We start from the raw sequence: 224,746 nt of genomic DNA, 5'->3' as shown, positions 1-224,746 counted from the left end.
CGCCAGCGTGCCGAGGCCGAAAGCCAGTACCGCCAGGTCCAGTCCATGCGCAGCCAAGGCTGGGAGCGTCTGGCCAGCGTACCGGCTGTTCTGGGTCATCCGTTGATCCAGCAGTTCAAGGCTGACCAGGCCCATGCCCGTTCGCGCGTCGAAGATCTTTCGCGTCGCTACGGCAATCGTCACCCGGCGATGGTTTCGGCTCGGTCGGATTTGAACGCCGCTACTGCCAGCTTGAAGCAGCAGGTCGAGCAAGTCGTCGCCAGCATCGAGCGCAACTATCAGTTGGCCGTCGCCAACGAAAGCTCGTTGAAGGCGTCTTTCGACGAGAACAAGGACCGAATCCAGGACATCTCCCGCAAAGAGTTCAAAGTGCGTGATCTTCAGCGTGAGGTCGAAAGCGACCGAGCGCTCTACGACACCTTCATGACTCGCCTGCAGGAAACCACCGCGACCTCCGATCTGAGTTCGACCAATGCTCGCGTGGTCGATGCGGCCATCCCGCCAACCGAACCCAGCGCGCCGAACAAGAAGCTAATTCTGGTGGTGGCGTTGTTCCTGGCGCTGGTGCTGGGTATTGCTCAGGCGATCATCCGCGAAATTCTCGACAACACCTTCAAGAGCTCCGAAGAGGTCGAGTCCAAGCTGGGTCTGCCTGTCATGGGTATCGTCCCGCAGGTGCCGCGCAAGTTGCGTAAGGAAGTCAGCCATCTGTTCGAGCGTAGCGGCGACAAGCGTTTCTGCGAAGCGGTACGGACCATCCGGACCAACTTGCTGTTGACCGAGGCCAGCCAGCCTCGTCAGGTCCTGGTCATCACCTCGACCGCGCCGGGGGAAGGTAAGAGTTCGGTCTCTGCCAACCTCGCGTTTGCCATGGGGCAGTTGCATCGTGTCCTGCTGATCGACGCCGACCTGCGCCGCGCAACCCTCGACAAAGCGTTCGATTTCAAGCCGGGCACGCCTGGCCTGGTCAACCTGATCGGTGGCAATGCCAAGCTCGAAGATTGCATCCATACGGTCGGCAATGTGGACATGATCGCCGCCGGTGCGGTGCCATCCAATCCGCTGGAACTGCTGTCTTCGCCGCGCTTCGCCAAACTGCTTGAAGTGGTCAAAGGCCGTTACGACCGCATCATCATCGATTCGCCGCCGAGCCAGGCGGTCAGCGATGCCGCGGTTCTGTCGACGCTCGCCGACGCGGTGATCTACGTCGTCAAGTCCGACAGCACGCTGATACCTCACGTGCAGAAAGGCGTGAGCCAGCTGCAGAACAGCAACGCGCCGGTCACTGGCGTGGTGCTCAACCACGTCGATATCGAGAAAGCCAAGAAGAACGGTCAGTTCCGTGGCTACTACGACCATTACGGATACAGCGAGCCACAAACGGTGTGATCCGGCTCGTTTAATCCTTTACCGGGGCGTGTCCAGCCATGCAATTGGCCCGCCCCGGATTGACTGTCTGCCCAAGCAAGAAAATTGCGCCAACGGCCACCAAAAAGGGTCGCGCCGAGGCACGCCTGTATCAATGTCTGAATCGAGGATCCTGCTATGAATATCACCGTCGTTGGAAGCGGCTACGTCGGGTTGGTTACCGGAGCCTGTATCGCGGAGATGGGTAACACGGTCTACTGCGTCGACGTCGACAAGACCAAGATCGATAACCTGAAGCAGGGCATTCTGCCGATCTACGAGCCGGGCCTCGAAGAGATCGTCACCGAAAACCATCAGTCTGGCCGTTTGCATTTCACCACCTCGCTGTCCGAGGCGGTCGAGCAATCCGAGGTGTTCTTCATTGCGGTAGGCACTCCGCCGGGCGAGGATGGTTCCGCCGATTTGCGCTACGTGCTGGAAGTCGCCAAGCAGATTGGTGACATGTTGACTGGCCCGGCGATCGTGGTGAACAAATCGACCGTCCCGGTGGGCACGGCGGACCTGGTGCGTGCAGCGATCACCGAGCGGCTTGAGGCGCGTGGCGTCGAGATCGAATTTTCAGTCGTCTCGAATCCTGAGTTCCTCAAGGAAGGTGCCGCGGTCAATGACTTCATGCACCCGGACCGCATCGTTATCGGTGCTGACAACGAGCACGCTCGCCAGGTTATGAGCGCGCTCTATGCACCCTTTATCCGCAATCGTCCGCGCACCATGTTCATGGGGATTCGCGACGCGGAGATGACCAAATACGCCGCTAACGCAATGCTCGCCACCAAGATCTCCTTCATGAACGAGATCGCCAGCCTGTGCGAGCGTCTCGACGTGGACGTCGAGAACGTGCGCCTGGGCATCGGCTCGGATGAGCGCATCGGCTACCACTTTATTTATGCCGGCTGCGGCTATGGCGGCTCCTGCTTCCCGAAAGACGTCAAGGCGCTGATCAACATTGCCCATCAGAACGACTTCGAGCCCAAGCTGCTGCAGGCGGTTGAATCGCGCAACGACCAGCAGAAACATTCGCTGTTCAACAAGCTGTCCAGCCACTTCAAAGGCGACCTGAGCGGCCGCACCATCGCGGTCTGGGGACTGGCGTTCAAACCTGGTACCGACGACATGCGCGAGGCGCCAAGCGTCGTACTGATCAACAGCCTGATCAATGCCGGCGCCAAGGTCCGCGCGTTCGACCCGGTCGCCCGCGAAACGGCCCGTCGCGAATTCCCCGAGAGCTGGTTCACCGACGGCCTTTTGCAGATCGTCGAAGGCCAATACGAAGCGGCCATCGATGCTGACGCGCTGTGCCTGGTCACCGAATGGAAGCCGTTCCGCCGCCCCGATTTCCGTGCGCTCAAGAAGCTGTTGAAGACGCCGCTGATCATCGACGGGCGTAACCAGTACGACCGCGAGCAGGTCAAGCGTGAAGGCTTCAGCTATTACGGCATTGGCCGTCAGCCGGTTCACGCCTGAGCGAGGGGCTGCGAGTGAGCGCCATCGATCAGTCCAGCATGCGGCGCGGTTCGTCTCCGGTGAGAGAACGTCTGGCCGCACTGCTGCACACGAGCATGCGCAGCAAGCTGCTGCGCAATATCTTGACCGTGGTGACCGGCACTGCCGGTGCGCAGGCGATCACCCTGGCCTTCATGCCGGTGATCACGCGCATTTACGGTCCGGAAGCGTACGGGGTTCTCGGCACCTTTCTCAGCGTCACGATGATGTTGATCCCGGTCGCTGCGCTTACCTATCCCATCGCGATCGTGCTGCCCAAGCGCGATGGCGATGCGCGGGGGTTGGTGCGATTGGCGCTGGCGATAGCTTTGTCGCTGGCGACGGTGGTTGCGCTGGCGTTGCAGTTCTTTGGCGATCAGCTTGCTCGGACACTCGAGATCGAGATCATCCAGCCGTACCTGATGCTCATCCCGTTCGTGATGTTCTGTGGCGCTGCGCTCGAGATCTGTCAGCAGTGGCTTTTTCGCACCCAGCGGTTCCGTATCACGGCGAGCGTGGCGGTGGGGCACTCGTTGCTGTTCAATTCGATGCGGACCGTGGCTGGTCTGGTGCAGTCGTCTGCGCTGGTGCTGGTCTGCACCACTGCTCTGCAACAAGCGCTGCACGCAGCGATGTTGGGGCTGGCGATGCTGCGGGCCAAGCCTCATACGGACAATCATGCAGATGAAGTCGAGCAGGGCGGCCCCGGCATGCTCGAACTGGCTCGCAGGCACAGCGATTTCCCCCGGTTTCGCGCGCCGGTGATGTTGATCAATGCCGTGTCGCAGCATTTGCCGACGTTGGTGCTCGCCGCCTACTTCGGTCCGGCGGCTGCCGGTTTCTTCGCCCTGTGCAAGCAGGCGCTGACGATGCCGACCAACTTGATTGGCAAATCAGTGGCCGACGTCTATTACCCACGCATCAGCCGCGCCATCCATGACCGCGAGCCGGTCGCGGCGATGCTGCTGAAGGCGACCGCCGCACTGGGGCTGGTCGGCTTGGTGCCGTTTTCCCTGGTGGCCGTGTTCGGCCCATGGCTGTTTGCACTGGTATTCGGTGAACAGTGGCATGTGGCCGGCGAATACGCCCGCTGGCTGGCCCTGGCCGAGTACGTGATCTTCGTCTCGCGCCCTTGCGTGGTCGCGGTTCCGGCACTGTCGCTGCAAGCCCGTTTCCTGCTGTTCGAGATCTTCAGCACCAGCTTGCGTGTGCTCTCGCTGTTTGGCGGTGCGCTGTTGATCGGCACCGCGCTGGCCACCGTTCAGGCCTTCGCCGTTGCCAGCATCGTCATCTATTCGTCGCTGATGGTGATCGTGTTGATTGCGTCGCGCAGGTGGTATGCGGCTCAGCAGAACGCGCAGCATCCAGAAGAGAGTTTCGATTGATATGAAAGTAATACATTTGGTCGCTGGCGAATTGACCGGTGGCGCCGCGCGTGGTGCGTACTGGCTGCATCAGGGATTGCGATCGCTGGGTGTGGATTCCCTCGTCTACACCAATAGTCAGGAAACCCACGGCGACACCTCTGTGGTATCCGTCAGCCGCAGCAAAAAAGACAAAATCATCAGCATCGCCAGAAGCCAGGCCGATCAAGCGTTCGCCAGCGTCTATCGCAAGCGCCAGTCGGGCATGTTCAGCGCAGGCGTCATGGGCGCCGATTTCACTGACAGCGCCGAGTGTCGCGAGGCCGACGTAGTGCATTTGCACTGGGTCAATGGTGGCTTCGTCGACATGAAGCATCTCGCCAAACTGCGTAAGCCGATTGTCTGGACCATGCGTGACATGTGGCCAATGACCGGCGGCTGCCATTACGCCATGGGCTGCGAAAAATTCACCACGGGTTGCGGCAGTTGCGATCAGCTGGGTAGCCAATCCGACAGAGACCTGTCGCGCTTCGTACTCAACCGCAAGCGCAAGTACCTGCCCGAATCGATGAAGATGATTGGCATCAGCGACTGGGTGTCCGAACAGGCCAGGCAGAGCCTGCTGTTCCGCGACTTCGACGTTCGCACCATCCACAACAATGTGGATGCCAGCGAATTCTTCCCGCTGGACAAGGCCCTTGCCCGGCAATTGCTGGGACTGACCACCGAGAAAAAGATCATCCTCACCGGCTGCACCAGCGCCAAAGACACCTACAAAGGCTTCGGCAAGTATCTGGAGATGCTTACGCACCTGGATCCAGCCAAGTACCACCTGTGTTTTTTTGGCAAGTTGGACCAGTCCATCGCCGACGCCTTGGGCTTCGACTACACCTCGTTCGGCTACCTGCACGACAGCATCTCGCTGCGCCTGCTGTATTCGGCGGCGGATGTGTTCATCGCTCCGAGCCTGATGGAAGCGTTCGGCAAAACCTTGGCCGAAGCCATGGGCTGCGGTACGCCCGTGGTGTGCTTCGACGCCACCGGTCCCAAAGACATCGTGACCCACAAGCAAGATGGCTATAAGGCCGCGCCCTTCGATGCCCAGGGTTTAGCCGAGGGAGTCGAGTGGGTCACCGGCGAGGCGGACTATCAGCAGCTCGTGCTCAATGCGCGGGACAAGATCACCAGCACCTTCGACAGTCCTGTAATTGCCCGCCAATACCAGGCGCTGTACCAGGAAATGCTCGCATGAACGGTCCGTTCGTCCGCGCCGGGCAGGGCGGTAACGCCCCGTTAACGTCAACGGCCAACTATCGACTCAATCAGCTGCAAGGCGAGGCAGAGCGCTTGGTCGCCTCTGCGCTGTCTGCCCAGCATCAACTCAATACCCCTCTCGTCATCTGGAACCTACAGGTACTCTGAAATGGAAAAGAAACGCGCGCTGATCACCGGAATTACTGGCCAGGACGGTTCCTATCTCGCTGAGTTTCTGCTGGAAAAGGGCTACGAGGTACACGGCATCAAACGCCGTGCGTCGTCGTTCAATACGCAGCGGGTCGACCACATCTATCAGGACCGTCACGTTGAAGACCAGAACTTCGTGCTGCACTACGGCGACCTGACCGATTCGTCGAACCTGACCCGCATCATCCAGGAGGTCCAGCCGGACGAGGTCTACAACCTCGGCGCTCAATCCCACGTCGCGGTCAGCTTCGAGTCGCCTGAATACACTGCCGATGTCGATGGTATGGGCGCCTTGCGCATCCTTGAAGCTATTCGTCTGCTGGGCCTGGAAAAGAAGACACGCTTCTACCAGGCCTCGACTTCCGAACTCTATGGCCTGGTCCAGGAGATCCCGCAGAAGGAAACCACGCCGTTCTACCCGCGTTCTCCTTATGCGGTGGCCAAGCTCTATGCCTACTGGATCACCGTGAACTACCGCGAAGCCTACGGTATGTACGCCTGCAACGGGATTCTCTTCAACCACGAGTCGCCACGCCGTGGCGAGACCTTCGTGACGCGCAAGATCACCCGGGGCCTGGCGAACATCGCCCAGGGGCTCGAGACGTGCTTGCACATGGGCAACCTCGATGCGCTACGCGATTGGGGACATGCCAAAGACTACGTGCGCATGCAGTGGATGATGCTGCAGCAGGATCAGGCCGAAGACTTCGTCATCGCTACTGGTGTGCAGTACTCGGTGCGTGAGTTCATCAAGTGGTCGGCTGCCGAGCTGGGCGTTGAGTTGCGCTTCGAGGGGAGCGGCATCGAAGAACGCGCCATCGTTGCCGGTATCGAAGGGGACAAGGCGCCGGCACTGAAGGTCGGTGACGTCGTTGTCCGTATCGATCCGCGCTACTTCCGTCCCGCGGAAGTGGAAACCCTGCTCGGCGATCCGAGCAATGCCAAGAACAAGCTGGGCTGGACGCCTGAGATCAGCGTGCAGGAAATGTGCGCCGAAATGGTTCGTGAGGACCTCAAGGTCGCCCAGCGCCATGCCCTGCTCAAAGAGCACGGTTTCGAAATTCCAGTGAGTGTGGAGAACTGAATATGAATCGTGACGCACGTATTTTCGTTGCGGGACATCGTGGCATGGTGGGTTCTGCGATCGTCCGCCGCTTGCAAGCGCTGGGATACACCAACCTCATCACGCGCGGTCGTGAAGAGCTGGATCTGGTCGATCAGGCGGCGGTCAATGCCTTCTTTGCTGAAAACAAAATCGATCAGGTGTACATGGCCTCGGCCAAGGTCGGCGGTATCCATGCCAACAACACCTATCCGGCCGAGTTCATCTACCAGAACCTGATGGTCGAGGCGAACATCATCCACGCGGCGCACGTCAACGATGTGAACAAGCTGTTGTTCCTCGGCTCGTCCTGCATCTATCCAAAGCATGCCGAGCAGCCGATGAAAGAAGAGGCGCTGGTGACCGGCGTGCTGGAACCGACGAATGAGCCTTACGCGGTTGCGAAAATCGCCGGCATCAAGCTCTGTGAAAGCTACAACCGCCAGTATGGGCGGGACTATCGCAGCGTCATGCCGACCAATCTCTACGGTCCCAACGACAACTTCCATCCGGAAAACAGCCACGTGGTGCCAGCGCTGCTCAAGCGTTTTCACGAAGCGACCCAGCGTGGCGACAACGAAGTGGTGATCTGGGGCAGTGGCAAGCCTCAGCGTGAATTTCTCCACGTCGACGACATGGCCGCCGCCAGCGTGCACGTGATGGAACTGGACGACGAAACGTACCAGGCCCACACCCAGCCGATGCTTTCGCACATCAACGTCGGTACTGGCGTGGACTGCAGCATTCGCGAACTGGCGGAAACCATTGCGCGGGTCACTGAATACCAGGGTGAGTTGAAGTTCGACAGCAGCAAGCCGGATGGCACGCCGCGCAAGCTGATGGATGTCTCGCGCCTCAAGGCACTGGGCTGGCAGTCGAGCATCAGCCTGGAAGACGGTCTGCGCGACGCCTATCGCTGGTTCGTCGAAAACCAGCACCAGGCGCGTCACTGACCGAAAAGAGTAGCCGCCAGGGATGCATCTTGCGGCAGCGGACCTTTCTTCCGCTGCTGTTGTCCATCCATGGCGCACGTTTTCCTCGCCGCAGTGGGCCGCCACATCCCAGTCATCAGGATGGGCTGCTCGGTTCTATGTTTCGCCACGTCAATCGGATACTGGAGAGAGCGCTTGTTAAGGAAAGTTCTGGCGTACAAGAATCTGTTGTTCATCCTGTTACTGCTGAACTCGACCTGCTTCTTCCTGACGGATGACAAACGGGCCGGGATCGCGTACTTCCAAGAGCTGTTCCTGCTGCTTGTGGTGGCGGCAACGGCCTGTCTGTTCGTGGCGTGGAAATGGGTCTATCAGTCCAAGACGAGCCTGTGGATCATTTTCATGGGCTGCCTGTTACCGGTGATCTCGGCGGTACTCGCCAACCTGAACTTCGGTCAGCCGCTGGCGTATGGCTTGCTGGAAGAACGTCGTTTCTTCCAGTACCTGGTGTTCTTCCCGACGCTGTTCTTGTTGGTCAAGGCATCTCCCACCCAGGAAGAGCTGGCGAAGTACTTTCTGTATGTCGCACTGTTTTGCGCGACGTTGGGCTTTGCCTACTACTTCGGGATCATCCCCCAAAACCAGGTTGCCTCGTTCACCGTCGATGACTGGACGCAATATGAAGACCTGCTGCGCCCGAACCGCTTTCGTATCGGCTCGCCGTTCGTGACCGTTGCCGTGTTCATGGTGATGTACAGCATGAAGGACCGCGTCACTCTTGGGCGGCTGGCCATTCTTCTCTATTTCGTCGCCTACCTTTGGTTGGTCATGCAAACACGCCAGACCATGCTGGTCTGGGCGCTGGCCGGGGTATGGATTTTCCGCAAGCGTATCGACTCGTTAATGAAGCTGAGTGCGCTGGGTGTGATGGTTCTGGTGGTGTCGTACCTGCTGGTTCCGGAGTTTTATCATGAGCAGTTCGCACGCTTCGACGCCTTGCTGTTCGATGCGACATCCGGACCTGGGGTGCGTGACACGACTGTTTCGGTGATTCTCGACGCCATTAGCGCCAACAATTATTTCGGTATGGGCGCGCTGTCCCTGCAATGGAATGGCGGGTTCTCAAGGATCTATAACTCGCACTTCTATCTGGCCGATGTCGGAATATTCGGCGTCTATCACCGCTACGGTTTCCTAACGCCAGTCGTAGTCCTGATGTTCTATGGCGGCTTTATCTGGGTCATGCGCCAGTGTTCGGACAAGGGCAATCTTCTTGCCGCATTACAGCTTTCGTTCGTGGTGAGCATGCTGAATATTACGCTGTCCAACGCGCTGACGTTCTCGGGCGACGTGTATGGAATGGCGGCTGCGTTCTTCCTCTATTACGCCAAGTTACAGATGGCGGATGCTCCTCTCAATGCAAATCTAGAACAGGTGAATTATGGTCAATTTCAGTATCGTAACTATAAACTGGAATAATTTTGATGGCCTGAAGGAAACCTATCGGAGCCTGGCCAGCCAGACTTACCGGAACTTTCGCTGGATCGTGATTGACGGTGCGTCAAAAGATGGTAGTGGCGAGTGGCTGCGAAGCCTGGATGACAGTCAGGCAGAAATCACAATAGAGCCGGACAAAGGCATCTACGATGCAATGGAAAAAGGTCGCCAAAGAGCTGTTGAGACCCCCGGCTATACCCTGTTTCTAAACAGTGGCGATTCCTTTGCTGACCCGAATGTACTTGAGCGGATCAATGAAGAATTAACGACAGCCACCGTCGAACCAAAATTCATTTACGGCGATTTTTATCGCAAAGAAGCTAGCGGCGAGTTGAAGCGTACCGCCGCTCGGTCCATTGATCGCGCACCGCTTGGTTTGCCGGCTAGCCATCAAACGATGTACTTCGAGAACGAGCGGCTGCAGCGGTTCACGTTCCGGTTGGATTACAAGTTGTCGGCCGATTACTGCTTGCTGCTCGAATTTCTCCAAGGACTGGACCTACAGGCTGAAGTTCTTCAGTTGCCTTTCCCGCTGTGCATTTTCGATACAACCGGTGTTTCACATAAACGACGCTTCGAGGCGATTCGTGAAGACATGGATATCAGGCAGCGCTTTCTGAAGTTTTCCAAACCCAATGCGTTAGCGCTCTATGCGCTGCATTACGTGCATACGCACTCCAAGCAATTGCGCGCCTCGTTGGGGCGCTGAGCAACAGGTAACCGACCTAAGAAAAATGGACTGTCAAAAGAACAGGGTGCAGGAGAGAGTTCGATGAATTACCGAAGCCTGAATGATCTGTCGCGGCTGAGTACAGAATGTGCCGGCAAAATTCCCAACGATGTCGATCTGGTTGTCGGCATACCAAGAAGTGGGATGTTGGTCGCCAGCATCATTGCGCTGAAACAGAATCTTCCGTTGACGGATCTCTACTCATTCCTGCGCAACGACGACCTGAAGAAGGGCAGCACCCGCACCTACAAGCACGCTGAACTGGTCAAACCAATGGAGGCGAAAAAGATTCTGCTGGTCGACGACAGTATTTCCTCGGCCAAGTCGATGCGTGCCGCGGAAGAACAGGTTCGTGCGAGCTATGACGGCCAGGTGGTGACCATGGCGGTATTTGCCGAGAAACATAATCGGCACCATGTCGACTTTCATCTCGAGCTCGTCGAACAGCCTCGGGTCTTCGAATGGAACGTCATGCACCATCCTTACCTGGCGCAAGCGTGCCTGGATATCGACGGTGTGCTCTGTGTCGACCCGACCAACGAAGAGAACGATGACGGGCCGAACTACCGGGAATTTCTCAGCTGCACGCGCCCTTTATTCATTCCCTCGGTCAAGGTCGCGCACTTGGTGACCAGCCGGCTGGAGAAGTATCGCGCCGAAACGGAAGAATGGCTGGAACGCAACGGCGTGCAGTACGGAACGCTGCACATGCTGGATCTGCCCACCGCCGAAGAACGTCGGCGTTTGAACATCCATCACAAGTTCAAGGCGGAGGTATATGCCAATCAACCGCTGACACGGCTGTTCGTCGAAAGCGAAGTTAGGCAGGCCGTCGAGATCATGAAGCTCAGCCGCAAGCCGGTCTACTGCATCGAGACCAATGAGATGTACGTGCCTGGGCAGGTCTATAACCTCAAGGCCAATACGCTGCGGAAAACTCACAGTCTCAAAGCGAAACTGATTGGGAAGGCCAAGTCGATATTGAGCAGGTGGGCGCCCGTAGCGCCATCATCGAAGAGTTGAAGGCGAGGTTGGTTGTGTATCCAGGGTGCAACCAACCTGCCGTCCGCGTGAATACAGTCAGTGTTTAGGTCCGATGCGCGTGCATTCGCCCTGACCGACGTATTTGCTGAGTACATCCCACTGAGGGCGGTCTCGGCCGTCCTTGGTGGGTTCGACGGATAGTTTGTATTTGCCCCAGGAAGAGCCCGCCGCCCAGTAGGTGATCGGGATGCAGTGCTCCTGCAGATAAGCCAGCAAGTTATCCATGGCTTCGAGGTAGCGAGGTTCATCGGCGGGAATGCCGAACTCGCCGATATGGCCTTGTTTGTCGTGTTCGATCAGCCAGTCGATAAAGGGTTTGACTCGCTTGACGCCTAGCATGGTGTCGAAGTTTTTCGCCAGCGGCTCCTTGTAATGTCCGCTGCCGTGTTTATCGATGTACAGATGAGCTGAAAATATCAACTTGTCGGAGGGGTCTTTCAGTTGCAACAACGGATCATTGAATTTCGGCCAACGATAACTGCTAGACCAGAAGTTGCCCTCGATAAGCAGGGGCCGCTTCTGGTCATGTTTTCTGATGGCGTCGATACCGGCCTGAGCGGCGGCCGGCCAGTATTCATCGGCGCCATGTGGCTCGTTCATGATGTCGTAGGCATAAAGACCTTTTTCATCTTTCCAACGCTTGGCCACACGTTCGAGCAGATCGGCATACGCCGATATCGGCACGGCCTCGGTGCCGATTATCTGCTTGCGATAACGGGCATAGTTATGAATATCGAGGATGACGCGCATGTCGTATTCAGCGGCCTGTTGCAGAGTCTGGTCGATCAGTTCCGCATAGTCCTCGTCAAGTTCGGCGTTCAACGCTGGTTGCAGGCGCTCCCACATAATGGGGAAGCGGATGGTCTCGATACCCTTGGCTTTCCATTCGGCAAGGTAGCCGGGCGCAGGGAAGAAATAATTTGTTTTATATTTTCCGGGGATGACATTACCGGAAAATGCGGCTCCGCCAATATTCAATCCAATCAGATCGATATTTTCTGCGTAGCTGACGGCACTCGAGAGGGCAAGCGTGAGTCCGAGGAGTATTCCTTTTGACCGGTCCGAAGCGCTGCGTGTCCTTAACATCTCTCTACCTCATTCTGCTCTTTGGGACGATACCGCGGCTGCGGTTGCTTCGTTTGTCCGGTGACGGCAGGCATTGTTCATTTTTGACAGGCGAATCTTTCCGCCTGGCGGCGCACGACCACCAAGACTGCTGTCGGACGCCAACAACTTTTTTCACGGGTTACAGACAGAGAATCTATTTATGAAAAATCCCCTCACCAAAAGGATGGATCCTTTGATAGGGAAGCTGAAACTATTGGAAGAAGCCGATACAGGTCCTTTCATCTCTGAACTGAAAAAGCGTGACTCACCGACGATTCTTGGCTTTCTCAATCAGCACGGCTACAACATTGCGCAGCGTCAGCCGGCGGTGTTGGATAGCTTTCTGCAGGTCAACTACCTCTTGCGCGACGGGATTGGCATCAAGATGGCCTGCTCATTCAATGGGCGGGATCCGAAGGCCAACCTCAACGGGTCAGACTTCATTCCTGAGCTGATCGAGGATCTGGTAGGCGAGTCCAAAGACCGCTACGAGCTGTTTGCCATGGGCACCCGTGAACCCTGGCTCAGCGAGGGTGCGCGCAATCTGTTCGGAAACAGGCATTTCCATGCCATCGATGGCTTCAAGGAGCCTGAGGATTATCTGGCGTTCTACCAGAAGCACCACGTACCTGGTCGCTATCCAATCATCGTGCTGGCCATGGGGATGCCCAAGCAGGAGCGCGTTGCGCTGCACCTGCAGAAGGCCATGGATACCCGTGCGCTGTTGATTTGCGGCGGCGCCATTCTGGACTTTTCGGCGCAGCGTTTTCCCCGTGCCCCAATTGTTTTTCGCCGCCTGGGGTTGGAGTGGGCGTTCCGCATGCTCATCGAGCCGCGCCGGCTGTTCAAGCGTTATGCCATCGGTATACCCGTCTTCTTCTATTACCTGTCGCGTAACGCACTCTCCAGTGCTCGCCGTGTAGGCGACTGGAACGCGCTCAAGCGCGAGCCCTGAGCAATCCCCGCTGTCTGTCGTATGGCCATGGAAGGTTGCGGCAGAAAGGCGGTGATGACGGCTATCGTGGAATCACACGTAACGACATCAGCAAGCTGAACAGGTAATGCGCCGAGAGCGTGATGGCGTAAACCAGCAAAACCGAAGTAATCGGCAACTCAAGCAGGTGACCGCTGGCGAAGCAGGCGAGGGTGAGCACGGCCCGTTGTATGTTCAATGCCAACAGCAGCCGCTGCCCCTGGAAGACCGAAAGCAGATGCGAAGCGGGCGCATGCATGAATTGGAACAACAGATAAATCGCCAATAACGACGCCATCTCGCCCGCCATCGTCCATTCGGTGCCAAACGCCAACGCAAATATTCGCTCGCCGAAGAGCAGCAGTACTAGCGTCGGCGCGAGCGCGAGGGCCAGCAACCGCTTGATCACCGAATAGGTCAGCGTGCGTATTTCCGCGGGGCGCTTACGTCCAATCGTGGCGATTTCAGCGTAGTAGGCCTTGCTGGTCGAATGCCCGAGCAGATTCATCGGCAGAGCCAGCGTCATCATGGCCAGCCCGAGTTGACCCGTCGTTCGCGGGTCGTAGAGCGCCGCGGTCAGCAGCAAAGGCGCCTGGCTGGAGACGATCTGCAGCAACTGTGAAGGCAGGCGGTAGGTCGGAAAGCTTCGATAGTGCCGCATTAGCCGCCAGGCTCGTAACAGGGTGACCTGGCGCCAGTAGCGCTTCATATCCGCTTCGAACAGCCGTATTAGCCTGACTGTCCCCGCGCCAGCCCCCAACACCTGACCAGCCAGCAGCCCGACCGGCTTCAAACCCAGCAGTCCCAGCGCCACCTTGGCAATCGAACCCACAGCGCTCTGCTGCAGCTGGGTCCGTGCGATGGCCGGATAGGCGCGTCGGCGTACGGCCCAGATCAATAGCACCTCATAGAGACCCGCGCTCGTCAGTGCGACCCCTAGCATCCAGCGATACGGCATCAGCGCTTCCATCGAGACCAAGGTCAGCAAAGCGGGGCCAGCAAGCCACAACAGAATGCCCACAATTACGGTTGTCGCGGCAACGAAGACCGCGGACAGGACCATCAGCGTCATCGCAGTACCGTCCCTGCTGGGCAGCGGAACCGCGAGTTCGTAGCGCAGCGTCATCATGGGGGTAAGAATCAGCAGCAGCGCGGTAAAGACCGACAGGACAGCGAAATGCTCGGGGCTGTAGATGCGAGTGAGGAGCGGGATGGATCCGAGGCCAACAACCCGGGCCAAGCCGTTGCCGACGGCCAGAGTCGCCATGCCCTTGAATACCTTGGCGGAGGCGTTTCCGCCCAGTTGTTGCCGGGCTGCAAGCAGTTTGCCCATAAGGACGCTATGCACTTGAACTCCCTTCCCTGTGGGCGAGTCGCCTGGGCGGCACGCGTGGTCCCTACGGAGCACCATTCTTAGAGTGGGTCATGCCGCGTGATGCTTGAAGTGCATCCGGCAATAAGAAGCTGCTCCCCTGAAAAAGTTTCTGCGGCGGGTAGGCAGTTTTGTCGCACCGACGGTATCGACGCCTTCTGATCAGCGCCGAAGGTCTTTTCGCATGGGGAGCTGATAGATACGGTCGGAGCATCTGTAGCCACGCCACGTCCTGCTTGCTCTTGCAATGGCATAGGCGCTAGCTAATGCCTGGCCCGGATGTCTTAAGCGGCTGCCCTATGCCCACGTCATAAACCAACTCACCGTGGTTGAGTCTTGCTGGCGAGGTATAGGGGTGCAGTGTCAGACGTTGTTCGTCCTGGATATGCAGCACTTCGACCCCGCGCAACTTCAGAACATCCGACACCATGGAGCGGTGGCATCGCCACCAGAGCACTTCGGCACACATGATCGCGGTGGGTTTCTCGGCTGCCAAGCGCAACAGCTGTTGTATCCCGCAGGCGAACTCGTCGGTGTGCAGGTGTTCGGCGTAGCCACGAAAAGAGCTATTGCGCCATGCACTCGCGCTCGGCCCCGGCGTGGCCCGCCGCCGGCCCCCCAGCGCTTCGATCCACTCATAGGCGATCCCATGCTCGGCGAGTGAGGCTTCGAGGTTTGCCGACATGAACTGCGGTAACCGCCTTGAACCCGGAAAACGCCGCACATCGGCGATGGCCCGGATGCCGTAGTGCTCCAGCAAGGCGATGAAGGTCTCGGTTGTTCGGGTGGAATGGCCGACGGTCCAGATCTGCTGGGGCTGAACCGGGCTCATTTAATCCGGCTCAGCGCGCCGCCCTTGTGCATTGCGACGTGATCGGTCTTGTCGCTTTCGATCTCGTATTGAGGGTCTTCGGGGCTGGCGTGTCGCTTGTGCCCTTTATAGTCGGTATCTCGGGTATGCACTTTGACGATGCGCCCCGTCACATGCCCGGCTTCAGAGTTCCAGCGTACGTGGTCACCCTTTTCGAATCGTTCTTGCGCCATAGATCGTTTCTCCATCGTCGATTTCGCCATAGCCACGCCTTCTTTCAGGAAGGGAAGCGCTGCTTCCTCTTCTATCAGCGACCGGAAATCAGGCTTCCTTACGCCTACCGTTTGTCGGGTAAATTAATAGGCCTTTACTTAGCGATCGGCCTGCAAATTCAAAAAAATGACGCTGTAGTAGGTGAAAGCGCAACGGGCTAAAGCGGATTAAACCCTATTTACAGTAGTGGCACTAAGCCACGAACTAATAGCGGATTAATGGCCGGTCAAAATTGTGACGTAGGATTGGCGATCAAAACCCGTCAAATAGATTTTGAATAGTTTTGGAAACCTATTATAAAGACGCCACGCAACGGATTGCCGGGTTCCACTACTGGTGATCCGGTGTCGTTGCAACGCGGTTCGTCCGGTTGCGCAAGTGATGCATCTGCCCCAAGCGCCTGTACGACTTAATTACAACTCCCGCCACTTTTTTAAAGGCTCCGGCCTTTAGAAGTATTAAGTTTCGGAGAGACTAGATGTCTACCAATGTATTTATGGGCGCCCCTAAGGCACTCGTTCGTTCTATCGCGCTCGCTGCAGTATTCAGTGCTGTTACCTTTACAGGCGAAGTGGCTGCTGCCGTCACAGCAAGTACGTCTTCCTCGACCGCTTTCACGTCTTCGATCAACAAGTTCACCAGTAACGATTTCCTTAACGGCGTTTGGCGCCGCACCGCCGCGTTGTCCGTACCGGCCACTTCGGCTTCCATTGCGGCATTCAAGCCGGGCGTTCAGATCAAGTTCGCTGACGGCCAGGTGCGCAAGATCTCTAAGGTCTTCAAGGTTGGAAGCAATCTAAGCATCTATGTACATGGTGGTCTGTTGGATGGCGGTAAAGTCGGCGCCCCGCGCACCGTCAGCACAGTGGTTGCGACTGCAGCCCCTAGCGCGCCAGCTGCCCCGGCTCCGGTTGTAACCGCTCCCAGCGCACCTAGCAGCACCTACACCGCTTCGATGAACAGCTTCACCAATACCGATTGGCAGAATGGCATCTATCGCAAGTCTGCCGGCTTCTCGATCCCTGACACCGGTGCAAACAAGGCCGCGTTCGTGGTCGGTTCATCGGTCAAGTTGGCCGATGGCCAGGTTCGTACGGTCGCTGCGGTCTATGACGTAGGCGCGCATCTCTCTGTCATGCTCAAAGGGACCGCCCTGTCCGCCAGCGCTGTCGGCTATCCCAAGACCATCAGCGTTGTATCCGGCAGCACCGGCACCGCTACGCCGCCAGCGGCCGTTGCGCCTGCTCCGGCGCCGACCCCAGCACCAGCACCAGCCCCGACACCAGCACCTGCTCCGGCTCCGGTAGTCAGTGATGGCAGTGGTATTAATCTTGTGGGTGTCAACTTCGGTTCGGGTGTGTTCGATCCGGGCACTGTTCCGGGTATCTACAATAAGGGCTATACCTACGCGGACGAGTCCTACTACAAGCGTCACGCCGGGCTCGGCTTCAAGCTGATTCGCCTGGGCTTCCTTTGGGAGCGTATCCAGCCCAAGCTGGGTACCGAACTGGACGCAGCTGAACTGGGCCGCATCAAGCAGTCCTTGGATTACGCACAGAAGTACGGCATCAAGGTCGTCCTTGATATGCACAACTACTATCGCTACTACGGCAAGGTCATTAACTCGCCGGAAGTGCCGCGTGCCCAGTTCGCCGAGACCTGGCGCAAGATTGCGGTAGCGGTGTCCAAGCATCCTGCGCTGTATGGCTACGGTCTGATGAACGAGCCTTACAACACTGGTAACAACCTTTGGCCGCAGACGGCTCAGGCTGCTGGGCAGGCGATCCGCAAGATCGATCCGTCCAAGTGGATCATGATCGCCGGTGACCGTTACTCCAGCGCTTTCCACTGGCAGAAGTACAACACCTCGCTGATCAACGATCCGTGGATGCGTGATCCGAAGAACAACTTGGTGTACGAAGCGCATCAGTACCTGGACTTCGATTACTCGGGTACCTACACCAAGCGCGCTGAAACCTTCGCACCGATGCTGGGTGTCGAGCGGGTGAAGCCTTGGGTCGAGTGGCTGAAGGCGAACAAGCTGCGCGGGTTCCTTGGTGAGCACGGCATTCCGGACTTCTCTCCATCTGCTGTGGTCGCGACTGACAACCTGCTGGCTTACCTGAACGCGAACTGCATCCCGAGCACCTACTGGGCTGCCGGTCCTCGCTGGGGTGAGAACATCATGGCGCTGGACGTGTCGAGCGGTAAGCATCGTCCTCAGCTGGCTCCGCTGCAAAAGCATGCCGCTGCCAAGAAGACATGCTCCACCATCGGTCCGCTGTAACAGCGACTGATATTAAAGAACGGGCCTTCGGGCCCGTTTTTTATTGTCTGGGTAATTCTTCTCGGGCGAATAACGGTGCAGTTCGTCGGCTGCGGTTCCGCTCTCAAACTCTCGCGAGATGAGTTTGGCAATCAGCGATACATACAAGGATTGCATATGTTGTCGTTTCGCTTGTTAGTCGCCGCTTCGCTTTAACACAGTATCCATGCGGGATAGAGCGAAATGGTTGGCGAAGTGCCACTTGGTGAAGTACCCGAAGTTAATTTCGTGTTTAGTTTTCATAAGCTTGCGAAGGGCACTTCTCATGGTCCCAAAAGAATGGAACTCAAAAATCTACCCCCGGTCACCATATATGTGCGCACCGAAAATACACAGTTCGCGGCTCACCGCTCCTGCTGTGTCCCTACGGACCGTGGTCTTCCGGCCAAGCCATATAAAAGGTGAATCAAATGACTACACCCGACGAAGAAATTACTGGTTACGGTGGCCAACCTAAGACCGGCCCCAATTCCACAACCAGCTCCACTGGCTCTAACGCCACCAGTTCGACGAGCTCGAACATGGGGTCGAGTGGAAGCCATACCTCTGATACAAGCCAAAGCTCCACTACTGGCTCCAGCACTGCCGGACATGCCGCTGAAGATGCGAAGGCGAAAGCTCGTCAAGCGGCCGATCAGGTGAAAACCCAGGGCAAATCTCAATTGGAAGGCTATCGGGAAACCGCAGCTGATGAAATTGAGAAAGTCGCCCAAAGTGCTAAAGCTGCTGCTCAAGAGCTAGAAGGGCAAGACCGCCTCGGGCTGTCCAACTACGTCTCCGATATGGCGCAGAGCATGGTGCAGTTCTCCGACAGCCTGCGTGGCAAGAGCGTGGACGAGCTGTTCCAAGACGTGAATCGTCTTGCCCGAAACAACCCCGCTCTGTTCCTCACCGGGAGTGTGGCTTTGGGCTTCGGCCTCACCCGTTTTGCCCGTGCTTCGAGCAAGCGCGCTTCGCAAGAAGATTATGGCCATCAGAGCAGCCATGCAGCCAGTGGCTCCAGCAGCCATCACAGCTCCGATCAGGATGAGCTAAACGATCGTCTCAGCACAGGCGAGCCGGGCTCTATCGGTAGTGTCAGCAATGCAGGCGTTTCGTCTGCAACCAGCACTTCCAGACCGACCACCGGAACCTCTGTAGGAACCGGCTCAGCTACCGGCGTCGGAACAGGCCTTGACACAGGCTCCACTGGGACGGGCACCCGCACTGGCGCCAATACCAGCAATGGCTTGGGTGTTGGTTCAAACGCTGGCTCCAGCAGCACTGGTTCCACTACCAGCCGCGACGGCAAGGGTACCGACGGAGGACTTTTCCCATGAGCGAAGCACGTAAGACAACGACCACGACCTCCACAGCCAATACGACTGTGGAGCCTGGCCACCGCGCCGAAAGCGACACCTCTGTAGGTGGCCTGCTTCGTCAGCTAACGCACGAAGTGCCGTCCTTGATCACCAAGGAGCTGGCGCTGGCGAAGGCTGAAATGACCGAGTCGATCCGCGCGACCAAAGCGGGTGCCGGCAGCGTCGCTACCGGCGGTGCAGTGCTTCTCGGCGGTTTCATCGTTCTGTTGATGTCGGCCGTATACGGGCTGAGCAACGTGGTCGAGCCTTGGCTCGCCGCGCTGATCGTTGGCGCTGTCGTAGTGGTTATCGGGTTGATCATGGTGTCGTCCGGCAAGAAGAAGTTTCAGGCTTCTTCGTTCAAGCCGGAGCGCACCATTCATTCGGTCAACAAGGATAAAGAAGCTGTGAAGGGGCACACATCATGAGCACACGTAATCAGATTGATGCCGAAGCGCAAAAGGATCCGGACGAGCTAGAGCGAGAGATCGATCAGACCCGTACCGAGATCGGCAACATTGTTCATGCACTTGAGAACAAGCTGTCTCCCGGTGAGTTGATTGATACCGCGCTGGGCTACGTCAAAGGCGGCGGTGGCGAGTTCTTCAGTAACCTGAGCAATACGGTAAAGGCCAATCCGGTGCCGACCGTGCTCACCTCGATCGGCCTGATCTGGATGATGGCTGGGCAGAATCGCCAGCCTCATTCCAACGTCACCACAGCGGGTTACAACACTGGTTCGAATGGCCCGTCGATGGGTGACAAGCTGTCCGCCAAAACCGCTGGCATCAAGCAGCAAGGTGCCAGCATGAAAGAAAAGGCCAGCCATATGGGTCAGAGCGTTTCCGAGTCGTTGGGCAGTGCGCGCACTCGAGCAAGCGACTCCAGTCGTCAGGCATCTGCGCGGCTTCGCGGTGGTGCAGACCGGGCACGTGGCGGATTCAACCAGCTGTTGCAGGAACAGCCCTTGGCTCTTGGTGCGATCGGTATCGCATTGGGCGCTTTGATTGCTGCGTCGGTCCCACCATCCCGTCGTGAAGACGAAATGCTCGGTGAGGCCAGCGATCGCATGACCGATCAGCTTCGCCACAAAGCGGAAGAGGGCTATCAAAAAGCTTCCGCCAAAGGTGAAGAAGTGGCGAATCGCGTCAAGCAGGATGTCAGCAACAGCAGCGATAGCAATCGCTCGAACTCCGGCTCGACCGGTACTACCGGTACGACGTCAGCCGGTATCTAACGCAGCGCAAACGCTGAGTCGACTGAGTTCGGTGACAGCGTCTGTTTCGCCGGTGCGGGCTTGAGTCCGCACCGGCGAAATTCGATAATGCGCCGCTCGGCGCCGGTGTAGCTCAGTAGGTAGAGCAGCGCATTCGTAATGCGAAGGTCGGGGGTTCGACTCCTCTCACCGGCACCAATGAAATCAAAGGGTTAGCTTCGGCTAGCCCTTTTTCGTTTGGGCTGGTGTCTCACAAGTGTCCCGTTCTTGTCTCGCTAGCCGATGGCCTGGCCGATACAGCGATGAAAGATCCTGGTCATGAGCTGATAGTCGCAGACCACCGCATCAATGTTGGCCTGGATCCACTCGTGCTCTTCGACTTCCCACCAGCTTATTTCGTAGCCGGCATTGATGATGATGTGGTCGAACAGGATCCGCTGCGCCCGGCCGTTTCCCTCACGGAACGGATGGATCATGTTCAGATCGCCATAGAGTTCGGCGACGGCACAAACAAGCTGCTGCCGTGTCATTCCCTCGTACCAGTTAGCTGCAGCCAATCGCCTGAAAAGCTTCGCAGACTCAGCCTCGATTCGAGTTACGTTGCAGAAGTGAGTACCGCCTTTGGATATATCGACGGTGCGAAGCTCTCCAGCCCATTCGTAGACATCGACGAATAGGGTGCGATGTATACGCTGTAGATAGGGAAGATCGTAGGGCGGTAGATCAAAATCAATCGACGTTGCGGCGATTTCGGAGAGGGTGCGCTCGGCATCGTGAAGCGCCTGGTCATCGGTCAGGTCCAGGCGGTTGCGTAGAACCGTGGTGCCTGCATAGCAGAGAGGATCCTGACCAACACCGTACTTATCGAGCATCAGGCCTGCCGAGCGCGCAAGGCTCTCAGGGCGGCTTCGCGAGTTGGGAGTTTCCGTTTAGCGTCAGCTGGCGTGGTATCGAAGCCTTCCAGGCGCAGGCTGGCTGCATAGTTCGATTGGCGGACCTTGGCGTAGTAAGCCTTCTTGTCTTCCAATGTCAGATCGGACATAGCTCAAACCTCGTTCGCGGTGTGCCGTTCATTATAGCGGATGCTAATTCGCAGCGTCTTGTGGCTCTTCCTGGCTAAGCAACGCCAGCGGCGAATGAGTGAGGGCGGTTGCGAAGTGATCGGGCGCTAAGTGCGAGTAGCGCATCGTCATCTTGATATCCCCATGGCCCAGGATTCGTTGCAGCGTGAGGATGTTGCCGCCCTGCATCATGTAGTGGCTGGCGAAGGTGTGCCGCAGGATGTGAGTAAGCTGGCCAGGGGTGTGCAGGCCGGTGCGTTCATAGGCTTTACGGAACGCCGATCGACAGGAGCTGAATAGCCGTCCCGATCCGGGGTAGCCACGTTCCAGCATCAGCTTCACCAAATCATCAGGCACCGGGATCGAGCGGACGCGACCATTCTTCGTCCGAGAGAATCGCACCTGTCCATTGGCGAGCTGATTGCGGGTGATCGATTCAGCCTCGTCCCAGCGGGCGCCGGTAGCCAAGCAGAGTTTCGCGACGGGCAGGGTATGGCTGTTGGTCGAGCGGGCGCATTCATTCAGCACCAGTCGGCATTCGTCCAGGGTGAGAAAGGTCAGCTCGGTTTCGTCGATACGCAGTTGCCGCAGGTTGGCGAGCGGGTTGGCCTCGTGCCAGACGCCCAGGCGGATCAACTCGTTGAACACAGCTTTCAGGTAGCGGTGTTCATGGTTGACGGTTGCCGGGGTACAGCTTTTGAGCCGTTCGGCCCGGTAACGGCTGAATTCCAGCGCGGTCAGCGATGAGGCAATCGGGTTACCCAGGGCTTCGACAATCGCCAGGGTGCGACCGTAGCGTCGCTGATCCTTGAGCTGTATCCCGTGCAGCTCGTACCAGACTTGCACCAGATCGGCTAAGCGCTCACCTGGATCACGGCCACGACGGCTATAGTCTCGGCGCAGATCTGCTACCCAACGTTCGGCTTCGCTTCGGGTGCGAAAGGCGCGTTTGCGTTTGCGGATGCCAGCGGTTCTATCCAGCCAGAAATCGACGTCCCAGCCGTTCGGTCCCTTGGTGATCAAACGGCACGCCCCCAGCGAACATGGCGTTCCTCAAGCAATGCCCTGATATGCTTGTACAGATCCCGCTCGCTCATCTCCTTGGCGGCGTAGTGATCGCGGATGACCGGCCAGCAATCCCATTGCTGTAGGGTCTCGAATGCCTTCTTAGCGCCCACCCGCTCCCTTGCCAGCAGGCTTACGAAGTTTCCCAGGAACAGCTCCACGTTCTTGCCCGAGAAGCCTCGAGAGGTCTTGTAGTAGCGTTTGTATTCGGTGTCATCGATCAGCGAATCCACCGCCACATCAACCCGTACGTCATCGCGCATCAGTGTCCAGATCGGCTCGTAGTAACCAGGGCGGGCAATCAACTTGAACTGGCGCAGACCGTAGCGCCACAGACCGTCAAGGTGAGCGGAGAAGGTATCGAAGGAATCCGTCTCGATGGCTTTGCCGGTCTTCACGTCAATCGAGCCGCTGGCGAACTGCTGGATGACCGAATGGTGATAACGCAGCTCGACCCGCCACACATCCTGGGATAGATCGTAGTTGTCCGGGTCGCCCGCATCGAACGAATCCCGACGCCGCCAGACGCTTTCCCAGAAGTCGAGCTTGTCGGTCGCGCGGGCCTGCTCGGTCTTGTTGTAGATGCAGAGCTGCACACCACCGGCAGAACCGAACATTGAGGTTTCACCCCGCCCGTAGACGCTCGACTTGGTGGCCCACTCAATCTGGTTGATGCCCGAGATATCGCGGTGCGTCCTGGCCCGGCAATGGAGGCGGGCGACCAGATCTGCCGGAGGCGTCCAGCCTTGCAGATCCAGGGCAAGGTGGACGGCACACTGATTGCGTTCCCGATGAGTCATCACGGCGGCAGCGTAGTAGTCCATCCGCTCTTGCAGACGTTCTGGTGACAGCGCGTCGATGGCGTGCGGTGATACCTCAATTTTCAGATGAGGGCCAATTTGCTCCAGCTTGGCGTTGAAGTTCTTGATGAGCAGGATGAAGCCCAGGTCGGCGTTCTGCAGCTTGTACTGATAGCCCGAGTCCCGGCCCACACGCCCGGCATGCCAAATCTGCCCGGCAAACTCGACCATTGCGCCCGGCTTCTCGAACAGCGCCATGATCTCCGGTCGGATCAACCCGCGGTACAGCTGTCGAACCGTATCGACGCCGCAGCGCAGCAGGCGAACGCCTGACAGGTCCTTGAAGCCCGTATAGCCAATGTCCAAGAACAGCCGGCCGGTGCTGCTTTCCTCGCCGGTGGTTCGGTCAACGCGGATGAAATCTTTAACTTGCATCGGTTTTACCTTTATTGAGCTTTTGCCACTGAACCCACAACTGGTTATCTGACGTGTTACAGGGACGTCAGCGCGGCGGCGCGCGCTGGCTGCGCACGCTCACGCGCCTCGTGCCTCCGCGCGTGTGAGAGTGCTCGGCCAGCGCGCACCAAGGTTTCTCAATCCAGTTGGTTGGGTCAGAGAAATAATCGAACGGATCACTAGGGCAGGCGCGTTCATAGGGAGGGGCGAGCAGAGCGGGTTGGCCGTTGGGCGGCAACGCGGCGACCCAGGCGCTCCAGGGAATGAGGCCGATCAGTAGTAGAAACAACAGACGGGGGCGCTCGGCCAGCAGCGCGGCGAAGGCGCGAGGGAGGCGGGCGAAAGCAAAGCACACCAAGGGCGCTGCCCTTGTCATCCCGCTCTTGCCGCCGAGGGCTCGGGAGCGTGGGGTGAAAAAGCTACCCCACACTCCCAGCGATAGGCTGTTCATGGTCGTGCAGGGTCAAGGGTGCGCTGCGCCCGTGCTTCCGTTCGCCGGAACGGTGAAGCTGTTCCGACGAGCCGGGAGCGCGGCCCTTGACCTTGCAGAGTTAGGAAGGGCGATACGGCCCAGTACGTTGCCGGAACCATGCCGGTCGCGGTGCCGCATCACCCTGATCGTGCGAATGTCCGAGAAGAACACTTCGTTGGGATGGCGCTCCTGCGCGTTGAGATCGAAGGTCAGGAAATAAGCTTGGTCGTGAACGCCTTCCATCGGCAGCGCCACACCGACGATATGCAGGCAGTACCAGTAGGATTCCGGCTCATCATCCCAGTGCAGCTCAACCAGAACGGTCTGGCCGATATAGTCCTGGGCAGTGGAGGCATCCACAACGGCGTGCTGGCTAGTCATGGCTGTAATCCCCCGCGGCGAAGCTCTCCTTGCCGCTCAGCAGGTCCGCCCGCAGCTTGCCCACGTTCACCATGCGGAAGTCCGAGAAGGTGACGCTGGGTAGCGTGCCGTTCTCTACCCACTCAGTGACTTCCTCAACCGGAATGCCGCTGGCCGAGGCGAAGGTAACGATGCTGCACAGGTTGCTGATGGCCGCGCCCAGGGGCACAACATTGCTGCCGGTTTGGTCTGCGTTCGGCTTACTCATCGGTGTAGTCCCCCTGGGCGAAGATGGTTTTGCCCTTTGCCAGATCAGCGCGGATTTGGGCGAGGTTGACGAGGCGAGGGCGGCCCATCTTCACGCTGGGAATGGTTCCGCTCTGCATCCAGGCAATCACGGTGTCTACCGAAACGCCGTTCATGGCAGCGTATGTTTCCTTGCTGCAGGTGAGCGCGTTACGGCAATCGAGGTAGATCACTCGTCTGCCGTCCAGATCGAAGCTCACGTCGAAAGGTGGTTGGTCCAGATGCTGTGTACTCATCGCCTATCCCTGCCTCTGAAATGCTCATAAACTGTGGTTAATGGGTGTTTAGTGATTAGTATCTATTGCTAATCACATGATGCGAATATATCGGCACTGGTAGATAGTTAGTAGCACTATTTGCCAATTTATTAGACGAATTAAGAATGATAAGAGACAGGCTTATAGCCATCTGGGATGCCAAGGCGTTGACGGCCAAGAAGCTCGAGGAGCTGACCGGGATCGATCGCGAGAAGTGGTATGCCTTGAGGGGAGGCAAGCGACGGGTCAACGAGGATGACATCGAGGGCATCTTGGCGATCACGCCTGAATATGCCCTTTGGCTGGTAAGCGGAAAGATCGCGCCTGAGTCGGGCCAGATCAGCCCGGCCTACGCCGAAGCGGACCTAAAGTTGGCAGAACAAAACGCGGGCAGCAAATAACAGCGGAAGCGGCCCGGCGATGGTTCGCCAAGTAATTAGATAGCAAGTCCTTCAGGGATGCAGCTCTACATCAATATCAAAAGGTGAATGATAGCAATGGAGTCAAGCCACTTTTTCTCCCAAGTAGAGCATGCAGAAAAATTCTCATCTGCGTTGAATATATTCTGTCGCATTGCTGACGAGCATGAGCGGCAAACCTATATTCTTCAAAGGCCGCTATCTAACGAAGGTGAGGAATACTCCCATAGCGACTACCTCATCTATCTTTCCTCAAAGCGGAAGATATTAATTTTTGATTACTCCCAAGATGAAGAGCTTGCGGAGAATGTCCGATCAGAGATCATAGAGGACCTAATCGCTTATTCTAAAAGATTTAAGTACAACAAAATCATTGGAAGAAGCTCATCTTGGTCGGACTTGATAAGTACGGTGAATGTGGATTGTCATTTTGACGAAGAGGGTCTTTATCGGCAGGTAATTGAAGAAGCTGCCTTACATGATCCTGCGGAGATTAAAAAATGTGATCTGCTTATTTCTTTGCTGACCGGTAGTATTAACGATATTGAAAAAGTAAAGGCTGACATTCCAGAGAGCAACCTGGACAAGGTCAAGCAAAAAATTATGCTTTTTGATAGAGATCAAACGCGCTTTATTTATAGCAAGCCTGAGAGGAAAGTTATCCGTATCCAAGGTCTTTCCGGCACAGGTAAGACTGAGCTGCTTTTACATAAACTAAAAGAGCTGTACGTTAAAAATTCAAAAAGCAAAATTTACTTTACTTGTCACAGTAAAATTCTTGCTAGTACCTTGAGGAATCGCGTGCCCGAGTTCTTTAACTTTATGAAAGTTGATGAACAGATTCAATGGGAGAAACGGCTTTGGTGTACTCATGCCTGGGGATCGTCTGGGCTGCCTAATACTGGGCTTTACGCATACATATGCGTTTCATATGGCATTCCATTCTATAACTTCCAGCAAGTCTCGAGTATCGACGGTGCGGCAGAGCTGGCTTTGGCGCATCTACAGAAGAAATATACAGATCTGGAAAAAATACCGGCGCTTTTTGACTATATATTAATTGATGAAAGCCAGGATTTTGGTGAAAACTTTTTCAAGTTATGTGAAATTGCTACAGCCAAGCATCTATATATTGCTGGGGATATTTTTCAAAGTATTTTTGATAGTGCGCGAGCCCAAACATTCGGTTCCGACTATTTGTTAAGTAAGTGCTACAGGACAGACCCTAGAACGCTAATGGCCGCACATGGTATTGGTATGGGGTTGTTCGAAAATACAAAGCTTCAATGGCTCGAAGATGAAGAGTGGAAAGATTGTGGCTATGTATTCACAAAGCGTCCAATCAATGCGCATGGAGTTCATGAGTATACTTTAAGCAGAAAGCCATTACGAAGATTTGAGGATATAGATAATAAAGAAAGCTTGGTAATAATGCCGGAGCATCAGACTGGGCCCGTTGAAAATATAATAAGCGCACTGCGGGAAATAAATGCTGAGAACCCGACAGTTACGCCGGACGATATTGGTGTTGTTATTTTAAAAAATAATAAATCAGTGGCGGCCTACTCTGATATGTTGCAGCGAGAAATTTATGAGCTTTGGGGTTGGTCTCTCAATAAAGCATACGAGACGAAGGAGAAGGTAAAGGGCTCGCTTTTTATAAGTAACAAAAATCATGTTAAGGGCTTGGAGTTTCCTTTTGTTATTTGTGTTGCTGACATAAATAATACTAGTTTAAATCTTCGTAACTCGCTTTATATGGTTCTCACGCGTTCATTCCTAAAAAGCTATTTTGTAGTTAATGAAGCTAGGAATCATGAGGTGCTTCGTCAAATTCAACGTGGCATCGATAATATCAGGGAGCGAGATGTTATCGTCACTATTGAGCCGAGCGCGGAAGAAAAAGAGCGTATTAGAACTAGAATTCAGAGGAATGCACGAAGACTATCGTATATGGACACTTTTAATGAGATTCTAGACGGACTTAGCGTGCTAGATTCTCATCAACGACAAAAGCTATGGTCCATAGCTACTAGCTTACAATACGAAGAAAGATATGCATCTTCTGATATTGAGGAGTTTCGAGAGGACCTGACTGCGTTCTTAACAACTAATCTGCCTTTTGTTGGTAGGGTGTAAAGGTGGATTTTTATAAGTATAAAATGTCTAGGTTTTTAAAGGATCGCGTGTTTTCTCCGTGCCGAGGAAAGGCCGAAATGGTTGTAAGGCTGGCGGAAATCATGGCGGAGCTTTGTTTTACTCCAGAGGTTAATCGCGATCCTGATCTAGTTATTGCCGTTGGTAAAACACAACGAATGTTTGTAGTGAGCACTGGGAAGATATTTTCAGTGCAATTTCCATTTACGGTTAAAAGGGCTGCGACTAGGGATTTACCAAATCAGTTCTATATGCTCGGGATCGAGATAGATAATTATGTTCTTTCGCGTGTTTCAGCTATAGTTTATGAGAATTTTATGCACATGGATAATGATGTGTATAGCCTCATGGAGAGTGTTCTAACTGAGCATTCGGTGGCTCCTAATGCAGGCGCACAGACATATCAAGAGGCAGTTTGGAAGGTTCTAAAGGCGTTTCTGATGATGGAAGATGGTTATTTGCGGTATGACAATGATCCCGCCAACGCAGACCCAGAGCTTCATCCACTCAACCATCTAGACGTTTTTTACTCTCCAGAATGTACTTTTAAGATTGGCCTAGATAGAACTGTGGATAATGAGGCTTTGATGGATATATTAAATCCGCAAACAAAGTGCAGATCTATTGTTGTGTAGTAAATACACGGCTGGTGCTATCTAAAGCGAGGCTCGTAGTGATGAAGGTGTCTGGCATCCTGCCATGCTCGATGGTCCACCGCATCGCCGCGCTCTATAACCTCGCCGGTTGCGTAATGCACCGAAAGCGTCCTGCCTAAGAGGTGTCCCAAAAGGTGGCGAAATTGCCGCGCAGTGGGTACTAGCCAAGAAACGGCACCCCTAAAACCTCCGTAGTTGCTGGCTTCCAGCCTTTATGATGACAGGTGCTGATCTTTCGTAATGCGAAGGTCGGGGGTTCGACTCCTCTCACCGGCACCAATGAAATCAAAGGCTCGCAGCGATGCGGGCCTTTTTCATTTATGGGTCGGGGTTACGCCAGGGTTACGTTTCCACTCATTGGCAGTGTCCGCACTGGTTCTGCTCACTTGCCGAGGCGAGACTCCGCAGCGTGGCCTGGCGAGGGGACTACAACGAACACTGACCGCACGGTGCTTCTGTAATCACACCCCAGCCGAGTTCGCTGCGCATTGGCGAGGGAGCCAGCACCAAACGCAACACGAAATATTGATATCAACCCCAGGGTCAACTAAATAGGCAGCGGTACTAAAGCTGGGGGCAGGGCATGCAGCACATCACACCCACGGCTGCTTTGGGCCTCGAAGCTATCAGTCGTTACGGGCTGCTCTCGGCCAAAAGCAGCCACTCAGAAGAGGCTATGAGAATGGAGCTATTTAAGGTTTCACCCCTCTAGATGCGACTTACAAACGAACTGTTGAGCCTGCTCAATGAGTTACAAAGTTCAGTCCGCTGAAGATAAATCGAACCCTTTCTCTGCGCTTGGCTGTTACCGAAGACTGGTCAACTAGGTTGTACCTGCTCGGCTATGTGCCTGCTCAGATAGTCGAGAAAGCAGGTGATGCGTGAAGCCAGCGCGGTGTTGCGGTAGTAAACTGCATGCACCGGTTGGCGCACCTCGACTGTATCGCGCAGTAGTAATTGCACCAAATCACCACGGGCTCTGTCTGCATCAGTCATGAAGTCGGCGAGGCAGACAATGCCCCCGCCGGCCAAGGAGAGTTGACGCAGGGTCTCCCCACTAGAAGCGCTGACACTCGGACTGATGCTTAGCGAGTCCCCAAGAGCGTGGCGCAGTGGCCATTGGTTGAGGCTGTCGGGTTGAGTAAAGCCGAGCAGACTATGGCTGCTCAGTTCCTCGACGCTTTGTGGCGTACCTTGGGCCCTGAGATAGGTCGGGCTAGCGAGGATGCGAAGACGACTTGTGCACAATGGCCGCGCATGCAGGGTTGAGTCACGCAGCGTACCGATGCGAATGGCGATATCGGTACGCTGCTCAAGCAGGTCGATGATCTGCTCGCTACTGTGTAATTCCAGCTGGATCTGCGGGTATTGAGCACGAAAGCCCGATACCAGAGGCACCACCGTATGCAGCATGAACGGCGAGGCAGCGTTGATCCTTAGACGGCCTGCGGGTTTCTGTCGGCGAATTTTCATCTGCTCTTCGGCGTCTTCCACCGCATCGACAATTCTGCGCGCCTGAACGAGAAAGGCCTGACCCTCCTCGGTCAGTTCTAGGCGGCGCGTTGTGCGGCGTAACAGGGTGACATCGAGCTTTTCTTCCAAACGACTGAGCGCCCGGCTGACACCGGAAGGCGTCTGAGTCAGTTGTTCGGCCGCAGCGCTGATAGAGCCGCTGTCCACCACGTTGACGAAGGCCAGCATTTCATCGAGTGTCGTCTTCATTCGTGCACTACAGTCAAATATCTTATGCTTACAACCCTATTTTATAGCACGAATTATCCGGTGAAACTGTACGCCACACAGTCAACAGGTTCTGTTCAAAGCCTCACTACATAGCTTTAAAAAGAATCTTCACCGGAGTAATACAATGCCCATCGCTCTACTGGCGCTAACCCTGAGCGCTTTTGCCATTGGTACCACCGAGTTTGTTATCGTTGGCCTGCTTCCTACCATCGCCGCCGATCTCGGTGTCAGCTTGCCCTCTGCGGGTCTGTTGATCAGCCTGTATGCCCTCGGCGTAGCCATCGGCGCGCCACTGCTTACCGCAATGACCGGCAAGGTGCCGCGTAAAGCCTTGCTGCTAGGCCTGATGGTGTTGTTCACCGCAGGAAATCTGCTGGCCTGGCAAGCACCAAGTTATGAATCTTTGATAATCGCGCGGGTCATCACTGGTTTGGCCCATGGTGTGTTCTTCTCCATCGGCTCGACCATCGCCACCAGTCTGGTTCCTAAGGAGAAAGCCGCCAGCGCGATTGCCATCATGTTCACCGGCCTGACCGTAGCGCTGGTAACCGGTGTGCCGCTCGGCACCTTTATCGGCCAGCACTTCGGCTGGCGCGAAACATTCCTCGCGGTATCCGCGCTGGGCGTGATCGCCTTTATCGGCAGCCTGCTGTATGTACCGAAGAACATTCAGCACAACAAACCAGCCTCCGTACTGCAGCAACTGCAAGTACTCAAGCAACCACGCCTGCTGCTGGTGTATGCGATGACGGCCATCGGTTACGGCGGCTCATTCACCGCGTTCACTTTTCTAGCGCCGATCCTGCAAGAGATCGCCGGCTTCAGCGCTGCGAGCGTCAGTTTAGTGTTGCTGGTATATGGCGTGTCCGTGGCGTTCGGCAATATTTGGGGCGGCAAGCTTGCGGATAAACGCGGACCTATCAGCGCACTAAAAATCATCTTTTTGCTGCTCGCGGCCGTGCTGTTTATGCTCACCTTCACCGCCCATAATCCGTGGTTGGCACTGCTTACTGTACTGATCTGGGGTGCGGTGGCCTTCGGTAATGTCCCGGGGCTGCAGGTGTATATAGTGCGCCAGGCAGAGCATCACACCCCCCACGCCGTCGACGTAGCGTCGGGCCTGAACATCGCCGCATTCAATCTCGGCATTGCAGGTGGTGCATGGGGTGGAGGGCTGATCGTGGAGAACCTGGGGCTGATCCACACAGCCTGGATTGGTGCGCTGGTGGTGCTGGTGGCCTACGCGCTGACGACCTGGAGCGGTTATTTAGATCGCAAAAGTCCGCTGACACAAACAAGTGGGAACAACAGCTTGGTCGTCGGTCATTGATCAACTATGGAGATGCCAAAGTTGCTTTCAGGGTCTTATAAGCGAACTGCTGAGCCTCCTCAAAGTATTACTTAGTTCGGCCTGCTGCGATTCGGTTAGCGACGGTTTATTTTCGACCGTCGCTGCTGTTGTTTGAGTCATTCCTGCTTTTGTAGACGCTCGATGACCGCTAATGGCCGGTTGCTGCCGATCCGAGGAGCATCGTCAAGTGGAAAGAGCGGATCACGAAAATTGAGAAGCCAGGTAGTACCTGGCTTCTCGTTCGTCGCAGGGGCTACTTGACCCAACCCTCAACAACGTCTGCGCCGTGTTTCTCTTTCCAGGCTTTCAGAATCTTATGGTTGCCGCCTTTGGTCTCTACCACCTCGCCGGTATCGGGGTGCTTGTATATCTTGAGTTGGCGCTGCCGGCGCGGACCACGAGTAGCCGGAATGGCAGTAGTGCCATCCGCTTGCGGGTCCAATAGAGATATGATGTCCCGCAGGCTCACTCCATAGTCGACCATCAGATTACGTAGCTTTTCCTCGAACTCGATTTCGCGCTTGAGCTCTCCGTCATTTTTAAGAGCATCAAGCTGCTTGAGGTGTGCTGCGAGTTGGGCTTCTAAAGCTTTGAATTCTGCGAGCTTGGACATGGGCACCTTTCTATGGAACGGATGAGACTTCGTTGTAGCGCCACTTTACCGCGTGCCCCCCCGGTAGGAGAAAGGCTAGCTTTCGCGTGACGAGCTGAGCACGGAAGGTCACCTACCACCAGAAGCGGCCGGTGTCCGATAAACAAATACGTCCCCTTTCCCACCCAGGCCGCGCGCCACTATCGGTGCCTAGGAGCCTGCCGGACTTAACGCTGTCCTACTGCGGAAAGCCGGACTTACCCATTTCCGCCGCTCTTTCTAGTTAAATAGCGCGCTATTCGCCTCGAAAGATCAGAAAAATCGACTCAAACCGGACTTTCCTCGCAACTAACGGTCAAGTCCGACAGGCTCCTAGACCCGAAACTGACCGACCAACCCCCGCAGTTGTTCGCCCAGGCGGGCCAGTTCGGTGCTGGCTGTGGCCGTCTGCACGGCACCGGCCGAGGTCTGCTCGGACACCTGTTGGATATTGATCACGCTGCACTGAATTTCCAAAGACACCGCTGTCTGCTCCTCCGCCGCCGAAGCGATCTGCGTGTTTATCTGTAAGATAGTGTCCACTGCGCGGGTGATCGAGGCCAGCGACTCTCCAGCCTCCCGCGCCTGGCCAACTGTGGCCAGGGTCCGCTCGCGGCTTAGTTTCATCGCCGCCACCGCCCGCTCGGCGCCGCCTTGCAGCGTGACTACAAGGCCTTCAATCTCGGTGGTCGACTGCTGAGTGCGCCGCGCCAGCGTGCGGACCTCGTCGGCCACCACGGCAAAGCCGCGGCCCTGCTCGCCGGCACGTGCAGCCTCGATCGCCGCGTTGAGCGCCAGCAGGTTGGTCTGTTCGGCGATGCTCTTGATCACATCTAACACCGCGCCGATGTTTTCGCTGTCGCCCCGCAGTTTTCCGATAATCGCGGCGGACTCCTCCACCTCGCGGGCCAGATCATTGATCGCCGTGATCGTGGCGCTGACCACCCGGTCGCCGGCTTTGGCCTGTTTATCGGCCTCAGATGCGGCGCCAAAGGCATGACTGGTGTTGGTCGCCACCTCTTGGGAAGTGGCGGTCATTTCAGTGATCGCCGAAGCCATTTGCGCGGTTTCATGTTGTTGGTTGGACACCCCCGCACTGGTCTGTACCGTTACCGCCGACAACTGTTCGGCGGCGGTAGCCAATTGCGCGGTAGCCCCGGCAATATTGCCGATGACGTTCTGCAGCTTGCTGACAAACGCATTGAAGTTGCTACCCAATTGGCCGATTTCGTCGCGGCTGGTCACCGTGATGCGCCTGGTCAGATCGCCCTCGCCTTCGGCGATGTCCTTGAGCATGGCGTTGGTCTGCTGGATCGGCACGACGATGCCACGCATCACCACATAGGCCACGGCCAGTCCAACGATGGTGGCAATCAGCGCAGTGATGATGATGCTTTGCTCGGTTTGCTGAACATCCGCTTCGACTGCCTGGCCCTGCTCACGCAGCGAGGCGAACACGCTTTCGCGCAGCTCTATGCTGCTCTGCGCCATCAGCGGCCCCTGTTTGTCGAGGATGTCGTTCACCGCGGCGTTGCGCGCGTTGATAACCACTACTACCTGCTCGAACGCCTGAGCATAGTCGCCGAGCGCCTGTATGGCCGCTTCGCTCAAGCTGCGTCGCGTCGGGTCCTGCGACTCGCCGAGCAGCGTCTGCAAGGTTGCCTTGGCCTGCTCCAACTCCGCCAGCGCACGCATGTGGGACGGCTTATCGTTATCGTTAAGGAAGCGCAACACATACAACCGCCCCAACAACAGATGGCGCAACACGGTGCCGGCGTGGCGGCTGGCCGTGAAATCGCTGTCGGCATCGGCGTTGTTCATCACCTGCGACATATTCTGCTCAATGATCGGGCCCATGACGTGCAACACGCTGGTCACCAGTTCATTGCGTCGATTCATGTTCCTCACCACAACCTCATGGAAGGCCCGGTTGTATTCACCATTGGCCCGCTCGATCGCCTCCAGCAGGGCGACCCGCTGAGGGTCGGAGATTTCGCTGCGCGCCTTGGCCAGCAGCTTCTGCAACTCGGCTTCGGCTGTGTCGAACTCGCCGACGGCTTGCTCGCTGGATGTCTTGATGTAGTCCTTGACCTGCAGGCGCTTGAGATAGACCAGGCCCATTATGTCCCCAGCCGTACCGGCATCGGGGGCGAGGTTCTGGGTGATGTCTTGCACATTGCTCTCGACACTCATCAGGCGGGTGAAAGCCACCATGCCGAGCAGGATGAGCAAACCCAGAATCAGCAGCGGCGCAAGCATCGTCTTGAAGGTTAAGCTCAGGTTTTTCATGGTACGAGGTTCTCTGGTAGTGATACGGCCGAGCAAGCGGTGGGGCGGTTTCAGCCATTTATCTCAACGTACCAACCCATAGCGGATACATGGCCTTTTGGAAGGCGGTAATGCTGCGGTGGCTATATGGAGATGTAGCGGATTTTGTTGTGCGCATCTTATACAGATAATTACGCGTGTATAGGATTATGTTGTTCCTGCTGGCCGTCGAGAAGCTGTTCGTCGATTACGCCGGACAGACGGTGCCAGTGATCGACCGGCACAGCGGCGAAGTACGCCAGCCCCAGGTGTTCGTCGCGGTGCTCGGTGCCTCCAGCTACACCCGCCGAGGCTACGTGGTCGCAGCAGTTGCCGGACTGGCTGGGCTCCCACGCCCGCTGCTTCGCCTTCCTCGGCGGCGTGCCGCAGATCGTGGTGCCGGACAACTTGCGCAACGCGGTGAGCAAGGCCCATCGCTACGAGCCGGACATCAACCCCAGCTACCGCGGCCCGGCCGAGCACTATGGCGTGGCGGTGCTGTCGGCGCGGGCCCGTAAGCGGCGCGATAAAGCCAAGGCCGAGGTCGGTGTGCAGGTGGTCGAGCGCTGGAGCCTCGCCGCGCTGCGCCACCGCCACCGCCACCGGCACCAATGAAATCAAAGGCTCGCAGCGATGCGGGCCTTTTCATTTTCCGGCGGTTAGGCAGCGTCGCGATGCATCGCAGCGACGTTTGGGCCGCCGGAAGGAGCGCCTGATTGCGAACTGCTTTTTCGGAAAAGAAAAAGACATCTAGCCTGGAAGCCGGATAATAGCGATCAAATGTATCGTTCTGGTAATCCCGCATGGAAATCAAGGTTAATTTTCTCGACAACCTCAGGCTCGAAGCCAAGTTTGATGATTTCACGGTGGTCGCCGATCAACCAATTCGTTACAAGGGCGATGGTTCGGCACCGGGGCCTTTCGACTATTTCCTGGCTTCGTCGGCGCTATGTGCTGCGTACTTCGTAAAGTTGTATTGCCAGACTCGCAGTATTCCTACCGAAAATATCCGTCTATCGCAGAACAACATTGTCGATCCGGAAAATCGCTACAACCAGATATTCAAAATTCAGGTCGAGTTGCCTGCGGATATTTCCGATAAGGACCGCCAGGGCATCTTGCGTTCAATCGAGCGCTGCACCGTCAAGAAGGTGGTGCAAACCGGGCCGGAGTTCGTCATTGAAGAGGTCGAGAACCTGGACGCCGATGCGCAGGCCTTGCTGCTGCCCGGCACGGGATCAGAGGCGCGCACGTATATAGCGGGTAAGGATCTGCCTTTGGAGCAGACGATCGCCAATATGTCCGGACTCCTGGCCGATCTTGGCATGAAGATCGAAATCGCCTCGTGGCGCAATATCGTGCCGAACGTCTGGTCGCTGCATATTCGCGATGCGCATTCGCCGATGTGTTTTACCAATGGGAAAGGCGCCACTAAGGAAAGTGCTTTAGCGTCGGCGCTAGGCGAATTTATCGAGCGGATCAATTGTAATTTCTTCTACAACGATCAGTTCTGGGGAGAAGATATTGCCAATGCCGCGTTCGTTCATTATCCGAACGAGCGTTGGTTCAAGCCTGGCCGTAAGGATGCGTTGCCGGCGGAAATACTCGATGAGTATTGCCTGGAAATATATAACCCCGACGGAGACTTGCGCGGCTCGCATTTGTACGACACCAACTCTGGCAATGTAAAGCGCGGCATCTGCGCTTTGCCTTATATCCGGCAGTCGGATGGGGAGGTGGTGTATTTCCCATCCAACCTGATCGAAAACCTGTTTCTCAGCAATGGCATGAGTGCCGGCAACACACTGGCCGAAGCTCAGGTGCAATGCCTGTCAGAAATTTTCGAGCGCGCCGTTAAACGGGAAATCCTCGAAGGAGAAATTGCGCTGCCGGATGTTCCTCAGAACGTATTGGCAAAATTCCCCGGCATCGTAGCGGGCATCAAGGGGCTGGAAGAGCAAGGCTTCCCGGTGTTGGTCAAAGATGCCTCGCTGGGCGGGCAGTTCCCGGTGATGTGCGTTACCTTGATGAATCCTCGTACCGGTGGCGTGTTTGCCTCATTCGGCGCTCATCCCAGCTTCGAAGTTGCCCTGGAGCGCAGCCTCACGGAGTTGCTGCAAGGACGCAGTTTCGAAGGGCTCAACGATTTGCCTCAGCCGACCTTCGAAAGCAACGCAGTGACGGAGCCGAACAACTTCGTGGAACATTTCATCGATTCGAGCGGTGTGGTGTCGTGGCGCTTCTTCAGCTCCAAAGCAGACTTCGATTTCGTTGAATGGGATTTCACGGCCGATGGCGACGACGCCAATGCCCAGGAGGCCGCGACCTTGTTCGGCATCCTCGAAGAGATGGGGAAGGAAGCCTATATGGCGATCTACGAGGATCTGGGTGCAACGGCTTGCCGCATCCTCGTGCCCGGCTATTCCGAGATCTACCCGGTGGAGGATCTGATCTGGGATAACACCAACAAAGCGCTACTGTTCCGTGCGGATATCCTGAATCTGCACAGCCTGGACGATGCCGGTTTGCAAGCACTTGTCGAGCGTCTGGAAGAAAGCGAACTGGATGACTACACCGACATCACGACATTGATCGGGATTGAGTTCGATGACAACACCGCCTGGGGTCAGCTCACCATTCTTGAGTTGAAGCTGTTGATCTATCTCGCCTTGCAGCGATTCGAAGAAGCCAAAGAGCTTGTTGAGGCCTTTCTGCAGTTCAACGACAACACCGTCGAGCGCGGCTTGTTCTACCAGGCGTTAAATGTCGTATTGGAGGTGGAGCTGGACGAGGAACTGCAACTTGATGATTACGAGGTCAACTTCCGCCGAATGTTTGGCGATGCTCGGATGGATGCGGTGACCGGATCGTTGGACGGTAGCGTGCGCTTCTTCGGCTTGACGCCTACCAGCACCAAACTGGAAGGGCTAGATCGCCACCAGCGGCTCATTGACAGCTACCGGAAGCTCCACACGGCTCGAGCCAATGCAATGACACCGGTTCGCTAGTTCGACGGCCGAGCGAAGCCTGATGGACAAAAAAGCCCGCATAGTTGCGGGCTTTTTCGTGGTACAGCGCGGCTGCTGATTCAGTTCGCGGCTATGGCTTCCGGCTTGTGCTGCTCGTTGCGGGTTTTCTCGCCGCGCGCAGGGGCCGCGTCGTAGAGCTCGACCATATGGTCGAGGTTAGCCCGCACGCGGCCTTTCATGGCTTCGACCACCGCGCGCAGCTCGGCGCGCTGGCTGTCGCCGAACACGTTGACCAGGTTGGTGCCGATCTGGCTGATCTGCGGGACTTCTGCAAAGCCGCACGACTGCTTGGGAACCCAAGTTTCAAGAAAGCTCGAGAGCTTGATCACGCGCTGCGGGAGCAATGCTATTTGCGGAACGGCGTAGGCAAGCGCGGTGATCGCGCCGTGCAGGCTGGTACCGCAGTAGAGCTTGCTGGTGGCGATGCAGCGAATGATGTCTTCGATGTTGCCACTGTCTACACGGTAGGCGCGCTCGTCACCGAGCAGGCTATGCAGCTTGTCGAGCGGTTCGTCATCCGAGTGCCCAGGTGCCTTGCCGATGGTGAGCAGCGCGATCTTAAGACCGGTATTGACGTTGAGTTCGGTCAGTTGCTGAGCGATCGCCTCGATGCGGCGCTTGGCGTGGTGATCGGAGATATGGAAGACGATATGACCGGGCTCGGCGGGGTCGACCTGCTGCGGGAAGATATCGGATATCAGGATCGCGCTATCCGGCACCAGGTTGTGTTCGACTCCGAGCTTGTCCAGCTCAGCCGAGGTTTCCCGGTCACGTACCGACACATAGGTGCAGTCTTTGAGGTTGCGCTTGATGGCGTCATGGATCAGCGGCTTCTTGCGGCTGATCTCGTTTCCACCGACGCTGTTGTACATCACCTTGTAGCCGGGCAGGTCGCGTTCGCCAAGGACGAGCGGAATGTCCGACGGAATCGAAGTGAACATACGGCTCAGGCGGATGAACGCCTTATGGCCGATCAGATAGGGGCTCGCCTTGATCGGGTAATAGATCGCCTGCGGTGCGAGGTAGCCGATGATGCTTTCCCACTGCGCCGTAAGGCACTCGCCGCCGGCCACAATGAGCATCGTTTTTGGCTGCTGACGGGTAGCGTCCAGCGCTTTTTTCAGCGGAACGGTGGGAAGCGCCCCGTATCGTGAAAGATTGGACTTCTTGGTCGCGGCGACTATCACAGAAAAGCGACCATCCGCTTCCAGGTAACGTTTGAGGACGATTGCAAAGAGCAGGTCGCCATAGTTGTGCCGGTCATAGGCTCCGTAAGCGATTACGTTTACCCGGTCAGTCATGGCGTCGGACTCCTTTCGATGTTCTTAAACTGCACGTAGAGCAGGGTGTTTTTGATCGCCAGCGCTACGGCTGTGGCAAAGCAGGCGCCATTGACGCCGTAGCGCGGGATGAGGATCAGGTTTAGCGCGACGTTGATCACGCAGGCCGCGATGTTGTTGTGCAAGTAACGACGGTGATTGCCAGTCATGGTCATGAAGATTCCGAGCGGGCCTGCGGCCAGGACAAAGAAATAACCGATGGCAAGGACCAGCAATGGATAGACGCCTTGCTCGCGGTACTCGGGGCCGAACACGGCAAGGATGTATTCGCGTAGCAGGCCGATGGCGAGCAGGATCATCAGCGCCAGCGCCAGCATGAAGCGCGAATACTTGCGGACAATAGCGAACGCACCAGCGCGGTCGTTCTGCGCCCAGCGTTTGGAGATGTCCGGGGCGATGGTGCCGTTGATGATGAACAGCAGCGTGGTCGAGAGCGCTGCGATCTTGGCGGCGATGTAATAGATGCTGACTTCGCTGGCCGAGCGCAGCACGCCGAGCAATAGCGTGTCGGACAGCTCGATGATGCTGTTCATCACCGCAATCAGCATCAGCGGCACACAGAGGATGAGCATCTCCCGCCAGCCCAACGCAGCTTCCGATCCTGAGCGGGGCAGGCTGCCCCGGGCGCGCCAGACTGAACCGAGGATCGCCAGTGCGAAGCTGAACACAAAGCAGGCCACAACGGTTGTCAGATCGCTACCCGTGATAGCCACCAGCAGAAGGGTTAGCGCAGGCTGGAAGGCCGTTTGCCAGAACAGGCCTTCGCTGGTCTTGTGCTTGGCCTTCAAGGTTTCGCTGGCGATGCTCAGCAGCGACAGGCCGAGCGCGGTAACCGCGAAAAGAACCACCGCATGCGCGAAATAGGCTTGTGTGGTCTTGGAGAAATACACCACTGCCAGGCCGATCAGGAACGCGGGAATGTTCATCAGCGCGGCAAGCATCAGCGCACGGTCGAAGTAGCTTCGCTGTTGGCCTTCGTGCAGGGAAGAGATGTTCTTCAGGCAGGCGATGTCCAGGCCCAGTCGCGCCAGCAATGACAAGAATATGCCGAGAGCAACGCAAAAGAACACGGTCCCGGCAAGCTCTGGCACCAGCAGGCGCGCCAATAGGATGTTCAGGCCGAGCGTAGCGCCCGCGCCGCTGCCTTTGGTAACGATGAGCCTGGCGTATTTGACGAGGTCGGCTTTCATTCCTGGCTGGGGGGCGTCCGTGGCGTAGGCCGATTTCATTTACTGCTCCTGTTGTCACGAATTGCGACAAGCCATGTTGGCGTCCGGGTTGCTCTGCCGCTCAACGCGAGTCCACTCAAGAGCGGTTCGCAGAACGACGATGATGCAGGCGTTCCCAGTCAGCGACCGCTAAATTGGCAACTCCATCAAGAGCGCTGTCGAGGCGGAAAGTTCCTCCGTCGTCCTTACTGCCTGGCTTAATTCCTGGTTGTCGGGAGAGGGGCGGCAGGCGCTGGCGTTCTTTGGCGAACTCTTACAAAGCAGGGCCGTCCCATTTTTGACGGCTTTGGCTTTTTAACGACGTGCGATAAGGGGAATGGCGATGCTGGATTTGCGTGGTGTAGGTGGCTTCGAGCTGCTGAAACGCACCTTCAAGGAGTTCAGCAATGACGACATGACTACCTATGCGTCGGCATTGGCGTACCGGGCGATCTTCTCGTTGTTTCCCTTTCTGCTGTTTCTGATTTCGCTGCTTGGTCTGCTAGATCTGCAAGAATTTTTCACCTGGCTCCGTGAGCAGGTTTCGCTGGTGTTGCCACCCGACGCACTGAGCCTGGTCAACCCTGTCATTGAAGAGATGCAGGAGAAAAAAGGTGGCTTCCTTTCCTTCGGTATTCTCGTGGCGTTGTGGTCGGCCTCGATCGGGGTGCGCTCGTTGATGAACGCGATGAACAAGGCCTACGACGTCGAAGAAGGGCGGCCAACCTGGAAGCTGATCCTCCTCTCGGTGGTATACACCATCGGCCTGGCGCTGCTTCTGCTGGCTACCGCGGCACTGATGATTGTCGGCCCACAAGTCATCGAGTGGCTGGCCGATCAGGTTGGCCTGAAGGACATCGTGGTCACCCTCTGGACCTGGCTGCGCTGGCCGGTCGTGGTGGTGCTGATGATGCTGGTGCTGGCGGTAATCTATTACGTCACGCCCGATGTCGAGCAGGAGTTCCGCTTCATCACCCCAGGCTCGGTGCTTGCTGTGATCGTTTGGATTGCCGCCTCCATCGCCTTCGGCTTGTATGTACAGAACTTCGGTAATTACGACGCGACTTACGGAAGCATCGGGGCGGTCATCGTTCTTCTGCTGTACTTCTATATTTCGTCGGCAGTCCTGCTCTTCGGTGCTGAGATGAATGCCGTAATCGAACATGCCTCGGCAGAGGGCAAGGCTGAGGGCGACAAACGAGTCGACGGCTAGCGCGCCGAAGTAACGCGGATGCGTCTGCGAACAACCGCTTAGGTCGGTGGTCCATTGATTTCATTGCAGAATCTTTCGGGCAAATGGCTCGGTTGTGGCCTCGTAACAGACGGCTGAGACAGCTAGCTGAACCGGGCTCCGAAGGCTCTGCATCGAGACCTAACGGAGACGCTCCACTTTGCACATCGCCGACATGACCATGTTCTACGCACCCGCCAGCGGCGGGGTGCGTACTTATCTCGAGGCTAAACACCGCCGTCTGCAGCTCTATGCAGGCGTTCGCCATAGCATCCTGGTGCCAGGTGAGAGCTATAGCCACAACGCAGGCATCTATCAGATACCCGCGCCCGCACTCCCTTTCGGCAAAGGCTACCGATTTCCGGTAAGACGCGCGCCGTGGCGTAATCAGCTGCGTTCGCTGCGTCCCGACGTGATCGAGGTCGGGGATCCCTATATGACTGCCTGGGCGGCGCTGGATGCTGGCCGCAGGCTCGACGTGCCGGTGATCGGCTTTTATCACTCAGACCTTCCACTGTTGGTGAGCAACCGTATCGGTGGATGGTTAGGCACCAACATGAACGGCTATGTGTCGAGGCTTTACAGCAGCTTCGACCGAGTGCTGGCGCCAAGCCGAGTGATGGCGGAAAAGCTGGTTTCACTGGGCGTCGACAACGTCTATGTGCAGCCGTTGGGCGTTGATCTGGAAACCTTTCGGCCGAGCCTGCGTGACCCGCAAGTTCGCCGGGAGCTGGGCCTCGCCGACGATGCACGACTGATGATTTTTGCCGGCCGAGGATCGCGCGAAAAGAACCTGGACGTACTGCTCGAAACCGCGCGGCAGCTGGGTAAGCCCTATCATCTGCTGCTGGTAGGGTCGGGCATGCCTCATCGGGTGCCATCCAACGTGTCGGTGATTGACCGGTTTTGTCCTGCCGCGGAGGTAGCGCGCTACATGGCCAGCAGCGACGTCCTGCTGCACGCCGGTAATCAGGAGACGTTCGGCCTGGTAGCGCTCGAAGCCATGGCCAGTGGGATACCCGTTATCGCGGCACGCGCCGGCGCATTGCCTGAACTGGTGCCGTTCCATACCGGTCGGCTCTGCCGCCCGTTGGACGCTACAGCGATGGCGCAGACCGTGCGAGAGTTGTTCGAGGACGATCCGCGATTGCTCGGGATGCAAGCCCGTCAGCATGTCGAGGCGCACCATGCGTGGGATGCGGTGGTCGCCGGCTTACTGGCGCACTATCACGCGGTATTGGGCACGGCGGAATTGCCGGTCGCCGTGCATGGCTGAGCGCAGCCTGATGCTGGTGCTGCATGACGTGGCGCCAGAGACATGGCCGGACTACCGGACTTTTGTCGAAGCGGTCGACGCACTGGGCCAAATACCGATCTCATGGCTTGTGGTGCCGGATTTCCATCGACGCAACCGGATCAAGGATCACGCCGATTTTCGACGTTTGCTGGATGGTCGGCTCGCTCGTGGCGATGAGTTGATCCTGCACGGTTGCTACCACGCAGATGAAGCGCCTTCGCCACGCACGCCACGTGACTGGTTCATGCGTCGCGTCTTTACCCATGAAGGCGAGTTCTACCCGCTGAGCCGCGAAGAGTCAGCCAAACGTCTACGGCATGGCATCGCGCTGTTCGAACGCAACCAGTGGCCCCTGCACGGTTTCGTGGCGCCTGCCTGGCTTTTGGGGCCAGGAGCTCGAGAAGCCTTGGCAGCGACTGGGCTGACTTATACCAGCGACCCGGGCCACTTTTACTTGCTGCCCGACTACCAAGCCATAGACGCGCCCGGCCTGGTCTGGAGTGCTCGAAGTGCATGGCGCCGCGGTATGTCACGGCTGCTCAGCGAGCGAGTGCTCCAGCGGTACCAGCGGTCGCCGGTGTTGCGGCTCGGGTTGCACCCGGTGGACATGCGCCATGAGTTCTCGCGTCGATACTGGCTGGATCTGTTGACTCATCTGTTGGCGGACGGGCGCGAACCGGTGACGAAGATAGATTGGCTTGATCGCCACGTACTGGCCTCGAGCGCCGCGGCATGAGTCGGCGTTGGTGGTTGCTGGCTGGCGCCTTGCTGATGGCTGCTCTGGTACCAATCCTGCTGGGCGGCAGCGACTTGTTCGAGCGGTTACGGGGCTTTCCCCTGGGGTTGCTGCTGACGATGCTGGGCATGATCGTCGTCGGTTGGTATCTGAATGCGCTACGGCTGCGATTGCTCATAGGCCCCCGCCGCCTGGGGCAGCACCGTGCGGTGAGCATCGTGATCGCCACGGAATTCGCCATCTGTGCCACGCCCGGCGGTGCGGGTGGCCCTCTGACGATGATGGCGCTGCTGCTGCGCCATGGTGTGCCGCCTGCCAAGGGCACCGCAACCTATGCGGTCGAGCAGCTTACCGACCTGCTGTTTTTCGCCTGTGCGCTAGTGGGTGTGCTCATCTATGCGGTCACCCATTCGTTAAACACCTATATCGCCAGCCTGCTTGGCTTCAGTGCGGCACTGCTGATCGGCCTGATGGTGCTACTTGCGTTGCTGGGCCGCTTTCATCGCCAGGTATTTCTGATCAACGGCTGGCTGATCGGTCGACTGGGTGTGAAGGGCACGCGCCAGCGTAGCTGGGCCAGAAAAGTGCTGAGTTTTCGCAACGCCTTGCTCGAATGTTTCAGGTTGCCGTGGACGATCCTGCTGGGAGTGTTCGTTCTGACCACGTTGCATTGGATGCTGCGCTATAGCGTGCTGTACCTGACCTTGCTGGGCCTGGGTAAACCGCTTGCCTGGGCTTGGACCTTTATCCTGCAGATGCTGGCCTTGACGGCCGGTCAGCTGAGCCTGCTGCCGGGCGGTGCGGGCAGTGCCGAACTGGCCTCCGCGGCCTTGCTTGCGCCGTTGGTGGGGAAGTCCACGGCCGCGGCGGCCATCCTGATCTGGCGCTTCGTGACCTACTACTTCTATTTGATCGCTGGCGCGCCGCTGTTTCTGCATCTCGCCGGTCGGCCATTGTTCGATCGCCTGGCCAAAGCGCGCAATGTTTGAATGGCTTGATGAACCGTTCCTCGGGAAAACGAAACTATTGGCGGAGCGGTTCTGTCAACTGAACGTACCCAAGCAGAGAGGAATGTGCCATGAGCAGTACTGAAGACAAAATGAAAGGCAACCTCAACGAAGCCGCGGGCAAGGCCAAACAGGGTCTGGGCGAGGCTACTGATAACGAGCGCATGAAAGGCGAAGGCCAGCGCCAGGAAGTCAAAGGCGACGCTCAGCAAGTCAAGGGCGAAGCCAAAGACACTGTGAAGAAGGGCGTTGATCGCGCCTGACCGCTGTGACATGAAAAAGCCCGCATCGCGCGGGCTTTTTTCGTTTCTGGTGCTTAGCGCTCCAGGTGCTGTAGCTTGTCCTTTACGCCGTCCCACTCTTCAGCATCGGGCAGCGAGTCCTTTTTCTCTGTGATGTTCGGCCAGACTTCCGCCAGGTCGGCGTTCAGCTGGATGTACTCCTGCTGATCATCTGGCACTTCATCTTCGGAGAAGATCGCCTGGGCAGGGCACTCCGGCTCGCAGAGCGCGCAGTCAATGCACTCGTCCGGATGAATGACCAGGAAGTTCGGGCCTTCGTAGAAGCAGTCCACCGGACAGACTTCCACACAGTCGGTGTATTTGCACTTGATGCAGTTGTCGGTGACGACGAAGGTCATTTCTAGCTATCTCCTCGGGCGTGTCAGGTGGCGTTGCAATGACGCCCCCGTTCGGCAGGACTATGGCGGCACCAGGCAAATGCCGCCTATATCCAAAAAATGCGCGCGATTCTAGCAGCTTTTTTGCAGCCGTTAGACACGCGCTTTCAGGTTGTATAGCAGGTCCAGCGCCTGGCGCGGGCTCATATCATCGGGATTGATCCGACCCAATTCTTCGACCACCGGGTGTGGCAGGCTTGCAAATAGGTCGCTCTGCTGAGGTGGCGCAGGCTGACCGGGGGTTATCTTGGGCGTTTCGTGGGGCAGACTGGTGGTTTCCAGCCGCGACAGATGGTCGCGTGCGCGCTGGATCACTTCGCCAGGCACACCGGCCAACTGTGCCACGGCCAAGCCATAACTCTGGCTCGCCGGTCCCGGCAGGACATGGTGAAGGAAGACGATGCGTTCGTTGTGCTCGGTGGCCGACAAGTGCACGTTGGCCACCACCGGCTGGCTTTCCGGCAGTACGGTGAGTTCGAAGTAATGCGTCGCGAAAAGGGTATAGGCGCGCAGTTTGGCCAGGTGTTCTGCCGCTGCCCAGGCCAGTGACAAGCCATCGAAAGTACTGGTGCCGCGACCGACTTCGTCCATCAGCACCAGGCTGCGGTCGCTGGCGTTATGCAGGATGTTAGCCGTCTCGCTCATTTCGACCATGAAGGTCGAGCGGCCGCCGGCCAGATCGTCCGACGAGCCGATGCGGGTAAAGATGCGATCGACCAGAGACAGTTCGCAGGCTTTGGCCGGCACGAAACTGCCGATTTGCGCCAGCAGTACGATCAACGCCGTTTGGCGCATGTAAGTCGACTTACCGCCCATGTTCGGCCCGGTGATCACCAGCATGCGGGTTTCGTCATCAAGGTTGAGGTCGTTGGCGACGAAGGGTGTCTGCAACACCTGTTCAACCACAGGATGGCGGCCTTGTTCGATCTGCAGGCAGGGATGCTCGACGAAACGCGGGCGGTTGAGATCGAGCGTCAGAGCGCGTTCGGCCAGGTTGCTGAGTACGTCGAGTTCGGCCAGCGCCGCGGCGCTATCCTGCAGGGGTGCAAGATGACCGATGAGAAACTCCAGCAGTTCTTCATAGAGCTGCTTTTCGCGCGCCAGTGCCCGGCTCTTGGCAGACAGCGCCTTGTCTTCGAACTCTTTGAGCTCCGGCGTGATGAAACGCTCGGCGCCCTTTAGCGTTTGCCTGCGGATGTAGTCGGCCGGCGCAGACTCCGCCTGTTTGCTGGGCAGCTCGATGAAATAGCCATGCACCCGGTTGTAGCCGACCTTGAGGTTGGCAAGTCCGGTGCGTGCTTTCTCGCGAGTTTCCAGATCCATCAGGTACTGGCCGGCGTTCTCCGACAGCGATTGCAGTTCGTCCAGTTCAGCGTCATAGCCGGTCTTCAACACGCCGCCTTCGCGGATCACCGCCGGCGGGTTATCGATAATGGCCTTTGCCAACAACGCAGCGAGCTCGGGGTAGGTCCGGATGGTGGTCGCCAGCTCGGTCAGATGAGGGGCGACCAGTTCCGTCATGCCCTCCTGAAGCTGCGGCAGGGCTACGAGCGCGTCACGCAGGCGCGCCAGATCGCGCGGCCGAGCGTTGCGCAAGCCGATTCGCGCGAGGATGCGCTCGAGATCACCGATCTCTTTCAGCTGTGGCTGGATCTGTTCGAAGCGATAGTGCTCTAGCAGGCATGTGATCGAGTCCTGGCGGGCCTCGAGCACGCTTCGATCACGCAACGGGCGATTCAGCCAGCGGCTGAGCAGGCGGCTGCCCATGGCGGTCTGGCAGCGGTCGACTACTGATTGCAGGGTGTTCTCGCGCCCACCGCCGAGATTAATATCCAGTTCCAGATTGCGCCGGGTCGCGCCGTCAAGGATGACCGTCTCGTCGAGACGCTCGTGTCGAAGGCTGCGCAGATGGTGAAGTGCGGTACGCTGGGTTTCCTTGGCATAGGTCAGGAGGCAGCCGGCGGCGCCGATAGCGAGCGTCAACCGCTCGCACCCAAAGCCTTTCAGATCCTGAGTCCCAAACTGTTGGCAGAGGCCTTTGAAGCCACTGTCGCGGTCGAAATCCCAAGGGGCTCGCCGGCGTACGCCGCGGCGCTTCTCGACTGGCAAATTGGCAGGCCAGTCGTCCGGGATCATCAGTTCAGCCGGGTTCAGGCGTTCTACCTCAGCCAGTAGCGTTTCCCAGCCGCCAAACTCCTGCACGCTGAATCGGCCGCTGGTAATGTCCAGTACCGACAGGCCGAACAGCTTCTCGTCGCCCACCACCGCCGCCAGGAGATTATCCCGGTGCTCGTCGAGCAGGGCTTCATCGCTCACCGTGCCGGGGGTGATGATTCGCACCACCTGTCGCTCCACCGGGCCCTTGCTGGTCGCTGGGTCGCCGATCTGTTCGCAGATCACTACAGACTCGCCAAGCTTCACCAGGCGGCTGAGATAGCCCTCGGCGGAGTGAAATGGGATGCCCGCCATGGGTATCGCGTTACCACCAGACTGACCGCGCGCGGTCAGGGTGATGTCCAGCAGCTTGGCCGCTTTCTTGGCATCGTCGTAGAACAGCTCGTAAAAGTCGCCCATGCGGTAGAACATCAGCTGGTCAGGATGCTCGCGTTTGAGCTTCCAGTACTGCTGCATCATGGGCGTGTGATGGGACAGGTCTTGTGACATATAGCTCGACTTGGTGCGATGTGCAGGTAACAGAGCAGACGCGGCTGGGTCCCGTTTAGGTAACGGCCGTTACTGGCGCTGTGGGCAGGATGAAATAAACCGGGAAGGTTATCATGGCCCGTACCAGGTGCGATGGGGCAACCTTCCGAGCTGATACCTGAGATGCCACGCATCGGTTTGAATGTTTTGGGATTGCTATGTCTGCACTAGAACAGGCGTCGAATGCATCGACGAATCTGCTCCTCGTTACGCTGGTCAACGTAATTGTCGTCGCGGTTGTCGTGGCGGTTCACTACGAGTTTCTGTCGCGCCTGTCTGCAAGCAGGCCGAGTCCACATTTCCATCATCGTGTCGGAATCGTGTTTGGCGTGTTCGGTGCGTTGACGGCACATGCGGTAGAGGTCTGGGTGTTTGCCTTTGCCTACTATCTCATGCATCACTCGCCCGGCTGGGGGACGCTGGCTGGGGAATTCAGCGGCAGCCTGCTGGACTGTGCCTATTTCTCTTTCACGACATTTACGACCGTTGGCTTTGGCGACATCCATCCCGTCGGCGCCATTCGATTCCTGACCGGCATCGAGGCACTGACGGGATTGGTATTGATCACCTGGACCGCCTCGTTTCTGTTTCTCGAAATGCAGCGCCACTGGACTGTCCGGTGAGTCCTTACAGCGGAGCGCGTTTGGCATCGCATGGCTGACCGTCAGAACGTGCGCTGCTAAGGTAGCCTTTGATATCGGCATCAGGAGCTTTCATGTCCACCTTGACCGAACTCGCGGCCCAGCTGGGCCATGCGCTCCAGCAACAGTCGGCGCAAGTGACCACAGCCGAGTCTTGCACAGGGGGAGGCATTGCCGAGGCCATTACCCGCGTTGCCGGCAGCTCGGCCTGGTTCGAGGCTGGCTTCGTCACCTATTCCAACCGTCAGAAATCCTCTCAGCTGCACGTGCCGGAACATCTATTTTCCGAAGTGGGTGCAGTGAGCCGTGAAGTCGTCGAAGCGATGACCCGCGGGGCCCAGGCTGCCAGCGGGGCGCGCTACGCTGTGGCTGTCAGCGGCGTAGCGGGGCCGGGCGGCGGTTCGCCAGAAAAGCCGGTCGGTACGGTGTGGCTGGCCTGGGCCTGCGACGATGAACGGTACTCAAGACGTTTTCAGTTCGACGGCGACCGGCAGGCCGTTCGTGAACAGAGTGTGAAGGCGGCGCTCGTCGGATTGATCCGCCTGGCGACAGGAGAAAATCCGATTGAGGGCTAGGCGCTCGTTTTTGCCTATGCTCTAATACTGTCTACTTATACAGTTGTTGTGGCCTCTGGCCCTCTTGATCAAGTGAGGATTGTAATGGACGAGAACAAGAAGCGCGCCTTGGCTGCTGCCTTGGGCCAGATCGAAAAGCAGTTCGGTAAAGGCGCGGTCATGCGCATGGGCGACCATGATCGCCAGGCTATTCCCTCTATTTCCACCGGTTCGCTGGGCCTGGACATCGCGCTTGGCATTGGCGGATTGCCTAGAGGACGAATCGTTGAAATCTACGGCCCGGAATCTTCGGGTAAAACCACGCTGACCCTGTCGGTTATCGCTGAAGCCCAGAAGATGGGCGCTACCTGCGCATTCGTCGACGCCGAGCACGCGCTTGATCCAGATTACGCAGGCAAGCTCGGCGTCAATGTCGATGATCTGCTGGTTTCCCAGCCGGATACCGGTGAGCAAGCGCTGGAAATCACCGACATGCTGGTGCGCTCCAACGCTGTCGACGTAATCATCGTCGACTCCGTGGCCGCGCTGGTGCCCAAGGCCGAAATCGAAGGCGAGATGGGCGATACCCATGTCGGCCTGCAAGCACGTCTGATGTCTCAGGCGCTGCGCAAGATCACCGGTAACATCAAGAACGCCAATTGCCTGGTGATCTTCATCAACCAGATCCGCATGAAGATCGGCGTGATGTTCGGTAGTCCGGAAACCACCACCGGCGGTAACGCGCTGAAGTTCTACGCTTCGGTCCGTCTCGACATCCGTCGTACTGGCGCGGTGAAAGAAGGGGACGAAGTGGTTGGTAGCGAAACCCGCGTCAAGGTGGTCAAGAACAAGGTGGCGCCACCGTTCCGTCAGGCTGAGTTCCAGATCCTTTATGGCAAGGGCATCTACCGCAATGGCGAGGTCATTGACCTTGGCGTGCAGCAAGGTCTGGTCGAGAAGTCCGGCGCCTGGTATGCCTACAAGGGCAACAAGATCGGTCAAGGCAAGGCTAATGCGGCCAAGTTCCTTGAAGAGAACGTGGAGATCGGTCGCGAGATCGAACAGCAGATTCGCGACAAGTTGCTAGTGGTTGCGCCTGATACCAAGGCCAATCCGGTCGGCGAAAATCTGGTCGAAGCCGACGCCTAATCGGTATGCCGGTCGTGCTCGACAGCCCCGCCGCTGTGCGGCGGGCAGCCATGGATCTACTGGCCCGGCGCGAGCATGGGCGCATCGAGCTGAGTCGCAAATTGCGCTTACGCGGTGCGCCAGCTGAACTCATCGAGCCTGCGCTGGAAATGTTGGCCGATGAGGGATTGCTTAGCGAAGCTCGTTATCTGGAGAGTTTCGTGCGCATGCGAGCCAACGCCGGGTACGGTCCATTGCGCATACGTGAAGAGCTGACCCAGCGAGGGCTGGCTCGAGAGGATATCGAGCAGGCATTACGCGACAGTGGCTTCGATTGGAATGCGCAACTGCATGAAGTGTGGTTGCGAAAGTTCGGTGAGTTGCCGGGCGATCAGCGGGAAAGGGCTCGTCAGGGCCGATTTCTCAGCTACCGTGGCTATCCGCTGGACTTGATCGGGCGCCTCCTGCGAGGCGCTTCGCTCGACTGATCCGGGCTCAATAGCGTTTCTCCGCTATTCGGCCTCGTCCGTTTGCAAATCTTGTTTTCGCACCGCTTCAATCTTCGGCACCCAATGGCGAAGCCCAGTGTTCCCTCGCATTGATGAAGTCGGTCAGTTCCCGTAGCCGGCCGTGATCCCGGCCGTTGAAAACAAAGCTCAGCCTGGGTAAAGGCTGCAGTTCCGGCTCGTCCAGCTCCATTTCACAGCACGCTTGCTGCTCGAAGCGACCATTGAGACAGAGGTCGGCGAAATGTTCGTTCATGTAGGACACCGCGGCATCGTTCAGCACATGATTCATGCGCATGACGAAGCGATCCTGCAACCATCGGCTCGAGTGGAAGTTGCTGTAGAAGTGATCAATCTCTGCGGCAGCGTCTTCGGCATTGTCCACGAGGCGCATTAATCGCATGTCGGTCGGCAGAATGTAACGATTGCCCTCAAGCTGGCGACGCATAAAGTCCAGCGCATCTTTCCAGAACGTGCCGCCGGGTTCATCCAGCAGGACGATTGGCACCAGCGGGCTCTTACCCGTCTGAACCAGGGTAAGCACTTCCAGGGTCTCGTCCAGTGTGCCGAAACCACCGGGACACAGTACCAACGCATCCGCCTCCTTGATAAAGAACAGCTTGCGCACGAAGAAGAAGTGGAAGGACAGCAGGTGGTCGGTGCCATCTACCGTCGGGTTGGCATGCTGCTCAAAGGGCAGTGTGATGTTTAGGCCGAGGCTGTTATCCATGCCTGCGCCTTCGTGGGCAGCCGCCATGATGCCGCCACCGGCGCCGGTAATAACCATCAACTCGTAGCGTGCAAGCGTCTCGCCGAGCTCCCGGGCAAGTGCGTACAGCGGGTGCTCGATGGGGGTGCGTGCAGAGCCGAAAACAGTCACCTTGCGGCGACGCTTGAACTGGTCGAGGCGGCTGAAGGCATGCTCCATTTCGCGCATGGTCTGAAGCAGAATCTTTGCATCCCAACGGCTTCGATCGGCTTGTGCCATGCGCATGACGGTGACCAGCATTTCCCGATACAGCGGCAGGTTCTGGCTGCTGGATGGGACTACCAAGGCAACCAGTTCATCGATTTTCTTCGACAGTTCGGCGCCACTGGTTTTGAAATGCCGCGACAGGTAATCGTCCGATTCGAAAGGCATACGAGATCTCCTTGAGAAAGCTTCGGCGCTGCTGCCGCCATGCGCGAGGGCGGCGCCTCCCATGTGCGCATGTATGCAAATGACCGCCAAAATTTGGTCCAGGTGACGCCTGGCATGCGGCTACTGGGGCCAATGGTTCTATGCCTAACAGTAGCCTCGCGCGAAGGCGCAAATGCTGGTCCCTACGCTCAGTGAGCGAAAGCCCATCATCATACGTGCAGTTCTTTGCGTGAGCCGCAGGGTTGAGCTGCGGCTGTGTCCGGTCATCAGAGGGCGATGCGGTCGCCTGGTTCCGGAATGTTGGCTTGCCAGTCAAGACGATCACGCAGTGCCTCCTGTAAGGCACGCATCTTGTCTAGCTCCCCATGCACGAGATAGAGCTCCGGACGCGTCTTGAATTGGCTCGCCCATTCAATCAACTGTGATTGTCCGGCATGCGCTGAGAAACCGCCCAAGGTATGAACCTGAGCTTTCACCGCTATGCGCTGGTGCATCAGCTTGACGGTCTTGGCTCCATCGACGATGGCGCGACCGAGCGTGCCGCTCGCTTGGAAGCCTGGAATGATCAAGTGGCATTCTTCACGCCAGAGGTTGTGCTTGAAGTGATGAAGAATGCGCCCGCCATTACACATGCCGCTGCCCGCGATGATGATCGCGCCACTTTTGAAACGGTTGATGGCCATTGACTCTTCGGCTGTCGGCGTCGCCCTGAATATCGGCAGCCATGTTTCGATACGCTGCCGGTTGTCGTCGCCAGGTATGCCGGGCTGTATCTCCAGTTGCTCTTGGAACAGTGTGTAAATCGCGTTCGCTCCGATGGCCATCGGGCTGTCCAGAAAGACCACTTGCTGAGGTACGCGGCCTTGGTGGTAGAGGAGGCCGAGGTAATAGATCAAGTCTTGCGTGCGGCCGACCGCGAAAGACGGCATGAGTACGTTTCCACCGTCGCGGTGGGCCTGCTGAAGGATCTCGGCCAGCTCCTCAATGGTGGCCTGGTGATCACGGTGGTCGCGATCGCCATAGGTAGATTCCATCAGCACCACGTCGGCTTCGGTCAATGGCGTAGGTGCGTGCATCAGTGGTGAACAGGCATTGCCAAGATCACCGGAAAACACCAGGCGGCGGGTGGAGCCGAAATCTTCAACGTCGACCTGAACGATGGCTGACCCAAGAATGTGCCCCGCATCGAAGAAGCTCACAGAAACCCCGGGTGCTGCTTCGAAGGCTTCGCCATAGGCATGAGGCTGACGTTGCGCCAGCATGCGTTCGGTGTCGACCCGGGTGTAGAGGGGCTTGATGGCTGGCTTGCCCAAACGCGCCCGCCACCGGTTTTCCCACTCGGCGTCCTTTTCCTGAATATTCGCAGAGTCGAGCAGCATCAGCTCGACCAGCTTGCCGGTCGCTTCGGTGACATGGATTGGCCCTTTGAATCCTGCTGCCACTAGCTTCGGTAGCAAGCCGCTATGATCGATGTGCGCGTGCGACAGCACCACGGCATCCAGGGTTTGAGGATCGAAGCTGAAACCCGCTCGGTTGCCTGCTTCCTCTTCGCGCCGCCCTTGGCGCATGCCGCAGTCGAGAAGCACGCGAACGCCTCCATGAGTTTCGATCAGGTAGCAAGATCCGGTGACCTGTTGGATGGCGCCGAGAAAGCTGAGCAAAGCCATGAGAAGCTCCTGTTTGTGCGGTTGCGCCAAGCATGCCCGCTATGCCGGCGGCTCATCTTGATGCATATCAGAGAGAGCGCCTCGGACGCTGACTAGACTATCGCCAACGCCCATCAACGGAGTGCTCCATGAATCAGCTACTGCCCAGTCTTGTCGAGCTGGATCATCATGCGGAGATCCAGCCCGAGTTCGGTTCTTGGCGAACCGGGTATGGACCTTTCGAGCATGCCTTGGAAACGCAGGCTGCGGTGTTTCGTCTGGCTCATCAACTGGTACAGGCGAAGATGCAGCCGGATCTGGCAAGTGTCTATCGGTTATTGCAGGCCATCGACCGAATCGGCTCGGCAGGACTCTGGCTGGTCGTGCACATGACCTATGCGCGTCGCGTTCGGCTCGACGGTGCGCCACTCTGCGCCGAGGACTTCAAGGCTGCGCCAGAAGGGCATACCGGCGGCTCGCTGAACATGGTGCCTGCCTACGCCGGTTATCTTGGACTGAACGCTCTGACAGGCCGTACGCGTGCATGGTTGATGGGGCAGGGCCATTGCGTCGCAGCGATCGAAGCGCTGAATCTGCTTACCGACAATATGCATCCCGAGCAAAAGGAAGCTTATGGCGATGGCGAAGCAGGCCTCAACCGACTGCTCGAGGATTTCTATGGCTACCATCAGGCGGCGGATGGCAGCCCATCGGCGCCTCTGGGCAGCCATGTCAACGCGCACACCGGCGGCGGTATTGCCGAAGGCGGGTACCTTGGTTTCGCCGAGCTGCAATATGCCCATATGCCACTGCCTGGCGAGACGCTTGTCGCCTTCCTTTCTGATGGTGCGGCAGAGGAGCAGCGCGGCAGCGACTGGATGCCACGTTGGTGGCGTGCTGAGGATTGTGGCGTGGCGCTGCCGATTATGATCGCCAACGGTCGGCGAATCGAACAACGAACCCAGCTTGGCACCCACGAGGGGCTTGAAGGGTTTCGCCAGCACCTGAGCCGTTGTGGCTTCGACCCGATTCCCTTCGATGGTCGTGACCCGGCAGCCTTCGTCTGCGCATTATGGGAGATGGAGCAGCGCCTGGCCCGGCGGGTCGAGGAAAAGGCTCGCGGCCTGCTGCGCTATCCGCTGCCGATCCCCTACGGCGTTGCCGAGACGATCAAAGGGTTCGGCTTCTATGGCGCCGGCAGCAATGCGGCGCATAACCTGCCGCTGCCGGGTAACCCGCACGTCGATGACGCCTCGCGCGAGTTGTTCAATACACATGTCGCCCCGCTTTTCGTGCCTTGGGATGAGCTTGAGCACGCTCGCCATCTGGTTGCACAGTCCCGTCACGCGCGCCCCGCCGAGCGCGACAGTGTTCTGGCGATGAGGCGGCCCGCTGCGCCGACCATGCCGTCCCTCAGATACCACGATCACGCTTGTTCACCAATGGCAGCGGTAGATGATTTTTTTGTCGAACTCACCCGCGCCAATCCGTCGTTGCGCCCTCGTGTAGGTAACCCCGATGAACTCGCTAGCAATCGCCTGGGTGGGGTACTCAAAGCGTTGAAACACCGTGTGGTCGATACTGAAGGGGAGTTCGAGGCGGTGGACGGCAAGATCATCACGGCACTGAACGAAGAGGCCGTGGTTTCCGCCTGTCTCGCCAACCAGGGTGGGCTGAACCTGGTTGCCAGTTATGAGGCCTTCTGCGTCAAGATGCTCGGTGCGGTACGCCAAGGCCTGATTTTCGCCCGGCAGCAGAAGGAAGCGGGACGGCCCGCTGGTTGGCTTGGCTGGCCGATCATCGCCACATCGCACACCTGGGAAAACGGCAAAAATCAGCAGTCGCACCAGGACACCACCTTCTGCGAGGCCTTGCTGGGCGAGATGAGCGATATGGCGAGGGTTCTGTTTCCTGCGGACCACAACAGTGCCTTGGCGCTGCTGCCTTCCATCTATCAGGCCCGCGGTGCGCTGGCTTGCTTGGTCATGCCTAAGCGTGAGCGGCCTGCCATTTTCAATCAGGTCCAGGCCGAGCAGCTTGCGCGTGATGGCGCGATCATCGTCGACGAGCAGAAGGGCACTAATCCCCTCCTTCTGATTGCGAACGGCAGCTACCAGTTGACCGAAATGCAGCGGGCCACCGAGAGGCTCAAAGAGGCGGGTGTCAGCTATCGTCTGGTTTATCTTCAGGAGCCGGGGCGCTTCCGCGCGCCGCGTGATCGTTGGGAAATCGAGGCGCTCGCAGCGGACGGGGTGACCGAACGTCTGTTTCCTGAACAGATCGAGATGCGGGTATTGCTGACCCACATGCGCCCTGAGGTAGCGCGTGGTCATCTCTGGCCAATCCTGCCGGACGTGCGGCGCAATTCAGTGCTGGGCTATCGCAATCGCGGTGGCACCCTGGACGAGGGTGGCATGCAATTCGCCAACCGGGCGTCCTGGGCGAATGTGCTGGCCGCCTGCGCACGGTTGCTCGACGTACCGCGAACTGCGTTGCTTAAGCCGGATGAGGCCGCCGCGGTGGCTGGCAAGGGCGATCCGCGCGTGCTGCGTTAGCCAGGACCCGTCGCGGGCAGCACTGGTGCTGCCCACGGCGCGCGGGTTGCCTTAGCAATCGCTGGAGCGATAGCGCTCGGTGGTGATCGGCTTCTTGCTCTGGTATTCGTTGAACTCAAAGCGCAATACCGCGCCCTGACTCATCAGCTGACGCAGTCCCTCGTTGTTGCACACACTGGCTGCCAGCTGGGTGCGGACCTGCTTGGGGTTGTCTCGCATCTGAGCGGCATGGCGTGGCTGAACACTCAGATGGTTGACCAGTTCATTTCCCTCTACGCTGTATCCCTCGTCGAGCAGGTCGGAGTTGATCGCGCGCGGCGTGCCTACACTGCTTTCGCGGGCGACTTTTTCAAGTAACTGGCCCAGTGCTGGGTCCTGTGCATACGCGGCATTGGCGAAGGGCAGGGCGAGGCAGAGCGTTAATAGTGGGGTCAGACGGCGCATGGTGATCTCCTGATGACTGCCGTCGTTCGACCGGTACCGGCCCCCACGGTTCAGATCTGCCATGGTTTCGGGGCGGGCTGGTAAACTGCCGCTCCGCCCTGATCGATCGAATCTCCATGTCTCATGCCGTAGTCCGTCTTCGCGACGCGCGCCTGGCGCGTAGCGCCAAGCCGTTCATCGCACGTGGTTCGCGTACGCCCCGGTGTGCTCGCTGCCGTGTGGCCGCTAGTCATTGTTTGTGCGACTGGCTGCCAGCCGTAACGACAAACAGCGCGGTGTGCCTGATCATGCACGATATCGAGCCGCTGAAGCCGAGCAATACCGGCTGGCTGATTGCAGATATCGTGGCCGACACCTACGCCTTCACGTGGCAGCGGACCGCTGTGGAGCCTGGTTTGCTGGAACTGCTCGCCGATACCCGATATCAGCCGGTGGTGGTCTTTCCGGGCGAGTATGCGTCACCTGATCGGGTGGTCTCGGAGGTGAAGGCCGCGCCAGGAAAGCGTCCGCTGTTCATTCTGCTTGATGCGACCTGGACCGAGGCGCGCAAGATGTTTCGCAAAAGCCCCTACCTGAATCATCTGCCGGTGCTGAGCCTGCAAGCCGAGGTGCTGTCACGCTACCGCCTGCGCCGTTCGACGCGCAGTGAACATCTATGCACCGCAGAAGTTGCTGCGTTGTGCCTTGGCTTAGCGGGAGATGAGAAGGGCGCGGCGGCGCTGGATACTTGGCTCGATGCATTCACCGACCATTATCTGGGCGCCAAGCACCACCGTACGCCAGACCCTGATGATGAAACCCATAAAGCGCTGGCCGCCATGGGCCAGCGCTGAACAGGATGGGGCACTCAGTGCCGCGCCACCTGTGGAATCTCGCTGGCCGCCACCACCGGTAGGTCCTTGCGCGGCCAGAGTTGTGCGGCGAGCATGCCGACGAACATCAACGCACAGCCGAAATAGCCCCGCGGGCTGAGGCTTTCATCAAGCAGCAAGGCGCCAGCAAGCGCGGCGAACACCGCTTCGAGCGAGAGGATGATGGCCGCGTGCGAGGCAATTGCATGTTTCTGTGCCACGACTTGCAAGGTATAGCCCACGCCGACTGCAAACATTCCGCCGTAGATCAGCGCGGGTGCGGCAAGCCAGATGCTGTCCAGGCTGGCTTGCTCGAAGATTGCCGCCAAAACAAGGCTGACGACCGCACAAGTCACGAACTGCAGAAAGGCCAGGCGGATGGCATCGTGGCGACCAACGAAAAAGCTCACCAGCAATACATGAACGCCCCAGACGAAGGCGCCGGCCAGCTGTATCCAGTCGCCGGAAGCGATCTGGAAGTTCTCGTCGATGCTGAGCAAAGCCATGCCAACCACCGCGAGCACCGCCCCCAGCCAGGTCCCAGTACCGGTTTTCTGGCCTATTACCAGCCCTAGCAGAGGCACGACGATAACGTACAGCCCGGTAATGAAACCGGAGTTGGTCACGCTCGTGAAAAGCAGGCCAACCTGTTGCAGGTTGATGCCTATAGTCAGCGCGAGTCCCATGCTGAGGCCACCCAGCAGCAAACCACGCTGCAAGAACGGTTCGTGGCGAGCGGCGCCTCGACCCTGGTGCAATAACAAGGGAAGCAACACGATTGCGCCCAATGCGAAGCGCAACCCAGTGAACAGGAACGGCCCGATGTTATCCATGCCGACCCGCTGTGCGACAAATCCGCTCCCCCAGATCATGGCCGTGATGAGCATTAGAAAATCGGCGCGAAGGGCTTGTTTGCGCATGTTTGGACTCGTGCGGGAAAATCGCAAACTTTGCATTAAACCGATGCGCTTGGCCACTGCTTCGCCGTCCAGCGTGGCGGGTAGCTGATTAAATGCGGAACGATGATCGAATTTCCCGTGGTGGCGCGATATCATCACCGCGGTCACCCTCGAGCATATTGCGGGTTCTTGCCGTCCTGATTGTCAGCAACCGGCTCAGGTTGGTGTAGCGCCAATAAAAACTATAGGTCCGCCATGGCTGCTTACGAAATCCTTATCGCCGATGATCACCCCCTGTTTCGCAGTGCGCTGCAGCAAGCGCTAACGCTTGGCCTGGGCGATGACGTTCGGCTTTCCGAGGCGGCTAGCATTGCCGAACTCGAAGCCCAACTGACCCGTACCTCGGACTGGGATCTGGTCTTGCTGGATTTGAACATGCCGGGCGCTTATGGATTCTCCGGGCTCGTGTTGCTGCGAGGGCAGTATCCCCAGCTGCCTGTGGTAATGATCTCCGCGCAGGAAGACGCTGCGGTTGTAGCTCGTTCGCGCGAGTTTGGCGCCAGTGGTTTCATCCCCAAGTCCAGTTCACTCGAGACGATCCAGCAGGCTGTGCGGGTCGTGCTTGACGGTGATGTCTGGTGGCCTAGCAACATTGATGATGTGGCGCATGTCAGCGCCGAAGCCAAGGCGGCTAGCGAAGGGCTCGCGAGCCTCACGCCCCAGCAGTTTCGCGTGCTGACCATGGTGTGCGACGGTTTGTTAAACAAACAGATCGCCTATGAGCTCAGCGTTTCCGAAGCGACCATCAAGGCGCATGTGACCGCAATCTTCCGCAAGCTGGGCGTTCGCACCCGGACCCAGGCAGCTCTGCTCTTGCAGCAGATGGGCTCAATTCCCAGCAGCTGACAACCGTTTCGGCCTGCCGATGCCTCGCTAATCTCGATTCTCCACCTTACGCAATCGCCGGCAGTACGATCTCATCACTTCGACGGATGCCGGCTGTCAGCGCGCGGCATTGCTCGATGAATTCGCGCATCGCAGCGGTCTGGTATTTCAACGAGTGCCAGATGAAATAGAACTGCCGGGCAAGATCCAGTTCGGGTGTTTCCAGAGCGACCAGGCTGCCACGGCGGAATGCATCGCGTAGCGCCAGCCTGGAAATGCAGCCAATCCCGAGCCCAGATTCAACGGCTCGTTTGATCGCCTCGGTATGCTCCAGCTCAAGCCGAATGTTCAGCTTGGCTGGATGATGGCGCATGGCATGGTCGAATGTCAGGCGCGTACCGGAGCCCTGTTCGCGGAGAATCCAGGCTTCCCGCGAGAGCTGTTCCAGACTTACTGCAGTGTGCTCAGCCAGCGCGTGCTGGGGTGCACAAAACACCACCAGTTCATCCTCGACCCAAGGCAGTACCTCAATCTCCGGGTGCTGACAGTCGCCTTCGATCAGACCTAAATCAAGTTCATGTTGCGCAACCTGTTGGACAATATGAGCGGTGTTCTGAACGTGCAGCTTCACGCGGCACTCAGGGTGACGTTGCATGAAACTGCCGATCAGCAGGGTGGCGAGGTAGTTGCCGATCGTCAGGGTGGCGCCCACGCTGAGCGAGCCGAAGCCGGTCTTGCCAGCCAGTAGATCCTCGATGGCTTTAGCCTGATCGAGCAAGCCTACTGCCTGCGGTAAGAGCTGGTGGCCTAATGCATTCAGCCACAATCGTTTACCCGCACGGTCGAACAGCTGGCACCCCGATTGACGTTCCAGTTCAGCCAGCGAAGTGCTGGTCGCGGACTGGGATAGGGCGAGACTTTCGGCCGCACGCGAGACACTTTCGTGCCGCGCGAATGCGACGAATACTTGAAGCTGACGGAGCGTGAAATGCATATCTATATAACCGATAACATATATCGTTAATATTCGTTTAGCGGATATTAGTCGGGCCAGTAAACTAGTGGCAAATATTGACGCGCCATCGCGCGCTAGAAGGGGAGCACTACATGAGCAACCTGAACGTTGAGCGAGTCCTCAGTGTGCATCACTGGAACGACACGCTGTTCAGTTTCAAAACCACCCGCAATCCGGGTCTGCGCTTTGAAAACGGCCAGTTCGTGATGATTGGTCTCGAAGTGGAAGGGCGACCCCTAATGCGCGCTTACAGCATTGCCAGCCCCAACTATGAAGAACATCTCGAGTTCTTCAGCATCAAGGTTCCAGATGGTCCGCTGACGTCTCGACTGCAGCACCTCAAGGAAGGCGACTCACTGATGGTCAGTCGCAAGCCGACCGGAACGCTGGTGTTGAACGACCTGTTGCCTGCCAAGCATCTCTACCTGTTGAGCACCGGGACTGGTCTGGCGCCCTTTTTGAGCGTGATCCAGGATCCGGAAACCTATGAGCGCTTCGAGAAGGTCATCCTGGTGCACGGCGTTCGTTACGTTAATGAAGTCGCCTATCGTGAATTCATCACCGAGCATTTGCCACAAAACGAATTCTTTGGCGAAGCATTGAAAGAAAAGCTGATCTACTACCCCACCGTCACTCGCGAGCCGTTCGAGAATCAGGGCCGTCTAACTGACCTGATGCGCAGCGGCAAGTTGTTTGCGGATATAGGGCTACCTCCGATCAACCCTGAAGATGACCGCGCGATGATCTGTGGCAGCCCGAGCATGTTGGCTGAAACCAGCGAAGTGCTGGACAGCTTCGGCCTCAAGGCGTCGCCTCGTATGGGTGACCCGGGCCACTACCTGATCGAGCGAGCATTCGTCGAGAAGTGATCGGTCGTTAAGATGCAATGGACCGGCTACGCATTGCGTCAGCCGGTTTTTTTCTGCGTGTTCAGATGTAGGTGGCACAGCACTTCTTGAACTTCTGACCGCTGCCGCAAGGGCAGGGGTCGTTGCGGCCGGCCTTCAGCGGTGTGGTGGAGTCGATGAAATACCAGCATCCGTCGTGCTGAACAAAAGCCGAACGCTCATGTTGAGCATGTTCGCCTGCCCCGTCGTGCCAGCGGGCTGTGAAGCTGACCAGCGCATGTTCCGGCTGGCCGCCGAACACCTGACTTTCTTCGACCTCGAGGCCCAGCCAAGTGCTGTTGGCGCTCCACTCCCTCATCGCCTGGAGGTCCAAGGCTTGCTGTTGCGCCGGCAGGGTAGTTGACCGAAGGTAATCGATGGCCCCGACAACATAGGCGCTGTATCGCGAACGCATCAATCGTTCCGCGCTAGGTGCCGACAGACCTTGATGATACCGACCGCAACATTTGCCGTAAGGATCGCCGCTGCCACAGGGGCAATTTGCAGCTGCCCGTTGATCATCAGTCATCGTTGGTTACCACCAATATTTGCCGAACATTTGCGGATTGGCCCAGAACTTCGCGTTGAGCCAATCTGGAACCTGCTTGTAATCAAGTAGGTCGTAGGTGAAGAGGGTCACCGTTTGGCCGTCTCGTTCGAAACGTGCGCTGACTTGTAGTGCCAGGGAGAAGAAGTCAGTTGCCTGCCAGTCGCACGCGTTCAGATCGACCAAAACTGCCATGCGGTTGGTATTGAGATTGCGAATACCACCGAGCAGCTGCAGGCCGTCTCGCTTCGAAAGATGTTCCAGGCAGTCGGCGACCAATGCCAGATCGTAGCGGCGGTCGGCGAGGTCTGCAGGAAGAGGGCCGGTTGGTGTGCGGTCAATCTGACTGTTGTCGTGACTGCGGCTGAATGCTTCGATGGCGGGCAATTCGCTGCGGCCGACATAAAGCAGTCGCGCCGGGCGTTGTTGCTCTAACAGGGCGGCCAGAGCTTGCTGTGGCGTCTGCGATGAGCGGGATGCTGTCAAACCGGGATTCCTCGTTATCAGGCGTGGCGGAACGCAAAAATTGCAGTCCGCTCAGTCTGCCAAAGTATAAAGACTAGCGCGCAGGCGCCTGCCGTCCTAGTCTCGATATAACTGGAGCTGCTTATGCTCTTGCGCATAACGCTCTGGCCGATCCCACATTAGGAGGCTTTAACGATGAGTAGCTTACGGACAGCAGTACCCGTGATTGTGATGACCACCTTCCTGGCCGGCTGCGCAGGGGTGCAGAAGCAGGATTGGCCCAGTTGTGCGGCTGTTGGCGGCGTAACCGGTGCCGCGCTGGGTGCGATAGAAAGTAGTACCTATACAGGTTATGGCGCTTTGATTGGCGGCGGCATGGCTGCAGCCTACTGCTGGGCTAATGGAACCGAGCAGGAGACTGTCGCCGTTGTAGAGACAGTTGAACCTGCCCCAGTGACAGAGCCGGAGCCCGAGCCAGTGCTGGAAGCCGTACGGGTGGAGCTGGACGTAAAATTCGACTTCGATAAAGCGACTATCCGTCAGGACGCCTACGATGACATCGAAGTGCTTGCTGACTTCATGAAGCAGTACGATCAGACCTCGACGACTGTAGAGGGCCACACTGATGCCATCGGTACTGATGCCTATAACCAGCGTCTGTCCATGAAGCGTGCCCAGTCCGTTCGCGATGCGCTGGTCAACCGCTACGGTGTCGAGGCCAGCCGTCTAGAGGCTATTGGCTATGGTGAATCGCGTCCGATCGCTGACAACTCGACTGAGTTGGGGCGTGCCATCAACCGTCGTGTTGAGGCTTCGGTCGAAGCGCGTCCATAACGCGAGCGATGCATAGTTACCGGGTGTGCCTGGCCGTGTGATTTGTAGCGATCTAAGGTCAGGCTGCTTTTGCAGCCTGACCTATGACCGCAGCTTCCACCTGGTCTGGATGCCCGGTGTTTTTGATAACGGACGCTGGTGTTAGAACAGCGGCCGTGCGCTTGCCAGCGCCACCACAGCCAGGCCCAACAGTAGGTTGATACCGACCAGCTTGCGGATTCTGCCCAGTGCAGCGCCACCTTCCGGCCAGTTCTGCTCGGCGATAGCGCGCTTGAGTTCAGGCAGCTGCAGCAGTTGTATGCGCAGAAACAGCGCAAGCATCACCAAGAACACTCCAGTCATGATGTGGACGTAGCGGGGGGCAGCCTCTAGCCCGTCAAAGCGGATGTGCCACATGCCGATACCACTGATCGGCAGAACCAGTACCGAAACCCACACCCACTGAAAGAAGCGGCGGAATACTTCGGCCCACAGCTTCAGCCGTTCCGGCGCCTGCAACTCGGAAACAGCAGCAGGACGAAGCACCATCCAGGCGAAAAACATGCCCCCGACCCATATCAGTGCAGCCAGTACGTGAAGTGAATAGGGCGCAGCGAATGCTGTCATGGGAATTCTCCGGTGGCGGTTGAGGAAACGCGCGTTATCATAGCGACCCTTCCGAACTACTGAAAATATATACAGCCTCCGCGCCCATGCTCAGCACCGAACTCAAGTCCCAGATCCAGGGCGCCTATACTCAATTCCTCGACGCCAAAGGTCTCAAGCCCCGCTATGGTCAGCGGCTGATGATTGCCGAGGTGGCGAAAGTCCTGGGCGCAATCAAAGCCGACGACGAAGGGCGGCGAGATGGGGAGCCAGCAATCGTTGCGGTCGAGGCCGGCACCGGCACCGGCAAGACGGTCGCTTACAGCTTGGCTGCGATTCCGACGGCCAAAGCGGCAGGCAAGCGTCTGGTGATCGCGACGGCTACGGTCGCCTTACAAGAACAGATCGTGCACAAAGATTTGCCGGACCTGATGCGCAACAGCGGCTTGAGCTTCTCCTTTGCTTTGGCCAAGGGGCGTGGTCGTTATCTTTGCCTGTCCAAGCTAGACGCGCTGCTGCAGGAAGGACAGGCACAGAGCGCTACCGCTCAGTTGTTCGAGGAAGAAGGCTTTCGCATCGATGTTGATGAGCGCAGCGAGAAGCTATTCGGCAGCATGATCGAGAAGCTCGCGGGTAATCGTTGGGATGGTGATCGCGACAGCTGGCCGGAAGAGCTGGCCGACCCCGACTGGGCGCGCCTGACGACCGATCACAGTCAATGCACCGGCCGCCACTGCCCGAACTTCCAGCAATGCGCTTTCTATAAAGCACGGGAAGGCATGACCAAGGTCGATGTCATCGTCACCAATCATGACATGGTGCTTGCCGACCTGGCGTTGGGCGGCGGGGCGGTGTTGCCCGACCCGCGCGAAACGCTCTACGTTTTTGACGAAGGCCATCATCTGCCAGACAAGGCGATCGGGCATTTCGCTCACTTTACCCGCCTGCGTTCCACTGCCGAGTGGCTTGCTCAGGTCGAAAAAAACCTGACCAAGCTACTCGCCCAGCATCCGTTGCCGGGCGATCTCGGCCGGCTGATCGAAGCCGTGCCGGAGATCGCCCGGGATTTGCGCAGCCAACAGCAGTTCATGTTCAGTGCCTGTGAACAGCTGGCTGACTTTCGACCCGGCGAGGACATGGAGGGGCGTGAGAGGCCACGACACCGTTTTGTCGGCGGCGTGGTTCCGGAGCATCTGATCGAGCTGGGTATCGAGCTGAAAAAGGGTTTCGCCAAGCTCAACGATCTGTTCACACGTCTTACTGAATTGCTCAAGGAGGCGATGGATGGCGAGGCGGGTGTTGGCATCGCCAGCCATCAGGCCGAAGAGTGGTACCCGCTATTCGGCAGTCTGCTAACTCGCGCACAGGGCAACTGGGAGCTATGGACGGCCTTCACCGTCGACGATCCGGAGGACAGTCCGCCGATGGCGCGCTGGCTGACGCTGGCCGAAGGCGGCGCGCTGTTCGATATCGAGGTCAACGCCAGCCCGATCCTCGCGGCTGAAACGTTGCGCCGCAATCTGTGGAACGTCTGCTACGGTGCGCTGGTGACCTCGGCGACGCTCACTGCATTGAACAGTTTTGATCGCTATCGCATGCGTGCCGGGCTGCCACGCTGTGCCGTCACCGCGGTGGTGCCGAGCCCGTTTCATCATGCAGACGCCGGGGTGCTGAGGGTGCCCGATCTTAAAGCTGACCCGCGTGATGCAGCTGCGCATACAGCAGCCATCGTGCGGGATCTGCCGGAGCTGGTGGAGGCTTCGCGCGGCACGCTGGTGCTTTTCTCCTCACGCAAACAGATGCAGGACGTATTCGACGGGCTGGAGCGTGACTGGCGCAGACGGGTGCTCATTCAGGGCAATCTGTCCAAGCAGGAGACACTCAACAAGCACAAGGCGCGCGTGGATGATGGGGAGAAGAGCGTGCTGTTCGGGCTCGCCAGCTTCGCGGAAGGTGTCGATCTCCCTGGTGCTTATTGCGAGCATGTGGTCATCGCCAAGATCCCCTTCGCGGTACCTGATGACCCGGTTGAGGCGGCGCTGGCCGAGTGGATCGAGGCACGAGGCGGTAATCCATTCATGGAAATTGCCGTGCCAGATGCCTCGTTGCGCCTGGTTCAGGCCTGCGGCAGGTTGCTGCGTACCGAAGAGGACCGCGGCACCATCACGTTGCTTGATCGACGGGTCGTCACGCAGCGCTACGGGAAAGCCATTCTTAACGCGCTGCCGCCGTTCCGGCGAGAGATTGGCTGACCGCCTCGGCGGCCATCATGGGCCGTCATTCAAAAGACTGATAGGACAATCATTCTCGACGGGGCTGTTCCTTTGAGGCGATGTGGCTGAAACACTACTCGCCAGTCATACCAACCTAGAGGGCGCAAGCGTGCAGATCCAGGGATATTTCGACCTCCGTTTCGAGGCGGTCAGAGACGCGTTCAGCCAGCTGTTCGAGCAGACCCAGCAGCGTGGCGCGGCAGTCTGCGTGAAGGTCGGTGGCGAAACGGTTGTCGACCTCTGGGCCGGTGTTGCGGACAATGCTGGTGAACAGGCCTGGCAGAGCGACACCCTGGTCAATCTGTTTTCCTGCACCAAGACATTCGCTGCGGTGGCTGCGTTACAGCTAGTAGGGGAGGGCAAGCTGCAGTTGGATGAGCCGGTCGCCCGTGTTTGGCCGGAATTCGCCGCCAATGGCAAACAGGACATTACCCTACGGCAGCTGCTCAGCCATCAGGCTGGGCTGCCGGCTATTCGCCAGCCATTACCGCCCGAGGCGTTGTACGACTGGGAAGCGATGACTGCAGCACTCGTGGCCGAAACGCCCTGGTGGACGCCTGGTGAGGGTCATGGATATGCCGCGATTACCTATGGTTGGCTGGTTGGCGAATTGATCCGCCGCGGCGACGGGCGTGAGCCGGGCGAAGCCATAGTCGCGCGCACTGCTCGTCCTCTAGACCTGGATTTTCATATCGGCCTGGCCGATAGCGAGTTCGACCGGGTCGGCTATCTGACCCGTCAGAAAAACAATCTTGGCGATGCGGCAGCCCAACGGGTAATCAAAGCCTTGATGAGTGACCCACAATCACTCACCGCTCGAGCCTTTACCAACCCTCCATCGATTATGAACAGTGCAAACAAGCCGGAGTGGCGTCGAATGGCTCAGCCGGCCGCCAACGGGCACGGCAATGCACGGTCATTGGCGGGCTTCTATGATGGCCTGTTGCGAGGGGAGCTGCTCGATTACCAGCTGTTGGACGAGATGACCCGCGAGCACTGCGTTGGAGAGGATCGCACGCTGCTCACCCGTACTCGTTTTGCGCTGGGCTGCTGGCTGGACCAACCGGACGTTGAGAACGCTACCTTCGGCATGGGGCCGGGGGCTTTTGGTCACCCTGGCGCTGGCGGTTGTATCGGTTTTGCCGATCCCCAACGTGATGTAGCCTTTGGCTATGTCACCAATACGCTAGGTCCTTATGTTCTGATGGACCCTCGAGCGCAGACGCTCGCTCGTGTAGTTAAGGCATGCGTAGGTTGAACCACTCGTCTGGTTGGCCGGTCGAGACTTTGCAGAACAAGGACCTGCGTCCACAATTTGAGACAAATCCTTGCTTAAGCTGCGTGCTAAACACGCGCGGTTTGTTTTCGCAACTCACTTTCACGGAAATTGGCTCATGAACCTGCTGAAAAGCACCTCCCTGATACTCTGTATGGTCATCGCCGGCTGCAGCTCCAACGATGAAAAGCCGGTCGAGGTGGTTGCTGCGCCGAGTCCCGTGATTGATGCGGCCTGGTTGGATGGGTACGAGCCGCGGCTTCGCGATGCGTTGAAAGACAGTCACTTCGAACTTGAGCGCCGCGAAGGGGTGTTGGTGGTTACGGCCCCAGTCGATGGCTCCTTCAATCCCGACCGCCCAGGCATGCTGTTGCCGGTGACGCTTGGTCCCCTCAGTCGAGTGGCGAAACTGGTGGAAGGCGACGCGAAGACTGCTGTGGTCGTGCTTGGCCATGCTGACAGCACCGGGCCAATCGAGGTCAACCGTGACATCAGCCGTCAGCGTGCGGGTGCCGTTGCCGCGATTTTTCGGCTCAGTGGTTTGAAGCACGACCGGCTGCGTATTCGCGGGCTCGGTTCGGATATGCCGCGGGCCTCCAATGAGAAGGAAGAAGGACGCGCCTTGAACCGGCGTGTCGAGATGGTCTTGGCTCCGCAGCCCACCTTGCTCGCGCTGATTGCCAAGTACAGCGACGCGCCAGGCAAACCGACTCAGGTTGCTGCGGCGGAAGTCAGCAAAACCAAATAAAGGGGGTCGCCTGACAGTCCAGGTGTTCGGCCCACTTTTGCGTTGAATCAAGCGGGGCGAAGCACAGAGCCGGTAAGCTTTGGCTTCAACTGTTTTCCAGGAAACACAGCGATGACCCAATCCTTGGCCGATATGCGCCGCGATTACACGCGTGACGGACTCAGTGAATCGAACGCGCCGGAAGAGCCTTTCGGGCTATTTCGTCAGTGGTTCCAGGAGGCGGTGGAGACCGAGCAGCTTCCCGTGGAGCCAAATGCGATGACCTTGGCTACTGTAGACGCCGAGGGTCGCCCGCATTGCCGAGTGCTCCTGCTTAAAGCGCTGGACGAACGCGGCTTCACCTTTTTCAGCAACTACGACAGCGCAAAGGCCGAGCAGCTGGAAGCATGCCCCTTCGCTGCGATGACCTTCTTCTGGCCAAGCCTTGAGCGTCAGGTACGTATCGAGGGGCGGGTGGAGAAAGTCAGTGCTGCCGAGTCGGACGCCTATTATCAGGTGCGACCGCTGGGCAGCCGCCTCGGTGCCTGGGCTTCACCACAAAGCCACGTGATCCGCGATCGCGCCGAACTGGAACGGCTCCTTGCCGAGACAGAGCAGCGCTTTCTGGACAAGGCCCCGCATTGCCCCCCTCATTGGGGCGGCTACCGTTTGCTGCCGGAACGGATGGAGTTCTGGCAGGGGCGTTCCAGCCGTCTGCATGACCGGCTGAATTATCGACGCCTCGCCAGTAACTGGCAGCGGGAACGTCTGGCGCCCTGACTCGCTGACACAGTTTGATGAGAGGCCGGCTCCGGCCTCTTTTTTGTCAGGTCTCGTTGTAGCGCGCCAACTCGCTTTCCAGCCAGGCTTGCAAGTCCTTCCGTTTGACCCGCGCATCTTTCGCCACTGAAAGGCGTTGCAACAGCCACGCTCGCTTCTGCGGATCGTCTCCTGCCAACGACAACGCCAGGTCCCGGTCCGCCCAGCGCCTGAAGCGGATGAACAGCCAGGCATGGAAAACCAGCCCGGCCAGCGTGACGATGGTGATGATGAAGTAGTCCATGGGTAGTCTCTGGCAACAGCTTGAGCGAGCGCTCTACATGCGGGGCGGGATCGCCTCGGGTAAAGTACGGTCCTAGTTGAATGAATGCTGAGTCAGATCGAGGCGGTTGCCAAGTGCTTCATCGCCGCATACGACTGACCATGCGGTCGGGGCCAATCTCGTTTCCCAGGAGAGTACCAATGCGCAACTCCATTTTTGTTGCTTCGTTCACGGCCGTGGCGCTTGCCGTCGGCGGTTGTACTTCCAACCTTACCGGGGATAGCTATTCCCGCGACGAGGCGCGAACTGTCCAGACGGTACGTTATGGCACGATCGAGTCATTGCGCCCGGTCAAGCTCGAAGGCACCAAAACCCCGATCGGTACCGGTGCAGGCGCAGTCGTCGGTGGTATTGCCGGCAGCGGGGTGGGCGGAGGCCGCGGCAGTGCCGTTGCGGCAGTAATCGGCGCGCTGGCGGGCGGTATGCTCGGTTCGGCAGCGGAAGAGGGCATCACCCGTGCTCAAGGCGTTGAAATCACGGTACGTGAGGATGACGGCAACATGCGCGCCTATGTGCAGGAAGTCGAGCCTAACCAGGTTTTTCGCGTCGGTCAGCGTGTACGCATCATGACGGTTAATGGCACTAGCCGTATCGCACCCTGATTGCGCTGGGTTCGGCAGGGCCTATCAGCAGGTTGTCGCGACGTCAGTGAGATTCGATGAGCGGGAGCACGTGGGTTGTTTGCGCATTGCCTAGGAGACAGGGCGCAGGCTGAAGGCCGGCTGGTACGGTGTTCAGGCTGCGCCTTTTGTTTTTCGAAATACTTGAATCCATGACGTTGCTGCGATCGGTATGGATAATCGGCGCTCACCGCCATGCCCCTTCGGGGCGAGAATGGGTCGACCAAGGGATATAACTGCCGTGCGCATGCACGGCTCAAGGGGTTTTACTCATGGCGCTTGCGCTGATCATCGCTTTGCCATTCCTCGGAATCTGCCTGCCGTTGCTGTTTGAACGGTTCGGCCGATCTGCCTGTGCGTTCGGTGCCGGCCTGGCCCCGTTGCTGGCGTTGGCATTGCTGTTATCCAAGCGTGCTGATGTATTTGGCGGCGAGACGGAAGTGCAGACATTAACCTGGCTTCCTGATTTGGGGTTGAACCTCAGCTTGAGGCTAGACGGGCTAGGGTTTCTCTTCGCGCTGCTGATCCTGGGAATCGGCCTGCTCGTTATTCTGTATGCGCGCTATTACCTGTCGAAAAGCGAGCCGATGGGACGCTTTTTCAGCTTCTTTCTGCTGTTCATGGGCGCCATGCTCGGTGTGGTGCTGGCCGAAAACCTTCTCCTAATGCTGATGTTTTGGGAGTTGACCAGCCTTTCGTCGTTCCTGCTGATAGGCTTCTGGAATCACCGTTCCGATGCTCGCCAAGGTGCCCGGATGGCGCTCGCGGTGACCGGCGGCGGCGGGCTGGCTCTGCTGGCGGGTATCTTGCTGATCGGGCATATCGTTGGTAGTTACGAGCTAAGCACCGTTCTAGCGTCGGGTGATCTGATTCGCGCCAGTGCTTTGTACCCGTTGACCCTGATTCTGATTCTGCTTGGCGTGTTTACCAAGTCGGCGCAGTTTCCGTTTCACTTCTGGTTGCCACAGGCGATGGCGGCGCCCACCCCGGTATCGGCTTTTCTGCACTCTGCGACGATGGTCAAGGCCGGTGTGTTCCTGCTGGCGCGGCTGTATCCAGCACTGTCGGACTCGGAATGGTGGTTCTATCTGGTCAGCCTGACAGGCTTGGCGACGTTGCTGATCGGCGCGGTAATGGCGCTGTTCCAGCATGATCTGAAGGGGTTGCTGGCCTATTCAACCATTAGCCATCTTGGTTTGATTACTCTGCTGTTCGGCCTCGACTCGCGCCTCGGGCCAGTGGCGGCGATCTTCCATATCATCAATCACGCCACCTTCAAGGCTTCGCTGTTCATGGCCGCGGGGATTATTGATCACGAGACCGGAACGCGCGACATGCGGCGCATCAATGGCATGCTGAAGTACATGCCGCACACGGCGGCGCTGGCAATGGTGGCGTCGTTGGCAATGGCTGGGGTGCCGCTGCTCAATGGCTTCCTCAGCAAGGAAATGTTCTTTGCCGAGACCCTCGATCAGCATCTGTTGGGCAGCTTCTACTGGACGATCCCGGCCCTGGCGACGCTGGCGAGTGCCTTTTCGGTCGCTTACTCGCTGCGCTTCGTGCACGACGTGTTTTTCAATGGCGAACCGATCGACTTACCTAAATACCCGCCACACGAGCCGGCGCGGTACATGAAGATTCCGGTCGAAATCCTGGTTTTGCTGTGTCTGCTGGTGGGCACCTTGCCTGCCTACACGGTCGCACCCTTGCTGGCTGCAGCCGTAGCCGGCAGCTTGGGCGGTGACGTGCCTGAATACAGCCTGGCGATCTGGCACGGCTTCAATCTGCCCTTGGCGATGAGTTTCGTTGCGCTGGGCGGAGGCCTGCTGATCTATTCGATGCGTAAATGGGCGTTTCGCTGGTATGAGGGGCTGCCACGTGTCGATTCGCTGCAGGTGTTCGCTCGGGTGGTTAGCGGGATTGCTGCCACGGCGCGCTGGGTAACCGAGCGTATGGAGAACGGGTCGTTGCAACGCTATCTGGCGTTGATGCTGGTCAGCTCGTTGCTTGTTGTAGTCTACGCATTGACCCCGCTGCAAACGCTGCGGGGCTCTGTGCCGCTGACGCCTCTGGACGGTATCACCGTCGGTGGCATGCTGCTTCTCGGGCTGGCGTCGGTAATGACAGTGGTCTTCCACCGCAGACGCCTCATGGCGCTGATGGTACTCAGCGTTGTTGGGTTGATGGTAGCGCTGGTGTTCGCTCGCTATTCCGCACCTGATCTGGCGCTGACGCAGATTTCCGTCGAGGTGGTGACCATCATTCTGCTGATCCTAGCGTTGTTTTTCATGCCTGACCGCACGCCGGTCGAGTCGAGCAGCCTGCGCAGTTTCCGCGACCTGATTATTGCGTCGTCATTCGGCACCATGGTCGCCTTGTTGGCGTACGCGGTACTGAGTCGGCCGTATGACAGTATCGCCTCGTTCTTTCTCGAGAACAGTGTGTCCGGGGGCGGTGGCACCAATGTGGTCAACGTGATTCTGGTCGATTTTCGGGGTTTCGATACTCTGGGTGAGATTGCCGTGCTGGCAATCGCTGCGGTTGGCATCTACGGACTGCTCCATGGACTGCGCCTGCCACACCCGATCCGCGACTACGGCGGTAGGCTTTGGTCAACCGATAGGCATCCAATGGTGCTGGACACGCTATCTCGTGTGCTGTTGCCGATGGCGCTGTTGGTGTCGGTATTCATCTTCTTGCGCGGCCACAATTTACCAGGGGGCGGCTTCATCGCTGGCCTGATCACTGCGGTTGCTCTGATCCTCCAGTACATCTCGCATGGTGTGGTCTGGGCGCAGCAGCGACAGCCGTTCAGCTATCACGGCGTGGCCGGGCTCGGTGTGCTCATTGCGGGTCTGACCGGCCTCGGTAGTTGGCTGTTCGGTCGGCCTTTCCTGACCTCGGCTTTCGGCCATTTTCACCTGCCTTTGATTGGCGACTTCGAGTTGGCCACCGCGATGCTGTTCGATCTTGGTGTCTATCTGGCCGTGGTAGGAGCAACCCTGCTGATTCTTTCCAATATGGGTCATGTCAGTCAGGACGAGTCGTGCAAGGAGGTGCTTTGATGGAAATCGTGTTCGCGGTCACGTTGGGCGTGATGATGACCAGTGGCGTGTATCTTTTGCTCCGCGCACGGATATTTCCTGTGGTCATGGGGCTGACGTTGATTTCCTATGCTGTGAATTTGTTCATTTTCGCAATGGGCCGTCTCTCTACCGGTGTTCCGGCAATTATCGGAGCCAGCGCCGAGTACGGTGATCCGTTGCCGCAGGCCTTGGTGCTGACTGCGATCGTCATTGGTTTCGCCATGACCGCGTTCGTTGTGGTACTGGCGCTTCGCGGACTGGGCGAGTTGCGTACCGATCATGTTGATGGTCGGGAGCCGCGCAAATGAATCATGCGTTGATCATGCCGATCCTGCTGCCCTTGTTGGTCGGATGCAGTCTGCTGTTGCTTCACCGCCAGAGTGCATTGCTTAAGCGCCTGCTATCGGTGACGGCTACCTGGTTGTTGGTGCCGCTGGCCTTGGGGCTGTTATGGCAGGCCGATGCTGGCCAACTGTCCGTGTACCGTCTTGGCGGCTGGCAGCCACCGTTCGGCATCATGTTGCTGCTGGACCGGTTGAGTGCCTTGATGCTGCTAGTGACCGCCATACTGGCGGGATTCTCGGTGTTGTACGCCGTGCGTGGCGATGACGAGCGCGGGCCGAATTTCCATGCGCTGTTTCAGTTTCAGCTGGCAGGCATCAACGGTGCCTTTCTGACTGGTGATTTATTCAACCTTTTCGTGTTCTTCGAGATCCTGCTGATCTCGTCTTACGCGCTGCTGCTTCATGGCCAAGGCGCGAAGCGCGTGCAGTCGGGCATTCATTATGTCGTGCTGAACCTGTTGGGCTCATCGCTGTTTCTGATCGGTGTCAGCATGCTCTATGGCCTGACCGGAACCTTGAACATGGCCGATCTGGCAGGACGGGTTGGTGCAGCTGATCCAGCCGACGCTCCGCTTCTCGCTGCCGCGGGCTATCTGTTGCTGGTGGTATTTGCGCTGAAGGGAGCGATCCTGCCGCTGTATTTCTGGCTGCCGCGTGCTTATGCCGCGGCGACCGCGCCGGTGGCTGCGCTGTTCGCGATCATGACCAAGCTCGGGCTCTACGCGATTGTGCGTGTGTTCACGCTGATCTTCGGTAGCGAAGCGGGTGTGTTGAGCAACATGGTACTGGATTGGTTGTGGCCGCTTTCGATGCTTACGCTCGTTGGTGGCGTACTGGGCGCACTGGCCGCCCGCAACCTGCAGATACTGCTGTCCTATCTAGTGGTGGTTTCGGTGGGCACCTTGCTCGCCGGTATCGCGCTGGGAACAGAGGTGGGCCTCAGCGCTGCGCTGTACTACCTGGTGCACAGCACGCTGGTGTCCGGAGGACTGTTTCTACTGGCTGACCTCATCGCCCGCCAGCGCGGCGATATGGCCGCCGAGTTGCTATCGGCTCCCGCACTCAAGCAGCCCTTGTTGTTGGGCGCGTTGTTTTTCGCCGGCGCGATTTCGATTGCCGGGCTCCCGCCTTTCTCTGGTTTCATTGGCAAGGTGATGCTGCTGCAGGCCGTTCCTCCCGGGGTCGACGCCCTGCTGCTTTGGCCAGTGGTTCTGGTGGGCGGATTGGGGATGGTGATCGCACTGAGCCGAGCCGGCAGCATGGTGTTCTGGCGGCCTAGTGAAGCGGTCAGTGTTGGGAGGCCCGCGGATCGCGTGCGTGTGATGGCAACCTTTGGTCTGCTGTTTGGCAGCGTGTTGTTGGTTGCAGTGGCGCAGCCGATCCAGACCTACATGCAGGCGACCGCAGCCCAGTTGTTCGAGCTACAGCCGTATCTGCAGATTATCCGCGGAGGTGAGGCATGAAATCACGTCTGCTGCCCAACCCTGCGCTCACCTTGCTCCTTACGCTGCTCTGGCTACTGCTCAATAACGCACTGAGCGTGGGGCAACTGGTGCTTGGACTGTTTTTAGGTTGGGCGATCCCGTTACTGGTACAGGGATTTCTGGTTGACCTACCGAAAGTGCGTAGGCCCTTGAAGCTCTGTCTGTTTCTGCTGAAGGTGTTTTACGACATCGTCGTGGCCAACGTCAGTGTGGCCAAGCTGGTGCTCAGCTCTCGAGATCGACTGCAGCCTGCCTTCGTCGAGATACCGATGGCCATTGAGCATCCGTTCGTCCTCGCCGTGTTGACCAGCATCATTTCGTTAACCCCTGGAACGGTATCGGCGTCTTTGCGACCCGGGCATAAGATGTTGCTGATTCACGCTCTGGATGCCCCCGACACGGAGGCGCTGGTAGCCGAGGTGAAGAGCCGTTACGAAACGCCGCTGCTGGAGATTTTCGAATGCTCGCGTATGTAATTCCCTTGTGCATGGCGGTTATCGGAATCGCAGCGATCCTAAACGTGGTGCGGCTCGTTCAGGGGCCGGACATGCCTGATCGAGTATTGGCGCTCGACACCTTGTATATCAATGCGCTGGCATTGATCGTCCTGTTTGGTATCTGGCTCGCGTCCGATCTGTTCTTCGAGGCGGCTCTGCTCATCGCAGTGATGGGCTTCGTCAGTACCGTGGCGGTGGGCAAGCACCTGTTGCACGGCGAAATCATTGACTGAGGAGGCTGCATGCCATTCTGGATAGAATTGCTGGTGAGCGTGTTTCTAATAGTGGGGAGCGCGTTCGCCTTGGTTGGGGCGATCGGTTTGTATCGCCTTCCCGATTTCTTCACACGGCTGCACGGTCCGACCAAGGCAACCACGCTTGGGGTTGGTGGGATCGTCATCGGTTCGATGATCTTCTTTAGTAACCAGGGCAACGGTCTCAGCGTCCATGAAGTGCTGATCACCCTGTTTTTGTTTTTGACCGCGCCGGTCAGCGCCCATGTCCTGGCGAAGGCAGCCATGCAGCAAAGGTTGCCTTATACAGCCAAAACCCGCGGCAAACCCTGGGATTGAAGCGGGTCTGACGAGCGTTCATTACCGCCTCGTTGCCGAGGCGGCATGGCGTTGTCGTTCAGATGACGATGCTGCTGGGCGAGGGCTGATGCTCATTGTCCTGCGTCAGCTGCTTGATCATCGCCTGCTGCAGTCGTGTGCACAGATGCGGGTCAGACAAGGGCTGATTGTCGGCATTGGTGACGAAGAACACGTCCTCGACACGCTCGCCCAGCGTCGCGATCTTGGCGTTCTGTACCGAGAGGTCAAAGTCCAGAAACAGCTGGCCAATGCGCGCCAATAGCCCGGGGCGGTCCGGTGCAATGACCTCAATGATCGTTTGCGGGCGCTGCATGTCGTTGTGGATGGTGACCTGCGGTGGGAATGCGAAATGCTTCAATTGCCGGGGCACACGTTTCTGAATGATGGTCAGGTAGTCATCCGGATTACGCAGCGCGTTGATCAATCCTTGCCGAATCTCCTCTGTGCGCTCGGGGTCGTTGCCAATGGGAGAACCGTCGGCGTCCAGCACGATATAGGTGTCCAGCGTGAACTGGCTGCTCGAAGTGATAATGCGGGCATCGTGGATGTTCAGGTTCAGCTGGTCCATGGCCGCAACGGTAACGGCGAAGAAGTCATGCTGATCGGGTGCATAGATGAAGATCTGCGTGCCACCTTCGAATTCACGTTGGGTGGTTTCCTTGATCAGGACCAGCGGACCGCCGTCGCTTGGGTGCTCGATGATGGCTTCCGTGTGCCAGGCGACATCGATCGAGCTGTGCCGCATGAAATAGTCGTCACCTAGCTGCGACCATAGCTGTTCGGCGTCGTCCGGATCGGTCCCGTTGCGCACGAGGTTGTCGAGTGCGGCGCGCTGGGTCTGGCGAATCTGCTCCTCGCGCCCCAGCGGGTTCTCCAGACCGCGCTTGAGCGCGCGTTTGGTTTCGGTATACAGCTGGCGCAGCAGGCTCGCCCGCCAGGAATTCCAGAGGGTCGGGTTGGTTGCGTTGATGTCTGCAACGGTCAGCACATACAGGTAATCAAGGTGGGTTTCGTCACCCACCTGTTGGGCAAAGTCGTTGATCACCTGTGGGTCAGATAGGTCTTTGCGCTGCGCAGTCGTTGACATCACCAGATGGTTCTCAACCAGCCATACCACCAGCCGCGTGTCCCACGCAGGCAGCTTGTGACGCGTGCAGAACTCCTGCGCATCCACCGCGCCCAGCTCCGAATGGTCGCCGCCACGGCCCTTGGCGATGTCGTGATAGAGCCCTGCGATATAGATGAGCTCCGGCTTGGGCAACCGTTCCACGAGTTTACTGGCCAGTGGATACTTTTCGGCGACGCCGGGTTTGCTCAGTTTGCGCAGGTACTTGATGACATTGAGCGTATGAGCGTCGACCGTATAGATATGAAAGAGGTCATGCTGCATCTGCCCCACGATATGGCCGAACTCGGGCAGGTAGCGTCCAAGAATGCCGTAGCGATTCATGCGTCTCAGATTGCGGTGGATGCCTTCCTTGCATTTGAACAGCTCGATGAACAGGCTGGTGTTGCGGATGTCGCTGCGAAAATCGTCGTCAATGAGATGTCGGTGGTCCCGAAGGAGGCGAATGGTCTCCGCTCGTACACCCTGAATGTCAGGGTGTTGCGCCAGCAGTACGAAGATTTCCAGAATCGCGAAGGGCCTGCGCTTGAACACCGAATCATCGGTTACTTCCAGATAGCCATCGCGCACCAAGAAGCGGCTGTTGAGCGGCACCGCATCGCCGCTGTCACCCTCCCATAGGATAACTTCGGCAAAGTGTTGCCCTACCAGATCGCTTAGTTCTGAAATGCTCATCACGACGCGGTAGTACTTCTGCATGAAGCGCTCGATCGCCAGCTTGGCGTCACTGTCTTCATAGCCGAGGAGGGCGGCGAGACTGCGCTGGTGGTCGAATAGCAGTCGATCCTCCGCACGCCCGGCCAGCATGTGTAATCCGTAACGGACCCGCCAGATGAATTCTTGTCCAGCCACTAGCAACGAGTACTCGCCTTCGGTCAGAAATCCCTGATCGAGGATGGCGCTAAGATTCAAGCTGCCAAACTGGCGCCGCGCTATCCACAGGATCGTCTGGATGTCGCGCAGCCCACCAGGCGAGCCTTTGACGTTTGGCTCCAGGTTATATTCGGTATTGTTGTATTTCGAGTGGCGCGTGGCCTGCTCGTTACGTTTAGCAAGGAAGAACTCTTTGCTCGGCCACATTTCCGAAGGGCTGGTGACCTTCAGCATGTTCTGACGCAAGCGCTCGGGGCCGGCGATCGTACGGCTTTCCATGAGATTGGTGATGACGGTCAGGTCCGCACGTGCCTCCTCGGCGCATTCCTGTACCGAGCGAACACTCTGGCCAACTTCCAAGCCAATGTCCCATAGCAGGGTCAGAAACCGCTCGATGGCATCGCGGAATATTTCCTGGTCATTGTTATCGAGCAGTATCAGCAGGTCGATATCGGAATAGGGGTGCAGCTCGCCGCGCCCATAGCCACCGACGGCTACCAGCGCTATTTCCGCCTCGTTGTTCCAGTCGAAGCGGCCCCAGGCGGCTCGCAATATCTGGTCGACGAACCAGGCGCGGCCTTCGATCAGGCCGCGGATATCCTGGCCGGCGAGGAAGCGTGCATCGAGCACCTCCCGCGCCTTGCGTATGACTTTCTTGAAGGCGGCGATGGGGCTGGCCTTAAGTGCCAGTTCAGCCTGGAACTGGCTGCGGTCGAACAATTCGGAATCAACCTGAGGCATACCGTCGCCCTCCATCAAAGCATCAAAATTAGGGCGATGTGCGGGCTATAGTGTCATCGCTGCGCAGGGTGAAGATTTCATAGCCATCGGCGGTCACCACTAGGGTGTGTTCCCATTGGGCGGATAGCTTGCGGTCCTTGGTAATGGCTGTCCAGCCGTCACCAAGCAGGCGAGTTTCCGACCGGCCCTGGTTGATCATTGGCTCTATGGTGAAGGTCATTCCTTCCTTTAGCTCCAGCCCGGTCCCGGCGCGGCCGTAGTGAAGCACTTGAGGCTCTTCGTGGAAAACCTTGCCGATGCCATGGCCACAATACTCGCGGACGACGGAGAAGCCGTTCTTCTCGGCATGCTTCTGAATAACCTCGCCGATGTCCCCTAGGCGCGCTCCGGGGCGGACTACCTCGATACCTTTATAAAGGCACTCCTGCGTCACCTTACACAGCCGCTCGGCCCACTCTGGTGCTTTGCCGACAAGAAACATTCGGCTGGTATCGCCGTGGTAACCATCCTTGATGACCGTGATATCGATATTGAGGATGTCACCGTCTTTGAGAGGCTTGTCGTTGGGAATGCCATGACAGACGACATGATTGATCGATGTGCAAATCGATTTGGGATAACCCTTGTAATTGAGCGGGGCGGGTATGGCCTGTTGCACGTTGACGATGTGCTCGTGGCAGATGCGGTCCAGTTCTTCGGTGGTGACGCCCGGCTTGACGTGATCACCGATCATTTCGAGCACCTCGGCGGCCAGGCGGCCGGCAATGCGCATTTTCTCGATGTCTTCAGGCGTCTTGATGGAAACAGTCATGCAACCCTCTTGGCGCCAAGAGGCGCAGGCAAATAGATATAAGAGGTAAATGATAAACCAAAGAAGGCTTTACCTGCAGGCGACCCTGGCGGCTCGGGGAAACCAGAGGCAACCTTGGTAGCTACGTTCAATGTCTGTCCGTGCTAGCCTCCGATGCTGGCTTGTGCTATAAAACGCGCCGCTCTGCGGGACTACCTGCCGAGCCTGACCCCACACACGTGTCGACACGGTATCCTGGGTGCTCGCAAGAGTTGGATATCGGGACGCGTGGAGGCCTAACCCGACTTATCTGAGGAACTCTCATGTCTCAAGTCACTATGCGCGATATGCTGAAGGCCGGTGTGCACTTCGGCCACCAGACCCGTTACTGGAACCCAAAGATGAATAAGTACATCTTTGGCGCGCGTAACAAGATTCATATCATCAACCTTGAGAAAACCCTGCCGATGTTCAACGACGCGCTGCGTTTCGTTGAAAAGCTGGCTGCAGGCAAAAACAAGATTCTGTTCGTTGGCACCAAGCGTTCCGCTGGCAAGATCGTTCGCGAAGAGGCTGCTCGTTGTGGCTCGCCGTACGTCGATCATCGCTGGTTGGGCGGCATGCTGACCAACTACAAGACCATTCGCGCCTCGATCAAGCGTCTGCGTGAGCTGGAAACACAAGCTCAGGACGGTACCTTCGAGAAGCTGACCAAGAAAGAGGCGCTGATGCGTACTCGCGATCTTGAGAAGCTGGATCGTAGCCTGGGCGGCATCAAGGACATGGGCGGTCTGCCGGACGCCATGTTCGTTGTTGACGTCGATCACGAGCGTATTGCTATTTCCGAAGCCAATAAGCTGGGTATTCCAGTTATCGGCATCGTTGATACCAACAGCAGCCCGGAAGGCGTCGATTACATCATTCCTGGTAATGACGATGCCATCCGCGCCGTGCAACTCTATCTGGGCTCTATGGCAGACGCAGTACTGCGTGGTCGTCAGACCAATGCTGGCGGTGCTGACGAGTTCGTTGAAGAAGCCCCTGTCGAGGCTGCTCAAGGCTGAGCGCACTTGTCGCCTAGCTGATACCCGTTGAACAGAAAGGGGGCTATGCCCCCTTTTTGCCACTTCCGAATTGATCGTCCGAATGATGGGCGATGATCGAAAATCGAATCGAGAGGATTTGCGAACATGGCAGAGATCACTGCAGCCCTGGTTAAAGAACTGCGCGAGCGGACTGGCCAAGGCATGATGGATTGCAAAAAGGCGCTCACCGCTGCTGGTGGCGACATCGAGAAAGCCATTGACGATATGCGTGCTGCGGGCGCCATCAAGGCAGCCAAGAAGGCCGGCAATATCGCTGCTGAAGGCGCGATCGCTGTTAAAGTGGCCGACGACAACACGCGCGCCGTGATTATCGAAGTCAACTCGCAGACCGACTTCCTGGCACTGCAGGACGACTTCAAGAATTTCGTCAATAGCAGTGTCGAGAAAGCCTTCGCCGAGAAGATGACTGATGCAGCGCCGCTGATTGCCGCTCAGGAAACTGATCGCGAGGCGCTGGTCGCCAAGTGCGGCGAGAACGTCAATATCCGTCGTTTGACCACCGTTGAGGCGGATCTGGTTGGATCCTACCTGCACGGTCACCGTATCGGTGTTCTGGTTGCGCTGAAGGGGGGCAGTGTCGAGCTGGCCAAAGAAATCGCCATGCACGTTGCCGCCAGCAACCCTCAGTTCCTGGATCCGTCGCAGGTTTCTGAAGAAGCCGTTGCCAAGGAAAAAGAAATTTTCCTGGCGTTGAATGAAGACAAGATCAAGGGCAAGCCTGCTGAAATCGTCGAGAAGATGGTTGCCGGTCGCATCAGCAAGTTCCTTGCTGAAGCCAGTTTGGTCGAGCAGGCTTTCGTCAAGGATCCCGATGTCAAAGTTGGCGAGTTGGCGAAGAAGGCTGGTGCTGAGATCGTTTCCTTCGTTCGTTACGAAGTAGGCGAAGGCATCGAGCGCGCAGAGGTTGACTTCGCTGCCGAAGTTGCCGCTCAGGTCGCTGCTACTAAGCAATAAGACGCTCTGCTGTCCTCTAAGAGGCTGCCCGCTCACGCGTGCGGCCTCTTTGTCGGACTGGAGGATGGAAACGTTTTTTGCCAATGCGACAGTCACCGCTTGGCACCAATGCGAGACTGCGCTGTCATAGCGCAGACATTTTTCCCGGCTGCAGGCCAGCCTAGTCATACAATGCCGCAGGAGAGACAACGCCAATGGCTCAGCAGATGAGTGCACGCAATCCTCGCTATAAACGCATTCTGCTCAAACTAAGCGGCGAGGCCCTAATGGGGTCGGAGGACTTTGGCATTGATCCCAAGGTGCTTGATCGCATGGCCTTGGAGGTTGGGCAGTTAGTCGGCATAGGCGTAGAAGTTGGTTTGGTCATTGGCGGCGGTAATCTTTTCCGTGGTGCCGCTCTGTCCGCCGCAGGCATGGATCGTGTGACTGGCGACCATATGGGTATGCTCGCTACGGTCATGAACTCCTTGGCCATGCGTGACGCCTTGGAGCGCTCGAACATCCCGGCATTGGTCATGTCGGCGATTTCGATGGTCGGGGTCACAGACCATTACGACCGCCGCAAGGCGATGCGTCACCTGAAGAGTGGCGAGGTAGTGATCTTCTCCGCCGGCACCGGCAATCCGTTCTTTACCACTGATTCGGCCGCCTGCCTGCGTGCCATCGAGATTCATGCCGATGTGGTGCTCAAGGCCACCAAGGTTGACGGCGTTTATACGGCCGACCCCTTCAAGGATCCGAATGCCGAGAAGTTCGAGCAGCTGACCTATGATGATGTGCTTGACCGCAAGCTGGGCGTCATGGACCTGACTGCCATTTGCCTATGCCGCGACCACAACATGCCGCTGCGGGTGTTCAACATGAACAAGCCCGGTGCCCTGCTCAATATTGTGCTTGGCGGCGCTGAAGGAACCCTGATCGAGGAGCAGTACCAATGATCAACGAGATTAAGCAAGACGCTCAAGAGCGCATGAAGAAAACCCTGGAATCGCTGGGGCATGCGTTCGCCAAAATTCGTACCGGTCGCGCTCATCCGAGCATTCTAGATGGCGTTATGGTGTCGTATTACGGCAGCGATACGCCTCTGCGCCAGATTGCCAATGTCACGGCAGAAGACTCGCGCACTTTGGCGCTCACTGTCTTTGATAGAGGCATGATCCAGGCCGTAGAAAAGGCGATCATGACGTCTGATCTGGGCCTGAACCCTGCGACTGCCGGTACTACGATTCGCGTACCGATGCCTGCGCTTACTGAAGAGACCCGTAAGGGGTACACCAAGCAGGCACGCTCAGAGGCTGAAAATGCTCGTGTCGCCGTGCGCAACATTCGGCGCGATGCTATCGCCCAGCTCAAGGATCTGGTGAAGGAAAAGGAAATCAGTGAAGACGAGGAACGACGCGGTCAAGACGACGTTCAAAAGCTGACCGACAAGTACGTTGCGGAGATCGACAAGGCGCTTGAAGGTAAGGAAAACGATCTGATGGCTGTTTGATGTCGCTGTACCGGACTTCGTCCGTACTGCACACGTCGGAGTGCGTCGAGGCCGAAAGGTTCGTGACGCGAGGGGCTAACCAGTCGTATCCCCGGAAATTGCCATTTGGCGGTTTCTCCCATTGTTCGCAGCGTGATTGAGCGCAGGTAGAGTCGTTTCATGGATAAGGTCAGGCAGATTGCCGGACGGAATGTACCCCGTCATGTCGCAGTCATCATGGATGGTAACAATCGCTGGGCGAAGCGGCGTCTCTTGCCAGGCGTGGCCGGACACAAGGCGGGCGTCGATGCGGTGCGAGCCGTTATAGAGGTTTGCGCCGAGGCGGGTGTTGAGGTGCTGACGCTGTTTGCCTTTTCCAGCGAGAATTGGCAGCGGCCGGCCGAGGAGGTTGGGGCGCTGATGGAGCTTTTCCTGAGCGCTCTACGCCGAGAAGCGCGCAAGCTCAACGAAAATGGCATCAGCTTGCGAATCATTGGCGATCGTTCACGCTTTCACCCGGAGCTGCAGACGGCGATGCTCGAAGCCGAGGAAATGACCGCGGGCTCCGGCCGTTTCGTGCTTCAGGTCGCTGCCAATTACGGCGGACAGTGGGACATTCTCCAGGCCGCACAACGGTTGGCCCGCGAAGCGCAGGAAGGCCGACTCAATCCGGATGAAGTGACTCCCGCCCTTTTTCAGCGCTATCTGGCAACTGGCGACATGCCTCTGCCGGATCTCTGTATTCGCACCGGTGGTGAGCGACGCATTAGCAATTTCCTGTTATGGCAGTTGGCTTATGCTGAACTGTATTTCTCGGACCTGTTCTGGCCCGATTTCAAGCACGATGCAATGCGTACAGCATTGGCCGATTTCGCCAAGCGTCAGCGACGTTTCGGCAAGACCGGTGACCAGGTAGAAATAGAGGTTCGAGCTGAATGCTGAAGCATCGCATCATCACGGCAGCCATCCTTCTTCCGATCGCACTGATTGGTTTTTTCCTTCTCGAAGGTCTCGCTTTTGCGCTGTTCATAGGCTTAGTCGTTGTGCTTGGGGGATGGGAATGGGCGCGTCTGGCGGGCTTTGAGGCTCAGCCGGTCAGGGTTCTTTATGCGATAGCGGTCGCTCTGCTGCTTGCGGGGCTCTATTTGGCTCCCGCCTTGGCGTCTTGGTTGCTTACGCTCAGCGTGATCTGGTGGCTGACTGCCACGGCGCTCGTCGTCAGTTATCCTCGAAGTCAGCGACACTGGGGTGGATCTGTCGGCAGTCTGATTATCGGATTGTTGATCCTATTGCCCGCCTGGCAGGGCCTGGTTTTGCTCAAGCAGTGGCCACAGGGCAATTGGCTTATCGTTGCAGTGATGGTCCTGGTGTGGGGGGCTGATATTGGTGCCTATGCGGCAGGCAAGACCTTTGGCCGTCGCAAGCTCGCTCCTCAGGTCAGCCCAGGCAAGAGTTGGGAGGGGATGATTGGCGGCTTGGTCACCAGCCTGCTAATCACATTGTTCGTTGGGCTTTATCAATCCTGGTCTGCGCGTGAGCTGGCGCTCGCTCTGTTAGGTGCAGCTCTGGTGGTGGTCATTTCCGTCGTTGGCGATTTGACCGAGAGCATGTTCAAGCGCAGCTCGGGTATTAAAGACAGCAGTCAGCTGCTTCCAGGGCATGGCGGCGTGATGGATCGTATCGACAGCTTGACCGCTGCGGTACCCGTGTTCACGGTCCTGCTTTGGCTGGCCGGCTGGGGTGCATGGTGAGTGGTCCGCTGCAGGTAACAATTCTTGGTGCGACCGGCTCCATCGGCCTGAGCACGCTGGATGTCATCGCCCGTCATCCCGAACGCTACCAAGCTTTTGCGCTCACTGCATTCAGTCGCATCGCCGAGCTACGGGAGCTGTGCCGACGGCATCGGCCGCGTTATGCGGTGGTTGCCGATAGTGACCGGGCTCGTGTGTTGCAGGAGCAGCTCGACAGTGACGGCGTCAAAACGCGCGTGCTTGTGGGTGAGGGTGGTCTAAGCGAAGTTGCAGCGCATCCCGAGGTCGACGTGGTCATGGCGGCGATCGTTGGTGCCGCGGGCTTACGGCCGACGCTCTCCGCCGTCCAGGCCAGCAAGCGGGTCCTGTTGGCGAACAAAGAGGCGCTGGTAATGTCCGGCGCGTTGTTCATGCAGGCGCTGCGTGACAGCGAGGCGGTGCTGCTGCCCATCGATAGCGAGCACAACGCCATCTTCCAGTGTTTGCCTGGCAACTATGCGCAGGGGTTGAGTCGTGTCGGCGTCAGGCGAATTCTGCTTACGGCGTCCGGAGGGCCTTTCCGGCAACTACCTCTGGATCAGCTGTCTTCTGTAACTGCCGACCAGGCCTGTGCCCACCCCAACTGGTCCATGGGCCGCAAGATCTCCGTTGATTCAGCGAGCATGATGAACAAGGGGCTTGAGCTCATCGAGGCGTGCTGGCTGTTCGATGCGCGCCCGGAACAGGTAGAAGTTGTGATTCACCCGCAGAGCGTCATTCACTCGATGGTCGACTATGTCGATGGCTCGGTCTTGGCGCAACTGGGTAATCCCGACATGCGGACACCGATTGCGCATGCACTGGCCTGGCCGGAACGAATCGACTCAGGCGTATCGGCTTTGGACCTGTTGCAGGTAGGTCGTCTGGATTTCGAGGCTCCCGACCAGCACAGATTTCCTTGTCTTCGGATTGCCAGGCAGGCCGCGCAGGATGGCGGAACGGCGCCGGCGATGCTCAATGCTGCGAACGAGGTAGCCGTGGATGCGTTCCTCAATGGTCGCATTCGCTTCACTGAAATCGCGAGTATTATCGAGCATGTTCTCGATCTGGAAGCTTCGGTTCCGGCACGTTGCCTGGCAGATGTGCTGACTGCCGATGCCCAGGCCCGCAGGCTCGCTTCGCACTGGTTGCAAAGTCGCGATCGGTAGCGGTCGGAAGCGATCAAAAGTCCCAACTTGGCTGTAGCGCTCCGGCATGGACCGGGCTCGCAGCTGCTAAAAGACCTTTCGAGGCAGAGGAAATATGGGCGCGCTCTACATGATCATCGGTACCCTGGTGGCGCTGGGTGTACTGGTAACCTTCCACGAGTTCGGACATTTCTGGGTGGCTCGGCGTTGCGGCGTCAAGGTTCTGCGCTTCTCGGTAGGCTTTGGTCGGCCGCTGTTGCGCTGGCATGACCGCCAGGGTACCGAATTCGTTGTCGCCGCCATCCCCCTCGGTGGCTACGTCAAAATGCTCGACGAACGCGAGGGTGACGTGCCGCCCACTCTGCTGGGGCAGGCCTTCAACCGCAAAACCGTTAGGCAGCGCTTCGCCATTGTGTCGGCCGGGCCTTTGGCCAACTTTCTGCTTGCCCTGGTGTTCTTCTGGATCTTGGCGATGCTGGGTACGGAGCAAGTTCGTCCGGTCGTAGGCGCAGTAGAGACTGGCAGCCTTGCTGAGCGAGCCGGCTTGATGGCTGGGCAGGAAATCGTCGAGATTAACGGCAAGCCAACTGCAGGCTGGGCAGATGTCAATTTGCAGTTGATCAGGCGCCTTGGTGAGACCGGTTCGCTCGAAATGCTGGTGAGCGAGGTTGATGGAGGTCAGTCGCAGCGGTTACAGCTCGAGCTGAAGGACTGGCTTAAGGGGGCTGAGGAACCGGACCCGATCGGCTCGCTGGGTATTCGTCCCTGGCGTCCGGAAATTGCCCCGGTTGTCGCTCAGCTAGATCCCGAAGGCCCGGCGCAGGCAGCTGGCGTGCAGATTGGGGATCGATTGGTCAGCCTTGACGCCGAGGCGCTCACCGAATGGCAAGAAGTGATTGACCGTGTTAGGCCGCTGGGCGGGCAAGCGGTTTTGCTGGTGGTTGAGCGTAACGGTGAGCAGATCGAACTCCCTCTGACGCTGGCTGAACGTGGCGAAGGAGATGAGCGTCGGGGCTATCTTGGCGCCGGCGTCGCGGGTGGAGAATGGCCGCCTGAAATGCTGCGGCAGGTCAGCCACGGTCCTGTCGAAGCTGTCGGGGAAGGGCTTCGTCGAACATGGACGATGAGTGTTCTGACTCTGGATTCGCTTAAGAAAATGCTCTTCGGGGAGCTCTCGGTAAAAAACTTGAGCGGCCCGATAACCATTGCTAAAGTGGCGGGCGCTTCTGCACAGTCGGGCGTGGGCGACTTCTTGAATTTCCTCGCCTACCTGAGCATAAGCCTTGGGGTACTCAATCTATTGCCTATCCCCGTCCTGGATGGAGGCCATTTGCTCTTCTACCTGGTCGAGTGGGTCCGTGGACGTCCCTTGTCGGACAGGGTCCAGGGCTGGGGAGTACAGATCGGTATCAGCCTGGTTGTTGGGGTGATGCTGCTTGCGCTGGTCAACGACCTTGGCCGCCTTTAATCGCCATATACCTTGATGTCGCCGCGCCACGCGCAGGTTCAATTATCAGGTTTGAAAAGAAAGGACTTCATGAAACGTCTGCTGCTACCTGCGGTAATTTCCGCACTGATGATTGCCGAAGTTCACGCCGAGTCCTTCACTATTTCCGATATACGCGTTAACGGTCTGCAGCGTGTCTCTGCTGGCAGCGTCTTTGGCGCGTTGCCGTTGAACGTCGGTCAGGCAGCTGACGACAGTCGCCTGGTCGATGCAACCCGCGCGCTGTTTCGTACCGGCTTTTTTGAAGACATCCAGCTCGGCCGTGAGGGCGATGTACTGGTCATCAACGTGGTCGAGCGTCCTTCAATCTCCGGCATCGAGATCGACGGCAACAAGGCAATCAAGACTGAAGACTTGCTTTCCGGCCTGCAACAGTCGGGCCTGGCAGAGGGTGAAATCTTCCAGCGCGCCACGCTCGAGGGCGTGCGCAACGAGCTGCAGCGTCAATATGTTGCTCAGGGACGCTACTCGGCTACGATCGAAACTGAGGTCGTCCCGCAGCCTCGCAACCGCGTCGCGCTGAAAATAGATATTAACGAAGGCTCCGTTGCGGCGATTAAACACATCAACGTTGTCGGCAATTCCGTATTCCCCGACGAAGATCTCACCGATCTGTTCGAGCTGAAGACCAGCAACTGGTTGTCGTTCTTCCGCAACGACGACAAGTATGCCCGGGAGAAGCTTTCCGGTGACCTTGAACGTCTGCGCTCTTATTACTTGGATCGCGGCTATATCAACATGGACATCACCTCTACTCAGGTGTCCATTACGCCGGACAAGAAAGACGTCTACATCACGGTAAATATCGCTGAAGGTGATCGTTACACCGTCAGTGACGTCAAGCTGAGCGGCGATTTGAAAGTGCCGCAGGAAGAGCTGCAATCTTTGCTGTTGGCGAAGGAGGGTCAGGTTTTCTCGCGCAAAGTCATGACCACTACCTCAGAGCTGATTACGCGTCGCTTGGGCAATGAGGGCTACACCTTCGCCAACGTCAATGGCGTGCCGGAAACCAACGACGAGAACAATACTGTCTCGATCACCTTCGTTGTCGATCCAGGCAAGCGCGCCTATGTCAATCGCATCAATTTCCGCGGCAACACCAAGACCGAAGACGAAGTGCTGCGCCGCGAGATGCGCCAGATGGAAGGCGGCTGGGCGTCGACCTATCTAATTGATCAATCCAAAACCCGTCTCGAAAGGTTGGGTTTCTTCAAGGAAGTGAACGTCGAAACGCCCCAGGTCCCGGGTACCGACGACCAGATCGACGTGAATTACAGCGTTGAAGAGCAGCCGTCTGGCTCGATCATGGCGAGCATCGGATTTGCGCAGAATGCGGGTCTGATTCTCGGTGGTTCAATCAGCCAGAACAACTTCCTGGGCACCGGTAACCGTGTCAGCCTCGGGTTGACCCGCAGCGAATACCAGTCGCGTTACAACTTCGGGTTCGTCGATCCCTACTGGACCGAAGACGGTGTCAGCCTCGGTTATAACGCCTTCTATCGAACCACCGATTACGACGAGCTGGACTACGACGTGTCTAGCTACTCGGTCGACAGCCTAGGCGGCGGTGTGAATATCGGCTATCCGATCAGCGAGACTTCGCGGTTGTCGTTTGGTCTATCCGCGCAACAGGACACGATTGATAGCGGACGGTACACGGTCGATGAAATTTTCGATTTTATCGAGCAAGAAGGCGACAGCTACCTCAACTTCAAGGCCTCAGTCGGTTGGTCTGAGTCGACGTTGAACCGCGGGGTTCTTGCAACGCGCGGACATTCGCAAAGCCTTTCGCTGGAAACGACTATTCCAGGCAGTGATCTGTCGTTTTATAAACTCGACTACAACGCTCAGCTGTTCGTGCCGGTTACCAAGACCTACACCATGAGGCTGCATACGCAGTTGGGTTATGGGGATGCCTATGGCTCGACCTCACGGCTGCCGTTCTACGAGCACTACTATGCTGGTGGTTTCAACTCGGTTCGTGGCTTCGAAGACAGCAGTCTCGGTCCGCGCAGCACACCGAGCCTTGGCGAGCCTGTAACCGGGAATGAGGGCACCATTGCCGATCCTGATCAGGATGCGCTGCCATACGGTGGTAACGTGCTGATCCAGGGCGGAATGGAGCTGCTGTTTCCGATGCCGTTCGTCAAGGATCAGCGCTCGTTGCGCACCTCAGTGTTCTGGGACGTGGGTAACGTCTACGATACAAATTGCCCGTCGGGCTCGGCTAAGTGCAGCGACATCGATATCGGGGACATGGCCAGTTCGGTCGGTGTCGGCCTGACCTGGATCACTGCCATGGGCCCGTTGAGTTTCAGTCTGGCGATGCCCGTAATGAAGCCGGACGAAGCAGATACCCAGGTCTTCCAGTTCTCGCTGGGCCAAACCTTTTAATCATCTGGAGCCCTGCTCCAGCGCATTCCTGAAGAGTGGTATATACCGTGCGTAAGTTGACCCAATTGCTTGTTATTGCCGCTGCTCTAGTGGCGACCCCCGCATTCGCCGAAATGAAAATAGCGGTGATGAATTATCAGATGGCTCTGCTCGAATCGGACGGAGCCAAACGCTACTCGGTCGACGCAGAGAAGAAGTTCGGCCCACAGCTGGAGAAGCTCAAAGGGCTGGAGAGCGACGCCAAGCGCATTCAGGACCGCCTGGGCAAAGACGGCGATAAGATGCAGCAGGCTGAGCGTGAGCGCCTTGAGCTTGAATTCAAGCAGAAGGCTCGCGACTTTCAGTTTCTTTCAAAGGAGCTGAACGAGTCTAAGGCCTCCGCCGATCGTGACATGCTCAAGCAGCTCAAGCCAAAGCTAGACAAGGCTGTCGAAGAAGTTATCAAGAAGGGCGATTTCGACTTGGTGTTGGAGCGCGGCGCGGTGGTGGATGTCAAGCCACAGTACGACATCACCCGCCAGGTCATTGAGCGCATGAATCAGCTGCGCTGATGAGCGGAGTAGCCTATTCACTAGGCGATCTAGTCGAAAGACTAGGGGCCGAGCTGCGCGGCGATGGCTCGTTGCAAGTGTCAGGTCTGGCGACTTTGCAGGACGCCGGTCCTGAGCATTTGAGTTTCCTTGCCAACGCGCGATACCGGAAATTTCTGCCCACGACGAGGGCTGGAGGCGTGCTGCTTACCGCCAAGGATGCCGAAGGCTACGCGGGTACCGCTTTGGTTGTCGCCAGCCCGTATCTCGCCTATGCGCGTATCTCGCATTTGTTCGAGAGCCGGCCTCGAGCGGCCACCGGTATTCATCCCACCGCAGTAGTGGATCCCAGCGCTGTGGTTGATCCCTCAGCGCGTATCGGTGCTCAAGTAGTGATTGAAGCAGGAGCCTGGGTTGGCCCCGATGTGGAGATCGGCGCCCAGTCCGTGATCGGCGCGCGAAGCCGCATCGGCGCAGGGGGGCGACTCGCTGCTCGAGTCACCATTTGCCATGACGTGATCATTGGCGATCGCGTGGTCATTCAGCCCGGTGCGGTGATCGGTGGTGAGGGGTTCGGCTTCGCCAATGAACAAGGGAGTTGGGAGAAGATTGCTCAGCTCGGTGGTGTGCGTATTGGTAATGATGTCGAGATTGGCGCCAATACCACCATCGACCGTGGTGCTATATCGGATACGGTTATAGGAAATGGCGTCAAGCTGGATAACCAGATCATGATCGCGCACAACGTACAGATCGGCGATAACACTGCCATGGCAGGGTGTTCCGGCATTTCCGGGAGCACCAAAATCGGTCGCAACTGTATGATCGCTGGCGGCGCCGGGCTGGTTGGGCATATCGAAGTCTGCGATAACGTGTTCATAACCGGCATGACCATGGTCACCCGCTCGATCACCGAGCCGGGAAGTTATTCTTCGGGGACGGCCATGCAGACCGCCGCGGAATGGCGCAAAAGTGCTGCCCGGATTCGTCATCTCGACGACATGGCGCGCCGCCTGCAGCAAGTAGAAAAACGCCTGGCCTCCGTGACCCCGCGCGGGGATGCGTCTTCTGATGGCTGACCCCACCGTCTGATCGCTCTTGTCAGAAGGCATTTGCCAGCGGGTCGCGCAGCCATATGGCTGCGCAGACTCCCAATCTCCTTACGGGCTTTTTCTTCATATGATGGATATCAACGAGATACGCGAATACCTTCCCCACCGATACCCCTTTCTACTGGTTGACCGGGTGGTGGAGCTCGACACGGACGCCAAGCGTATTCGTGGCTACAAGAACGTCACCATCAACGAACCCTTCTTCAACGGTCACTTCCCGCAACATCCAATCATGCCGGGTGTATTGATCATTGAAGCGATGGCGCAAGCGGCAGGACTGCTTGGTTTCAAGATGATGGGTGCGAAGCCAGCCGATGGCACGCTTTACTTCTTCGTTGGCTCGGACAAGCTGCGCTTCCGTCAACCAGTCGTGCCGGGCGATCAGTTGACCCTCGAGGCATCTTTCATCAGCGCCAAGCGCGGAATCTGGAAGTTCGATTGCCGCGCCAGTGTTGATGGTAAGCCGGTATGCTCGGCCGAAATCATTTGTGCGGAACAGAAGATATGAGTTTGGTCGACCCTCGCGCCATCGTCGACCCTGCGGCCCGGCTGGGGGATAACGTTCAGGTCGGCCCATGGTCGATAATCGGCCCGGATGTCGAAATAGGCGAGGGAACAGTGATCGCGTCTCACGTGGTCATTAAAGGGCCGACCCGTATTGGCCGGCACAATCGAATCTTCCAGTTTTCTTCGGTGGGTGAAGACACGCCCGACCTCAAATACAAGGGCGAGCCCACGCGCCTTGTGATCGGTGACCACAACGTGATCCGGGAGGGGGTAACCATTCACCGCGGCACTGTTCAGGATCGAGGCGAGACCACGCTCGGCAACCACAACCTGATCATGGCCTATGCCCACATCGGTCATGACAGTGTGATCGCCAATCATTGCATCCTGGTCAACAACACGGCGCTGGCCGGTCATGTGCACGTTGGTGACTGGGCGATTCTGTCCGGATACACGCTGGTGCACCAGTATTGCCACATCGGTGCGTACAGCTTCTCCGGCATGGGCACCGCAATAGGCAAGGACGTTCCTGCGTTTGTGACGGTATTCGGCAACCCGGCCGAGGCGCGCAGCATGAACTTCGAGGGCATGCGTCGCCGTGGTTTCTCCGAAGAAACCATCCTAGCGCTGCGCAACGCCTACAAAGTCGTCTATCGCAAGGGGCTGACAGTCGAGGCTGCGCTCGCTGTGCTCGCCGCTGATGCCCAGGCCTTCCCAGAAGTAGCGCTCTTCCGAGACTCCATACAAGCCTCAAACCGCGGCATCACGCGCTGATATGTCCAGGCCGTTGACAGTTGCACTCGTGGCTGGCGAAGCGTCCGGCGACATCCTTGGTGCAGGTTTGATGCAGGCGCTCAAGGCGCAGCACGCGAACGTCGAATTCGTCGGTGTAGGCGGGCCCCGAATGGAGGCGCAGGGCCTCGAATCCTATTTCCCGCAAGAGCGCCTGGCTGTGATGGGGCTGGTGGAGGTGCTCGGTCGCCTACCGGAACTGCTGAGACGCCGCAAGCGTCTGCTCCAGACGTTGTTGGGTGTGCGCCCCGATGTATTCATTGGCATCGATGCGCCGGATTTCAATCTGGACTTGGCGCTAAAGCTGCGGCGTGCGGGGATCAAGACTGTGCATTACGTCAGTCCGTCGGTCTGGGCATGGCGACAGAAGCGCGTGCTGAAAATCCGAGACGCCTGCGATCTGATGCTTACGCTGTTTCCCTTCGAGGCGAAGTTCTACGACGCACACCAGGTGGCGGTGCGTTTTGTGGGCCACCCTCTGGCTGACACCATCCCGTTAGTCTCTGATCGAGCCGCGGCGCGGACAACATTGGGCCTGTCGCAGGAAGGGCTGATCGTGGCCCTGATGCCCGGCAGTCGGGGCGGCGAGGTCGGGCGTCTTGGTGAACTCTTCCTGACTGCAGCTGACAGGCTACGCTCGATGCGGCCGGGGATCCGTTTCGTGGTGCCCTGTGCCAGTCCCGAGCGGCGTGCTCAACTGGAGCAGATGCTAATAGGGCGGGACCTTCCGTTGACACTGCTCGATGGCCGTTCCCACGAGGCGTTGGCCGCCTGCAATGCGGTACTGATTGCTTCCGGCACCGCGACGCTCGAAGCCTTGCTGTACAAACGTCCCATGGTGGTGGCTTACAGCGTTTCGCCGCTGACGTTTCGAATTCTCAAGCGCCTGGTGAAGAGCCCCTACGTAGCCTTACCCAATTTGCTGGCCCAGCGTCTTCTGGTTCCGGAGTTGCTTCAGGATGCCGCGACTCCCGATGCAATGGCGCAGCTGTTGTCGCCATTGCTGGATAACGGTGACAGCCAGACCGAGGGGTTTGATGCCATTCACCGTACGCTGCGCTGCGATGCCTCGAGCCAGGCAGCCGATGCGGTGCTCGAACTGTTAGGCGCGCGCTAATGCAGATCGGGTTGGATTTCAATCTGGTAGAAGAGCTCGTTGCAGGCGTCGACGAGGTTGGCCGTGGGCCGCTGTGCGGGCCAGTGGTGACCGCGGCAGTGATTCTTGACCCATTGCGACCGATCAGGGGCCTGAACGACTCGAAGAAGCTCACTGAGGCACGCCGCGAGGCGTTATTCGACGAGATCTGCGAGAAAGCGATCGCCTGGTGTATTGCCCGCGCCGAGGTGCATGAAATCGATCAGCTGAACATCCTGCACGCCACTATGCTGGCGATGCAGAGGGCGGTTGAAGGGCTGAGCGTGACTCCTCGACTGGCCTTGATCGACGGCAATCGGTGCCCTCAGCTTGCGGTGCCGAGCGCACCTGTCATACAGGGTGATGCTCAGGTGCCCGCCATTGCCGCTGCATCGATTTTGGCCAAGGTCAGCCGAGATCGCGAAATGTGTGCGCTGGACTTGTGTTATCCAGGCTATGGGCTTTCAGCACACAAGGGCTACCCAACGCCGAACCATCTCGAAGCCTTGCAACGGCTCGGTCCGACCATTATCCACCGCCGATCCTTCGCGCCAGTGCGCAACCTGCTGGAGCAACGCGGCGCGCTGGGCGGAAGCGTGATCATCGAAACGGTCGGCGCCCCTGCCAGCCTGCTGGGCTGAATCTCCGCCCGGAGTATCTCGCAGCCTATCGAGACCTACGTTCCGCTGATCCATAACAGGCCAAACACCGTCTTAATCGGCTTCGGCTTTCCGGTACAATTCGCGGCTTGTCGTTTCGCCAGTCCAAGGTTGGTTCATGTCCGTCTCCTTCGTCCATCTTCGTCTGCACACTGAATATTCTCTGGTTGACGGGCTGGTGCGCGTTAAGCCGCTGGTGAAGTCGGTGGCAGGCGCTGGCATGCCGGCGGTGGCCGTCACGGATCAGAGCAACATGTGCTCGCTGGTTAAGTTCTACAAGGCGGCGCAGGGCGCCGGAATCAAGCCGATCTGTGGCGCCGATATCTGGCTGGCGAGTCGCGAGGAGGACGGTCCGCTCAGCCGATTGACATTGCTGGCGATGAACAGCCGGGGGTATCGCAACCTGACCGAACTGGTCTCGCGCGGCTGGACGGAAGGCCAGCGCAACGATCAGATCATCATCGAGCGCGACTGGGTCAAAGCTGCCGCAGAAGGTCTGATCGCGTTGTCCGGCGCCAAGGAAGGAGAAATTGGCCACGCGCTGCTCGACGGCGAAGAAGCCTCAGCCGCGGCGTTGCTTGACGAGTGGCAGACTGTCTTCCCTCAGCGGTTCTACCTGGAAATCCAGCGCACCAGCCGGGTGAACGATGAAGAACACTTGCATGCTGCGGTAGCGTTGGCGCAGCGCTGTAACGTACCGCTAGTGGCTACCAACGATGTTCGTTTTCTCAAGCAAGAAGATTTCGAGGCACACGAAACCCGCGTCTGCATTGGTGAGAGCCGTACGCTCGACGACTCGCGGCGGCCGCGTAATTTCTCCGATCAGCAGTACCTGAAGACCCCTGCGGAAATGTGGGAGCTGTTCAGCGACCTGCCTGAGGCGTTGGAGAATACGGTCGAAATTGCTCGGCGCTGCAATATCGAAGTGCAGTTGGGGACCTACTTCCTGCCTGATTTCCCGGTACCTGCGGGCATGACCATGGACGAGTACTTCCGCAAGGTCTCGTTCGACGGCCTTGATGAGCGTCTCGAGGTGTTGCTACCGAAGGACACGCCTGACTACGAGGCGAAGAAGCAAGTCTATGTCGACCGGCTGAATTTCGAGCTCGACATCATCATCCAGATGGGCTTTCCGGGCTACTTCCTGATCGTCATGGACTTCATCCAGTGGGCGAAGAACAACGGCGTTCCGGTAGGGCCCGGACGGGGATCGGGTGCCGGCTCCCTGGTCGCCTACGTGCAGAAGATCACCGATCTCGACCCGCTGGCCTATGATCTGCTGTTCGAGCGCTTCCTCAACCCTGAGCGGGTCTCCATGCCCGACTTCGACGTCGACTTCTGCATGGATGGCCGTGACCGTGTCATCGACTACGTGGCAGAGAAATATGGCCGCAACGCAGTCAGCCAGATCATCACTTTCGGCACCATGGCCGCCAAGGCAGTCGTGCGGGACGTGGCGCGGGTACAGGGCAAGTCCTACGGCCTAGCCGATCGATTGTCGAAGATGATTCCCTTCGAAGTCGGCATGACCCTCGAAAAAGCCTACGAGATGGAAGAGCCGCTTCGAGACTTTCTGGCTGTCGACGAAGACGCTCGGGAAATCTGGGACATGGCGCTCAAGCTCGAAGGCATTACCCGTGGCACCGGCAAGCACGCCGGGGGCGTGGTCATTGCGCCAACCAAACTCACCGACTTCGCGCCCATCGCCTGTGATGATGAGGGCGGTAGCCTGGTAACCCAGTTCGACAAGGATGACGTCGAATCCGCCGGCCTGGTCAAGTTTGACTTCCTCGGCCTGCGGACCCTGACCATCATCAAATGGGCGATGGAGACGATCAACCGGGAGCAAGCCAAGAAGGGCCTGGATCCGCTGAACATCGACTTCATTCCGCTGAATGACAAGCCGACGTTCTCGTTGCTGCAAAAAGCTGAAACGACGGCGGTTTTCCAGCTTGAATCGCGCGGCATGAAAGAGCTGATCAAGAAGCTCAAGCCCGACTGCCTGGAAGACCTGATCGCTCTGGTGGCGCTGTTCCGTCCTGGCCCGCTGCAGTCGGGCATGGTCGACGACTTCATCAACCGTAAGCATGGTCGCGCGGAGATTTCTTACCCGCACTCTGATTACCAGTACGAAGGCCTCAAGCCGGTATTGGCGCCCACCTACGGCATCATCCTGTATCAGGAACAGGTGATGCAGATCGCTCAGGTCATGGGTGGCTACACCCTCGGCCAGGCGGACATGCTGCGCCGCGCCATGGGTAAGAAGAAGCCGGAGGAGATGGCCAAGCAACGCGGCGGGTTCATCGAGGGTTGCGCCAACAACGGCATCGATGCGGACCTGGCGGGCAACATATTCGATCTGGTGGAAAAATTCGCTGGCTACGGTTTCAACAAATCGCACTCGGCTGCTTACGGGCTGGTTTCCTACCAGACCGCCTGGCTAAAGGCGCATCACCCGTCGCCCTTCATGGCTGCGGTGCTGTCTGCGGACATGCACAACACCGACAAGGTGGTCACGCTGATCGAGGAATGCCGCAGCATGAAGCTGCGCATCGATGCCCCGGACGTGAACAATTCGGAGTTCAAGTTTACGGTCAGTGACGATGGACGAATCATTTACGGCCTCGGTGCGATCAAAGGCGTCGGTGAGGGGCCGGTCGAAGCTATCTGCGAATGCCGCAAAGAAGGCGGGCCGTTCAAGGAACTGTTCGATTTCTGCAGCCGTGTCGATCTCAAGCGAATCAACAAACGCACCCTCGAAGCGTTGATCCGCGGGGGTGCACTGGATCGTCTGGGGCCGTATTTCTCGGACGAACCAAAAGCCTACCAAGCCAATATCGATCGCAACCGGGCGGTGCTGCTCTCGGCGATGGAAGAGGCTATCCAGGCCGCGGAACAGACGGCGCGCAGCCTCGACAGCGGCCATGCGGACCTGTTCGGTGGGCTGTTCGCTGAGCCCGAAGCCGATGTTTATGCGAACCATCGCAAAGCCCGCGAGCTGTCCTTGAAGGAGCGTCTGAAAGGCGAGAAGGACACGCTGGGGCTATACCTCACCGGCCATCCGATCGATGAATATGAGGGTGAGGTCCGCCGCTTCGCCCGTCAGCGCATCATTGATTTGCGCCCCGCGCGGGGCGAGCAGACCATTGCCGGCTTGATCGTCAACTTGCGGGTCATGAAGAACAAGAAAGGCGACAAAATGGGTTTCATCACCCTGGATGACCGCTCAGGACGGATTGAGGCCTCGCTGTTTGCTGAAGCCTTCAACAGTGCTCAGGCGCTGTTGCAGACCGATGCCCTGGTTGTGGTCGAGGGTGAAGTCAGTAACGACGATTTCTCAGGTGGCTTGCGCTTGCGGGCCAAGCGGGTCATGAGCTTGGAAGAAGCCCGAACCGGGCTGGCCGAGAGCCTGCGAGTCAAAGTGGCCGGCGAGGCGCTCAAGGGCGATCGAGTGCGCTGGCTGGCGGATGTCTGTGGCCGTCATCGCGGCGCCTGTCCGATCACGCTTGAGTACACCAGTGCCGATGCCCGGGCCCTGCTGCAGTTCGGTGAAGGCTGGCGAATCGACCCGGCCGACAACTTGATTCAGGCATTGCGTGACCAGTTCGGGCGCGACAACGTCTTTCTGCAATACCGATAGCAGGACTAGCCGAGTGGCGCACCATTGCCGGTGCGAGACCCACTCGACGTCCTGAACCGGCCCGGTCCTGGATCGGGTCATGTTTGCGAACATTTTGTTCGACCTGAATGCGTCCGTCCCGTAAGGTAGGGCGCAAAAAACGGAACAGCTCCCGGCCGCCTGGCCGTCGACGCATGACGGATGCCTATGAACCCGAATTTTCTCGATTTCGAACAGCCGATCGCCGACCTGCAAGCCAAGATCGAAGAATTGCGCCTGGTTGGTAACGACAACTCGCTGAACATTGGCGATGAGATTTCCCGCCTGCAGGACAAGAGCGAGTCGCTCACCGAGAGCATTTTCGGCAATCTCACCAGTTGGCAGATCGCTCGCCTGGCTCGACACCCGCAGCGCCCCTACACGCTGGATTACATCAACCATCTGTTTACGGAATTCGAAGAGCTGCATGGCGACCGCCATTTCTCCGATGATGCCGCGATCGTTGGCGGGACGGCTCGACTGAATGGCGAACCGGTGATGATCATCGGCCATCAGAAGGGCCGTGAAGTCCGCGAAAAGGTCCGCCGTAACTTTGGTATGCCGCGTCCAGAAGGCTATCGCAAGGCGTGCCGCCTGATGGAGATGGCCGAACGCTTCAAGATGCCGATCCTGACCTTCATTGACACGCCGGGCGCCTATCCGGGTATCGACGCTGAAGAGCGCAACCAGAGCGAAGCGATCGCCTGGAACCTGCGGGTTATGGCACGGCTTAAGACACCCATCATCGCTACCGTGATCGGTGAAGGTGGTTCCGGCGGTGCGCTGGCCATCGGTGTCTGCGATCAGCTGAACATGCTGCAGTACTCGACCTATGCGGTCATCTCGCCGGAAGGTTGCGCCTCAATCCTATGGCGTACCGCTGACAAGGCGCCGGAAGCTGCCGAGGCCATGGGTGTCACCGCCGAGCGTCTGAAAAACCTTGGCATCGTCGACAAGGTGATCTCCGAGCCGCTGGGCGGTGCCCATCGCAACCCGGCCGTCACTGCCGCGTCGCTGCGCGAAGAGCTCACCACCCAGCTCGAAATGCTCAAGGGGTTCGACACCGAAGCCTTGCTGAAGCGGCGTTACGAGCGCCTGATGAGCTACGGCATCGCCTGATAGCGGACGATGGCGCTGCACCGCGCGTCGGTCATGCAGTGCCTTTCTCTACCGGCCGTGTGAAACGGGCCGGTATCGGCAGCAGGCAAAGCAAACGCCCCGAATGAAGTTCGGGGCGTTTGCTTTTGTGCCGTATGAAAACCATGGGGTGCGCCGGCTGCCGCACAAAAAAGCGGATATTCCGGCTTCATCGCAGGCTTCGGAGCGGGCGCCTTGGGAGCACCCGCACACTATGCGCAGGCGAGCACAGCGGCTCGACCTTTCATGTTGCCCCTAGCTCCTGGGAGATCAAATCGGCGCTGAGCAGCACCTGCTGGCGAAAGCGCTCCTAGGCCTGCGGGTCGTCCATGACGGCTTCCGGCCCGGACAGGTTGATGGCCGCGACCACCTCGCCAAGGTGATTTAAAAAGCGAATCACCCTCGCACCCGGCATTCGGCTGAATATCAGCAAAAGTGGTGTCAGTGCCTCGTTCGGGCCGCGTGGGCTGAGCGTGACAGCCGGCAAGCGCGGCACGCCCCTCAATCTGGGTTTGCCGGGCACCGGGCTTTCCTACCGGGAGCGGCTGGACAGCCCCTCAACGGGCCGGCCCGCCAGCGAGCTTTCCGGCCCGGTCAACTTCGAGGTGGATTCCGGCGGGGTGCTGCGTTTCACCGATGCGGCCGGGCACGAGCTGCCGGCGGCGGTGGTCAGGCGCATCAAGGCGCAGCGGGCGAACGAGATCACAGAGGTGCTCAACCGGGCGGCCGAGAAGATCAACCGGGACCTTGCGGCCTGTCTGGGCGTTCACCTCGCTACTCCGTCCCCGACCTCGGCACCCATCTGCCTGCCCGCGTTCGATTCGCCAGCGCCACAGCCACCCACGCGCGAAGCGCTGTCGCTCATGGACAAGCTGCTTTTCCGAGCCGGCGAGATAGAGCAGGACTACGCCGCCGCACAGGCCCGGCATGACCTGGAACTGGCTGCCTGGCAGGCGGAGCGAGACGCCCACGAGAAGGAGCGCGCCGAGGTCGACAAGGCCTTTCGACTTGCCGCCAAAGGCTATAGCGCGCACATGGAAGCCGCGCTGGATCTTGTGTTGAGCGGCATCGCCTGGCCCAAGCAGACGCAGGTGGCCTACCTCTTCAGCCATGACAACAGCGGCATCGCCGTGGACGTCGACCTGCCGGACGAAGACGAGACGCCACGCATCTCGGCCGAGGTTCGCACGACGGGCAAACTTGCGATGAAGAAACGCTCGGACGCCCAATGCCGCCGCGACGTCGTCGCCCTGGCGTTTGCCAGTCTGTTTCGGGTTGCCGGGGAAGTGTTTGCGGCGCTGCCGGCCATCGAACGGGTGCTGGTTTCCGGATACATCCAGCGCATCGACCAGGCAACCGGTCATCCATACGACGAGTATGTGATATCGGCCATCATCGACCGTGCGCAGTGGCAGCGCATCGACTTCGAGCGCCTGCATGCCGTTGATCCGGCGGCAACCTTCGCGACTTTCGATGCCCGTTTCGGCCTCGACCGCTCCTCGCGTTTCAAGCCGATCCAGCCCTACGACATCGAAGATCTGGGTTAGCTGCACAAAACCGGGCGGCGCTTCGCTTCAGCCCACCGAAACCATCGTGATGCCCGCATCGCCTGCCCGAGCCTGATCGTCGCCAGCATGGTCAGTTTGAAGCTGTTTTCAACGGCGGTGGGACAGCGCTGAAAAAGTCTTTCTGATTTGGGCGAAATCGGATTTAGGACCGGGACGGCGAGGGCTGTTCCGGTTTTCTTTTCGACTGTGCTTCAATGTCTCCCGCTCTGACGTGCCTGCGCCGCTAGCACGTGCGGACGAGACTCACTCTTGAAGGTCCATCCTTGAACGCTATCAAACTCGTTGCAGTCGCTCTTATTGTCGTTGGTGCGCTTGGCCTCGCTTACGGCGGCTTCAGCTACACCAAAGACACAACGGCTGTGAAACTTGGCCCGATCGAACTCTCCGTCCAGGAGAAGGAGACGGTCAATATCCCACTCTGGGCAGGCATCGGAGCCATCCTCGCTGGTGGGCTTCTTCTGGTAGTCGGCGGCAGAGGCCGCCGCTAAAGCTGACACCCCCTCGCATATGAACGCGCCCCCGAATCCTGCCGCCAGCCGGTAGGGTGGGCTTCAGCCCACCAGTCAAACGGCCATTGCCGTGCGACTACCTTGTGATGGACATTGCGCGAGGTGCAAACGGTGGGCTGAAGCCCACCCTGCGCGGCAGAGCACCGACCAGCAATGCTCTGGGCCGGGTGGAAGATCCTCAGGTGGCCGGCGAGTGCCATCAATCCGTCATTGATCGCCAGTAAAAATTTCCGCTACCAACTGCCGGAAATCGACGGCCGCGCCGTCGCCGTGCCCAATGTGAAGAACACCTTTACCTATCGCATCGAATAAACCACGCCGCCAGCCAACCGATAAGCAGCGAGAGCCACCGATGAGCCACGACCACAGCCAATTCGGCGCCAGCCTTGAGGCCCACGACGACCAGTCGATCAACCCCAGCGCCAACCCGGCCCTTGAGCAACTGGTCGACCCGGCGCGGCGTAACGTGCTCAAGGGCGGCCTGAGCCTGGCGGCGCTGAGCTTTTTCACAGGCGTCATGGGCCTGAGCCTGCGCGCCCACGCCAGCAGCCCGCTGCCCAACTTCAAGGGCGTGCCGGTGCAGATCGATCCTAGGTTCGACCACGTGCTGGTCGCCGAAGGGCTGTCTGGAGGCTGGGCGCCACCGATTGATCTGCGGTATCGCAGCGGCTGGAGGTGCGCCTGGCGCCGTGCTGCTTGAGTTTGCCCGCGCGCCCGGCGAAAGCCAGCAGCGGTGTCTGCGCGAGGCCGGCCGGTTGCTTGGCGAGACCTTGTGCGTGCTGGCCGAGCAGCGAGCCCGACAGCGCCGCGAACTGGTGGCCGAGCGCGCCGTGCTATCACGCGAGCTGCACGATTCCGTGGCCCAGCAGCTCAGCTATCTGCAGATCCGCGCTAGCCTCATCCAGACGCTGATCGGCACGGACGAGGCGCACGCGCAGTCGATGCTCACCGAACTGCGCGCCACCCTGCAGCTGATGCACCGGCAGGTACGCGAGCTGATCGCGTCTGCCCGTCTGACCATGGATGGCCGCTCGCTGAACCAGGCCATCCAGGCGTCGGTAGACGAATTTTCCCGCTGCAGCGGCTGCGTCTTCGAGGTGGACAATCGCACCCCTCCCGGGCTGCTCACACCGGAGGCAGAGCTGCAGGTGTTGTAGATCATCCGCGAGGCGCTGGCCAATGTGGTGCGCCACTCCCACGCCGACCGCGCCCAGGTCTTCTTGCTGGCGCGACCCGGCGACGCCGTTGAAGTAAGGGTGGAGGACGACGGTATCGGCTTGCCTGAAGAGCTGCCGGAAGACGGGCACTTCGGCCTGCGCATCATGCGCGAGCGGGCCGGCGCCATCGGTGCCCGCTTGCGGATTGACCGGCGCGAGCCTTGCGGTACCTGCGTCACACTTCTCTGGAGACACTCATGAGCGATGTGCTGACCCTGTTGCTGATCGACGATCACTCGTTGCTGCGCTGCGGCCTGGCCGAGTTGCTGAACACCGAGCCGGATTTCCGCGTGCTCGCCACGGCGGCATGCGGCGTGTAGGGCATCGAGATGGCCGCGCGCCTGCAACCGATGATGGTTCTTCTGGATCTGCACATGCTTGGCATGAGCGGTCTGCAGACCCTGGCCTGCCTCAAGCGCGAGCAGCCCGACAGTCAGGTTATCGTACTCACCGCCTCTGATTCGCAGGTCGATCTGCTGGCCGCGCTGCGCGGCGGTGCCGACGGCTATGTACTCAAGGAGACCGAACCGGAACAATTGGTCGCCTATCTGCGGGGATGCACACGCGGGCAGGTGACGCTGGAACCTGGCCTGATGCGCCTGCTTGGCGAGGAGGCGCAGGCGCCGCGCAGCCCACCACGAGCAGGCGGCAGTCAGGAGCTGACCGAGCGCGAATGCCAGACCCTGGCCCTAATCGCCGAAGGCATGAGCAACAAGCTGATCGCGCGGGAGCTAGGCATCAGCGACGGTACGGTAAAGATCCACGTCAAGCATCTACTCAGCAAGCTGAACCTGCATTCGCGGCTGGAGCTGGCGGCCTGGGCGCATCGCGGCGGTTTTCTCGATGGCCAGCCGACGCGGGAGCAACCATGAGTGTGCTGCTGGGGTTGCACCAGGTTTTCGGCAGGCTTCGTCAAGCGTGTCAGCCGCCGGCTGGCGCGGTGGACCAATTGCCACTGGCGCTGGCGGATCTCGACAACAGCGGTCGTATCCGCCGCATCAACCGGGGCTGGAGCGAGCTGACCGGTTACGTTGCCCGGCACAGCCTGAATTGCTTGCTTGACGACTTTCTACACCCTGCAGAGCGGGAGACCTGGGCGTTGGCGATGCAGCGAATGCGCGGCATGGCGCCGCTAAATACCGAGGTGCTGCTGCTGCGCCGCCTGATCCGCACGGGCGAGTCGCGCTGGGTCGAAGCACGTCTGCGGCGGCTCGCGGATGGCTTCATCGTCAGTCTTGCCGATGTCAGCGGACAGATGCAGTGGCGCCACTATATGCAGGCCAGTCACCGAAGCCTGAGCCACTTGCTCGATGGACTGCCGATGATGGTCTACCGCTGCCGCAACAATCGACACTGGAGCATGGAGTACGTCAGCGCCGGCTGCCTCGAACTAACCGGTTACCCAGCAGAGCGCCTCGTCAACAGCCGCAGCCTCACCTTTGACAGCCTGATTCATGTCGAAGACCGTGACCGCGTCTGGGCCGAAGTGCAGGCCGGGCTCGTCGAGCGAGGGCCTTTCGCTTTCAAGTACCGCCTGCTGTGTGCCGACGGCCGACACAAGCCCGTGCTTGAACGTGGCAGCGGCATCTATTCGGAAAACGGTGGCGTGCTCGGGCTGGAAGGCGTGGTGCTCGAACTACCTCGCTAGCGCGCCGCACGTGGCTGTAGTCCAGCGTCACTCTGGCTTATGCTTGCCAGCCGTTCTGGAGAAACCATCTATTTATGCCACTCGAATCCCGTCTGCTCGATGCACTGCGCCCGTGGCTAGCCGCGCGACGCTGGTTGGTCGGCTTTTCGGGCGGTCTGGATTCGACCGTACTGTTGCATGCGCTCGTGCAACTGGCGCAGCGTCATGCAGTGCCGCCAATCAGCGCGATTCATGTTCATCACGGTCTGCAGGCGGCGGCGGACAACTGGCCGGCGCATTGCCGTGAGGTGTGCGCGGCCAATGGCGTGCCTCTCGAAGTGGTGCGCGTGCAGGTCGAGGCTGGCGCGAGCCTGGAGCGCGCGGCGCGGGAGGCGCGCTATGCGAGCTTTGCCGAACGGCTGGATGCGGGTGACCTGCTGCTGACCGCGCAGCACCGCGACGATCAGGCCGAGACCCTGCTGTTTCGCCTGCTGCGCGGTGCCGGGGTGCGCGGCCTGGCGGCTATGCCAGTGGAGCGACCGTTGGGGCAGGGCAGGCTTGTGCGGCCACTGCTGGATATCACGCGTGCACAGCTGCAGGTTTACGCTGATAGCGAAGGGCTGCGCTGGATCGAGGACCCGAGCAACCAGAACGTTGAGCATGCGCGCAATTACCTGCGCCTGCAGGTGCTGCCGCTGATCAGCCAACGCTGGCCGCAGGCTCCGGCGAACCTGGCGCGCACAGCGGCGCATATGGCCGAGGCCCAGACTCTGTTAGACGAGCTGGCGCGGGCAGATCTGGCCGCCGCACTAATGCCCTCCGAGTTTGACTGGCTGACCCTGCCCAGTCTTTGTCTGTCAACGCTGCGTGCCTTGTCGCCAGCCCGGCAGCGCAACGCGCTGCGGCACTGGCTGGCGCCCTTTACTCCCCTGCCTGACAGCGATCACTGGAGCGGATGGGAATCGCTGCGTGATGCACGGGGTGATGCCATGCCCTGTTGGCGCTTTGGCTGTGGCGAGTTGCGCCGTACCGGCGAGCGAATCTGGTGGGTTAGCAATACATGGACGATGCCGCTGCAAGAGTCTCTCGAGTGGCCGCAGCCGTGCGGAAAGCTGGCGTTACCCGGTAACGGGCAGCTGCGTCTCGTCGGTCCACCTCCGTCCGGCAGTTTGCAGGTGCGCTATCGCCGTGGCGGTGAGGTAGTGACGCTGCCCGGCCGTGGTCGCCGTGATCTCAAACGGCTGCTCAACGAGGCCGGCGTGCCAGGTTTCGTGCGCTCACGTCTACCGTTGCTCTTTCGAGAAGGTGAGCTTGTTGCGGTAGCCAATCTGCCGCAGTTCGATACGCAAGCCCTGTCGCTTCAGTGGACGCCGCCGGCCGACGCCAGGTTTGAGCTGATAGGGTCTTTCAAGTAGACTACGCTCCCGTCCCAATACAGCTTCTGCGGCTTTCTTCGAAAACCGTGGTAGTTCCGCTATTGCCGCCTTTGGCGCGATGGCACCTTCGCTTTTCCCCGGCGGCGCTGACCGCTTAACGCAGACTTCTAGGGTTTTTCATGACGCGCTACATCTTCGTCACGGGTGGTGTTGTTTCTTCATTGGGGAAAGGCATCGCCTCGGCTTCATTGGCGGCCATCCTGGAGGCGCGGGGCCTGAAGGTCACGATGCTCAAGCTGGACCCTTACATCAACGTGGATCCGGGCACCATGAGCCCGTTCCAGCACGGTGAGGTGTTCGTCACTCATGACGGCGCCGAGACCGACCTCGACCTGGGGCATTACGAGCGGTTCATCCGCACCACAATGACCAAGAGCAACAACTTCACCACCGGCCGCGTATATGAAGACGTACTGCGTCGCGAACGCCGTGGTGATTACCTGGGCGCGACCATTCAGGTCATTCCGCACATCACTGACGAGATCAAGCGCCGCATCATCAAGGGCGCAGGCGATGCAGACGTCGCGTTGGTAGAAGTTGGCGGCACCGTCGGTGACATCGAGTCGCAACCCTTCCTTGAAGCGATTCGCCAGCTACGCGTCGAAGTGGGTGCAAAACGCGCCATGCTGATGCACCTGACGCTGGTGCCTTATATCGCCACGGCTGGTGAAACCAAGACCAAGCCGACCCAGCATTCGGTCAAGGAGCTGCGCTCCATCGGTCTGCAGCCTGACGTACTGGTATGCCGTTCCGACCATCCGATCGATGTCTCCTCACGGCGCAAGATTGCACTGTTTACCAACGTCGAAGAGCGTGCGGTGATCAGCCTGGAAGACGTCGACACTATTTACAAAATACCGGGCGTACTCCATGCCCAGGGCCTGGACGACTTCGTTGTCGAACGTTTTGGCCTGGAGTGCGGCGGTGCCGATCTCTCTGAGTGGGATCGGGTGGTGGATGCCAAACTGAACCCCGAGAAGGAAGTCACCATCGCCATGGTCGGCAAGTACATGGAACTTCTGGATGCGTACAAATCTCTGATCGAGGCAATGAGCCACGCTGGCATCCAGAGCCGTACCAAAGTGAACCTCCGCTATATTGATTCCGAAGACATCGAGAACCAGGGCACCAGCCTGTTGGAAGGCATGGATGCGATTCTGGTTCCGGGTGGTTTCGGCCTGCGTGGCGTGGAAGGCAAGATTGCCACCGTCAAATATGCGCGCGAGAACAAGATTCCCTACCTGGGTATCTGCCTCGGTATGCAGGTCGCAGTGATCGAGTTCGCCCGTGATGTGCTGGGCTGGACCGACGCCAACTCCACCGAGTTCGACAAGGACAGCACCCATCCAGTTGTTGGTCTGATCACCGAGTGGGAAGACGCCACTGGCGCTGTAGAAACCCGCAGCGACGCGTCTGATCTGGGCGGCACCATGCGTTTGGGTGCGCAGGAATGCGGCCTCGAGGCGGGCTCAAATGTGTTCGCTTGCTACCGCAAGGAACGCATCATCGAGCGCCATCGTCATCGCTACGAGGTAAACAATAATCTGCTTCCGCAACTGCAAGCCGCCGGCTTGAAGATCACCGGTCGGTCCGGTGACGGTGCGCTGGTCGAAGTGGTCGAGGCGCCGGATCATCCCTGGTTCGTGGCCTGCCAGTTCCACCCTGAATTCACCTCCACGCCTCGCGACGGTCATCCGCTGTTCAGCGGCTTCGTCAAAGCGGCGCTGGACTACAAGGCGGGCAAGGCATGAGCCAGAAGACCATTCGCGTCGGCAGTATCGAGATAGCCAACGACAAGCCGTTCGTGCTGTTCGGCGGGATGAACGTACTGGAGTCCCGGGATCTCGCACTGCAGATCTGCGAAACCTATGTGAAGGTCACCGAAAAGCTCGGTATCCCGTATGTCTTCAAGGCCAGTTTCGACAAGGCTAATCGCTCCTCGATCAACTCCTTCCGAGGCCCCGGCCTCGAAGAGGGGATGCGGATCTTTGAAGAAGTGAAGAAGACCTTCGGCGTCCCTGTGATCACTGATGTGCATGAGCCGCACCAGGCACAGCCGGTGGCCGAAGTGTGCGACATCATTCAGCTACCTGCCTTCCTGTCGCGCCAGACCGATCTGGTGGTTGCCATGGCGAAGACCGGTGCGGTGATCAATATCAAGAAAGCCCAGTTTCTTGCGCCGCAGGAAATGAAGCACATCCTCACCAAGTGTGAAGAAGCCGGCAATGATCAACTGATTCTTTGCGAACGCGGCTCCTCATTTGGCTACAACAACCTGGTCGTCGACATGCTCGGCTTCGACATCATGAAGCGGATGCAATATCCGGTGATCTTCGATGTCACACATGCGCTGCAGATGCCGGGTGGCCGCGCCGACTCGGCTGGTGGTCGTCGTGCCCAGGTCACGGATCTTGCCAAGGCCGGCCTCAGTCAGGGCCTAGCGGGATTGTTCCTTGAGGCCCATCCGGATCCGGAAAATGCCAAGTGCGACGGACCCTGTGCGCTGCGTCTGGACAAGCTCGAACCCTTCCTCACCCAGCTCAAGCAGCTGGATGATCTGATCAAGAATTTTGCGCCAATCGAAACTGCTTGAAGCCTTGAAGCTATCTACGGAGTGTTAATAAAAATGGCAAAGATCGTCGACATCAAAGGGCGTGAGGTTCTCGACTCCCGTGGCAATCCCACTGTTGAAGCGGACGTTATCCTGGATAACGGCATTACCGGCAGCGCCTGTGCGCCGTCCGGTGCTTCCACTGGGTCCCGCGAGGCGCTGGAACTGCGCGATGGCGACAAGAGCCGTTACATGGGCAAGGGTGTGCTGAAGGCTGTCAGCAATATCAATGGCCCGATCCGGGATTTGCTGCTGGGCAAGGATCCGCTGGATCAAAAGGCGCTGGACCGCGCCATGATCGAGCTGGACGGTACCGAGAACAAAGCCTCCCTGGGTGCCAACGCAATCCTCGCCGTGTCTCTGGCTGCCGCCAAGGCTGCCGCCCAAGATCAGGATCTGCCGCTCTACGCTCACATTGCCAACCTCAATGGCACGCCTGGCCAGTACTCCATGCCGGTGCCGATGATGAACATCATCAACGGCGGCGAGCATGCCGACAACAACGTCGACATCCAGGAATTCATGGTGCAGCCCGTCGGTGCCAAGACGTTCGCTGATGCCCTGCGCATGGGTGCCGAAATTTTCCATCACCTCAAAGCCGTGCTGAAGGCTCGTGGTCTGAGCACTTCTGTCGGTGATGAAGGTGGTTTTGCACCGAACCTGGCATCCAACGAAGACGCGCTGGCCGCTATCGCCGAGGCAGTAGCTAACGCCGGTTACAAGCTTGGTGACGACGTGACCCTGGCGCTCGATTGCGCCTCCAGCGAATTCTTCGAGAATGGCAAGTATGATCTGGCCGGCGAAGGCAAGGTCTTCGACGCCGCTGGTTTTGCCGACTACTTGGCTGGCCTGGCCGAGCGCTACCCGATCATCTCCATCGAAGATGGTATGGACGAGTCCGACTGGGCTGGCTGGAAGGTGCTGACTGACAAACTCGGCGACAAGGTTCAGTTGGTTGGCGACGATCTGTTCGTGACCAACACCAAGATCCTTAAGGAAGGCATTGAGAAGGGCATCGGTAACTCGATCCTGATCAAGTTCAACCAGATCGGCTCGCTGACCGAAACCTTGGAAGCCATTCAGATGGCCAAGGCCGCAGGTTACACGGCGGTGATCTCGCACCGCTCCGGCGAAACCGAAGACAGCACCATCGCCGACCTCGCTGTGGGAACGGCTGCCGGTCAGATCAAGACAGGTTCGCTGTGCCGTTCGGACCGCGTGTCCAAGTACAATCAACTGCTTCGTATTGAAGAGCAGCTCGGCGGAAAAGCAGCTTACAAGGGCCGTGCCGAGTTCCGCGGCTAAACCCAAGCATGCTAGAAAGGGGCGGCGTTAGTCGCCCTTTTTTGTGGATAACGGTCAGCGCTGTTAAGGTCGCCGCACGGCGATGCGCTAGCCAGCAAAGGAAAGCCGGACCATGTTGCTGACCGCCGCTTATACAACGTCACTGGAAACCACTCGAATTCGATCCATGCCTTCCATACGCAGTCCCTACTGGTTGTTTGTTGTCCTGATTTTGCTGCTGGGTGGCTTGCAGTATCGCCTGTGGGTGGGCGAGGGCAGCCTCGCCCAGGTGAGCGGATTGAACAAGCAGATCGCCGAGCAGCAGGGCGAGAACCAGCGATTGCTTGAGCGAAACCGGATTCTCGAAGCCGAGGTCAAGGAGCTCAAGCAGGGTATGGAAACTGTAGAAGAGCGTGCGCGGCATGAGTTGGGCATGGTCAAAGAGGGCGAGACTCTCTTTCAGCTCACCGAATGAGTGCAAACAACCTCCCGTCTTACTGGGTCGTGATCCCGGCTGCCGGCATTGGCAGTCGTATGCGAGCCGACCGGCCCAAGCAATATCTGCAGTTGGCAGGAAGGACCATCCTCGAGCACACCCTGGATTGCTTTCTAGGCCATCCCCAGCTCAAGGGGCTGGTTGTGTGCGTAGCGAGCGATGATGCCTATTGGCCCGATCTCGCTTGCTCGACAGATCCGCGTGTTCACCGTGCCAATGGTGGCAGTGAGCGAGCCGACTCGGTCCTGGGTGGGTTGCGAGAGCTGAGCCGGCTAGGCGCCTCAGACGGCGACTGGGTGCTGGTGCACGATGCCGCTAGGCCCAACCTGGCAGTTACCGATCTAAATCATCTATTGGAGACGCTCGCGGACGATCCTGTCGGTGGGCTGCTCGCTGTTCCAGCTCGCGATACGCTCAAGCGTGCTGATGCGGATGGGCGGGTTCAGGAGACGGTAGATCGTAGCGTCATTTGGCAAGCGTTCACGCCACAGATGTTCCGCCTTGGGTCGCTGCGTGAGGCGTTGGCGGATGCACTTGGCAGTGGAGTTGCCGTAACTGACGAAGCGTCCGCGCTTGAATGGGCAGGGCACCACCCGCGTCTGGTCGAAGGGCGGGCTGACAATCTCAAGATTACCCGGCCCGAAGATCTTCAGTGGTTGGAACAGCGCTGGAAATCTTGAGCCCAGCGCTGTTCATGGCGCTTTGCAGAGTATCGACTCATGCCGCGTAGCGGAGGCGAAGCCGTTGTGATCAATAGCGGTAGATCGCAGCAGCGCCGCTTTCGGTCGGCATGCGTTCGGTAGGAACTGAGATTACCTCGCCGCCTTGTTCCAACGTCCATATGGTCAATTCATCGAGCAGATCGGGTGTCGTGGCTGAGTCATCTTCCACCGCAACTGCCTTGCCTTGCTCCTTGTCGACCACCCCGGGGATTCGACGCTCCGCCTCGACCAGCAGGGTCGCGACACGGCCTTCAAGTGTGGCCTGGCCGATCTGCTCAAGCTGGTCGGTCGCGAGTCCCTGACCTCGCGACTCGCCGTACTGGTTGATAAAACCTTCCAGTCGCTTGATGTAGCGCGGCTGCATGACCATCCAGCTCTTCTGGCGGAGTTCGTCATGACTCAGTAACGACGCATCGTTCTCGATGCCTTCCGGCAGTAGAAATTCGTTGTGGCTGAGTTTGCGGAAGTGGAACTGGTGCTCGGGAAGTGCAGCGAGGATCAGCGGCAGTCGCGACTTGCGGCTGTGATGCTCAAGAATCGCGCGATCCACTTCACGGAAGAAGCGCTCTCGGTCTCGATCGATTTCATCCTGGCGCCCGGCGCCTCCGCTCTCCACCTGCATCGGATCACCGCGCTCGCTGGCGCGGCTGTAGCCTTGCGGGAAGCCGGTCTGACCTTTCTCGGTCAACTCGCGGCCCAGCGCTTCTTCAACGGTTTTCGGAACGCTTTCACCCAAGCGGACTTCGTCAACGCCGTCGCGGTTGCCTTCGAATAGACGAACCGAGTCCAGCGTGATCGCCAATATCTGATAGCGGTCGGCCGACTGCGCGATACGCAGCAGCGGTTTGAGGTGCATACGGTCATTGGCGACAGCGAGCTCTGGAACGCTGCGCTGCAGGCGGAACACCTCGAAGTAATCCGTGGCAGCAAAGACAGCAAGCCCATCGCGGTTGGAATTCCAGAAATCGGGATCGTCGATCAGGTCGTGGAAGGGCTTCAGCAGCGCTTTGGCCTGGTCGCCACGGCCTTGTTGCTTGAGCGAGTCTTCAAGCTCGCGGACAAGGTGCTTGAAGCGAATCGGGTCTTGCTGACGCTCGGGAAAGCTGCGGTGGGTGGGCTGATAAAGCGAAAGGCACGGCGCTTCGCGTTTTGCCAGCAACTGGGACATGGTTTCGCGATCGAGCAATCTGTTCATGTACGGCCTCACTCGTGGTCAGATGATTCAGTTCCTCATGGTCTCTATCGGCCCGCTTCAGCGGGTCGCATCAGGCGGCATTCAGTGGTGGTTGAGTTTCTTGTCTAGCGCATGGGCAAGGGCATGGCTGAGCTTTTCGGCACAGCCGTCAATGGCAAGATTCAGCGAGTCCGCTTTGTGGCTGGTCGAAATGGGCTCGTGTCCCTTGACCCGCGCTTCCATCTGGCAGCGCTTATCCTGCGGGCCGCTTTTGCCGCTATTTTCGTCGTTGAGATGAACTTCGACTCGGGTCAGCTGATCGTCGAAGCGCTCCAGTTCGCTCTCGACCGTCGCTTTCACGTGCTCCTCAAGGCTGCTGGTCACGTCGACGCTATGATTGCTGTTCACCAGAATCTGCATGATGTCCTCCTGATTGATTGGCCGGCTCGCTCAAGCAGAGGGCCGGAGGCACCGGCTTCAGAATTTCGACGTGGTGGGTTAAGTCGGGTTCCGCCTCAAGTCGGCAGTCGGACGCGCGGCGCAGTCGCAACTCAATCGCGTTCGTTCCGATATTCGGGACGAGTGGCGAGGCCGTCCTTCAATGCTTGAATCAGCAGGCGGACCTTCGGTAGCGGATAACGCCGTTGCGGATAGACGGCCCACACCGCCGTGTTCGGTGGCTGATGCGTTTCCAGCAGGGACACCAGCTCACCGCGGCGTAGTGGCTCCTGGACGTAATAGTCCGGTAGCTGGCAAAGACCGAAGCCCCGAAGCGCAGCATCCAGTACCGTCTGACCGCTGTTGCAGCGCCAGTTGCCCGAGGGCTTGAACGGCTGCTCGCGGCCGTCGACCTGCAACATCCAGGTATCGCCAGTGCCAACCAAGCAATTGTGTCGTGATAGCTCGGACAGGGTATGCGGGCGGCCGTAGCGCTCGAGATAGCTTGGCGCCGCGCATAGATACATGGCGCGTGGGGCAAGGCGTGTGGCGACCAGCCGAGATTCGCTCAGCCGGCCCAGGCGTACGGCCAGGTCGTAGCCTTCCTGCACCAGATCGAGGGTGCGATTGGACAGTTCGATATCAACCCTCAGCTGCGGATGCTGCGCCATGAATTCGTTCACCAGCGGCACGATGAAGCGTTCGCCGTAGGCGACCGCTGCGGTCATACGCAGCAGACCAGTGGGCGCAGCATGCAGGTCGCTGATTGCATGAAAGGCTTCGTCACGCTCCTCGATCAGGCGCTGGCACCGTGAGAGAAAGGTATGGCCGGCTTCGGTCAGGGAAACCCGGCGGGTCGTGCGATAGAGCAGCCGTGCCTGAAGGCGTTCCTCGAGGCGTGCCACTTGGCGGCTGACGTGAGATGACGACACGCGCAGTTGCCCTGCGGCCTGCATGAAGCTTCCGCACTCAGCGACGGCGACGAATTCATCCAGTCCTTCCCATCGATTCATAGGCGATCCTTTTGCGAGTCGCCGAGATCGGCGCATCTTGATTATCCCTGGGCAGCAATAATGTTTCCACGAACAGCTTATTAACCCTATCCATCGATGAAACTACACTGCGTATTACTTTCCATCCACGAGTACCGCCAGCCATGACCATCAAGTCCCGCGCCGCCGTCGCGTTTGCCCCGAACCAACCTCTGCAAATTGTCGAAGTGGACGTCGAGCCGCCCAAGGCTGGCGAAGTGCTGGTGCGCATCGTCGCGACGGGCGTCTGCCATACCGACGCGTACACGCTCTCCGGCGAAGATTCGGAAGGTGTATTCCCTTGCATCCTCGGTCATGAAGGTGGCGGGATCGTCGAGGCGGTAGGCGAGGGTGTCACTTCGGTTGCCGTGGGCGATCACGTAATCCCGCTTTACACGGCCGAATGCCGGCAGTGCAAATTCTGCAAATCTGGCAAGACCAACCTCTGCAGCTCAGTGCGCGCCACGCAAGGCAAGGGGCTGATGCCGGACGGCACCACACGCTTCTCCTACAACGGCGAGCCGATTTATCACTACATGGGCACCTCAACGTTTTCCGAATACACGGTGCTGCCTGAAGTGTCAGTGGCGAAGATCCCCAAGGAAGCGCCCTTGGACAAGGTCTGCCTGCTCGGCTGTGGCGTCACCACTGGTATCGGCGCGGTACTCAATACCGCCAAGGTAGAAGAGGGCGCGACCGTGGCCATCTTCGGGCTCGGTGGCATCGGCCTAGCTGCGATCATCGGGGCGAAGATGGCCAAGGCTAGCCGGATTATCGCGATCGACATCAACCCGTCCAAGTTCGCCATTGCCGAGGAGCTGGGTGCGACTGACTTCGTCAACCCCAAGGATCACGACAAGCCGATCCAGGAGGTCATCGTGGAGATGACAGACGGCGGCGTGGACTATTCCTTCGAGTGCGTCGGCAACGTCCAGCTGATGCGCGCCGCGCTGGAATGTGCACACAAGGGGTGGGGCGAGTCCGTGATCATTGGTGTGGCTGGAGCCGGTCAGGAAATCAGCACCCGTCCGTTCCAGCTGGTAACCGGCCGCGTCTGGCGTGGCAGCGCCTTCGGTGGCGTCAAGGGGCGTACCGAGCTGCCGAGCTATGTTGAGAAGGCTCAGACCGGCGAGATCCCGCTGGATACCTTCATCACACACAACATGGGGCTGGATGAAATCAATCAGGCATTCGACCTGATGCACGAAGGCAAGAGCATCCGAACCGTCATCCACTACTGATTCAGTATTCGGGCCGCAGCGCTCCGCCTGCGATGGTGCGAGTGCTACGGGCCCGCTCAGGAGGGCCCATGAGCCTCGAGAACATTTCTTGCCAGAAGAGCTTCGGTGGCTGGCACAAACGCTATCGTCACCGCTCAAGTAGCTTGAACTGCGACATGGTATTTGCCGTTTATCTGCCGCCTCAGGCAGAGCAAGGCGAAAAGCTTCCGGTGCTGTACTGGTTGTCCGGTCTGACTTGTACCGACGAGAACTTCATGCAGAAGGCGGGGGCGCATCGGCTTGCTGCGGAACTCGGCTTAATTATCGTCGCCCCAGATACCAGTCCGCGCGGCTCCGAGGTTCCGGACGATCCGGATGCTGCCTATGACTTCGGTCTTGGCGCGGGTTTCTACCTGAATGCGACCCAGGAACCCTGGGCTCAGCACTACCGCATGCACGATTACGTGGTCGATGAGCTGCCGGCGCTGATCGAGGCGAACTTTCCCGTATCCGACAAGCGCGGTATCAGTGGGCATTCGATGGGCGGTCATGGTGCGCTAGTGTGCGCGTTGAAGAATCCTGGTCGCTATCAGTCGCTGTCGGCGTTCGCGCCGATCGCCAATCCGGCTGATTGCCCCTGGGGCGAGAAGGCCTTCTCCAATTACCTCGGAAAAGATCGCTCACGCTGGCGCGAATGGGACGCCTGTGCCCTGATATCCAAGGCGCAGGAGAAGTTGCCGGTACTCGTCGATCAGGGTGATCGGGATGATTTCATGGCCAATCAGTTGAAGCCCGAAGCGCTGGAGTCAGCTGCAACCGCGGCGGATCATCCGCTGACGTTGCGTATTCAGCCGGGCTACGATCACAGCTATTACTTCATCAGTACCTTTATCGATGACCATCTGCGCCATCACGCGCAGGCATTGAAGGCCTAGGTCAGCTGCGCTTACGAGCGAGCGCGTTTGCAGAGAAAATGCCGCCCCATTCACGATCAAGCCTATGCCGGTAGCAAGCGTATGGGGATCAACCGCTGCCGCTTACGGTTGTCCGCATTGCTCCGGCGCCTATGCGTAGCAGCTCGGTGACGCTATGCGTCACAAGCGGTAGAACGAAAAAAGGCCCGCCCGGAATTCCGGGCGGGCCTTCCATCGCAAGGAGCTAGAGCGATGGATAATCGGTGTAACCTTCGGCGCCTTTTGCGTAGAACAGCTCAGGCCGCGGCTCGTTGAGCGGCGCGTCCTGGCGCAGACGCTGGACCAGATCGGGGTTAGCGATATAGGGAATGCCAAAGGCCACGGCGTCGGCCTTGCCCTCGGCCAGCCAGGCGTTGGCTTGGTCCTTAGTGAAGCGTTCGTTGGCGATATAAACGCCACCGAATACCTCCTTCAGCTGTGGGCCGAGGCTGTCCTCGCCGGCTTTCTCCCGAGTGCAGATGAAGGCGATGCCGCGCTTGCCCAGTTCACGAGCGACATAGGCGAAGGTATCGGCACGATTCGAGTCGCCCATGTCGTGAGCGTCGGCGCGTGGTGCCAGATGAACGCCTACGCGGCCAGCGCCCCAGACCCCTACCGCCGCATCGGTAACTTCCAACATCAAACGTGCCCGGTTTTCCAGCGAGCCGCCGTACTGATCGGTGCGCTGGTTGGTGCTGTCTTGCAGGAACTGGTCAAGCAGGTAACCGTTGGCGCCATGTATTTCGACGCCGTCGAACCCTGCTTCGCGAGCATTCTCGGCCCCTTTACGGTAGGCCTCGACGATGCCTGCGATCTCTTCGGTTTCCAGCGCTCGTGGCGTTTCAAAATTCTTCATCGGCCGGACCAGGCTGACGTGCCCGGCGGGTTGGATAGCGCTCGGCGCGACCGGAAGTTGACCGTCGAGGTAGATCGGATCGGAGATCCGACCCACATGCCAGAGCTGCAGCACGATCTTGCCGCCTTTCGCATGGACCGCATCGGTTACCTTTTTCCAGCCCTGTACCTGCTCGGCGGACCAGATGCCGGGCGTGTCCGGATAGCCGACGCCCATCGGCGTGACCGATGTGGCTTCGCTGATGATCAGTCCAGCCTCGGCCCGCTGGGTGTAGTACTCGGCAATCAAGTCACCCGGTATGCGGCCCGGCTCGGCACGGCAGCGGGTCAGCGGGGCCATGATGATGCGGTTGGCCAGTTCCAGTTCGCCAATCTTGATCGGGTCGAAAAGTGTAGGCATAGCGGTGCTGCTCCTTTACACGGTAAGGGTTGGTGGGCTCAGAGGTCCTGGCCGAGGCGGGCCACGAAAGCGGCGATGGCCGGCTCATTGCGTTTGAAAAAATGCCACTGGCCAACTTTGCGGTTGGTGATCAGGCCGGCTCGCTGCAAGGTCGCCAGATGGGCCGACACTGTTGATTGCGATAGCCCGGCGCGCTGGTCGATCTGTCCGGCACACACCCCGTTTTCCAACGAGTGATGCTGCTCGGAGAAATAGCGTTGTGGTTCTTTCAGCCAACCCAGAATCTCCCGACGCAAAGGGTGGGCGATTGCTTTGAGGATGTCGTCCAGTTCGTCGGGCATGGTGTCGTCCGGTTCGGTATATCGCGATGGAGCGAACTATATATCGACAAAAAGCGATACATGATCGATTCGGTTAATGGTGCTTATCGGCTGCGTTGATCTGCAGGGGTTCTTACCGCTGCGGCTTCAACGTCTGCTGCTGTCCTGTAGAATCGCCGGCTGATCTTTTCGAGGTGCAAATGACTATGCGTATCGGCCATGGCTATGACGTGCATCGTTTCGGTGAGGGCGATTTCGTCACTCTCGGTGGGGTGCGGATTGCTCACAAGTTCGGGCTGCTCGCGCATTCGGATGGCGACGTGGTGCTGCATGCTTTGAGCGACGCATTGCTCGGCGCCGCGGCGCTTGGCGATATCGGTAAGCACTTCCCGGACACCGATCCGGCCTTCAAGGGCGCCGACAGCCGGGTATTGCTGCGGCACGTGCTCAAGCAGGTGCAGAGCAAGGGCTGGAAGGTCGGTAACGTTGACGCCACCATTGTTGCGCAAGCACCCAAGATGGCTCCGCACATCGAGTCCATGCGAACCCTGATCGCTGAGGACCTGCAGGTCGATCTGGATCAGGTCAACGTCAAGGCCACCACCACCGAGAAGCTCGGCTTCACCGGGCGTGAAGAAGGCATTGCCGTTCACGCTGTCGCGCTGCTGGTCAGCGCATGACCGAAGACCAGTTACTCGGCCCAAGGGCGCACGGAGGGGCCTGTGGCTCTGCGGTGCTCAAAGCTGTGGCGGAGGATTTCCAGGTCGACGAGGTGCTCGATATCCCCTTGTCTGGCGCGGGCGAACATCTTTGGCTCTGGGTGGAAAAGCGCAACCTCAATACCGAAGAAGCCGCGCGACGCCTGGCGCGTGCTGCTGGCGTTCCGGTGCGCAACATCAGTTATGCCGGCTTGAAAGATCGTCAGGCTCTGACCCGTCAATGGTTCAGCCTGCATCTGCCAGGCAAAGCTGATCCCGCACTGGCTAGGGCCGAAGACGAAACCCTAAAGATTCTCCAGAGCAGCCGCCATCAGCGAAAACTGCAACGCGGCGCCCATTCGGCCAATGGGTTTACCCTGCGTCTGACGGAACTGCAGGCTGAACATGCCCAACTCGATGCGCGTCTAGAGCGGATCAAGATCGACGGTGTGCCCAACTATTTTGGCTTGCAGCGCTTCGGTTATGAGGGGGGGAATGTCCACGGCGCCCGCGAGTACGCGGATAGGGAAGAGCTGCCCGTGCAGCGCAATCTCCGCTCACGTCTGCTATCGGCGGGGCGCAGTTACCTATTCAATCGCGTATTAGCTGAGCGAGTTGCCGCGGGTAGCTGGAACCAGGCCCAAGTCGGTGATCTGCTGGCGTTCACCGATAGCCGCAGCTTTTTCCCGGCAGGTGAAGCCGAGTGCAGCGACCCACGGCTGGCCGTGCTGGATCTGCATCCGACCGGTCCGCTGTGGGGCGCCGGCGAATCGCCTGCTGCAGGCGTTGTACAAGCACTAGAGATGCAGGCAGCTGCAACGGAGCCGTCAATCGCCAAGTGGCTCGCAGAAGCCGGAATGAAGCATGAACGGCGCATTCTTCGCCTCCCAATAGGCGGCTTGTCGTGGCATTATCCCGAGCCTGACATTCTGCAACTTGAATTCGTCCTGCCGACCGGATGCTTTGCCACTGCTGTGGTGCGCGAACTGGTCAGCCTGGCAGGGCAGACGGACATCTGATGCGTATTCTGATCGCCAACGACGACGGGGTGTATGCACCTGGGCTCGCCGCGCTTTATGACGCGCTGGCGGATTTTGCCGAGTGCAGGGTAGTTGCCCCAATTCAGGACATGAGCGGCGCCAGCAGTGCACTGACCCTGGATCGCCCGCTTCATCCCACAACCATGCCGAATGGTTTCATCGGCGTGAACGGCACTCCTACGGATTGCGTCCACCTAGGCATTAACGGCTTGCTTGAAGACGCGCCTGACATGGTGGTTTCCGGTATTAATCTGGGCGCCAATCTAGGCGACGACGTGTTGTACTCCGGTACCGTCGCCGCAGCTATCGAGGGCCGGTTCACCGGCAAGCCGGCCTTCGCTTTTTCCCTCGTGTCGCGGCTGACCGATAACCTGCCGACTGCGGCCTATGTCGCGCGCAAGCTGGTCGAGCATCAGGCGTCGCTTGAGCTTCCGCCGCGTACTGTATTGAGCGTCAATGTTCCAAACCTGCCGCTGGACCACATTCGCGGCATCCAGCTGACCCGCCTGGGCCATCGCAGCAGGGCCAAGCCTCCAGTGAAGCAGGCGAATCCGCGTGGCAAGGACGGTTACTGGATCTCGGTGGCCGGCGACGTTGAAGATGGCGGGCCAGGCACCGATTTTCATGCGGTCATGCAGGGCTACGTCTCGATTACACCATTGCAGCTGGACCGAACCTTTCATGAGGCCTTCGAGGGCCTCGACAGTTGGCTGGAGGGCGTGTTGTGAACCGCGGATCCGATGACCTGCTGCGCCATGGTACCGGGATGACCTCACAACGCACCCGGGACCGGCTGATCCAGCGGCTGTACGAAGAAGGGCTTTCAGATCCTCGCGTGCTCGAGGTGATTCGTCGCACGCCCCGCCACCTGTTCGTCGATGAGGCATTGTCTCATCGCGCCTATGAAGACACCGCGCTGCCCATCGGCCACAACCAGACCATCTCGCAACCCTTCATGGTGGCGCGTATGAGCGAGCTGCTGCTCGCTGACGGCCCGCTTGACAAGGTCTTGGAGATTGGCACCGGTTCCGGCTATCAAACAGCTGTGCTGGCACAGCTGGTCGAGCGGGTGTTCTCGGTAGAGCGAATCCAGGCGCTGCAAGATCGCGCAAAAGAACGCTTGGTCGAACTCAAGTTGCGTAACGTGGTCTTTCGCTGGGGTGATGGCTGGGAGGGCTGGCCTGCGCTGGCCCCTTACAACGGCATCATCGTTACCGCGGCGGCAGCCGACGTGCCCCAGGCTCTGCTCGATCAACTGGCTCCCGGCGGGCGGTTGGTGATCCCGGTCGGGGTTGGCGAAGTCCAGCAACTGATGCTGATCATTCGAGAGGAAGACGGTTTTTCCCGCCATCTGCTGGATACCGTGCGCTTCGTGCCGCTGCTCAATGGACCTGTAGTTTGATCACAGCGGATGGAAGCATGAAAAACGCGTTGCTGTTGTACGCCAAGGGCATGGCGATGGGGGCTGCGGATGTGGTGCCTGGCGTCTCGGGTGGTACCGTCGCATTCATAACCGGAATCTACGATGAATTGCTGCGCTCCATAGGCGCAGTGCCGAACGCCATTCCCGTACTGCTCAAGGGGCGCATCGCCGAAGCATGGCGCACCGCCAACGGGACCTTTCTCTTGGTGTTGTTCGCTGGGATTCTGACCAGCGTGCTCAGCCTGGCAAAACTGATCACCTACCTCCTCGAGCAGCATCCGATTCCGGTGTGGTCGTTCTTCTTTGGGTTGATCTTGGTCTCCGTGCATTTGGTCAGCAAGGAAATCCAGCGTCGCAACCTGTCACGATTGATCAGTCTGTGCCTGGGTATCGGCTTTGCCTACTGGATTACGGTCGCGTCGCCAATGCAGTGGAGCACCAGCAGTGTCAGTCTGTTCTTCGCTGGCGCCATCGCGATCTGCGCCATGATCCTGCCGGGGATATCCGGCAGCTTCATTCTGGTTCTTCTCGGCCTGTACCCCGTAATTCTGGGCGCGGTTAAAGCCTTGGATTTAGGCATCATGCTGACCTTTGCCGCCGGTTGTCTGGTCGGCTTGTTGAGCTTTGCGCGTGTGTTGAGTTTGGTTCTGCGGCGTTGGCGCGACCTTACCCTGGCATTTCTAACCGGGCTGATGCTCGGCTCGCTGAACAAGGTATGGCCCTGGAAAGAGACGCTGACCTGGCGCACCAACTCGCACGGTGAGCCCGTGCCGCTACTAGAGCAAAACCTGCTGCCGGGCGCTTATGGCGATCTGACCGGGCAGGATCCGCAGCTGCTGCTGGCGATCCTTCTGGCGGGCGCCGGCATCGCGCTGGTGCTTGGGCTGGAGTGGTTTGCCGGGCGTCACCAGCCAGTCGCACAAAGCGTCTGAACCGACTTGTCGATCATAGGGAGCGGGTATTGAAGCTCACAGCCAGCACGCAATGGATACGCAGTTCATCAGTCCGTTGCGCGCTTGTCGCCTTGTTGGCGGGTTCGTTACTGGTCGGGTGCGCCAGCTCGCCGTCAGGCGGCGTGAGTGTCGTCGATCGTAACAACCGGGACCGTGTAACCAGCGGGCACTACACCGTACAGCGCGGGGACACGCTCTGGTCGATCGCTTTCCGCTTTGGCTGGGACTGGCGCGATCTGGCACGGGTCAACAATATCCGTCCACCGCATGTGATCTACCCAGGCCAGACGATTCGCTTCAGTGGGCAGGCATCCCGTGCCGTTGCCACTCGTCCGGTAACCGCCCCCCCCGCGTCTGCGCCCAGCACGCCGCCCATCGTGACGAATCCGGTACCGACGCCGCCGCCTTTGACGCGACCCACCGTAGCGGCGCCCAAGCCTGCTGCGCCGAACACCCCGATCAAGCCGGTTACCCGCTCCGCAAGCGGCTGGGCCTGGCCTGCAGGCGGCACGGTTATTGGCCGTTTCTCCTCAAACGGAAGTTTGAATAAAGGCATTGATATCGCCGGGGAATTAGGACAGCCTGTTTTAGCTGCTTCTGATGGGGCTGTTGTGTACGCCGGCAGTGGTTTACGGGGTTACGGCGAACTTGTGATCATCAAGCACAGCGATACCTATGTAAGTGCCTACGGCCACAACCGCAGGCTGCTGGTTCAGGAGGGTCAACAAGTCAAAGCTGGGCAAACTATTGCCGAGATGGGATCGACTGGAACCGACCGGGTGAAGCTGCACTTTGAGATTCGCCGCCAAGGCAAACCTGTAGATCCGCTGCAATATCTGCCAAAGCGATGATTTGATGCTGCCTGTTCTGGCACTAGGAGGGGCTTGAGCGATGCCAGGGAACGCGTGCCGCCCAAGCCTGTTGTCGAACTCAGAACAGGAAAACAATAATGGCTCTCAAAAAAGAAGTGCCGGAGTTTGACGTAGACGATGCAGTTCTACTCATGGAACCGTCCGCGGAAACAGATTCGATTACCGAGATCTCCCGCGTCGGTTCAGTCGGCACCAAGTCCAAGACCGCAACGGTCAAGCAACACAAATTCATCGACTACACCCGCGCGCTCGACGCCACCCAGCTCTACCTCAACGAAATCGGTTTTTCCCCCCTGCTGACACCCGAACAGGAAGTGCACTTCGCGCGTCTCGCGCAGAAGGGCGATCCGGCGGGGCGCAAGCGCATGATCGAAAGCAATCTGCGGCTGGTCGTGAAAATCGCTCGACGCTATGTCAATCGGGGTTTGTCGCTGCTGGATCTGGTGGAAGAAGGAAATCTCGGACTGATTCGTGCGGTCGAAAAATTCGACCCTGAGCGTGGATTCCGCTTCTCGACCTATGCAACCTGGTGGATCAGGCAGACCATCGAGCGGGCGATCATGAATCAAACTCGGACGATTCGTCTGCCGATTCATGTAGTCAAGGAGCTGAACCTTTACCTGCGGGCAGCGCGCGAGCTGACGCAGAAGCTCGATCATGAGCCTAGCCCCGAGGAAATCGCCAACCTGCTTGAAAAACCGGTTGCTGAGGTCAAGCGAATGCTGGGGCTGAACGAGCGCGTGACCTCGGTTGACGTCTCCCTAGGACCGGACACCGACAAGACCTTGCTCGATACCCTGACCGATGACCGGCCGAGCGACCCATGCGAGCTTTTGCTCGACGACGATCTGTCCGAAAGCATTGATCAGTGGCTGTCCGACCTGACTGAAAAACAGCGGGAAGTGGTTATCCGACGCTTTGGTCTGCGCGGCCATGAAAGCTGCACTTTAGAAGAGGTCGGCCAGGAGATTGGCTTGACCCGAGAGCGGGTTCGGCAGATTCAGGTCGAAGCACTCAAACGGCTCCGTGAAATTCTGGAGCGTAACGGTCTTTCCAGTGAATCGCTGTTCCGCTAGGCCCCGTTGTCCCTTACCTGCGCGGTAAGGGGCACGATTTCTATCCGTTATGCAGGCTGCACTGCAGCTTAGCGGCGGTCGATTGAATAAGCGGGCTTAACTCTCGATTCTTACGACTTCTGCCTAAACGATTCCTCACGTAAGCATTTGCTTACAGAGTGTGTAAGCAAAGTTAGTAGCGTTGACCGAGCGGATCGCCATTCCAAGAAAAGTAGATTTTTAAGTCTTTGTTTTTTATTAGAAATATATTTTATTAAGATAGTGGCTCCGTTGCCATCATGCATTTTTCAGAGTTGCTGTTGTCGCTCAAATCCTTAATATCGCAACCGTGCTCAGGGACAAGCACAGCCGGCAAGGATGTCGGACAGGACCAGCCGCTGGAGGCGGTTTCATCAGGACGATGAGCAGGAAAAAAAGGGAAGTAGGGAAGGAGGCGGGCGGGGGTTAACCCCCGCCCCTTTTTTTTGTGTGGCGTTTTTTGTATAGGTGGGTGCGCGAACGACTGCGCCGGTGAACGGACTAATAGCCGTAACCTAACTCAGAGATGCTCACATGAACGGCAACGAACCGAATCCACCTGCCCAGCCTGGGCGAGATGAAGAAGACCCGGACAAACGTGATCCAGATGAGGCTAATGAAGACCAGCTGGATGAGGCCTTGGAAGAGACCTTCCCGGCAAGCGATCCTATTTCTCCGTAGCTGCTGATTGGTGCCTTACCTTTCGTCTGCAAGCAGCCTAAGGCGCAGTGCGGGAAGTACCTGCTCTCGTAGCAGGGGCGCCAAGTGTCCCTGCCGCTCTGCATCTACTTCCAGCCAGTCCAGCGCGTCGATCTCCGCCTGTGCCTTTACCGAGGCTTCTAGGCGCGCAATGAACACGTCAGCTTCCACCCAATGGTCCGGTTCGTTTGCCGCCCGCGACTGAAAATGGCCGAGCGACTCTAGCTTCGACGGCTCTATCAGCAGATCCAGTTCTTCATGCAGTTCCCTCTCGAGCGCTTGCCGAGGCGTCTCCTCACCCTCGATCTTGCCGCCAGGCAACATGAACGCATGGGTTCCGCGCTTGCGTACGATCAATACGCGTCCCGCCTCATCAAGCAGGCAGGCAGTGGCGATTTTCAGCACGGTTAATGTCATGCCGCTTGCTCCTTATCGTGGCATAGCGCCACAAGCGTCTTGTGTTGGTTGTAACGTTGCAGGCGAACGGCGAGTGACCCCGGCAAAGCAGTGGCCTCACCGAAACTCAGTTGCTTGTAGAAAGACGCTAACCCCGGCTCACAAAATAACCATACAGGCCCTTCGCAGGCGGCCAGCGCTTGGGCCACCAAGCGTGTCGCGAGTCCCTGGTTACGGTGGCTTGGCGCGACCAGCAAACCGGTTAGCCAATGGCCGCCATCGAGGCCTGTGAGGCATAGCCCCGCAATAATCTCCACATGCTGTGCGACCCAGTAGCGAGCACCGGCTGGCGCCCGCATATGGCTGCGATGGGCTCGGTAGAATTTGTTAAGCAAAGGTCGGCTTTGGTCTGGCAGCTGACGCAACTGAGGTACTTCCATGAGCAGTTCTCCATCAATGCTGCCGGATATTAACCGATGCCCGTCGGGTCAGCGGGCCACGGGTCCAAGCTGGATTCGATGTTCGCTCCGTTCATCCGGCGCCTGCAATTTTCCACCATAGCTCGCGCTCTCAGAAGAACAGTCTCCAGCTAGGACATAACAAAATGTTGGACCTACTGATCGTCATGGCCTTCGTTCTCTACGGTCTGGGTTCCGGCCTGCGCGCACGGGGCAAGGCGTCCCAAAGCCTCGACGAATACTTTCTGGCAGGCAGGACTATCAAGGGGTGGAAGGCAGGCTTTTCCATGGGGGCGACCCAGTTCGCGGCCGATACGCCGCTGTTGGTGACCGGTCTGGTCGCGACGGCGGGCGTCTTTGCGTTATGGCGTCTGTGGATCTATGGCCTCGCGTTCCTGCTGATGGCATTCATCTTTGCGGTGGGCTGGCGCCGCGCCGGAGTGCTAACCGACGCAGAGCTGACCTGTGTGCGCTATAGCGGCAAAGGTGTCACGCCGCTGCGTCTGCTCAAGGCTATCTATTACGGCACGGTGATCAACTGTGTGGTGTTGGCAATGGTCCTGGTAGCTGCCATTCGTATCGCTGAGGTATTCCTACCGTGGCATCTGTGGTTACCGGCTGGCCTCTATGAGCCCATCGTCGCATTGATCGCCAATCTGGGCATCCAGCTTGGCGAGAGCATTACTGGGCTTGATCCGGCGATGATGAGTGCCAACAACTTGATTTCGATCCTGCTGATCCTCGCATTTACCGCAATGTATTCGATTACGGGCGGTTTACGCGCCGTAGTACAAACTGACGTTATGCAGTTCAGCTTGGCGATGATCGGCACGCTGCTCTATGCCTGGTTCGTGGTTGACGCAGCGGGTGGTTTGAGCGGGCTGACCGACCGCATCGTCGAGCTCTACGGCAGCGAACAGGCGAGCAGGATGCTGTCTTTCGCCCCGCCTGCAGATGCGGGCGAGGCGCTGATGCCGTTTCTGGTGATCGTTGGTCTGCAGTGGTTCTTCCAGATGAACGCTGACGGTACCGGCTACCTGGCGCAGCGGAGCATGGCATGCCCCACCGACCGTGACGCTCGGATTGCCGGCTTGGTGTTCACCTGGCTGCAGATATTCCTGCGCAGCCTGTTCTGGATGGCGATCGCCATCGGCTTATTGGTGTTGTATCCCTTTACCCCCGGTGACATGGCCGGTGACGGTTTCACTGCTGGGCGAGAGGCCTTGTTTGTGCAGGGTATCGAAGATCTGCTGCCACCAGGCGTAAGGGGCTTGATGCTCGTCGGCTTGTTGGCTGCGCTGGCTTCAACTGTCGATACGCACCTCAATTGGGGGGCTTCATATTGGAGCAATGATGTCTATGGAGGCGTGTTCGCGCCACACGTGCTCAAGCGCAAGCCAAAGGATCGCGAGCTAGTGCTGGTCGCACGGTTTTCGAATGTACTGATTCTGGTGATCGCGATGATCATCATGGCCAATCTCGGTTCTATCCAGACCGCCTGGTTCATTTCACTGCTATTCGGCGCGGGTATGGGCTCGGTACTGGTGCTGCGCTGGCTATGGGAGAGGATAAACCTCTATTCGGAGTTGACGGCGATGGCGGTGTCGCTGATCACGGCGCCACTGCTGCTCTATTACCTCGGCACCGACCCTGATCGTGAGTGGGTGCGCCTTGGAATCATGGCACTGACGACCACCTCCGCCGCAATCCTGGTGACCTTCATTACCCCCGCTACCGACGACGCCACACTTAAGCACTTTTACAGTCGTGTACATCCGTTCGGCTTCTGGCGGCGCGCGGCTTGGCTCAATGGGGTCGCAGGCGCCGTTTCGGTCAAGGCGCTTGGTACACGTCTTTTTGCTGTTGCGGTGACTGCCGTTTCGCTGTTCTCCCTGCTGGTCGGTGTAGGGCGCTTGATGTTTCCGCCACCGGATGGTTCTTCAGTGATCAGCTGGGTATGCATAGCGTTGGGCTTGTTGTTGGTACCGGTCTGGTTGCGGATCGCCATGGGACATGAGTTCGATAGCGACCCCGAAGACGAACCGCTGTCGGTTGAAATGGCGACACCCGATAGCAGCACTTCCTGATCACCATGCCGAGTGAATTGCCGTTTCGCTAGTTGCCCGTTTCGTTTGTTTTATATTGCTGAGAAAGTATTTGATGCAATAAGATTTGCTGATAAAAAGGCTTTCATAAACAGGTGTTTGCAATATATACCTAAAATAAAATGAACAGTCATGACGTGTTCCTGTCATTAACAGTGCGCATCACATAAGTTGCGCATTCCGCCATAGTTAGCAAGAACAAGAGGTGTTGTCATGAACAGACTTTTCAAAACTTCCCTCCTGGTCGCCGCCATGCTTCCCGCCATCGCAGTTGCCGCTCCGGTGGCAGGTGATCGTGAAGTTACGCTGGGTGGCGCGGGCAGCAGCGATAAGGACTTCGACGATACAGTGTTTTCCGTACAAGGTAGTTGGGGCACATATCTGGACGAGGCTTCCATGTGGGGTGTTCGGCAAACCGTAAATGCGCGTGACTCGGAAGGGGAGAGCGTGCAGTTCGACGGTTCGACCCGTGTGTTCTACGACTATCACTTCGGTAGTGGCAATACTCGTCCGTTCGTCGGGGTGAGTGTTGGTGGGATCTATGGCGAGGAGGTTGATGAAACATTTATGGGGGGGCCGGAAGTCGGTATTAAATACTGGGTTCAGGACAAAACCTTCATCACTGCAATGGCCGAGTATCAATTCCTCTTCAAAAGTGGAAGCGATGCGCGGGATCGTTACGATGACGGCGCGTTCTTCTACAGCGTCGGTATTGGCTACAACTACTGAAGCCAACAAGTGCGATGTTTAACGGCATCGCACTTGCTATTTTCGCTGCGTTGGGCGGGTTTCAAGCTGTGCGCAACCTCCCTCAGCCTTCCACCAATTCTTTCAGAAAGTTCTGCAATGCCAGCCCTGGTTCGTCATCTTCAGAGGTGATCATGCGGATGCCCCATTGACTGAGGATTTCTTCCTGCACGGGGTTGGGTTTATGCGAAAAAACATATGAGATCGGCCGGACGCCTAGCGTTTCGTGTTGGTTCCAGATCTTTGAAAGCTTGTAAAACAGCAATCTGATATTCGTATCGGATAGGCTGTAGCCAATAAACAGGACGGCCTTGCTCAAGGTGTCCGCGCGCAGTTTGATATCCAGCGGTGTTTCGAACTGCAGCCTTTCGTAGTAGCTAGTCTCGTCGAGTACGATGGAATTATCGTCGTCGAAGTCGCCATGGAACTTGACGATCTGTCGCACGCCATCTCGCGCCTTGACCAGATCGCTTGCATTGGCAATTTTCAGATAGCTGACGCCGTGAGCGTCGTGCGCGTTCTCTAGCCAGCGATCATAGTTGGTGGTGTAAATGGCAGGAAACCGGCCCTGGACAATCAGCCGGTGTATTTCCGAGTCGCGAATATCGATGTTCTTGTGCCATTCACGGTCCATCCAGCTGCGCAGCGGCCCGATGTTGCCTTTCTTGATGCGGTAGTACTCGGCAAGCGAAAGGAAGTTTCCGTAGGTATCGAATACGTCTGGATCGTACTCGAGCTGAGCGGCGATCTCATCGATAAGCTCGCGCCATGGCGGCAGCCCGATGTTGGCGGACACCCCCGAGCCAACAAAGAGAATCAGGCGGTTATTTTTGTATGCCTCCAGAAGCTTTTGCATCAACTACCTCAGCCCCTTCGCAAGTGCGTGATGAAGGCATCTAGAGCACGCCTGCGCATTGAAAGGTCGTTATGCACACCGCCCAGTTCTGCGAAGGTGCACGAATAGCCGTCTGGCACGAATACGTTGTCCCATTCGAACCCCTGATCGCCGGCAGGAGTACGGGAGATCTTGCCAGTGACCTCGCCCTTGAAGAAGTGCCGCTTGCGGCCGTCGCAGTAGCCGATCAACGTACGTGCAACGGCCGATGGGTCGTCGAGGCTGCCAATCAGATCGGAAAAACGTACGGCGTGCAGACGATCCCAAAAGGTCTGTGTAAGACCGCCAGGAAAACCGTTCAGGCTGTTGATGAACAGACCGGAATGCTCGACGAACACGGGCTTGCCAATTAGCTTGAATGCCTCCAGCAGCTTGTCACTGACCAGCTGGTTCAGGTCCTCGGTCTGTGTTTCAACGATGCGCACCGGGAACTTGACGATCTCGATACCGCTTTTGCCTAGAAATTCTTCTGCATCGCGAATCTTCTGCTCGTTCACCGAGGCAAAGCGGATCTTCATGGAATCCCCTGGTTGCGTGGTTCAGTGTCGCCGTGTTCGCAACGACCTCACAAGGTATGACGCAGCTAGGTGCAAGGGGTTCGGCGGCGTGCAGACGCCAGGCTACTCGAGCCCGAGTACAGCGAGGTTACAGTGGAGCCGACTGTACGGGGCAGGCGTGCTGGCCTGCCTGGAGGATACGCTTTGCAGGAATTCGCAACTGGGCCAGCAGGTAATCGGCGAACTCTGCGGAGTATCCCTGCTTGGCGATCGCCAGAGCCATGCATTCGAGCCAGGCATCCTGCTCGGCTTCGCCGATTGTCCAGCGGGTGTGAAATTGCGGAATGTTGATGCTGCCGTAGTGTTCCGCGTAGCGACGTGGGCCACCCAACCAGCCGCAAAGGAAGGCAGCGAGCCGCCTGCGCGATTCGATCAGGTCGCGTGGATACAGGCGGCGGACGCAGGTCGCATCTTCGCGTTCGTCCATGATCTGGTAGAACGCTTCGACCAGGCGGGTCAGCCCAGACTCGCCACCCGCTGCCTGGAACGAAGCATCGCCTACGCCAAACGGAACGCTGAAGGTTGTATTCATGGTAAGGCCTCGAAATGGCGACCACCGTGCAAATTGATCCAGAGCAACGGATGCGATGTTGGTAGTCGGGCGCGCCTGGATGATGGTCTATGCTGTCGACAAAACTGGTTGGAGACTCGCTATGCGCAACATTCTTCTCGCTTATGACGGTTCGGACAACGCCAAACGGGCTTTGCAATACATCATCGATTTCGCCACCGATGCGCCTAAGCCGCCCGAGGTGCATGTACTAAACGTGCAGCAGGAGCCGGTGCTCTATGGCGAGTTCGTCACTGCGGGTACGGTTGATGAGTTGAACAAGAGTTTTATCGACAAGTCGAACCGAACCCTTGCAGAAGCTGCTGCGGCACTCAAGACAGCAGGAATTGCGCACCAGACTCACGCCATTCTGGGCAACGTGGCGGAGCAGGTGAACGATGCCGTGCAACGGTTTGGTTGCGACACCGTAGTGATGGGCACCCGCGGCCTGGGCAGCTTTACTGGCATGCTCATGGGCTCGGTCGCCAATCGTGTGGTTCATGAGGTCTCGGTGCCGGTCCTTCTGGTGAAGTGACCGACACCTGTTTGTCATCCTCAGTCCGGCTTGCTCTTGAGCAAGTCGGCCAGATTGGCAAAGGCCTTGAACGTCTCTTTCGGCCCCAGGTCGCTCCCCGGCCGGGCTTCGGCGTGATACTGGTTGTCGGTATAGCGTGAGTGCTCGTTGTCGTGGCAGTACAGGCAGAGCAACTCCCAGTTGGAACCATCTTCCGGGTTGTTGTCGTGGTTGTGGTCCTTGTGATGGACCGTCAACTCGCTCAGTCGCTTGCCGGAAAACTCCCGTGCACAGCGCCCACAGACCCACGGGTACATTTTCAGGGCCTTTTCACGATAACCCTGTTCGCGCTGGGCATAGGGGGTGTTGGGTTTGTTCGTACTCATCGCTGTGCCTCTAGCTCAACGGTTTATATGCGTTAGCCGGCCAGGCCGACGTAGACATTTTGCACATCGTCATGGGCGTCGATGGCGCTGAGGAAGGCTTCGACTTCCTCGAGCTCGGCTTCGGACAGCGTCGTCACGGGATTCTTCGGGCGGTAGCCGAGCTGTGCCGACTGTACGGTGAAGCCTTGGTCCGGCAGGGCGCGGCAGACCACGTCCATGTCCGTGGCGTCACTGATGAACAGCGTGGCACCATCCTCAGCAGCTTCGAAATCCTGCGCGCCGGCTTCGATGGCGGCCAGTTCGGGATCGGCATCGGCAGTCGCCGGCGCGGCTTCGATCATGCCGCAGTGATCAAAGTCCCAGGCGACCGAGCCGGAGGCGCCGAGCTGGCCCTTGCGAAACAGCACGCGGATCTCAGCCACGGTACGGTTGACGTTATCGGTCAGGCACTCAACGATCACCGGAACCTGATGCGGCGCGAAGCCTTCATAGGTGGTGCGCTCGTAGTTGACGCTCTCACCTAGCAGCCCCGCACCTTTCTTGATGGCGCGCTCAAGGGTCTCGCGCGGCATCGAGGCCTTCTTGGCCTGCTCTACCACCAGGCGCAAGCGAGGATTCATGTCCGGGTCGGCGCCGCTGCGCGCCGCGATCATGATTTCTTTCGACAGTTTGCCGAAGGTACGACCTTTGGCGTTGGCTGCCGCTTCCTTATGTTTCGCTTTCCACTGTGCGCCCATGAATGCTCTCGTGATGGCTTAGGTTGTTGGAGATCGACTGACCGCGATTCTAGCCGTTGCTGCGGCAGCAGGCACGGGCTGTGCGTAACTCGAGGGCCGCGGCAGGACGTATGGCGCGTAAGCCTGTCGACTGTAACGCCCAAATGCCTGCCTGCTGTATGAGTACCGGGTCGCCACAGCCGGCTTTAATGCGTTTTTGTCTGGGGAACTGTGCCATGGCACCGAAGGACCTAATGCTGGCCCTGGTTGTGATTGTCGTCTGGGGTATGAATTTCGTCGTGATCAAGGTCGGCCTGGATGACATCCCGCCGATGCTGTTGGGGTCACTGCGCTTTCTGCTCGCGGCATTTCCGGCGGTGTTGTTCATCAAGCGACCACAGATGCCGTTGCGCTGGTTGTTGGCTTATGGTGGGACCATCTCGCTCGGTCAGTTCGCCTTTCTCTTCTCCGCGATGAAAGTGGGCATGCCGGCTGGCCTGGCCTCGTTGGTGCTGCAGTCGCAGGCGTTCTTCACGCTGTTCTTCGCCGTGCTATTTCTTGGCGAACGGCTCCGTGCAAGCAATCTGGTCGGGCTGATGATTGCCGCTGGCGGTTTGCTGCTGATCGGCATGCAAGGCGACCGCAGCATGACGCTAGCAGGCTTCCTGCTGACCATTTGCGCGGCATCCATGTGGGCATTGGGCAATATCGTTACCCGGAAGGTGGGCAAGGTGAATCTGGTCGGGCTGGTAGTGTGGGGCAGCCTGATTCCACCGATTCCGTTCTTCGCGCTGTCGTGGGTGCTGGAGGGGCCGGAAGCGATCGGGGGTGCATTGCGTGGATTCGGAATGGATTCAGCACTGGTGCTGATCTACTTAGCGTTCGGCGCGACCATTCTTGGCTACGGGCTCTGGAGTCGTCTGTTGTCGCGCTATCCGGCCAATACCGTTGCGCCGTTCTCGCTGCTCGTCCCCGTCGTTGGGCTGACCTCTGCCGCAGTACTGCTGGACGAGCACCTGGGCGTGCTCCAGGCGGTTGGCGCGCTGCTGGTAATGCTGGGTCTGGTGATCAACGTTGGCGGGGGGTGGGTGGTTGGCCGACTGCGCACGGCTTTCGGCAGTCCAGCGGCCTGACAGCAAAACGCCCCGCGACGGTGTCCGGGCGGGGCGCTCTACCAGCATTATGATCTAGCGGGCAGCGTGACTGCCCAATAGAGGTGCGGGTCCGCTGGCTTTATCCCGTTTGGCCGCGCGCTTTTCCTGCGCAGTCTTGAGGGGTTTCTTTTTCGCATTCTTCTTTGTATCCATACCTTTGCTCATGATGTCGCCTCGCTGATGGGTGGCTTAGTGATGCATCCTTGCGTGGGTCTGCTCTGTGGCCAATGCACCTCGGCGTGAGCGTGAAGATCGAAATAGTCTGACAGAGCCTACGCCTGCCATGCAGGAATGGATAGCGACATCTAGTAGCCGTGGCTAACCAACCCTTGTGAGCGAAAATCAGATCTTGAACCGCCCGATCAGCGTCTGCAGCTCACCGCCCAGTTGGGCGAGGCGGGCGGTTGAGGTGGCCGTCTCCCGAGCCGCTTCGGCGGATTGGTCGGCGACGTCGCGCACGCTGAGCACGCTGCGATTGATTTCTTCGGCCACCGAACTCTGCTGTTCGGCGGCGGTGGCGATCTGCTGGTTCATCGCCTGAATGACCGAGACAGTTTCGGTAATGGCTTGCAACTCCGTGCCGACTTCTCGAGCGAGGGTGACGGTATCGCGAGCCAGGGTGCTGCTGCTGTCCATCATTCCAGACGCCGTGCGGGCGCCTTTCTGCAGGTTGGCGATCAGGGCTTCGATCTGCGCGGTGGATTGCTGCGTGCGTTGGGCAAGCCCCCGTACCTCATCGGCCACCACTGCGAAACCGCGACCGGCTTCACCCGCCCGCGCAGCCTCGATGGCGGCGTTCAGCGCCAGCAGGTTGGTCTGCTCGGCGATGCCGTTGATCACGGTCAGCACGGTGCTGATGCCGTCGGTTTCCTGGTTTAGCTGGGTCATGGCCTCAGCCGAAAGCGTGACTTCGCTAGAGAGCCGGTCGATCTGTGACAGGGCGCGCTGGACCACGTTATTGCCTTTGGCGGCCTGTTGATCGGCGCGTTGGGCTGCGCTTGACGCCTCTTCGGCATTGCGCGCGACCTCTTGCACCGTCGCGGTCATCTCATGCATGGCCGTGGCGACCTGATCGGTTTCTTGGCGCTGGCTGCTAACGCCGGCACTGGTCTGCTCGGTCACCGCAGATAATTCCTCCGAGGCAGTGGCCAGCTGCGTGGTGATGCCGCCGATATGCCCGATCAGCGTTTGCAGGTTACCGCGCGTCTTGCCCAGTGCCTGAAGCAATTGGCCGAACTCGTCGTGGCGCGGCTCCGGAGCCTGACCGGTCATGTCGCCAGCGCCGATGCGCTCGGCGATCTGCACTGCCTGGTTGAGTGGCTGCGTAATCTGACGGACGATCAGCCAGCCGATCAGGACGCCCAGGACAACCGCCGCCAAGGTGATGCCGATGACCTGAATCTTCTTCGTCTGGGCATCATTGGCGCTTTTCTCCGTCTGGCTGGAGATGATGCTGCGGGCCTGGTCGTAGAGCTTGGCAAAAATGGCCTCCATGTCCTGACGCGCCTGTTGTTGGCTGGCTACGATGGGCGGCAGCTTCTTTACCAAATCGACATATTCGGTAGCGCTGGCCTTGAGCGTTTTCAGGCTTTCGGCTTGAGGGCCGATCAGCTCTTCTTCCAGCGGTGAAATGGCCGCGTTCAACGCCTCGAATTGCTGGCTCAGGGTCTGCAGTGCGGCTTCGGATTCTTCCATCAGATAACCGCGCACGGTGAAGCGCAGCAGGCGGTTCTGCTTGGAAAGCTCGGTGGTCATCAGGGCAATGTTGGCGATGTCGCTGGTCGGATGCAGGACCGGATTGCCCTGGACGCCGTTCCAGCGTTGTTCCAGATTGGCAATCAGCTTGTCGGTGGTGTTGCCAGCATCGACCCAGTTGGCACGCGTCTGCTTTTTCAGTGCATGCAGCGCGACGAGCTTCTCAAATGCTGCCTGGTAGTCCCGAGCCTGGTTGACGATGGCTTGCAGATACTCGCGGTCCTGCGGCTCCGAAAAGCTGGCCTTTTTCTGTTCTACAAGCTGGGCGATTTTAGCCACCGAGTCGGTGACCTGAGCGACGTACTTCTGGTCGCCACGCTCTTCGAAGCGCACTTGCGCATAGCGGATCTGATTGGCTTCGTTGAGCAGGTTTTCAGCGGTCTGCGCTTTATCGCTTCGTGAAATCAGGGCGTCCATGCTGAGCACGCCGATAGCGGCAACGCAGATGGTGAGCAGCAATACCGCAGCGAAGCCCAGCGCCAGCTTGTAGCTGACTTTGAGATTTTTCATTGTTGTACCTCAGACTGGCAGTGCCGATGACGATGGGTCGTACAATGACATCGGCTTGATTTGCCAATACTTGAGGCAGTTGTCTGATGACTTGGCTCCGTTTTCGGTCGTTAGTGGCTGTTACATCATTGCCTGACACGTTGCGCCTGGATCTCGGGTAAATCCCGCCTGCGCATATACGCCAGTAACGGCTCTGTGACGGCCAACCGATCATTGATGTTCTGGTCCAGCAGCAACTGGATCAGCTCACGCTTGAGGGTCATCAACTCGTTGTCGACGGTCTGCCAGACGAATTCGCTCGCCGGTGTGATGCTGGTATCGGCGACATCCATGCCGAACGAGTCTTCGCTGAACCGGACGATGTGCTTGCCGCTTTTGCCATTGAAACCCACAAAACCTTGCAGGCAGTCGGCGGCCTGGCAGATGTCGGCGGATGTGATGCTCATGTAAACCTCGGTATCGATTCGGATGGTTTACACGCAGGGCAGGTGTTTGATGTGCTTGGCGACCTTACTTTTGGGGTCGCTCGATGGAACGCATTGTCGCGGTCAGCGTTGCGTCTGAACAGCGGCACGACGCCGCTTGCTGTCATCAGAACAACGCACCCTGATCCTGTTGCCTGCGTCGACTGTCCAGGCGTTGACGAAAGCGCGTGCGGTATTCGCTTGCAAGCGGCGACAGACCGGCCAGCCAGGTGAGTTCGGTATCGCTGATGTCCTCATTCATGAATCCGCGCCAGACGCGCAAGACGCTGGCGGTCGGGCACGGCCTATCAATCAAATGCAGATCAGCGCCAGGGCGAACAGCGCCGGGTTCCAGGGTTCGGTACAGCCATCCGGTTCTGCCCCTTTTGGCCAGTTGCCGGGCTAGGCCTCCGGCGTCATGTCGTCGGTCGAGGTTGCTGCAAGGTGAGCGGGGCTGACTGACCTCGATCAGGGCGTCACCCCAGCGAAAGCGATCACCGATGCAGACCTGTCGTTCATCCAGGCCCAACGTTGAAAGATTCTCGCCAAACGCGGCTGGGCCGATCGCTTGCAGGTGGGGGTACAGCCTGCACCAATGTCGGTAATGATCGGCCGGGTAATGGCAAAGGCTGCGATCCGGCCCGCCATGGAAACGGTGATCGGCGACACGGTCACCTTGCAGCCCGTTGAGATCGAGCCAGACGTCATTCGTGGCGCGTTGCTTGTCTATGCCCGAAAGCTTCTCGGTGCCCGGCAACCGCAGCAGTTGGTCGCGTAGAAAGGGGCCTTCAACCGGCCATTGCATGACGGTGCTCTGAATGGATGATAAAGGGCAAGGGCTTTTCAAGCTTCGTTGAGTCGGGCCAGCTCTCGGCGCACCATGGCGGCAAACTCCGGCGGCTTCAGCTGATACAGCTCGGTGGCGACCCAGGCCAGCCAGCGCGGACCCAATATCTCTCGGTGTTCCAATAGTCGTCGCGCTTCGGCTGTTGCCCGCTCGGCATGTTGCTGATGAAACTCCGACCGGCTCATGTCTGCTCCTTTAGCTGAGCGGGCGATTCTAAACGACCAACACCGTTGTCGCCCGATTGCTTGGTAAAGCTTCCGAGCCGCGCTAGGCTCGCGGTTCTGTCGTCAATCGAGTTCGAATCATGCCGCGGTCCGTCAACTTCAAGGACAAGATTTCCCGCCAGCGACCTTATGGACGCGTCGAATCGGGTCTCAAAGCCTCAGAGGGTGAGCTGTCACTGATCATTGATCAGTTTGAAAGCGATCGCGGCCGTATCATCAGCTCCGCTGCGGTGCGCCGGCTGCAGCAGAAGACTCAAGTCTTTCCGCTGGAGCGCAATGCGGCGGTGCGCAGTCGTCTGACGCATTCCCTTGAGGTCCAGCAGACCGGCCGTTTCATCGTGCGCACTTTGTACAAGCAGCTTGGTGAGCGAGCAGCGCATTACGGCCTGGATGGGCTGGAAGGCGCGCTGGAAAGCCTGGTGGAAATGACGTGTCTGATGCACGACATCGGCAATCCACCGTTCGGGCACTTTGGCGAGTTCGCAATTGGCGAGTGGTTTAAGCGGCACCTGGAAAAGCTGTTCGGCGCGGCGGTGCCGGACGAGCAGGGCAACAACGCATTGCGCAGCCGCATGCTGATCGATCTCGAGCAGTTCGAAGGCAACGCACAAGCGATCCGGCTGGTGGTGAGCCTGCTGCGGCTCAATCTGACCTACACACAGACGGCGGGCCTGCTCAAATACGTGCGCGCCGCTTACGCGCCTAAGCCGGCCAAGGGGACACCTGGTGCCTATCTGTTGAAGAAGCCAGGCTTCTACCTATCGGAGGAGCCATTCGTCGAGGAGCTGCAGGCTGCGCTGGGATTGCAGCCAGGCACGCGGCACCCGGTCGCGTACATCATGGAGGCAGCCGATGACATCGCCTATTGCCTTGCAGACATTGAAGACTCGGTAGAGAAGGGTATCTTCACCATCGAGCAGCTATCTCAGCTGCTAATCGCCAAATTCACCGAGCACGGCTCGCCCGACGAGGCGATTGCGAGCACCGGCCGCAGTTTTCGCAGCATGGTCGAGTACGCCCAGGCGCGTGCTGCAAAGGAGCCGATCAACAAGGTGGGCGAATTTTTCATCTGGCTGCGTGTGAATCTGGTACACCCGCTGGTGCAACACGCCGCCCAGCAGTTCATCGAGCATATTGAGGCGGTTTACGACGGCACGCTCGATCGTGCACTGCTGGAGGACGCAAGTCTTGCCAACGCCATCGTGCAGACCTTCAAGGATGTCGCGATGGACCGGGTGTTCTGTCACCGAGAAGTCGAAACCTTGCAACTGCAGGGCTACCGGATTTTGCAAGGGCTGCTGGATGCCTATTCGCCGCTGTTGGCCGTCGCACCAGAGACCTTCCAGGCGTTGACGGAAGGCCGTTGTCGCAGCGAGCCGCACTTGCAGATGCTCGCCCGCCGCCTGCCCAGCCAACTGATCAAGGCCTACCACGAGTCGCTGAAAGCGCACCCTGAAGGCAGTGAAGTGCAGCCATTGTGGGAGTTCTACTACCGCTGCCGGATGTTGCAGGACTTCGTCAGCGGAATGACCGACCAGCTGGCCCAGGACGAATACCGCACGCTCTCAGCTTTATAACGTCCGTCTATGCCTGCTGTTCTGGCAGGCATCATCGTCCGATTTGCCTGTAGCCCACCTCCGATGCGCCAAAATTGCCCGCGCTGCCGTTTCGTTGGTATAGCGCTTGCATTTGTCTGGTGCGTGCGGATCGAGCGTAGCCCCGTAATGGCGCAACGATCGACTGCGAAATCAGGCGGAATTAACCGTAAGTGTCTGAAAAATAACGCTTCGGTTTTCGAGAGACGGCCATCTCGAAAGTCCGCCGCAACAGTTGATGGCAAGCCTTCAACCAATCGTGGTGCAAGTTGGTGCGTTTGATTGGTGTGGATTGCTGTTTTGGTGCGCTTTCCATAGGACGTAGTAGATGGATAACCCAAGCAGTGCGGTAGAAGTCCTGATTCACGGTGCCAATACCCTGTTCATCCTGATGGGCGCTGTGATGGTCCTGGCGATGCATGCCGGTTTCGCCTTTCTCGAGGTCGGGACCGTACGCCTGAAAAATCAGGTCAATGCCCTGTCAAAAATCATCGCCGATTTTGCCGTCTCGACATTGGCGTATTTTTTTATCGGCTATTGGGTCGCATACGGCGTGACCTTTCTACAGCCAGCGGATCAGCTTATCGCCGAAAACGGCTATTCACTGGTCAAGTTCTTCTTCTTGCTGACGTTTGCTGCAGCGATACCTGCAATCATTTCCGGCGGCATTGCCGAGCGCGCCAAATTCGGGCCGCAGCTGTGCGCTACCTTGTTGATCGTTGCGTTCGTCTACCCGTTCTTCGAAGGCATGATGTGGAACGGCAATTTCGGCGTTCAGGCCTGGCTGGAAGCGCAGTTTGGTGCCCCGTTCCATGATTTCGCCGGCTCGGTAGTGGTGCACGGTATGGGCGGTTGGCTCGCTTTCGGCGCGGTGATTCTGCTCGGTCGACGCAATGGTCGATACCGCGATGGCCGTCTGGTGGCCTTCGCCCCGTCGAACATACCTTTCCTGGCACTGGGATCATGGATCCTCATCGTGGGCTGGTTCGGCTTCAACGTGATGAGTGCTCAGACTCTTCAAGGGGTCAGTGGGCTGGTGGCGATCAACTCACTGATGGCCATGGTTGGCGGAACAGCGGCCGCATGGGCGGTTGGCCGCAACGACCCAGGCTTTCTCCACAACGGGCCGTTGGCTGGGCTGGTAGCGGTCTGCGCAGGCTCAGACCTGATGCATCCCATCGGTGCATTAGCGACGGGCGTGGTAGCGGGTGCCTTGTTCGTCTGGGCATTCACCGCGGCCCAGGCCAAATGGAAGATCGACGATGTGCTCGGCGTCTGGCCATTGCATGGCCTCTGCGGCGTTTGGGGCGGGCTGGCTTGCGGAATCTTTGGTCAGCATGCCCTTGGGGGACTGGGCGGCATCAGCCTTATCAGTCAAGTGATAGGCACGGGCCTGGGTGTGCTGGTCGCGCTCGTGGGCGGCTTCCTGGTCTACGGCATGCTCAGATCCACTGTTGGCATTCGCCTGAGCCAGGAAGAAGAATTCAACGGTGCCGACCTGTCAATCCACCGCATCGGTGCGTTGAGCCACGACTGACTTGAGGATGCCGGCCTTACGATGCGGCCGGTTTTTTTGGTGATTCGGGTTGATTGCCGCAGTGGGATCCCTGAGCTGCCCGTTCAATCGACCGTGTCGGTCTCGCCGGCATAGGCGCGCATGAACAGGGCGACGCAATCCTCGACATGCCGCTTCCCATCTTCGGCGTCCAGTCGCTCGGCATAGCCGATCAGCAGACGAAAATGAGCGGCGCCTTTAATCAACGAACAGAAATGTTCCGCGGCGCGCATCGGCTCGGGCACATCCAGCAACTGGCGCCGGTGCGCCTGGTCGAGCAGCTGCTCCAGATCGAGCAACAGCTTCTGTGGGCCTGCATCGAAGAACATCCGCGACAGCGTCGGGTTCTGGGCCGCCATTGCCACCATCAGTCGGTGCAGGCCGATGGATTCGGGGCTGATGACCAGCTCGTGAAAAGCCTGGGCAATATCCAGCAGGACTGAACGGAACTCACGGCCATCCTCCAGCACGAACAGCCGGCGCGGCAGACGCGTCTCGCAGGTTGCCTTTACCGCAGCGCCGAACAGCGCCTCCTTGTCTTTGAAATGACTGTACAGCGTGAGCTTCGATACGCCGGCTTCGGCGGCGATGGCGTCCATGCTGCTGCCTTCATAGCCATTGCCGAGGAACAGAGTTTGGGCAGCCGCCAGGATCGCTTCGCGCTTGGCGGGGTCCTTCGGACGGCCTGGGCCAGACGGTACGGGTGAGCTTTCGGTCATGGGCGTTTTTAATACTAGACTGGTGAGTTCGGTATTTTTACTATACCGCGCAGTATAAGTATTAGAACCCGCCTCGCGACAGAGAGAGATTCGACGTGTTCCGACATGCCTTGCCCTTCCTCGGTGTTTTTGGTTTCGTTTTGCTTGCCGGTTGCGGTAATGACGAGCCTGAGCAACTCTCGACGCGGCCGGTGATGGTGGTTCAGCCACAGCCTGCCAGTGAGGCCTTTGAAAGCTATCCGGGCGAGGTGCATGCGCGCTACGAACCCGAACTGGCGTTTCGCATTGCAGGCAAGGTCACGGAGCGGATGGTCGAAGCCGGCGAGCGGGTGAGCAAGGATCAACCATTGGCCAAGCTCGATCCGCAGGATGTGCGGCTGCAACTCGAGGGTATGCGTGCTCAGGTAGCGGCGGCGGAAGCCAACTTGCGGGTCGCCCGTGCCGAGCATGAGCGCTACAAGACCTTGATGGATCGCCAACTGGTCAGTCGCTCGCAATTCGACTCTTCTGAAAACGCCTATCGCTCCGCACAGGCACGTCTGCAACAAGCCCGTGCGGAATTCGACGTGGCCAACAACCAGGTCGGCTACGCCATCCTGCGAGCGACGCACGAAGGCGTGGTTGCTCAGCGTCGGGTTGAGGTGGGGCAGGTGGTTGGCGCTGGTCAGACGGCTTTTGTCCTGGCTGCCGATGGCGAACGCGAGGTGGCCATCAACCTGCCGGAGCAGGCGTTGGAACGCTACTCGGTCGGCCAACCTGTTTCGGTGGAAATCTGGTCGCAGCCGGGCAAGACCTATGCCGGCCACATCCGCGAGCTATCACCAGCTGCCGACGCGCAGTCGCGGACCTACTCTGCCCGCGTTGCCTTCGATGATGCCGAGGTGCCTGCCGAACTTGGCCAGAGCGCGCTGGTGTCGATCCGAAGCAACGGCGAGGTGCCGTTGGCCGTGCCGCTTTCGGCGGTCACGGCCGAGCAGGGCAACGCTTACGTCTGGCGAGTCAGGGAGGACGCCACTCTTGAGCGCGTCGTCGTACAAACGGGGGCCTTCGGTGAATCCTCGGTGCCGATTCTCAAAGGCTTGCATGCCGACGATTGGATTGTGTTGGCGGGTGTGCAGATGCTCCACGAGAACCAGGCGGTGAGGGCGGTCGATCGTGACAACCGTCCGGTCGTGCTGGCAGCGCAGGAGTAATCACGATGCGCTTCAATCTTTCCGCCTGGGCGCTGGGTAACCGGCAGATCGTTGTCTATCTAATGCTGTTGATGGCCGTGGTCGGGGCGCTCTCTTACAGCAAGCTCGGTCAGAGCGAAGACCCGCCCTTTACCTTCAAGGCGATGGTGATTCAGACCCAGTGGCCCGGCGCGACCGCCGAAGAAGTCTCGCAGCAGGTCACCGAGCGCATCGAAAAGAAGCTGATGGAAACGGGAGAGTACGAGCGCATCGTGTCCTTTTCACGGCCGGGCGAATCCAACGTGACGTTCATGGCGCGCGATTCGATGCACTCCGAGCAGATCCCTGACCTCTGGTATCAGATCCGCAAGAAAGTCGGCGACATCCGCCACACCTTGCCCGCCGGTGTGCAGGGCCCATTCTTCAATGATGAATTCGGCACCACGTTCGGCAACATCTACGCGTTGACCGGCCAAGGCTTTGATTACGCCGTGCTCAAGGATTACGCCGATCGCATCCAGTTACAGCTGCAGCGTGTCGCAAACGTCGGCAAGGTCGAGCTGATCGGTTTACAGGACGAGAAGATCTGGATTGAGCTTTCCAACGTCAAGCTGGCCAATCTCGGCGTGCCGCTGGAGGCGGTCAAACAGGCGCTCGAAGCGCAGAACACCGTCATGTCGGCGGGGTTCGTCGAGACACCCAGTGACCGTGTTCAATTACGCGTTACCGGTAGCTTCGAGACGGTAAAGGAAATTCGCGACTTCCCCATCCGAGTGGCCGGCAGCACCTTCCGCATCGGTGATGTTGCCGAGGTCTATCGCGGTTTCAACGATCCGCCCGCGCCGCGCATGCGCTACATGGGCGAACCGGCGATCGGCCTGGCGGTGTCGATGAAACCCGGAGGCGACATCCTCGTGCTCGGCGAGGCGCTGCAAGAGGCGTTCGCACGACTGCAGCAGGAATTGCCGGCGGGCATGCAGTTGCGCAAGGTCTCGGACCAGCCTGCGGCCGTGAAGACAGGTGTGGGCGAGTTCGTCCAGGTGCTGATCGAGGCCCTGGTGATCGTGCTGCTGGTGAGCTTCTTCTCGCTGGGTGTCCGTACGGGGCTGGTGGTCGCGCTGTCGATCCCACTGGTATTGGCCATGACCTTCGCGGCCATGCATTACCTGGACATCGGTCTGCACAAGATTTCCCTGGGTGCGCTGGTGTTGGCGTTGGGACTCATGGTGGACGACGCGATCATCGCAGTGGAAATGATGGCGATCAAAATGGAGCAGGGGTTCGACCGGCTCAAGGCCGCGAGTTACGCCTGGACCAGCACGGCCTTTCCGATGCTCACCGGTACGCTGATCACCGCAGCGGGCTTTCTACCGATCGCCACCGCGCAGTCCAGTACGGGCGAATACACGCGCTCGATCTTCCAGGTGGTGACCATCGCCCTGATCGCCTCCTGGATCGCCGCCGTAGTGTTCGTGCCCTTATTGGGCGAGAAGCTGCTACCCGATCTGGCCAAGCGTCATGCGCAAAAGCATGGCGGCAGCGAGCAGGGGCACGACCCGTATTCGACGCCGTTCTACCAGCGCGTGCGGCGCGTGATCCATTGGTGTGTGCAGCGGCGCAAGACGGTCATCATCCTGACCTTGTTGGCGTTCGTCGGCGCGATCGGATTGTTTCGTATCGTGCCGCAACAGTTCTTTCCCGCCTCCGGTCGTCTGGAGCTGATGGTCGATCTGAAGCTCGCTGAAGGTGCCTCGCTCAAGGCCACCGAAGCCGAGGTCCATCGCCTTGAGGAGATGCTCAAGGACCGCGCCGGCATCGACAACTATGTGGCCTATGTCGGTAGCGGGTCGCCGCGTTTTTACCTTCCGCTGGATCAGCAGCTGCCGGCCACCAGCTTCGCTCAGATCGTGGTATTGGCTGACAGTATCGAGCAGCGCGAGGCGTTACGTAGCTGGCTGATCGAGCGATTGCGGGAAGATTTCCCAGCCTTGCGCGGCCGCGTCAGTCGTCTGGAAAACGGTCCGCCCGTGGGCTATCCGGTGCAGTTCCGAGTCACTGGTGAGCATATTGATGTGGTGCGCAAGCTGGCACGTCAGGTCGCGGCCAAGGTGCGCGAGAACCCCTATGTGGCTAACGTCCATCTCGACTGGCAGGAGCCGAGCAAGGTGGTCTGGCTGAACGTGGATCAGGATCGTGCCCGTGCGCTGGGCGTCAGTACGGTTGAACTGTCGAACTTCCTCAAGCGCACCTTTACCGGCACCACGGCGAGCCAGTTCCGGGAAGATAACGAGCTGATCGAGATCCTGATTCGTGGCACTGCACGCGAACGCGAAACCCTGTCCATGTTGCCCAGCCTGGCGATTCCCACAGCCAGCGGCCGCAGTGTGCCTTTGTCGCAGGTCGCAACCCTGGAATACGGCTTCGAAGAGGGTGTGATCTGGCATCGCAATCGGATGCCGACGGTAACGGTGCGTGCCGACATTTATGGCGATCAGCAGCCGGCCTCGCTGGTGCAACAGATCGAGCCGACCCTGAGTGAGGTACGCGAGGCGCTGCCCAGCGGTTACCTGCTGGAAGTCGGCGGAACCGTCGAGGACTCCAGTCGCGGCCAGGCCTCGGTGAATGCCGGAATGCCGCTGTTCATCATCGTTGTGGTGAGCCTGCTGATGCTGCAGCTGAAAAGCTTCTCACGTTCGGCGATGGTGTTCCTGACCGCGCCGCTGGGGCTGATTGGCGTAGCACTGTTCCTACTGCTGTTCGGCAAGCCGTTCGGTTTCGTAGCGATGCTCGGCACTATCGCGCTGTCCGGCATGATCATGCGCAACTCGGTGATTTTGGTGGATCAGATCGAGCAGGACATTGGCGCCGGGCAGGATCGTTTCAATGCCATCATCGATGCCACGGTTCGACGCTTCCGGCCCATCGTGCTGACAGCGCTGGCGTCGGTGTTGGCGATGATACCGCTGTCACGCAGTGTATTCTTCGGACCGATGGCGGTGGCGATCATGGGCGGGTTGATCGTCGCGACCGCGCTGACATTGCTGTTTTTGCCAGCGCTTTACGCCGCCTGGTTCCGGGTCAAGGAAGCGCCTCAAAGCTGAGGCCTGAGGGGAGTCGGCGTCCGCCTAGACGCCGGCGGCCTGCAGCAGTTGCTCCGCTGAGGCCTTGGCCAGCAGCGCCTGGTCCTCCGGGCCTTCTATGTGCGCCATGCTCAGTGCGCCTTCGATAAGAAATTGCAGCTGGCGTGCAAGCTGCTGAGGCTGCGGTGCATCGAGTACTTCCAGCAGCTCGCGCAGATGGTGCTGAAATTGCGCCTTGTATCCCGCTGCGCGCTGATGGATCGGGTGTTCTCGATCCTGATATTCGGCCGCTGCGTTGATGAACAGACAGCCACAGAACGCGGTTGGGCTGTGAATCATATTGTTCAGTCCATCGAAAACGCTCAGCAGCGCCTTGCGCGGCGGCAACGCGCTGCGCGCCTCTCGCAAACGCTCGAGCATCGGCAGCTGGCGCGCTTCCAGCACCGCCAGGATCAGTTCGTCCTTCGACTTGAAGTGCTTATACAGGGTCATCTTGGCCACGCCCGATTCGCTGAGAATCCGATCGATGCCGGTAGCGTGGTAGCCCTCTGTGTAGAACAGCCGCTCCGCAGTGGCGAGCAGCAGGTCGCGCTTGTTGGTTGCCATTTAGGTCTCCTCGGCCGGCCATTATGCGGGAGCGAAACTGTTCTCTCCAATTGTCGGCTGATCGATACATTGCGCTTGAAGTGTACAGACAGGTCTGTCTATTATCCAGTCGTGCCTGATTCAGGCCCATCCTCAAGGAGCGACACGATGAAACTCTACGACATGACCCTGTCCGGCAATTGCTACAAGGTTCGCCTGTTTCTTGGTTTGATCGGCCAAACGGCTGAACGGGTGCCGGTGGATGTGCTCAAGGGTGAGCACCGGCAGTCAGCGTTCCTGGCGACCAACCCACGCGGGCAAGTGCCGGTACTTGAGGACGGCGAGCTCCGAGTGATCGACTCTCAGGCCATCCTCGTTTATCTGGCGCGGCGCTATGCCGATGAAGCCTGGTTCCCGCAGGATGCGTTGGCTCAGGCGCGCATCGTCGGCTGGCTGAGCTTCGCGGCCAACGAGATGCACCATGGCCCAGCCACTGCCCGTGCGGGGCGTCTGTTCGGCAGGCCAATCGACGAAGCATTAGCCGCACACCGTGCCGTGGCCGCCATCAACATGCTTGAACAACAGCTTGCGCAGCACGCTTGGCTCGCTGAAACGGCCGGCCCGAGCATCGCCGACATCGCGATATACCCCTACGCGGCGCTGGCCGGGGAGGGCGGTCTCGATCTCGCACCGTTTGCCGCAGTTAGGGCGTGGTGCTCTCGTATTCGCCAGCTGCCGGGTTACGTCGGCATGCCCGGTCTGGAGTAAGGAGGCAAGCGCCATGGCCAGTCCTTTCCATGCCGGCGAACAGTGGGTACAGAGCCGTGTCGGCGTGCGCGAAAAAGCCGAGCAGATCGGCAGTCGAATGATCCACTCGGTCATGCCGGAACAGCACCGGGAGTTCTTCGCACAGCTGCCAGCATTACTGGTCGCTGCATCAGACAGCGAAGGGCAACCCTATGCTTCGGTGCTCTGTGGCGAACCCGGGTTTGCCTGGTCGCCGCACCCGGGCTTGTTGTGTGTCGAGGCCAGCATGCAAGCGGATGATCCGATTGCACCGTTGCTGCAACCGCACAGCCCCGTTGGCTTGTTGGGATTGGAGTGGCCGACGCGCCGTCGAAACCGGTTGAACGGACGAATCCTCCAACGCGATGCGCAAGGCTTCAGCGTGGCCGTGGCGCAGGCATTCGGCAATTGCCCGAAGTACATCCAGGCGCGACAGTGCCATACGGCTCCGCGCCAGCCGGGGCAGACGCTCGAGGGGCATGGATTGGCCAACGAATGGCTGGGCCTGGTCAGGCAGGCGGACACCCTGTTCATCGCCAGCCACAGCCGGGACCCGGAGGGCGGCGGTGCAGACGTCTCACACCGTGGCGGGCCGCAGGGCTTCGTCGAGCTCGGTCGGGACGGCCGACTCTGGATGCCGGATTACAGTGGAAACCGGCTGTTCAACACGCTTGGCAATCTGGTCCGTGAACCCCGCTGCGGTCTGCTGTTCATCGATTTCGCCACTGGCGATCTGCTCCAGCTACAGGCCCGGGCAGAAGTAGTCTGGCCCGAGCAGTACGCAGCGCTGGGCGTTTCGGCTCTGCCTGGAGCCGAACGGCTGCTCGCGCTGGAGCCCGGTCACTGGACACTGCGGCGCTCACGTCTGCCGCTGGCATTTGCTGGGCATGACAGTTCGCCGTTTCTGCCTGGAACGGGAGTTTGAGCCATGCGTATCCTGAAGAGTCTGGCTGTGTTGTTGATACTTTTCTCCGGCGCATTGTCGGCAGCGGAGTTGCGCTTCAGCCTCGTCCAAACCGGGCGGACCATTTCCAGCGGTGAATATGCCTGGCGTGACGGTGGTTGGCTGCCGCCAGCCGAGTTCAATCATGTCGCCGTGCTGATCGAACACCGGGGTAGCCGCCTGTTGTTCGGTACGGGGCTCGGACGGCATATCGACGCTCAGCTGAACGGCGTAATCCCTTGGCGCGCTAAACGCTACAGTGCAGTGCAGCCGGCGCGAGACCAGTTCGATGAGGATGGCTTGGCCATTGACCAGGTGGTGCTGGGCTGTGCACGCTGGAATCATGCCTCTGGTCTGGTGGATTTTGCCGAACTGCCGGTGCTCGCAAGCCCTGAAAGCATTCGCTACGCGCAAAGCGCCACGCCACCCGCGGTCATACCGGGGCAGTTTTCTCACGGGGTCAGGTGGCAGCCACTTCGCCTGGAACGCCGCGCTGTTTACGGGTTCGGGGAGAGTCTCGATCTGTTTGGCGACGAACGGCTAGTGCTGGTGAAGCTGGCCGGTCATGGTGCCTTGGGCCTGCTTCTCACTCTCGATGATGGTCGACGTTTCTTCTTTCGAGGGGATGCCCTGAGCTCCGAAAGCCGCGCGGAGGCGCTGCCCGCCGAGGTCTACCGATTGCAGGATGTCCGGCTGCAGGCTCGCCTCGGTTTCTATCCCCGTTGGGTCGAGTGATTGCGCCATTGAACTAGCCCTGAAATTCGTTCGCAGATCGCCGTTTTGAGCCCTTCCGTTCGTCTGTTCGAGCACGTCGAGCGATGCCTCGACAGCTAAGCTTAAGCCTGTATTTTTCTATCAGAAGCCAGGCCGGAAACGATGGGCGCAGTATGGCGAAACGACACATCTCGGGCAGACGGCAGCAAGCGCGCGCCATCTGCTGACAAGCCTGGGCGAACACGTACGCACGGCAGCCGTCTGGCGCGCCGCATGGGCGTGTTCCTGGGCGTTTCATTGCTTGCCGGGGGCGGTTATGCCGCCTGGCATGAGATGCACACCTCGAAACTGCAGGCGCTGTGGCTTAACCGTTACGCCGAGAATCTGGACTACCAGCTCGAGCCCGGTGCGAGCCGTAGTATCAAGTTTCCCGAGGCCGGACCATTCGACCGCCGTCTGGGCTATGCGGCCTTGCCGACGTTCCTGGAACGGCTGACCCAACGGGGGTTCAGTGTGCAGCAGCAGGTGAGTTTTTCACCCGCGTTGCTGCGCTACGTCAACCGCGGCTTCTTCGTACCCTATCCGGAAAAATCCCAGGCAGGACTGACCATCGACGATTGTCGAGGCGAGCCGCTGTATGCCAACAGTTATCCGCACCAATACTACGAGACCTTCGATGACGTACCGCCGGTCATCGCGATGAGCCTGCTGTTCATCGAGGATCGCGGACTGCTCGACGCCGGCCGCCCCCGTGCCAACCCCGCGGTGGATTGGCCACGTTTCACCATGGCGGCGGTCAGCCAGGTCGAGAAGAAGCTCGGCCTGCCGGTCCAGGCGGCTGGCGGCAGTACCTTGGCAACGCAGGTCGAGAAATACCGTCATTCGCCGGAAGGACGCACGGGCAACGCTGAAGAAAAGATTCGGCAGATGATTTCTGCCAGCGTCCGTACCTACCGCGAAGGCCAGCAGACCATGGTCACCCGGCAGCGCATCGTGCGTGACTACCTCAACAGCGTGCCGCTCTCGGCCGCCTACGGCCACGGCGAGGTGCACGGCATCGCCGACGGTCTGCGCCTCTGGTACGGCGTCGATTTTGCCGAGGTCAACCGGGTGCTCGATGCTCGCCGTAACGCGGGCGTCAGCTATGAAACGCAGGGGCTGGCGCTGCGTCAGGTGCTCTCGCTGCTGATCGCTCAGCGGCGCCCGTCGTATTACCTCGGGGCAGGGCGCGACGCCATGGCGGAACTCACCGACAGTCATATCCGCCTATTGGCGAACGGCGGCGTCATCAATACACGGCTGCGTAATGCCGCCTTGCAGCAGAAGGTTGTGTTCCGGGACCTGCGCCTCGAGCCGGGTATCCGAGAGGTGCCGTCCAGCAAAGGCATCACGGCGGCTCGGATGCGCCTCAGCAACCTGCTGGGTGTTTCGTTGTATGAACTCGATCGTCTCGATCTGGCCGCGACCACGCCGCTGCACGGCGAACTGCAGGGACAGATCAGCAACTACCTGCATCGACTGGCCGATCCGGCGTTCGCCGGCGAGGCGGGTTTGTTCGGCGAGCGCATGTTGTCACCTGAGCGTACCGGCGACGTGCGCTACAGCTTCACGCTGTTCGAGCGCGGCGAGCAGGGCTTTCGCGTACGGGTGCAGACCGATAACACCAACCAGCCGTTCGATATCAACGAGGGCAGCAAGCTGGAGCTGGGCTCGACCGCGAAGCTGCGGGTACTGACGACCTATCTCGAGGTCATTGCCGAGCTGCACGAGCGCTACGCGACGAGCGATGTCGCCACCTTGCGCAAGGCCGAGGCGCTGGATCCGCTGACCCGCTGGGCCCTGGCTTATCTAATTCAGCATGAGGATCGCAATTTGCCGGCGATGCTTGATGCCGCGCTGGAACGGCGCTACTCGGCCAGCCCGACCGAGCGCTTCTTCACTGGCGCCGGCATGCACCGGTTCGGCAACTTCCGCCGTGAAGATGATGGCCGCCTGCCAACCATGCGCGAAGCACTTCAGGAGTCGATCAACCTACCGTTCGTTCGGTTGATGCGCGATCTGGTGAGCTACAGCACCTACCAGACCTCCAACGGCGCAGAGCTGCTTAGAAGTGACGACAATCCCGAGCGGCGAGAGTACCTGCAGCGCTTTGCCGATCGTGAAGGGTCGGTTTTTCTCCAGCGCTTCTGGCGCAAGTACCGCGACAAGACCGCGGTCGAACGCATCGAAGCACTGCTGGACGGCATGCGGCCAACGCCATCGAGGCTGGCTGCGGTGCATCGTTATCTAATGCCCGAGGCAGATCGCGCAGCGTTCGAGCGCTTCCTCAAGGCCCGTCTGCCGACTGCGGACCTCACCGACAAGGCGCTCGACTCGCTGTACGAGCGCTATGCGCCGGGGTCGTACAGCTTGCCGGACCAAGGCTACATAGCCCGGGTCCACCCGCTGGATCTATGGCTGCTGGGTTATCTGATCAAGCATCCCGAGGCGGGTATTACCGAAGTGATCGCGGCCAGTAGCGCCGAGCGCCAGGAAGTGTATGGCTGGCTCTTCCGCAGTCGCCACAAGAGCGCACGGGACAGCCGCATCCGCATCATTCTGGAAGTCGAGGCGTTCACTGATATCCATCGCCGTTGGCAGCGTCTTGGCTATCCGTTCGACCATCTGGTGCCTTCGCTGGCCACCGCGCTGGGCAGTTCGGGTGATCGTCCGGCGGCGCTGGCCGAGTTGATGGGCATCATCGTCAACGACGGCGTGCGGCTGCCGAGCGTGCGCATCGACAGCCTGCATTTCGCCAGCGATACGCCGTACGAGACTCGCCTCGGCATCCAGCCGGATGTGGGCGTGCGGGTGCTGCCGAGTGAGGTTGCGACGGCCTTGCGCGAAGCGCTTGCAACTGTGGTCGAGGGGGGCACGGCGCGGCGCCTGCGTGGCAGCTTTGTGCAGGCTGACGGTGAAGCACTGCGTGTCGGCGGCAAGACCGGAACGGGCGACAACCGGATCCAGACCGTTGGTGCCGGCGGCCGGCTGATCAGCTCTCTGGCGCTGAACCGCACTGCAACCTTCGTGTTCTATCTCGGGCCGAACCACTTCGGCACGCTGACCGCCTATGTTCCGGGGCGCGGCGCGGACAGCTTCCGCTTTACGTCGGCGCTGCCGGTGCAGGTGCTCAAAGGCATGGCGCCGATCCTGCAACCGTACCTGCAACCCGGCGCGCAGACGCAATGCCAGCCGGTCGGTGCGCCGCTGGAGCCGACGCTGACGGCGAGCACTAAGAAGTCCTGACGATAGCGGTTCGAGCGGTCGGGGATACCTGACCGCTCTGATCTCTTCTCGCAGTTGCCTTTGCCGAACACTCCGCGCTCGGCGACACTCATCCTTTTCGCGGGCCCAATCGGGGGCCTTGCATGGGATTGAGGGGCGACGATGAAACTGCCGATCTATCAGGTCGATGCATTCACCCATGAGCTGTTCAAAGGCAACTCCGCGGCGGTTGTGCCGCTTCAGCAATGGATGAGTGACGCGCAGATGCAGGCCATTGCCGTGGAAAACAACCTGTCCGAAACCGCCTTTCTGGTGCGTGAGCCTGATGGGGCATTTCACATTCGCTGGTTCTCGCCGATCACCGAAATCGATTTCTGCGGGCACGCCACCTTGGCCAGTGCTTTCGTCCTGTTAGGGCAGAAGCTGGCGACGGCTCCGCTGGTCTTCCGTGCGGCCGCGGTCGGTGATATCAGCGTCGCCCAGTTGAACGATGGCTTGCTGGAGATGAGCTTTCCCAACCGTGCCCCGGAACCCGTCGAAAACCCGCCGGTCGAGCTGTCCAATGGCCTTCGCACCTTGCCGCAGACGGTGTTGAAAAGCAGCCAGGCCTGGTTTGCCGTGTACGAAGATGAAGATCAGGTGCGACAGCTATCACCCGATCTCGCGCTGCTCAAGTCACTGGCGCCACTGGATGTCGTGGCGACCGCGCCGGGGAGTCAGCAGGATTTCGTCTCGCGCTATTTCTGGCCGGCCAACGGCGGCGACGAGGACCCGGTCACCGGCTCCATCCATGCAGGCCTTGCGCCGTACTGGAGCGAACGGCTGGGCAAGACGCAGTTGCTGGCATTGCAGGCGTCACGCCGCAGCGGCCTGTTGCATTGCCGGGTCGAGGGCGAGCGGGTATTCGTAGCCGGGCACGCAGTGTTGTATCTGCAAGGCACGATTGAGGTGTAGTTCCCGGTTGTGGGAAGGGGCGCTCGCGTCACGCAGCGCCGCTATCGAACCGGGCGCTAGAACGACTTCACGATCCGCCCGAGCAGCTCCATCGCTTTCTCGCTGCGCTCGTCCCAAGGATGGCCGTAGTTCAGGCGTGCGCAATTGCGAAAGCGCCGGGTGGCTGAAAAGATTGGTCCCGGAGCGAGGCTGATGCCCTGCGCGAGCGCCAGTTGCAACAATTGCAGCGAATCGACCCGCTCGGGAAATTCGAACCAGAGGAAGTAGCCGCCGCTGGGCCGCGTTACCCGGGTGCTGGCAGGGAAGTGACGCGCGGCGGAGGCAAGCATTTCGCCCTGCTGACGTTCCAGTGCATGACGCAGCTTACGTAAATGGCGGTCGTAGCCGCCATGTTGCAGATAATCAGCGATTGCCGCTTGGGCCGGCACCGAGGGAGAAATCGTCGTCATCAGCTTGAGGCGGCTGATCTGTTCGGCATAGCGGCCGCCCGCCACCCAGCCGATCCGGTAACCCGGTGCCAGGCTTTTGGAAAAAGACCCGCAATGCATTACCCATCCGTCACGGTCGTGGCTCTTGACCGGTTTCGGCGGCTCCTGGTTGAAGTACAGCTCGGCGTAGACGTCGTCTTCGATCAGCGGGATCTGATGGCGCTGCAGCAACGCATAGAGTTTCTCTTTGTTTACCTCGCACATGCTCGCGCCGAGCGGATTTTGTAGGCTGCTCATGAACCAGCAGGCCTTGATTGGCAGGCTGCCCAGGCGGCTTTCCAGGGTGCCCAGGTCGATTCCGTCACGCGGATGAACCGGGATTTCCACAGCTTTAAGTTTGAGCCGCTCCAGCACCTGCAAGGTGGCGTAGAACGCGGGCGCTTCGATGGCGACCAGATCCCCCGGTTCGGTGACCACCTGTAAGCAGAGGTTCAACGCTTCCATGGCGCCAGTGGTGATTACCAGTTCGTCCAATGGCAGCATGACTCCGCTGATCATATAGCGCAGGGCGATCTGTCGACGCAGGTCGGGGTTGCCGGTGGTCATCTCGGCGATCACTTCACGCCCCGGCATCTCGCGCACGGTCTGCGCCATGGAGCGTGCCAGGCGTTGCAGGGGAAACAGGTCGGGACTGGGGAAGGCGGAACCGAACGGAACGGTGTCCGGATCACGCAGCGAGGCGAGCACCGAGAACACCAGTTCGCTAACGTCGACATCGGTGGTTTCGCTCAGTCGTGGGCTGATCTCAGGCTCGGGAAGCAGGCGTCTGGCGTGCTCGCGAACAAAATAGCCCGAGCGCGGCCGGGCCTGAATCAATCCGCGATCCTCCAGCAGGTAGTACGCCTGGAACACGGTGGAGGGACTAACGCCGTAGGTGCGACTAGCATGGCGCACGGACGGCACCTTTTCGCCCGGCGCCAGCACGCCGGAGCGGATCAGTTCGGCAATTTCGTCAGCGAATTTCTCGTAGCGCTTCATCTGCTTCTGCTTCAGCAAGGGGCAATATCGGTCAGCCGCGTGAGCGGGCGCATGCGAACTGCCACCATCCTATCGAACCCTTGGTGCAATGAAGCTACTCGGAGCCGTTACCTGGCGTGCGGGGTCGCTCGCGTCAGTGACCGAGAAGTGCAGCTTCTCGTGCGCGTTCACATTGTCGTCAACGAGCGCCACGCTGACCGGGATATCGACGATCTCGCCTGCGGCGAGACTGATCTGGTGCGCGCCGTGCAGCTCGTAGGGGCCTTCGCCCAGGGTGATCAGATAGTCGTGCGGCTGCTGGGTTTTATTGATCACCTTCAAGCTGTACATGTTTTCGATCTGGCCCTCGATATTTTCTCGGTAGAGGGTGCGGTCCTTGGTTACATCCAGGGATAACGTCGGTCGCGCTTCCAACGCCCAGACGAAGGCACCGATCATAATCACCAGCGCTCCGGCATAGCCGATCAGACGCGGTCGCAGCAGCCTGGTCTGGCCGCCTTCAAGCGCACGTTCGGAGGTATATCGAATCAGCCCCCGGGCGTAGCCCATCCTGTCCATGACGCTGTCGCAGGCGTCGATACAGGCACCGCAGCTCAGGCAGTCGAGTTGCAGGCCGTCGCGGATGTCGATACCGGTGGGGCAGACCTGCACGCACAGCGTGCAGTCGATGCAGTCGCCAAGGCCTTCGGCCTTTGGGTTGGCGTCTTTGCGCCGCGCGCCTCGTTGTTCACCCCGGGTGGCATCGTAGGACACCACCAGCGTGTCGGCATCGAACATCACACTCTGGAAGCGTGAATAGGGGCACATGTGTACGCACACCTGTTCACGCAGCCAGCCGGCGTTGATGTAGGTCGCGGCGGTGAAGAAGAACAGCCAGAACGCGGTGGTTCCGCCCAGCTGCAGACTGAACAGATTGATGACCAGTTCACGGACCGGGGTGAAGTAGCCGACGAAGGCAATCGCCGTGGCCAGGCTTACGGCAAGCCAGACGGCGTGCTTGGCAGCGCGTCGTAACAGCTTGCCGAATGACAGCGGGGCGGCGTCCAGTTTGATTCGCTGGCTGCGTTCACCCTCGGTGACTTTCTCAGCCCACATGAACACCCAGGTCCAGGTGCTTTGTGGGCAGGCGTAGCCGCACCAGACTCGACCCGCGAGCACAGTGATGAAGAACAAGCCGAAGGCGGCGATGATCAGCAACGCCGATAACAGGATGAAATCCTGGGGCCAGAATGTCGCCCCGAAAATATGAAATTGCTGTTTGTTCAAATCCCATAGCACCGCCTGGCGTCCCCCCCAGGTCAACCACTGGGTGCCGAAATAGAGCAGAAACAAAAGTCCGCCGCCGATCAGGCGCAGATTGCGGAACAGGCCGGTAAAACTGCGGGTGTGAATCGGCCCGCCCGCCTGTGCCGGGGTCAGGCGTATCGGCTTGCGTGGATCGACGGTGTCGATGATTGTTGCGCGGATGCGTTCGGTCATTGGGGTGCCCCTGTCAGGCTATATCAGGCGGCGCCGATGATCTGATCAGGGTGTTTCGCATAACAGCCTCAGGTACCGCTGAAAAATACGCATCAGATGGTCGCTGCGCAGGTTTGGATCTGCACTCGACGGTCCATCCAAGGCGTGCGCCGCCGTAGCGTAAGGCTTTGGCGACCACCTCGGTAATGTGGTCGCTGCACCGTGCCTGCACCGTGCGACGCTAGGCCACAGTCCCCGGAATCAGCTGATGCGGTTTTTTCGTGCCCATCTGCACCTGTTTCGAGGCGAGCGAGGCAAGTCATAGTCGTTCGCGTATGGCCGATGCGTGCTGTCAGCGGCCGTTCCCTGCATGATTACCCGTTCCGCTCAACCGTTTTGATAGGACCCTCGATGATTCTCAAAGGCCTGACCTGGCTGGTCGTACTGCAGCTGCTTGGCAGCGTCATCCATCTCTCTCTGCTGCCAGCGCTGCCCGGTCCGATCATTGGCATGGTGCTGCTGTTCGGGCTGCTGTTGCTGCGCCGCGGCATTCCCGAACCGCTGGAAAAAACCGCCGCGCTGCTGCTGCAGTATCTGCCGTTGCTGTTGATCGTGCCGGCGGCGGGAATCATGACCAGCAGCGAGGCCTTGCTTGCAGACCTGCCGGCGATTGCCGCCGGGCTGGTGTTGTCGCTGGTGGTGACCGTGCCGTTCTGCGGCTGGCTGATGCAGCGGCTGATCCGACGCATGGACCGCCGGACGGAGGACCAGGCATGAGCGGCGTCGACTGGCGTAGCGTTTGGGCGCTGACCCTTGATCACCCGTTGTTCTCCGTGGCGCTGACTCTGATTGCCTTTCAACTGGCACTGGCGTTGTACCGACGCAGTGGTTGGCTGGTGTTGCAGCCGGTCATGGTCGGCATGCTGCTGGTGGTTGGCACGCTGTACCTGTGTGGCATCGACTATGCGAGCTATCGCGCCGACGCCTCGATGATCGCCGTGCTGGTCGGCCCGGCGACCGTGGCGCTGGCCGTGCCGCTGTACCGCCATATTCGCCGCATCCAGCAGCTGTTCTGGCCGATCCTCATCACGCTGGTGTCCGGTGGTGTACTCGGCGTTGCGCTGACCCTGGCGATCGCCGGCGCGCTGGGCGCGGATCTGTCGGTGCTGATGAGCCTCTCGCCCAAAGCAGCGACCATGCCGATCGCGATGTTGGTGGCTGAACAGCTGGGTGGCCTGGCGTCTCTGGCAGCGGTATTCGTCATGCTCACCGGGGTCATTGCCACCGCGCTTGGGCCGCTGTTGCTGGGTTGGGCCGGCGTCGATCATCCGGCGGCACGAGGCTTGAGCTATGGCATCAACGCGCACGCCATCGGCACGGCGAGGGCGCTGGAGGAGGGTGACGAGTGCGGCGCGTTCGCGGCGCTGGGGATGAGTCTGCTGGGCATTCTGATCGCATTGTTCCTGCCGTTGGTGCTGGGCTAAGGGGCTTTGTTGCATCGACAGCTGTTGCGATCGGCCCGCCTATGCCTAGGCTTAGGGCTCTTCCCTCAGGAGCGGTCCCATGTTCGAGCAGTTCCAGCGTAACGAGTGCGAGGTCAACGGCGTTCGGATCAACTATCGCAAGGGCGGCTCCGGTCCGCCTCTGCTGTTGCTGCACGGTTACCCGCAGACGCACGTAATCTGGCACAAGGTGGCCGATCAGCTGGCTCAGCGCTTCACAGTCGTGGCGGCCGACCTGCGCGGTTACGGCGATAGCAGCAAGCCCGAAGGCGGGGAGGATCATATCGCCTACAGTAAGCGCGAGATGGCGCGCGACCAGGTGGAGCTGATGCGCGCGTTGGGCTTCGAGCGCTTCGACCTGCTCGCCCACGACCGCGGTGCGCGGGTCAGTCATCGGCTGGCCATGGATCACCCGCAGGCCGTGCGGCGTCTTATCCTCCTGGATATCGCGCCGACCCTGGCGATGTACAGCCAGACCGACGAAACCTTTGCTCGCGCCTACTGGCACTGGTTCTTCCTGATTCGTCCGGCGCCGCTGCCGGAAACGCTGCTCGAGGCCGACCCCGAACTTATCCTGCGCACCGCCGTGGCCACCCGCGCCGATCATGTGCATCCGTTCAGCGAGGGCGCGTTCGCCGAGTACTTGCGATGCATGAAGCTGCCCGGCACCGTTCATGCGTTCTGCGAGGACTATCGGGCCAGCGCCGGCATTGATCTCGACCATGACCGGCAAGACCGTGCTGCCAAGCGAATGATCGCCGCGCCGTTGCTGGTGCTGTGGGGTGCCAAGGGTGTGATCGAACGTTGTTTCGATCCGCTTGAGGAATGGCGCGCGGTTGCGTCAGACGTTCAGGGCAAGGCCCTGCCAGCGGGGCACTACCTGCCGGAAGAAGTGCCCGAGCTGCTATTGGAAGAAGTGCTGGCGTTTCTCGCCTGAGGTCGGCCATCGCGAGGCGCGATATATCGATCATAGCGATAGGTTCGTACAGAAAAATCCAACCATGCACCCGGCGATTCAATAGAAGATCACCTCATTCCGTCACTCGGCGCGCCTGTCGCCGAGTCGGCCACCGTTTAGAGGTCTCTCAAATGATCGACATTCGTCCCCGCGCCGAGCTTGGCAGCGCCCAGCATGGTTGGTTGGATACCCGTCATCACTTTTCCTTCGCTGAATACCACGACCCGGCCCGCATGCACTGGGGGCACTTGCGGGTCTGGAATGACGACAGCATCGCACCGCATTCCGGCTTCCCGAGCCACCCGCATCGCGACATGGAAATCATCACCTACGTGCGCAAAGGCGCGATCACCCATGAGGACAGCCTCGGTAACCGCGGCCGAACCGTGGCGGGCGACGTCCAGGTGATGAGCGCCGGCACCGGCATCACCCACAGCGAATACAACCTGGAAGACGAGACCACCGAGATTTTCCAGATCTGGATCTACCCGGATCAGTCCGGCTTGCCGCCTGCCTGGGGCACCCGGCCTTTCCCGGCCGGTGAGCGCGCCGGCAGCTTTGTCACTTTGGCCAGCGGGATGGCAGAGGACGGCGATGCCTTGTCCATTCGAGCCGACGCCCGCCTGGTTGCGGCGACACTTTCTGCCGGTCAGGTTGCCGAATACCAGATTGGCGCGGACCGGAAGGTTTACATGGTTGCGGCCAGCGGGCGTATCGAAGTCGCGGAGCGAATCGCGGCGGCAGGTGATGGGGTGGCAGTGCGAGATGAGACGCAGCTGAGCATCAAGGCGTTGGAAGACAGTGAAATCGTGCTGGTCGACGTTCGCTGAACGTATCGACTTCTACTACTCAAACCGGAACACAACCCAGGAAGAGGAAACTGAAAATGGCGAAGATTCTCGTGGTGTATCACTCAATGTATGGCCACATCGAAACCATGGCCAATGCAGTGGCTGAAGGTGCGCGTCGTGTCGAAGGCGCTGAGGTGACCATCAAGCGCGTGCCGGAAACCATGCCGCAAGAGGCTTTCAAGAATGCCGGTGGCAAGGTCGACCAGCAGGCGCCCTTTGCCAATCCGGCTGAGCTGGCCGATTACGACGCGATCATCTTTGGTACGCCGACTCGCTTCGGCAACATGTCCGGGCAGATGCGTACCTTCCTCGATCAGACCGGTGGGCTCTGGGCCAAGGGCGCGCTGCACGGCAAGGTTGCCAGCGTGTTTACTTCGACCGGCACCGGCGGCGGTCAGGAGATGACCATTACCTCGACCTGGACCACTTTGGCGCACCACGGAATGATCATCGTGCCCACCGGCTACGGTATCGGCGAGTTCTTCGACATTTCTGAAGTGAATGGCGGCACGCCGTACGGTGCCTCGACCATCGCTGGCGGTGACGGCTCGCGTCAACCTTCCAATAAAGAACTGACCATTGCCCGTTACCAGGGCGAGCTGGTGGCCCAGACAACGGTCAAGCTGAAAGGCTGATCGGCTGTGAAGGTGCCGGGTGGCTTGGCTCGCCCGGCGTCTCGGCCCTATCAGCCGTCATGCAGCAACCCGTACATCAGCTCATCGACATAGCCGGTGTCGCTGGCACGTTTGTAGGCCGCCCGCTGAGTGCCTTCGTGAACGAAGCCCAGACGTTCGTAAAAGGTGATGGCGCGGGGATTGTCCGCTTCGACTGTCAGCTCGATACGGGTGATGCCCGCTCGCTGTAGCCGCGCAAGGGCGTCCTGCATCATCCCCATGGCGATACCTCGGCCTTGAGCTTCCGGCGCCACGGCCAAGGTTCCAAGGTAGGCGACATGGGCAGTACGACCGACGTGCCGCTGCGCCTTGTAGAAGCCCATTACTTCGCCATCGATTTCGTATACGTAGAAACAGCCACTCTCGAACAACGGGTCGAACACCTTGCCGAACGCCTCGCGCGGCATCGGATCGAAGCCGAGGAAGGGCACCACTGACTCGTGCATGTAGATGTCGTAGACCCGATCAAAATCGGTAGGGGCGACCAGTCGGCGCATATCCATCCTCCTAGGGCAGGGGCGCGAACAGCGCCTCGATATCACTCGGCTCCAGTTGCCAGCCGCCTTGACCACTGGCATCCAGCACGCCTGCGGCCAGTTCGGCTTTGCGTTGCTGCAGTTGCTGGATCTTTTCTTCGACGGTAGCGCGAGCGATCAGCTTGTAGACGAATACCGGCTTGCTCTGGCCGATGCGGTGCGCGCGGTCGGTGGCCTGGTTCTCCGCGGCCGGGTTCCACCAGGGGTCGTAATGGATCACGGTGTCGGCAGCCGTCAGGTTCAGACCGGTGCCGCCAGCCTTGAGGCTGATCAGAAATAGTGGGACTTCCCCATTCTGGAACCGCTTGACGGGAGTGCGCCGATCCTTGGTTTCGCCGGTGATCTGTACATAGTCGATGGTGCGGCTCTGCAGCTCTTCTTCAATCAGCGAGAGCATTGAGGTGAACTGTGAAAACAGCAGGATTCGTCGGCCTTCGGCGAGCAGCTCGGTCAGCATCTCCATCAGGCTGTCGAGTTTGCCAGAGGTGCCGCCCCGGACTGGCCGGGCGACGTCGCCCTTGACCAGGCGGAGATCGCAGCACACCTGACGCAGCTTGAGCAGTGCATCGAGGATGATGATCTGACTACGCGCCAGGCCTTTGCGGTCGATCTCCTCGCGGACTTTGCTGTCCATCGCCAGTCGCACGGTTTCGTACAGGTCGCGCTGAGCCGGGCTGAGCTCGACCCAGTGCAAGATCTCGTTTTTGGGCGGTAACTCCTGCGCGACCTGTTCTTTGCGTCGCCTGAGCAGGAAAGGTTTTATCCGCTTGGTGAGGTGCTCGAGCCGATCGGCGTCGCCGTGTTTCTCGATAGGCGTGCGGTAGTCCCGGGTGAATTGCTTGGTATCGCCGAGCCAACCGGGCATGAGGAAATGAAACAGCGACCAGAGCTCGCCCAGATGATTTTCCAACGGCGTGCCGGTGAGGCAGAGGCGCTGGCGGGCGTTCAGACGTCCGGCAGCTTGCGCGGCCTTGCTGCTGGCGTTCTTGATGTTCTGGGCTTCGTCGAGCACCAGCACATGCAGCGGGACGTCTGCGAGCAGGTCGATGTCTCTGGGCAGCAGCGCGTAGGTGGTGAGCAGCAGATCGTAGTCGGTCAGGTGCTGGTAGAGCTGTCGACGCGTCGTCCCGTGCAGGGTCGCCACTTTCAGCGATGGCGCGAAGCGGGCCGCTTCATCCTGCCAATTGGGGATGAGGGTAGTGGGCATCACCACCAGAGAGGGTCGGTCCAGCTTGCCCGCTTGCTTCTCCAGTAACAGGTGAGCAAGGGTCTGCAACGTTTTACCCAGGCCCATATCGTCGCCCAGAATGCCGCCGACCTCTAGGGCCCGTAGCGTTTGCATCCAGCGCAGGCCGTCCAGCTGATAGGGGCGCAGTGTTGCATCCAGGTCCCGCGGTGGGCTGATGTCTTGTTTGCGGTAATCGCGCAGTCGCTGGGCGAAATCCCGTAAATGCTCGCCGCCATGCCATTGCAGTGGGAGCGAATCGAGCCCGGCCAGCCGGGCCGCATCGGTTCGCTCCAGTCGCAAGTTCTCGCCGTTTGGTTGCTCCTGGAGATAAAGCTCCGAGAGGGTGGCCAAGATGGGTTTCAGGCGATCGAAGGGCAGCAGCACTTGCAGCGGTTGGTCATCTTCCTCGCGGCGCCGATCAATCTGCACCCGCAGGGTTTCGTCGTCGCCGCGTTGTGCCAGGGCGTGGGCAGAGAGCAGGGCCGGATTGCGTCGGATCAGCCCGAGCAGAACCGGCAATAGGCTGATTCGCTCACCTTCAACGATGATGCCGAGCTCCAGGTCGAACCAGCTGTGCTCGGGCGGCTCTTCGACGTCGACGTACCAGGCATCAATCGCCGTCAGATCGTAGGCGAAGCCGGGCTGCATGACGATCTGCCAGCCTTGCTCGCGCAGCGGGGCCAGTTGGGTTTGGGTGAAATTGAGCCAGGCTGCCTCGCTCGGCAGCTCGAACATCTCGGCCGAATCCTTCGGCAACGCCTGACTCTGGCGCAGCGCTGGGCGAAAACCCAGTTGCTGCAACTGCTGCCGCAGCGCCTGTTCCGCGTCCGGCCGGCGGGCGATGCTCAACACGCGAGCCCCGTCGGTCTGGCGTAAGCGTTGGCCAGGCTTGGCTTTGCCGTGAACCTGGGTGTGGCCGTAGAGGAAAGTCAGCCCGGCACGATGCTGGTGCTCGCTCACCATGCGACCGCTGCTGAGCTGGTAGTTGACCGACTGATGGCTGCCGAGGCTCAGGTGGGGCAGTGGAAGCAGGTCATCGACCTGATGTTCTTCGGGCTTGGCGGGGGCCGGCAGCTGTGGGGCGATTTCATGCAGCGTCAGGCTGAACAGGGCGGCCTGGGCGGATGGAACCGAGGGTGCGTCGAGGAGGTGCCGAGCCAGTGGCATAGGCAGACCGTGATCGACCATGCCCATTTCGTTCCGGGCCCTGTCGAGGTAGTACAGCGGGTCCACAGCGGTAAGCAGTTCGCCGTGGGGTTCGGCCATGTCCAATCCAGGCTGGAAACCCCCGTCGGTTTGCTCGTTCCAGTTGAAGCGTGCCTGTCGGGATCGGCCGGGCTGCAGTGCGGGCTGATCCCAGCTGAGAAAGGCGCGACCGCTCTCGAGAATCAGGCGCAGAATCTCGCCGCCGTTCTCGCCGTTGGGCTTGAAACCATTGCCTGATGTGCGGCCCAGCGTTACCAGTGCGGCAATGCGCAAATCCAGCGGCTGCATGAAGGTCGGCTTGCGAAAGCTGGCTTCCCGCAATCCATAGTAGGGCTGCCGCTCGCCCCAGGTGCCGTCCTTGTGTTGACGCACCTTGTAGACCTCCACGGAGAAGTCAGGGCATAGCAGATAGTGCAGACACCGGCCTTGGCCGGTTTGCAGGTTGTCACCTAGCGCCTGTGGGAGCTGCGATAGCCATTGTTCCAGCCGGTCAGGGAAGCGCTCACCGGACTGCTCGCTCTGCTTGGCGGGCAAGCGCTCGGCTTGCGATTCGAGGGACGCTATCAGGGCTACGCAATGCTTGCAGTTGAGGCCAACCGGGCAGCTGCAGATGCAGCTGAGCCGGCCGTCGCGGGATAACTCCAGTGACTGACGATAGACGCTGCCAGCTGAACCGCGGCAGGTCGCTTCGACATACCGTGAATCCTCACGGACGATCCTGATGCGGTTCTCCGCTGCGTACTGCTGGCCCCTGGCGATTGCGTTTTCGGAAAACGGTAATCGCCAGGCAGCGGGCAGGTTGGGGAGAAAGTCACCCTGCATCGGTGGATCGGGTGGTGAGTACAGGCGTCTTCGGCATCGTTACGGCTTTTCCGCGGACAAACGTTCGAGCAATGCCTCAAGCGTGTTGAAGCGCTCTTCGGCACGCTCCATCGGCACCTGAAACTTGAACATCGTGGCGCCTTCGAACTTGTAACGGTTGGGTTGGCTCTGGATCAGCTTGATCAGCACCATCGGGTCGACGCTTGTATCCGCAGCGAACTCGATACGGCCCCCTTGAGGCCCGGCGTCGATCTTGGTGATGCCGAGGCTGGCGGCCTGCAGCTTAAGCAGGGTCAGCCTGACCAAATGCTTTGCCGGTTCAGGCAGCAGACCGAAGCGATCAATCATCTCGACCTGCAGTTCGCGCAGTCCGTTCTCGTCGGCGGCATTGGCGATGCGCTTGTAGAGGATCAACCGCGCATGCACATCTGGCAGGTAGTCTTCCGGAATCAACGCTGGTACGCGCAGATTGATCTCCGGTCCGCCGCCCAGCGGTTGATCGAGGTTCGGCTGTTCACCTTTCTGGATGGATTTGACCGCACGCTCGAGCATTTCCATATAGAGCGTGAAACCGACCGCCTGAATCTGCCCGCTCTGGCCATCGCCGAGCAGCTCGCCCGCGCCGCGAATCTCCAGATCGTGGGTGGCGAGGACGAAGCCCGCGCCGAGATCCTGTGCGTTGGCGATGGCCTCCAGACGCTTTTCGGCGTCAGGGGTCATGGCCTTGCGTGGTGGCGTCAGCAGATAGGCGTAGGCCTGGTGGTGGCTGCGTCCGACGCGACCTCGCAGCTGATGCAGCTGGGCCAGGCCGAACTTGTCGGCACGTTCGATGATGATGGTGTTGGCGCTCGGTACGTCGATGCCCGTCTCGATGATGGTCGAGGCGATCAACACGTTAAAACGCTTGTGGTAGAAGTCGCCCATCACCTGTTCGAGTTCGCGTTCGCGCATCTGGCCGTGGCCTACGCCTATGCGGGCTTCCGGCACCAATTCGGCAAGATCGGCGGCGCATTTCTCGATCGTCTTCACGTCGTTGTGCAGGTAATAGACCTGGCCACCACGCAACAGCTCACGCAGCAGCGCTTCCTTGATCACAGAGTTCTGCTGCTCCATGACGAAGGTGCGCACCGACAGCCGGCGCGCAGGCGGCGTGGCGATGATGGAGAGGTCGCGCATGCCGGCGACGGCCATGTTCAAAGTCCGAGGGATCGGTGTGGCGGTCAGGGTGAGGATGTCGACTTCGCTGCGCAGCGCTTTGAGCTGTTCCTTCTGGCGCACCCCGAAGCGGTGTTCTTCGTCGATGATCACCAGGCCGAGATTGGTGAACTTCACGTCGTCCTGCAGCAGTTTGTGCGTACCGATGAGAATGTCGACCTTGCCTTCGGCCAGCTCCTGCACAGCAGCCTGGATTTCCTTGGCTGACTTGAAGCGGCTCATCACCTCGACGCGCACCGGCCAATCGGCGAAACGGTCGCGGAAGCTGTTGTAGTGCTGCTGGGCAAGCAGGGTGGTTGGCACCAGCACCGCTACCTGACGGCCACTGTGTACCGCAATGAAGGCGGCGCGCATGGCAACTTCGGTCTTGCCGAAGCCCACATCGCCGCAGATCAGGCGGTCCATAGGGCGGGGCGCGAGCATGTCGTTGCGAACCGCTTCAATAGCGGCCATCTGATCTGGGGTCTCCTCGAACGGGAAGCCAGCGCTGAACGTCTCGTAGTCGAGCTGCGGGTCTTCGAACGCATGGCCTTCACGTGCCGCGCGGCGGGCATAGATGTCGAGCAACTCAGCGGCGACATCTCGGACCTGCTCGGCCGCTTTGCGCTTGGCCTTCTGCCAGGTTTCCGAGCCCAGGCGGTGCAGCGGCGCCAGTGCATCGTCGCTGCCTGTGTAACGAGCAATTAGGTGCAGGCTGGAGACCGGTACGTAAAGCTTGGCCTCTTCGGCGTACTGCAGCATCAGGAACTCGGCGGCCTGACCTTCGATCTCCAAGGTGACCAGGCCGTGATAACGGCCGACACCGTGGTCGATGTGAACCACCGGCGCGCCTTCACGCAGTTCGGTGAGGTTCTTGATGACGTTCTCGCCGGCATCACGACCTTTTTCACGCCGGCGGCGCTGCATGATGCGCTGGCCGAACAACGGGCTTTCGGCGATCAGCGCCAAGGCCGGGTCTTGCAGCAGCAAGCCGTCGTCGAGCGGGGCGATGGCGATCGCCAGACGCTCGCCGCTTTCAACGAACTGCGGCCAGCCAGCAACTTCCTGCGGACGCAGCTTCAGCCGAGCAAGCAGCTCGAGCAGAACCTCGCGACGGCCGGCCGATTCGGCGGTGAACAATACGCGGCCTGGAAATTCGTCGAGAAAGCGGCGCAATGCACCCAAGGGTTCAGGTGCCTTGGCGTCGATCGCAAGCTCAGGGAAGCGGCTGGCTGGAAAGCGCTCGCGGCCGATGCCGGTTTCTACATCGTCCTGGCTGGCCACGATCCGCGGCCAAAGTTTTAGATGCGCAAAACAGTCTTCGACCGCCATGAACAGTTCGGCGGGTGGTAGCAATGGGCGCTCAGGGTCGACGCGACGTTCTTCGTAGCGAGTACGGACGTCTTTCCAGAAGTGCTCCGCAGCCTGCTCGATACCCGGCAGCGAGAACACCTGGGTGTCTCCCGGCAGATAATCGAACAGCGTCGAGGTCTCGTCGAAGAACAGCGGCAGGTAGTACTCGATACCGGCCGGCGTGATCCCGGTGGATAGATCCTGGTAAACCGGGCAACGGCGGAAATCCACATCAAAGCGCTCACGGAAGCGTGCGCGGAAGCCGGTGACCGACTCCTTCTTCAGCGGGAACTCGCGTGCCGGCAGCAATCGTATCGACTCGACTTTATCTATGGAACGCTGATTTTCTGGATCGAAGGTGCGCAGCGTTTCAATTTCGTCATCGAACAGGTCGATGCGGTAGGGCAGGGGGCTGCCCATCGGGAACAGGTCGATCAGCGCGCCGCGGACTGCGAACTCGCCATGTTCGTAGACCGTATCGACGCAGCGATAACCGGCCGCTTCGAGGCGCGCCCGCATCTGCTCGACATCGAGCTTCTGACGGACATCCAGCACCAGGCTGGATCCGAGCAAGAATCGCTTCGGAGCAAGTTTGTGTAGCGCTGTGGTGATGGGAACTACCAGAACGCCGTGTGTCAGTTCCGGCAGCTGATAGAGCGCTGCAATCCGCTGGGAGATGATGTCCTGATGCGGCGAAAACACGTCATAGGGCAGCGTCTCCCAGTCGGGGAAGTGCAGAACCGGCAGGTCAGGCGCAAAGAAGGCGAGCTCTTCTTGCAGGCGTTCGGCGCTTTGGCTGTCGGCGGTAAGAAGGAGAGTGAATCGATCTGCGTTGCTGGCTGCTTCGGCAATGGCCAGGCTCAGCGCGGCACCAGGAAGGTTGCCCCAGGTTTGCTTGCCGCTGGCGGCAGGCATGGGCGGAAGGCGCAATACGGACACGAGTGGGCGTGGCTCCGGTCGATAAAAATGGACCGCCCGGATTGTAACTATCCGCGCGGGACGCTGTCAGTGTTTCGGCTGCACAGATTGCCGGCGCTAGGGTGCGGCGGCATAATGTAGCCCTTTTTCTCAGCCCCTACATGTTGGAAGGAACTGCCCGTGACTCAGAAGCCCGACCAGTGTCTTGGTGAATGGATTGATCGAGAAGCCCTCGCCGAAGCGATGATTCCGCTGATTGGTCAGCTGTATCGTAACAACAACGTGGTGACTTCCATCTACGGCCGTGGGTTGATCAACCGTTCGGTCATTGCTCTGCTCAAGGCGCATCGTTTCGCTCGTCACCGTCAGGCTGACGAAGCCGAGCTGTCCGTCAACGAAACCCATCAGATCCTCACAACCATGAGCCAGATGGACCTTGGTGCCGCTTCGGTGGATCTGGGTAAAGTCGTGGCCAAGTTCAAGGCCGAGGGCAACGGCCGCAGCCTTGATCAGTTCGTGCGTGACGAACTCGCTGAAGTTGCTGGCAAGCGCAACACCACCGGCGTCCATAAGGGCACCGACGTCGTGCTCTATGGCTTCGGCCGGATTGGTCGCTTGCTCGCCCGCATTCTGATCGAGAAGACGGGCGGCGGTGATGGCCTCCGTCTGCGAGCGATCGTTGTGCGCAAGGGTGCTGAAAACGACCTGGTCAAACGCGCCAGCCTGCTGCGTCGCGATTCGGTTCATGGTCCGTTTGAAGGCACTATTCACATTGATGCCGAAAACAACACCATCACTGCCAACGGCAATCTGATCCAGGTGATCTATTCGAACGATCCGGCCTCGGTGGATTACACCCAGTATGGAATCGAAAACGCTCTGCTGGTCGATAACACCGGCAAGTGGCGCGATGCCGAGGGCCTCAGCCAGCACCTCAAGTGCCCAGGTGTTGCCCGCGTTGTGCTGACTGCGCCAGGCAAGGGCGAGCTGAAGAACATCGTTCACGGCATCAACCATGGCGAAATCACGGCCGACGACAAGATCGTCTCCGCTGCCTCCTGCACCACCAACGCGATCGTGCCGGTGCTTAAAGCAGTCAATGATCAGTACGGCATCGTCAACGGTCATGTCGAGACTGTGCATTCGTACACCAACGACCAGAACCTGATCGACAACTTCCATAAAGGCAGTCGCCGTGGCCGTAGTGCTGCGCTGAACATGGTCATCACCGAGACGGGTGCTGCTACGGCTGCCGCCAAGGCGCTGCCCGTACTGAAAGGCAAGCTGACAGGTAACGCCATTCGCGTGCCGACGCCGAACGTCTCGATGGCGATTCTGAATCTGAACTTGGAAAAGGCCACGAACCGCGAAGAGATCAACGAGTACCTGCGCCAGATGGCCATGCATTCAGATCTTCAGAAGCAGATTGACTTCGTCAATTCGCAGGAGGTTGTTTCAAGCGATTTCGTAGGTTCTCGTCACGCAGGTGTTGTCGATGCCGAGGCGACGATCTGCAGCGATAACCGAGTCGTACTTTACGTCTGGTATGACAACGAGTTCGGATATAGCTGCCAGGTAGTGCGTGTAATGGAAGATATGGCCGGCGTGAACCCGCCTGCTTTCCCGCGCTGACGGGCGCTTTTGCTGAAAGAAAACGGGAGCTTCGGCTCCCGTTTTCGTTTCGTATTTTCTCGATAATGCTGCGGTCGATGCGCTGGCAGCTGGAGCGTCAATAGTCGGTTGCGGATGACCGCTTGTCTTTAGTCAAAAAATTGGAAGACCTTGGGTGGTCAGTCACGGGTCGCGGCCTCTATAATCGGGCGGATTTCTACCTGGGCCCGTGGCATAGCGTCGCGTCGATATATTTTTCGGCGCGCGTCGTGCAATTCGACCTTCAGCTAAATCGCTGGGCCTGTAAAAAAGTCTTTTAAAATCAGTGGTTAGGCGAGCCGATGATCAATATAAAACGTGGGCTAGATTTGCCCATTGCAGGTGCGCCGGCGCAGCGTATCGAGGCCGGAAGGCCCGTGCGAAGCGTCGCCGTAGTAGGGTTTGATTACCCTGGCATGAAACCGACCATGGAAGTTCAGGTCGGTGATCGCGTGAAACTGGGTCAGGTGTTGTTTTCGGACAAGAAGACGCCTGGCGTTCATTTCACCGCGCCCGGTGCGGGTGTTGTAAGCGCGATTCATCGTGGCGAGAAGCGCGTCCTGCAATCGGTCGTCATTGACTTGGAAGGCGCTGAAGAAGTGACTTTCAGCCAGTACGGCTCGGCTGAGCTGGAAGCGATGGGTGACGAGAAGGTTCGTGAGAATCTGCAGCAGGCTGGTCTCTGGGCAGCGTTTCGCACACGTCCATATAGCAAAGTTCCGGCTATCGATGCCGTTCCCAGCTCGATCTTCGTCACTGCCATCGACACTCATCCGTTGGCTGCTGATCCAGCATTGATCATCGCGGAGCGCGCTGCTGATTTCGAAGCAGGCCTAAAGGTTCTCGGCAATCTGGGTAAGCTGTTTCTGTGTAAAGCCGAAGGCGCCTCGCTACCCGGCGAGCAGATTGCGAAGGTTAAGACTGAAAGTTTCGCTGGTCCGCATCCTGCCGGTCTGGCCGGAACACACATTCATTTTCTGGACCCGGTTAGCGCCACCAAAAGCGTGTGGGCCGTTGGTTATCAGGACGTAATCGCGATCGGTGCACTGTTCCTTACCGGAAAGCTTTCGGTAGAGCGTGTGGTGTCGTTGGCCGGTCCGGTCGTTGAAACCCCGCGTCTGGTGCGTACTCGCCTGGGCGCCAATCTCGATGAGCTGACAGCTGGCGAATTGCAGCCTGGTGCAAACCGTGTCGTATCTGGATCGGTTCTGGGCGGACGTACGGCGCATGGCGCTTTCGCGTTTCTCGGTCGCTACCACCAGCAGGTTTCCTGCCTGCGCGAAGGTAAGGAGCGCGAGATGCTGCACTACCTGCGTGCCGGTAGCGACAAGCACTCGATCCTCAATATCTATATCTCCAAGTTGATGGGCGGCAAGAAGTTCGCTTTTTCCACCTCCACTAATGGCAGCCCGCGGGCCATGGTGCCGGTTGGGAACTACGAAGAGGTCATGCCGCTGGACATTCTACCGACTCAGTTACTGCGCTCTCTTATCGTCGGAGATACCGAGGTTGCGCAGAAATTGGGCTGCCTCGAGCTTGATGAAGAGGACCTGGCACTGTGCACCTACGTCTGTGCCGGCAAGTACGAATACGGCCCGATCCTGCGAGACAATCTGACCCGTATCGAGAAGGAGGGTTAAGGCATGGGCATTCGCGAATTCCTCGACAAGATCGAGCACAACTTCGAAAAGGGCGGTAAGTACGAGAAGTGGTACGCGCTCTACGAAGCGGCGGACACCTTCCTCTATCGTCCGGGCAGCGTGACCAAGACCACGGCCCACGTGCGTGATGGTATCGACCTGAAGCGGATGATGATCACCGTTTGGCTCTGCACCTTCCCCGCGATGTTCTTTGGTATGTGGAACACCGGTTACCAAGCCAACCTGATCTATGCGCAAAGCCCGGACCTGCTTGCAGTTCAGGAAGGTTGGCAGTTTGCGCTGATCAGTGCGTTGGCAGGGTTCGATCCGTCCAGTGCCTGGGATAACTTCATCCAGGGGGCGGCTTACTTCCTGCCGGTTTATGCGGTCACTTTCATTGTTGGTGGCTTCTGGGAAGTTCTGTTCGCCTCGATCCGTAAACATGAGGTCAACGAAGGCTTCTTCGTGACCTCGGTGCTGTTCGCGCTCACGTTGCCGCCCAGCATCCCGCTGTGGCAGGTCGCACTCGGCATCAGCTTCGGTATCGTGATCGGCAAGGAAATCTTCGGCGGTACGGGTAAGAACTTCCTCAATCCTGCTCTGACCGGACGTGCCTTCCTCTTTTTTGCCTACCCGGCGCAGATGTCTGGCGACGCCGTCTGGACTGCGGTTGACGGCTATGCCAGCGCTACTGCATTGAGCTTGGGCTTCGCAGGCGGCATAGAAAATATCGTAGAGAGCGGCATCACCTGGATGGACGCCTTTGTCGGCACCATTCATGGCTCGCTGGGTGAAACCAGTACTCTGGCTATCTTTATCGGCGGCGCGGTACTGCTGCTTACCAAGATTGCTTCGATGCGAATCGTTGCCGGCACCATGATCGGCATGATCGCGCTGAGCTCGCTGTTCAATCTGATCGGTTCGGACAGTAATCCATTGTTTGCCATGCCTTGGTACTGGCACATGGTGGTGGGTGGTTTCGCCTTTGGTCTGATCTACATGACCACCGACCCCGTGTCGGCCGCGATGACCAATACCGGTAAATGGATCTATGGCATTTTCATCGGTGTGATGGTGGTGCTGATCCGTGTAGTCAACCCGGCCTTCCCTGAGGGCATGATGCTGGCAATTCTATTCGCCAATCTCTGTGCACCCTTGATTGACCACTTTGTCATCCAGGCCAACATCAAGCGGAGGCTGGCGCGTAATGTCTAGTCAAAAAGAATCCACTGCCCGTACGCTGATAGTGGCCCTGCTGGTTTGTCTGGTGTGCTCGGTGTTCGTTGCAGGTGCGGCTGTCGCACTGCGTCCGACCCAGCTGGAGAACCGTCAGCTCGACAAGCAGCGCAGTATTCTGGCGATCGCCGGGCTCGGTGAGGCAGGTATGTCTGGCGCCGAGGTGAAGGCGCTGTATAAAGAGCGCATTGTCGCCAAGCTGGTCAACCTCGAGACTGGCAAATTCAGCGACGAGTTCGATCCAAATACCTTTGACCCCCTGGTTGCTGCGAAGGACCCGCAACTGTCCGACGCATTGCCGCCGGAGCAGGACATCGCTTCGATCAAGCGCCGCGAAAAGTACAGCGTCGTGTATATCGTCGAAACCGATGGTGAACTCGACACGCTGGTGCTCCCGGTGCGTGGTTACGGCCTTTGGTCGACGCTCTATGGTTTTCTTGCCCTTCAGGAAGATCTGAACACCGTCGCTGGGCTCGGTTTCTACCAGCACGGAGAGACGCCTGGTCTGGGTGGCGAAGTAGACAATCCCAAGTGGCGTAGCCTCTGGGAAGGGAAGAAGTTGTACAACGAGGATGGTGAGCTGGCGATACAGATCGTCAAAGGTGGAGTCGATCCGCAGAGTCCGAAAGCCAAGTACCGGGTAGACGCGCTTGCTGGCGCGACGTTGACCAGCAACGGGGTTAATAACCTGTTGCACTTCTGGCTCGGCGAGAACGGCTTCGGTCCTTTTATCGCTAACCTGCGCGCTGGGGAGGCTTGAGTATGTCGCAACCTACCATTAAGGAAGTCCTGTTCAATCCGGTCTTCAATAACAACCCCATCGGCCTGCAGATCCTCGGAATTTGCTCGGCGCTGGCGGTCACCTCCAACCTGAAAACGGCGCTGGTCATGTCCATCGCCCTCACGCTGGTTGTAGCTTTTTCCAACCTGTTCATCTCGATGATCCGCAGCCAGATCCCCGGCTCCATCCGCATGATCGTGCAGATGGTGATCATTGCGTCATTGGTGATCCTGGTGGATCAGGTGCTTAAGGCTTACGCCTTCTCGTTGTCCAAGCAGCTGTCGGTATTCGTGGGTCTGATCATCACCAACTGTATCGTGATGGGCCGGGCCGAAGCGTTTGCCATGCAGAACCCGCCGGTGCTCTCGTTCTTCGATGGGCTTGGGAACGGCCTCGGTTACAGCGCCATGCTGATTGCGCTCGGGATCATTCGCGAGCTGTTCGGTGCGGGTAAATTGATGGGTTACACCATTCTTCCTGTCGTGAACGACGGAGGCTGGTACTTGCCGAATGGCCTGCTGCTGCTTCCGCCTTCTGCGTTCTTCCTGATCGGCCTTTTCATTTGGGGCATCCGTAGCTGGAAGCGGGAACAGGTCGAGAAGCCGTCGTTCAAGATGGCGCCTCAGGTCTCTAACAAGGAGGCTTATTAATGGAACATTACATCAGCCTTTTCGTCCGCGCCGTGTTCATCGAGAACATGGCCCTGGCGTTCTTCCTTGGCATGTGTACGTTCATCGCAATCTCGAAGAAGGTCGAAACGGCCATTGGTCTCGGCATCGCGGTTATTGTCGTCCAAGCCATCACCGTTCCTGCGAACAACCTGATCTACACCTATCTGTTGAAAGCCGGTGCGCTGTCATGGGCTGGCTTGCCGGAAGTCGATCTGAGCTTCCTCGGCCTGCTGAGTTACATCGGCGTGATCGCGGCAATCGTTCAGATCCTGGAGATGACCCTCGACAAGTACGTACCCAGCCTCTACAACGCACTGGGCGTGTTCCTGCCGCTGATCACTGTGAACTGCGCCATCATGGGCGGCACGCTTTTCATGGTCGAACGCGACTACAACCTCGCTGAAAGTGTGGTCTACGGCATGGGTTCTGGTCTGTCTTGGGCGCTCGCTATCGCCTTGCTTGCCGGCATTCGCGAGAAGCTCAAGTACAGCGATGTGCCGGATGGCCTACAGGGTCTCGGGATCACCTTCATCACCATCGGACTGATGTCGCTGGGCTTCATGTCTTTCTCTGGCGTACAGCTGTAAGGACGGGATGAACTGATGAGTTACGAAATTTTCCTCGCCATCGGCATGTTCACCGCCATCGTGCTTGCACTGGTGGTGATCATCCTCGCGGCTCGCGCCAAGCTGGTCTCCAGTGGCGATGTGAGCATCGAGATCAACGGCGAACGCACCATTACGGTACCGGCGGGCGGCAAGCTCCTGCAAACATTGGCCGCTAACAACATCTTCCTCTCGTCTGCCTGCGGCGGCGGTGGCACTTGCGCTCAGTGCAAGTGCATCGTCGAGAGCGGTGGTGGCGAGATGCTTCCTACCGAGGAGTCGCACTTCACGCGTCGCGAAGCTGGCGAAGGTTGGCGCCTGTCCTGCCAGACCCCGGTCAAAGCGGATATGAAGATCGAGGTCCCGGAAGAAGTTTTTGGGGTCAAGAAGTGGGAATGCACGGTTCTTTCAAACCCGAACGTCGCTACCTTCATCAAAGAACTGACCTTGAAGCTGCCGGAAGGTGAGAAAGTCGATTTCCGGGCTGGCGGGTACGTTCAGCTGGAATGTCCGCCTCACGAGGTCCGTTACAAAGATTTCGATATCCAAGAGGAATATCGCGGCGACTGGGACAAGTTCAACCAGTGGAAGTACGTGTCGAAGGTCGAAGAAACCGTGATCCGCGCTTACTCCATGGCCAACTATCCGGAAGAGGTTGGACTGGTGAAGTTCAACATCCGTATCGCCTCTCCGCCTCCAGGTAAGGATGAGCTGCCTCCAGGCCAGATGTCTTCGTGGGTATTCAGTTTGAAACCCGGCGATAAAGTGACCGTTTACGGGCCCTTCGGTGAGTTCTTCGCCAAAGATACCGACGCGGAAATGGTCTTCATCGGTGGTGGTGCCGGTATGGCGCCAATGCGTTCGCACATCTTCGATCAGCTCAAACGCTTGAAGTCCAAGCGCAGGATGAGCTTCTGGTACGGCGCCCGCTCGATGCGCGAGGCCTTCTACGTTGAGGAGTACGATCAGCTGCAGGCCGAGAACGACAACTTCCAGTGGCATTTGGCGTTGTCCGATCCGCAGCCGGAAGACAACTGGAACGGCCCAACCGGCTTCATCCACAACGTGCTGTACGAGAACTACCTGAAGGACCATCCGGCGCCCGAGGATTGTGAGTTCTACATGTGCGGTCCGCCAATGATGAACGCCTCGGTGATCAAGATGCTCACCGACCTGGGAGTCGAACCGGAGAACATCCTGCTCGACGACTTCGGCGGCTAGTATGACCCAAGCGTTACTTCAGCCCGTCATCGTTGCCGCCCTGGCGGCAGCCCTGGCGGCAGCCCTGACGGGCTGTCTGTTTCAGGACGAGGTAGAAAGTTTCGGTGGTCCCACCATGGGCAGCACCTACTCGGTGAAGTACGTGGCCGGTGATGTCGCCGTGTCCAAAGAGCAGCTGCGAAACGAGACGGATGCAATTCTGGCCGAGATCGACAGCCAGATGTCTACGTACCGTGCCGATTCGGATATCGAGACATTCAACTCGCTTCCTGCCGACGCCTGCATGGCCATGCCCGAGGGGGTCCTCGAGCTCCTCCGAGCCGGCCAGCAGCTGTCGGAGGAGAGCGACGGGGCTTTCGATCTGACGGTTGAACCATTGCTCAATCTATGGGGCTTCGGTCCTCACGGAACCGGCGAGCGCGTGCCCTCTGCCGAAGAGATAGCCACGGCTCGCGGCAACATGGGGCATGAGCATCTCCGGATTGACGGCGAGCAGCTCTGTAAAGACGCAGCGGTACAGATTGATTTCAACAGTATCGCTGCTGGTTATGCAGTGGACCGGGTGACCGCACATCTAGAGGCTTCCGGCGTCCGCCGTTACCTTGTGGAAATCACCGGCGAGCTCAAGGCTCTCGGCCGTAAACCCGGCGGGGAGCCCTGGCGTATCGCAATCGAGGCACCGCACGACAACGAGCGAGTAGCGCAGCGGATTGTCGAACTCGACGGATTTGGTGTCTCTACGTCAGGTGACTATCGCAACTATTTCGAGCGTGACGGCAAGCGATATTCGCACACGCTCGATCCACTGACCGGTGCGCCGATTGATCATCACTTGGCCGCCGTGACGGTTGTCGATCCCTCGACATTGAGGGCAGATGGGTTGTCTACTGTGCTGATGGTGCTGGGGCCCGAACGGGGTTTGGCATACGCGGGGGAGCGAAACATTGCAGCGTTCTTCGTGATTCGTGAAGGGCAGGAATTCATTAGCAAAAGCACTGAGGCCTTTGATGAGCTGTTCGGTGCGGGAGTAAGCAAATGACTTGGTTGATCGTGTTTCTGGTCATGTTGCTGGTGGTCTTCGGTATGTCCATCGGCGTAATCATGGGCCGCAAGCCCATTGCAGGCTCCTGTGGGGGCATCGCCAATCTTGGCATCGAGAAGGAATGCTCGATTTGCGGCGGTAGCCGTGAGAAGTGTGAAGAGGTGAATCAAGAGGCGAGCCACGGTGACAAAGCAGATCTCGCATACGACGCGACCAGACGCTGATAGCCGTTTTTGATCGAAAGGCCGGGGATATCTAGCGCTCCGGGCGTTGGTCTTTGCATGCAGTGCTGGTGCGACCCATGCATCGGCGCGACGATCCAGGCGGCGGGGCGTCGATAGCAACTTCCGCCACCCGGTTTTACCGAATTCGTTAACAGCGGCAGGGCTGCCTGCTGCGTGGTCTGGGGTGAATATGGCTGTCTACAATTACGATGTGGTGATACTGGGCTCGGGCCCTGCCGGCGAAGGCGCGGCGATGAACGCGGTCAAAGCTGGGCGCAAGGTCGCCGTGGTTGATAGCAGGCCACATGTGGGTGGTAACTCGACCCATCTGGGGACTATCCCGTCAAAAGCGCTGCGCCACTCGGTACGGCAGATCATGCAGTACAACACCAATCCATTGTTCCGTCAGATCGGGGAGCCCCGTTGGTTTTCGTTTCCCGACGTCCTGAAAAGTGCCGAAAGCGTCATCGGTAAGCAGGTGACTTCCCGCACTGGGTATTACGCGCGTAACCGCATCGATATCTTCTTCGGCACCGCTAGTTTTGCCGACGAGCAGACCGTGGAAGTGGTCAGTGCCAATGGCATGGTTGAAACCCTGGTGGCCAACCAGTTCATCATCGCGACAGGCTCACGGCCCTATCGCCCCGATGATGTCGACTTTACCCATCCCCGTGTCTATGACAGTGACACCATTCTTACGCTGAGTCACACACCGCGTCGTCTGATCATCTACGGAGCTGGTGTGATCGGCTCAGAGTACGCATCGATCTTTAGTGGTCTCGGTGTCTTGGTTGACTTGATCGACAACCGCGACCAGCTGCTCAGCTTCCTCGACGATGAAATCTCCGACGCGCTGAGCTATCACCTGCGTAACAACAACGTACTCATCCGTCATAACGAGGAGTACGAGCGTGTGGAAGGTGTGGATAACGGCGTGATCCTGCACCTTAAGTCGGGCAAGAAGATCAAGGCTGATGCTTTCCTCTGGTGTAACGGCCGAACCGGCAATACCGACAAGCTCGCCCTGGAAAACATCGGTCTCAAGGTCAATAGCCGCGGCCAGATCAAGGTCGACGAGCACTACCGCACTGACGTCGGAAATATTTACGCGGCTGGCGATGTAATTGGTTGGCCGTCCCTGGCGAGTGCCGCTTACGATCAGGGGCGCTCGGCGGCAGGTAGCATCGTGGAGAACGACAGCTGGCGTTTTGTCGATGATGTGCCCACCGGCATTTACACCATTCCGGAGATCAGTTCGATCGGTAAGAACGAACGTGAACTGACCGAAGCGAAGGTGCCATACGAAGTGGGCAAGGCTTTCTTCAAAGGCATGGCGCGCGCGCAGATTTCAGCCGAGCCGGTCGGCATGCTGAAGATCCTCTTCCATCGCGAGACGCTGGCGGTGCTAGGCGTGCATTGCTTCGGCTATCAGGCATCGGAGATCGTGCACATCGGTCAGGCGATCATGAACCAGCCGGGCGCGGCGAACACGATCAAGTATTTCATCAATACCACCTTCAACTACCCGACCATGGCCGAAGCCTACCGCGTGGCCGCTTTCGACGGGCTAAACCGGCTTTTTTGAGCGGCTCCGACCGGTGGCCTGAGCCGGTCGGAGAAGATACCCGAGGCTGGCGGTGGCCTAATCGGGAAAGTTTTTAAGGCAGGTTGCCGGGCCGCCAATGAGGCGGCCTCGCTTTATGCGTTGCGCAGCGTCGTGACGGCAAGGCCGGGATAGTCAGTGATCAGGCTGTCGACGCCGAAATCGGCTAGTCGACGCATCAGAGCTGGCTCATTGACCGTCCAGACCGATACATGAAGGCCGAGTTGGCGGGCTTTGGCGATTCGTTCGGGTGTGCATAGGGTCCATTTCAATGCCAGTAGCGAGCAGTCGTACTGCTTGGCTACTTTCAGCGGGTCGAGCCAGGCGTACTCGGCCACCAGGCCGCACGACAACTCAGGTGTCAGCCGTTTCAAGGCCCTGAGCACTTCCCTCGAGCCGGATGTGACGGTAATGCGCTCGGTCAGTCCATGGTGCTCAGCCAGTGCCTTGATCGCCAGGACAGTCCGTGCGGCGCGCACCCTCGAAGCGCTTTTTACTTCCAATTGCCAATGCTCGAAGTCGCACTGCTCAAATAGCTCCGCTAGGCGCGGGATGGGACAGGGGTGTTTCCAGTGGGGGCCGCTGTGGCGCGCGTCGTACTGGATCAACTCGTCTGCATCACGCTCGACGACCTTGCCGCGTCGCCCCGTGGTGCGTTTGAGCGTCGGGTCGTGGATGACCATTAGCTCGCCATCTTTTGACAGGTGCAGGTCGAGTTCGCATCGGCGCACGCCATGGGCGAGGCACTGCTTGAAGCCGGCCAGGGTGTTTTCAGGCGCTTCGCCCTTTGCGCCGCGGTGGCCATAGATAAGCGTCACGGTTGTCTCTCTGATTGCAATGATGTGGAGCGTCGGTGATGAATAACGCTGTTGATGACCCGGTTGCCCTCGAAGTAGACAGAAAAATCGCGGTAATCCCAGCGAGTGATAGGTGGCTGACCGACAGCTGCGTGCTCCTCATCGGCTAAGCCAAAACGATCAAGTACGTCGATTTTCGCATCGCCGCGGCTGGGCAGCTGAAGGTCGGCCGGGCCTTGCTGGCCGACCGGAATTTTGATGTCTTCGGCGCGTGCCGACGTGTTCAGGCTGAAAATCAGCAGTAAGAGCAGAAAAGGGCGCATCCATCAGGTTCCTTGCAGGCTTTCACGAGCCAGGCGTCGTTCCGTCGCCTGTTTCTGCAGGATATGCCGCGCGAGCAGTTGCCGTTGTGCATCAGTCAACGCTTCAAAGGATGTACCGATTGCGAACTGCCCGCTCTCAAGCGGTTGGCAGGTCGCTACGCGTGCAGTCAGCAACATGCCCAGGCCCTGTGGCATCAGCGCCAGCTTGAGCGTCCAGGTTGAGCCTTCGTCAAGCGGCTGGTCATTGGTGAAACTAATACCACCTTCCGATAGCACGGTCGCCCGAGCTGGTCCGAGGTCCTGCAACAGGTCCTGGGCGAGCGCCTGACCAATCAGGTCGATGCGCTTGTTTTGCACTTTCAGGTAGTTGGCCAGCGTGCGGTTGCCCTCGGCTATCTGACGCAGCAGATGCTGAGCTTCAAAGTCGAGCTGATGGAGTTCGCCGAGCAGTTCGAACCGTTGCGTCGAACCGTTACCTGAGACTGTTTCGGCGTGTTCCGGCGGCAGGATTTCAAGTGCGATCATATCCTCGATACGATAGTATTCGCGGCGATCTTCGGTGTCTTCAGTGGGCATGTCGATCCCTGAGCTGCAGTGATGACCTGAGTGTATCAGGCCGCTTGGCATCGTCATTCAGCTTGTTATTTCCCGCCAGCGAAAGCGAACCCAACGATTTATGTTCAGACCGCTGTCCGTGTATATCGGGGCGCGCTACACACGCGCCAGACGTCGCAGCCTCTTCGTCTCCTTCATTTCCTTTACGTCCATGATCGGGCTGGCGCTTGGTGTGCTAGTAATGATCGTCGTGTTGTCTGTGATGAATGGGTTCGATTATGAAATGCGCAGCCGTGTGCTGGGTATGGTGCCGCACGCTACGATCGAAAGCTCGATCCCAATCGACGACTGGCCGACATTGGCAGAGCGGCTCGCGCAGCATCCTCAGGTCGCTGCGGTCGCGCCGTTCATACAAATGCAAGGTTTACTGACTCATCGCGGGCAGGTCACCAAGATTCTGATTAACGCCGTGGACCCGGTTATCGAGCCAGAAGTTTCCATCGTGGGCCAGTTTTTCCGCGAAGGCACGCTGGCCGATCTGGCTCCCGGCGAGTTCGGCATTGTTATCGGCGACAAGGCGGCCAACACCCTGGGCGTAGGGGTCGGCGACAAGGTTACCTTCGTCGCCCCTGAGGTTACCGTCACGCCAGCCGGTGTATTTCCCCGCATGAAGCGGTTCACCGTGCGCGGTATTTTTCACGTGGGGGCCGGTGAGATCGATGGTTATGTGGCAATGGCCAACATCTCCGACCTGGCACGCTTGCATCGCTGGCAGCCGGATCAGGTCCAAGGGGTGCGCTTGCGTTTCGTCGATCTGTTTCAGGCCCCGCGTATTGCATGGGAGCTGGCGGGTCAGCTGGGTGATGACTTCTACTCCCGGGATTGGACTCGCACCCACGGCAACCTGTACCAGGCCATCCGCATGGAAAAGGCCATGATCGGGTTGCTATTGCTGCTGATCGTCGCCGTCGCTGCCTTCAATATCATCTCCACGCTGGTCATGGTCGTGACTGACAAGCGCGGCGATATTGCAATCCTGCGAACGCTTGGCGCGACGCCACGGCAGATCATGGCGATCTTCATGGTTCAAGGGACGGTGATAGGGGTCGTCGGCACGCTGGTCGGAGCATTACTCGGTATCTTCGCGGCGCTCAATGTAAGCAGTTGGGTCGCGGCGCTAGAGAGGTTGATCGGGCATAAATTTCTCAGCGCAGACGTGTATTTCATCGACTATTTACCGTCTCGACTGATGACCGCCGATGTGGTCCAGGTCTGCGTGGCGGCACTGATTCTTAGCTTTTTCGCCACCCTGTATCCGGCGTGGCGTGCGGCCCGGACACAACCGGCCGAGGCGTTACGATATGAGTGAGTTGTTTATGAATGAACGGTCTGCGAACGAGGCCGCGGTACTGAGCTGCCGCAACCTGGGCAAGCGCTACGAGCAGGGTCCGGAGTCGGTCAGTGTGCTGTCCGGGCTTCAGTTGGAGTTGTTTCCCGGCCAGCGGGTCGCCATTGTCGGTACTTCCGGCTCTGGCAAGAGCACTTTGCTCAATTTGCTCGGCGGGCTGGATACGCCTAGCGAAGGGAGCGTATGGCTGGCTGGAGAAGAGCTTTCCGCACTCAGTGAGAAGGACCGGGGTCTGTTGCGTAACCGTGCCCTTGGCTTCGTTTACCAGTTCCATCATCTGCTGCCTGAATTCAGCGCTCTAGAAAACGTTTGCATGCCGCTGCTGATAGGCAGCACGCCGATAGCGGAAGCACGTACGCGGGCGACCGAACTGTTGCAGCGCGTAGGGCTTGGCCACCGACTCGCTCATAAGCCCTCCGAGCTGTCCGGGGGGGAGCGTCAGCGCGTAGCGATCGCCCGTGCGCTGGCGAACCGTCCGGCGCTGGTGTTGCTCGATGAGCCGACCGGCAACCTCGACCACCATACTGCTCAGGGAATTCAAGACCTGATGCTGGAACTGAGCAGCTCATTACGTACGGCCTTCCTCGTCGTCACCCATGACTCACAATTGGCCGGCCAGATGGATCACATCTTGCGCCTGGAAGATGGCCGGTTGGTGGCTGGCTAATGTTCAGGCCGCTCAGCATCTTCATTGGCAGCCGTTACACGCGAGCCAAGCGTCGCAATCATTTCATTTCATTCATCTCGCTGACGTCCATGATCGGGCTGTCGCTGGGCGTGCTGGCGATGATCATTGTGCTGTCCGTCATGAATGGCTTTCAGCGCGAGATGAGCAACCGCATCCTGGGGATGGTGCCGCACGCCGTGATAGCCGGTGACGGAAGGCCAGTGGACGATTGGCAATCGCTGGCCGAGCAGCTACGTGCGCATCCAGGGGTGCTCGGTACGGCACCGATCACCCAGCTTGAAGGCATGCTTTCGTACAGGGGGTCGATGCAGCCGATTGAAATCAAGGGCATCGATCCGAAGGCCGAAAGCGAAGTGTCTATCCTCGGCTCGAAGATGGTCGCAGGCAGTCTCGAAGACCTAGAGGCCGGGGAATCCGGCGTAATCGTCGGGCTGATGACTGCGCGTCGATTTGGTCTGAAGCTGGGCGATAAGCTCACGCTGATCGTGCCTGAGCTCAGCGATGCGCCTGGTGGTATTACACCGCGGATGCAGCGTCTGAACGTCGTCGGGGTGTTCAAGGTGGGAGCTGAGCTGGACGGTAGTTTGGCTATGATTCACCGAGCTGATGCAGCCCAGATACTTCGTTGGCAGCCAGATCAGGTAGAAGGCGTGAGGGTCAGGCTGGCTGATCTTTACCGGGCTCCGCAGCTCGCAACCGAGCTTGTCGCCGGGCTCGGCAAGGGTTATCGCAGTGAGGACTGGTCGCTTACCCAGGGGAGTTTGTTCAGTGCGATGAAGATGGAAAAGACCATGATCGGCCTGTTGCTTCTGCTGATCGTGGCGGTGGCAGCGTTCAATATCATCGCCACCCTGATCATGGTAGTCGCCGACAAGCGAGCGGATATCGCGATCCTGCGAACCCTTGGCGCAACGCCACGGCAAATCATGGCGATCTTCATGGTTCAGGGAAGCATCATCGGAATGACGGGAACCCTAATAGGGACGGTGCTGGGCGTGCTTGGTGCGATGAACGTCAGTGCCCTGGTGGCCTGGCTGGAAAACGTATCGGGACAGCACATCTTCAGTTCGGATGTGTACTTCATCAGCACCCTGCCATCTGAACTGCGGCTGCAAGATGTCTTGCTGGTAACGCTGGCGGCGCTACTGCTCAGTTTCCTGGCGACGGTCTATCCCGCTTGGCGGGCCGCACAGACACAGCCGGCTGAAGCGCTGCGCTACGAGTAAGAAACAGTCTTAGCGGCGGTCCATCTGCCGCTTGCGCCAACTGCGTCCGACCCACCAGCGCCAATAGCTCTGAGTGGCGATATAGCCCAATATCGCCACCACAACGCCGACAACGAATGAGCCTAGGAAGAGCGGTTGCCAGTGGCTGTCGAGCATCTGACGCACCCAGGCAAGGCTGAGCTCCATCGGCATCGGGGAAACCGGCGTGTCCAGCAGCCAGGCGCCTACCTTGTAATTGCAATAGAACACCGGCGGCATCGTCAGTGGGTTAGTCAGCCAGACCAAGCCCACAGCGATCGGCAGGTTCGCCCTTGCTGGCACGGCGCACAACGCGGCCGCCAGCATCTGCAGGGGCATCGGGATCATGGCCCAGAACAGACCGATAGCCATCGCTCTGGAAACCGAATGCCGGTTTAGATGGAGCAGGTTGGGGTCATGGATCAACGTGCCGAGAAACCGCAAAGACTTGTGTGCCTTTAGACGGTCGGGGTGAGGCATGTAGCGTTTAAAAAAACGACGCGGCATGAAGATTCTCTGGCGGGGCGAAGCGCGCCCGATTATGCCTGAAACGAGACCCGGCGCTGAGAGGAGTTTGTGACATAAATTCTACACTGTGAGCGCCGACAGGACGTCGGTCAGGCTATGTGACTCGGCGGTTTAACCTATCCGGAGCGGCCAGTCACGGGAAAGGAATCCAGGAGAACCGATGCGTACAGCGATGCTGGCGCTGGCAGCAGGCCTTCTACTGCTGCGTTTTTTACCGCAATTACCGCCTGTCTCAGCGTTGCCGTTCATATTGGCGGCGGGCCTGGTCTTGCTTCCGTTCCGCTGGCGAGCGATCGGTTGTTTTCTCTGCGGGTTTGCATGGGCGTGTCTCAGCGCCCATGAGGCGCTGGATGACCGCCTTTCAACCGAGCGCGATGGCCGTACGTTCTGGCTCGAAGGTACGGTGAGCGACCTACCGGATGTTCGTGGCGGTGTGGTGCGCTTCGAACTGGTCAATATATCGTCCCGGCATAGCGACCTGCCGTCCAGGCTTCGCTTGGCATGGTACGACGGCCCCATGGTGCAGGCGGGTGAGCGATGGCGGCTCGCTGCCAAATTGAAAAAGCCACGGGGCTTGGTCAATCCGCACTCTTTCGATTACGAGGCCTGGCTCTTGGCTCGGCGGATCGGTGCCAGCGGCACGATCAAAGCCGGAGAGCGCGTGTCGGTGGCAGAGGGTGGACCGGGATGGCGCGACCAGTTGCGGCAACGCTTGTTGGCGGTCGATGCTCAGGGCCGCTCCGGCGCTATTGCCGCGCTGGTAGTGGGCGATGACAGCGGCCTGTCCACCACGGATTGGCGCACGCTCCAGGACACCGGAACCGTTCATTTGATGGTTATATCGGGGCAGCACGTGGGCATGCTGGCCGGCTTGCTTTACGGTCTGGTGGCATTGTTAGCGCGTTGGGGAATTTGGCCGCGGCGCGTCGCCTGGTTGCCCTGCGCTTGTAGCCTGGCCTTGGCTGGAGCGCTTGCGTACGGCTGGCTGGCGGGTTTTGAAGTCCCAGTCCAGCGAGCGCTGGTGATGGTCTCTCTGGTGCTCCTGTGGCGTTTGCGGTATCGGCATTTGGGTGTCTGGCTGCCACTGCTGATTGCCCTTGATGCTGTCCTGCTGTTGGATCCGCTAGTAGGGCTGCAGTCGGGCTTCTGGTTGTCTTTTCTGGCGGTGGCGCTTCTTGCTCTGGTATTCCGCGGCCGGCTTGGAAGCTGGAGTTGGTGGCGCGCATTAGGCCGTGCACAGTGGAGCATGGCCCTGGGCCTGTTGCCGATCCTGCTGGCGCTAGGCTTGCCGGTTAGCCTGAGTGGGCCGATTGCCAACCTCTTTGCAGTCCCGCTGGTCAGCGCGGTAATCGTTCCGCTGTCGTTGTTAGGCACGTCCTTTTTGTGGTTGCCAGGCGTTGGCGAGCCGGTGCTATGGGTGGCCGGTGGCTTGTTGGCAATTCTCTTTGATGCGCTGCATTGGCTTGCCGGCTGGCAGCCGGCGTGGCTACCAGCGTCATTGCCGTTTTGGGCTTGGCTGCTGGTTGCGCTTGGGACGCTGCTGATCCTGCTTCCGCCCGGAATACCGTTTCGGGCGTTGGGTCTGGTGTTTCTGCTGCCGCTGCTATTTCCACCCATCGACAAGCCGGCAGCAGGGCAGGCGGAAGTCTGGCTGTTCGATGTCGGTCAGGGGCTCGCTGTGCTGGTCCGCACGCATGACCATGCGCTGCTGTACGACACAGGGCCGCGATATGGTGGCTTCGACATCGGCGAGCGGGTTGTATTGCCGTCGTTGCGCACGCTGGGGGTGAGCGGTCTCGATTTGATGATTCTCAGCCATGCCGATAGCGACCATACGGGTGGCGCTTCGGCGATCCAGCGACAAATGCACGCTGGGCGAGTGGTCAGTGGTGAGCCGGCAAGACTGCCTGCTTCGCTAGGCGCCGAGATGTGCCGCTCCGGAGACGCCTGGGAATGGAATGGAGTCCGCTTTACGCTTTGGCAATCACCACAGGCCCGCGATGGAAACCAGTCCTCCTGCGTGCTGCTGATCGAGGCGAGCGGCGAACGTCTGCTGCTCACCGGCGACATCGACGTGGATACCGAGCAAGTGCTCCTGACGAGCAAAATGCCGCTTGAGGTCGATTGGTTGTTGGTGCCACATCACGGCAGTCGCAGCTCGTCGTCAACCGCATTCATCGAGGCAACAGGTGCCGGAGGTGCGCTCATCTCGCGCAGCTTGCATAACGCATTCGGCCATCCGCATCTGGAGGTGTTGCAGCGGCTGCGCACTGCCAGAGCGCGGCTTTATGACACGGCAGAGCTAGGAGCGATTCGGATTCGCCTCGGCCGTTTCGAGCCTGTTCGAGGATTACGTACCGAGCGTCGATTCTGGCGGGAAAAATGAGAACCGGGGCCGTCGGCTGGCTGGCGGCCCTATGCTAGAGTGGCGCCACTTTTTCGAGGGGGATTCATCTCGTGTGGGAGCTGGTTAAAGCGGGCGGCTGGATAATGCTGCCAATCATCCTGTGTTCCATCGCAGCCGCCGGTATTGTTGCCGAAAGGCTATGGACGCTTCGGCCTAGTCGAGTGACTCCACCGCACCTGCTTGGCCAGGTGTGGAAATGGATCAAGGACAAGAAGCTCAGTAACCAAAAGCTCAAGGAGCTGCGCGCGGATTCTCCGCTGGGGGAGATACTGGCTGCTGGTTTGGCTAACTCCAAGCATGGTCGAGAGATCATGAAGGAATGCATCGAAGAAGCGGCCGCCCGCGTCGTCCATGACCTCGAGCGCTACCTCAACGCGTTGGGTACGATTGCAGGTATCGCTCCGTTGCTCGGGCTTCTCGGTACTGTGCTGGGCATGATCGAAATTTTCAGTGCCTTCATGGGCTCTGGCATGGCCAACGCACCGTTGCTCGCAGCGGGTATTTCCAAAGCGCTGATTACTACCGCGGCGGGTCTGATGGTCGGCATACCGGCACTGTTCTTCCATCGCTTCCTCCTGCGCCGAATCGAAGAACTCGTGGTCGGTATGGAGCAGGAAGCGATCAAGTTGGTTGAAGTTGTGCAGGGTGACCGAGACGTCGACCTAGGTGAGGGCAGGGCGTGAAGTTTCGTCGCAAGGCGCGGGAAAACGTCGACATCGGCTTGGCCCCGCTGATCGATGTGGTGTTCATTCTGTTGTTGTTCTTCGTGGTGACCACCACTTTTACTCGCGAAACCCAACTGCAGGTTGATCTGCCGGAGGCGGCGAGCGGGTCGCCACCTCAGGAAAGTGAGCAGAAGCGGCTGGAGGTTGTGATCGACGTCAGTGGCAACTTCAGTCTCAATGGCAAGTCGCTGGTCAAGCATGACCTGAACACATTGATGGCGGCGCTCAGCAAGGAGTCGGGCGGCGATACAAGTTTGCCGATGATCATCAGTGCCGACGGTAAAACTCCGCACCAAGCGGTCATTACCGCCATGGACGCAGCCGGGAAGCTGGGCTTCGCGCACCTGCGCATCACTACCATTGAGGCCCAGCCGGAGCCCTAATGTCCTTTGCTGATCGTCTCCAGCGGGCCTGGTACGAAGGGCATCCTGCCTTGGCGCTGCTCGCACCGTTGGAAATGCTCTACCGCCGCGTGGTGACCGCTAAGCGAAAGCGGTTCATCAGCGGGGTGATCGATTGCTATCGGGCGCCCGTGCCTGTGGTGGTGGTCGGAAATATCACCGTTGGCGGTACCGGCAAGACCCCCCTGATTCTCTGGCTCATCGAGCACTGTCAGCGACGCGGCCTGAAAGTCGGTGTAGTTAGCCGTGGTTACGGTGCCAGACCACCCGAATATCCGTGGCGGGTAGAGCCCGGGCATTCTGCAGCCGAGGTTGGCGACGAACCATTGCTGATCGCGCAACGAACAAACGTACCGGTGATGATTGATCCGGATCGTTCCCGCGCGGTTCGTAAATTGCTCGAACTTGAGCTGCTGGACCTGATCCTTTCCGATGATGGACTGCAGCATTACCGGTTGGGGCGCGATCTGGAGCTCGTCCTCATTGATGCTGCTCGTGGACTGGGCAATCAACGCTGTTTGCCCGCTGGCCCGCTACGTGAGCCATTGGAGCGGCTGGAATCGGTCGATGCGGTGCTGATAAACGGCGCGCAGGTAGACGGTCCCTCGGGTTTTGCGTTCGCCCTGCAGCCAGCGAAACTGATCGAGTTGAGCACTGGGCAAGCCTGGCCTCTTGACCATTTTCCAGCAGGCCAGCGGATGCATGCAGTCGCTGGAATCGGCAATCCACAGCGTTTCTTCACCACGCTCGAGGCGCTACACTGGCGGCCGATTCCGCATGCCTTCGCCGATCACGCTCGTTATAGCCTGGAGCAGCTGAGTTTCAGTCCAGAGCTACCCTTGGTGATGACCGAGAAGGATGCGGTCAAATGCCGGGCTTTTGCGCTGCCGGGCTGGTGTTATCTCCAAGTCCAGGCCGAGCCTTCCGCAGCTTTCGTCACTTGGTTTGATTCCCAGCTGGACCGTTTGCTGCCCGTTCATCCCTAAGCCGCTCGATCTGCCAGGTGCGGTCGGCTGCATCCAAGGACTGCACACCATGGATACCAAACTGCTCGATATTCTTGCCTGCCCGCTCTGTAAGGGGCCGCTGAAGCTGACTGATGACAAGTCCGAACTGATCTGCAAGGCCGACGGCATGGCTTTTCCGGTCCGGGACGGCATCCCGGTGATGCTTGAAAGCGAAGCCCGTACCCTCGACGTGGATGAGCGTCTGGACAAATGACTAACGCTTATACCGTGGTGATCCCGGCGCGTTACGCATCCACGCGCCTTCCGGGCAAACCTCTGCAGGACATTGCCGGCAAGCCGATGATTCGCCATGTCTGGGAGCAGGCCTGCAAGAGCCGGGCGCAGCGGGTGGTGATTGCCACGGACGATCAGCGCATATTGCAAGCCTGCGAAGGCTTCGGTGCGCAGGTTTTGCTAACCCGGGTCGACCACAATTCGGGCACCGATCGGCTTGCCGAGGTGGCGGACCTGCTGGGCTTAACGGCTGACGCGATAGTCGTCAACGTACAGGGCGATGAACCATTGATTCCGCCTTCGGTGATCGACCAGGTGGCACTCAATCTGGCTGCTCACCCCGAAGCCGCGATCGCCACGCTTGCCGAGCCAATCAGCGATCCGCACGCGCTCTTTAACCCGAACGTGGTGAAGGTGCTGAGCGATATCAATGGGCTGGCGCTGACTTTCAGTCGCGCGACACTGCCGTGGGCGCGGGACGAATTCGCTCGTAAGCCCGATGCGCTTCCGAGTGATGTTCCGTACCGTCGGCACATCGGCATCTATGCCTATCGGGCCGGGTTTCTGGCTGACTTCGTGGCCTGGGGGCCATGCTGGCTGGAGAATACTGAGTGTCTGGAGCAATTACGTGCGCTCTGGCACGGAAAGCGCATTCATGTCGCCGATGCGGTCGAGGCGCCTCCGGCTGGCGTCGATACCGCCGAAGATCTTGAGCGCGTCCGCAAGTTGCTCGGAGCTTGAGCGTGAAGGTTCTGTTCGTTTGCATGGGTAACATCTGCCGATCACCCACTGCTGAGGCTGTACTGCGCAAGCACGTACAGGATGCTCAGCTGGACAGCCGAATCGCCATAGATTCGGCTGGAACCGGTGACTGGCATGCCGGGAAGGGGCCCGATCAGCGCGCTTGCCAGGCTGCAGCCAAACGAGGCTACGACCTCAGCGCTCTTAGGGCGCGTCAGGTGACCGCCGACGATTTTCAGCGCTTCGATCTCATCCTGGCGATGGATCACGACAACCTAAAGCGGCTACAGGCCCTGCGTCCAGCAGACTCACACGGTGAGCTCGATCTATTTCTGCGCCGATACAAATTGGGCACGGGCTCTGTACCCGATCCGTATTACGGCGGGGAGGACGGCTTCGAGCAGGTGCTCGACCTGATCGAGCGTGGTGCTGCTGGATTGCTCGATGAGATCAGAGGGCGTCAATGAGCCTTCTCATCGAGCAGGGTTATTCACTCAAGGCGCTCAACACCTTTGCGGTCGAAGCCCGTGCCGCCTATTTCGCTGAGGCCCGGGACGATCAAGCAGTAACCGAAGCGATTAATGAGGCCTGCCGTCTCGACGTTCCGCTATGGATCCTCGGCGGCGGCAGCAATTTGGTACTGACCGGCGATGTACGAGCACTGGTGCTGCGCATGGCTAGCCGGGGCATTCGAGTTCTTGAGGATGACGGCCAGCAAGTAGTGATAGAAGCGGAGGCTGGCGAGCCTTGGCATCCGTTCGTATTGCGGAGCCTAGAGCTTGGTTTGGCTGGGTTGGAAAACCTCAGCCTGATCCCCGGTACGGTCGGTGCGGCACCCATCCAGAATGTCGGGGCGTACGGGGTCGAGATAAAGGATGTCTTCGGTGGGCTGACTGCACTGGACCGCCAAACTGGCAGTTTGGTGGAGTTCGATTTGGCGGCATGTGAATTTGCCTACCGCGACAGCCTGTTCAAACGTCAGGCGGGACGCTATGTGATTCTTCGGGTGCGTTTCATGCTTCACCGGACTGCGGAACTAAGTCTTGAGTATGGCCCGCTCCGTAAGTGGCTGCAGCAGCATGATGTCCAGTCCCCCACACCGATGGATGTGAGTCGTGCGGTCTGTTCGATCCGCAGTGAGAAGCTGCCAGACCCTCGGGTTTTGGGCAATGCAGGCAGTTTTTTCAAGAACCCCTTGGTTCCTCAGTCGAAAGCTGACGCCTTGCTCGCGCAGTACCCCGATCTGGTGGCGTTTCCGCAAGGTGGCGGGCAGGTCAAGCTAGCCGCTGGCTGGCTCATTGATCGTGCTGGCTGGAAGGGTTATCGACAGGGGGATGTGGGCGTCCACAGGCTGCAAGCGTTGGTACTCGTCAACTACGGGCAGGCAACCGGCCAGCAAATCCTGCAACTTTCCGAAAAGATCCAAGCTGACATCCTAAAGCGTTTCGGTGTGAAGTTGGAAATCGAGCCGAACGTCGTCTGACTCTGCCCCTTTCGGCTATGCCGTGCCCGTTCTGAGCTTTTTAAGGGTGACGGATCTCCCTGATCTCCGCGGCTACAGCTGGAAACAGTAAGGGTCGAGTAGGCAGGTTTTCTCTGGGTATCTGAGCGCTCCACAAAAGCGCGCCGCCGCGATCATTCAACGACTGTCCGCCAACAAATAAAAAAGGGGATGCCGAAGCATCCCCTTTCACACCGCTGGTCCTGTCAGTCTTGACGCTTGTCGAGGCCTTGCGGATCGACTTCCTCCTGCACATCCGCGTCAGCTTCAGTGGCGGGCTCGATCGCCTCCACTTCGGGCTGGAACAGCTCGGTCACGGCCTGTTCAGCTTCTGGTTCGGCAGGTGGCGTTTCCAGCTTCCTGGCGATGCTTGGCTCTGCATTGCCATTCGCCGTGCTGGCTGGCTGCTGATTTGTCGCGTCGGTGGCCGGTTCGCTGACAACGATTTCAGGGCTGGCCAGTTCTGCCGGAGCTTGGGTTTCGGTTGTCGCTTTCTCTTTCGCTTCGGCCTCGGCTGCTTCTTTAGCAAGACGCTCTTGCTCCAAGCGGCGGCGGCGGACCTCACGTGGGTCGTTAGGTGCACGACCGCTAGCCGTCACGATCGGCGCTTCAGTCTCGGTCGCGGTCTGGGCCTGCTCCTCGAAAGCAGGAGTGGCCACAGACTGCGAAGTCTCGGTCTCCGTTGCTGACGCTTCGGGCTCGCTGGCTTTCTGCACCGCCGGAGCTGGCTCCGCTTCTGCGATAACCGGTGTCACGGCTTCACTATCCTGAGTTGCGGGAACATTGGCCGGCTTGTCAGCTTCGTCCGTTTGATTAACGGCCACGGCTGGAGCTGAGGCTTCCGCTTCCCTTGTTTCGATTTGAATCTCAGCGGGTGCGGTGTCGGCGTCTGCGGTGTTCGCCGCGAGAGCGGCGGCAGTTGCGGCAATGGCGACCTGTTCAGATTTCACCGGTGCATTGCTTTCGCTTACCTCGGCGTTGGTGCTCTGGGTCTCGTCGTCGATCTCGTTTCCATTGGCGTCGCGTTGACGATCACGACGGTTGCTGCGGCGACGCTGGCCACGAGAGCGGCGGCGTGGGCGATCGCTACCTTCTGGCGAATCCTGCTCCTCCTGAGCGATCTCCGCGGTTTCGCTCTGCTGTTCCTCTGCGCTCTCGGCTTGTTCTACGCGAGGTTTACGCTCTTCGCGCGGCGGACGCGGCTTGCGCTCAGAGCTTTCTTCGCCGTTCGCCGCGACTGGTGCGGTCTGAGCGTTATCATCGAGCGGTGCGCGCAATTCGCGCTTGCGCTCTTCTCGCGGCTGACGATCTTCGCGCGGGGTGCGTTCACGACGTGGTTGCTGTTGCTGTTGCTGTTGCGGCTGTGCAGTATTTTCGCTGGCTTCGACTGGCTCACGAGACTCACGCGGTTCGCGAGCTTCCCGTGGCTTGCGCTCTTCGCGTGGAGGGCGCGGCTGACGCTCTTCGCGAGGCTGGCGGTCTTCACGAGGGGCACGCTCTTCACGAGGCTTGCGCTCTTCGTCGCGGCTGCTGCGCGAATCACGGCGACGGTTCTGCTGGCGACCACTACGGCGTTCATCGTTGCGTTGTGGGCGGCTGCTAGCGGCGGGTTTCTTCTCGACTTCGGCGGCTGGCGCTTCCTGCTTGCCGGCGAAGAGGCCGACCAGGGACTTGACCAACCCCTTGAACAGGCTTGGCTCCTGAGTCGCGGGTGCAGGCAGCTCAGCGGGCGCAGCGATCGGGGCCGGTGCGGGCGCGGTACGCTGTGGCGCGGTTTTGACGGCCGCTTCCTGACGAACCAGTGTGCGCGTCGAGCTGACCGGCTGAACTTCCTCAACCTCGGTTGGGCTCATTTCATAGCTGGCCTGACCGGCGATAATTTCCGGGCTATCGTCGCGCAGACGCTGCACTTCGAAGTGCGGCGTCTCTAGATGGTCGTCCGGCAGGATGAAGATGCGCGCGCGGCTGCGCAGTTCGATCTTGGTGATCGCGTTGCGCTTCTCATTGAGAAGGAAGGCGGCAACCTGGAAGGGAACGCGGGCGCGGACTTCGGCGGTACGATCCTTAAGGGCTTCTTCTTCGATCAGACGCAAGATGGCCAGCGACAATGATTCGACATCGCGAATGATGCCTTGGCCATTACAGCGCGGGCAGACTATACCGCTGGTCTCGCCGAGCGATGGACGAAGGCGTTGACGGGACATTTCCAGTAGGCCGAAGCGCGAGATGCGGCCGACCTGGATTCGTGCGCGGTCGGCTTCCAGTGCTTCACGAACCTTCTCTTCAACGGCGCGCTGATTCTTGGCCGGCGTCATGTCGATGAAATCGATGACGATCAGGCCGCCAATGTCGCGCAGGCGCAGCTGGCGGGCGATTTCCTCGGCCGCTTCCAGGTTGGTCTGCAGGGCAGTTTCTTCGATGTCGCCGCCCTTGGTGGCGCGCGCCGAGTTGATGTCGATGGACACCAATGCTTCAGTCGGGTCGATAACGATGGAACCGCCGGATGGCAGCTTCACTTCGCGCTGGAAGGCCGTCTCGATCTGGCTTTCGATCTGGAAACGGTTGAACAGTGGTACAGGATCTTCGTACAGCTTGATCTTGCTTGCGTACTGCGGCATGACCTGCTGAATAAAGGAAAGCGCTTCGTCCTGGGCTTCGACGCTGTCGATCAGAACTTCGCCGATGTCCTGGCGCAGGTAGTCGCGAATGGCGCGAATGATGACGTTGGATTCCTGATAGATCAGGAAGGGGGCGGCGCGATCCTGAGAGGCTTCCTTGACTGCGCTCCATAGCTGCAACAGGTAATCGAGGTCCCATTGCATTTCTTCACTTGAACGGCCGAGACCGGCAGTACGGACGATCAAACCCATATCGGCAGGGACATCAAGACCATTGAGTGCTTCGCGCAGTTCGTTGCGTTCTTCGCCTTCAATGCGACGAGAAATGCCGCCCGCGCGCGGGTTGTTCGGCATCAATACGAGATAGCGACCGGCGAGGCTGATGAAGGTGGTAAGGGCAGCGCCTTTATTGCCGCGCTCTTCTTTTTCGACCTGAACGATGACTTCCTGGCCTTCGCTCAGGACTTCTTTGATGTTGACGCGGCCTTCCGGCGACTTCTTGAAGTACTCGCGGGAAATTTCCTTGAGGGGGAGGAACCCGTGGCGATCGGCACCGAAATCAACGAAGGCGGCTTCAAGGCTGGGCTCGACGCGAGTGATCTTGCCCTTGTAGATGTTGGCTTTCTTCTGTTCACGAGCACCGGATTCGATGTCAAGGTCGAACAGGCGCTGGCCATCGACCAGTGCGACACGCAACTCTTCGGGCTGAGTTGCGTTAATTAGCATTCTTTTCATGTAGTACCGTCGGTTTCCAAGGCAGCGGAAACGGCGTTCGGCACACACGACTCTCGCGGTCGGTGTCAGGTGAGTCAGGAATGGTTGTAAGGCACTCCAGTGTCCAGCGATTTCAGGCCAGTTGGGCCGGCGTCGCGACGACGTCTCCTGCTTACTGTCGGAACAGAAGCAATGGTTCGGGAGGAGGAATCAGCAATCGGTAGCGGACGGAATGAAGCGTCTATGAAAGCCTTTACTACGCAATCCGAGGGCTGTACATCTCCACCCAACACTCATACTTTGAAAATCGGGTGCCGCTCGCAGAATCCGGGAGCGGGTTATCGATTATCGTGATTCCCCTTCGGGAACACGCATCATGTCTTCAAGGCTTGTTTCGGAGCTTCTGCTGCTTGAGAAAAGCTCCGCTGGACGGCCTCACGTCCTGGAACATTGCTGGGTCAGGGATGGCGGTTTCGCTGGCATTCCCTAACCTGTCCGCTTTTGGCGGCGCCTGGACTATAACAGTAATGTTTAAGTGCTTCAAATAAGGGAAAATTGATATCATCCGCGCATGACCAATACCCCCTCTCAGACCTCCGGCGTGCAAATGCTCGAGGTCTCGCCGGAGCTTGCCGGCCAGCGCATTGATAACTTTCTCCGTACCCAGCTCAAAGGTGTGCCCAAGACCTTGATCTATCGCATTTTGCGCAAGGGCGAGGTGCGGGTAAACAAAGGCCGTATTAAACCCGAGTACAAGCTTCAGGCGGGTGATGTCGTGCGGGTGCCACCGCTTCGGTTGCCTGAGCGGGACGAGCCAGTCCCGCTCGCGCAAGGGCTTCTAGAGCGGCTTGAGGCGGCAATCGTTTTTGAAGACAAAGCCTTGATCGTGTTGAACAAGCCTGCAGGGATCGCGGTGCATGGAGGCAGCGGGCTCAGCTTCGGGGTTATCGAGGCGCTGCGTCAGTTGCGCCCGGATGCAAAGGAGTTGGAGCTGGTGCATCGCCTGGATCGGGACACCTCCGGGTTGCTGATGATCGCAAAGAAACGCAGCATGCTGCGTCACTTGCACCTGCAATTGCGGGGCGATGGGGTCGACAAACGCTACATGGCGCTCGTGCGGGGGCGCTGGGACACCGGCAAGAAGCAAGTAAATGCGCCGCTGCTGAAAAATACCCTGCGTTCAGGTGAGCGGATGGTGGAGGTCACTGACGAGGGCAAAGACGCACTGACACTTTTCCGCGTGCTGCGCCGTTTTGGCGACTTCGCTACCCTGGTCGAGGCCAAGCCGGTAACCGGACGTACGCATCAGATTCGTGTGCATGCCCGCCATGCCGGTCACAGCATCGCTGGCGATAATAAATATGGTGATGAAGAGTTTTCTGCGCTCATTCGTGATCTGGGTGGTAAGCGCCTGTTCCTGCATGCCTATGCGCTGAAGGTTCCTTTGCCTGACGGTGGCGAACTGAGTTTGGAGGCGCCGGTCGATGATGTCTGGGCCCGGACGCTGGAGAGGCTTGGTGAATAAGTACGAACTGCTGATCTTCGATTGGGATGGGACGTTGGTGGATTCCATCGGGCGTATCGTTGAATCCATTTTGGTTGCTGCGGCCCGGTGTGACCTGCCGCGGCTGGATGAGGACAATATCAAGGGGATTATTGGGCTAGGTCTGCCCGAGGCGATAGCCGCGCTGTATCCAAACGTCACCGACAGAAGGTTGGTTGAGGCGTTCCGTCGTGCGTACGCCGACCATTATTTGTCACTGGAGGCTGAGCCGTCGGCGCTTTATCCGGGGGTGGCGCACGCGCTACAACAGTTCCGTGATCAGGGGCATCAGCTTGCTGTGGCGACTGGCAAGGGGCGGCGCGGGTTGGATAGGGTCCTGGCAGGGCAGGGTTGGACTGATTTTTTCGATGTGACCCGGTGTGCTGATGAGACTGCGAGCAAGCCTGACCCGCTCATGATCCACGAAATCCTCGCTCACTGTGGGGTCGCGCCCGAGCGGGCTCTGATGGTCGGGGATTCGGTGTTCGATTTGGAGATGGCAAGGCGCGCAGGCGTAGACAGTGTTGCGGTTTCCTACGGCGCACAACCCGTCGAGGTGTTGTTGTCGTGTTCGCCGTGCATGGCTATCAATCATTTTTCGGAGCTCGGTGACTGGCTGTGCTCTGCTGCTGGTCACGCTGAGGTGGTTGCATATGTCGGATGAATGGGGGAAACCCGTGAATGAGTCTAACGAAGACCGTACCAGTCTAAAGCTGTTGGAGAAAACGCTGCTTGCCGGTGTGCAGGAGCAGCGGCGAGCTCGGCGTTGGGGGATCTTTTTCAAGCTGTTGACGTTCGTCTATCTCTTTGGGGCGCTGCTGATATTTTCGCCGCTGTTGCACATGGGGGAAGGGGAAGCTGTTGGTGATACCCACACTGCGATCATCAATGTCCGCGGAATGATTGCCGATGAAGAGGCGGCGAGTGCAGACAACATTGTCGGTGCGTTGCGTGCGGCCTTTGAGGATTCAAATACCAAGGGTGTGGTGTTGCGGATCAACAGTCCGGGTGGCAGTCCGGTGCAGTCCGGCTATATCTATGATGAGATTCGCCGGTTGCGTGGGGAGTACCCGGCCATCAAAGTTTATGCAGTGATTGCCGATCTAGGGGCGTCTGGCGCTTATTACATCGCAAGCGCTGCGGATGAAATTTATGCCGACAAGTCGAGCCTGGTTGGCTCTATCGGCGTCACCGCTGCGACCTTTGGCTTTGTCGAGACAATGGACAAGCTGGGCGTCGAGCGCCGAGTCTATACCTCAGGGGAGCACAAGGCGTTTCTAGACCCCTTTCAGCCGGAAAAGCCAGAGGAAACCGAGTTCTGGCGCAGCGTGCTTGCCACCACTCACCGGCAGTTCATCGACAGCGTGAAGCAGGGGCGGGGCGATCGATTGCAAGTCGCCGGGCATCCAGAGCTCTTTTCCGGGCTCATCTGGTCTGGTGAGCAGGCGCTTGAGCTCGGTTTGATTGATGGCCTTGGAAATGCCAGCTATGTCGCACGCGAGGTAATTGGGCAAGCTGAGCTGGTGGATTTCACCGTCAAAGACTCGCCTTTGGAGCGGTTTACCAAGCAGCTCGGTGTCAGTATTGGTTCGCAGCTTGCCCTGTGGATGGGTTTCCAGGGGCCTCAGCTGCGTTAGTGCAGTGTCAGGGTACTTCGATCCCGGCATTATTGAGCATGTCCACCAGTCGGATCAGGGGTAACCCAATCAGGCTGGTGACGTCTGTTCCTTCGGTACTGCGGAACAGGCTGATTCCCAAGCCCTCTGCCTTGAAGCTGCCGGCGCAATCGTAGGGTTGTTCGGCCCGCAGGTAGCGCTCGATCTGCTGATCGCCAAGCGTCCGGAAGTGAACGGTAAAAGCGATGCAGTCAATCTGGGTGGCCCCGGTTCGACTGTCCAGCAGTGCCAGTCCGGTTAGAAAATCTACGCTTTTGCCGCTGCAGCCTTGTAGTTGGCTCTTTGCTCGGTCGAATGTGTAAGGTTTGCCAAGGATGTTTTGCCCAAGCACGGCGACCTGGTCGGAACCAATGATCAGATGATCCTGATGAGAGGGTGCCAAGGCTTTGGCTTTCTCTAGGGCCAAGCGGCGTACGAGATGTTCCGGTAGCTCCATGGTGAGTGGAGTTTCATCTATTTCCGGGGCGCGGTAAGCGAACTCAAGCTGAAGGCGTGAAAGCAGTTCGCGACGATAAGGGGAGCTTGATGCGAGAAGCAGGGGTCGCATTCTTCTTCCTTTATATATAGGTACTGATCGATGGTCGGCCTAGCGCCATTGTGCGGCTGAATTCCTTTGACAGCCGACAGGCGCATCCCTAGAATGCCGCGCTTATGTTGAAAGGACCAATACCTCCGCACGTAGATCCGCGCAAGCTCGCTGACCGAGCGGCTTCCCTGAAGGGCGAGCTGCAATTGTCTGGGCTGAAGCGGCTCGTCGATCCTCTTGAGGATGATCAGGGTGTGGTGCGCGCCAGTTTTGATTTTGGGCGCGACGAGCAGCGCACGGTGGTCATCCACAGTGCGCTGGATGTTGAGGTTACGATGATTTGCCAGCGCTGTCTGGAGCCGGTTGTTCTGCCTATTCACAGCGAATGCGATTATGCCGTGGTGAATGAAGGGTCGAGCAGCCAGCACCTGCCTAAGGGTTATGACGTGCTGGAAGTGGGAGAGGATCCTCTGGATCTGCTGGCGCTGGTTGAAGAGGAGCTTCTGCTCGCTCTTCCGATTGTTCCACTCCATGACCAAGAAGTTTGCCAGCCGCCGGCTGGGCCTGATGAGCCCAAGCCGAATGAGGACGAGGTATCGCGGTCCAACCCGTTCAGCGTACTGGCTCAGTTAAAGCGTGACCCAAACGTTTAGGAGTTGATCCCAATGGCTGTTCAGCAGAACAAAAAATCCCGTTCCGCCCGTGACATGCGTCGTTCGCACGATGCACTCGAGCCGAACGCCCTGTCCGTGGAAAAGAGCACCGGTGAAGTTCACCTGCGTCACCACGTTTCCCCGGAAGGTTTTTACCGTGGTCGTAAAGTGATCGATAAGGGCGCTGACGAGTAAACCTTGTCTGCTCCGGTCATAGCGATCGATGCAATGGGTGGGGACTTCGGTCCCCACTGCATTGTTCCGGCCAGTGTCCAATGTCTGGCTGAAAACCCCTCGCTTCATCTGGCCTTGGTTGGCCAATCCTCCCTATTAGAAGAAATTATCGCTCGGCACCCAGCTGTGGATCGCGCTCGTCTGTCGATTGTCAATGCCGATGAAGTGATCGGTATGGATGACCGTCCAGCGCAGGCGTTGCGCGCAAAGCCGCGCTCGTCCATGCGCATCGCTCTGGAGATGGTGCGTGATGGGCAGGCTCAGGCTTGCGTCAGTGGCGGAAATACTGGTGCGCTGATGGCACTTGCTCGGCAGGTATTGAAAACCATGCCTGGGGTGGATCGCCCGGCGATGGTGACTGCGATTCCTACGCTTGAGGGGTCGTGCCTGTTGCTTGACCTCGGCGCGAATGTGGACTGCACGGCCGAGCAGCTTTATCAATTCGCTGTCATGGGGTCGGTTGCGGCGCAAAGTCTTGGTATCGAGCAGCCGCGCGTCTCGTTGCTGAATATTGGTACCGAAGCAATCAAGGGTAATCAACAGGTCAAAGCGGCCGCCGGGCTGTTGCAGCAGGCTAGCTGTATCAACTATCAAGGCTTCATCGAGGGTGACGGGCTGTTCCGCGGCGAAACAGATGTCGCGGTATGCGATGGCTTTGTTGGCAACATTTTACTCAAGTCCAGTGAAGGGTTGGCACATATGGTAGCCCTGCGTGTCGAGCTGCTTTTCCGTCGCTCATTGATTGCACGCCTGGTCGGTGCGCTGGCTCTGCCCTTGCTGCGTCAGTTGCGGGCGGACCTGCGGCCAGCTCAGTACAACGGTGCCAGCTTCCTTGGGCTCCAGGGTATTGTCGTGAAGAGCCATGGTAGCGCAGGGGGCGAGGGGTTTCGGTCGGCTATACGCCGTGCCTCACAGGATGTAGAGCGAAATCTTCCGGCGCAATTGCGCAGCCGTCTCGAGCACTTGCTTGTGACTGATCGGTCCGCAAGCGACCCGGGTGATGTGACTGCACCCGGTGGATCTGCATCCAACTGAACAATTCGTTGCGCCCTAGTGCGTATTCTTTCTGACGAACAACCACAAGAGAGCCGTTTCATGTCCGCATCACTTGCATTCGTCTTTCCAGGCCAGGGCTCCCAGGCCTTAGGCATGCTCGCCGAGCATGGCGCCCAGCAGTCGCTGATCATCGATACCTTTGCCGAAGCCTCGTCTGTGTTGGGTTACGATCTGTGGGCACTTTGTCAGCAAGGTCCAGAGGATCAACTGAATCAGACCGACAAGACTCAGCCGGCCATTCTGACCGCTTCGATTGCATTGTGGCGTTTGTGGCTGGCTGAGGGCGGTGCGAAGCCGGCCTTCGTCGCGGGTCACAGCCTGGGCGAGTACTCGGCGCTGGTTGCTGCGGGTAGCCTTCCGTTTGCCGATGCGGTGAAACTGGTCGAGCTGCGGGGTCAGCTGATGCAGCAGGCTGTTCCGGCCGGCACCGGTGGCATGGCCGCGATTCTGGGTCTAGAGGATGCCGATGTTTTGGCAGCGTGTGGCGAGGCGGCTCAAGGTGAGGTCGTAAGTGCGGTCAACTTCAACGCGCCAGGCCAGGTGGTGATTGCCGGCAACGCTGCGGCGGTCGAGCGAGCCATCGATGTCTGCAAATCCAAAGGTGCCAAGCGCGCCATGCCGCTGCCGGTCAGCGTGCCTTCTCATTGCGACTTGATGCGCCCTGCAGCCGAGCGATTTGCCGCTGCCGTGACCGGCGCCGGCTGGCAGGCCCCCGAGATCCCGTTGGTGCAAAATGTCAGTGCAGCAATCGTTTCGGATCTCGACTCGCTTAGACGCAATCTGCTGGCTCAGCTCTATAGTCCGGTTCGCTGGGTCGAGACTGTTGTTGTGTTAAGCGAGCACGGTGTGACCGGTCTGGTCGAGTGCGGCCCAGGCAAGGTGCTTTCCGGTCTCAATAAGCGCTGCGTCAAAGGCGTCAGCACCTACAATCTGGACACCCCCGAAGGTTTTGCGGCCACCCGTGGCGCAGTGCTCTGAATAAGGAGATATGTATGAATCTGCAAGGCAAGGTCGCGCTGGTAACAGGCGCCAGTCGTGGTATTGGTCAGGCCATTGCGCTTGAACTTGGCCGTCAAGGCGCCATCGTCATCGGCACGGCGACCTCATCGTCAGGGGCTGAGCGCATTGCCGAGACGCTCAAAGAGAACGGCATCGAAGGTGCTGGGCTGGTGTTGGACGTCACCAGTGATGAATCAGTTGCCACCACCCTGGAGCATATTCAGCAGCACCTCGGTCAGCCGGCTATTCTGGTCAACAACGCCGGCATCACGCGGGACAACCTAATGTTGCGGATGAAAGACGACGAATGGCACGAGGTGATCAATACCAATCTAAGTAGCCTTTATCGTTTGACCAAGGGTGTTCTGCGGGGCATGACTAAAGCCCGTTGGGGGAGAATTATCAGTATCGGTTCCGTGGTGGGTGCCATGGGTAACGCCGGACAGGTAAACTACGCCGCTGCCAAAGCCGGGCTCGAAGGTTTCAGTCGCGCGTTGGCACGTGAAGTCGGCTCGCGCGGTATCACGGTCAATGCCGTGGCTCCGGGCTTCATCGATACAGATATGACGCGCGAGCTGCCGGAAGCTCAGCGTGACGCATTACTGGGGCAGATCCCGCTGGGTCGCCTCGGTCAGGCGGAAGAGATTGCCAAGGTCGTCGCCTTCCTAGCTTCTGACGGCGCCGCCTATGTCACTGGGGCCACTGTCCCGGTGAATGGCGGTATGTACATGAGCTAATGTGACGCCCAACGCATGTACGCAGTCATAACGGCTGATTAGTTTCGTTATAAAACTGTGGTTTGTTTATAGACAGATGGTTGAAAGCAGGTTCATGCTTGCCCGCTTTCAGCTTGAAATGCGGAAAACGCTTTCTATACACTACCGCGCAGACCAGCTGCCTGATTTTTCCATAGGAGTGAAAACAAGGTATGAGCACCATCGAAGAACGCGTCAAGAAAATCGTTGCCGAGCAACTTGGCGTCAAAGAAGAGGAAGTTACCAACAGCGCTTCCTTCGTCGAAGACTTGGGTGCCGACTCCCTTGACACCGTTGAGCTGGTGATGGCTCTGGAAGAGGAATTCGAGACCGAAATCCCTGACGAGCAAGCCGAGAAGATCACCACTGTTCAAGAAGCTATCGATTACATCAACGCGCACGCGCAGTAAGTCGTAGTCCTGCTTCGAACCAGTAAGCCGCACTGCCTCGAAAGGGCAGTGCGGCTTTTGTTTGAGTTAGTTGAATGCAGCTGGTCGTGCCCGTGGCCGACATCTGTGAAGGCGGCTCTCTTTCCGTTACAGATTCTAGCGGAACAGGGCGAGTCGAATGAATGCAAGGAGAATTGCTGTGTCGCGTAGACGCGTCGTAATTACCGGTATGGGCATGCTCTCACCGCTGGGTAACGATGTGCCAAGCAGCTGGCAGGGGATTCTCGCCGGCCGCAGTGGTATCGGCCTTATAGAGCATATGGACCTTTCCGCCTATTCCACTCGCTTTGGCGGATCAGTCAAGAATTTCGATGTCGAGCAGTACCTGCCCGCTAAAGAGGCTCGCAAACTCGACCTTTTCATCCAGTACGGACTGGCCGCCAGTTTCCAGGCAGTACGTGATTCCGGACTGGAAATCACCGATGCCAATCGCGAGCGTGTCGGCGTCGCCATGGGCTCGGGCATTGGTGGCCTGACCAATATCGAAAACAGCTGCAAGGCATTGATCGAGCAGGGGCCGCGCCGTATATCGCCATTTTTTGTGCCGGGCTCGATCATCAACATGGTTTCGGGTTTTCTATCGATCCATCTAGGTCTGCAAGGCCCCAACTACGCCATTGCTACGGCCTGCACGACGGGTACGCATTGCATCGGCATGGCTGCGCGCAACATCGCCTATGGCGAGGCTGATGTGATGGTCGCTGGCGGGTCGGAAATGGCGGCCAGCGGGCTTGGAATAGGTGGGTTCGCCGCGGCTCGTGCGTTATCCACCCGCAATGATGATCCCGCTTCAGCCAGCCGCCCGTGGGACAAGGACCGGGATGGCTTTGTGTTGTCCGACGGCGCGGGCGCGCTGGTGCTAGAGGAACTCGAACATGCCAAGGCCCGCGGGGCGAAGATCTATGCCGAGCTGATTGGTTTCGGCATGAGCGCAGATGCGTTCCACATGACCTCTCCGCCCGATGATGGAGCGGGTGCTGCTCGCTGCATCCGTAATGCGATCCTGGACGCGCGAATCGATGCCAAACAGGTCGACTACATCAACGCCCATGGCACCTCGACGCCGGCCGGCGACAAGGCGGAAGCTGCTGCGATCAGAACGGTATTCGGTGATCACGCTTACGAGCTGTCGGTCAGTTCGACCAAATCGATGGTCGGTCATCTGCTTGGTGCGGCAGGCGCTGTCGAGGCAATCTTCAGTGTGCTTGCCATACGCGACCAAGTGGCGCCGCCGACGATCAACCTTGATGAGCCCGGCGAAGGATGCGACCTCGATTTCGTCCCGCATGAGGCCAAGCCGCGGACAATCAATGTTGCGGTCTCCAACTCCTTTGGTTTTGGTGGCACCAACGGGTCGCTGGTGTTCCGCCGGTTCGCCGAGTGACGTTGAGCTGGGTGGATGGGCAGCCAGCTGAAGGGCTGCCCATTCATGATCGAGCACTTGCTTACGGCGACGGCCTATTTGAAACAATCAAGGTGTTGGCCGGCCGCCCCGAACTGCTCGATCGGCATTTGCAACGGCTGGAACATGGCTGCCAGCGGCTGGCGATCCCCTGCGACATCAATGGCGTAGGTAGCCAACTCATCGCTTTCAGTGCCGAGCTTGGAGAGGGTGTCGCTAAGCTCATTGTCAGTCGAGGGGAGGGCAAGAGAGGCTATGCTCCGCCCGTCCCCTGTATGCCTCGAACCGTCCTTACCGGATCCTCCCTTCCGAACTACCCGAAAGCACATGCCGAGCAGGGCGTTCGCCTGTACCCCTGTACGACCCGTCTTGCCGAGCAGCCAATTCTGGCCGGTCTGAAGCACCTCAATCGTCTGGAGCAAGTGCTGGCCCGAGCCGAGTGGCAGGATCCGGTCTACGCCGAAGGCTTGATGCGCGACACCTCCGGGCGGGTCATCGAAGGCGTTTTCAGCAATCTGTTCATCGTCGAATCGGACAGGTTGATGACGCCGTCCCTTGAGCGCTGCGGGGTCGCAGGGGTCATGCGCGAAGAAGTGCTGGAGCGTGCGCGGACTGCCGGCGTGCCGATCCAGGTCGGCGATCTTTCGCTAGGGCAGCTATATCGCGCTGACGAGGTCTTCGTTTGTAACAGCCTGTATGGCATTTGGCCCGTTCGCCAATTGGATGCAAGCGTATGGCCGGTGGGGCCTGTCACACGTAAACTTCAAAGCCTGGTGGCTGATCTGTCGAGCAATACGTGATTCGAAAACTGTCTTTTGTGCTTCTCGGCGCCTTGCTGATCGCTGCGCTGGCGCTCGGCCTGGTCTATTGGAAGCTTCACTCCGCCTTGGGGCAGCCGCTGCAACTTGGCGACGCACAAACGCTTGAGGTTCAGTCTGGGGATACGCCCAGTGGCTTGTTGCAACGGCTGGAGCGAGACGGCGTGTTGAGCGACTCGTTCTGGTTGCGGCTGCACTGGCGGCTGAAACTCTCAGGACACACCTTGCACAGCGGTGAATATCAACTGCGGCCAGAGATGACTGCCCGCGACATGATCGGGCTTTGGCAGCGTGGCGAGGTTGTGCAACATACTCTGACCATCGTAGAAGGGTGGAATTTTCGCCAGGTGCGCGCCGCGCTTGAGGCGCTGCCTACGGTGAAGCAGACGATTGTTGGTCAGTCAGATGACGAGGTCATGACGCGACTCGGCCAAGCCGGCTCGCATCCCGAGGGCCGCTTTTTCCCTGACACCTACAGCTTCACCCGCGGTGTCAGCGATCTCGAACTGCTCCAGCGCGCTTATTCACGGCTGGAAACGGTGCTGGCCGAGGAATGGCAACAGCGTAGCGAAGGCTTGCCCTATCAAGACCCGTATGAGGCGCTGATCATGGCTTCAATCATCGAAAAGGAAACAGGGGTTCCGTCAGAGCGCGGCGAGATCGCTGGCGTTTTCGTTCGCCGGCTGGAGCAAGGCATGTTGCTACAGACAGACCCGACGGTGATCTATGGTATGGGCGAACAGTATAGGGGGCGGATAACCCGCAGCGATCTCCGCAGGCCGACCCCCTACAACACCTATACCAACAGCGGGTTGCCACCGACGCCGATCGCGATGGTTGGCCGGGAAGCGATTCACGCTGCGCTGCACCCGGTTGAAGGAAAAAGCCTCTACTTCGTCGCGCGGGGGGATGGCAGCCACGTGTTCAGTGATTCGTTGAGCGAACACAATCGCGCGGTGCGTGAATATCAGCTCAAGCGCCGAGCAGACTATCGTTCCAGCCCACCGCCCCGGCAAACCCCGGCGCCGATTGAGAATGCCCAGTGACAGGACTCTTTATTACATTGGAAGGACCCGAAGGCGCGGGCAAGAGCACCAACCGTGAGTACCTCGCGCAGCGCTTGCGTGAACACAGCCTAGACGTCGTCCTGACGCGCGAACCCGGGGGCACGCCTTTGGCTGAGCGCATTCGTGAACTGCTGTTGGCACCTGCAGACGAGCCCATGAACAGCGATACGGAGCTGTTGTTGGTGTTCGCAGCACGCGCACAGCATCTTGCTCAGGTCATTCGGCCCGCACTCGCGCGAGGCGCTGTGGTGCTGTGCGACCGGTTTACCGATGCCACCTACGCGTATCAGGGCGGTGGCCGCGGTCTCCCCACCTCGCGTATCGAGCAGCTTGAATGCTTTGTTCAGGGTGAGATGCGTCCGGACCTGACGCTGATCTTCGATTTGCCAGTTGAAATCGGTCTGAGCCGCGCCGCTGCACGGGGACGTCTTGATCGCTTCGAGCAGGAAGGGCTCGATTTCTTCGAGGCCGTGCGCAGTGCCTATCTCAATCGGGCGCAGCAGGACCGCCAGCGCTATCGTGTGGTCGATGCAGGCCAGTCTCTAGCCGCAGTGCAACAGAGTCTGGACAGGCTTCTGCCCGAGGTGTTGGAGCGTGCGCTTGGCTGACGGCATTCTTCCATGGCAGGTTGATCTTTGGCAGTTGCTGGCCGGTCGTCAACAGCATGCTCATGCGTATTTGCTGCACGGTCCGGCGGGCATCGGCAAGCGCGCATTAGCCGAACAGTTGATGGCGCTGTTGCTCTGTCAGCGACCGGCGGCGCACCGCGCTTGCGGCAGCTGCAAAGGCTGTCTGTTACTCGCCGCTCATACTCATCCAGACCATTACATTCTGGAACCCGAGGAGGTCGACAAGGCCATCCGGGTCGACCAGGTTCGGCAGCTGGTCGGGTTCGTTACCCAAACCGCTCAATTGGGTGGGCGCAAAGTCGTGCTGCTCGAGCCGGCTGAGGCGATGAATCTGAACGCTGCCAACGCGTTGCTCAAGAGTCTCGAGGAGCCTGCAGGCGATACCGTTCTGTTGCTTATCAGTCATCAGCCCAGCCGGCTGCTACCGACGATCAAGAGTCGCTGCGTGCAACAAAGCTGCCCCTTGCCCGGGCGCCAGCAGAGCCTTGATTGGCTGGCGGTCCAACTTCCAGATGTGTCGCCCGCGCAGCGTGAGGAGCTGCTTGCGTTGTCGGCCAACTCGCCATTGGCCGCGCTCAAGCTGCAGGGTGCGGGTGTACTCGACATGCGGGTGCAAATAGTCGACGGGGTAAAGAAACTGCTCAAACGGCAGCAATCCCCCAGTCAGCTGGCTGAGGCCTGGAATTCGCATTCGCTGATCCTGTTGTTCGATTGGTTTTGCGAATGGGCGCATCTGATATTGCGCTTTCAAATGACTGGCGATGAAGAAGGGCTTGGCGCAGCCGATATGCAGAAGGTGATTCAATACCTGGCGGAGAAGTCGTCACCCGACCGGCTGCTGGTGCTGCAGGATTGGTTGCTTGCCCATCGACAGAAGGTGCTGGGCAAAGCCAATCTTAATCGTGTGTTGCTTCTCGAAGCGCTTCTGGTGCAGTGGGCAAGCTTGCCCGGGCCAAGCTAGAATCCATCGAACTGTTGTTAGGAATGAATACCGCATGAGCCTGCCTGCAAACCTTGGTCCGCGTAACGGCATTCTGTCTCTGACCATCAAGGACAAGTCAGTGCTCTATGCGGCGTACATGCCGTTCATCAAGCATGGCGGATTGTTCATCCCGACTAACAAGAGTTACAAGCTTGGCGACGAGGTATTCATGCTGCTGAGCCTGATGGACGAGCCGGAAAAGATCCCTGTCGCGGGTAAGGTCGTGTGGATCACGCCCAAGGGCGCCCAAGGCAACCGGGCCGCAGGCGTTGGCGTGCAGTTCAATGAGGGTGACTCGACTGCTCGCAACAAGATTGAAACCTACCTCGCCGGCGCGATGAAATCAGACCGCCCAACGCACACCATGTAGCGTCATCGCAAGCGATCCGTTCGCTCAACTTCTTTTTGCCGTTGCTTTTTCCGCCGCGCTGATCTGACCTGACTGCAACCGATGGGCTGCTTTGCTCTACAATTGCGCGTTTTCGGTTCGGGTACTTTTCCATGCTGATCGACTCGCATTGCCACCTCGATCGTCTCGATCTTACCTTGCACGACAACTCCCTCGATGCAGCTCTGCATGCTGCTCGTCAGCGTGGTGTTGGACATTTCCTTTGTATCGGTGTCAGCGCCGAAAATACTGCTGCGGTCAAAGCGCTTGCGCAGAGCTATGACGACGTCGATTGTTCGGTGGGGGTGCACCCGCTGGACCTCGAGCCCGGTGCCGAGCCTGCCATGGACTGGTTGCTGCAGGAACTGGACGCGCCCGGTGTCGTGGCGATCGGCGAAACAGGGCTTGACTACCACTACGAGCCTGAAGCCGCCGAGTTGCAGCAGCAATCCTTCCGTCTGCATCTCGATGCCGCACGGATCAGCGGTAAACCAGTCATCGTCCACACTCGTGCGGCTCGTGCCGACACGCTGGCGCTGCTCCGCGAAGCTTCGTTGCCGCAGGCCGGCGTACTGCATTGCTTCACCGAAGACTGGGACATGGCCAAGTCTGCCTTGGATCTCGGGTTCTATATTTCGCTATCCGGCATCGTGACATTTCGCAACGCCGATGCCTTGCGAGATGTCGCTCGCCGTGTTCCTGCGGATCGCCTGCTAGTGGAGACGGATTCGCCTTACCTGGCCCCCATCCCCTACCGCGGAAAACCGAACCTGCCGCAGTATGTGCGCGAGGTCGCCGAGTATCTCGCTGATCTGCGCGGGGTCGGTTTCGAGATGCTGGCGTCGCAGACTACGGACAACTTCAAGCGGCTGTTTCCCTTGGCGCGCGTCAAGAACTGACGAACGCGAGCGCGTGCAAGGCGGTGTGGTTGGCGGGCCTTCTCCGCACATGCCGTGTACAATCCGCGCCGCTTAATGCACATGCCGGTTGCCGGCATGCGGATACGAGGGTTTGGGTTGGCGCTCAAAAGCATAGCCTTCCGTCAGTCTCTTCATTTCTTCGTCACAGACCAAACTAGGTGACGCCATGTCCAGCGATAAGCTGCACACCGGGCCGCTTCAACGCGGCCTGAAAAACCGGCACATTCAGCTGATCGCACTCGGCGGGGCTATTGGAACGGGGCTCTTCCTTGGCTCAGCCGGCGTGCTGCGCAGCGCCGGGCCGTCGATGATCCTTGGCTATGCCATCGGTGGGATGATCGCCTTCCTCATCATGCGTCAGCTCGGCGAGATGATCGTCGAGGAGCCGGTTGCGGGATCCTTCAGTCATTTTGCGCACAAATATTGGGCCCCTTATGCAGGCTTTCTCTCCGGTTGGAATTACTGGGTGCTGTATGTCCTGGTGGGGATGGCCGAACTGACCGCGGTGGGCAAGTACGTCCAGTTTTGGTGGCCGGAGGTGCCGACTTGGGCCACCGCTGCGGTGTTTTTTGTGCTGATCAATCTGATCAACCTAGTCAACGTTAAGACCTTTGGTGAGACTGAGTTCTGGTTCGCGATCGTCAAGGTCGGAGCCATTGTCGGCATGATTGCGCTCGGCCTGTACCTCTTGCTGAGCGGCGCGGGTGGCGAACAGGCTAGCTTCAGCAACCTCTGGAGCCACGGCGGGTTCTTCCCCAACGGCATCAGCGGGATGGTCATGGCCTTGGCAATCATCATGTTTTCATTCGGCGGCTTGGAGCTGGTGGGGATCACCGCAGCTGAAGCATCCGCCCCGAAGACAGTCATTCCCAAAGCCATCAATCAGGTCGTTTATCGGATTCTGATCTTCTACATTGGCGCGCTCAGCGTTCTGCTGGCGCTCTATCCTTGGGACAGTCTGCTGGAAACGCTGGGCTCGGCCGGCGACCCCTACAGCGGCAGCCCTTTCGTGCAAATCTTTTCACTGATCGGCAGTGACACGGCTGCGCACATTCTCAACTTTGTGGTGCTGACGGCGGCTCTCTCTGTCTATAACAGCGGCGTGTACTGCAACAGTCGCATGCTGTACGGCCTGGCGGAGCAGGGCGATGCGCCGAAGGTGTTGATGATGGTCAATCGCCGTGGGGTACCGGTGCTTGCAATCGCTGTCTCTGCACTCGTCACCATGCTCTGTGTGCTGGTGAACTACCTGCTGCCGCAAACAGCGCTCGAGTTGCTCATGTCGTTGGTGGTTGCGGCGCTGCTGATCAACTGGGCGATGATCAGTCTCGCCCACTTGAAGTTTCGCAAGGCGATGAAAGCGCAGGGCATCGAGCCTTCGTTCAAGGCCTTTTGGTATCCGCTCAGCAATTACCTTTGCTTGGCGTTCGTAGCGTTGATTGCCGCGATCATGTTGTCGATGCCCGGTCTGCGAACCTCGATCATCGCGATACCATTTTGGGCGCTGTTTATCTGGCTGTGCTTCCGGTTGCGGCTTTCGAGCCGGCGTGCCGCGCATGGTTGATACGTTGAGGCGTATCGCCACAGCGAACAAAAAAAACCCGGCGTCGCGAGGAGCCGGGTCAAGACCATTAGGAGTATGAGGTCACGTTCCTCGCTCCCTCAGCTGGCCGAGCAGTGGGGGGATTGCGCGGCCAGTGATTGCAGTATTGGTCCGAATCCTCAACGCTGCTGGGCGATTGCGGCGATTTTTAAACGGATTTGGAATAGTCGCGTCCAGGCTGATCGCTCACTTCGCGAGCAGCCCGCGAACAACCGCCAGGCTCTGCTCGATGACCGCTGGCGGCGTGTAAAAATGTGGTGAGAATCTGATCCCTCCACCACGAAGCGCACAGACGACCTGCTCCTCCTTGAGGCGTTGAAAGAGCGTCGAGTTGTCTATCCCATCGATCCGGAACGTCAGAATGCCGGCTCGCCGACTTGGATCGGTTGGGCTCAGCAATTCGGCCCCCGGCATGGCCGATAGCTCTCGCTGGAGGTGGTCGATGCGTTCGGCCAGTGCCTGTGCCACCGTGACTATTCCCACCTCTTCCAATAAGGACAGGCTGGCTTCCAATGCCATGGCGCCGAGCAGATTCGGGCTGCCGCACTCGAAGCGCTGCGCGCTGTTCGCCGGCTGCCAATCGCTGCGTTCATAATCACCGGCGTGCTCGAGCATATGCCAGCCGTACTCGTGAAGCTTGAGCTGATCGCGTAGATCGCTCCGGCAATAGAACACACCCAAACCTTCTGGGCCCAGCAGCCATTTATGGCCGTCGGCCATCGCAAATGCACACCGGCATTGCTGAGCATCGAATGGCAGCGCGCCCAGCTGTTGGATTGCGTCGATGCATAGCAGTACGCCACGTTGTTCGCAGCCTTCACCGAGTCGCGGCAGGTCTAGCCGCAGGCCGCTCGCGTACTGCACGGCGCTGATCGCCAGCAAGCGAACGTTCGGCCCGCAGGCCGCGAGCAGGTCGCCTTCCGGATCTTCACCCTTGAGGCTGACCTGGATGACCTCGACCCCTTGCGGCCGCAACGCCTCCCAAACTACACGGTTGGAGGGAAACTCCTCATCGCTGATGACGACTTGGTCACCGGGCTTCCACTCCAATCCGAAGGCCACGAAAGACAGTGCTTCCGAGGTGTTCTTGACCAGCGCTATGTCTGCTGGGGTTGGTGCGTTCAGCAATCTGGCCAGGCGATTTCGCAGACGGGTTTCGACCGCCAGCCACTGCGGGTAGTCGCGCGCGCCAATCGTGATGTTCTGTTGGGCAAATCTGGTTACCGCATCGCTCGCACGGCGAGGCCAGGGCGAGACGGCCGCGTGATTCAGGTACCGCAAGCCGTCGATTTGGGGGAATTCGTCATTCAATGTACTCATAGGCAATCTTCCGTGCATTTTCTGACTAAACAGGCATAATCATCTGCTTCGATTTTTCTCACTGCAGCCACTTATGCAAAATGAATCCCGTAAGGTCCGCGAATTTCGCCGTCGCGAACAAGAGATTCTCGACACGGCGCTCCAGTTGTTCCTCGAACAGGGAGAAGACAGCGTCACCGTCGAGATGATCGCCGACAGGGTGGGGATCGGCAAAGGCACCATCTACAAGCACTTCAAATCAAAGGCCGAAATCTACCTGCGGCTGATGCTCGACTACGAGCGGGATCTGAACGAGCTGCTGCATTCACCGAGTCTTGATCAGGACAAAGAAGCGCTGTCTCGCGCCTACTTCGAATTTCGCATGGGCGATCCCCAGCGCTATCGGTTGTTCGACCGTCTCGAGGAAAAGGTGGTCAAGGGTAATCAGGTACCGGAAATGGTCGAGGAGCTGCACCGTATCCGTGCCTCCAACTTCGAGCATCTAACTCAGCTGATCAAAGGGCGCATTGCCGAAGGAAAGCTGGAGGACGTGCCGCCTTATTTCCACTATTGCGCAGCCTGGGCCTTGGTACATGGGGCTGTAGCGCTCTACCACTCGCCGTTCTGGAGCAATGTTCTGGAGGATCAAGAAGGCTTCTTCCAGTTTCTTATGGATATCGGCGTGCGTATGGGCAACAAGCGCAAGCGAGACTAGCCCAGTCTCTGCAATGTGGTGGCGTACTAATGATAGGGTCGCGGAGCATTCTCTAGAATTGAGAACGCATAAAGGTTGGTGACTGAAACGGGTCATTCGGACTATATAGGGCAGCGGACTTCCTCGGCCGCTGCTGTGCCTTCGCGACTACTCTGGTCGTTAGTGCTGGGAAACCATCTCAGCATTTGGATTCAGATTCAGCGTCCCAACGAAGTGTGATGCTTCACCAAAGGAAGCCTCACGACCAGCTCACTTCCTTTACCGCTTCCCTCACTCTTGCCGGTCACCGTGCCACCGTGTGCCTCGACCAACTCGCGCACTACCGTCAGACCGATGCCCAGCCCTGCGCCGTTGAAACCAACCGCATTCACATCCTGCACGAATGGCTCGAAAATGAACGGTAGCGCTTGTGCTGTGATCCCGATGCCGTTATCGCGAATGCTGACCTCCACCATGCCCGCTTCGGCAGTCGCTAAAAGGCTGACCGAGCCACCGACCGGCGTGTACTTGGCCGCATTACCCAACAGGTTGCCAAGAATCTGGGCGAGCCGCATGGGGTCGCCGTTTATTGCCAGCTCCCCGTCGGGGAGTATTGTGCTCAAGTGTATGTTGCGCGCGATCATTGCCGGACTGCAGAGATCCACAGCTTCATGGATGATCTGAACCAGATCGACAACGCAACATTTGAGTCGAAACTTGCCGGTGCTGGCGCGCGCGAGGTCGAGCAGATCTTCTACCAGTCGAGACATGTGGCGTACCTGTCCCTCGATCAAGGCCTGCATTCGCGGCAGCTCCTCGCTGGGCACACGACCCAGACCCCCTGCGATCATGCTGATGGGAGTCAGGGGATTGCGCAGTTCGTGAGCTACCAATGCGAGTACCTTGCGTTGCTGCTCCAGGGCGAGTTCGGCTGAGGCCTGCAGGTCTTTTGCGCTCAAGGCGGCCGTAACCAACTGTTCGTTGGCTTCACGCATATCCTGATATAGCTGCTGCTCTGCTTGCGTGAGCTGCGATCTTTTTGCATCCGACTGCGCTAACAGGGTCGCTAGAACCAATTGCTGGTTGGCCTCGATCAGTTGCTCCATCTGCTGACTGTCGACGAGCTGGCTATTAGTGTCGTTGAGCTCTTTATGCAATGCCGCGAGCACTGCCCGAGCTTCGACGGTTTACTGCCCGAGCCGGAACATTTCGCTGGAGGCGGCAGCCATAGCTTGCTTGTTGTCGGCACTAGTCTTTTTCACGAGTTTGTATTCACCCCTCGTTCCCACTGAGACGCCGTTGGGTAGGTCGTCCTCCGAGGAGACCTTCTTGATCCGACAACATCTCACCAATCTGCAGTCCTTTATCGTCAATGCGATAAAGGCGTAACTCATCCGAATGACTGCTGGCGCGCACCTTGACCACCGCCATGATGCGCAGCAAGCGGCTCTCTACTTCTATATAACGCTGGACGATGATGGCATCGGTGAGAAAGGCCGTACCGTAAGGGCTGAATCGCAAGTCCGTGTAGCGATCTTCGAGCTCCGAAGTCATCAGCACACTGACCCCAACAGAGGTCAGTGCGGTGACCATCCGTGAAAGCGATTCACGAAAGTCTTCACGGAATGTAGGGGCCAGCGCCAGTTTGAAGCCCGACAGGGAGTCGATTACCACGCGGGTCGCCTTCAATCGGTCGATCTCGCTCAACAGCTGAGAAACGATTTCATCGATGGAGAGGTCCGGGGCACGACTGTCGACCAAACCGACTTGGTCGTTCTTGATCAAATCGGCAAGAGTGGCATTTTGCGAGCGATTGGGTCGTTGTTCGAATACGGCGATGACCCCGGTTTCGCCATTGCGAACACCCTCGGCGAGAAAAGATGCAGCCAGAATGCTTTTACCAGAACCCGATGGCCCGGCCACGAGCAGTGAGTAGCCCCGAGGGAGGCCGCCGCCCAGCATATCGTCGAGCCGCGGTACGCCCATTTTCAGGCGCTTAATAGGGAAGGTCTGCGGTGCCTCGACGGTACTAGACGCCGCGGGTGCAAACACCTTGATTCCCGATGTAGCGATGCGGAACGTGTGCAACCCGGGCAACGTTGGCTGGCCGCGCATCTTCATGATTTCCATCTTACGTACCATGGAATTGCGCTGAACGCTCTGGCGCAACCAGATCAGCCCATCGGCCACGGTGAAAATCGGGTTGGTATCGGTTTCGGTGAAGTACTCACCAATCAGAAAGGTCGTTGCCTGCCAAGTGGTCATCAGCATGCCCAGTTGTTGAACGAACTGCGGCAGATTGTTGTTCGGGTTGTTCTGGGTCTGGCTTGCCAGTACTACCGAACGGAACGAGTCGACGAACACCAGCGCGGGCGAATGGCTTTCGACCTCGCTGACGATACGCCGCAGCACTTCGTCCAGATCGCCGGCGAGGGTGTCGTCAGCCAGGTTGATGTAGCGGATCGGCTTGTTAATCGCTTCGCTGTCGAAGAACTCGAACTGCTGTTGATAGCGCAGCATTTTCAGCGGTGGCTCACCGAGCACCGTAAAAAGAAGCGCGGGGCGTTCGGGGGTCGCCAGCGCGAACATCATCTGGTGAGCCAGGGTGGTTTTGCCACAGCCTGGGGGGCCAGCGATCAGGTTGAAGGAAAACTCCGGCAACCCTCCGCCAAGCACTTCATCCAACCCCGGCACACCGGTGGCTAGGCGGTTGATAGTCGCTTTGGTGCTCATGGCGATTTTTCCTGCGCAGGGGTTTCGCTCGAAGAAGGTTCCCACACACCGCGAAGCAAGCGTGTAGTGAGCGACGACCCGATAAGCGTGGTCAGCAGCTCGTGGAATGTAACTAGCAACACCTCACTAAAAAAACAGCGCTTCGGCTTCGCTTTGCTTAACGAGCACGGCCTTCAAAGCTGTCAGGTCCGGGGAACCCTGCACCCCGGCATAGATGCTCGCCATGTGCGGGTGGTTGGATAGGCAGAGGTGAAGGCTACGGCGATACAGAGCGGCAACGCCTTGCGGCCCAACGATGGGCGCCAGCGCTGAGTCTATGTCCTGCAGTATGGAGATGATTGCCTGGGCGACTGCTGCGGCGTCAGCGTTAGGGCCAACGCGACGCGTCAGAGAATCTACAATCTCATGGCTCTTCGCTTCGCGTGGACATAGCTAGCCGATATCTGATGGGGCAGGTGTTGGTAGTACACCCTAAGGTGAGAAACGAAGACTTAACCGGCCATGACGTTAGGTCCGTGTCCTTTTTTCGATAATGGGAACGGTGAACTTCAGGCATAAAACGGGAGGATATAGCTATCTTCCAGCGTGAAGCCTACCGATATAGGACAATCATCCAGACACTGAAATTCGTCACTTTTGATGCTAATGCGCTCGTGCCGTTGATGTCGGCAGAGCCACCGTGCCAATCGTGCGCGTATGGCGGGCTATTATTCGCTGCGCAAGATATTGGCGGCGCTTTATCAGTTTGATGGCACCGGTTTCATTACTGCGCGACGGAAGGCGATTGTGTACGACGCATCGTTGAACTGGCGTGTTTGCTGCATTGCTTCGCTAATCGTCGGTTTTCCGTCACGTCTGGAGCGAGAGATGAATGTGTTTAGCCTTATCGTGGCCGCACTCCTGTTAAGCGGCTGCATGAAGGTAAGCGACATGGCTGAGGGGACCCGCCATCAGCTGCGCGACGTTGGTATTCTCGACCATAGCGAGACGGTCAGGTCCGCCTCGTGGCGCCTGCAGCCCGACTCGTTCATCTACATTGCGCAGGGTCACTTCGTTCCCCCAGGTGGCGCCTATCCGCGCCCGAACGTAGTAGCCGAAGAGGCGTTTGAGAGCTTTGTTCAGTACTTTCCGCTGGTCCGGCGTGCTCCAGAACCTGTAGGACTGGAAGAAGCATTGAACCAGGCGGCAATCGCTGGTGCCCATTACTTGCTGTACACACGATTCGCCGCAGCAGACGACCGTATCGGCAGTTTCGATGAGTTTGATGACCAACGCGCGCTTGATCGACTGGGTGTTGATACGAGCACGGTTCAGTTGATGCTGATCGAGACCGGCAATAGATATCTGGCCGATACGGCAAGTATTCGCAGTCGCGGCGGATTGCTAAACATCTATGACGCGACACCGCAGGTCTTGTTGGGTCCGCCCTTGCGTGATTACGCTCGGCGCCTGATAGGCCTGGGGCGCTGAGGAGCCAATATGAGCGATGCGGGAAAAGCTGCGAATCTGTTGAGTCAGATTCCCAGCGCCGAGAAGAAAGGCTTGCCACCGGTGCACCTGTGGAATCCGCCGTTCTGTGGTGATCTGGACATGCGGATCATGCGCGACGGTAGCTGGTTCTACCAGGGCACGCCTATCGGGCGGCCTGCTATGGTGCGACTGTTTTCCACGGTGATCCGGCGAGACGGCGATGATTACTTCCTGGTGACCCCAGTCGAGAAGGTCGGCATCAAGGTGGATGATGCGCCGTTCGTGGCGGTTGAACTGGTGGCAGAGGGAAGCGGAGAAGCCCAGGTGCTTCGCTTTATCACCAATGTCGGCGACGAAACCGAAGCGGGAGCAGAGCATCCAATCCGGGTCGAGCTAGATCCGGATACTCAGGAGCCAGCACCCTATGTTCATGTGCGGGCCAACCTCGAAGCGCTGATTCATCGCAACGTGTTCTACCAGTTGGTGGAATTGGCCGTGCCGCGTGAGATCGATGGCGCCGATTGGCTGGGGATCTGGAGCCAAGGCCAGTTTTTCCCGATTGGTCGCTCCGAGTAGTTCGATCGAGCGTATCGCTACAGAAGGAAGCCGTACCGCGCGTGCTGTGCCAATGGGAGATTAGTCGGTCCGCCAGAGGATTTCAGCTTCGCCGCGCTCGCTGACGCTGATCCAGCGGTCGGCGTCTTCCACCGATTCTTCTTCCTGCCAACCGCCCGGTGCGCAGCGAATCTCTACACCAAGTGCCTGATAGGCGTCGCGGGCGCAGGCGATATCGTCTTCCCAGGGCGTCGCGTCGCTTTCGAGCAACAGGCTGTGCCACTTTCCCACGGCCTTCGGCAGCCAGGTCAGTGGAATGTTGCCGGCGCTGCACTTGAAGGTTTTACCCTTGGCTTGCCAGGCAGAGCAGCTTCCGACCGCCTGGTTCAGCCACTCAGTGACGGCGTCCTGGCTCGCGTCCCTTATGTAAATTTCGATATCCGGTTGACGCATGGGATGGCCTTGTCTGGCTGATGTTGCAGCCGGTTGATGTTGACTGTTGAAGCCTAGAAGGCTGCATCAGACGCATTGGATCGACCCCAAAGCCGATGCCGTATTCGTTTGGATAACCTGATCAGTTTCGCTGAATCCAGTCATAGCGTATCGCAACCCGTACGTGCAATGGCGCTTGGATGACTGCTGCGCGGCGTTCGGCGCTGGCGCGCCAACCGTGCGGGGTCATCGCCAGTAGATCAGCACGGGCTTGTGGGTCATCCAGTTGCAGCTCGAAGGACAGTGTCCCGCTGTGAGCGAGGTGCATGCCTTCGGGGATCAGCGAAAGATGCTTCTGATCGTCGTAGTCGCGGACTTCGTCGTACAGCAAACCTCGCAATTCCCATAAGTGCTCGCGAGTCGGACCCATGCGCAGCAGGCCGCCGCCGGGTGCTAGCAGACGCCGTGCTTCGGTCCAGTCCAGCGGGCTGAATACACTGGCCAGCAGATCGCAGCTGGCATCAGCCAGTGGCACCCGTGCCATGCTTGCTACGAGCCACTCGATCTGCGGCGCACGCTTACAGGCGCGTTTGACGGCTTCACGGGAAATGTCCAGCGCGTAGCCGTCCGCATCGGGCAAAGCCTGAGCAATCTGCGCTGTGTAATAACCTTCGCCACAGCCGATATCCAGCCAGCGACTCGGTGAGCGTTCGCCTGCCAGCTGTGCCAGTCGCCTCGCCAGCGGCGCGTAGTAACCCCCCTCGAGGAAGCGCCGCCGCGCCTCGACCATGGCCTGGTTGTCGCCCGGGTCGCGGCTGTTCTTGTGCTGCACCGGCAGCAGATTGAGATAGCCCTGGCGGGCCCGATCGAAACGGTGATTGGCCGGGCAGACGACGCCGTTGTCCGCCGCGCGGAGCTCGGCGTGGCAGATAGGACAGGTCAGCATGCGAGCAGGTTGACCAGGGTCTGGTAGTAGATCTCGGTGAGCAGGTCGAGGTCGCTGGCGAGGATATGCTCATCCACCTGATGAATCGTTGCGTTGACCGGGCCCAGCTCGACGACCTGCGCGCCCAAAGTCGCGATGAAACGCCCGTCCGAGGTGCCACCACTGGTGGATGGTGAGGTCTCGCGGCCAGTGACGCTGCGGATTGCCGCAGCCACGCCGTCGAGCAGGTCACCGGGTTCAGTCAGGAAGGGAAGGCCCGAAAGGGCCCAGTCGACGTTCCAGTCGAGACCGTGTTTATCGAGAATCGCCGCAGTGCGTTGCTGCAACCCTTCGACGGTGGATTCGGTGGAAAAACGGAAATTGAACACCGCCTCCAGCGTGCCGGGGATGACGTTGGTGGCGCCTGTGCCCGAATTCAGATTGGAGATCTGGAAGCTGGTCGGCGGGAAGAAGTCATTGCCATCGTCCCAGTGTTCACCTGCCAGTTCGGCCAGTGCCGGTGCCGCCAGATGGATCGGGTTCTTGGCAAGATGCGGGTAAGCCACATGGCCCTGTTGGCCGCGAACCGTAAGCGTGCCACCGAGCGAGCCGCGGCGGCCGTTTTTGACCACGTCGCCGACCAGCGTAGTGCTCGATGGCTCACCAACGATGCACCAGTCAAGCCGCTGGCCGCGCTCACGCAAGCGCTCTACCACAGCCTTTGTGCCGTGGTGCGCAGGGCCTTCCTCGTCGCTGGTGATGAGGAAAGCGATCTGGCCTTTGTGGTTCGGATGCTCAGCGGTAAAGCGCTCGACCGCCACAATCATCGACGCCAGGCTGCCTTTCATGTCGGCAGCGCCACGGCCATGAAGCATGCCGTTTTCGTCGATGCGCGCGGCAAACGGAGGATTCTGCCACGCCTGTATCGGACCGGTAGGGACCACGTCGGTGTGGCCGGCGAAGCACAACACGGGACCTTCGCTGCCACGGATTGCCCAGAAGTTCTCGACGTCCTCAATGTGCATCGGCTCGATAGCAAAGCCGCAGGCGGCGAGGCGCTCACTCATCAGTTGCTGACAACCCTCATCCAGCGGAGTGACCGATGGCCGATTGATCAGCTCGCAGGCGAGTTCGAGGGTCGGTGAGAGGGCGGCGGCGGTCATCACAGCTCCGGGGCAAGGCGGGGAAAGGGCGCCATATTAAATTAAAAAGCATGGCAGCAGCGGGGCGGAAGCAAGCCGTTTTCGAAACGCTTCGGTATGCCTGGCTGGGACGACGTGGGGCTCGGGCCTATAATCGGCAAACGTCTTGTTTGAGGTATGACATGTCTATCGACGATCAACGTTTCGGCGGCATTGCCCGTCTGTACGGCTCCGAGGGGCTGCAGCGTTTAGCGGCTGCACATGTCGCGGTGGTCGGTATCGGCGGGGTCGGCTCTTGGGCGGCCGAAGCGCTGGCGCGCAGTGGCGTCGGTGAAATCAGCCTGTTCGATCTCGATGATGTCTGCATCACCAACACCAATCGGCAGGTCCATGCGCTAGAAGGTGCGGTGGGCAAGCCAAAGGTGGATGAAATGTCGGCGCGGATAAAGGCGATCAACCCGGCGTGTGTGGTTCACGCCGTGGCCGACTTCGTGACTCGCGAAACCATGGCCGAGTACATTACCGAGCAGCTGGATTGCGTCATTGACTGCATCGACAGCGTGCCGGCCAAGGCCGCGCTCATCGCCTGGTGCAAGCGTCGCAAGATCCAGATCATTGCCACTGGCGGCGCGGGCGGACAGGTGGACCCTACCCAGATCCAGGTCGCCGATTTGAACAAAACGTTCAACGACCCCCTCGCGGCGAAAGCGCGTTCGCTATTACGGCGTGAATACAATTTCTCTCGAACCCCTGGGCGTACCTACAGCGTGCCGTGTGTGTTTTCCACCGAACAGCTGCGCTACCCCAAGCCAGATGGTGGCGTCTGTCAAAGCAAAAGCTTCGTCGGTGAAGGGGTGAAGCTCGACTGTGCCGGCGGGTTCGGCGCGTCGATGATGGTGACGGCCAGTTTCGGTCTGGTCGCGGCGGCTAAGGCGGTAGACAAGCTGGTCGCTGGGGCTCGGCGGCCGGCGGAGCGTCTGAAGACCTGATAGCGGCGTTTGTCTGGCCTCTGTTAGCGCCGGTCAGGTAGCCTCTGCCAGCTCACGCATTCTGCCAAGAACGGCGTTCATCCCATTGGCTCGTGATGGCGAAAGCTGCCGTGAGAGGCCAAGCTGGCTGAACCATTCCGCTATGTCGAGCTGCTGTAGCTCGCCGACATTCAGGCCATTGACGCGAACCAGCAGCACGGCAAGCAGCCCACGCAACAGACGCGCGTCGCTGGTGCCGCGGAAATGCCAGTGGTTGTCCTGTCGCGCGCCGACTAGCCAGAGCTTGCTGTCGCATCCGGCAACCAGGTTGAGCGCGTTGCGTTCGGTTTCGCTCAGGGGCTCAAGGCGATCACCCCATTGCATCAACAGCCGTGCACGTTGTTCCCAGCCGGCAGCCAACTGAAAGGCTTGCAGCGTTTCGGCGGCGACTTCGGGAAGCGCGGTCATCGCAGCATTTCCAGTGCCTGATCCAGCGCATCGAAGAATCGCTCCAGATCGAGTCCGTCGTTATACAGCCCGAGCGATACGCGAATCGCACCTTCGATATCCAGTCTTTTCATCAAGGGCTGCGCACAATGGGTGCCGCTGCGTATGGCGATACCTTGTTCGGTCAGCAGGTGGGCCAGATCGCCGTGATGGACGCCATCGACCGTAAAGCTTGCCAGCGCCAGCTGCGGATCGCCGAGCAGTCGCAGGCCTGCCCGCTCGGCCAAACCGGTGCGCAACGCGCTATGCAGGGCGAGCTCGTGCCGGTCAACAGCATCGGCATCCAGTCTCGACAGGTAGTCCAGCGTGGCGCCCAGGCCGATCACACCCCCAATGGGCGGGGTTCCGGCTTCGAAACCCAGTGGGGCCGCGTGGAAGTCGGCATGCTGGAAATCAGCGACACGGACCATTTCCCCGCCGAACTGCCAATGCTTGAGTTTGAGCAACGACTCGCCCCGGCCGTAGAGCGCGCCAACACCTTCCGGGCCGTACAGCTTGTGGCTGGAGAGCACATAGAAATCGCAGTCCAGCGCCTGCAGGTCATGTCGGCCGTGAACCACGCCTTGGGCACCGTCGACTATGCTGAGTGCGCCCTGTGCCTTGGCCATTGGCAGCAACTCGGGCAGTGGCTGCCACGCGCCCAAGACGTTGGATAACTGGCTGACGGCAAGCAGGCGGGTGCGCGGGCCGATCAGGCTGGCTGCTGCCTCGAGGTCGATAATGCCGCGCTCGTCGAGCGGCAGTACGACAAGCTTAGCGGCACGTCGCTTGGCCAATTGCTGCCAAGGCAGCAGATTGGCGTGGTGCTCAAGGGCGCTGACGACGATTTCATCGCCAGCTGAAATCAGATGCTCAAGACCATAGGCCAGTAGATTGAGTGCTTCGGTGGCGCCGCGGGTAAAAACGATTTCGGTCGGACATGCGGCGTTGAGCCAGCGCGCCACCTTGATACGTGAGTCCTCGAATGCGCGGGTCGCCCGTTCTGCCGGTTGGTGTTGGGCTCGATGCACATTGGCGGTGCCACTGGTGTAGTAGCCGGTGAGGGCATCGATCAGTGCCTGCGGCTTCTGCGAAGTGGCAGCGCTGTCCAGATAGGTCTGACCTTGCGCTTCAAGGATAGCCAAGGCGGGAAAATCGGCGCGCCAGGGGGATGTCAGCGGCATGGGGACTCCTGAAAGCAGGACGGGACGCCTGATGGAGGAACTGCGTAAACCAGGCTGGCGAGCTAGCGCCAGCCTGTCTACGTTCTGACGCTGCGTTTAGTTGTGCGCGTGCAGCGCCTCGTTCAGCTCGATCGCAGACTTGTGCGTCTTGCATTCGACCGCACCGCTCAGCGAATTGCGGCGGAATAGCAGATCCGTCTGGCCGGCCAGTTCGCGCGCCTTGACGACCTTGACCAGCTCGCCTTGCTCATCGAGCAGGTTCACCTTGGTACCGGCTGTGATGTAGAGGCCGGATTCCACGGTGTTGCGGTCGCCCAACGGAATGCCGATCCCCGCGTTTGCGCCGATCAGGCAGCCTTCGCCGACCGAAATGACGATGTTGCCGCCACCGGACAGGGTGCCCATGGTCGAGCAGCCGCCGCCCAGATCCGAGCCCTTGCCGACGAACACGCCAGCGGAGACACGGCCTTCGATCATGCCCGGGCCTTCAGTGCCAGCGTTGAAGTTGATGAAGCCTTCATGCATCACCGTGGTGCCTTGACCGACGTAGGCGCCGAGGCGGATACGCGCGCTGTCGGCGATACGAACACCGGCCGGCACCACGTAGTCGGTCATCTTCGGGAATTTGTCGACCGAGACGACTTCCAGCAGGTAGCCCTTCAGGCGCGCTTCCAGCTGGCGCTCGGCCAGCTCGGCCAGATCGACGGCACCCTGATTGGTCCAGGCGACGTTAGGCAGTAGCGGGAAGATGCCAGTGAGATTCAAGCCGTGCGGCTTGACCAGGCGATGGGAAATCAAATGCAGCTTGAGATAGGCCTCAGGGGTGGAGGTCAGTGCTGCATCCTCGGCGAGCAAGGTCACGACCAACGGGCGCTGGCTTTCGGCAAGGCGGGTCAACAATGCATGTTGAGCGGTGTCGAGCGGCTTGATGGCATCGGCTAGTTGAGCCGCCTGGGTGGTATTGATGGTGACAGCCTGATTGCCACCTTCATAATTCAGCAGCGGCGCAATGGCGGCGACCAGCTCGCCGCTCGGGTGCAGCAGTGGCTGCGCATAGAAAACTTCCAGCCAGCTGCCCTGGCGGTTCTGGGTGCCGACGCCAAACGCCAGGCTGAAGAGGGAATTGCTCATAGGGGGAGTCCTTTATCAGTCGCGCTCGTCTCGGCGAGCGGGTCTCAGTTCTTGGCTGCCAGCTCGGCAGCATAGGTGTCTGGCTTGAAGCCAACGAGCGTCTTGTGGCCCAGATCCAGAATTGGACGCTTGATCATCGACGGCTGGGCCAGCATCAGTTCGATGGCCTTTGCCTGGTCAAGATCGGCTTTCTGCTCATCGTCCAGCTTGCGGAAGGTCGTGCCGGCACGGTTGAGTACGATCTGCCAACCATGTTCATTGCACCAGGCTTCCAGGTGGGCGCGGTCGATGCCAGCGCTCTTGTAGTCATGAAATTCATAGCTTAGCCCCTGCTGGTCGAGCCAGGTACGGGCTTTTTTCATGGTGTCGCACGCCTTGATGCCGTACAGGCAGCGTCCTTTGCTTTTATCGGGCATAACAGCTCCGCATTCTCCGGCCAAACTGGGCCGCGGATTATGCCACGATGAGACGAAGCCTGCCGTCCGTGGCGCGAAGCCGGCCTGACCTCCCTGTCGCATGCGCTTGCCACCCGAGTAAAGAGGTTCGACCTTTTCCCCCCAAGATGTTGTCCATTGATCACAATCGTAACGATGAGGTCATGTATGGCACGCAAGCATTTCGAGAACCACGAGGCCATTTCATCCGCCGTTCCTGCTGACGACGGGTTCGAGGCGGTGATCGCCATCAAGCGTCGCGGCACGGACGAAAATGCACATGTTTTCAAAGTCGCTAACGGGCGCCGTTACGACCTCGCGTCCGAGGCTGACGTGGCCGCGGAGGCAGCGCTGACCAAGGTCAGGGAGGTCAGCGATGAAGGTGAGCTGATCTGGGAAGAAAATGCGATCTGACGGGAGGGTGTCATGAGCGAATCGGAAAAGCCGAACACGGACGAGCAGGGTAAGCAGAATGAAAGCACGAAGGCTGACGTTCCCGAACACATGAAGCCGGAGAATCTGGAGAAGCTGCGCGACTATGGCAAAGACATGATTCCGCCAGGTGTCGCCTGACGCGCTGAGCCGGACGCCATGGCGTCCGGCTATGACGTCAAAGCGTCGTGATGAACGCGCGGATTCGCTCCGCGGCCTCGACGCAATCCTCCAGCGGCGCCACAAGCGCCATGCGCACACGGCCCGTTCCTGGGCTGACGCCGTCTACCTCGCGTGACAGGTAGGACCCCGGGACCACCGTGACGTGCTCGCATGCATACAGCTCGCGGGTGAAAAGCTGGTCGTCCACTGGCGTCTTCGGCCACAGATAGAAGCCGCCGTCCGGTCGCTGCACGTCCATCACCGGCGAGAGGATCTCCAGCATCGCGTCGAATTTCTCCCGGTACAGCTGCCGATTGGCCTGCACATGAACCTCATCGTTCCAAGCCGCGATGCTAGCCAGTTGGGTTTGCACTGGCATGGCGCAGCCGTGGTAGGTGCGGTACAGCAAAAACGCTTTGAGAATGTCGGCATCGCCCGCGACAAACCCGGAGCGCAGCCCCGGCAGGTTCGAGCGTTTGGAAAGACTGTGAAAGACCACGCAGCGCTTGAAATCGTTGCGCCCGAGCGCTGCGCATGCAGTCAACAGCCCAGCGGGCGGTTGGTCTTCGTCGAAATACAGCTCGCTGTAGCATTCGTCGGCCGCGATGACGAAATCGAATTCGTCCGCTAATGCGATCAGCTTCTTCAGCGTTTCAAGCGGGACCAGGGCGCCGGTCGGGTTCCCCGGGGAGCAGAGGAAAAGGATCTGCGTCTGCTGCCAGACCTCTGGCGAAACCGCGTCGAAGTCTGGATTGAAGCCATTTTCGGCAGTGCAAGGCAAATAATGCGGCGTGGCGCCGGCCAGAAGTGCCGCACCTTCGTAGATCTGATAGAAGGGGTTGGGGCTGACCACCAGCGCGCCCTGTTCGCGGTTGACCACGGCTTGGGTGAAGGCGAACAGCGCTTCACGGGTGCCGTTGACCGGCAATACATGCCGTGCTGGGTCGACTGAGCCTTGAGTCACACCAAAGCGTCGTTCGCACCAGCGGGCGATCGACTCGCGCAACGCCGGGATGCCCTGCGTGGTGGGGTACACCGCAAGCTGGTCAAGGTTGTCGGCCAGTGCTTGAGCGACGAAATCCGGCGAACGGTGTTTCGGCTCTCCGATCGACAGCGCGATTGGGCGCTTGTCTGCTGGCGGCTGCGCACCGGCAAGCAGGCCGCGCAGTTTTTCGAAAGGATAGGGCTGCAACAGGGTCAAGGCGTCATTCATGGTCAGGTCTTCGAAACGTCGAGAGGCGCCAGGCTGCGCCTCGATTGATTCAGTCTTGGCGGGCGCCGCCGTAGTAGGCGCAGCCGCGTAAGGTCTGGCCGTCCAGGCGTAGCTCGGCAGTCAGATGGCTGACTGCGCCGGTTGCGCTGTCCAGGCAGCGTTGCGGTGCTACCCACAGATCGAGGCGCTGATCGTTGGCCTCGGTACTGAAGCTGGTCTGCCCGCTGGGCAGTTGCTCTTCCAGATAGGGCAAGGCCAAGGCCGGTTGGCCGGGACGTTCAAGGAGCAAGCCGCCGCTGGTGATCTTCACGCTCCAGCCTGGCTCGTGACCTGTCGCGCGCAGAAGCAACCGGTTGAAAGTGTCGTCGCTGCACCCCGGCCCCTCTGTCTGCAGGCGATACACCTGAGTCAGCTGAAACTGGTCGCTATCGCCACTTTGGGTGATCAAACTGCCACGGATGTCGGCAAATAAAGGCTGGTTGCTTCCGGCCATCAGCGCCTGTGCATCGTCGGGCAGTCCTGTCGCGCCGCTGTCGAGCAACGCGAGGTTGCGTCGGCCCTGGCAGCTGCTGAACTGCAATCTGCCGTCCTGCTGGGTGATGGTGCCCTGCAGTCGCTCGGTCGGTCGCGCCGGAGGCTGGTCGTCCCATTGCAGTGACTGACACCCGGCAAAAACCGGTAGGAGACTGAGCAGTAAAGCGCGGGGTGCGATCATGGGCGGGCTCGAATTCAGGCGGGGCAATGCTGCGCCAGTGGGGCTGGCGCAGATGGGTCAGCTACCTTTGACGGGTCGGCCGTCGACGGTGCCTTCTTCGAGCATGATCTGGTACTCCTTGCCGTCCTTTTCGACCTGATGCAAGCGGACCAGCATGTAGTCCCAATTCTTCGCGAACCAGAGGATGGTCTGTCGCTTGCTCTGCGTCGGATCGCGCACGCGCTCGACCTTGATCGCATCGACCTGACCGGCCTTCGTGCTGACTTTTTCCTCACCTAGGACGCGGAAATCGTAGGTTTCGATCTCGTCGCCATCTACGACCTGATAGCTCATGCTCTTCTCGCCCGCTGCAACCGCGTGCTGAAGAGCGATCTGATAGGTGGATTTGTCCAGCAGGCCGCGATTCAGCGGAAGCTTCACCGGGTCACCACGGTCTTCTCCGACTACCTGCTTGGCTTGCCAGTCAAAGTCGTGCTTGATGGATTTGCCCTTGCCCAGCCCGCTGCGTTTGAGTCGGTATTTCTGTGGTAGGAAGGTCTCGCCTTCGACTGTGAAAACGCTGCGCTCATTGAAGCTGGCGACCAGCATCGAGGCTTCGAAATCCAGCTCCCAGGTATTGTCATCGCGTTTTTCCAGGCTGCGCTGGGCTGTGCCACTGACAGGTACCTGTTTCCAGTCCGCGGTGTAGCTAGCGGAGAAAGGCTTCAGCTCAAGAGCCTGGACCGGCAGGGCCAGCACGGCGAGGGCGAGCAGCAAGGCACGACGCATAATGTCTCCTAAATTCTTAATAGATGGCCGGTGGCCGGCAACAGCATGTCGTCCAGCATCGCGCCTTGCTTGGCAAGGCGCAAGCGGCCCTCGGCGAACCAGCGAACAGCCAACGGATAGATGATGTGCTCGGCTGTATGCACTCTATCGGTCAGCTTGTCGATGCTTTCGTTGGGTTCAATCTTTAAGCAGGCCTGTATGACCACAGGGCCGCCGTCGAGCTCTTCGGTAACGAAGTGCACGCTGCAACCATGTTCCAGGTCACCGGCGTCGAGTGCCCGGCGGTGGGTATCCAGTCCCTTGTATTTCGGTAGCAGGGACGGATGGATATTGAGCAGCCGACCCTGGTAATGGCGAACGAAGCCTGCGGTGAGAATGCGCATGAAGCCGGCTAGCACCACCAGCTGCGGCTGGTATGTGTCGATGATTTCCATCAGAGCCGCATCGAATGCTTCGCGATCAGCAAAATCCTTGTGCTGCACAACGTGCGTATCGATGTCGGCCGCTTGCGCACGCTGCAGGCCGAAGGCCTCTGCACGGTTCGAAACCACCGCGCGGATAC

General features: G+C 59.0%; 221 protein-coding genes, 1 tRNA gene and 5 pseudogenes (2 of these 227 running past the window's edge). 152 read left to right on the top strand and 75 right to left on the bottom strand.

Going from position 1 to position 224,746, the window contains the following annotated elements; all coding sequences use genetic code 11:
- From RT21_RS06610 to RT21_RS06570, 10 genes are all read left to right on the top strand, one after another.
- Positions 1-1,389 carry the 3' portion of a GumC family protein gene (locus tag RT21_RS06610; RefSeq protein WP_045429127.1) on the top strand. The gene continues 813 nt to the left of window position 1, outside the view, so only the last 1,389 of its 2,202 coding nucleotides appear in the window; its start codon lies beyond the left edge, outside the window; the stop codon is at positions 1,387-1,389.
- 156 nt (positions 1,390-1,545) lie between these two features.
- Positions 1,546-2,892, top strand: coding sequence for a UDP-glucose dehydrogenase family protein (locus RT21_RS06605; protein ID WP_046162087.1), 1,347 nt, complete (start codon positions 1,546-1,548; stop codon positions 2,890-2,892).
- A 14-nt stretch (positions 2,893-2,906) separates the two neighbouring features.
- Positions 2,907-4,295, top strand: coding sequence for a lipopolysaccharide biosynthesis protein (locus RT21_RS06600; RefSeq protein ID WP_052724731.1), 1,389 nt, complete (start codon positions 2,907-2,909; stop codon positions 4,293-4,295).
- 1 nt (position 4,296) lies between these two features.
- A complete protein-coding gene (locus RT21_RS06595; RefSeq protein ID WP_046162086.1) occupies positions 4,297-5,526 on the top strand; it encodes a glycosyltransferase family 4 protein in 1,230 nt (409 codons plus the stop codon).
- A complete protein-coding gene (locus RT21_RS23560; RefSeq protein ID WP_156155715.1) occupies positions 5,523-5,696 on the top strand; it encodes a hypothetical protein in 174 nt (57 codons plus the stop codon). Before RT21_RS06595 ends, RT21_RS23560 begins: the two co-directional genes overlap by 4 nt.
- 1 nt (position 5,697) lies before the next feature.
- Positions 5,698-6,822: a GDP-mannose 4,6-dehydratase gene (gmd, locus tag RT21_RS06590; RefSeq protein ID WP_045429122.1), complete on the top strand. Its 1,125-nt coding sequence runs from the start codon at positions 5,698-5,700 to the stop codon at positions 6,820-6,822.
- 2 nt (positions 6,823-6,824) lie between these two features.
- Positions 6,825-7,793, top strand: a complete 969-nt coding sequence (locus RT21_RS06585; protein ID WP_045429120.1) for a GDP-L-fucose synthase — start codon at positions 6,825-6,827, stop codon at positions 7,791-7,793.
- Between the two features lie 207 nt (positions 7,794-8,000).
- A complete protein-coding gene (locus RT21_RS06580; RefSeq protein ID WP_234463555.1) occupies positions 8,001-9,251 on the top strand; it encodes a hypothetical protein in 1,251 nt (416 codons plus the stop codon).
- Positions 9,214-9,978 carry a glycosyltransferase gene (locus tag RT21_RS06575; protein WP_046162084.1) on the top strand — a complete coding sequence of 255 codons (765 nt, stop codon included), beginning with the start codon at positions 9,214-9,216 and terminating at the stop codon, positions 9,976-9,978. The genes RT21_RS06580 and RT21_RS06575 overlap by 38 nt, the downstream gene beginning before the upstream one ends.
- Before the next feature lie 63 nt (positions 9,979-10,041).
- Entirely contained in the window at positions 10,042-11,022 is a 981-nt protein-coding gene (locus RT21_RS06570; RefSeq protein ID WP_046162083.1) for a phosphoribosyltransferase family protein, read from the top strand.
- 57 nt (positions 11,023-11,079) lie between these two features.
- On the opposite strand, the gene RT21_RS06565 is transcribed toward RT21_RS06570, so the two are convergent.
- Positions 11,080-12,129, bottom strand: coding sequence for a glycoside hydrolase family 5 protein (locus tag RT21_RS06565; protein ID WP_046162082.1), 1,050 nt, complete (start codon positions 12,127-12,129; stop codon positions 11,080-11,082).
- A gap of 181 nt (positions 12,130-12,310) precedes the next feature.
- Here RT21_RS06565 and RT21_RS06560 point away from each other — a divergent pair, with 181 nt between their 5' ends.
- A complete protein-coding gene (locus RT21_RS06560) occupies positions 12,311-13,105 on the top strand; it encodes a WecB/TagA/CpsF family glycosyltransferase (RefSeq protein WP_234463556.1) in 795 nt (264 codons plus the stop codon).
- 61 nt (positions 13,106-13,166) lie between these two features.
- On the opposite strand, the gene RT21_RS06555 is transcribed toward RT21_RS06560, so the two are convergent.
- From RT21_RS06555 to RT21_RS06545, 3 genes are all read right to left on the bottom strand, one after another.
- Positions 13,167-14,471 (bottom strand): lipopolysaccharide biosynthesis protein, encoded by a 1,305-nt coding sequence (locus tag RT21_RS06555; RefSeq protein WP_157825663.1) that lies wholly within the window; start codon positions 14,469-14,471, stop codon positions 13,167-13,169.
- Between the two features lie 283 nt (positions 14,472-14,754).
- Positions 14,755-15,327, bottom strand: a complete 573-nt coding sequence (locus tag RT21_RS06550) for a DUF488 domain-containing protein (protein WP_045429110.1) — start codon at positions 15,325-15,327, stop codon at positions 14,755-14,757.
- Entirely contained in the window at positions 15,324-15,539 is a 216-nt protein-coding gene (locus RT21_RS06545; RefSeq protein ID WP_046162080.1) for a hypervirulence associated TUDOR domain-containing protein, read from the bottom strand. Before RT21_RS06545 ends, RT21_RS06550 begins: the two co-directional genes overlap by 4 nt.
- 518 nt (positions 15,540-16,057) lie before the next feature.
- Here RT21_RS06545 and RT21_RS06540 point away from each other — a divergent pair.
- From RT21_RS06540 to RT21_RS06520, 5 genes are all read left to right on the top strand, one after another.
- Positions 16,058-17,866 (top strand): glycoside hydrolase family 5 protein, encoded by a 1,809-nt coding sequence (locus tag RT21_RS06540; protein ID WP_046162079.1) that lies wholly within the window; start codon positions 16,058-16,060, stop codon positions 17,864-17,866.
- A 449-nt stretch (positions 17,867-18,315) separates the two neighbouring features.
- Positions 18,316-19,224, top strand: a complete 909-nt coding sequence (locus RT21_RS06535; RefSeq protein WP_046162078.1) for a hypothetical protein — start codon at positions 18,316-18,318, stop codon at positions 19,222-19,224.
- Positions 19,221-19,673: a phage holin family protein gene (locus RT21_RS06530; protein WP_046162077.1), complete on the top strand. Its 453-nt coding sequence runs from the start codon at positions 19,221-19,223 to the stop codon at positions 19,671-19,673. Before RT21_RS06535 ends, RT21_RS06530 begins: the two co-directional genes overlap by 4 nt.
- Complete coding sequence (locus tag RT21_RS06525) at positions 19,670-20,482, top strand: DUF3618 domain-containing protein (protein ID WP_045429101.1); 813 nt, start codon at positions 19,670-19,672, stop codon at positions 20,480-20,482. Before RT21_RS06530 ends, RT21_RS06525 begins: the two co-directional genes overlap by 4 nt.
- Positions 20,483-20,583: 101 nt before the next feature.
- Positions 20,584-20,659, top strand: a tRNA-Thr gene (locus tag RT21_RS06520).
- 77 nt (positions 20,660-20,736) lie between these two features.
- On the opposite strand, the gene RT21_RS06515 is transcribed toward RT21_RS06520, so the two are convergent.
- From RT21_RS06515 to RT21_RS06485, 8 genes are all read right to left on the bottom strand, one after another.
- A complete protein-coding gene (locus RT21_RS06515; protein ID WP_046162076.1) occupies positions 20,737-21,333 on the bottom strand; it encodes a putative adenosine monophosphate-protein transferase Fic in 597 nt (198 codons plus the stop codon).
- On the bottom strand, positions 21,333-21,503 hold the full coding sequence (locus RT21_RS23190; protein WP_082082122.1) for a YhfG family protein: 171 nt from the start codon (positions 21,501-21,503) through the stop codon (positions 21,333-21,335). Before RT21_RS23190 ends, RT21_RS06515 begins: the two co-directional genes overlap by 1 nt.
- Before the next feature lie 43 nt (positions 21,504-21,546).
- Positions 21,547-22,545, bottom strand: a complete 999-nt coding sequence (locus RT21_RS06510; RefSeq protein ID WP_046162075.1) for a phage integrase — start codon at positions 22,543-22,545, stop codon at positions 21,547-21,549.
- Positions 22,542-23,822: a hypothetical protein gene (locus tag RT21_RS06505; protein ID WP_046162074.1), complete on the bottom strand. Its 1,281-nt coding sequence runs from the start codon at positions 23,820-23,822 to the stop codon at positions 22,542-22,544. Before RT21_RS06505 ends, RT21_RS06510 begins: the two co-directional genes overlap by 4 nt.
- A gap of 67 nt (positions 23,823-23,889) precedes the next feature.
- Positions 23,890-24,219, bottom strand: a complete 330-nt coding sequence (locus RT21_RS23555) for a hypothetical protein (protein ID WP_046162073.1) — start codon at positions 24,217-24,219, stop codon at positions 23,890-23,892.
- An 87-nt stretch (positions 24,220-24,306) separates the two neighbouring features.
- Positions 24,307-24,696: a hypothetical protein gene (locus RT21_RS06495; protein WP_045158494.1), complete on the bottom strand. Its 390-nt coding sequence runs from the start codon at positions 24,694-24,696 to the stop codon at positions 24,307-24,309.
- Positions 24,689-24,943, bottom strand: a complete 255-nt coding sequence (locus tag RT21_RS06490) for a hypothetical protein (RefSeq protein WP_008570048.1) — start codon at positions 24,941-24,943, stop codon at positions 24,689-24,691. The genes RT21_RS06495 and RT21_RS06490 overlap by 8 nt, the downstream gene beginning before the upstream one ends.
- Positions 24,936-25,217 carry a MerR family transcriptional regulator gene (locus RT21_RS06485; RefSeq protein WP_008570047.1) on the bottom strand — a complete coding sequence of 94 codons (282 nt, stop codon included), beginning with the start codon at positions 25,215-25,217 and terminating at the stop codon, positions 24,936-24,938. The genes RT21_RS06490 and RT21_RS06485 overlap by 8 nt, the downstream gene beginning before the upstream one ends.
- 146 nt (positions 25,218-25,363) lie before the next feature.
- Here RT21_RS06485 and RT21_RS06480 point away from each other — a divergent pair, with 146 nt between their 5' ends.
- The 4 genes and pseudogenes from RT21_RS06480 to RT21_RS24085 form a co-directional block, all read left to right on the top strand.
- A complete protein-coding gene (locus RT21_RS06480) occupies positions 25,364-25,639 on the top strand; it encodes a hypothetical protein (RefSeq protein ID WP_014851980.1) in 276 nt (91 codons plus the stop codon).
- A 96-nt stretch (positions 25,640-25,735) separates the two neighbouring features.
- Positions 25,736-27,796 carry an STM2767 family DEAD/DEAH box helicase gene (locus RT21_RS06475; RefSeq protein ID WP_052724728.1) on the top strand — a complete coding sequence of 687 codons (2,061 nt, stop codon included), beginning with the start codon at positions 25,736-25,738 and terminating at the stop codon, positions 27,794-27,796.
- 77 nt (positions 27,797-27,873) lie between these two features.
- On the top strand, positions 27,874-28,449 hold the full coding sequence (locus RT21_RS23005) for an STM2766 family helicase-associated protein (protein WP_052724727.1): 576 nt from the start codon (positions 27,874-27,876) through the stop codon (positions 28,447-28,449).
- 391 nt (positions 28,450-28,840) lie between these two features.
- Positions 28,841-29,025, top strand: a pseudogene (locus RT21_RS24085) (IS3 family transposase); the annotation flags it as partial.
- Between the two features lie 264 nt (positions 29,026-29,289).
- On the opposite strand, the gene RT21_RS06465 reads toward RT21_RS24085, so the two are convergent.
- Positions 29,290-30,192: a LysR substrate-binding domain-containing protein gene (locus RT21_RS06465; protein WP_045429099.1), complete on the bottom strand. Its 903-nt coding sequence runs from the start codon at positions 30,190-30,192 to the stop codon at positions 29,290-29,292.
- Positions 30,193-30,337: 145 nt separating this feature from the next.
- Here RT21_RS06465 and RT21_RS06460 point away from each other — a divergent pair, with 145 nt between their 5' ends.
- Complete coding sequence (locus tag RT21_RS06460) at positions 30,338-31,543, top strand: MFS transporter (protein ID WP_046162071.1); 1,206 nt, start codon at positions 30,338-30,340, stop codon at positions 31,541-31,543.
- A 274-nt stretch (positions 31,544-31,817) separates the two neighbouring features.
- Here the strand turns inward: RT21_RS06460 and RT21_RS06455 are convergent, their stop codons facing one another.
- From RT21_RS06455 to RT21_RS24360, 3 genes and pseudogenes are all read right to left on the bottom strand, one after another.
- On the bottom strand, positions 31,818-32,177 hold the full coding sequence (locus RT21_RS06455) for a histone-like nucleoid-structuring protein, MvaT/MvaU family (RefSeq protein WP_046162070.1): 360 nt from the start codon (positions 32,175-32,177) through the stop codon (positions 31,818-31,820).
- Positions 32,178-32,528: 351 nt separating this feature from the next.
- Positions 32,529-33,254: a methyl-accepting chemotaxis protein gene (locus RT21_RS24365; RefSeq protein WP_371263601.1), complete on the bottom strand. Its 726-nt coding sequence runs from the start codon at positions 33,252-33,254 to the stop codon at positions 32,529-32,531.
- A gap of 132 nt (positions 33,255-33,386) precedes the next feature.
- Positions 33,387-33,530, bottom strand: a pseudogene (locus RT21_RS24360) (HAMP domain-containing protein); the annotation flags it as partial.
- Positions 33,531-34,687: 1,157 nt separating this feature from the next.
- Between RT21_RS24360 and RT21_RS06445 the strand changes: the two are divergent.
- Positions 34,688-35,096 (top strand): annotated as a pseudogene (locus tag RT21_RS06445) (DDE-type integrase/transposase/recombinase); the annotation flags it as partial.
- Between the two features lie 209 nt (positions 35,097-35,305).
- A complete protein-coding gene (locus tag RT21_RS06440) occupies positions 35,306-37,510 on the top strand; it encodes an OsmC domain/YcaO domain-containing protein (RefSeq protein ID WP_046162068.1) in 2,205 nt (734 codons plus the stop codon).
- 80 nt (positions 37,511-37,590) lie between these two features.
- Here RT21_RS06440 and RT21_RS06435 read toward each other — a convergent pair whose 3' ends face one another.
- Both RT21_RS06435 and RT21_RS06430 read right to left on the bottom strand, forming a co-directional pair.
- Positions 37,591-38,832 (bottom strand): polysaccharide pyruvyl transferase family protein, encoded by a 1,242-nt coding sequence (locus tag RT21_RS06435; protein WP_046162067.1) that lies wholly within the window; start codon positions 38,830-38,832, stop codon positions 37,591-37,593.
- Positions 38,829-40,100, bottom strand: coding sequence for an oligosaccharide flippase family protein (locus RT21_RS06430; protein WP_046162066.1), 1,272 nt, complete (start codon positions 40,098-40,100; stop codon positions 38,829-38,831). Before RT21_RS06430 ends, RT21_RS06435 begins: the two co-directional genes overlap by 4 nt.
- A 316-nt stretch (positions 40,101-40,416) precedes the next feature.
- Here RT21_RS06430 and RT21_RS06425 point away from each other — a divergent pair, with 316 nt between their 5' ends.
- From RT21_RS06425 to RT21_RS06405, 5 genes are all read left to right on the top strand, one after another.
- On the top strand, positions 40,417-41,292 hold the full coding sequence (locus RT21_RS06425; RefSeq protein ID WP_046162065.1) for a YihY/virulence factor BrkB family protein: 876 nt from the start codon (positions 40,417-40,419) through the stop codon (positions 41,290-41,292).
- A 178-nt stretch (positions 41,293-41,470) separates the two neighbouring features.
- Complete coding sequence (locus RT21_RS06420; protein WP_046162064.1) at positions 41,471-42,586, top strand: N-acetylglucosaminyl phosphatidylglycerol synthase; 1,116 nt, start codon at positions 41,471-41,473, stop codon at positions 42,584-42,586.
- Positions 42,579-43,343 carry an N-acetylglucosaminyl phosphatidylglycerol deacetylase gene (locus tag RT21_RS06415; RefSeq protein ID WP_046162063.1) on the top strand — a complete coding sequence of 255 codons (765 nt, stop codon included), beginning with the start codon at positions 42,579-42,581 and terminating at the stop codon, positions 43,341-43,343. The genes RT21_RS06420 and RT21_RS06415 overlap by 8 nt, the downstream gene beginning before the upstream one ends.
- Entirely contained in the window at positions 43,340-44,332 is a 993-nt protein-coding gene (locus RT21_RS06410; RefSeq protein ID WP_046162062.1) for a glucosaminyl phosphatidylglycerol flippase, read from the top strand. The genes RT21_RS06415 and RT21_RS06410 overlap by 4 nt, the downstream gene beginning before the upstream one ends.
- Before the next feature lie 89 nt (positions 44,333-44,421).
- Positions 44,422-44,613, top strand: a complete 192-nt coding sequence (locus tag RT21_RS06405) for a CsbD family protein (protein WP_046162061.1) — start codon at positions 44,422-44,424, stop codon at positions 44,611-44,613.
- Between the two features lie 53 nt (positions 44,614-44,666).
- On the opposite strand, the gene fdxA is transcribed toward RT21_RS06405, so the two are convergent.
- Positions 44,667-44,990 carry a ferredoxin FdxA gene (fdxA, locus tag RT21_RS06400; RefSeq protein ID WP_019342347.1) on the bottom strand — a complete coding sequence of 108 codons (324 nt, stop codon included), beginning with the start codon at positions 44,988-44,990 and terminating at the stop codon, positions 44,667-44,669.
- Positions 44,991-45,122: 132 nt separating this feature from the next.
- A complete protein-coding gene (gene mutS / locus RT21_RS06395) occupies positions 45,123-47,693 on the bottom strand; it encodes a DNA mismatch repair protein MutS (RefSeq protein ID WP_046162060.1) in 2,571 nt (856 codons plus the stop codon).
- Between the two features lie 236 nt (positions 47,694-47,929).
- Between mutS and RT21_RS06390 the strand changes: the two genes are divergently transcribed.
- The 4 genes from RT21_RS06390 (at position 47,930) to recX (ending at position 50,543) form a co-directional block, all read left to right on the top strand.
- A complete protein-coding gene (locus RT21_RS06390; RefSeq protein ID WP_177327071.1) occupies positions 47,930-48,355 on the top strand; it encodes a potassium channel family protein in 426 nt (141 codons plus the stop codon).
- Between the two features lie 92 nt (positions 48,356-48,447).
- Entirely contained in the window at positions 48,448-48,948 is a 501-nt protein-coding gene (locus RT21_RS06385) for a CinA family protein (protein ID WP_046162058.1), read from the top strand.
- An 84-nt stretch (positions 48,949-49,032) separates the two neighbouring features.
- Positions 49,033-50,076, top strand: coding sequence for a recombinase RecA (recA, locus tag RT21_RS06380; protein WP_045429071.1), 1,044 nt, complete (start codon positions 49,033-49,035; stop codon positions 50,074-50,076).
- 5 nt (positions 50,077-50,081) lie between these two features.
- The gene (gene recX, locus RT21_RS06375; RefSeq protein WP_046162057.1) at positions 50,082-50,543 is read left to right on the top strand and encodes a recombination regulator RecX; all 462 of its coding nucleotides are present in this window, start codon (positions 50,082-50,084) and stop codon (positions 50,541-50,543) included.
- Positions 50,544-50,610: 67 nt separating this feature from the next.
- Here recX and RT21_RS06370 read toward each other — a convergent pair whose 3' ends face one another.
- The gene (locus tag RT21_RS06370) at positions 50,611-51,702 is read right to left on the bottom strand and encodes an LOG family protein (protein ID WP_046162056.1); all 1,092 of its coding nucleotides are present in this window, start codon (positions 51,700-51,702) and stop codon (positions 50,611-50,613) included.
- 266 nt (positions 51,703-51,968) lie between these two features.
- A complete protein-coding gene (locus RT21_RS06365) occupies positions 51,969-53,369 on the bottom strand; it encodes an MBL fold metallo-hydrolase RNA specificity domain-containing protein (protein ID WP_046162055.1) in 1,401 nt (466 codons plus the stop codon).
- Positions 53,370-53,497: 128 nt separating this feature from the next.
- Here RT21_RS06365 and RT21_RS06360 point away from each other — a divergent pair, with 128 nt between their 5' ends.
- The gene (locus RT21_RS06360; protein ID WP_046162054.1) at positions 53,498-55,903 is read left to right on the top strand and encodes a phosphoketolase family protein; all 2,406 of its coding nucleotides are present in this window, start codon (positions 53,498-53,500) and stop codon (positions 55,901-55,903) included.
- Between the two features lie 51 nt (positions 55,904-55,954).
- Here RT21_RS06360 and RT21_RS06355 read toward each other — a convergent pair whose 3' ends face one another.
- Entirely contained in the window at positions 55,955-56,347 is a 393-nt protein-coding gene (locus tag RT21_RS06355; protein WP_045429061.1) for a PA3611 family quorum-sensing-regulated virulence factor, read from the bottom strand.
- Between the two features lie 116 nt (positions 56,348-56,463).
- Here RT21_RS06355 and RT21_RS06350 point away from each other — a divergent pair, with 116 nt between their 5' ends.
- Positions 56,464-57,180: a tRNA-uridine aminocarboxypropyltransferase gene (locus RT21_RS06350; protein ID WP_046162053.1), complete on the top strand. Its 717-nt coding sequence runs from the start codon at positions 56,464-56,466 to the stop codon at positions 57,178-57,180.
- Positions 57,181-57,194: 14 nt separating this feature from the next.
- Here RT21_RS06350 and RT21_RS06345 read toward each other — a convergent pair whose 3' ends face one another.
- Positions 57,195-58,118 carry a DMT family transporter gene (locus RT21_RS06345; protein WP_045432043.1) on the bottom strand — a complete coding sequence of 308 codons (924 nt, stop codon included), beginning with the start codon at positions 58,116-58,118 and terminating at the stop codon, positions 57,195-57,197.
- A gap of 234 nt (positions 58,119-58,352) precedes the next feature.
- On the opposite strand from RT21_RS06345, the gene erdR reads away from it, so the two are divergent.
- Entirely contained in the window at positions 58,353-59,003 is a 651-nt protein-coding gene (gene erdR / locus RT21_RS06340) for a response regulator transcription factor ErdR (protein WP_019342358.1), read from the top strand.
- Positions 59,004-59,049: 46 nt separating this feature from the next.
- On the opposite strand, the gene RT21_RS06335 is transcribed toward erdR, so the two are convergent.
- Positions 59,050-59,976 (bottom strand): LysR family transcriptional regulator, encoded by a 927-nt coding sequence (locus RT21_RS06335; RefSeq protein ID WP_045429056.1) that lies wholly within the window; start codon positions 59,974-59,976, stop codon positions 59,050-59,052.
- 113 nt (positions 59,977-60,089) lie between these two features.
- Here RT21_RS06335 and fpr point away from each other — a divergent pair, with 113 nt between their 5' ends.
- A complete protein-coding gene (gene fpr, locus RT21_RS06330; protein ID WP_046162052.1) occupies positions 60,090-60,866 on the top strand; it encodes a ferredoxin-NADP reductase in 777 nt (258 codons plus the stop codon).
- A gap of 61 nt (positions 60,867-60,927) precedes the next feature.
- Here fpr and RT21_RS06325 read toward each other — a convergent pair whose 3' ends face one another.
- Together RT21_RS06325 and RT21_RS06320 are read right to left on the bottom strand one after the other, a co-directional pair.
- A complete protein-coding gene (locus tag RT21_RS06325; protein ID WP_046162051.1) occupies positions 60,928-61,413 on the bottom strand; it encodes a YchJ family protein in 486 nt (161 codons plus the stop codon).
- Between the two features lie 6 nt (positions 61,414-61,419).
- A complete protein-coding gene (locus RT21_RS06320) occupies positions 61,420-61,917 on the bottom strand; it encodes a DUF6231 family protein (protein ID WP_045429050.1) in 498 nt (165 codons plus the stop codon).
- A 210-nt stretch (positions 61,918-62,127) separates the two neighbouring features.
- Here RT21_RS06320 and RT21_RS06315 point away from each other — a divergent pair, with 210 nt between their 5' ends.
- The gene (locus RT21_RS06315; protein ID WP_046162050.1) at positions 62,128-62,730 is read left to right on the top strand and encodes an OmpA family protein; all 603 of its coding nucleotides are present in this window, start codon (positions 62,128-62,130) and stop codon (positions 62,728-62,730) included.
- Between the two features lie 141 nt (positions 62,731-62,871).
- On the opposite strand, the gene RT21_RS06310 is transcribed toward RT21_RS06315, so the two are convergent.
- Entirely contained in the window at positions 62,872-63,336 is a 465-nt protein-coding gene (locus RT21_RS06310) for a CopD family protein (protein WP_046162049.1), read from the bottom strand.
- A gap of 86 nt (positions 63,337-63,422) precedes the next feature.
- On the opposite strand from RT21_RS06310, the gene dinG reads away from it, so the two are divergent.
- From dinG to pdxH, 4 genes are all read left to right on the top strand, one after another.
- On the top strand, positions 63,423-65,567 hold the full coding sequence (gene dinG, locus RT21_RS06305; RefSeq protein ID WP_046162048.1) for an ATP-dependent DNA helicase DinG: 2,145 nt from the start codon (positions 63,423-63,425) through the stop codon (positions 65,565-65,567).
- Between the two features lie 130 nt (positions 65,568-65,697).
- The gene (locus tag RT21_RS06300) at positions 65,698-66,846 is read left to right on the top strand and encodes an EstA family serine hydrolase (protein ID WP_046162131.1); all 1,149 of its coding nucleotides are present in this window, start codon (positions 65,698-65,700) and stop codon (positions 66,844-66,846) included.
- Positions 66,847-66,982: 136 nt separating this feature from the next.
- On the top strand, positions 66,983-67,612 hold the full coding sequence (locus RT21_RS06295) for an OmpA family protein (protein ID WP_045429044.1): 630 nt from the start codon (positions 66,983-66,985) through the stop codon (positions 67,610-67,612).
- Positions 67,613-67,723: 111 nt separating this feature from the next.
- On the top strand, positions 67,724-68,371 hold the full coding sequence (pdxH, locus tag RT21_RS06290) for a pyridoxamine 5'-phosphate oxidase (protein ID WP_046162047.1): 648 nt from the start codon (positions 67,724-67,726) through the stop codon (positions 68,369-68,371).
- Positions 68,372-68,417: 46 nt separating this feature from the next.
- On the opposite strand, the gene RT21_RS06285 is transcribed toward pdxH, so the two are convergent.
- Positions 68,418-68,654, bottom strand: a complete 237-nt coding sequence (locus tag RT21_RS06285) for a hypothetical protein (protein WP_046162046.1) — start codon at positions 68,652-68,654, stop codon at positions 68,418-68,420.
- 179 nt (positions 68,655-68,833) lie between these two features.
- Between RT21_RS06285 and RT21_RS06280 the strand changes: the two genes are divergently transcribed.
- From RT21_RS06280 to RT21_RS06250, 7 genes are all read left to right on the top strand, one after another.
- Positions 68,834-69,295 carry an outer membrane lipoprotein gene (locus tag RT21_RS06280; protein WP_045429038.1) on the top strand — a complete coding sequence of 154 codons (462 nt, stop codon included), beginning with the start codon at positions 68,834-68,836 and terminating at the stop codon, positions 69,293-69,295.
- Between the two features lie 290 nt (positions 69,296-69,585).
- On the top strand, positions 69,586-72,378 hold the full coding sequence (locus RT21_RS06275) for a monovalent cation/H+ antiporter subunit A (RefSeq protein WP_046162045.1): 2,793 nt from the start codon (positions 69,586-69,588) through the stop codon (positions 72,376-72,378).
- Complete coding sequence (locus RT21_RS06270) at positions 72,378-72,707, top strand: Na+/H+ antiporter subunit C (protein WP_045429034.1); 330 nt, start codon at positions 72,378-72,380, stop codon at positions 72,705-72,707. The genes RT21_RS06275 and RT21_RS06270 overlap by 1 nt, the downstream gene beginning before the upstream one ends.
- Positions 72,704-74,206 carry a monovalent cation/H+ antiporter subunit D gene (locus tag RT21_RS06265; protein ID WP_046162044.1) on the top strand — a complete coding sequence of 501 codons (1,503 nt, stop codon included), beginning with the start codon at positions 72,704-72,706 and terminating at the stop codon, positions 74,204-74,206. Before RT21_RS06270 ends, RT21_RS06265 begins: the two co-directional genes overlap by 4 nt.
- Complete coding sequence (locus RT21_RS06260) at positions 74,203-74,703, top strand: Na+/H+ antiporter subunit E (RefSeq protein WP_045429030.1); 501 nt, start codon at positions 74,203-74,205, stop codon at positions 74,701-74,703. Before RT21_RS06265 ends, RT21_RS06260 begins: the two co-directional genes overlap by 4 nt.
- Positions 74,688-74,957 carry a K+/H+ antiporter subunit F gene (locus RT21_RS06255; RefSeq protein WP_045429028.1) on the top strand — a complete coding sequence of 90 codons (270 nt, stop codon included), beginning with the start codon at positions 74,688-74,690 and terminating at the stop codon, positions 74,955-74,957. The genes RT21_RS06260 and RT21_RS06255 overlap by 16 nt, the downstream gene beginning before the upstream one ends.
- 9 nt (positions 74,958-74,966) lie before the next feature.
- Positions 74,967-75,296 (top strand): Na+/H+ antiporter subunit G, encoded by a 330-nt coding sequence (locus RT21_RS06250; RefSeq protein ID WP_045429025.1) that lies wholly within the window; start codon positions 74,967-74,969, stop codon positions 75,294-75,296.
- A gap of 58 nt (positions 75,297-75,354) precedes the next feature.
- On the opposite strand, the gene RT21_RS06245 is transcribed toward RT21_RS06250, so the two are convergent.
- A complete protein-coding gene (locus RT21_RS06245) occupies positions 75,355-78,057 on the bottom strand; it encodes a [protein-PII] uridylyltransferase (protein WP_046162043.1) in 2,703 nt (900 codons plus the stop codon).
- A 28-nt stretch (positions 78,058-78,085) separates the two neighbouring features.
- The gene (gene map / locus RT21_RS06240) at positions 78,086-78,868 is read right to left on the bottom strand and encodes a type I methionyl aminopeptidase (protein WP_046162042.1); all 783 of its coding nucleotides are present in this window, start codon (positions 78,866-78,868) and stop codon (positions 78,086-78,088) included.
- 302 nt (positions 78,869-79,170) lie between these two features.
- On the opposite strand from map, the gene rpsB reads away from it, so the two are divergent.
- The 32 genes from rpsB (at position 79,171) to ispD (ending at position 110,154) form a co-directional block, all read left to right on the top strand.
- Positions 79,171-79,911: a 30S ribosomal protein S2 gene (gene rpsB, locus RT21_RS06235; RefSeq protein ID WP_046162041.1), complete on the top strand. Its 741-nt coding sequence runs from the start codon at positions 79,171-79,173 to the stop codon at positions 79,909-79,911.
- A gap of 126 nt (positions 79,912-80,037) precedes the next feature.
- Positions 80,038-80,907 (top strand): translation elongation factor Ts, encoded by an 870-nt coding sequence (gene tsf, locus RT21_RS06230; RefSeq protein ID WP_045429016.1) that lies wholly within the window; start codon positions 80,038-80,040, stop codon positions 80,905-80,907.
- Between the two features lie 194 nt (positions 80,908-81,101).
- A complete protein-coding gene (pyrH, locus tag RT21_RS06225) occupies positions 81,102-81,845 on the top strand; it encodes a UMP kinase (protein WP_045429014.1) in 744 nt (247 codons plus the stop codon).
- On the top strand, positions 81,842-82,399 hold the full coding sequence (gene frr / locus RT21_RS06220) for a ribosome recycling factor (RefSeq protein ID WP_025240920.1): 558 nt from the start codon (positions 81,842-81,844) through the stop codon (positions 82,397-82,399). The genes pyrH and frr overlap by 4 nt, the downstream gene beginning before the upstream one ends.
- 159 nt (positions 82,400-82,558) lie before the next feature.
- Positions 82,559-83,320 carry a polyprenyl diphosphate synthase gene (uppS, locus tag RT21_RS06215; RefSeq protein ID WP_045429011.1) on the top strand — a complete coding sequence of 254 codons (762 nt, stop codon included), beginning with the start codon at positions 82,559-82,561 and terminating at the stop codon, positions 83,318-83,320.
- Positions 83,314-84,129 carry a phosphatidate cytidylyltransferase gene (locus RT21_RS06210; protein WP_046162040.1) on the top strand — a complete coding sequence of 272 codons (816 nt, stop codon included), beginning with the start codon at positions 83,314-83,316 and terminating at the stop codon, positions 84,127-84,129. Before uppS ends, RT21_RS06210 begins: the two co-directional genes overlap by 7 nt.
- Complete coding sequence (gene ispC, locus RT21_RS06205) at positions 84,123-85,316, top strand: 1-deoxy-D-xylulose-5-phosphate reductoisomerase (protein ID WP_046162039.1); 1,194 nt, start codon at positions 84,123-84,125, stop codon at positions 85,314-85,316. Before RT21_RS06210 ends, ispC begins: the two co-directional genes overlap by 7 nt.
- A gap of 94 nt (positions 85,317-85,410) precedes the next feature.
- The gene (rseP, locus tag RT21_RS06200) at positions 85,411-86,763 is read left to right on the top strand and encodes an RIP metalloprotease RseP (protein ID WP_046162038.1); all 1,353 of its coding nucleotides are present in this window, start codon (positions 85,411-85,413) and stop codon (positions 86,761-86,763) included.
- A gap of 69 nt (positions 86,764-86,832) precedes the next feature.
- Positions 86,833-89,196, top strand: a complete 2,364-nt coding sequence (gene bamA / locus RT21_RS06195; protein WP_046162037.1) for an outer membrane protein assembly factor BamA — start codon at positions 86,833-86,835, stop codon at positions 89,194-89,196.
- A 47-nt stretch (positions 89,197-89,243) separates the two neighbouring features.
- A complete protein-coding gene (locus RT21_RS06190; RefSeq protein ID WP_045432037.1) occupies positions 89,244-89,747 on the top strand; it encodes an OmpH/Skp family outer membrane protein in 504 nt (167 codons plus the stop codon).
- Positions 89,744-90,805 (top strand): UDP-3-O-(3-hydroxymyristoyl)glucosamine N-acyltransferase, encoded by a 1,062-nt coding sequence (gene lpxD, locus RT21_RS06185; protein ID WP_101153443.1) that lies wholly within the window; start codon positions 89,744-89,746, stop codon positions 90,803-90,805. The genes RT21_RS06190 and lpxD overlap by 4 nt, the downstream gene beginning before the upstream one ends.
- Before the next feature lie 100 nt (positions 90,806-90,905).
- Positions 90,906-91,346: a 3-hydroxyacyl-ACP dehydratase FabZ gene (fabZ, locus tag RT21_RS06180; protein ID WP_019342391.1), complete on the top strand. Its 441-nt coding sequence runs from the start codon at positions 90,906-90,908 to the stop codon at positions 91,344-91,346.
- Positions 91,343-92,119: an acyl-ACP--UDP-N-acetylglucosamine O-acyltransferase gene (gene lpxA / locus RT21_RS06175; RefSeq protein WP_045429000.1), complete on the top strand. Its 777-nt coding sequence runs from the start codon at positions 91,343-91,345 to the stop codon at positions 92,117-92,119. The genes fabZ and lpxA overlap by 4 nt, the downstream gene beginning before the upstream one ends.
- A gap of 1 nt (position 92,120) precedes the next feature.
- Entirely contained in the window at positions 92,121-93,254 is a 1,134-nt protein-coding gene (gene lpxB, locus RT21_RS06170; protein WP_046162035.1) for a lipid-A-disaccharide synthase, read from the top strand.
- The gene (gene rnhB, locus RT21_RS06165; protein WP_046162034.1) at positions 93,254-93,913 is read left to right on the top strand and encodes a ribonuclease HII; all 660 of its coding nucleotides are present in this window, start codon (positions 93,254-93,256) and stop codon (positions 93,911-93,913) included. The genes lpxB and rnhB overlap by 1 nt, the downstream gene beginning before the upstream one ends.
- A 136-nt stretch (positions 93,914-94,049) precedes the next feature.
- A complete protein-coding gene (gene dnaE / locus RT21_RS06160) occupies positions 94,050-97,571 on the top strand; it encodes a DNA polymerase III subunit alpha (protein WP_046162033.1) in 3,522 nt (1,173 codons plus the stop codon).
- 186 nt (positions 97,572-97,757) lie between these two features.
- Entirely contained in the window at positions 97,758-98,708 is a 951-nt protein-coding gene (locus RT21_RS06155; protein ID WP_046162032.1) for an acetyl-CoA carboxylase carboxyltransferase subunit alpha, read from the top strand.
- A gap of 413 nt (positions 98,709-99,121) precedes the next feature.
- Complete coding sequence (locus tag RT21_RS06145; RefSeq protein WP_082082121.1) at positions 99,122-100,273, top strand: DUF4236 domain-containing protein; 1,152 nt, start codon at positions 99,122-99,124, stop codon at positions 100,271-100,273.
- Between the two features lie 284 nt (positions 100,274-100,557).
- The gene (locus tag RT21_RS06140; RefSeq protein WP_046162029.1) at positions 100,558-100,782 is read left to right on the top strand and encodes a hypothetical protein; all 225 of its coding nucleotides are present in this window, start codon (positions 100,558-100,560) and stop codon (positions 100,780-100,782) included.
- A gap of 174 nt (positions 100,783-100,956) precedes the next feature.
- A complete protein-coding gene (locus RT21_RS23545) occupies positions 100,957-101,115 on the top strand; it encodes a hypothetical protein (RefSeq protein ID WP_177327065.1) in 159 nt (52 codons plus the stop codon).
- A 40-nt stretch (positions 101,116-101,155) separates the two neighbouring features.
- Positions 101,156-101,503, top strand: a complete 348-nt coding sequence (locus tag RT21_RS06135; RefSeq protein ID WP_046162028.1) for a hypothetical protein — start codon at positions 101,156-101,158, stop codon at positions 101,501-101,503.
- Complete coding sequence (locus tag RT21_RS23000) at positions 101,493-101,960, top strand: histidine kinase (RefSeq protein ID WP_052724725.1); 468 nt, start codon at positions 101,493-101,495, stop codon at positions 101,958-101,960. Before RT21_RS06135 ends, RT21_RS23000 begins: the two co-directional genes overlap by 11 nt.
- Entirely contained in the window at positions 101,961-102,221 is a 261-nt protein-coding gene (locus RT21_RS22995; RefSeq protein WP_082082119.1) for an ATP-binding protein, read from the top strand.
- A complete protein-coding gene (locus RT21_RS24080; RefSeq protein WP_256203880.1) occupies positions 102,218-102,340 on the top strand; it encodes a hypothetical protein in 123 nt (40 codons plus the stop codon). The genes RT21_RS22995 and RT21_RS24080 overlap by 4 nt, the downstream gene beginning before the upstream one ends.
- A gap of 9 nt (positions 102,341-102,349) precedes the next feature.
- Positions 102,350-102,892 carry a LuxR C-terminal-related transcriptional regulator gene (locus RT21_RS06125; protein WP_234463557.1) on the top strand — a complete coding sequence of 181 codons (543 nt, stop codon included), beginning with the start codon at positions 102,350-102,352 and terminating at the stop codon, positions 102,890-102,892.
- The gene (locus RT21_RS06120) at positions 102,889-103,668 is read left to right on the top strand and encodes a PAS domain-containing protein (protein ID WP_082082118.1); all 780 of its coding nucleotides are present in this window, start codon (positions 102,889-102,891) and stop codon (positions 103,666-103,668) included. The genes RT21_RS06125 and RT21_RS06120 overlap by 4 nt, the downstream gene beginning before the upstream one ends.
- A 74-nt stretch (positions 103,669-103,742) precedes the next feature.
- Positions 103,743-105,062: a tRNA lysidine(34) synthetase TilS gene (gene tilS, locus RT21_RS06115; protein WP_046162027.1), complete on the top strand. Its 1,320-nt coding sequence runs from the start codon at positions 103,743-103,745 to the stop codon at positions 105,060-105,062.
- A 140-nt stretch (positions 105,063-105,202) separates the two neighbouring features.
- Positions 105,203-106,834: a CTP synthase gene (locus RT21_RS06110; protein WP_046162026.1), complete on the top strand. Its 1,632-nt coding sequence runs from the start codon at positions 105,203-105,205 to the stop codon at positions 106,832-106,834.
- The gene (kdsA, locus tag RT21_RS06105; protein ID WP_046162025.1) at positions 106,831-107,676 is read left to right on the top strand and encodes a 3-deoxy-8-phosphooctulonate synthase; all 846 of its coding nucleotides are present in this window, start codon (positions 106,831-106,833) and stop codon (positions 107,674-107,676) included. The genes RT21_RS06110 and kdsA overlap by 4 nt, the downstream gene beginning before the upstream one ends.
- A 33-nt stretch (positions 107,677-107,709) precedes the next feature.
- Entirely contained in the window at positions 107,710-108,999 is a 1,290-nt protein-coding gene (gene eno / locus RT21_RS06100) for a phosphopyruvate hydratase (protein WP_046162024.1), read from the top strand.
- Positions 109,000-109,165: 166 nt separating this feature from the next.
- The gene (ftsB, locus tag RT21_RS06095) at positions 109,166-109,453 is read left to right on the top strand and encodes a cell division protein FtsB (protein ID WP_177327070.1); all 288 of its coding nucleotides are present in this window, start codon (positions 109,166-109,168) and stop codon (positions 109,451-109,453) included.
- Entirely contained in the window at positions 109,450-110,154 is a 705-nt protein-coding gene (gene ispD, locus RT21_RS06090) for a 2-C-methyl-D-erythritol 4-phosphate cytidylyltransferase (protein WP_046162023.1), read from the top strand. The genes ftsB and ispD overlap by 4 nt, the downstream gene beginning before the upstream one ends.
- 70 nt (positions 110,155-110,224) lie before the next feature.
- Here ispD and RT21_RS06085 read toward each other — a convergent pair whose 3' ends face one another.
- The 3 genes and pseudogenes from RT21_RS06085 to RT21_RS06075 all read right to left on the bottom strand — a co-directional run bounded on the left by RT21_RS06085 (position 110,225) and on the right by RT21_RS06075 (position 112,821).
- Positions 110,225-111,391, bottom strand: coding sequence for a baeRF3 domain-containing protein (locus RT21_RS06085; RefSeq protein WP_046162022.1), 1,167 nt, complete (start codon positions 111,389-111,391; stop codon positions 110,225-110,227).
- A 99-nt stretch (positions 111,392-111,490) separates the two neighbouring features.
- Positions 111,491-111,790: pseudogene (hpf, locus tag RT21_RS06080) on the bottom strand (ribosome hibernation-promoting factor, HPF/YfiA family); the annotation flags it as partial.
- 131 nt (positions 111,791-111,921) lie between these two features.
- Positions 111,922-112,821: a LysR family transcriptional regulator gene (locus RT21_RS06075; RefSeq protein ID WP_046162021.1), complete on the bottom strand. Its 900-nt coding sequence runs from the start codon at positions 112,819-112,821 to the stop codon at positions 111,922-111,924.
- Between the two features lie 143 nt (positions 112,822-112,964).
- On the opposite strand from RT21_RS06075, the gene RT21_RS06070 reads away from it, so the two are divergent.
- Both RT21_RS06070 and fghA read left to right on the top strand, forming a co-directional pair.
- Complete coding sequence (locus RT21_RS06070; protein WP_045428976.1) at positions 112,965-114,080, top strand: S-(hydroxymethyl)glutathione dehydrogenase/class III alcohol dehydrogenase; 1,116 nt, start codon at positions 112,965-112,967, stop codon at positions 114,078-114,080.
- Positions 114,081-114,148: 68 nt separating this feature from the next.
- Positions 114,149-114,994, top strand: a complete 846-nt coding sequence (gene fghA / locus RT21_RS06065) for an S-formylglutathione hydrolase (protein WP_046162020.1) — start codon at positions 114,149-114,151, stop codon at positions 114,992-114,994.
- 223 nt (positions 114,995-115,217) lie between these two features.
- On the opposite strand, the gene RT21_RS06060 is transcribed toward fghA, so the two are convergent.
- Entirely contained in the window at positions 115,218-116,267 is a 1,050-nt protein-coding gene (locus RT21_RS06060) for an alkene reductase (RefSeq protein WP_046162019.1), read from the bottom strand.
- A gap of 38 nt (positions 116,268-116,305) precedes the next feature.
- Positions 116,306-116,608 (bottom strand): ArsR/SmtB family transcription factor, encoded by a 303-nt coding sequence (locus RT21_RS06055; RefSeq protein WP_046162018.1) that lies wholly within the window; start codon positions 116,606-116,608, stop codon positions 116,306-116,308.
- Between the two features lie 185 nt (positions 116,609-116,793).
- On the opposite strand from RT21_RS06055, the gene ispF reads away from it, so the two are divergent.
- From ispF to RT21_RS23790, 8 genes are all read left to right on the top strand, one after another.
- On the top strand, positions 116,794-117,267 hold the full coding sequence (gene ispF / locus RT21_RS06050; RefSeq protein ID WP_046162129.1) for a 2-C-methyl-D-erythritol 2,4-cyclodiphosphate synthase: 474 nt from the start codon (positions 116,794-116,796) through the stop codon (positions 117,265-117,267).
- Positions 117,264-118,304, top strand: a complete 1,041-nt coding sequence (gene truD, locus RT21_RS06045; RefSeq protein ID WP_046162017.1) for a tRNA pseudouridine(13) synthase TruD — start codon at positions 117,264-117,266, stop codon at positions 118,302-118,304. The genes ispF and truD overlap by 4 nt, the downstream gene beginning before the upstream one ends.
- On the top strand, positions 118,304-119,053 hold the full coding sequence (surE, locus tag RT21_RS06040) for a 5'/3'-nucleotidase SurE (RefSeq protein ID WP_046162016.1): 750 nt from the start codon (positions 118,304-118,306) through the stop codon (positions 119,051-119,053). The genes truD and surE overlap by 1 nt, the downstream gene beginning before the upstream one ends.
- Before the next feature lie 38 nt (positions 119,054-119,091).
- Complete coding sequence (locus RT21_RS06035; RefSeq protein ID WP_029404859.1) at positions 119,092-119,727, top strand: protein-L-isoaspartate(D-aspartate) O-methyltransferase; 636 nt, start codon at positions 119,092-119,094, stop codon at positions 119,725-119,727.
- A gap of 17 nt (positions 119,728-119,744) precedes the next feature.
- Positions 119,745-120,680 carry a polyprenyl-phosphate transporter gene (locus RT21_RS06030; protein WP_046162015.1) on the top strand — a complete coding sequence of 312 codons (936 nt, stop codon included), beginning with the start codon at positions 119,745-119,747 and terminating at the stop codon, positions 120,678-120,680.
- Between the two features lie 29 nt (positions 120,681-120,709).
- Complete coding sequence (locus RT21_RS06025) at positions 120,710-121,552, top strand: peptidoglycan DD-metalloendopeptidase family protein (protein ID WP_234463558.1); 843 nt, start codon at positions 120,710-120,712, stop codon at positions 121,550-121,552.
- Positions 121,553-121,650: 98 nt separating this feature from the next.
- Positions 121,651-122,649, top strand: a complete 999-nt coding sequence (rpoS, locus tag RT21_RS06020) for an RNA polymerase sigma factor RpoS (RefSeq protein ID WP_046162014.1) — start codon at positions 121,651-121,653, stop codon at positions 122,647-122,649.
- Between the two features lie 552 nt (positions 122,650-123,201).
- Complete coding sequence (locus tag RT21_RS23790) at positions 123,202-123,348, top strand: hypothetical protein (protein ID WP_177327063.1); 147 nt, start codon at positions 123,202-123,204, stop codon at positions 123,346-123,348.
- Between the two features lie 15 nt (positions 123,349-123,363).
- Here the strand turns inward: RT21_RS23790 and RT21_RS23785 are convergent, their stop codons facing one another.
- Positions 123,364-123,783 carry an NUDIX hydrolase gene (locus RT21_RS23785; RefSeq protein WP_046162013.1) on the bottom strand — a complete coding sequence of 140 codons (420 nt, stop codon included), beginning with the start codon at positions 123,781-123,783 and terminating at the stop codon, positions 123,364-123,366.
- Positions 123,780-124,202: a GNAT family N-acetyltransferase gene (locus RT21_RS23780; RefSeq protein WP_046162012.1), complete on the bottom strand. Its 423-nt coding sequence runs from the start codon at positions 124,200-124,202 to the stop codon at positions 123,780-123,782. The genes RT21_RS23785 and RT21_RS23780 overlap by 4 nt, the downstream gene beginning before the upstream one ends.
- Before the next feature lie 164 nt (positions 124,203-124,366).
- Here RT21_RS23780 and RT21_RS06005 point away from each other — a divergent pair, with 164 nt between their 5' ends.
- Positions 124,367-126,307: a sodium:solute symporter family protein gene (locus tag RT21_RS06005; RefSeq protein WP_046162011.1), complete on the top strand. Its 1,941-nt coding sequence runs from the start codon at positions 124,367-124,369 to the stop codon at positions 126,305-126,307.
- 231 nt (positions 126,308-126,538) lie between these two features.
- Positions 126,539-127,054: a hypothetical protein gene (locus tag RT21_RS06000; protein ID WP_045428956.1), complete on the top strand. Its 516-nt coding sequence runs from the start codon at positions 126,539-126,541 to the stop codon at positions 127,052-127,054.
- An 82-nt stretch (positions 127,055-127,136) separates the two neighbouring features.
- Here the strand turns inward: RT21_RS06000 and RT21_RS05995 are convergent, their stop codons facing one another.
- From RT21_RS05995 to RT21_RS05985, 3 genes are all read right to left on the bottom strand, one after another.
- The gene (locus RT21_RS05995) at positions 127,137-127,928 is read right to left on the bottom strand and encodes an SIR2 family protein (protein WP_045428954.1); all 792 of its coding nucleotides are present in this window, start codon (positions 127,926-127,928) and stop codon (positions 127,137-127,139) included.
- A gap of 8 nt (positions 127,929-127,936) precedes the next feature.
- Positions 127,937-128,485 (bottom strand): non-canonical purine NTP pyrophosphatase, encoded by a 549-nt coding sequence (locus RT21_RS05990; protein WP_046162010.1) that lies wholly within the window; start codon positions 128,483-128,485, stop codon positions 127,937-127,939.
- Between the two features lie 127 nt (positions 128,486-128,612).
- The gene (locus tag RT21_RS05985) at positions 128,613-129,056 is read right to left on the bottom strand and encodes a group II truncated hemoglobin (RefSeq protein WP_046162009.1); all 444 of its coding nucleotides are present in this window, start codon (positions 129,054-129,056) and stop codon (positions 128,613-128,615) included.
- A 121-nt stretch (positions 129,057-129,177) separates the two neighbouring features.
- Here RT21_RS05985 and RT21_RS05980 point away from each other — a divergent pair, with 121 nt between their 5' ends.
- Positions 129,178-129,609 (top strand): universal stress protein, encoded by a 432-nt coding sequence (locus RT21_RS05980; protein WP_045428948.1) that lies wholly within the window; start codon positions 129,178-129,180, stop codon positions 129,607-129,609.
- Positions 129,610-129,629: 20 nt separating this feature from the next.
- On the opposite strand, the gene RT21_RS05975 is transcribed toward RT21_RS05980, so the two are convergent.
- Positions 129,630-129,974, bottom strand: coding sequence for a YajD family HNH nuclease (locus RT21_RS05975; protein ID WP_046162008.1), 345 nt, complete (start codon positions 129,972-129,974; stop codon positions 129,630-129,632).
- Between the two features lie 32 nt (positions 129,975-130,006).
- Positions 130,007-130,711, bottom strand: coding sequence for a YebC/PmpR family DNA-binding transcriptional regulator (locus tag RT21_RS05970; RefSeq protein ID WP_046162007.1), 705 nt, complete (start codon positions 130,709-130,711; stop codon positions 130,007-130,009).
- A gap of 215 nt (positions 130,712-130,926) precedes the next feature.
- Between RT21_RS05970 and RT21_RS05965 the strand changes: the two genes are divergently transcribed.
- The gene (locus RT21_RS05965; protein WP_046162006.1) at positions 130,927-131,823 is read left to right on the top strand and encodes an EamA family transporter; all 897 of its coding nucleotides are present in this window, start codon (positions 130,927-130,929) and stop codon (positions 131,821-131,823) included.
- 363 nt (positions 131,824-132,186) lie between these two features.
- Here RT21_RS05965 and RT21_RS24355 read toward each other — a convergent pair whose 3' ends face one another.
- From RT21_RS24355 to RT21_RS05945, 5 genes and pseudogenes are all read right to left on the bottom strand, one after another.
- Positions 132,187-132,966: a methyl-accepting chemotaxis protein gene (locus tag RT21_RS24355; RefSeq protein WP_371263600.1), complete on the bottom strand. Its 780-nt coding sequence runs from the start codon at positions 132,964-132,966 to the stop codon at positions 132,187-132,189.
- Positions 132,967-133,044: 78 nt separating this feature from the next.
- Positions 133,045-134,016 (bottom strand): annotated as a pseudogene (locus RT21_RS24350) (methyl-accepting chemotaxis protein); the annotation flags it as partial.
- Positions 134,017-134,234: 218 nt separating this feature from the next.
- Complete coding sequence (locus RT21_RS05955) at positions 134,235-134,555, bottom strand: DUF2025 family protein (RefSeq protein WP_045428938.1); 321 nt, start codon at positions 134,553-134,555, stop codon at positions 134,235-134,237.
- A gap of 145 nt (positions 134,556-134,700) precedes the next feature.
- Positions 134,701-135,378 carry an MOSC domain-containing protein gene (locus RT21_RS05950; protein WP_046162004.1) on the bottom strand — a complete coding sequence of 226 codons (678 nt, stop codon included), beginning with the start codon at positions 135,376-135,378 and terminating at the stop codon, positions 134,701-134,703.
- A gap of 38 nt (positions 135,379-135,416) precedes the next feature.
- On the bottom strand, positions 135,417-135,605 hold the full coding sequence (locus RT21_RS05945; protein ID WP_046162003.1) for a hypothetical protein: 189 nt from the start codon (positions 135,603-135,605) through the stop codon (positions 135,417-135,419).
- 119 nt (positions 135,606-135,724) lie between these two features.
- Here RT21_RS05945 and dgt point away from each other — a divergent pair, with 119 nt between their 5' ends.
- Both dgt and RT21_RS05935 read left to right on the top strand, forming a co-directional pair.
- Positions 135,725-137,221, top strand: a complete 1,497-nt coding sequence (gene dgt / locus RT21_RS05940; protein WP_046162002.1) for a dGTPase — start codon at positions 135,725-135,727, stop codon at positions 137,219-137,221.
- 346 nt (positions 137,222-137,567) lie between these two features.
- Entirely contained in the window at positions 137,568-138,776 is a 1,209-nt protein-coding gene (locus tag RT21_RS05935; protein ID WP_045428926.1) for an ammonium transporter, read from the top strand.
- 83 nt (positions 138,777-138,859) lie between these two features.
- Here RT21_RS05935 and RT21_RS05930 read toward each other — a convergent pair whose 3' ends face one another.
- Positions 138,860-139,513 (bottom strand): TetR/AcrR family transcriptional regulator, encoded by a 654-nt coding sequence (locus RT21_RS05930; protein WP_046162001.1) that lies wholly within the window; start codon positions 139,511-139,513, stop codon positions 138,860-138,862.
- A gap of 95 nt (positions 139,514-139,608) precedes the next feature.
- Between RT21_RS05930 and RT21_RS05925 the strand changes: the two genes are divergently transcribed.
- The gene (locus RT21_RS05925; protein ID WP_046162000.1) at positions 139,609-140,706 is read left to right on the top strand and encodes an efflux RND transporter periplasmic adaptor subunit; all 1,098 of its coding nucleotides are present in this window, start codon (positions 139,609-139,611) and stop codon (positions 140,704-140,706) included.
- 5 nt (positions 140,707-140,711) lie between these two features.
- Entirely contained in the window at positions 140,712-143,786 is a 3,075-nt protein-coding gene (locus tag RT21_RS05920) for an efflux RND transporter permease subunit (protein ID WP_046161999.1), read from the top strand.
- Positions 143,787-143,810: 24 nt separating this feature from the next.
- On the opposite strand, the gene RT21_RS05915 is transcribed toward RT21_RS05920, so the two are convergent.
- The gene (locus tag RT21_RS05915) at positions 143,811-144,371 is read right to left on the bottom strand and encodes a TetR/AcrR family transcriptional regulator (protein WP_046161998.1); all 561 of its coding nucleotides are present in this window, start codon (positions 144,369-144,371) and stop codon (positions 143,811-143,813) included.
- Positions 144,372-144,518: 147 nt separating this feature from the next.
- Between RT21_RS05915 and RT21_RS05910 the strand changes: the two genes are divergently transcribed.
- From RT21_RS05910 to RT21_RS05890, 5 genes are all read left to right on the top strand, one after another.
- Positions 144,519-145,118, top strand: coding sequence for a glutathione S-transferase family protein (locus tag RT21_RS05910; RefSeq protein WP_046161997.1), 600 nt, complete (start codon positions 144,519-144,521; stop codon positions 145,116-145,118).
- Between the two features lie 13 nt (positions 145,119-145,131).
- Complete coding sequence (locus tag RT21_RS23775; RefSeq protein WP_046161996.1) at positions 145,132-146,061, top strand: pyridoxamine 5'-phosphate oxidase family protein; 930 nt, start codon at positions 145,132-145,134, stop codon at positions 146,059-146,061.
- A 3-nt stretch (positions 146,062-146,064) separates the two neighbouring features.
- Positions 146,065-146,814 carry an MBL fold metallo-hydrolase gene (locus RT21_RS23770; RefSeq protein ID WP_046161995.1) on the top strand — a complete coding sequence of 250 codons (750 nt, stop codon included), beginning with the start codon at positions 146,065-146,067 and terminating at the stop codon, positions 146,812-146,814.
- A 141-nt stretch (positions 146,815-146,955) separates the two neighbouring features.
- The gene (locus RT21_RS05895) at positions 146,956-150,078 is read left to right on the top strand and encodes a transglycosylase domain-containing protein (protein WP_177327062.1); all 3,123 of its coding nucleotides are present in this window, start codon (positions 146,956-146,958) and stop codon (positions 150,076-150,078) included.
- A 153-nt stretch (positions 150,079-150,231) separates the two neighbouring features.
- Positions 150,232-151,011, top strand: coding sequence for a PhzF family phenazine biosynthesis protein (locus RT21_RS05890; RefSeq protein WP_082082126.1), 780 nt, complete (start codon positions 150,232-150,234; stop codon positions 151,009-151,011).
- Between the two features lie 56 nt (positions 151,012-151,067).
- Here the strand turns inward: RT21_RS05890 and mapR are convergent, their stop codons facing one another.
- Positions 151,068-152,477 carry a GntR family transcriptional regulator MpaR gene (gene mapR, locus RT21_RS05885; RefSeq protein WP_046162126.1) on the bottom strand — a complete coding sequence of 470 codons (1,410 nt, stop codon included), beginning with the start codon at positions 152,475-152,477 and terminating at the stop codon, positions 151,068-151,070.
- A 69-nt stretch (positions 152,478-152,546) separates the two neighbouring features.
- A complete protein-coding gene (gene ccoG / locus RT21_RS05880; protein ID WP_046161993.1) occupies positions 152,547-153,956 on the bottom strand; it encodes a cytochrome c oxidase accessory protein CcoG in 1,410 nt (469 codons plus the stop codon).
- A gap of 390 nt (positions 153,957-154,346) precedes the next feature.
- Here ccoG and RT21_RS05875 point away from each other — a divergent pair, with 390 nt between their 5' ends.
- From RT21_RS05875 to wrbA, 5 genes are all read left to right on the top strand, one after another.
- Positions 154,347-154,712 (top strand): CidA/LrgA family protein, encoded by a 366-nt coding sequence (locus RT21_RS05875; protein ID WP_045428905.1) that lies wholly within the window; start codon positions 154,347-154,349, stop codon positions 154,710-154,712.
- Positions 154,709-155,419, top strand: coding sequence for an LrgB family protein (locus RT21_RS05870; protein WP_046161992.1), 711 nt, complete (start codon positions 154,709-154,711; stop codon positions 155,417-155,419). Before RT21_RS05875 ends, RT21_RS05870 begins: the two co-directional genes overlap by 4 nt.
- Positions 155,420-155,498: 79 nt before the next feature.
- Positions 155,499-156,374, top strand: a complete 876-nt coding sequence (locus RT21_RS05865) for an alpha/beta fold hydrolase (protein ID WP_046161991.1) — start codon at positions 155,499-155,501, stop codon at positions 156,372-156,374.
- 152 nt (positions 156,375-156,526) lie between these two features.
- A complete protein-coding gene (locus RT21_RS05860; RefSeq protein ID WP_046161990.1) occupies positions 156,527-157,225 on the top strand; it encodes a pirin family protein in 699 nt (232 codons plus the stop codon).
- Between the two features lie 56 nt (positions 157,226-157,281).
- Positions 157,282-157,881 carry an NAD(P)H:quinone oxidoreductase gene (gene wrbA / locus RT21_RS05855; protein ID WP_045428898.1) on the top strand — a complete coding sequence of 200 codons (600 nt, stop codon included), beginning with the start codon at positions 157,282-157,284 and terminating at the stop codon, positions 157,879-157,881.
- A 50-nt stretch (positions 157,882-157,931) separates the two neighbouring features.
- Here the strand turns inward: wrbA and RT21_RS05850 are convergent, their stop codons facing one another.
- From RT21_RS05850 to mfd, 3 genes are read right to left on the bottom strand one after another with little or no spacing between them, the layout of a single operon-like run.
- Positions 157,932-158,417 (bottom strand): GNAT family N-acetyltransferase, encoded by a 486-nt coding sequence (locus RT21_RS05850; RefSeq protein WP_046161989.1) that lies wholly within the window; start codon positions 158,415-158,417, stop codon positions 157,932-157,934.
- A 10-nt stretch (positions 158,418-158,427) separates the two neighbouring features.
- Positions 158,428-161,712, bottom strand: coding sequence for a DEAD/DEAH box helicase (locus RT21_RS05845; protein WP_234463560.1), 3,285 nt, complete (start codon positions 161,710-161,712; stop codon positions 158,428-158,430).
- Positions 161,713-161,751: 39 nt separating this feature from the next.
- Complete coding sequence (gene mfd / locus RT21_RS05840) at positions 161,752-165,198, bottom strand: transcription-repair coupling factor (protein ID WP_046161988.1); 3,447 nt, start codon at positions 165,196-165,198, stop codon at positions 161,752-161,754.
- A 159-nt stretch (positions 165,199-165,357) separates the two neighbouring features.
- Here mfd and RT21_RS05835 point away from each other — a divergent pair, with 159 nt between their 5' ends.
- From RT21_RS05835 to sthA, 10 genes are all read left to right on the top strand, one after another.
- Positions 165,358-166,809 carry a glyceraldehyde-3-phosphate dehydrogenase gene (locus RT21_RS05835; protein WP_046161987.1) on the top strand — a complete coding sequence of 484 codons (1,452 nt, stop codon included), beginning with the start codon at positions 165,358-165,360 and terminating at the stop codon, positions 166,807-166,809.
- Between the two features lie 320 nt (positions 166,810-167,129).
- Entirely contained in the window at positions 167,130-168,467 is a 1,338-nt protein-coding gene (locus RT21_RS05830; RefSeq protein WP_046161986.1) for a Na(+)-translocating NADH-quinone reductase subunit A, read from the top strand.
- A 3-nt stretch (positions 168,468-168,470) separates the two neighbouring features.
- Positions 168,471-169,682 (top strand): NADH:ubiquinone reductase (Na(+)-transporting) subunit B, encoded by a 1,212-nt coding sequence (locus RT21_RS05825; protein WP_045428889.1) that lies wholly within the window; start codon positions 168,471-168,473, stop codon positions 169,680-169,682.
- Complete coding sequence (locus RT21_RS05820) at positions 169,675-170,463, top strand: Na(+)-translocating NADH-quinone reductase subunit C (RefSeq protein ID WP_046161985.1); 789 nt, start codon at positions 169,675-169,677, stop codon at positions 170,461-170,463. The genes RT21_RS05825 and RT21_RS05820 overlap by 8 nt, the downstream gene beginning before the upstream one ends.
- Entirely contained in the window at positions 170,460-171,134 is a 675-nt protein-coding gene (locus RT21_RS05815) for an NADH:ubiquinone reductase (Na(+)-transporting) subunit D (RefSeq protein ID WP_177327061.1), read from the top strand. The genes RT21_RS05820 and RT21_RS05815 overlap by 4 nt, the downstream gene beginning before the upstream one ends.
- The gene (gene nqrE, locus RT21_RS05810; RefSeq protein WP_045428883.1) at positions 171,134-171,742 is read left to right on the top strand and encodes an NADH:ubiquinone reductase (Na(+)-transporting) subunit E; all 609 of its coding nucleotides are present in this window, start codon (positions 171,134-171,136) and stop codon (positions 171,740-171,742) included. Before RT21_RS05815 ends, nqrE begins: the two co-directional genes overlap by 1 nt.
- A gap of 12 nt (positions 171,743-171,754) precedes the next feature.
- Positions 171,755-172,981 (top strand): NADH:ubiquinone reductase (Na(+)-transporting) subunit F, encoded by a 1,227-nt coding sequence (gene nqrF / locus RT21_RS05805; RefSeq protein WP_177327069.1) that lies wholly within the window; start codon positions 171,755-171,757, stop codon positions 172,979-172,981.
- A gap of 1 nt (position 172,982) precedes the next feature.
- Positions 172,983-174,020 carry an FAD:protein FMN transferase gene (locus tag RT21_RS05800; RefSeq protein ID WP_046161982.1) on the top strand — a complete coding sequence of 346 codons (1,038 nt, stop codon included), beginning with the start codon at positions 172,983-172,985 and terminating at the stop codon, positions 174,018-174,020.
- Complete coding sequence (nqrM, locus tag RT21_RS05795; RefSeq protein WP_045428877.1) at positions 174,017-174,247, top strand: (Na+)-NQR maturation NqrM; 231 nt, start codon at positions 174,017-174,019, stop codon at positions 174,245-174,247. The genes RT21_RS05800 and nqrM overlap by 4 nt, the downstream gene beginning before the upstream one ends.
- Before the next feature lie 190 nt (positions 174,248-174,437).
- Positions 174,438-175,832, top strand: a complete 1,395-nt coding sequence (gene sthA / locus RT21_RS05790; protein WP_045428875.1) for a Si-specific NAD(P)(+) transhydrogenase — start codon at positions 174,438-174,440, stop codon at positions 175,830-175,832.
- A gap of 113 nt (positions 175,833-175,945) precedes the next feature.
- Here the strand turns inward: sthA and RT21_RS05785 are convergent, their stop codons facing one another.
- The 3 genes from RT21_RS05785 to RT21_RS05775 are packed head-to-tail and all read right to left on the bottom strand — an operon-like array spanning position 175,946 to position 177,546.
- On the bottom strand, positions 175,946-176,668 hold the full coding sequence (locus tag RT21_RS05785) for a glycerophosphodiester phosphodiesterase (protein WP_046161981.1): 723 nt from the start codon (positions 176,666-176,668) through the stop codon (positions 175,946-175,948).
- Positions 176,665-176,970 carry a hypothetical protein gene (locus RT21_RS05780; RefSeq protein ID WP_046161980.1) on the bottom strand — a complete coding sequence of 102 codons (306 nt, stop codon included), beginning with the start codon at positions 176,968-176,970 and terminating at the stop codon, positions 176,665-176,667. Before RT21_RS05780 ends, RT21_RS05785 begins: the two co-directional genes overlap by 4 nt.
- A 3-nt stretch (positions 176,971-176,973) precedes the next feature.
- Positions 176,974-177,546 (bottom strand): PilZ domain-containing protein, encoded by a 573-nt coding sequence (locus RT21_RS05775; RefSeq protein WP_045428869.1) that lies wholly within the window; start codon positions 177,544-177,546, stop codon positions 176,974-176,976.
- Between the two features lie 100 nt (positions 177,547-177,646).
- On the opposite strand from RT21_RS05775, the gene RT21_RS05770 reads away from it, so the two are divergent.
- From RT21_RS05770 to RT21_RS05760, 3 genes are read left to right on the top strand one after another with little or no spacing between them, the layout of a single operon-like run.
- On the top strand, positions 177,647-178,894 hold the full coding sequence (locus RT21_RS05770; RefSeq protein ID WP_046161979.1) for a lipoprotein-releasing ABC transporter permease subunit: 1,248 nt from the start codon (positions 177,647-177,649) through the stop codon (positions 178,892-178,894).
- 7 nt (positions 178,895-178,901) lie between these two features.
- Entirely contained in the window at positions 178,902-179,600 is a 699-nt protein-coding gene (gene lolD, locus RT21_RS05765) for a lipoprotein-releasing ABC transporter ATP-binding protein LolD (RefSeq protein WP_046162124.1), read from the top strand.
- A complete protein-coding gene (locus RT21_RS05760) occupies positions 179,600-180,847 on the top strand; it encodes a lipoprotein-releasing ABC transporter permease subunit (protein ID WP_046161978.1) in 1,248 nt (415 codons plus the stop codon). The genes lolD and RT21_RS05760 overlap by 1 nt, the downstream gene beginning before the upstream one ends.
- A gap of 9 nt (positions 180,848-180,856) precedes the next feature.
- Here the strand turns inward: RT21_RS05760 and RT21_RS05755 are convergent, their stop codons facing one another.
- A complete protein-coding gene (locus tag RT21_RS05755) occupies positions 180,857-181,372 on the bottom strand; it encodes a DUF2062 domain-containing protein (protein ID WP_045428862.1) in 516 nt (171 codons plus the stop codon).
- A 181-nt stretch (positions 181,373-181,553) separates the two neighbouring features.
- Between RT21_RS05755 and RT21_RS05750 the strand changes: the two genes are divergently transcribed.
- The 8 genes from RT21_RS05750 to murB all read left to right on the top strand — a co-directional run bounded on the left by RT21_RS05750 (position 181,554) and on the right by murB (position 188,391).
- Positions 181,554-183,779 (top strand): DNA internalization-related competence protein ComEC/Rec2, encoded by a 2,226-nt coding sequence (locus RT21_RS05750; RefSeq protein ID WP_177327060.1) that lies wholly within the window; start codon positions 181,554-181,556, stop codon positions 183,777-183,779.
- Between the two features lie 71 nt (positions 183,780-183,850).
- Positions 183,851-184,483: a MotA/TolQ/ExbB proton channel family protein gene (locus RT21_RS05745; protein ID WP_046161977.1), complete on the top strand. Its 633-nt coding sequence runs from the start codon at positions 183,851-183,853 to the stop codon at positions 184,481-184,483.
- Complete coding sequence (locus RT21_RS05740) at positions 184,480-184,908, top strand: ExbD/TolR family protein (RefSeq protein ID WP_046161976.1); 429 nt, start codon at positions 184,480-184,482, stop codon at positions 184,906-184,908. The genes RT21_RS05745 and RT21_RS05740 overlap by 4 nt, the downstream gene beginning before the upstream one ends.
- Positions 184,908-185,912, top strand: coding sequence for a tetraacyldisaccharide 4'-kinase (gene lpxK, locus RT21_RS05735; RefSeq protein WP_046161975.1), 1,005 nt, complete (start codon positions 184,908-184,910; stop codon positions 185,910-185,912). Before RT21_RS05740 ends, lpxK begins: the two co-directional genes overlap by 1 nt.
- 49 nt (positions 185,913-185,961) lie before the next feature.
- Positions 185,962-186,147, top strand: coding sequence for a Trm112 family protein (locus RT21_RS05730; protein ID WP_019342470.1), 186 nt, complete (start codon positions 185,962-185,964; stop codon positions 186,145-186,147).
- The gene (kdsB, locus tag RT21_RS05725) at positions 186,144-186,908 is read left to right on the top strand and encodes a 3-deoxy-manno-octulosonate cytidylyltransferase (RefSeq protein WP_046161974.1); all 765 of its coding nucleotides are present in this window, start codon (positions 186,144-186,146) and stop codon (positions 186,906-186,908) included. Before RT21_RS05730 ends, kdsB begins: the two co-directional genes overlap by 4 nt.
- Before the next feature lie 2 nt (positions 186,909-186,910).
- A complete protein-coding gene (locus RT21_RS05720; protein WP_046161973.1) occupies positions 186,911-187,375 on the top strand; it encodes a low molecular weight protein-tyrosine-phosphatase in 465 nt (154 codons plus the stop codon).
- Complete coding sequence (gene murB / locus RT21_RS05715; protein WP_046161972.1) at positions 187,372-188,391, top strand: UDP-N-acetylmuramate dehydrogenase; 1,020 nt, start codon at positions 187,372-187,374, stop codon at positions 188,389-188,391. The genes RT21_RS05720 and murB overlap by 4 nt, the downstream gene beginning before the upstream one ends.
- 224 nt (positions 188,392-188,615) lie before the next feature.
- On the opposite strand, the gene rne is transcribed toward murB, so the two are convergent.
- Positions 188,616-191,762 (bottom strand): ribonuclease E, encoded by a 3,147-nt coding sequence (gene rne / locus RT21_RS05710; RefSeq protein ID WP_200635002.1) that lies wholly within the window; start codon positions 191,760-191,762, stop codon positions 188,616-188,618.
- Between the two features lie 550 nt (positions 191,763-192,312).
- Here rne and rluC point away from each other — a divergent pair.
- The 3 genes from rluC to sppA are packed head-to-tail and all read left to right on the top strand — an operon-like array spanning position 192,313 to position 194,921.
- Complete coding sequence (gene rluC / locus RT21_RS05700) at positions 192,313-193,266, top strand: 23S rRNA pseudouridine(955/2504/2580) synthase RluC (protein ID WP_046161970.1); 954 nt, start codon at positions 192,313-192,315, stop codon at positions 193,264-193,266.
- Entirely contained in the window at positions 193,259-193,948 is a 690-nt protein-coding gene (locus RT21_RS05695) for an HAD-IA family hydrolase (RefSeq protein WP_046161969.1), read from the top strand. The genes rluC and RT21_RS05695 overlap by 8 nt, the downstream gene beginning before the upstream one ends.
- Complete coding sequence (gene sppA / locus RT21_RS05690; protein WP_046161968.1) at positions 193,938-194,921, top strand: signal peptide peptidase SppA; 984 nt, start codon at positions 193,938-193,940, stop codon at positions 194,919-194,921. The genes RT21_RS05695 and sppA overlap by 11 nt, the downstream gene beginning before the upstream one ends.
- Before the next feature lie 7 nt (positions 194,922-194,928).
- On the opposite strand, the gene RT21_RS05685 is transcribed toward sppA, so the two are convergent.
- Complete coding sequence (locus RT21_RS05685) at positions 194,929-195,507, bottom strand: Maf family protein (protein WP_046161967.1); 579 nt, start codon at positions 195,505-195,507, stop codon at positions 194,929-194,931.
- A 104-nt stretch (positions 195,508-195,611) separates the two neighbouring features.
- Between RT21_RS05685 and RT21_RS05680 the strand changes: the two genes are divergently transcribed.
- The 14 genes from RT21_RS05680 (at position 195,612) to RT21_RS05615 (ending at position 207,402) form a co-directional block, all read left to right on the top strand.
- Complete coding sequence (locus RT21_RS05680) at positions 195,612-196,139, top strand: YceD family protein (protein WP_046161966.1); 528 nt, start codon at positions 195,612-195,614, stop codon at positions 196,137-196,139.
- Positions 196,140-196,151: 12 nt separating this feature from the next.
- On the top strand, positions 196,152-196,334 hold the full coding sequence (rpmF, locus tag RT21_RS05675) for a 50S ribosomal protein L32 (RefSeq protein WP_019342480.1): 183 nt from the start codon (positions 196,152-196,154) through the stop codon (positions 196,332-196,334).
- Positions 196,335-196,337: 3 nt separating this feature from the next.
- On the top strand, positions 196,338-197,408 hold the full coding sequence (gene plsX, locus RT21_RS05670) for a phosphate acyltransferase PlsX (protein WP_082082117.1): 1,071 nt from the start codon (positions 196,338-196,340) through the stop codon (positions 197,406-197,408).
- 60 nt (positions 197,409-197,468) lie between these two features.
- Entirely contained in the window at positions 197,469-198,407 is a 939-nt protein-coding gene (gene fabD / locus RT21_RS05665) for an ACP S-malonyltransferase (protein WP_046161964.1), read from the top strand.
- 14 nt (positions 198,408-198,421) lie between these two features.
- The gene (gene fabG, locus RT21_RS05660; RefSeq protein WP_045428830.1) at positions 198,422-199,165 is read left to right on the top strand and encodes a 3-oxoacyl-ACP reductase FabG; all 744 of its coding nucleotides are present in this window, start codon (positions 198,422-198,424) and stop codon (positions 199,163-199,165) included.
- Positions 199,166-199,356: 191 nt separating this feature from the next.
- Positions 199,357-199,593, top strand: coding sequence for an acyl carrier protein (acpP, locus tag RT21_RS05655; protein WP_003283670.1), 237 nt, complete (start codon positions 199,357-199,359; stop codon positions 199,591-199,593).
- Positions 199,594-199,771: 178 nt separating this feature from the next.
- The gene (gene fabF / locus RT21_RS05650) at positions 199,772-201,016 is read left to right on the top strand and encodes a beta-ketoacyl-ACP synthase II (RefSeq protein ID WP_046161963.1); all 1,245 of its coding nucleotides are present in this window, start codon (positions 199,772-199,774) and stop codon (positions 201,014-201,016) included.
- Positions 201,017-201,018: 2 nt separating this feature from the next.
- Positions 201,019-201,834, top strand: coding sequence for an aminodeoxychorismate lyase (gene pabC, locus RT21_RS05645; protein WP_046161962.1), 816 nt, complete (start codon positions 201,019-201,021; stop codon positions 201,832-201,834).
- On the top strand, positions 201,831-202,898 hold the full coding sequence (mltG, locus tag RT21_RS05640; protein ID WP_046161961.1) for an endolytic transglycosylase MltG: 1,068 nt from the start codon (positions 201,831-201,833) through the stop codon (positions 202,896-202,898). Before pabC ends, mltG begins: the two co-directional genes overlap by 4 nt.
- The gene (gene tmk, locus RT21_RS05635) at positions 202,895-203,527 is read left to right on the top strand and encodes a dTMP kinase (RefSeq protein WP_046161960.1); all 633 of its coding nucleotides are present in this window, start codon (positions 202,895-202,897) and stop codon (positions 203,525-203,527) included. Before mltG ends, tmk begins: the two co-directional genes overlap by 4 nt.
- Positions 203,520-204,509 carry a DNA polymerase III subunit delta' gene (locus RT21_RS05630; protein ID WP_046161959.1) on the top strand — a complete coding sequence of 330 codons (990 nt, stop codon included), beginning with the start codon at positions 203,520-203,522 and terminating at the stop codon, positions 204,507-204,509. The genes tmk and RT21_RS05630 overlap by 8 nt, the downstream gene beginning before the upstream one ends.
- A gap of 34 nt (positions 204,510-204,543) precedes the next feature.
- Complete coding sequence (locus tag RT21_RS05625) at positions 204,544-204,900, top strand: PilZ domain-containing protein (protein WP_025241024.1); 357 nt, start codon at positions 204,544-204,546, stop codon at positions 204,898-204,900.
- A gap of 131 nt (positions 204,901-205,031) precedes the next feature.
- Positions 205,032-205,817, top strand: coding sequence for a TatD family hydrolase (locus RT21_RS05620; protein ID WP_046161958.1), 786 nt, complete (start codon positions 205,032-205,034; stop codon positions 205,815-205,817).
- A gap of 187 nt (positions 205,818-206,004) precedes the next feature.
- On the top strand, positions 206,005-207,402 hold the full coding sequence (locus RT21_RS05615; RefSeq protein WP_046161957.1) for an amino acid permease: 1,398 nt from the start codon (positions 206,005-206,007) through the stop codon (positions 207,400-207,402).
- Positions 207,403-207,627: 225 nt separating this feature from the next.
- Here the strand turns inward: RT21_RS05615 and RT21_RS05610 are convergent, their stop codons facing one another.
- Positions 207,628-208,761 (bottom strand): aminotransferase class V-fold PLP-dependent enzyme, encoded by a 1,134-nt coding sequence (locus tag RT21_RS05610; protein WP_046161956.1) that lies wholly within the window; start codon positions 208,759-208,761, stop codon positions 207,628-207,630.
- 73 nt (positions 208,762-208,834) lie between these two features.
- Between RT21_RS05610 and RT21_RS05605 the strand changes: the two genes are divergently transcribed.
- Positions 208,835-209,455, top strand: a complete 621-nt coding sequence (locus RT21_RS05605) for a TetR/AcrR family transcriptional regulator (RefSeq protein ID WP_045428807.1) — start codon at positions 208,835-208,837, stop codon at positions 209,453-209,455.
- A 197-nt stretch (positions 209,456-209,652) separates the two neighbouring features.
- On the opposite strand, the gene RT21_RS05600 is transcribed toward RT21_RS05605, so the two are convergent.
- Positions 209,653-210,603, bottom strand: coding sequence for a sensor histidine kinase (locus tag RT21_RS05600; protein WP_256203879.1), 951 nt, complete (start codon positions 210,601-210,603; stop codon positions 209,653-209,655).
- Positions 210,604-210,706: 103 nt separating this feature from the next.
- On the bottom strand, positions 210,707-212,167 hold the full coding sequence (locus RT21_RS05595; protein ID WP_046161955.1) for an ATPase domain-containing protein: 1,461 nt from the start codon (positions 212,165-212,167) through the stop codon (positions 210,707-210,709).
- 867 nt (positions 212,168-213,034) lie between these two features.
- Between RT21_RS05595 and RT21_RS05590 the strand changes: the two genes are divergently transcribed.
- Both RT21_RS05590 and RT21_RS05585 read left to right on the top strand, forming a co-directional pair.
- Complete coding sequence (locus tag RT21_RS05590) at positions 213,035-213,637, top strand: DUF4823 domain-containing protein (RefSeq protein ID WP_045428803.1); 603 nt, start codon at positions 213,035-213,037, stop codon at positions 213,635-213,637.
- 9 nt (positions 213,638-213,646) lie between these two features.
- Positions 213,647-214,213 (top strand): DUF1285 domain-containing protein, encoded by a 567-nt coding sequence (locus tag RT21_RS05585; protein ID WP_046161954.1) that lies wholly within the window; start codon positions 213,647-213,649, stop codon positions 214,211-214,213.
- A 60-nt stretch (positions 214,214-214,273) separates the two neighbouring features.
- On the opposite strand, the gene RT21_RS05580 is transcribed toward RT21_RS05585, so the two are convergent.
- The 3 genes from RT21_RS05580 to dapE form a co-directional block, all read right to left on the bottom strand.
- Positions 214,274-214,645, bottom strand: a complete 372-nt coding sequence (locus tag RT21_RS05580) for a hypothetical protein (RefSeq protein WP_046161953.1) — start codon at positions 214,643-214,645, stop codon at positions 214,274-214,276.
- Positions 214,646-214,766: 121 nt separating this feature from the next.
- Entirely contained in the window at positions 214,767-215,570 is an 804-nt protein-coding gene (locus RT21_RS05575; protein WP_046161952.1) for a putative RNA methyltransferase, read from the bottom strand.
- Positions 215,564-216,712, bottom strand: coding sequence for a succinyl-diaminopimelate desuccinylase (gene dapE, locus RT21_RS05570; protein ID WP_046161951.1), 1,149 nt, complete (start codon positions 216,710-216,712; stop codon positions 215,564-215,566). Before dapE ends, RT21_RS05575 begins: the two co-directional genes overlap by 7 nt.
- Before the next feature lie 161 nt (positions 216,713-216,873).
- On the opposite strand from dapE, the gene tcdA reads away from it, so the two are divergent.
- Positions 216,874-217,680, top strand: coding sequence for a tRNA cyclic N6-threonylcarbamoyladenosine(37) synthase TcdA (gene tcdA, locus RT21_RS05565; protein ID WP_045428791.1), 807 nt, complete (start codon positions 216,874-216,876; stop codon positions 217,678-217,680).
- Between the two features lie 33 nt (positions 217,681-217,713).
- Here tcdA and RT21_RS05560 read toward each other — a convergent pair whose 3' ends face one another.
- The 4 genes from RT21_RS05560 to RT21_RS05545 all read right to left on the bottom strand — a co-directional run bounded on the left by RT21_RS05560 (position 217,714) and on the right by RT21_RS05545 (position 220,876).
- The gene (locus RT21_RS05560) at positions 217,714-218,127 is read right to left on the bottom strand and encodes a SufE family protein (RefSeq protein WP_046161950.1); all 414 of its coding nucleotides are present in this window, start codon (positions 218,125-218,127) and stop codon (positions 217,714-217,716) included.
- Positions 218,124-219,329, bottom strand: a complete 1,206-nt coding sequence (locus RT21_RS05555) for an aminotransferase class V-fold PLP-dependent enzyme (protein ID WP_046161949.1) — start codon at positions 219,327-219,329, stop codon at positions 218,124-218,126. Before RT21_RS05555 ends, RT21_RS05560 begins: the two co-directional genes overlap by 4 nt.
- Positions 219,330-219,425: 96 nt before the next feature.
- On the bottom strand, positions 219,426-220,460 hold the full coding sequence (gene dapD / locus RT21_RS05550) for a 2,3,4,5-tetrahydropyridine-2,6-dicarboxylate N-succinyltransferase (protein WP_046161948.1): 1,035 nt from the start codon (positions 220,458-220,460) through the stop codon (positions 219,426-219,428).
- 44 nt (positions 220,461-220,504) lie between these two features.
- The gene (locus RT21_RS05545) at positions 220,505-220,876 is read right to left on the bottom strand and encodes an ArsC family reductase (RefSeq protein ID WP_046161947.1); all 372 of its coding nucleotides are present in this window, start codon (positions 220,874-220,876) and stop codon (positions 220,505-220,507) included.
- 186 nt (positions 220,877-221,062) lie between these two features.
- On the opposite strand from RT21_RS05545, the gene RT21_RS05540 reads away from it, so the two are divergent.
- Together RT21_RS05540 and RT21_RS23765 are read left to right on the top strand one after the other, a co-directional pair.
- Positions 221,063-221,308, top strand: a complete 246-nt coding sequence (locus tag RT21_RS05540; RefSeq protein ID WP_046161946.1) for a hypothetical protein — start codon at positions 221,063-221,065, stop codon at positions 221,306-221,308.
- A gap of 12 nt (positions 221,309-221,320) precedes the next feature.
- A complete protein-coding gene (locus RT21_RS23765) occupies positions 221,321-221,467 on the top strand; it encodes a hypothetical protein (RefSeq protein ID WP_177327059.1) in 147 nt (48 codons plus the stop codon).
- Positions 221,468-221,504: 37 nt separating this feature from the next.
- Here the strand turns inward: RT21_RS23765 and dapC are convergent, their stop codons facing one another.
- The 4 genes in view from dapC to purN are tightly spaced (at most 57 nt apart) and all read right to left on the bottom strand, a layout consistent with a single transcriptional unit that may run on beyond the window.
- On the bottom strand, positions 221,505-222,701 hold the full coding sequence (gene dapC, locus RT21_RS05535; RefSeq protein ID WP_046161945.1) for a succinyldiaminopimelate transaminase: 1,197 nt from the start codon (positions 222,699-222,701) through the stop codon (positions 221,505-221,507).
- Between the two features lie 49 nt (positions 222,702-222,750).
- A complete protein-coding gene (locus RT21_RS05530; protein WP_046161944.1) occupies positions 222,751-223,416 on the bottom strand; it encodes a COG3650 family protein in 666 nt (221 codons plus the stop codon).
- 57 nt (positions 223,417-223,473) lie between these two features.
- Positions 223,474-224,184 carry a DUF3108 domain-containing protein gene (locus tag RT21_RS05525; RefSeq protein WP_045428774.1) on the bottom strand — a complete coding sequence of 237 codons (711 nt, stop codon included), beginning with the start codon at positions 224,182-224,184 and terminating at the stop codon, positions 223,474-223,476.
- Between the two features lie 8 nt (positions 224,185-224,192).
- On the bottom strand, positions 224,193-224,746 hold the 3' portion of the coding sequence (gene purN / locus RT21_RS05520; protein ID WP_046161943.1) for a phosphoribosylglycinamide formyltransferase. It continues 97 nt past the right edge of the window; 554 of the gene's 651 nt are visible here — the last part of the coding sequence; its start codon lies off the right edge, out of view; it ends in the stop codon at positions 224,193-224,195.

Origin of the sequence: Pseudomonas sp. 10B238, from assembly GCF_000970615.1 — a bacterium.
Classification (GTDB): Bacteria; Pseudomonadota; Gammaproteobacteria; order Pseudomonadales; family Pseudomonadaceae; genus Stutzerimonas.
This window is presented reverse-complemented; position numbering and strand designations above follow the sequence as displayed.

What these genes read in the sequence shown, in the direction of transcription:
- RT21_RS06605 (WP_046162087.1), top strand. Translation starts at nt 1,546, where the DNA reads ATGAATATCACCGTCGTTGGAAGCGGCTACGTCGGGTTGGTTACCGGA.
- RT21_RS06595 (WP_046162086.1), top strand. Translation starts at nt 4,297, where the DNA reads ATGAAAGTAATACATTTGGTCGCTGGCGAATTGACCGGTGGCGCCGCG.
- RT21_RS23560 (WP_156155715.1), top strand. Translation starts at nt 5,523, where the DNA reads ATGAACGGTCCGTTCGTCCGCGCCGGGCAGGGCGGTAACGCCCCGTTA.
- gmd (WP_045429122.1), top strand. Translation starts at nt 5,698, where the DNA reads ATGGAAAAGAAACGCGCGCTGATCACCGGAATTACTGGCCAGGACGGT.
- RT21_RS06585 (WP_045429120.1), top strand. Translation starts at nt 6,825, where the DNA reads ATGAATCGTGACGCACGTATTTTCGTTGCGGGACATCGTGGCATGGTG.
- RT21_RS06575 (WP_046162084.1), top strand. Translation starts at nt 9,214, where the DNA reads ATGGTCAATTTCAGTATCGTAACTATAAACTGGAATAATTTTGATGGC.
- RT21_RS06570 (WP_046162083.1), top strand. Translation starts at nt 10,042, where the DNA reads ATGAATTACCGAAGCCTGAATGATCTGTCGCGGCTGAGTACAGAATGT.
- RT21_RS06565 (WP_046162082.1), bottom strand. Translation starts at nt 12,129, where the DNA reads ATGTTAAGGACACGCAGCGCTTCGGACCGGTCAAAAGGAATACTCCTC.
- RT21_RS06560 (WP_234463556.1), top strand. Translation starts at nt 12,311, where the DNA reads ATGAAAAATCCCCTCACCAAAAGGATGGATCCTTTGATAGGGAAGCTG.
- RT21_RS06550 (WP_045429110.1), bottom strand. Translation starts at nt 15,327, where the DNA reads ATGAGCCCGGTTCAGCCCCAGCAGATCTGGACCGTCGGCCATTCCACC.
- RT21_RS06545 (WP_046162080.1), bottom strand. Translation starts at nt 15,539, where the DNA reads ATGGCGCAAGAACGATTCGAAAAGGGTGACCACGTACGCTGGAACTCT.
- RT21_RS06540 (WP_046162079.1), top strand. Translation starts at nt 16,058, where the DNA reads ATGTCTACCAATGTATTTATGGGCGCCCCTAAGGCACTCGTTCGTTCT.
- RT21_RS06535 (WP_046162078.1), top strand. Translation starts at nt 18,316, where the DNA reads ATGACTACACCCGACGAAGAAATTACTGGTTACGGTGGCCAACCTAAG.
- RT21_RS06530 (WP_046162077.1), top strand. Translation starts at nt 19,221, where the DNA reads ATGAGCGAAGCACGTAAGACAACGACCACGACCTCCACAGCCAATACG.
- RT21_RS06525 (WP_045429101.1), top strand. Translation starts at nt 19,670, where the DNA reads ATGAGCACACGTAATCAGATTGATGCCGAAGCGCAAAAGGATCCGGAC.
- RT21_RS06515 (WP_046162076.1), bottom strand. Translation starts at nt 21,333, where the DNA reads ATGCTCGATAAGTACGGTGTTGGTCAGGATCCTCTCTGCTATGCAGGC.
- RT21_RS23190 (WP_082082122.1), bottom strand. Translation starts at nt 21,503, where the DNA reads ATGTCCGATCTGACATTGGAAGACAAGAAGGCTTACTACGCCAAGGTC.
- RT21_RS06505 (WP_046162074.1), bottom strand. Translation starts at nt 23,822, where the DNA reads ATGCAAGTTAAAGATTTCATCCGCGTTGACCGAACCACCGGCGAGGAA.
- RT21_RS23555 (WP_046162073.1), bottom strand. Translation starts at nt 24,219, where the DNA reads ATGACAAGGGCAGCGCCCTTGGTGTGCTTTGCTTTCGCCCGCCTCCCT.
- RT21_RS06495 (WP_045158494.1), bottom strand. Translation starts at nt 24,696, where the DNA reads ATGACTAGCCAGCACGCCGTTGTGGATGCCTCCACTGCCCAGGACTAT.
- RT21_RS06490 (WP_008570048.1), bottom strand. Translation starts at nt 24,943, where the DNA reads ATGAGTAAGCCGAACGCAGACCAAACCGGCAGCAATGTTGTGCCCCTG.
- RT21_RS06485 (WP_008570047.1), bottom strand. Translation starts at nt 25,217, where the DNA reads ATGAGTACACAGCATCTGGACCAACCACCTTTCGACGTGAGCTTCGAT.
- RT21_RS06480 (WP_014851980.1), top strand. Translation starts at nt 25,364, where the DNA reads ATGATAAGAGACAGGCTTATAGCCATCTGGGATGCCAAGGCGTTGACG.
- RT21_RS06475 (WP_052724728.1), top strand. Translation starts at nt 25,736, where the DNA reads ATGGAGTCAAGCCACTTTTTCTCCCAAGTAGAGCATGCAGAAAAATTC.
- RT21_RS23005 (WP_052724727.1), top strand. Translation starts at nt 27,874, where the DNA reads ATGGTTGTAAGGCTGGCGGAAATCATGGCGGAGCTTTGTTTTACTCCA.
- RT21_RS06465 (WP_045429099.1), bottom strand. Translation starts at nt 30,192, where the DNA reads ATGAAGACGACACTCGATGAAATGCTGGCCTTCGTCAACGTGGTGGAC.
- RT21_RS06460 (WP_046162071.1), top strand. Translation starts at nt 30,338, where the DNA reads ATGCCCATCGCTCTACTGGCGCTAACCCTGAGCGCTTTTGCCATTGGT.
- RT21_RS06455 (WP_046162070.1), bottom strand. Translation starts at nt 32,177, where the DNA reads ATGTCCAAGCTCGCAGAATTCAAAGCTTTAGAAGCCCAACTCGCAGCA.
- RT21_RS24365 (WP_371263601.1), bottom strand. Translation starts at nt 33,254, where the DNA reads ATGGCTTCGGCGATCACTGAAATGACCGCCACTTCCCAAGAGGTGGCG.
- RT21_RS06440 (WP_046162068.1), top strand. Translation starts at nt 35,306, where the DNA reads ATGGAAATCAAGGTTAATTTTCTCGACAACCTCAGGCTCGAAGCCAAG.
- RT21_RS06435 (WP_046162067.1), bottom strand. Translation starts at nt 38,832, where the DNA reads ATGACTGACCGGGTAAACGTAATCGCTTACGGAGCCTATGACCGGCAC.
- RT21_RS06430 (WP_046162066.1), bottom strand. Translation starts at nt 40,100, where the DNA reads ATGAAATCGGCCTACGCCACGGACGCCCCCCAGCCAGGAATGAAAGCC.
- RT21_RS06425 (WP_046162065.1), top strand. Translation starts at nt 40,417, where the DNA reads ATGGCGATGCTGGATTTGCGTGGTGTAGGTGGCTTCGAGCTGCTGAAA.
- RT21_RS06415 (WP_046162063.1), top strand. Translation starts at nt 42,579, where the DNA reads ATGGCTGAGCGCAGCCTGATGCTGGTGCTGCATGACGTGGCGCCAGAG.
- RT21_RS06410 (WP_046162062.1), top strand. Translation starts at nt 43,340, where the DNA reads ATGAGTCGGCGTTGGTGGTTGCTGGCTGGCGCCTTGCTGATGGCTGCT.
- RT21_RS06405 (WP_046162061.1), top strand. Translation starts at nt 44,422, where the DNA reads ATGAGCAGTACTGAAGACAAAATGAAAGGCAACCTCAACGAAGCCGCG.
- fdxA (WP_019342347.1), bottom strand. Translation starts at nt 44,990, where the DNA reads ATGACCTTCGTCGTCACCGACAACTGCATCAAGTGCAAATACACCGAC.
- mutS (WP_046162060.1), bottom strand. Translation starts at nt 47,693, where the DNA reads ATGTCACAAGACCTGTCCCATCACACGCCCATGATGCAGCAGTACTGG.
- RT21_RS06385 (WP_046162058.1), top strand. Translation starts at nt 48,448, where the DNA reads ATGTCCACCTTGACCGAACTCGCGGCCCAGCTGGGCCATGCGCTCCAG.
- recA (WP_045429071.1), top strand. Translation starts at nt 49,033, where the DNA reads ATGGACGAGAACAAGAAGCGCGCCTTGGCTGCTGCCTTGGGCCAGATC.
- recX (WP_046162057.1), top strand. Translation starts at nt 50,082, where the DNA reads ATGCCGGTCGTGCTCGACAGCCCCGCCGCTGTGCGGCGGGCAGCCATG.
- RT21_RS06370 (WP_046162056.1), bottom strand. Translation starts at nt 51,702, where the DNA reads ATGCCTTTCGAATCGGACGATTACCTGTCGCGGCATTTCAAAACCAGT.
- RT21_RS06365 (WP_046162055.1), bottom strand. Translation starts at nt 53,369, where the DNA reads ATGGCTTTGCTCAGCTTTCTCGGCGCCATCCAACAGGTCACCGGATCT.
- RT21_RS06360 (WP_046162054.1), top strand. Translation starts at nt 53,498, where the DNA reads ATGAATCAGCTACTGCCCAGTCTTGTCGAGCTGGATCATCATGCGGAG.
- RT21_RS06355 (WP_045429061.1), bottom strand. Translation starts at nt 56,347, where the DNA reads ATGCGCCGTCTGACCCCACTATTAACGCTCTGCCTCGCCCTGCCCTTC.
- RT21_RS06350 (WP_046162053.1), top strand. Translation starts at nt 56,464, where the DNA reads ATGTCTCATGCCGTAGTCCGTCTTCGCGACGCGCGCCTGGCGCGTAGC.
- RT21_RS06345 (WP_045432043.1), bottom strand. Translation starts at nt 58,118, where the DNA reads ATGCGCAAACAAGCCCTTCGCGCCGATTTTCTAATGCTCATCACGGCC.
- erdR (WP_019342358.1), top strand. Translation starts at nt 58,353, where the DNA reads ATGGCTGCTTACGAAATCCTTATCGCCGATGATCACCCCCTGTTTCGC.
- RT21_RS06335 (WP_045429056.1), bottom strand. Translation starts at nt 59,976, where the DNA reads ATGCATTTCACGCTCCGTCAGCTTCAAGTATTCGTCGCATTCGCGCGG.
- fpr (WP_046162052.1), top strand. Translation starts at nt 60,090, where the DNA reads ATGAGCAACCTGAACGTTGAGCGAGTCCTCAGTGTGCATCACTGGAAC.
- RT21_RS06325 (WP_046162051.1), bottom strand. Translation starts at nt 61,413, where the DNA reads ATGACTGATGATCAACGGGCAGCTGCAAATTGCCCCTGTGGCAGCGGC.
- RT21_RS06315 (WP_046162050.1), top strand. Translation starts at nt 62,128, where the DNA reads ATGACCACCTTCCTGGCCGGCTGCGCAGGGGTGCAGAAGCAGGATTGG.
- RT21_RS06310 (WP_046162049.1), bottom strand. Translation starts at nt 63,336, where the DNA reads ATGACAGCATTCGCTGCGCCCTATTCACTTCACGTACTGGCTGCACTG.
- dinG (WP_046162048.1), top strand. Translation starts at nt 63,423, where the DNA reads ATGCTCAGCACCGAACTCAAGTCCCAGATCCAGGGCGCCTATACTCAA.
- RT21_RS06295 (WP_045429044.1), top strand. Translation starts at nt 66,983, where the DNA reads ATGAACCTGCTGAAAAGCACCTCCCTGATACTCTGTATGGTCATCGCC.
- pdxH (WP_046162047.1), top strand. Translation starts at nt 67,724, where the DNA reads ATGACCCAATCCTTGGCCGATATGCGCCGCGATTACACGCGTGACGGA.
- RT21_RS06285 (WP_046162046.1), bottom strand. Translation starts at nt 68,654, where the DNA reads ATGGACTACTTCATCATCACCATCGTCACGCTGGCCGGGCTGGTTTTC.
- RT21_RS06280 (WP_045429038.1), top strand. Translation starts at nt 68,834, where the DNA reads ATGCGCAACTCCATTTTTGTTGCTTCGTTCACGGCCGTGGCGCTTGCC.
- RT21_RS06275 (WP_046162045.1), top strand. Translation starts at nt 69,586, where the DNA reads ATGGCGCTTGCGCTGATCATCGCTTTGCCATTCCTCGGAATCTGCCTG.
- RT21_RS06270 (WP_045429034.1), top strand. Translation starts at nt 72,378, where the DNA reads ATGGAAATCGTGTTCGCGGTCACGTTGGGCGTGATGATGACCAGTGGC.
- RT21_RS06265 (WP_046162044.1), top strand. Translation starts at nt 72,704, where the DNA reads ATGAATCATGCGTTGATCATGCCGATCCTGCTGCCCTTGTTGGTCGGA.
- RT21_RS06260 (WP_045429030.1), top strand. Translation starts at nt 74,203, where the DNA reads ATGAAATCACGTCTGCTGCCCAACCCTGCGCTCACCTTGCTCCTTACG.
- RT21_RS06255 (WP_045429028.1), top strand. Translation starts at nt 74,688, where the DNA reads ATGCTCGCGTATGTAATTCCCTTGTGCATGGCGGTTATCGGAATCGCA.
- RT21_RS06250 (WP_045429025.1), top strand. Translation starts at nt 74,967, where the DNA reads ATGCCATTCTGGATAGAATTGCTGGTGAGCGTGTTTCTAATAGTGGGG.
- RT21_RS06245 (WP_046162043.1), bottom strand. Translation starts at nt 78,057, where the DNA reads ATGCCTCAGGTTGATTCCGAATTGTTCGACCGCAGCCAGTTCCAGGCT.
- map (WP_046162042.1), bottom strand. Translation starts at nt 78,868, where the DNA reads ATGACTGTTTCCATCAAGACGCCTGAAGACATCGAGAAAATGCGCATT.
- rpsB (WP_046162041.1), top strand. Translation starts at nt 79,171, where the DNA reads ATGTCTCAAGTCACTATGCGCGATATGCTGAAGGCCGGTGTGCACTTC.
- tsf (WP_045429016.1), top strand. Translation starts at nt 80,038, where the DNA reads ATGGCAGAGATCACTGCAGCCCTGGTTAAAGAACTGCGCGAGCGGACT.
- pyrH (WP_045429014.1), top strand. Translation starts at nt 81,102, where the DNA reads ATGGCTCAGCAGATGAGTGCACGCAATCCTCGCTATAAACGCATTCTG.
- frr (WP_025240920.1), top strand. Translation starts at nt 81,842, where the DNA reads ATGATCAACGAGATTAAGCAAGACGCTCAAGAGCGCATGAAGAAAACC.
- uppS (WP_045429011.1), top strand. Translation starts at nt 82,559, where the DNA reads ATGGATAAGGTCAGGCAGATTGCCGGACGGAATGTACCCCGTCATGTC.
- RT21_RS06210 (WP_046162040.1), top strand. Translation starts at nt 83,314, where the DNA reads ATGCTGAAGCATCGCATCATCACGGCAGCCATCCTTCTTCCGATCGCA.
- ispC (WP_046162039.1), top strand. Translation starts at nt 84,123, where the DNA reads ATGGTGAGTGGTCCGCTGCAGGTAACAATTCTTGGTGCGACCGGCTCC.
- rseP (WP_046162038.1), top strand. Translation starts at nt 85,411, where the DNA reads ATGGGCGCGCTCTACATGATCATCGGTACCCTGGTGGCGCTGGGTGTA.
- bamA (WP_046162037.1), top strand. Translation starts at nt 86,833, where the DNA reads ATGAAACGTCTGCTGCTACCTGCGGTAATTTCCGCACTGATGATTGCC.
- fabZ (WP_019342391.1), top strand. Translation starts at nt 90,906, where the DNA reads ATGATGGATATCAACGAGATACGCGAATACCTTCCCCACCGATACCCC.
- lpxA (WP_045429000.1), top strand. Translation starts at nt 91,343, where the DNA reads ATGAGTTTGGTCGACCCTCGCGCCATCGTCGACCCTGCGGCCCGGCTG.
- lpxB (WP_046162035.1), top strand. Translation starts at nt 92,121, where the DNA reads ATGTCCAGGCCGTTGACAGTTGCACTCGTGGCTGGCGAAGCGTCCGGC.
- rnhB (WP_046162034.1), top strand. Translation starts at nt 93,254, where the DNA reads ATGCAGATCGGGTTGGATTTCAATCTGGTAGAAGAGCTCGTTGCAGGC.
- dnaE (WP_046162033.1), top strand. Translation starts at nt 94,050, where the DNA reads ATGTCCGTCTCCTTCGTCCATCTTCGTCTGCACACTGAATATTCTCTG.
- RT21_RS06155 (WP_046162032.1), top strand. Translation starts at nt 97,758, where the DNA reads ATGAACCCGAATTTTCTCGATTTCGAACAGCCGATCGCCGACCTGCAA.
- RT21_RS23545 (WP_177327065.1), top strand. Translation starts at nt 100,957, where the DNA reads ATGCTCTGGGCCGGGTGGAAGATCCTCAGGTGGCCGGCGAGTGCCATC.
- RT21_RS06135 (WP_046162028.1), top strand. Translation starts at nt 101,156, where the DNA reads ATGAGCCACGACCACAGCCAATTCGGCGCCAGCCTTGAGGCCCACGAC.
- RT21_RS24080 (WP_256203880.1), top strand. Translation starts at nt 102,218, where the DNA reads ATGAGCGATGTGCTGACCCTGTTGCTGATCGACGATCACTCGTTGCTG.
- RT21_RS06125 (WP_234463557.1), top strand. Translation starts at nt 102,350, where the DNA reads ATGGCCGCGCGCCTGCAACCGATGATGGTTCTTCTGGATCTGCACATG.
- RT21_RS06120 (WP_082082118.1), top strand. Translation starts at nt 102,889, where the DNA reads ATGAGTGTGCTGCTGGGGTTGCACCAGGTTTTCGGCAGGCTTCGTCAA.
- tilS (WP_046162027.1), top strand. Translation starts at nt 103,743, where the DNA reads ATGCCACTCGAATCCCGTCTGCTCGATGCACTGCGCCCGTGGCTAGCC.
- RT21_RS06110 (WP_046162026.1), top strand. Translation starts at nt 105,203, where the DNA reads ATGACGCGCTACATCTTCGTCACGGGTGGTGTTGTTTCTTCATTGGGG.
- kdsA (WP_046162025.1), top strand. Translation starts at nt 106,831, where the DNA reads ATGAGCCAGAAGACCATTCGCGTCGGCAGTATCGAGATAGCCAACGAC.
- eno (WP_046162024.1), top strand. Translation starts at nt 107,710, where the DNA reads ATGGCAAAGATCGTCGACATCAAAGGGCGTGAGGTTCTCGACTCCCGT.
- ftsB (WP_177327070.1), top strand. Translation starts at nt 109,166, where the DNA reads ATGCCTTCCATACGCAGTCCCTACTGGTTGTTTGTTGTCCTGATTTTG.
- ispD (WP_046162023.1), top strand. Translation starts at nt 109,450, where the DNA reads ATGAGTGCAAACAACCTCCCGTCTTACTGGGTCGTGATCCCGGCTGCC.
- RT21_RS06085 (WP_046162022.1), bottom strand. Translation starts at nt 111,391, where the DNA reads ATGAACAGATTGCTCGATCGCGAAACCATGTCCCAGTTGCTGGCAAAA.
- RT21_RS06075 (WP_046162021.1), bottom strand. Translation starts at nt 112,821, where the DNA reads ATGAATCGATGGGAAGGACTGGATGAATTCGTCGCCGTCGCTGAGTGC.
- RT21_RS06070 (WP_045428976.1), top strand. Translation starts at nt 112,965, where the DNA reads ATGACCATCAAGTCCCGCGCCGCCGTCGCGTTTGCCCCGAACCAACCT.
- fghA (WP_046162020.1), top strand. Translation starts at nt 114,149, where the DNA reads ATGAGCCTCGAGAACATTTCTTGCCAGAAGAGCTTCGGTGGCTGGCAC.
- RT21_RS06060 (WP_046162019.1), bottom strand. Translation starts at nt 116,267, where the DNA reads ATGCCTACACTTTTCGACCCGATCAAGATTGGCGAACTGGAACTGGCC.
- RT21_RS06055 (WP_046162018.1), bottom strand. Translation starts at nt 116,608, where the DNA reads ATGCCCGACGAACTGGACGACATCCTCAAAGCAATCGCCCACCCTTTG.
- ispF (WP_046162129.1), top strand. Translation starts at nt 116,794, where the DNA reads ATGCGTATCGGCCATGGCTATGACGTGCATCGTTTCGGTGAGGGCGAT.
- truD (WP_046162017.1), top strand. Translation starts at nt 117,264, where the DNA reads ATGACCGAAGACCAGTTACTCGGCCCAAGGGCGCACGGAGGGGCCTGT.
- surE (WP_046162016.1), top strand. Translation starts at nt 118,304, where the DNA reads ATGCGTATTCTGATCGCCAACGACGACGGGGTGTATGCACCTGGGCTC.
- RT21_RS06035 (WP_029404859.1), top strand. Translation starts at nt 119,092, where the DNA reads ATGACCTCACAACGCACCCGGGACCGGCTGATCCAGCGGCTGTACGAA.
- RT21_RS06030 (WP_046162015.1), top strand. Translation starts at nt 119,745, where the DNA reads ATGAAAAACGCGTTGCTGTTGTACGCCAAGGGCATGGCGATGGGGGCT.
- rpoS (WP_046162014.1), top strand. Translation starts at nt 121,651, where the DNA reads ATGGCTCTCAAAAAAGAAGTGCCGGAGTTTGACGTAGACGATGCAGTT.
- RT21_RS23790 (WP_177327063.1), top strand. Translation starts at nt 123,202, where the DNA reads ATGAACGGCAACGAACCGAATCCACCTGCCCAGCCTGGGCGAGATGAA.
- RT21_RS23785 (WP_046162013.1), bottom strand. Translation starts at nt 123,783, where the DNA reads ATGACATTAACCGTGCTGAAAATCGCCACTGCCTGCCTGCTTGATGAG.
- RT21_RS23780 (WP_046162012.1), bottom strand. Translation starts at nt 124,202, where the DNA reads ATGGAAGTACCTCAGTTGCGTCAGCTGCCAGACCAAAGCCGACCTTTG.
- RT21_RS06005 (WP_046162011.1), top strand. Translation starts at nt 124,367, where the DNA reads ATGTTGGACCTACTGATCGTCATGGCCTTCGTTCTCTACGGTCTGGGT.
- RT21_RS06000 (WP_045428956.1), top strand. Translation starts at nt 126,539, where the DNA reads ATGAACAGACTTTTCAAAACTTCCCTCCTGGTCGCCGCCATGCTTCCC.
- RT21_RS05995 (WP_045428954.1), bottom strand. Translation starts at nt 127,928, where the DNA reads ATGCAAAAGCTTCTGGAGGCATACAAAAATAACCGCCTGATTCTCTTT.
- RT21_RS05990 (WP_046162010.1), bottom strand. Translation starts at nt 128,485, where the DNA reads ATGAAGATCCGCTTTGCCTCGGTGAACGAGCAGAAGATTCGCGATGCA.
- RT21_RS05985 (WP_046162009.1), bottom strand. Translation starts at nt 129,056, where the DNA reads ATGAATACAACCTTCAGCGTTCCGTTTGGCGTAGGCGATGCTTCGTTC.
- RT21_RS05980 (WP_045428948.1), top strand. Translation starts at nt 129,178, where the DNA reads ATGCGCAACATTCTTCTCGCTTATGACGGTTCGGACAACGCCAAACGG.
- RT21_RS05975 (WP_046162008.1), bottom strand. Translation starts at nt 129,974, where the DNA reads ATGAGTACGAACAAACCCAACACCCCCTATGCCCAGCGCGAACAGGGT.
- RT21_RS05970 (WP_046162007.1), bottom strand. Translation starts at nt 130,711, where the DNA reads ATGGGCGCACAGTGGAAAGCGAAACATAAGGAAGCGGCAGCCAACGCC.
- RT21_RS05965 (WP_046162006.1), top strand. Translation starts at nt 130,927, where the DNA reads ATGGCACCGAAGGACCTAATGCTGGCCCTGGTTGTGATTGTCGTCTGG.
- RT21_RS05955 (WP_045428938.1), bottom strand. Translation starts at nt 134,555, where the DNA reads ATGAGCATCACATCCGCCGACATCTGCCAGGCCGCCGACTGCCTGCAA.
- RT21_RS05950 (WP_046162004.1), bottom strand. Translation starts at nt 135,378, where the DNA reads ATGCAATGGCCGGTTGAAGGCCCCTTTCTACGCGACCAACTGCTGCGG.
- RT21_RS05945 (WP_046162003.1), bottom strand. Translation starts at nt 135,605, where the DNA reads ATGAGCCGGTCGGAGTTTCATCAGCAACATGCCGAGCGGGCAACAGCC.
- dgt (WP_046162002.1), top strand. Translation starts at nt 135,725, where the DNA reads ATGCCGCGGTCCGTCAACTTCAAGGACAAGATTTCCCGCCAGCGACCT.
- RT21_RS05935 (WP_045428926.1), top strand. Translation starts at nt 137,568, where the DNA reads ATGGATAACCCAAGCAGTGCGGTAGAAGTCCTGATTCACGGTGCCAAT.
- RT21_RS05930 (WP_046162001.1), bottom strand. Translation starts at nt 139,513, where the DNA reads ATGACCGAAAGCTCACCCGTACCGTCTGGCCCAGGCCGTCCGAAGGAC.
- RT21_RS05920 (WP_046161999.1), top strand. Translation starts at nt 140,712, where the DNA reads ATGCGCTTCAATCTTTCCGCCTGGGCGCTGGGTAACCGGCAGATCGTT.
- RT21_RS05915 (WP_046161998.1), bottom strand. Translation starts at nt 144,371, where the DNA reads ATGGCAACCAACAAGCGCGACCTGCTGCTCGCCACTGCGGAGCGGCTG.
- RT21_RS05910 (WP_046161997.1), top strand. Translation starts at nt 144,519, where the DNA reads ATGAAACTCTACGACATGACCCTGTCCGGCAATTGCTACAAGGTTCGC.
- RT21_RS23775 (WP_046161996.1), top strand. Translation starts at nt 145,132, where the DNA reads ATGGCCAGTCCTTTCCATGCCGGCGAACAGTGGGTACAGAGCCGTGTC.
- RT21_RS23770 (WP_046161995.1), top strand. Translation starts at nt 146,065, where the DNA reads ATGCGTATCCTGAAGAGTCTGGCTGTGTTGTTGATACTTTTCTCCGGC.
- RT21_RS05895 (WP_177327062.1), top strand. Translation starts at nt 146,956, where the DNA reads ATGGGCGCAGTATGGCGAAACGACACATCTCGGGCAGACGGCAGCAAG.
- mapR (WP_046162126.1), bottom strand. Translation starts at nt 152,477, where the DNA reads ATGAAGCGCTACGAGAAATTCGCTGACGAAATTGCCGAACTGATCCGC.
- ccoG (WP_046161993.1), bottom strand. Translation starts at nt 153,956, where the DNA reads ATGACCGAACGCATCCGCGCAACAATCATCGACACCGTCGATCCACGC.
- RT21_RS05875 (WP_045428905.1), top strand. Translation starts at nt 154,347, where the DNA reads ATGATTCTCAAAGGCCTGACCTGGCTGGTCGTACTGCAGCTGCTTGGC.
- RT21_RS05870 (WP_046161992.1), top strand. Translation starts at nt 154,709, where the DNA reads ATGAGCGGCGTCGACTGGCGTAGCGTTTGGGCGCTGACCCTTGATCAC.
- RT21_RS05865 (WP_046161991.1), top strand. Translation starts at nt 155,499, where the DNA reads ATGTTCGAGCAGTTCCAGCGTAACGAGTGCGAGGTCAACGGCGTTCGG.
- RT21_RS05860 (WP_046161990.1), top strand. Translation starts at nt 156,527, where the DNA reads ATGATCGACATTCGTCCCCGCGCCGAGCTTGGCAGCGCCCAGCATGGT.
- wrbA (WP_045428898.1), top strand. Translation starts at nt 157,282, where the DNA reads ATGGCGAAGATTCTCGTGGTGTATCACTCAATGTATGGCCACATCGAA.
- RT21_RS05850 (WP_046161989.1), bottom strand. Translation starts at nt 158,417, where the DNA reads ATGCGCCGACTGGTCGCCCCTACCGATTTTGATCGGGTCTACGACATC.
- RT21_RS05845 (WP_234463560.1), bottom strand. Translation starts at nt 161,712, where the DNA reads ATGCAGGGTGACTTTCTCCCCAACCTGCCCGCTGCCTGGCGATTACCG.
- RT21_RS05830 (WP_046161986.1), top strand. Translation starts at nt 167,130, where the DNA reads ATGATCAATATAAAACGTGGGCTAGATTTGCCCATTGCAGGTGCGCCG.
- RT21_RS05825 (WP_045428889.1), top strand. Translation starts at nt 168,471, where the DNA reads ATGGGCATTCGCGAATTCCTCGACAAGATCGAGCACAACTTCGAAAAG.
- RT21_RS05820 (WP_046161985.1), top strand. Translation starts at nt 169,675, where the DNA reads ATGTCTAGTCAAAAAGAATCCACTGCCCGTACGCTGATAGTGGCCCTG.
- nqrE (WP_045428883.1), top strand. Translation starts at nt 171,134, where the DNA reads ATGGAACATTACATCAGCCTTTTCGTCCGCGCCGTGTTCATCGAGAAC.
- RT21_RS05800 (WP_046161982.1), top strand. Translation starts at nt 172,983, where the DNA reads ATGACCCAAGCGTTACTTCAGCCCGTCATCGTTGCCGCCCTGGCGGCA.
- nqrM (WP_045428877.1), top strand. Translation starts at nt 174,017, where the DNA reads ATGACTTGGTTGATCGTGTTTCTGGTCATGTTGCTGGTGGTCTTCGGT.
- sthA (WP_045428875.1), top strand. Translation starts at nt 174,438, where the DNA reads ATGGCTGTCTACAATTACGATGTGGTGATACTGGGCTCGGGCCCTGCC.
- RT21_RS05780 (WP_046161980.1), bottom strand. Translation starts at nt 176,970, where the DNA reads ATGCGCCCTTTTCTGCTCTTACTGCTGATTTTCAGCCTGAACACGTCG.
- RT21_RS05775 (WP_045428869.1), bottom strand. Translation starts at nt 177,546, where the DNA reads ATGCCCACTGAAGACACCGAAGATCGCCGCGAATACTATCGTATCGAG.
- RT21_RS05770 (WP_046161979.1), top strand. Translation starts at nt 177,647, where the DNA reads ATGTTCAGACCGCTGTCCGTGTATATCGGGGCGCGCTACACACGCGCC.
- lolD (WP_046162124.1), top strand. Translation starts at nt 178,902, where the DNA reads ATGAATGAACGGTCTGCGAACGAGGCCGCGGTACTGAGCTGCCGCAAC.
- RT21_RS05760 (WP_046161978.1), top strand. Translation starts at nt 179,600, where the DNA reads ATGTTCAGGCCGCTCAGCATCTTCATTGGCAGCCGTTACACGCGAGCC.
- RT21_RS05755 (WP_045428862.1), bottom strand. Translation starts at nt 181,372, where the DNA reads ATGCCGCGTCGTTTTTTTAAACGCTACATGCCTCACCCCGACCGTCTA.
- RT21_RS05750 (WP_177327060.1), top strand. Translation starts at nt 181,554, where the DNA reads ATGCGTACAGCGATGCTGGCGCTGGCAGCAGGCCTTCTACTGCTGCGT.
- lpxK (WP_046161975.1), top strand. Translation starts at nt 184,908, where the DNA reads ATGTCCTTTGCTGATCGTCTCCAGCGGGCCTGGTACGAAGGGCATCCT.
- RT21_RS05730 (WP_019342470.1), top strand. Translation starts at nt 185,962, where the DNA reads ATGGATACCAAACTGCTCGATATTCTTGCCTGCCCGCTCTGTAAGGGG.
- kdsB (WP_046161974.1), top strand. Translation starts at nt 186,144, where the DNA reads ATGACTAACGCTTATACCGTGGTGATCCCGGCGCGTTACGCATCCACG.
- murB (WP_046161972.1), top strand. Translation starts at nt 187,372, where the DNA reads ATGAGCCTTCTCATCGAGCAGGGTTATTCACTCAAGGCGCTCAACACC.
- rne (WP_200635002.1), bottom strand. Translation starts at nt 191,762, where the DNA reads ATGAAAAGAATGCTAATTAACGCAACTCAGCCCGAAGAGTTGCGTGTC.
- rluC (WP_046161970.1), top strand. Translation starts at nt 192,313, where the DNA reads ATGACCAATACCCCCTCTCAGACCTCCGGCGTGCAAATGCTCGAGGTC.
- sppA (WP_046161968.1), top strand. Translation starts at nt 193,938, where the DNA reads ATGTCGGATGAATGGGGGAAACCCGTGAATGAGTCTAACGAAGACCGT.
- RT21_RS05685 (WP_046161967.1), bottom strand. Translation starts at nt 195,507, where the DNA reads ATGCGACCCCTGCTTCTCGCATCAAGCTCCCCTTATCGTCGCGAACTG.
- RT21_RS05680 (WP_046161966.1), top strand. Translation starts at nt 195,612, where the DNA reads ATGTTGAAAGGACCAATACCTCCGCACGTAGATCCGCGCAAGCTCGCT.
- rpmF (WP_019342480.1), top strand. Translation starts at nt 196,152, where the DNA reads ATGGCTGTTCAGCAGAACAAAAAATCCCGTTCCGCCCGTGACATGCGT.
- fabD (WP_046161964.1), top strand. Translation starts at nt 197,469, where the DNA reads ATGTCCGCATCACTTGCATTCGTCTTTCCAGGCCAGGGCTCCCAGGCC.
- fabG (WP_045428830.1), top strand. Translation starts at nt 198,422, where the DNA reads ATGAATCTGCAAGGCAAGGTCGCGCTGGTAACAGGCGCCAGTCGTGGT.
- acpP (WP_003283670.1), top strand. Translation starts at nt 199,357, where the DNA reads ATGAGCACCATCGAAGAACGCGTCAAGAAAATCGTTGCCGAGCAACTT.
- RT21_RS05625 (WP_025241024.1), top strand. Translation starts at nt 204,544, where the DNA reads ATGAGCCTGCCTGCAAACCTTGGTCCGCGTAACGGCATTCTGTCTCTG.
- RT21_RS05620 (WP_046161958.1), top strand. Translation starts at nt 205,032, where the DNA reads ATGCTGATCGACTCGCATTGCCACCTCGATCGTCTCGATCTTACCTTG.
- RT21_RS05615 (WP_046161957.1), top strand. Translation starts at nt 206,005, where the DNA reads ATGTCCAGCGATAAGCTGCACACCGGGCCGCTTCAACGCGGCCTGAAA.
- RT21_RS05610 (WP_046161956.1), bottom strand. Translation starts at nt 208,761, where the DNA reads ATGAGTACATTGAATGACGAATTCCCCCAAATCGACGGCTTGCGGTAC.
- RT21_RS05605 (WP_045428807.1), top strand. Translation starts at nt 208,835, where the DNA reads ATGCAAAATGAATCCCGTAAGGTCCGCGAATTTCGCCGTCGCGAACAA.
- RT21_RS05595 (WP_046161955.1), bottom strand. Translation starts at nt 212,167, where the DNA reads ATGAGCACCAAAGCGACTATCAACCGCCTAGCCACCGGTGTGCCGGGG.
- RT21_RS05590 (WP_045428803.1), top strand. Translation starts at nt 213,035, where the DNA reads ATGAATGTGTTTAGCCTTATCGTGGCCGCACTCCTGTTAAGCGGCTGC.
- RT21_RS05585 (WP_046161954.1), top strand. Translation starts at nt 213,647, where the DNA reads ATGAGCGATGCGGGAAAAGCTGCGAATCTGTTGAGTCAGATTCCCAGC.
- RT21_RS05580 (WP_046161953.1), bottom strand. Translation starts at nt 214,645, where the DNA reads ATGCGTCAACCGGATATCGAAATTTACATAAGGGACGCGAGCCAGGAC.
- RT21_RS05575 (WP_046161952.1), bottom strand. Translation starts at nt 215,570, where the DNA reads ATGCTGACCTGTCCTATCTGCCACGCCGAGCTCCGCGCGGCGGACAAC.
- dapE (WP_046161951.1), bottom strand. Translation starts at nt 216,712, where the DNA reads ATGACCGCCGCCGCCCTCTCACCGACCCTCGAACTCGCCTGCGAGCTG.
- tcdA (WP_045428791.1), top strand. Translation starts at nt 216,874, where the DNA reads ATGTCTATCGACGATCAACGTTTCGGCGGCATTGCCCGTCTGTACGGC.
- RT21_RS05560 (WP_046161950.1), bottom strand. Translation starts at nt 218,127, where the DNA reads ATGACCGCGCTTCCCGAAGTCGCCGCCGAAACGCTGCAAGCCTTTCAG.
- RT21_RS05555 (WP_046161949.1), bottom strand. Translation starts at nt 219,329, where the DNA reads ATGCCGCTGACATCCCCCTGGCGCGCCGATTTTCCCGCCTTGGCTATC.
- dapD (WP_046161948.1), bottom strand. Translation starts at nt 220,460, where the DNA reads ATGAGCAATTCCCTCTTCAGCCTGGCGTTTGGCGTCGGCACCCAGAAC.
- RT21_RS05545 (WP_046161947.1), bottom strand. Translation starts at nt 220,876, where the DNA reads ATGCCCGATAAAAGCAAAGGACGCTGCCTGTACGGCATCAAGGCGTGC.
- RT21_RS05540 (WP_046161946.1), top strand. Translation starts at nt 221,063, where the DNA reads ATGGCACGCAAGCATTTCGAGAACCACGAGGCCATTTCATCCGCCGTT.
- RT21_RS23765 (WP_177327059.1), top strand. Translation starts at nt 221,321, where the DNA reads ATGAGCGAATCGGAAAAGCCGAACACGGACGAGCAGGGTAAGCAGAAT.
- dapC (WP_046161945.1), bottom strand. Translation starts at nt 222,701, where the DNA reads ATGAATGACGCCTTGACCCTGTTGCAGCCCTATCCTTTCGAAAAACTG.
- RT21_RS05530 (WP_046161944.1), bottom strand. Translation starts at nt 223,416, where the DNA reads ATGATCGCACCCCGCGCTTTACTGCTCAGTCTCCTACCGGTTTTTGCC.
- RT21_RS05525 (WP_045428774.1), bottom strand. Translation starts at nt 224,184, where the DNA reads ATGCGTCGTGCCTTGCTGCTCGCCCTCGCCGTGCTGGCCCTGCCGGTC.